General features: G+C 45.0%; 162 protein-coding genes, 1 tRNA gene, 1 other RNA gene and 1 riboswitch (1 of these 165 cut by a window edge). Of the genes, 86 read left to right on the top strand and 78 right to left on the bottom strand.

All coding sequences use genetic code 11. The annotated features are described in order from the left end of the window. On the top strand, positions 1-1,547 hold the 3' portion of the coding sequence (locus tag K1X61_04155) for a DUF5686 and carboxypeptidase regulatory-like domain-containing protein (GenBank protein MBX7107823.1). 937 nt of this gene lie to the left of the window's left edge; 1,547 of the gene's 2,484 nt are visible here — the last part of the coding sequence; the start codon falls outside the window, past its left edge; its stop codon occupies positions 1,545-1,547. 107 nt (positions 1,548-1,654) lie between these two features. On the opposite strand, the gene K1X61_04150 is transcribed toward K1X61_04155, so the two are convergent. The 4 genes from K1X61_04150 to K1X61_04135 all read right to left on the bottom strand — a co-directional run bounded on the left by K1X61_04150 (position 1,655) and on the right by K1X61_04135 (position 5,188). Beyond that, on the bottom strand, positions 1,655-2,329 hold the full coding sequence (locus K1X61_04150; protein ID MBX7107822.1) for a hypothetical protein: 675 nt from the start codon (positions 2,327-2,329) through the stop codon (positions 1,655-1,657). A gap of 62 nt (positions 2,330-2,391) precedes the next feature. Beyond that, entirely contained in the window at positions 2,392-3,843 is a 1,452-nt protein-coding gene (locus tag K1X61_04145; GenBank protein ID MBX7107821.1) for a hypothetical protein, read from the bottom strand. Between the two features lie 47 nt (positions 3,844-3,890). Next, positions 3,891-4,475, bottom strand: coding sequence for a YceI family protein (locus tag K1X61_04140; GenBank protein ID MBX7107820.1), 585 nt, complete (start codon positions 4,473-4,475; stop codon positions 3,891-3,893). A gap of 305 nt (positions 4,476-4,780) precedes the next feature. Continuing rightward, positions 4,781-5,188: a hypothetical protein gene (locus K1X61_04135; protein MBX7107819.1), complete on the bottom strand. Its 408-nt coding sequence runs from the start codon at positions 5,186-5,188 to the stop codon at positions 4,781-4,783. 299 nt (positions 5,189-5,487) lie between these two features. On the opposite strand from K1X61_04135, the gene K1X61_04130 reads away from it, so the two are divergent. Together K1X61_04130 and K1X61_04125 are read left to right on the top strand one after the other, a co-directional pair. Continuing rightward, positions 5,488-7,092 carry a T9SS type A sorting domain-containing protein gene (locus K1X61_04130; GenBank protein MBX7107818.1) on the top strand — a complete coding sequence of 535 codons (1,605 nt, stop codon included), beginning with the start codon at positions 5,488-5,490 and terminating at the stop codon, positions 7,090-7,092. 229 nt (positions 7,093-7,321) lie between these two features. Continuing rightward, complete coding sequence (locus K1X61_04125; GenBank protein ID MBX7107817.1) at positions 7,322-7,834, top strand: heme-binding domain-containing protein; 513 nt, start codon at positions 7,322-7,324, stop codon at positions 7,832-7,834. A gap of 197 nt (positions 7,835-8,031) precedes the next feature. Here the strand turns inward: K1X61_04125 and K1X61_04120 are convergent, their stop codons facing one another. Next, positions 8,032-8,958 carry a YihY/virulence factor BrkB family protein gene (locus tag K1X61_04120; protein ID MBX7107816.1) on the bottom strand — a complete coding sequence of 309 codons (927 nt, stop codon included), beginning with the start codon at positions 8,956-8,958 and terminating at the stop codon, positions 8,032-8,034. A gap of 442 nt (positions 8,959-9,400) precedes the next feature. Between K1X61_04120 and K1X61_04115 the strand changes: the two genes are divergently transcribed. The 4 genes from K1X61_04115 (at position 9,401) to K1X61_04100 (ending at position 15,464) form a co-directional block, all read left to right on the top strand. Continuing rightward, complete coding sequence (locus tag K1X61_04115) at positions 9,401-11,263, top strand: cyclomaltodextrinase C-terminal domain-containing protein (GenBank protein ID MBX7107815.1); 1,863 nt, start codon at positions 9,401-9,403, stop codon at positions 11,261-11,263. Between the two features lie 108 nt (positions 11,264-11,371). Continuing rightward, positions 11,372-13,237, top strand: a complete 1,866-nt coding sequence (locus K1X61_04110; GenBank protein ID MBX7107814.1) for a glycoside hydrolase family 13 protein — start codon at positions 11,372-11,374, stop codon at positions 13,235-13,237. Positions 13,238-13,324: 87 nt separating this feature from the next. Then, entirely contained in the window at positions 13,325-14,797 is a 1,473-nt protein-coding gene (locus K1X61_04105) for a TlpA family protein disulfide reductase (protein MBX7107813.1), read from the top strand. A 55-nt stretch (positions 14,798-14,852) separates the two neighbouring features. Then, complete coding sequence (locus K1X61_04100) at positions 14,853-15,464, top strand: alpha/beta hydrolase (GenBank protein ID MBX7107812.1); 612 nt, start codon at positions 14,853-14,855, stop codon at positions 15,462-15,464. A gap of 6 nt (positions 15,465-15,470) precedes the next feature. On the opposite strand, the gene K1X61_04095 is transcribed toward K1X61_04100, so the two are convergent. The 3 genes from K1X61_04095 to K1X61_04085 all read right to left on the bottom strand — a co-directional run bounded on the left by K1X61_04095 (position 15,471) and on the right by K1X61_04085 (position 17,908). Then, entirely contained in the window at positions 15,471-15,995 is a 525-nt protein-coding gene (locus K1X61_04095) for a methyltransferase domain-containing protein (protein MBX7107811.1), read from the bottom strand. A 281-nt stretch (positions 15,996-16,276) separates the two neighbouring features. Continuing rightward, positions 16,277-17,329, bottom strand: a complete 1,053-nt coding sequence (locus K1X61_04090; protein MBX7107810.1) for an LLM class flavin-dependent oxidoreductase — start codon at positions 17,327-17,329, stop codon at positions 16,277-16,279. 180 nt (positions 17,330-17,509) lie between these two features. Then, positions 17,510-17,908 carry an Hsp20/alpha crystallin family protein gene (locus tag K1X61_04085; GenBank protein ID MBX7107809.1) on the bottom strand — a complete coding sequence of 133 codons (399 nt, stop codon included), beginning with the start codon at positions 17,906-17,908 and terminating at the stop codon, positions 17,510-17,512. A gap of 141 nt (positions 17,909-18,049) precedes the next feature. On the opposite strand from K1X61_04085, the gene K1X61_04080 reads away from it, so the two are divergent. Beyond that, on the top strand, positions 18,050-18,478 hold the full coding sequence (locus K1X61_04080) for an SET domain-containing protein-lysine N-methyltransferase (protein ID MBX7107808.1): 429 nt from the start codon (positions 18,050-18,052) through the stop codon (positions 18,476-18,478). A 91-nt stretch (positions 18,479-18,569) separates the two neighbouring features. Here K1X61_04080 and K1X61_04075 read toward each other — a convergent pair whose 3' ends face one another. From K1X61_04075 to trpS, 4 genes are all read right to left on the bottom strand, one after another. Continuing rightward, positions 18,570-20,738, bottom strand: coding sequence for a helix-hairpin-helix domain-containing protein (locus tag K1X61_04075; GenBank protein ID MBX7107807.1), 2,169 nt, complete (start codon positions 20,736-20,738; stop codon positions 18,570-18,572). Between the two features lies 1 nt (position 20,739). Then, entirely contained in the window at positions 20,740-21,561 is an 822-nt protein-coding gene (locus K1X61_04070) for a hypothetical protein (protein ID MBX7107806.1), read from the bottom strand. Between the two features lie 183 nt (positions 21,562-21,744). After that, positions 21,745-22,392, bottom strand: coding sequence for a deoxynucleoside kinase (locus K1X61_04065; protein MBX7107805.1), 648 nt, complete (start codon positions 22,390-22,392; stop codon positions 21,745-21,747). A 113-nt stretch (positions 22,393-22,505) separates the two neighbouring features. Beyond that, positions 22,506-23,534: a tryptophan--tRNA ligase gene (gene trpS, locus K1X61_04060; GenBank protein MBX7107804.1), complete on the bottom strand. Its 1,029-nt coding sequence runs from the start codon at positions 23,532-23,534 to the stop codon at positions 22,506-22,508. A 1-nt stretch (position 23,535) separates the two neighbouring features. Here trpS and K1X61_04055 point away from each other — a divergent pair, with 1 nt between their 5' ends. The 7 genes from K1X61_04055 (at position 23,536) to K1X61_04025 (ending at position 28,233) form a co-directional block, all read left to right on the top strand. After that, positions 23,536-24,276, top strand: a complete 741-nt coding sequence (locus K1X61_04055; GenBank protein ID MBX7107803.1) for a 1-acyl-sn-glycerol-3-phosphate acyltransferase — start codon at positions 23,536-23,538, stop codon at positions 24,274-24,276. A 101-nt stretch (positions 24,277-24,377) separates the two neighbouring features. Next, positions 24,378-25,073, top strand: coding sequence for an ABC transporter ATP-binding protein (locus tag K1X61_04050; GenBank protein MBX7107802.1), 696 nt, complete (start codon positions 24,378-24,380; stop codon positions 25,071-25,073). 193 nt (positions 25,074-25,266) lie between these two features. Beyond that, complete coding sequence (locus K1X61_04045) at positions 25,267-25,461, top strand: cold shock domain-containing protein (protein ID MBX7107801.1); 195 nt, start codon at positions 25,267-25,269, stop codon at positions 25,459-25,461. 85 nt (positions 25,462-25,546) lie between these two features. Then, positions 25,547-26,068: RNase P RNA component class A (gene rnpB, locus K1X61_04040), an RNA gene on the top strand. Positions 26,069-26,192: 124 nt separating this feature from the next. Then, a tRNA-Lys gene (locus tag K1X61_04035) sits at positions 26,193-26,265 on the top strand. Between the two features lie 368 nt (positions 26,266-26,633). Next, on the top strand, positions 26,634-27,146 hold the full coding sequence (locus K1X61_04030) for a nuclear transport factor 2 family protein (GenBank protein ID MBX7107800.1): 513 nt from the start codon (positions 26,634-26,636) through the stop codon (positions 27,144-27,146). A gap of 277 nt (positions 27,147-27,423) precedes the next feature. Continuing rightward, a complete protein-coding gene (locus tag K1X61_04025) occupies positions 27,424-28,233 on the top strand; it encodes a mechanosensitive ion channel (GenBank protein ID MBX7107799.1) in 810 nt (269 codons plus the stop codon). Between the two features lie 305 nt (positions 28,234-28,538). Here the strand turns inward: K1X61_04025 and K1X61_04020 are convergent, their stop codons facing one another. Both K1X61_04020 and K1X61_04015 read right to left on the bottom strand, forming a co-directional pair. After that, positions 28,539-29,708, bottom strand: coding sequence for an NADH:flavin oxidoreductase (locus K1X61_04020; protein ID MBX7107798.1), 1,170 nt, complete (start codon positions 29,706-29,708; stop codon positions 28,539-28,541). Positions 29,709-29,738: 30 nt separating this feature from the next. Next, positions 29,739-31,034, bottom strand: a complete 1,296-nt coding sequence (locus tag K1X61_04015) for a M20/M25/M40 family metallo-hydrolase (GenBank protein ID MBX7107797.1) — start codon at positions 31,032-31,034, stop codon at positions 29,739-29,741. A gap of 202 nt (positions 31,035-31,236) precedes the next feature. Here K1X61_04015 and K1X61_04010 point away from each other — a divergent pair, with 202 nt between their 5' ends. After that, positions 31,237-32,001 carry a DUF2236 domain-containing protein gene (locus tag K1X61_04010; GenBank protein ID MBX7107796.1) on the top strand — a complete coding sequence of 255 codons (765 nt, stop codon included), beginning with the start codon at positions 31,237-31,239 and terminating at the stop codon, positions 31,999-32,001. A gap of 118 nt (positions 32,002-32,119) precedes the next feature. Next, positions 32,120-33,364 (top strand): hypothetical protein, encoded by a 1,245-nt coding sequence (locus K1X61_04005; protein MBX7107795.1) that lies wholly within the window; start codon positions 32,120-32,122, stop codon positions 33,362-33,364. Between the two features lie 82 nt (positions 33,365-33,446). Here K1X61_04005 and K1X61_04000 read toward each other — a convergent pair whose 3' ends face one another. Next, complete coding sequence (locus tag K1X61_04000; GenBank protein MBX7107794.1) at positions 33,447-36,020, bottom strand: sulfatase-like hydrolase/transferase; 2,574 nt, start codon at positions 36,018-36,020, stop codon at positions 33,447-33,449. Between the two features lie 166 nt (positions 36,021-36,186). On the opposite strand from K1X61_04000, the gene K1X61_03995 reads away from it, so the two are divergent. Continuing rightward, positions 36,187-37,851, top strand: a complete 1,665-nt coding sequence (locus K1X61_03995; GenBank protein ID MBX7107793.1) for a glutamine--tRNA ligase/YqeY domain fusion protein — start codon at positions 36,187-36,189, stop codon at positions 37,849-37,851. A gap of 94 nt (positions 37,852-37,945) precedes the next feature. Next, on the top strand, positions 37,946-38,371 hold the full coding sequence (locus K1X61_03990) for a hypothetical protein (protein MBX7107792.1): 426 nt from the start codon (positions 37,946-37,948) through the stop codon (positions 38,369-38,371). Positions 38,372-38,379: 8 nt separating this feature from the next. On the opposite strand, the gene smc is transcribed toward K1X61_03990, so the two are convergent. Beyond that, on the bottom strand, positions 38,380-41,910 hold the full coding sequence (gene smc / locus K1X61_03985) for a chromosome segregation protein SMC (GenBank protein ID MBX7107791.1): 3,531 nt from the start codon (positions 41,908-41,910) through the stop codon (positions 38,380-38,382). Positions 41,911-42,252: 342 nt separating this feature from the next. On the opposite strand from smc, the gene K1X61_03980 reads away from it, so the two are divergent. The 5 genes from K1X61_03980 (at position 42,253) to K1X61_03960 (ending at position 48,775) form a co-directional block, all read left to right on the top strand. Further along, entirely contained in the window at positions 42,253-43,134 is an 882-nt protein-coding gene (locus K1X61_03980; GenBank protein ID MBX7107790.1) for a lysophospholipid acyltransferase family protein, read from the top strand. Between the two features lie 114 nt (positions 43,135-43,248). Then, positions 43,249-44,223, top strand: coding sequence for a fatty acid desaturase (locus tag K1X61_03975; protein MBX7107789.1), 975 nt, complete (start codon positions 43,249-43,251; stop codon positions 44,221-44,223). A 169-nt stretch (positions 44,224-44,392) separates the two neighbouring features. Beyond that, entirely contained in the window at positions 44,393-45,988 is a 1,596-nt protein-coding gene (locus tag K1X61_03970) for an FAD-binding protein (protein ID MBX7107788.1), read from the top strand. 96 nt (positions 45,989-46,084) lie between these two features. Further along, positions 46,085-47,941 carry a T9SS type A sorting domain-containing protein gene (locus K1X61_03965; GenBank protein MBX7107787.1) on the top strand — a complete coding sequence of 619 codons (1,857 nt, stop codon included), beginning with the start codon at positions 46,085-46,087 and terminating at the stop codon, positions 47,939-47,941. 231 nt (positions 47,942-48,172) lie between these two features. Beyond that, positions 48,173-48,775 carry a hypothetical protein gene (locus K1X61_03960; protein MBX7107786.1) on the top strand — a complete coding sequence of 201 codons (603 nt, stop codon included), beginning with the start codon at positions 48,173-48,175 and terminating at the stop codon, positions 48,773-48,775. 213 nt (positions 48,776-48,988) lie between these two features. Here K1X61_03960 and K1X61_03955 read toward each other — a convergent pair whose 3' ends face one another. From K1X61_03955 to K1X61_03925, 7 genes are all read right to left on the bottom strand, one after another. Next, positions 48,989-50,185 carry a DEAD/DEAH box helicase gene (locus K1X61_03955; GenBank protein ID MBX7107785.1) on the bottom strand — a complete coding sequence of 399 codons (1,197 nt, stop codon included), beginning with the start codon at positions 50,183-50,185 and terminating at the stop codon, positions 48,989-48,991. Positions 50,186-50,447: 262 nt separating this feature from the next. Next, positions 50,448-52,628, bottom strand: coding sequence for a sulfatase-like hydrolase/transferase (locus K1X61_03950; protein ID MBX7107784.1), 2,181 nt, complete (start codon positions 52,626-52,628; stop codon positions 50,448-50,450). Between the two features lie 67 nt (positions 52,629-52,695). Beyond that, positions 52,696-54,891, bottom strand: coding sequence for a sulfatase-like hydrolase/transferase (locus K1X61_03945; protein ID MBX7107783.1), 2,196 nt, complete (start codon positions 54,889-54,891; stop codon positions 52,696-52,698). Between the two features lie 206 nt (positions 54,892-55,097). Next, complete coding sequence (locus tag K1X61_03940) at positions 55,098-55,388, bottom strand: transcriptional regulator (protein ID MBX7107782.1); 291 nt, start codon at positions 55,386-55,388, stop codon at positions 55,098-55,100. A gap of 48 nt (positions 55,389-55,436) precedes the next feature. Then, a complete protein-coding gene (locus K1X61_03935; protein ID MBX7107781.1) occupies positions 55,437-56,051 on the bottom strand; it encodes a hypothetical protein in 615 nt (204 codons plus the stop codon). 54 nt (positions 56,052-56,105) lie between these two features. Next, complete coding sequence (locus tag K1X61_03930; GenBank protein MBX7107780.1) at positions 56,106-56,747, bottom strand: hypothetical protein; 642 nt, start codon at positions 56,745-56,747, stop codon at positions 56,106-56,108. An 81-nt stretch (positions 56,748-56,828) separates the two neighbouring features. Further along, the gene (locus tag K1X61_03925; protein MBX7107779.1) at positions 56,829-58,973 is read right to left on the bottom strand and encodes a TonB-dependent receptor; all 2,145 of its coding nucleotides are present in this window, start codon (positions 58,971-58,973) and stop codon (positions 56,829-56,831) included. 341 nt (positions 58,974-59,314) lie between these two features. Here K1X61_03925 and K1X61_03920 point away from each other — a divergent pair, with 341 nt between their 5' ends. Next, positions 59,315-59,809: a hypothetical protein gene (locus K1X61_03920; GenBank protein ID MBX7107778.1), complete on the top strand. Its 495-nt coding sequence runs from the start codon at positions 59,315-59,317 to the stop codon at positions 59,807-59,809. A gap of 63 nt (positions 59,810-59,872) precedes the next feature. On the opposite strand, the gene K1X61_03915 is transcribed toward K1X61_03920, so the two are convergent. The 6 genes from K1X61_03915 to K1X61_03890 form a co-directional block, all read right to left on the bottom strand. Next, a complete protein-coding gene (locus K1X61_03915) occupies positions 59,873-61,150 on the bottom strand; it encodes an aspartate kinase (GenBank protein MBX7107777.1) in 1,278 nt (425 codons plus the stop codon). A gap of 179 nt (positions 61,151-61,329) precedes the next feature. Then, the gene (locus tag K1X61_03910) at positions 61,330-61,800 is read right to left on the bottom strand and encodes a GNAT family N-acetyltransferase (GenBank protein MBX7107776.1); all 471 of its coding nucleotides are present in this window, start codon (positions 61,798-61,800) and stop codon (positions 61,330-61,332) included. A gap of 206 nt (positions 61,801-62,006) precedes the next feature. Beyond that, the gene (locus tag K1X61_03905; protein MBX7107775.1) at positions 62,007-62,450 is read right to left on the bottom strand and encodes an SRPBCC domain-containing protein; all 444 of its coding nucleotides are present in this window, start codon (positions 62,448-62,450) and stop codon (positions 62,007-62,009) included. A 1-nt stretch (position 62,451) separates the two neighbouring features. Beyond that, complete coding sequence (locus tag K1X61_03900; protein MBX7107774.1) at positions 62,452-62,778, bottom strand: metalloregulator ArsR/SmtB family transcription factor; 327 nt, start codon at positions 62,776-62,778, stop codon at positions 62,452-62,454. Continuing rightward, entirely contained in the window at positions 62,759-63,187 is a 429-nt protein-coding gene (locus K1X61_03895; protein MBX7107773.1) for an SRPBCC domain-containing protein, read from the bottom strand. Before K1X61_03895 ends, K1X61_03900 begins: the two co-directional genes overlap by 20 nt. 283 nt (positions 63,188-63,470) lie before the next feature. Beyond that, positions 63,471-65,063 carry a T9SS type A sorting domain-containing protein gene (locus K1X61_03890; GenBank protein MBX7107772.1) on the bottom strand — a complete coding sequence of 531 codons (1,593 nt, stop codon included), beginning with the start codon at positions 65,061-65,063 and terminating at the stop codon, positions 63,471-63,473. 386 nt (positions 65,064-65,449) lie between these two features. Here K1X61_03890 and fbp point away from each other — a divergent pair, with 386 nt between their 5' ends. Continuing rightward, positions 65,450-66,496, top strand: coding sequence for a class 1 fructose-bisphosphatase (fbp, locus tag K1X61_03885; GenBank protein MBX7107771.1), 1,047 nt, complete (start codon positions 65,450-65,452; stop codon positions 66,494-66,496). A 236-nt stretch (positions 66,497-66,732) separates the two neighbouring features. Here fbp and rnhA read toward each other — a convergent pair whose 3' ends face one another. Beyond that, a complete protein-coding gene (rnhA, locus tag K1X61_03880) occupies positions 66,733-67,212 on the bottom strand; it encodes a ribonuclease HI (protein MBX7107770.1) in 480 nt (159 codons plus the stop codon). Between the two features lie 349 nt (positions 67,213-67,561). Further along, positions 67,562-67,777, top strand: a riboswitch (cobalamin riboswitch). 98 nt (positions 67,778-67,875) lie between these two features. On the opposite strand from rnhA, the gene K1X61_03875 reads away from it, so the two are divergent. After that, on the top strand, positions 67,876-70,089 hold the full coding sequence (locus K1X61_03875; GenBank protein ID MBX7107769.1) for a TonB-dependent receptor: 2,214 nt from the start codon (positions 67,876-67,878) through the stop codon (positions 70,087-70,089). Positions 70,090-70,320: 231 nt separating this feature from the next. Here K1X61_03875 and K1X61_03870 read toward each other — a convergent pair whose 3' ends face one another. The 5 genes from K1X61_03870 to K1X61_03850 all read right to left on the bottom strand — a co-directional run bounded on the left by K1X61_03870 (position 70,321) and on the right by K1X61_03850 (position 75,330). Continuing rightward, positions 70,321-70,857: a hypothetical protein gene (locus K1X61_03870; protein ID MBX7107768.1), complete on the bottom strand. Its 537-nt coding sequence runs from the start codon at positions 70,855-70,857 to the stop codon at positions 70,321-70,323. Between the two features lie 147 nt (positions 70,858-71,004). Beyond that, positions 71,005-71,937: a bifunctional riboflavin kinase/FAD synthetase gene (locus K1X61_03865; GenBank protein ID MBX7107767.1), complete on the bottom strand. Its 933-nt coding sequence runs from the start codon at positions 71,935-71,937 to the stop codon at positions 71,005-71,007. A gap of 208 nt (positions 71,938-72,145) precedes the next feature. After that, complete coding sequence (gene truB, locus K1X61_03860) at positions 72,146-72,850, bottom strand: tRNA pseudouridine(55) synthase TruB (protein MBX7107766.1); 705 nt, start codon at positions 72,848-72,850, stop codon at positions 72,146-72,148. Then, a complete protein-coding gene (locus tag K1X61_03855) occupies positions 72,847-73,653 on the bottom strand; it encodes an undecaprenyl-diphosphate phosphatase (GenBank protein ID MBX7107765.1) in 807 nt (268 codons plus the stop codon). The genes truB and K1X61_03855 overlap by 4 nt, the downstream gene beginning before the upstream one ends. 195 nt (positions 73,654-73,848) lie before the next feature. Continuing rightward, complete coding sequence (locus K1X61_03850) at positions 73,849-75,330, bottom strand: META domain-containing protein (protein MBX7107764.1); 1,482 nt, start codon at positions 75,328-75,330, stop codon at positions 73,849-73,851. A gap of 188 nt (positions 75,331-75,518) precedes the next feature. Between K1X61_03850 and K1X61_03845 the strand changes: the two genes are divergently transcribed. From K1X61_03845 to preA, 12 genes are all read left to right on the top strand, one after another. Next, a complete protein-coding gene (locus K1X61_03845; protein MBX7107763.1) occupies positions 75,519-75,797 on the top strand; it encodes an ATP-dependent Clp protease adaptor ClpS in 279 nt (92 codons plus the stop codon). Positions 75,798-76,108: 311 nt separating this feature from the next. Next, positions 76,109-77,212: a M4 family metallopeptidase gene (locus tag K1X61_03840; protein ID MBX7107762.1), complete on the top strand. Its 1,104-nt coding sequence runs from the start codon at positions 76,109-76,111 to the stop codon at positions 77,210-77,212. Further along, positions 77,209-77,466: a hypothetical protein gene (locus tag K1X61_03835; GenBank protein ID MBX7107761.1), complete on the top strand. Its 258-nt coding sequence runs from the start codon at positions 77,209-77,211 to the stop codon at positions 77,464-77,466. Before K1X61_03840 ends, K1X61_03835 begins: the two co-directional genes overlap by 4 nt. Before the next feature lie 214 nt (positions 77,467-77,680). Further along, complete coding sequence (locus K1X61_03830) at positions 77,681-79,030, top strand: tetratricopeptide repeat protein (protein ID MBX7107760.1); 1,350 nt, start codon at positions 77,681-77,683, stop codon at positions 79,028-79,030. A 219-nt stretch (positions 79,031-79,249) separates the two neighbouring features. Beyond that, the gene (locus K1X61_03825) at positions 79,250-80,704 is read left to right on the top strand and encodes a CoA-acylating methylmalonate-semialdehyde dehydrogenase (GenBank protein ID MBX7107759.1); all 1,455 of its coding nucleotides are present in this window, start codon (positions 79,250-79,252) and stop codon (positions 80,702-80,704) included. 257 nt (positions 80,705-80,961) lie between these two features. After that, positions 80,962-82,320 carry an aminotransferase class III-fold pyridoxal phosphate-dependent enzyme gene (locus K1X61_03820; protein MBX7107758.1) on the top strand — a complete coding sequence of 453 codons (1,359 nt, stop codon included), beginning with the start codon at positions 80,962-80,964 and terminating at the stop codon, positions 82,318-82,320. A gap of 11 nt (positions 82,321-82,331) precedes the next feature. After that, positions 82,332-83,783, top strand: coding sequence for an NCS1 family nucleobase:cation symporter-1 (locus tag K1X61_03815; protein ID MBX7107757.1), 1,452 nt, complete (start codon positions 82,332-82,334; stop codon positions 83,781-83,783). Positions 83,784-83,787: 4 nt separating this feature from the next. Next, entirely contained in the window at positions 83,788-85,170 is a 1,383-nt protein-coding gene (gene hydA / locus K1X61_03810) for a dihydropyrimidinase (protein ID MBX7107756.1), read from the top strand. A 135-nt stretch (positions 85,171-85,305) separates the two neighbouring features. Beyond that, positions 85,306-86,172, top strand: coding sequence for an acyltransferase (locus K1X61_03805; GenBank protein ID MBX7107755.1), 867 nt, complete (start codon positions 85,306-85,308; stop codon positions 86,170-86,172). A 98-nt stretch (positions 86,173-86,270) separates the two neighbouring features. Then, positions 86,271-87,596, top strand: coding sequence for an FAD-dependent oxidoreductase (locus tag K1X61_03800; protein MBX7107754.1), 1,326 nt, complete (start codon positions 86,271-86,273; stop codon positions 87,594-87,596). A gap of 71 nt (positions 87,597-87,667) precedes the next feature. Next, on the top strand, positions 87,668-90,295 hold the full coding sequence (locus K1X61_03795; GenBank protein MBX7107753.1) for a DUF4062 domain-containing protein: 2,628 nt from the start codon (positions 87,668-87,670) through the stop codon (positions 90,293-90,295). Positions 90,296-90,499: 204 nt separating this feature from the next. Beyond that, on the top strand, positions 90,500-91,855 hold the full coding sequence (gene preA / locus K1X61_03790; GenBank protein ID MBX7107752.1) for an NAD-dependent dihydropyrimidine dehydrogenase subunit PreA: 1,356 nt from the start codon (positions 90,500-90,502) through the stop codon (positions 91,853-91,855). A 315-nt stretch (positions 91,856-92,170) separates the two neighbouring features. Here the strand turns inward: preA and K1X61_03785 are convergent, their stop codons facing one another. Next, positions 92,171-93,166: a hypothetical protein gene (locus K1X61_03785; GenBank protein ID MBX7107751.1), complete on the bottom strand. Its 996-nt coding sequence runs from the start codon at positions 93,164-93,166 to the stop codon at positions 92,171-92,173. Positions 93,167-93,319: 153 nt separating this feature from the next. Here K1X61_03785 and K1X61_03780 point away from each other — a divergent pair, with 153 nt between their 5' ends. Then, positions 93,320-94,537, top strand: a complete 1,218-nt coding sequence (locus tag K1X61_03780; GenBank protein ID MBX7107750.1) for a T9SS type A sorting domain-containing protein — start codon at positions 93,320-93,322, stop codon at positions 94,535-94,537. A gap of 38 nt (positions 94,538-94,575) precedes the next feature. Here K1X61_03780 and K1X61_03775 read toward each other — a convergent pair whose 3' ends face one another. Next, positions 94,576-114,474 (bottom strand): sulfatase-like hydrolase/transferase, encoded by a 19,899-nt coding sequence (locus tag K1X61_03775; protein ID MBX7107749.1) that lies wholly within the window; start codon positions 114,472-114,474, stop codon positions 94,576-94,578. 351 nt (positions 114,475-114,825) lie between these two features. Next, on the bottom strand, positions 114,826-117,435 hold the full coding sequence (locus K1X61_03770; protein MBX7107748.1) for a TonB-dependent receptor: 2,610 nt from the start codon (positions 117,433-117,435) through the stop codon (positions 114,826-114,828). Between the two features lie 224 nt (positions 117,436-117,659). Here K1X61_03770 and K1X61_03765 point away from each other — a divergent pair, with 224 nt between their 5' ends. After that, a complete protein-coding gene (locus K1X61_03765; protein MBX7107747.1) occupies positions 117,660-117,938 on the top strand; it encodes a hypothetical protein in 279 nt (92 codons plus the stop codon). A gap of 94 nt (positions 117,939-118,032) precedes the next feature. Here the strand turns inward: K1X61_03765 and K1X61_03760 are convergent, their stop codons facing one another. Beyond that, positions 118,033-119,640, bottom strand: a complete 1,608-nt coding sequence (locus tag K1X61_03760; protein MBX7107746.1) for a peptide chain release factor 3 — start codon at positions 119,638-119,640, stop codon at positions 118,033-118,035. 174 nt (positions 119,641-119,814) lie between these two features. Here K1X61_03760 and K1X61_03755 point away from each other — a divergent pair, with 174 nt between their 5' ends. After that, a complete protein-coding gene (locus K1X61_03755) occupies positions 119,815-121,389 on the top strand; it encodes a T9SS type A sorting domain-containing protein (protein ID MBX7107745.1) in 1,575 nt (524 codons plus the stop codon). Between the two features lie 94 nt (positions 121,390-121,483). Continuing rightward, positions 121,484-122,578: a PA0069 family radical SAM protein gene (locus K1X61_03750; protein ID MBX7107744.1), complete on the top strand. Its 1,095-nt coding sequence runs from the start codon at positions 121,484-121,486 to the stop codon at positions 122,576-122,578. Between the two features lie 42 nt (positions 122,579-122,620). Here the strand turns inward: K1X61_03750 and K1X61_03745 are convergent, their stop codons facing one another. Next, positions 122,621-122,950 carry a tRNA-binding protein gene (locus K1X61_03745; GenBank protein ID MBX7107743.1) on the bottom strand — a complete coding sequence of 110 codons (330 nt, stop codon included), beginning with the start codon at positions 122,948-122,950 and terminating at the stop codon, positions 122,621-122,623. 129 nt (positions 122,951-123,079) lie between these two features. Between K1X61_03745 and xth the strand changes: the two genes are divergently transcribed. The 3 genes from xth (at position 123,080) to K1X61_03730 (ending at position 125,868) form a co-directional block, all read left to right on the top strand. Next, positions 123,080-123,859, top strand: a complete 780-nt coding sequence (gene xth, locus K1X61_03740; protein ID MBX7107742.1) for an exodeoxyribonuclease III — start codon at positions 123,080-123,082, stop codon at positions 123,857-123,859. A gap of 256 nt (positions 123,860-124,115) precedes the next feature. After that, complete coding sequence (locus tag K1X61_03735) at positions 124,116-124,715, top strand: sigma-70 family RNA polymerase sigma factor (protein MBX7107741.1); 600 nt, start codon at positions 124,116-124,118, stop codon at positions 124,713-124,715. Beyond that, positions 124,702-125,868 (top strand): hypothetical protein, encoded by a 1,167-nt coding sequence (locus K1X61_03730; GenBank protein MBX7107740.1) that lies wholly within the window; start codon positions 124,702-124,704, stop codon positions 125,866-125,868. The genes K1X61_03735 and K1X61_03730 overlap by 14 nt, the downstream gene beginning before the upstream one ends. A gap of 22 nt (positions 125,869-125,890) precedes the next feature. Here K1X61_03730 and K1X61_03725 read toward each other — a convergent pair whose 3' ends face one another. Beyond that, entirely contained in the window at positions 125,891-127,351 is a 1,461-nt protein-coding gene (locus K1X61_03725; protein MBX7107739.1) for an amino acid permease, read from the bottom strand. A gap of 230 nt (positions 127,352-127,581) precedes the next feature. Between K1X61_03725 and K1X61_03720 the strand changes: the two genes are divergently transcribed. After that, positions 127,582-128,295, top strand: a complete 714-nt coding sequence (locus tag K1X61_03720; protein MBX7107738.1) for a murein L,D-transpeptidase catalytic domain family protein — start codon at positions 127,582-127,584, stop codon at positions 128,293-128,295. 67 nt (positions 128,296-128,362) lie between these two features. On the opposite strand, the gene K1X61_03715 is transcribed toward K1X61_03720, so the two are convergent. Both K1X61_03715 and K1X61_03710 read right to left on the bottom strand, forming a co-directional pair. Next, on the bottom strand, positions 128,363-129,043 hold the full coding sequence (locus K1X61_03715; GenBank protein MBX7107737.1) for a hypothetical protein: 681 nt from the start codon (positions 129,041-129,043) through the stop codon (positions 128,363-128,365). Between the two features lie 156 nt (positions 129,044-129,199). Then, positions 129,200-130,150 carry a phosphoribosylaminoimidazolesuccinocarboxamide synthase gene (locus K1X61_03710; GenBank protein MBX7107736.1) on the bottom strand — a complete coding sequence of 317 codons (951 nt, stop codon included), beginning with the start codon at positions 130,148-130,150 and terminating at the stop codon, positions 129,200-129,202. Between the two features lie 404 nt (positions 130,151-130,554). Between K1X61_03710 and K1X61_03705 the strand changes: the two genes are divergently transcribed. The 8 genes from K1X61_03705 (at position 130,555) to K1X61_03670 (ending at position 137,922) form a co-directional block, all read left to right on the top strand. Beyond that, positions 130,555-130,983 (top strand): GNAT family N-acetyltransferase, encoded by a 429-nt coding sequence (locus K1X61_03705; GenBank protein MBX7107735.1) that lies wholly within the window; start codon positions 130,555-130,557, stop codon positions 130,981-130,983. A 6-nt stretch (positions 130,984-130,989) separates the two neighbouring features. After that, entirely contained in the window at positions 130,990-131,394 is a 405-nt protein-coding gene (locus K1X61_03700) for a hypothetical protein (GenBank protein ID MBX7107734.1), read from the top strand. A 169-nt stretch (positions 131,395-131,563) separates the two neighbouring features. Beyond that, positions 131,564-132,166, top strand: coding sequence for a DJ-1/PfpI family protein (locus tag K1X61_03695; protein ID MBX7107733.1), 603 nt, complete (start codon positions 131,564-131,566; stop codon positions 132,164-132,166). Between the two features lie 224 nt (positions 132,167-132,390). After that, positions 132,391-133,416: a dehydrogenase gene (locus K1X61_03690; protein ID MBX7107732.1), complete on the top strand. Its 1,026-nt coding sequence runs from the start codon at positions 132,391-132,393 to the stop codon at positions 133,414-133,416. Positions 133,417-133,509: 93 nt separating this feature from the next. Further along, on the top strand, positions 133,510-134,091 hold the full coding sequence (locus K1X61_03685; GenBank protein MBX7107731.1) for a D-sedoheptulose 7-phosphate isomerase: 582 nt from the start codon (positions 133,510-133,512) through the stop codon (positions 134,089-134,091). 63 nt (positions 134,092-134,154) lie between these two features. Further along, positions 134,155-134,862 (top strand): nucleotidyltransferase family protein, encoded by a 708-nt coding sequence (locus K1X61_03680; protein ID MBX7107730.1) that lies wholly within the window; start codon positions 134,155-134,157, stop codon positions 134,860-134,862. After that, entirely contained in the window at positions 134,834-135,397 is a 564-nt protein-coding gene (locus K1X61_03675) for an HAD-IIIA family hydrolase (protein MBX7107729.1), read from the top strand. Before K1X61_03680 ends, K1X61_03675 begins: the two co-directional genes overlap by 29 nt. A gap of 236 nt (positions 135,398-135,633) precedes the next feature. Continuing rightward, the gene (locus K1X61_03670) at positions 135,634-137,922 is read left to right on the top strand and encodes a CRTAC1 family protein (GenBank protein ID MBX7107728.1); all 2,289 of its coding nucleotides are present in this window, start codon (positions 135,634-135,636) and stop codon (positions 137,920-137,922) included. A 126-nt stretch (positions 137,923-138,048) separates the two neighbouring features. Here K1X61_03670 and K1X61_03665 read toward each other — a convergent pair whose 3' ends face one another. Both K1X61_03665 and K1X61_03660 read right to left on the bottom strand, forming a co-directional pair. Next, on the bottom strand, positions 138,049-138,762 hold the full coding sequence (locus K1X61_03665) for an SDR family NAD(P)-dependent oxidoreductase (GenBank protein MBX7107727.1): 714 nt from the start codon (positions 138,760-138,762) through the stop codon (positions 138,049-138,051). Between the two features lie 101 nt (positions 138,763-138,863). Beyond that, entirely contained in the window at positions 138,864-139,340 is a 477-nt protein-coding gene (locus tag K1X61_03660) for a type I restriction enzyme HsdR N-terminal domain-containing protein (GenBank protein ID MBX7107726.1), read from the bottom strand. A 187-nt stretch (positions 139,341-139,527) separates the two neighbouring features. On the opposite strand from K1X61_03660, the gene K1X61_03655 reads away from it, so the two are divergent. From K1X61_03655 to K1X61_03645, 3 genes are all read left to right on the top strand, one after another. Continuing rightward, a complete protein-coding gene (locus tag K1X61_03655; GenBank protein ID MBX7107725.1) occupies positions 139,528-140,298 on the top strand; it encodes an AMP nucleosidase in 771 nt (256 codons plus the stop codon). 73 nt (positions 140,299-140,371) lie between these two features. Continuing rightward, the gene (gene holA, locus K1X61_03650; GenBank protein MBX7107724.1) at positions 140,372-141,400 is read left to right on the top strand and encodes a DNA polymerase III subunit delta; all 1,029 of its coding nucleotides are present in this window, start codon (positions 140,372-140,374) and stop codon (positions 141,398-141,400) included. 34 nt (positions 141,401-141,434) lie between these two features. Next, entirely contained in the window at positions 141,435-141,881 is a 447-nt protein-coding gene (locus K1X61_03645) for a hypothetical protein (GenBank protein MBX7107723.1), read from the top strand. Between the two features lie 22 nt (positions 141,882-141,903). Here the strand turns inward: K1X61_03645 and tilS are convergent, their stop codons facing one another. Then, positions 141,904-143,241, bottom strand: a complete 1,338-nt coding sequence (tilS, locus tag K1X61_03640; GenBank protein ID MBX7107722.1) for a tRNA lysidine(34) synthetase TilS — start codon at positions 143,239-143,241, stop codon at positions 141,904-141,906. A gap of 283 nt (positions 143,242-143,524) precedes the next feature. Between tilS and K1X61_03635 the strand changes: the two genes are divergently transcribed. Both K1X61_03635 and K1X61_03630 read left to right on the top strand, forming a co-directional pair. Next, positions 143,525-144,025, top strand: coding sequence for a hypothetical protein (locus tag K1X61_03635; GenBank protein ID MBX7107721.1), 501 nt, complete (start codon positions 143,525-143,527; stop codon positions 144,023-144,025). A 164-nt stretch (positions 144,026-144,189) separates the two neighbouring features. Next, positions 144,190-144,702 (top strand): calcium-binding EGF-like domain-containing protein, encoded by a 513-nt coding sequence (locus K1X61_03630; GenBank protein ID MBX7107720.1) that lies wholly within the window; start codon positions 144,190-144,192, stop codon positions 144,700-144,702. A 344-nt stretch (positions 144,703-145,046) separates the two neighbouring features. Here the strand turns inward: K1X61_03630 and K1X61_03625 are convergent, their stop codons facing one another. Together K1X61_03625 and K1X61_03620 are read right to left on the bottom strand one after the other, a co-directional pair. Further along, positions 145,047-145,475 (bottom strand): hypothetical protein, encoded by a 429-nt coding sequence (locus tag K1X61_03625; protein MBX7107719.1) that lies wholly within the window; start codon positions 145,473-145,475, stop codon positions 145,047-145,049. A gap of 38 nt (positions 145,476-145,513) precedes the next feature. After that, the gene (locus K1X61_03620; protein MBX7107718.1) at positions 145,514-145,765 is read right to left on the bottom strand and encodes a hypothetical protein; all 252 of its coding nucleotides are present in this window, start codon (positions 145,763-145,765) and stop codon (positions 145,514-145,516) included. Positions 145,766-145,917: 152 nt separating this feature from the next. On the opposite strand from K1X61_03620, the gene K1X61_03615 reads away from it, so the two are divergent. Next, the gene (locus K1X61_03615; GenBank protein MBX7107717.1) at positions 145,918-146,502 is read left to right on the top strand and encodes a DUF4294 domain-containing protein; all 585 of its coding nucleotides are present in this window, start codon (positions 145,918-145,920) and stop codon (positions 146,500-146,502) included. Here the strand turns inward: K1X61_03615 and K1X61_03610 are convergent. Next, positions 146,496-147,497, bottom strand: a complete 1,002-nt coding sequence (locus K1X61_03610) for a glycosyltransferase family 9 protein (protein MBX7107716.1) — start codon at positions 147,495-147,497, stop codon at positions 146,496-146,498. The two genes, K1X61_03615 and K1X61_03610, sit on opposite strands and share 7 nt — an antisense overlap. A 151-nt stretch (positions 147,498-147,648) precedes the next feature. Between K1X61_03610 and K1X61_03605 the strand changes: the two genes are divergently transcribed. Continuing rightward, positions 147,649-148,251, top strand: a complete 603-nt coding sequence (locus tag K1X61_03605; protein MBX7107715.1) for a tRNA-(ms[2]io[6]A)-hydroxylase — start codon at positions 147,649-147,651, stop codon at positions 148,249-148,251. Between the two features lie 6 nt (positions 148,252-148,257). On the opposite strand, the gene K1X61_03600 is transcribed toward K1X61_03605, so the two are convergent. Together K1X61_03600 and queG are read right to left on the bottom strand one after the other, a co-directional pair. Beyond that, positions 148,258-149,139 carry a T9SS type A sorting domain-containing protein gene (locus K1X61_03600; GenBank protein MBX7107714.1) on the bottom strand — a complete coding sequence of 294 codons (882 nt, stop codon included), beginning with the start codon at positions 149,137-149,139 and terminating at the stop codon, positions 148,258-148,260. A 60-nt stretch (positions 149,140-149,199) separates the two neighbouring features. Further along, on the bottom strand, positions 149,200-150,135 hold the full coding sequence (gene queG / locus K1X61_03595; protein ID MBX7107713.1) for a tRNA epoxyqueuosine(34) reductase QueG: 936 nt from the start codon (positions 150,133-150,135) through the stop codon (positions 149,200-149,202). A gap of 279 nt (positions 150,136-150,414) precedes the next feature. Between queG and clpB the strand changes: the two genes are divergently transcribed. Beyond that, positions 150,415-153,039, top strand: coding sequence for an ATP-dependent chaperone ClpB (clpB, locus tag K1X61_03590; protein MBX7107712.1), 2,625 nt, complete (start codon positions 150,415-150,417; stop codon positions 153,037-153,039). 131 nt (positions 153,040-153,170) lie between these two features. On the opposite strand, the gene K1X61_03585 is transcribed toward clpB, so the two are convergent. The 6 genes from K1X61_03585 to ettA form a co-directional block, all read right to left on the bottom strand. Next, a complete protein-coding gene (locus K1X61_03585) occupies positions 153,171-153,782 on the bottom strand; it encodes a thioredoxin family protein (protein MBX7107711.1) in 612 nt (203 codons plus the stop codon). Between the two features lie 18 nt (positions 153,783-153,800). Further along, positions 153,801-154,283: a TlpA family protein disulfide reductase gene (locus tag K1X61_03580; protein ID MBX7107710.1), complete on the bottom strand. Its 483-nt coding sequence runs from the start codon at positions 154,281-154,283 to the stop codon at positions 153,801-153,803. A 133-nt stretch (positions 154,284-154,416) separates the two neighbouring features. Next, complete coding sequence (locus tag K1X61_03575) at positions 154,417-155,262, bottom strand: dienelactone hydrolase family protein (protein MBX7107709.1); 846 nt, start codon at positions 155,260-155,262, stop codon at positions 154,417-154,419. A gap of 326 nt (positions 155,263-155,588) precedes the next feature. Further along, positions 155,589-157,556 carry a T9SS type A sorting domain-containing protein gene (locus K1X61_03570; protein MBX7107708.1) on the bottom strand — a complete coding sequence of 656 codons (1,968 nt, stop codon included), beginning with the start codon at positions 157,554-157,556 and terminating at the stop codon, positions 155,589-155,591. 135 nt (positions 157,557-157,691) lie between these two features. Further along, the gene (locus tag K1X61_03565; protein MBX7107707.1) at positions 157,692-158,267 is read right to left on the bottom strand and encodes a hypothetical protein; all 576 of its coding nucleotides are present in this window, start codon (positions 158,265-158,267) and stop codon (positions 157,692-157,694) included. A gap of 88 nt (positions 158,268-158,355) precedes the next feature. After that, the gene (gene ettA / locus K1X61_03560; protein MBX7107706.1) at positions 158,356-160,035 is read right to left on the bottom strand and encodes an energy-dependent translational throttle protein EttA; all 1,680 of its coding nucleotides are present in this window, start codon (positions 160,033-160,035) and stop codon (positions 158,356-158,358) included. Between the two features lie 286 nt (positions 160,036-160,321). Between ettA and K1X61_03555 the strand changes: the two genes are divergently transcribed. The 3 genes from K1X61_03555 to K1X61_03545 all read left to right on the top strand — a co-directional run bounded on the left by K1X61_03555 (position 160,322) and on the right by K1X61_03545 (position 162,638). After that, entirely contained in the window at positions 160,322-161,416 is a 1,095-nt protein-coding gene (locus tag K1X61_03555; protein ID MBX7107705.1) for a DUF2911 domain-containing protein, read from the top strand. Positions 161,417-161,560: 144 nt separating this feature from the next. Next, positions 161,561-161,857: a hypothetical protein gene (locus tag K1X61_03550; GenBank protein ID MBX7107704.1), complete on the top strand. Its 297-nt coding sequence runs from the start codon at positions 161,561-161,563 to the stop codon at positions 161,855-161,857. A 304-nt stretch (positions 161,858-162,161) separates the two neighbouring features. Further along, on the top strand, positions 162,162-162,638 hold the full coding sequence (locus tag K1X61_03545; GenBank protein MBX7107703.1) for a DoxX family protein: 477 nt from the start codon (positions 162,162-162,164) through the stop codon (positions 162,636-162,638). 142 nt (positions 162,639-162,780) lie between these two features. Here the strand turns inward: K1X61_03545 and K1X61_03540 are convergent, their stop codons facing one another. The 3 genes from K1X61_03540 to K1X61_03530 form a co-directional block, all read right to left on the bottom strand. Next, complete coding sequence (locus K1X61_03540) at positions 162,781-164,376, bottom strand: T9SS type A sorting domain-containing protein (protein MBX7107702.1); 1,596 nt, start codon at positions 164,374-164,376, stop codon at positions 162,781-162,783. Positions 164,377-164,528: 152 nt separating this feature from the next. Next, positions 164,529-166,118: a T9SS type A sorting domain-containing protein gene (locus K1X61_03535; GenBank protein ID MBX7107701.1), complete on the bottom strand. Its 1,590-nt coding sequence runs from the start codon at positions 166,116-166,118 to the stop codon at positions 164,529-164,531. A 231-nt stretch (positions 166,119-166,349) separates the two neighbouring features. Continuing rightward, the gene (locus tag K1X61_03530) at positions 166,350-167,546 is read right to left on the bottom strand and encodes a class I SAM-dependent RNA methyltransferase (protein MBX7107700.1); all 1,197 of its coding nucleotides are present in this window, start codon (positions 167,544-167,546) and stop codon (positions 166,350-166,352) included. A gap of 415 nt (positions 167,547-167,961) precedes the next feature. Here K1X61_03530 and K1X61_03525 point away from each other — a divergent pair, with 415 nt between their 5' ends. Next, positions 167,962-170,094, top strand: a complete 2,133-nt coding sequence (locus tag K1X61_03525; protein ID MBX7107699.1) for a prolyl oligopeptidase family serine peptidase — start codon at positions 167,962-167,964, stop codon at positions 170,092-170,094. A 301-nt stretch (positions 170,095-170,395) separates the two neighbouring features. Then, positions 170,396-170,875 carry a DUF962 domain-containing protein gene (locus K1X61_03520; protein ID MBX7107698.1) on the top strand — a complete coding sequence of 160 codons (480 nt, stop codon included), beginning with the start codon at positions 170,396-170,398 and terminating at the stop codon, positions 170,873-170,875. Between the two features lie 146 nt (positions 170,876-171,021). Here K1X61_03520 and K1X61_03515 read toward each other — a convergent pair whose 3' ends face one another. Beyond that, positions 171,022-173,379, bottom strand: a complete 2,358-nt coding sequence (locus tag K1X61_03515) for a TonB-dependent receptor (protein MBX7107697.1) — start codon at positions 173,377-173,379, stop codon at positions 171,022-171,024. A 138-nt stretch (positions 173,380-173,517) separates the two neighbouring features. Between K1X61_03515 and K1X61_03510 the strand changes: the two genes are divergently transcribed. The 5 genes from K1X61_03510 to K1X61_03490 all read left to right on the top strand — a co-directional run bounded on the left by K1X61_03510 (position 173,518) and on the right by K1X61_03490 (position 182,433). Beyond that, positions 173,518-173,772 (top strand): (4Fe-4S)-binding protein, encoded by a 255-nt coding sequence (locus K1X61_03510; protein ID MBX7107696.1) that lies wholly within the window; start codon positions 173,518-173,520, stop codon positions 173,770-173,772. 97 nt (positions 173,773-173,869) lie between these two features. Next, positions 173,870-174,445: an NAD(P)H-dependent oxidoreductase gene (locus tag K1X61_03505; protein ID MBX7107695.1), complete on the top strand. Its 576-nt coding sequence runs from the start codon at positions 173,870-173,872 to the stop codon at positions 174,443-174,445. Positions 174,446-174,763: 318 nt separating this feature from the next. After that, positions 174,764-179,740, top strand: coding sequence for a translocation/assembly module TamB (locus K1X61_03500; protein MBX7107694.1), 4,977 nt, complete (start codon positions 174,764-174,766; stop codon positions 179,738-179,740). Between the two features lie 23 nt (positions 179,741-179,763). Further along, the gene (locus tag K1X61_03495; protein MBX7107693.1) at positions 179,764-182,109 is read left to right on the top strand and encodes a BamA/TamA family outer membrane protein; all 2,346 of its coding nucleotides are present in this window, start codon (positions 179,764-179,766) and stop codon (positions 182,107-182,109) included. A gap of 48 nt (positions 182,110-182,157) precedes the next feature. Further along, on the top strand, positions 182,158-182,433 hold the full coding sequence (locus K1X61_03490; GenBank protein ID MBX7107692.1) for a DUF167 domain-containing protein: 276 nt from the start codon (positions 182,158-182,160) through the stop codon (positions 182,431-182,433). 4 nt (positions 182,434-182,437) lie between these two features. Here K1X61_03490 and K1X61_03485 read toward each other — a convergent pair whose 3' ends face one another. Together K1X61_03485 and ribD are read right to left on the bottom strand one after the other, a co-directional pair. After that, positions 182,438-183,304, bottom strand: coding sequence for an EamA family transporter (locus K1X61_03485; GenBank protein MBX7107691.1), 867 nt, complete (start codon positions 183,302-183,304; stop codon positions 182,438-182,440). Further along, complete coding sequence (gene ribD / locus K1X61_03480; protein ID MBX7107690.1) at positions 183,301-184,314, bottom strand: bifunctional diaminohydroxyphosphoribosylaminopyrimidine deaminase/5-amino-6-(5-phosphoribosylamino)uracil reductase RibD; 1,014 nt, start codon at positions 184,312-184,314, stop codon at positions 183,301-183,303. Before ribD ends, K1X61_03485 begins: the two co-directional genes overlap by 4 nt. 166 nt (positions 184,315-184,480) lie before the next feature. Between ribD and prmC the strand changes: the two genes are divergently transcribed. From prmC to K1X61_03460, 4 genes are all read left to right on the top strand, one after another. After that, positions 184,481-185,350, top strand: coding sequence for a peptide chain release factor N(5)-glutamine methyltransferase (gene prmC / locus K1X61_03475; GenBank protein MBX7107689.1), 870 nt, complete (start codon positions 184,481-184,483; stop codon positions 185,348-185,350). Between the two features lie 69 nt (positions 185,351-185,419). Beyond that, complete coding sequence (locus K1X61_03470) at positions 185,420-187,759, top strand: sodium-translocating pyrophosphatase (GenBank protein ID MBX7107688.1); 2,340 nt, start codon at positions 185,420-185,422, stop codon at positions 187,757-187,759. 19 nt (positions 187,760-187,778) lie between these two features. Beyond that, the gene (locus K1X61_03465) at positions 187,779-187,964 is read left to right on the top strand and encodes a hypothetical protein (GenBank protein MBX7107687.1); all 186 of its coding nucleotides are present in this window, start codon (positions 187,779-187,781) and stop codon (positions 187,962-187,964) included. Between the two features lie 30 nt (positions 187,965-187,994). Further along, positions 187,995-188,186: a hypothetical protein gene (locus tag K1X61_03460; GenBank protein MBX7107686.1), complete on the top strand. Its 192-nt coding sequence runs from the start codon at positions 187,995-187,997 to the stop codon at positions 188,184-188,186. Between the two features lie 178 nt (positions 188,187-188,364). Here the strand turns inward: K1X61_03460 and K1X61_03455 are convergent, their stop codons facing one another. The 3 genes from K1X61_03455 to K1X61_03445 form a co-directional block, all read right to left on the bottom strand. Further along, positions 188,365-188,727, bottom strand: coding sequence for a nuclear transport factor 2 family protein (locus tag K1X61_03455; protein MBX7107685.1), 363 nt, complete (start codon positions 188,725-188,727; stop codon positions 188,365-188,367). A gap of 139 nt (positions 188,728-188,866) precedes the next feature. Then, positions 188,867-191,146: a CUB domain-containing protein gene (locus tag K1X61_03450; GenBank protein MBX7107684.1), complete on the bottom strand. Its 2,280-nt coding sequence runs from the start codon at positions 191,144-191,146 to the stop codon at positions 188,867-188,869. A gap of 387 nt (positions 191,147-191,533) precedes the next feature. After that, complete coding sequence (locus tag K1X61_03445) at positions 191,534-192,532, bottom strand: PhoH family protein (protein MBX7107683.1); 999 nt, start codon at positions 192,530-192,532, stop codon at positions 191,534-191,536. A gap of 287 nt (positions 192,533-192,819) precedes the next feature. On the opposite strand from K1X61_03445, the gene K1X61_03440 reads away from it, so the two are divergent. Then, entirely contained in the window at positions 192,820-193,599 is a 780-nt protein-coding gene (locus K1X61_03440) for an SAM-dependent chlorinase/fluorinase (GenBank protein MBX7107682.1), read from the top strand. 55 nt (positions 193,600-193,654) lie between these two features. Here the strand turns inward: K1X61_03440 and K1X61_03435 are convergent, their stop codons facing one another. Together K1X61_03435 and K1X61_03430 are read right to left on the bottom strand one after the other, a co-directional pair. Beyond that, positions 193,655-194,617, bottom strand: a complete 963-nt coding sequence (locus tag K1X61_03435; protein ID MBX7107681.1) for a sterol desaturase family protein — start codon at positions 194,615-194,617, stop codon at positions 193,655-193,657. 128 nt (positions 194,618-194,745) lie between these two features. Next, positions 194,746-195,288: a DUF922 domain-containing Zn-dependent protease gene (locus tag K1X61_03430; protein ID MBX7107680.1), complete on the bottom strand. Its 543-nt coding sequence runs from the start codon at positions 195,286-195,288 to the stop codon at positions 194,746-194,748. A 183-nt stretch (positions 195,289-195,471) separates the two neighbouring features. On the opposite strand from K1X61_03430, the gene K1X61_03425 reads away from it, so the two are divergent. Both K1X61_03425 and K1X61_03420 read left to right on the top strand, forming a co-directional pair. Then, entirely contained in the window at positions 195,472-196,107 is a 636-nt protein-coding gene (locus K1X61_03425; GenBank protein ID MBX7107679.1) for a carotenoid biosynthesis protein, read from the top strand. Positions 196,108-196,186: 79 nt separating this feature from the next. Then, a complete protein-coding gene (locus K1X61_03420; protein MBX7107678.1) occupies positions 196,187-196,936 on the top strand; it encodes a hypothetical protein in 750 nt (249 codons plus the stop codon). Positions 196,937-196,941: 5 nt separating this feature from the next. Here the strand turns inward: K1X61_03420 and K1X61_03415 are convergent, their stop codons facing one another. Together K1X61_03415 and K1X61_03410 are read right to left on the bottom strand one after the other, a co-directional pair. After that, positions 196,942-197,868, bottom strand: coding sequence for a ribonuclease Z (locus K1X61_03415; GenBank protein ID MBX7107677.1), 927 nt, complete (start codon positions 197,866-197,868; stop codon positions 196,942-196,944). Next, a complete protein-coding gene (locus K1X61_03410) occupies positions 197,865-198,245 on the bottom strand; it encodes an STAS domain-containing protein (GenBank protein ID MBX7107676.1) in 381 nt (126 codons plus the stop codon). Before K1X61_03410 ends, K1X61_03415 begins: the two co-directional genes overlap by 4 nt. Before the next feature lie 550 nt (positions 198,246-198,795). On the opposite strand from K1X61_03410, the gene K1X61_03405 reads away from it, so the two are divergent. The 6 genes from K1X61_03405 to K1X61_03380 all read left to right on the top strand — a co-directional run bounded on the left by K1X61_03405 (position 198,796) and on the right by K1X61_03380 (position 213,102). Then, positions 198,796-201,339, top strand: a complete 2,544-nt coding sequence (locus K1X61_03405; protein MBX7107675.1) for an ATP-dependent Clp protease ATP-binding subunit — start codon at positions 198,796-198,798, stop codon at positions 201,337-201,339. Between the two features lie 403 nt (positions 201,340-201,742). Further along, positions 201,743-203,395: a hypothetical protein gene (locus tag K1X61_03400; protein MBX7107674.1), complete on the top strand. Its 1,653-nt coding sequence runs from the start codon at positions 201,743-201,745 to the stop codon at positions 203,393-203,395. Between the two features lie 90 nt (positions 203,396-203,485). Next, positions 203,486-204,289, top strand: coding sequence for a hypothetical protein (locus K1X61_03395; protein ID MBX7107673.1), 804 nt, complete (start codon positions 203,486-203,488; stop codon positions 204,287-204,289). Between the two features lie 109 nt (positions 204,290-204,398). Then, a complete protein-coding gene (locus K1X61_03390; GenBank protein ID MBX7107672.1) occupies positions 204,399-206,270 on the top strand; it encodes a sensor histidine kinase in 1,872 nt (623 codons plus the stop codon). A 21-nt stretch (positions 206,271-206,291) separates the two neighbouring features. After that, positions 206,292-206,939 (top strand): response regulator transcription factor, encoded by a 648-nt coding sequence (locus tag K1X61_03385; protein ID MBX7107671.1) that lies wholly within the window; start codon positions 206,292-206,294, stop codon positions 206,937-206,939. Positions 206,940-208,578: 1,639 nt separating this feature from the next. Then, the gene (locus K1X61_03380; GenBank protein ID MBX7107670.1) at positions 208,579-213,102 is read left to right on the top strand and encodes a T9SS type A sorting domain-containing protein; all 4,524 of its coding nucleotides are present in this window, start codon (positions 208,579-208,581) and stop codon (positions 213,100-213,102) included. 214 nt (positions 213,103-213,316) lie between these two features. On the opposite strand, the gene K1X61_03375 is transcribed toward K1X61_03380, so the two are convergent. The 8 genes from K1X61_03375 to K1X61_03340 all read right to left on the bottom strand — a co-directional run. Next, positions 213,317-214,138: an SDR family oxidoreductase gene (locus K1X61_03375; protein MBX7107669.1), complete on the bottom strand. Its 822-nt coding sequence runs from the start codon at positions 214,136-214,138 to the stop codon at positions 213,317-213,319. A 116-nt stretch (positions 214,139-214,254) separates the two neighbouring features. Continuing rightward, complete coding sequence (gene recN / locus K1X61_03370; protein ID MBX7107668.1) at positions 214,255-215,913, bottom strand: DNA repair protein RecN; 1,659 nt, start codon at positions 215,911-215,913, stop codon at positions 214,255-214,257. A 163-nt stretch (positions 215,914-216,076) separates the two neighbouring features. Continuing rightward, a complete protein-coding gene (locus tag K1X61_03365; GenBank protein MBX7107667.1) occupies positions 216,077-216,976 on the bottom strand; it encodes a DUF4835 family protein in 900 nt (299 codons plus the stop codon). A gap of 56 nt (positions 216,977-217,032) precedes the next feature. After that, entirely contained in the window at positions 217,033-218,295 is a 1,263-nt protein-coding gene (gene coaBC / locus K1X61_03360) for a bifunctional phosphopantothenoylcysteine decarboxylase/phosphopantothenate--cysteine ligase CoaBC (GenBank protein MBX7107666.1), read from the bottom strand. A 147-nt stretch (positions 218,296-218,442) separates the two neighbouring features. After that, positions 218,443-218,787 (bottom strand): DNA-directed RNA polymerase subunit omega, encoded by a 345-nt coding sequence (locus tag K1X61_03355; protein ID MBX7107665.1) that lies wholly within the window; start codon positions 218,785-218,787, stop codon positions 218,443-218,445. Further along, entirely contained in the window at positions 218,774-219,595 is an 822-nt protein-coding gene (bamD, locus tag K1X61_03350; protein ID MBX7107664.1) for an outer membrane protein assembly factor BamD, read from the bottom strand. The genes K1X61_03355 and bamD overlap by 14 nt, the downstream gene beginning before the upstream one ends. Before the next feature lie 407 nt (positions 219,596-220,002). Further along, complete coding sequence (locus K1X61_03345; protein ID MBX7107663.1) at positions 220,003-224,289, bottom strand: T9SS type A sorting domain-containing protein; 4,287 nt, start codon at positions 224,287-224,289, stop codon at positions 220,003-220,005. A 530-nt stretch (positions 224,290-224,819) separates the two neighbouring features. Then, positions 224,820-230,686: T9SS type A sorting domain-containing protein (locus tag K1X61_03340; protein MBX7107662.1), on the bottom strand; the 5,867-nt coding region annotated here is incomplete at its 5' end.

The following is a 230,686-nucleotide window of genomic DNA, read 5'->3' as shown; positions in this document are numbered from 1 at the left end:
ATGCCATCGTCAACGATTCCACGTGGATGCCTTACAGTCAGACGATGGATGTAGCGATCAATGCATTAGGTTTCAGGATGAAGGCGAAATTTGCGGGTGTCTTTACACAGTATTCCATTAATCCTTCATTACCGGATAACTTTTTTAATGGCGAAGTGTGGAAGATCAATGATGATGCGAATAAAAAGGATTCTCTCTACTGGACAGCCAACCGGCAGGTACCGTTGACTGCTGAAGAGGCTAGTGACTATCGTGAAAAGGACAGCCTTTCTGTTGTTCAGCAATCAAAGGTTTACCTTGACTCAACCGATCGCGCGAACAATAGATTCGCGGCAGCCGATCTGATTTTCGGTTATCACTACTATCGCCGGTCTGCGAAGACTTCCTACAACACAAGCGGGTTGCTGAGTTTTATCAGCTATAACACTGTAGAGGGGTTTGCGCCTTCGGCAAGCCTTAGCGTGACAAAACACTGGGAAGACAATCAAACATTAAGACTCAGCACTTCACTTCGCTACGGATTCTCTAATCATGAGCCATCAGTAAAGGTTGCTTTACGACATCTCTTTGATCCTGCCAGGTCGGCTGCATGGAGTGTGGAAGGCGGATACTATGCCGAACAATTCAACATGGATGATCCAATCTCGCCACTGATCAATACTTTCTATACGCTGTTTGCCGGAGAGAACTACATGAAGCTCTACCAGAATGCGTATGCAAAGGGATCCATCACCAAAGAGGTAGTCAATGGCATTCAACTATCTGCCGGCACTTCCTACAATCACCGAAAGGAGCTCATCAACACCACCTTGCAAACATTTGATAGTGATGAAGGCACACATTTCACTGCCAATGAACCGCTGTTTGCTTTTTGCGACAGTGCCGATTATTTCAACGGGTATGATGCATGGCTTATCAGCTTAAAAGCAACCATACATTTTGCGCAAAAGTATTATTCAAGGCCGAATGAAAAGATCATTATCGGTTCGAAATATCCAACGATTTCCATCGCCTACACCCGTGGCCTGCCCTGGTTAGGCAGTTCCATAAATTTTGATCAGCTGGAGTTCTCAGCAAATGATCATTTCCAGCTTGGAACATTCGGTGAAGGGGACTATCAGCTTGTTGCCGGCGCATTTATTACCAGTGACAGTATAGGTGCAGCGGAGCTGCAGCATTTTAAAGGAAATCAGACCATTTTTGCACGGTCGGGCCGCCTGAATGCCTATCAGTTGCTTCCTTATTACACTTACAGTACCAATGAATGGTACCTGCAAGGCCACCTGGAGCATCATTTCCAGGGATTGATCATGAATCATATCCCGCTGATCAGGAAACTGAAGTTGCAGGAAGTGGCTGGCGTTCATTATCTGCAGACTCCTGATCTGCAATATGCTGAAATCAGCTTTGGAATTGAACACATATTTAAGCTCATCAGGCTGGACTATGTGGCGGCATACAGTAACCAGCAGCATTTTACCTCCGGTTTTGTGATTGGATTAACCATGGGAATAGGAGGCGTCATAACAGTGAGTGTGGACGAGTAAGAATAACAGGCTGATCAAACCGAAGTCAGGCGCTGAGTATTGCAGTGAAAATGATGGTTGTTTGTGGAAGTGAATTCCCGCAGTTGAGATGGTACTGTTGCCTGTTTCTATAAAGATTTGTCTGCAGGAATAATGGTAGCAGAAACATTCAGATTAAACTTCACGCCGATATCATCAGCAACTTTGATGAGCCCAAACAATGCTGCCGGTGTTTCCAGGTTATATTCTTTTAATGAAAGATTATGCAGTCCGTTGAAGGAGTAATGCCCTGGCGCGACCTGTTTACCGCTGAAGCGAATCTCCTTTGTTTTGCGCACACCACCGAGCGTCAGGTCCACTTTGGCAATCATTTGAGTGAGATTAGACAGGTTCATGGGGCTGCCGTCTTTCGACCTGGCTTCTTTCAGTTCCACAATAATGTAAGGAAAGTTATCCGATTTTAAGGTCCTGCAAAGATTGCTGTTCATCACCACATTGCCGCAATCGAGAGAAGCAACCGGCACTTTAAGCATGGCATGACTGAATTGCATTGTTGTTTTATGCTCATCCAGGGTAAACTCCACTTTTTGTTTCGCATATGTTTCTTCTGAAAAACAGGTAAACTCATTGATGTTGGTGGAGCCCAGTACTGCTATTCTGCTTCCTTTAAGAATGGAATATTCCAGTTGAGCGGCGGAGTGTTGCTGTGTGACGGGAGGGTTCTGAAGGCTTGTAAAAATCAGCCATATAAACGCGGCGATAAAGGGAAGCAGGATAAACTTTCTTTGAAATACGTTACGCATAATCTTACAAATATAAAAGAACCGCCCCTCTGTCAATCAGAGAGGCGGTTCTCGCTATACATTTAAAATCCCAAAGCTGCTTCAATCATTATTCCATTAAATTTTGCTTCATGGCGCAGATCAAATGTCGGGTAGTCATTATACATCTGGGTCACGTATTCAATTTTTGCCATTACGTTGTCGAGAATGTACCATCCTGCAGAAACAGTAAACCTGGTTACATTGACCTTGTCGATTTCAGTTTTGAAAGCCGGGCTGGTGAAAGGCAATTCAGAGCTGACGCCGTTGTAACGCAATGCCACCCAGAAATTTTCTTTTTGGGTGAAACGATAGATGGCATCAATCGCATATTGACTGGTGGTTCTTCTGTCGTGGCCAATAAGTTTATTGGTGGTGGTGTCGGCTTCATTGGTATTTCTTCCATTGGCAAATTCAAGGGTGCCAAATAATTCAAGGCCTTTGAATTTTACAAACGGATTGATCATAAAAGCAGTCAGCTGATCACCATATGGCTTGCTTAACCGGCCTGAAAAGGCATTGGTGGTAATGTTGGAATAGTAATTTTCAACAACCATAAAATAATGTGAACCGGTACGGTCGCCACCGAAAAGTGTATTGCTTACCGAACTCTTGGTTGTATAAATGGATCCTGTCAGCCTGAAACGCAGGTCAGGATTCATTTGTTTGTCATAGCCCACTTTGGCTATGAAACTGGGCGAACGTTTATTCACTTCACCGGTATTGGCATCCTTTACGCCTGAAGTATCAGCGGATGAAACAGGATAGGCAACATCACCTTTTATTTCGCCGCCTGTTAATTCAACCACGGCAAGAAAACCGGTCTTGTTGTGGAATTGAAGTTCACCGCCGATTTCCGTAGTGAATTCATCCAGTATCAGGTTTTCAACAAATGGGTTATACATGGCATTGCCACCATCGCTGCGGCGATAATGCTGATCACCATAGTTTACTTCATAGTCACCGAATTTGATGGTGAGGTATTCCATCATATTGTCAATCTTATCACTTTTCAGGAAAGTGAGTTTGTCGAACTGAATGTAACCGCCTTTCACCCATGCTTCCTGGTGATGCCGGGAAGAGAGATAAGCCACAAGGTTCATGTGGATACCGTCATACAGTTGAGCATCGAGGTTGAGGTTCGCCATGGCCAGGTTAAAGCCATTGGTAATTCCTACGAGCGTACGATCATCAATACCATCCGGTTTGCTGGCTTTGCCGGTGTTATCGATAAGGTGCCATCCTGTTCCGGCTACCTGGTTGGTGTCAATTACATTCTCATGATCGAGATTCTGGAAGGTGAAGGAGGAGTTGAGGCCAAGACGCACCTTGAAACCGGTGAAGAGTGTTGTATCCGACTTACCGGTTTCGAATACATTCAGCCCTTTCTGATCATAGTGCCTGAAATTCTGTATGGCAGGTTGTTGCGCGAAGGCAACCGTACTGACGAAGATCAGCAAACTGATCAGATTAAAGATTTTCATGGAGTTTTTCATAGCGTTTGAATTTTAGTGGATTAATAAGAAGTTTATGATGGAGTTGATTAGTTCTTCTGCATGGTGGTTTTGAAAGTCAGTACCACTTCATCGCCCACCTTCATCGCACCCATAAAAGCTGTTGGCGGGCTTACACCGAAATCGGTCATTTTCAGCGTCTTGGTACCTTCAAATGAAATGGAGCCATCCTGTTTTGAAATTATTTTGACCTGCAGATCTACCGGTTTGGTAACGCCGGCAATAGTGAGTTGCCCTTTTGCGATCACCGTGGTGCCGGTGGCGGATGGCATTACGTTGCTGACCTGCGACAGCAGTTTGTAGGTGATCAATGGATTTTTCTCGGCTTTAAGCGCATCATATGTTTTCCCGTCCATGATCGAGCCATGTGAACTCTTTATGTCATTACAGGCCACTTTCACTATCATGGATAGTATCGTGATACTGCCATTGGCATTGACCATATAGGAACCATTGCCACTTATTTTCTCAACCGATTCTTCCCAGTCATGCACGTTCGATGTTCCTTTAATCATAAATTCCTGGCCGGGTGCAAGGCTGAAATTTGTTTGCGCCTGAGCAGCAAATACTGTTATCAGCAGCATTACCATCGATAAAGGGATGAACTGTTTCATGTTAAAAATTTATGTGTTATTAAATATTTGCTGGCACAAGGTGTTGAGGATAGCAGCGATCAATCATGACATTTATCATAACAGCCGATGACTTTTATAAGCCGGAAGCATGACAATTGTCACCCTGAGAATTTGCGCTGTAAGGGAATTTTATCAGGCTTGCCTGCGGAGAAATAGACGCACCGGCCGTTATAGCAAATTGTCTCGTTGCCATGTTTAGTTGAACCGGTTATTAACCATTCTGAAAAAACAAAAGCCGCAATCCGTTCCAGGAACAGATTCCGGCTTCATGCTGCCTGGTGAAATCACGGATTCATCTTCTCACAAACTAACCCTGCAATAATGGATTGCACCAATCCATAGAGAAACCAGGTGACTACCAGTTCCATAGAAACATTCATGGCACTGTAGATAAGCCACATAATTGGAAGGGTGGCAACAAGCGAATATATGATACCGAATTCTATTCCCCGCATCGTAAACCCGCCGGTCAGCACGCCTTTAAACCTTTCCCAGAACCAGGCAAGTGCTACGCCCAGCAGGAAGGGATGTATATAATAGAGTATGCTCAGATCGTCATTCATCCGGAAGGCAGGGTCATAATATTCCAATGCAAGGCCCGGGAAGAATAAGATAGTGAGGTACAAAGCTGCAAAACTTATTACCAGCAGTACGACGCCTGCCACTATTCCGCTAATGAATACTTTTTTCATGAGACAACATTTTTTGGGGATGAGAATGAAAGTTGAATTATTTATAATTTTAATTGGTCAAATATAGCAACGATGCAACTATGCAAATAGCTGAGCATTGTTGGTTGCTGATATGATTTTTATCATAAGAATCCCTTCCCATTCACATCATAACAGCTTCATTATATAGAATAAGCGATCGGCGAATTCATCTGTACAGGGTAAATTAAAGTGTTACCAAACAATAATCATATTACCACATGATGAATGACAGTATTCCTGCCTGATCACTGCGATAAATTTGTGGCGGGTTAGATAAAATGAAACATTTACACCTGCTGATATTGATTGTTGCTATAAAAATTGCCCTGTTGTTATTGTCAGGTGATGTATCAGCACAGGTGATTCCATTTCCTGACGTATCCTTTGGGAATGGTGGTCAGGTGCTTGATAAAGTTAAATCCGCCAGTGATGATATCGGTAAATCCGTAGTTATCCAGAATGATGATAAGATTGTATTGGCAGGTAGCTCAGATGCCGGAACCGGAGCTGCAGATATCGTCATAATGAGGTATAAGAAAAACGGTCAGCCCGACAAATCGTTTAACGGAACGGGAAAGAAAGTAATAAAGAACGCATGGTGCAGTGCCATGGCGGTACAGCCGGATGGCAAATTGGTAATCTGCGGATCTAAAAAGGATGACAGCCATCTTGCCATGGCTTTGTGGCGCCTGAATAACAATGGAACTGCAGATGCGACATTTGGTAATGCCGGTGAACAGGTCATTGCACTGTCAAACGATGCAACCTGCTACTCGATATTGATACAGCCCGATGGAAAGATGCTGATAGCGGGCCATGACGGCAGTTTTAAAACAGGTAATGCCGCATTAGTCATTGCACGGATAAACATGGATGGCCGGTTAGATACTTCATTTTCCCGGAACGGAATATTTACGAGGAAGCTGTACCAGAAGAACCTTGCCTGCAGGAAGTTGCTCTTGCAACCGGATGGAAATATTATTGCTGCAGGGCAAATGACAACGACAGATTACCGGTTACCCGCCAGTGAATTTTTTGCTTTGCGTATTCACGGCAATGGTATGATTGATTCTTCCTTTGCCGTAAACGGAATGTTCTCTCAGCGAAATTCCAACAGCGACAACTGTTATACCGCCGGCTTATTGCCCGACGGGCACGTTTTGCTTGCCGGTTCCTCTCAGTTTACAGGTTACATGGCTGCCAGCATATTAGGTCTTACTGCCAATGGAAACGTGGATCATACGTTTGGGAAAGAAGGATGGGTATATCCAAATTACTTTGGAAGCAGCAATGCTATGATCAATAGCATAGTCATTCAGCAAGATGGAAAAATTCTGCTTGCCGGCAGTGCTGGTTATTCATTCCCGTCTGTTACCGCTGTCACTTTGGCGCGCCTGAAGAGAAATGGTGCACTTGATCAGGAATTTGGAATGGGTGGTATGGATACCTCATTTGTAACGGCGCTGAATGCCATTGCCTGTAATGATATGACGCTCATGAATAATGGGAAGATTATTATCACCGGATACAAAGCGACGGCAAATGATTGGATTATGACGGCCAGGTATCTCAACGACGTGCAGGAGTTGAAACTTGCTGAATCAATGGAATCATCAATGATCACCGATCTGAAAATATCGCCGGTGCCGGTCAGGGGAGATGCTGCAACCATCTCCTTCACCATTGGTGCTGCTGATGTGGTTACAGTAAGGTTATATGACATCAACGGGCAGGAAATGATAACTCCTGTAAGTTGGCAGGTTGAAAAGGGGAGTGCCAGCAACGCCATTTTTTTGCCGGCTGAGCTGCCCGCCGGAATCTATTTTTGCAACGTGAAATCGAAAGAGGGTATTGAAAGCATCACATTCGAACTGGAGAGATAAGCGTTGTGTTTTAGTGCGGAAGAGCCGTTGTGCATTTTAGCAACGGCTTTTCTGTAATGTTGAAACTTGCTGTAATGATGCAGTAATAGTTGCACGGTCGAAGTTCAATCCTGCCTTAAACTCAGGCCTGTTGCTCTCTGCAACAGCAAAACTGATCACGATACGGAAAGATTGACTGCATAAAAGTTCTACAATCTATCTTTGTTTTAAAAGCGGTTAAATTTATTATATGCATTTCTTTAAAAGAATTTTTCGCGCATTGCTGATGCTGGCATTGGTGGTGCTGATCGTTATCCAGTTTTTTCATCCTGCAAAGAATCTTTCCGGCGATGATTCAATGAGCATTAAGGTGGCCTTTAACGTTCCCGCGGAGGTAGACGGAATTCTGAAAACATCGTGCAATGATTGCCACAGTAACTACACCACTTACCCGTGGTACACAAAAATTCAGCCGGTAGACTGGTGGATTGATCAGCATGTAAGGGAAGGGAAGGAAGAACTTAATTTTTCTGAGTTTGCGGGCTATTCACCCCGCCGCCAATACCGCAAATTTGAAGAAATCAGGGAAACTGTGGAAGAAGGAGAAATGCCGATGGAAGTGTACACCGTTATTCACCGCGAAGCTGTACTGAATGCGGCACAGAAGGAGCAGCTTATGCAATGGTCGATTGCCATGAAAGATTCCATGCAACGGCATTACCCGATGGACAGTTTGAAGCGCAATAAAAAGCCTTCGGAGTAGTACGTTTTCACCCTTGCTATGATAGTTCGGATTTCAGGTTTAAGCCTTTACTGTCGCGTTCTTGCTATCAGGAAAATTGAAAAATAGTAATCAATTTTCTGCTACAATTCAATTGGATCATGGTATGCAGTTAGTAAAATTGGATATGAACTGTTCTCACCATTCCTGGTATTTTTAATAAAGCAGATCAGCACTTATCATTCCGGTATTTCTACAATCTTATAGCGATAAGCTTTATCTACCGGTATAATTTCGTGGCCTAATGCTTCAGACAGCACCTTTGTAAAGCAAGCGCCAAAGTAAAGGATGAAGGAGGAATAAAATACGAATAGCAGTAGCAATACCACAGAACCTGATGCGCCATATACTGTGCCGATATTGCTGCGGGGCAAAAACCAGATCAGCACGAGCTTGCCTGCGGTGAAAAGCAATCCCGTCAGCGTTCCGCTCGTTATCGCCGAGAACCAGGATGGCCTGCCATCAGCAATAAAGCGAAGCAATAGCAGGAACCAGGCACTGACCATGAGAATGGAAATTATTTCACGCAACATTGATTGAATAATGGTGCTTGTTCCGGGAAGCATAAAGCCCAGGCTCTTGCCAAAGAAAATAGCTAATCCTTCTGCAAGCAAACCAAACAGGAAAAGCAAGCCCGCCAGGCAGATAACGCCAAGCAACCTTCCACGGATGGATATCCGGAACAACAAGCCAGGCTTTTGCTTTATCCTGATGTGCCATATTTTATTGATGGAATTTTTAATCTCATTAAAAAGCGTTGAGGCAATAAACAGCAGGAAGATAAATCCGCCGATGGTTACGATGCGGTTATCAGCCATTTTTCTGAAGTTAAGCAGAATGATTGTGAGTTGCTGACCTTCTTCTTTGCCCAATACCTCAGTCATCCGGTTGATGAGTTGTGAACTCAGAAACCGCTGATTGATAAACAGCCCAAAAACCTGAATGATGATGATCAGGATGGAAGGTAAAGCGAATGTGGTGAAAAAGGCAGTTGAGCCAGCCATCTGCAACGGGTGGTTCTTTTGCAATACGTTGAAAGACCGGCTGAATAATCCGGGAATTTGGGTAACGCCCACTTTATGCTCCGCATCCGCTGATATTGCCATCGCATAAATATATTTAAGTTTTCCGGAGCGCTTCCTGTTGATTTGATGCTGAAATGATGACGCACCATTCTAAAAATAGCACTTCAATTTGTTGCATTGCTATTCAATGAATGAATCCTGCAAGCAACTACGTCGCATTGCCCAAAAATGCACCTGCTATTGTCAGAAGCTATCTCAAACCCGGCAATCAATGCGTTCATGCCGTTTTTATTTCGGCATCTGTCAATGAATGGAAGAGATCCTGATCCTGGTCAATCAGGACAGAATGGCTCAAGGTATGCTGTGATAGCATTTAAAGATTAAACGGATGCATTGCCTTTCGCATCATTGTGCGGTGGTTAAATACTATGCTGTTTTTACAGGCAAAATGTAGCATCAGATCATGACTTTCTCATAAAACAGTTTATTATTGTTGTTGCAAAACAATCGCAAATCAGCAGGGATGAACTACCGTTACTTATTCCAGGTCTTCTTATTTCTTTTCACTAGCTGCCTTGTTGCCAGTGCGCAGCAGGCAGAAGTGTATCCGTCTAATTGGTGGGTGGATATGAAGATGCATAATGTGCAACTGCTGCTGAGAAGCAGTGATACAGCATTCAGTAAAAAAACATTCTCCATAAATTATCAGGGCGTTAAATTGCTGGGGAAAAACACTTTCAGTAACGGGAAGTATGTTGCTTTGGATATTGACATCGCATCCTCCGCACGGCCAGGTACCGTAAGTATTGTTTGCAGCGGAAACGGCGAAAAGTATACCATTGATTGGATGTTGAAGTCACGCAGGAAAGGCAATGGCACTGCATTCGCGCAGGGCGTAACATCCGCGGACTTTATTTACCTGCTGATGCCCGACCGTTTCAGCAATGGCGACCCGTCGAATGACCGAATAGCCGGCATGAGAGATCAGACATTGAACAGGGATTCAATCTATCATCGTCATGGCGGAGATATGCAGGGCATTATCAATCATCTTGACTATTTACATGAACTGGGAGTTACGGCATTGTGGATGACGCCGGTGCTTGAAAACGACAGAACCATGCGCACAGAACACGGATATGCCTTCACCAATCAGTATAAGATTGATCCCAGGCTGGGTGGCCTAAAAGCATACCTGCAACTGAGTGATGCTTTGCATGAACGGGGCATGAAACTCATACAGGACGCAGTGTATAATCATGTGGATATTGATCACATCTTATTTATTGATAAGCCGGCGGAAGACTGGTTTCATCAGTGGCCCGTTTATACAGGTACCAGTTTTAAGGATCAGCCGGTGTTTGATCCCTATGCTTCAGACCATGACATAAAGATCACCAAGGACGGTTGGTTCAATCAGCTTATGCCGGATGTGAATCAGTCAAATCCGTTTGTGGCGAACTATCTCATTCAGCATGCAATCTGGTGCGTTGAGGAATTTGGCGTGGACGGCTGGCGTGTGGATACTTACCTGTACAATGATGCATTGTTCATGAACCGTTGTAACAAGGCGCTGATGGATGAATATCCTGCAATCAGCATCTTTGGCGAGATATGGGTGAATGGTGTGCCCAATCAGGTTTATTTTGTCGATAACAATATCAACACCGGTTCCTTTAAAAGCAATCTCCCCGGTGCTACGGATTTTCAAACGTATTCCAATGGGATTATTCCTGCGCTCACGCAACCTTTCGGATGGAATGAAGGTGTGAACAGGTTGTATACGACCCTGGCGAGCGATTATTTATACAAGGATCCGTACCGCAATGTGCTGTTTCTTGACAACCATGATCTCAGCCGTATCTATTCTGTTGTCGGTGAAAATGCAGCCAAACAAAAAATGGGCATTGAATGGTTGTTGACTTGCCGTGGCATTCCGCAGATGTATTACGGCACAGAAGTGCTGATGAAAGGCTTTACCAATCCTGATGGCTGGGTACGGCTCGATTTCCCCGGTGGCTGGAATGGCGACAACAGGAATGCTTTCACCGGTGAAGGACTTGATGCCGATGCGCTTGCAGTGCAATCGCTGGTGAAGACACTGGCGAACTTCCGGAAAAATTCCTCTGCCCTGAAGACGGGCAAAATGATGCAGTATGTACCTGTTAATGGATTGTACGTCTATTTCCGGTACGATGAAAATCAAACTGTCATGTGTGTCATGAATACGTCGGGCCAGGACATGGAAGTTGATTTCAGCCGGTATGCTGAAAGAACACATGGCTTTGTGGCTGCCAAAAGCATTACAGATGACACTGCCTTCATGCTCAGTGAAAAAGCAGTCATCACTGCTGATAAAATGTGGGTGCTGGCACTGGTCAGGTAGCCATGGATGTTGCTTTTTCCCGGCATAGTTCTGCGGCGATTTGTCCTGCTTAGGTTTTGTTGCTTAATGTGCTTCCTTCTTATTGCTTACCAGGAAAAAATAGTGCTCATGCAAAAATTATTTCACGATAAGTGTACACTGATTCGCTTCACCATTGCATTGCTATTAGCATCTTTTCCGCTCTTCGCGCAAACGCAGACAACTTCTTTCGACCGGCCGCCGGAATGGAGTAAAAAGATGATCTGGTACCAGATTTTTGTGGAAAGATTTAACAATGGCGACCTGGCTAATGATCCTCAGCCGGCCAATATCAATACACCGCCAATAGGTGTAAATGCACCACCACATTGGGCAATTACTCCATGGACACACAACTGGTATGATGAGGATGACTGGGCAAAGGAACTCAGTGGATCCTTTAATGAAAAGGTGCAATACAGGCGCTATGGCGGCGACCTGCAGGGCGTGCTGGACAAATTGGATTACCTGCAGGATCTCGGCATCACGGCCATTTTTCTGAATCCCGTCAATGATGCGCCAAGCCTTCATAAATATGATGCGAGGAATTATCATCACATTGATGTCAATTTTGGGCCTGATCCCGCAGGTGATGTAAAAATCATGGCTGCGGAAGATCCGGTTGATCCGTCAACCTGGCAATGGACTTCAGCGGACAAGCTCTTTTTAAAGCTGATCAAAGAAGTACACAAAAGAAAAATGAAAATCATCATGGATTATTCCTGGAATCATGTCGGGACCCTTTTTTGGGCATGGCAGGATGTGTTGCAAAAGCAGGAAAAATCGGCATATAAAGACTGGTTTGAAATTAATGCGTTTGATGATCCTTCCACGGCGCAAAACGAATTTTCGTATAAGGGATGGGCCGGAGTGCCCTCACTGGTTGAATGGAAAAAGGTGAATATCACCACTCCCAAACAAACCGGTCATCCTTACGATGGTGATATCAGCGAAGGCCCGAAGAAACATATTTTCGACGTCACCAAAAGATGGCTGGCGCCTGATGGCGACGTGACGCAAGGCATTGATGGATTCAGGCTTGATGTGGCGGACCAGGTAGGCATGGTGTTCTGGCGCGATTTCAGGAAATATGTTCGTTCCATCAATCCTGATGCATACCTGGTAGGAGAGATCTGGTGGGAGGAATGGCCCGATCGGCTGATGAATCCTGCGCCGTATACCAGCGGTGATGTGTTTGATGCCGTGATGCAGTACCAGGTTTACCGCCCTGCGCGTTATTTTTTCGCGAAGAATGATTACGGCATCAATGCTGAACAATTCAGTGACAGTCTCAACTTTCACTGGAACCGGTTGATGCCTGATTTCAGGTATGCGATGATGAATGTTTCCTCTTCGCATGATGCGCCGAGGTTACTCACCGATTTTTATAATCCGAATAAATATAAATACAAGGCGGGTCCGGCTGATGATCCGCAGTATAAGACCGGAAGGCCTGATGCAGATACTTATGAGAGAGTGCGATTGTATCTCGTTCATTTGTTTACCACGATTGGAGCGCCACAGATTTATAATGGAGAAGAAATGGGCATGTGGTCAGCGGATGATCCATCGAGGAAGCCGTTGATGTGGAAAGAGTTTTCATTTGAACCCGAAACCAGGAACAACTATCAGTCCGGAGAAAAAGCATACGACTCCCTTGTCTTCAATCAAGCGCAATTTGACTGGTACAAAAAACTGATTGCCATCAGAAAAAGTAATCCGGTACTGTCAACCGGTGCTATAGAATTTCTTTGGGCAAAAGGCAAACAACTTGCTTACAGAAGGTTCGATGAAAAATCGGAAGTCATCGTATTGTTTAATCTTGAAACGGAGGAACATTCATTAAACCTGTCGAGAGATGCGACCTATATTGATTTGCTGACCGGTAAAAAGGTGAAAGCTGGAAGCATGGTTTTGCAGCCAATGAAAGCCGCCATATTGAAAAGGGTGAATTGAAGAATAGAGCATGCCATTTTTACTGGTATTCAACTGACCGCAATAAAAAATTAAGGAATAACTTCGTCGCTCATCTTAAGTTTGCACATGCGACTAAAATTAAACGGTACACTGCTGCTTTCTGTCCTTTTTTCATTGACGGTCAATGCTCAAAGTAATGTGTCAGTGCATTGCCGGCTTAATGGATCAGTTGCTGATACGGTCAGTATTAAAACCTCCGTGAGTTATCTCGATGAGTTTGAACGTGTTTACAAGAGCTCAGTAGTCAGTAACGAGTGCGGGTTCACATTATCTATTTCCGGCCCCACACCTTTGAACTTAAAAGCCGGTAAGCAATCCGTCGTGCTGTTTGTTGAACCGGGCGATGACCTTGAGGTAAGCGTTGAGGGAGATTCACTCACCGGTGCAATTGCTTTCTCCGGCAAGGGAGCTGAGCGGAATACGTTTCTTCTTTCATTCCTGAAGGTGTTTGAGGCGGATTTCAATAAAGAAAAAGTCAATGCGGCGATTTTGAGCACTGACATTGATGCTTTTGAAATGAAATTGTTTGAAGAACGCAGGAAGCAGCTTGCATTCTATAATGAAGGAATGCAGAAAGCTGTTTACAGTGAGCCGTTCAGGAAGTATCTGTCCTATTGCATCAAATATAATTATTACGCAAGGTTGCTGTCTTATCCTGTCATTCAGGCCAACCAATCTCAACAGGTGCTGACGGTAAAAGCATTACCGGCAGTGATGCTGCAGGGCGTGAACGATCAGCTCGTAAATGATGAAGCCATGATTGCCGAACCTTACCGTGACTTTCTCTATTATTTCATCGTCTATTTCACTTCAGAAGCAAATGGGTTCAATAAATTTAAAGACACAAATCTGTCTCTAGAGAAAAAAGCGCAGACGGCTCAGCAACATTTCAAAGGACTGTCTTTAACCTGGAGCATTGCCAATTTATTAAATAATGATGTTGCGAAAATCAGTCAATACACAGCGAAGCATGTCTATAATGTTTTGAGTCTGCAAGATGAGAAAGGTGATTATGCCGCTTTGTTAAAAAAGAAAGTGGAGGAAAGGCTTGCAATGAAAGAGGTGCCTGAGGCAACTCCAAACGGCACTGCCACCAGGGCCACGGGTGCTTCTGAAATGAATTACCCGAAGCTGATGGATATCAATGGAAAATACTTCACGCCAAATGACCTGAAAGGAAAGGTGGTGTACGTTGATTTCTGGGCAAGCTGGTGTGGCCCATGTATGGGAGAGATGCCTTACTCCAAGAAGTTGCATGCAATGTTTGATGAAAAGCAGCTTAAACAGGTAGAGTTTCTGTATATCTCCATTGATGCTTCTGAAGATGCGTGGAAAAGTGCGGCCACAAGACTGGGGCTTGAAGGAAAGCTCGCGATATCGCCGGGAAACTGGTCGTCGCCCATTGCCAAATATTTCGGCATCATGAGCATACCGCGATACATGCTGATCAATAAGAATGGAGAGATCGTTGATTTCAATGCCAAGCGCCCGAGTTCGGGTCAAATGATTTACAATGATATCATTCAATTGCTCGACTAATATTTTCTAAATCACTTTTTAGATGGATATGCTGAGATCCGTTTTAATTTCATGCATGCTCCTGTTACCGTCTATGGATTCAAGTGCAGCTTCAAATCATAAATATGTTTTTTACCTGCATGGAATGATTGTGGAGAATATGGGTGCAGAAGCTGTAAGCCCATATTTCGGTGCTTATGCGTATCAAGCGATCCTCGATACTTTCCGTAAAGCCGGATTTACAGTAATGAGCGAAGTGCGGCCGCCGGATACGGATGTAAAGCTGTATGCGGATAAAATAGCCGGGCAGATCAATGATTTATTAAAAAATGGTATTGCAGGAAAGGACATCACGGTGATCGGCGCATCCAAAGGGGCTTTAATTGCCATGCATGTTTCCTCCATCCTGAAAAACGGGCAGTTAAATTTTGTTTTCCTTGCCGCATGCAACGATGGAAATTATGAGGCATATCCTGATCTGCAATTTTATGGTAACATCTTATCTGTTTATGAGCGGAGCGATGATATTGGCTCGTCCTGTTACCGGTTTAAAGAGAAAAGTGTGAAGACCATGGCTCACTACAAAGAAATTGAAATCAATACCGGCCTTCAGCATGGCTTCCTGTTTCGTCCGCTTCCGCAATGGACAGTGCCTGCCATTGAATGGGCGAACGGGCGGTACAATTAGTGACTGCTAAAGTGATATGATTGCAGCGTAAATATTTGCGTGATGGTAGATGGAAGGTGTCTCTTGTATTTTATGAATGGCCTCGCAACCCTGTTGATAAAAAAGATCCTTCAATGATTGCCAGCTTATGGGAAAGGGCACATAAGGATTAGAAACGGTTATGTCATATTCTACAATCAGGATTTTGGCCTTCGGTTTTATATAAGTGCGAATCTTTCGAATAAATGATGTCTTGTCTTTTACAAAATGCAGGGCATTCGCCAAAAGTATTCCGTCCAATGGCGGAACGTTCAGCGTTTCGGCAATAAAGTCGGCCTTTATTTTTTCTACGGTTACAGCAGGTGGAAGAAGAATTGCGTTCAATGAATTTTCGTTTTTATCAATGGCGTAAATCGTACTTCCTCTGGCAAGTAAAGATGCCAGCGCGTTAGTGAATAATCCGTTTCCACAGCCAAGGTCGGCCCAGGCTGAAATAGCCGGTCTTTGAATGCTGCTGTGATGAATAAGTTTTATGGCGAGTTCAAGTTCCATAAGGATAATTAACCGTACAACATCTCTTTATCAGCACTGAGAAAGAGATGCGGGATGATCGGATGTTGACGAAGAAATCTTACAGCATTATTCTGTTTGCAGGAATTTAATTATCAGCTATCTCAAAACAGGCAATCAATGCTGTCATGCAGAATTTATTTTGGCATCTGTCAATGAATGGAAGAGATCCTGATACAAGTTCAGGATGACTCCAGGTATTTTGAGATAGCGTCAATAAAGATTTCTTGTGAAGATCGCAGTTTAAAAACAATCATCGATTGTTATTTCCTGTCCTGTAAAACAGTACTTGTTTCACGCCTGATCACCGGTGCTACTTCAGTCGCGAAGAGTTCGATGGCATGCAAAAGTTTTTCATGCGGCAGTGTGCCTACGCTGAGTTGCAGCAGGAAACGGTCATGATGAAACAACTCATACTCATACATGATCTTGTCAATCACTTCCTGCGGACTGCCCACTAACAATGCGCCTTCAGGAGAACGGCCCGCTTCAAACTGTGCGCGATTGGTTGGCGGCCATCCGCGCTCGCGGCCAATTCTGGTCATCACATCAGCATAAGCAGGGTAGAATTCATCGCCGGCAAGTTTTGAATCACCGGCAATGTAGCCGTGTGAATTAATGCTGACAAGCGTCTTTGAAGGATCATGACCTGCAGTGGCGGCAGTTTCACGGTACAAGTCCACAAGCGGAGCGAACCTTTCAGGAAGTCCGCCAATGATGGCTAATGCCATCGGCAATCCAAGTCTGGCGGCCCTAATAACCGATTGCGTGGTGCCGCCCACTGCAATCCATACGGGCAATGGTTTTTGAACGGGTTGCGGGTAAACTTTCAGGTGATCTATTGACGGTCGGAACTTGCCATTCCAGGTGATCACTTCTTTAGAGCGAAGCTGCAGCAGCAGATCAAGTTTCTCTTCGAACAATGCATCGTAATCATCCAGGTCATAGCCGAAGAGCGGAAAGGATTCAATGAATGATCCGCGGCCGGCCATGATTTCTGTGCGGCCGTTTGAAAGCAGATCGAGTGTGGCGAAATCCTGGAATACGCGGACCGGATCATCAGAACTCAGCACTGTTACGGCACTGGTCAGGCGGATATTTTTAGTGCGTGCAGCAGCGGCGGCCAGCACTATGGCCGGAGCAGAAACGGCATAGTCTGACCGGTGATGTTCACCAATTCCGAATATTTCCAGCCCAAGGCGGTCTGCCAGCTCAATTTCTTCGAGCAGGTTTTTCATACGCTGCTGCTGACTGATCAGTTTTCCTGTTTCAGGATCAGGAGTTGTTTCCGCGAATGTATAGAGGCCAAGTTCCATGACACTTCTTGTTGATCGTTAAAGTTCGTTTGAAATAATCAATTGGTAAGTGTGAATCAGCTGCAGGTTATACCGGCAGGCATTCCTGCTGTTAAGGTAAGCAACGGTTATAGCACTGAAAAAGGTGACATCCTTTTCGGATATCACCTTTCAGTATGCAGGCTAACAAAATGTGCAGTGTCAGCTCACCTTTATTTCCTGTTTCGCTGCTGTAGCACTTTTCAGCATTGGCACGCTGACGTGCAGCACACCGTCTTCATATTTGGCGGTAATGTTTTTTGCATCGTCATTTGATTCCAATGTAAAAGTGCGGGAGAATCCGCCGCGGCTGTATTCACGCAGGATCCATTCCGGTCGTGGAAATCCTTCCGGCGGTGTGTAGGAGATCGTAAGTTCATTTCCATTTACATGCAGATGGAAATGTTCTTTGATTCTTCCCGGTGCGAAAACCAGCAGCTCATGGCTGTTTTCGGTTTTGTAAATGCTTACAGCGGCTCGCTGCATGGATCGGATAAGCAGGTGTTTGTTCCTGCCTCCGTGATCGTGGCCTTTTGCGGCCCATGACTGATTGTAGTTCATGTTTTGTTTGTTTAGGTTAAATGAAAACGTATGCATGTTGACGAAATGGATTGATAAATATTTTAGCGCGGTTAAATCAACGGATTGGTTGTGGATATCCGCTGTGATCACAGCAGAATTCCTTTCCGATAAAAATTTACCTTGCCGGGAAAATTACTGCGGATGTTCAATGTGTATTATGAGTTGAGAGTTGCGAAGAGCGGAATACAGGGAAAAGGAGCATTCGCCATCACCGATATTCCGGCAAGAAAAAAAATCGGCGACCTGGGAGGTGTCATCATTTCAATACGGGAAGCAAGAAAAAGGGTACGGGAGAAGAAGGAAATAGCCATGGTGGAACTCACGGATAAAACAGCGCTCGATGCATCTGTGGCAAGTAATTCATTGCGTTACATCAATCATTCCTGTTCTCCCAATTGTTACATCAGGGTAACGGCAACGAGAGTTGAGTTTTATACACTACGATTCGTCAAAAAGGGGGAAGAGCTATCCGCCGATTATGGCGTTACGCACCATGAAGGAAAATTGCCTTGCAGATGCGGTGCCGCCAATTGCAAAGGTTTTATCTGATTTTTCCACCGGCGCTTAGCAGGCATATAATAAAGTATTGAGAACGGCCAATCACTTGCTGATTTATTGCGGCAACTCAGGCATTTACGGTTCAGAACTTAAACCTTACTTCTGCCTTTAGTTCTGTTTTTGTATTGCCATTGATCTCATCAAGTCCGCTGCCTATTACATCGAGGTTGCTGTAGTAGGTTTGTGCAAAGCGAAGCCATACATCGATGCCCCGGCTTATTGAATATCTTGCCACAACATAGAACCGCATTCCTCTGTTGGAGAAGGAAGGAACAGAATAAGCATAGAGCACATCATTTTCATAGGCGTAGATCCTGGCATCGTAGTCATCCGCATCAAACAGGCAAACCCTTGCTGTGAGTTGCAGCGGTGAACCCAGCTGATGATAGATGAGGTCCTGGTAAGCGAGAAAACCATATTGTTTGGGCCGCTGTTCTTCATGATAAAAAACCCATTCAGCCCGGCTGTGTATCGTAAAGGAAGAAGACGCTTTGTAACTTAAGTTCAAACGAAGGTTTTGCTTGCGGGTACCCACAATGTAATCCAGCGGTTCGGCATTTATGGAAGCATTCTGTTGTTTGGATTCATCTTTCCATCGGGCATATATTTCGAGTACTTTATTTGGTTTGTACGTTACCTGTGTCAGCATCTCAATGCCATTGGAAGGCGCATCAATATTGTAATCGAGCCATGGTTTCCGGAACAGGTCGACATAACCTGCAATTTGCCAGGAGCGGCCCGGCCTTAACAGGATGCCGGTGTATAAACCGCTTTCATTATCGTTGGTGCCGGATTCGCCGAAGGCATTCGCATACAAAGAGTGAAAGTCTTTGCCATAGTTGCGGTAGATGAGCGACAGATCTATGTTCTGATCAACGCTGATGAGCATGCCGGAAAGCAGTGCCTTTCCTCCGTCTTCATCCATTGCTGCTTCGCCGAACAGCAGGAAATTCCGGTATGCCCAGTCGTAGTGAATGCCGCCCGTTGTAAGCTGGCTGCCCCTGAACTTAAATTCATTGTACGGTTCCACCGCTGGTGCTAATGGCACGCTGTATTTAGAATAGATGGCAGATGCACCCAGTTGCAGCGATTGAATATTAAAATCAGCATTGAAGCCGGTCACGGTTTGATGGACGGTATTTTTATCAGCCACTTCGGAGGGTGTACGATGCAGCCCGTCGCCGCCGATGGATGTCACAAAAACATCTTCGTCCACGGTATCTATGGTGCCAATGTTACCGTCTATTCTTTTTGAGGAAGCGAAAGCCGTGAGTGAAATCAGCTTGTTGCCAACCACCACTGCGCCACCTCTGAAGAAATTAAATTCATTGGTGGATGTATATGGCTTCAGGGTCCGCCCGCCGTATTTAACATTCATCACGAGTGAGCTTTTGCTAACACCAAAGCCGGATGCAGTCAGCAAGCCTTGCCCGAATCTCAATTCGTAATCTCCGGCGGCAACCGCTTTGATGAAGCTGTTGCCACGGTAATAGATATGAAAGGAATAAAAATCAAATCCTTGTTTTTGCGTACCCTGGAAGAACTCTTCACCGGCATCTTTTTGTCCGGTGATGCCATAGCTGAATTTCGTACCATACTGATACCGGTAGCGTGCATAGAGATTGAGCGGACTGCCGAGGTAACGGGAAGCGGTGCTGCCGGAATCAACCGGTGTGAATCCCTTCTGTTCTTCCAAAACCTGTTGTGCTCTTATCAATAACACATAATCACCGCCGAGGAGCAGATCTTTTGTATTCACCATTGCATGACTGATATCTGAATTGATCCTCACATAGGGAAGGAGGCTTTTCACCGTCACCATGTCGAGATAAGGAACAGCCTGCAGTTCATAGATGCTGATGAAGTTTCCCAGCTTGTCACGGTAGTTGATAATGGAATGAATCTGTATGTCGGTCAGCAATGCCAGTTCATGCAGCTGCTTCAGATCTTCTTCTGTAGCGGTATTCAGATTGATGGGCCGTTGCCGCAGATTTCTGTCCAGGTCAACAAGGCCTTCATAGTCGCCACCGGAGTTATCATCTTTCTCTACCAACTGTTCAATGTAGTCTTCCTTACGGCCATAGTCGCCGGTAGTATCGGTTACCTGGCTGAACGATACTTCCGGCTGTATCAACATCAGGCAACAAAGCAGGCTGACCGGCAGGCTACTGAAAATATTAAAATGACATTTTAACGGATGCACCACGGAAATGAATCTGCCCTTCGCATATAATGGAATAAGTTGGCGCATCTTATTTCTTTTTCGCGAATGCGTAACTGACGGCAATTTGCGGGGATACACCCAGTACCTGGTGATAAGTGGTTGCGAGGTCAATCCTCAGCTGCTGAATATTTATGCCTGCTCCAAACGTATACATTGCAGGATTGGTTTGAAATCCTGCTCTTAGATGAAATGCATCAATCATCCGGTATTCAATTCCCGCACAAAATTGCGCTGCCTTATCAATGTCCTTCTTAGCTTCTGCAGCAAGCCACACCTTATCGCTCGCTTCATAGGAAACACCGAGTTTGAGAGTTGTTGGAATTTTGTTGTCGGCAAAACCTGCATTCACTCTTACCGGATTAAAGACATGAGCGCCGGTGGAAAACTTGTCAGTGATCTTAACCAACAGGCCTGCTTCAATGGTGAATGCGGCTGCATTGCCGTATTCAGCAATAGAGGTGCCGAGGTAATCAAACTGGATACCACCGGAAATGTGCTTTGAAAATAATCGTGCATACGAAAGTCCTGCTTTCTTCTCATTGTACACATCGAAGCCTGCATAAGCAGCACTCAGTCCGAACACGCCTGACCTGGTCGGCAAAACGACGCCACCTGCATGGTATCCCAATTCGCTCATCATAAATCTGCGTTCTGTAAATATGCCCGCTGTCACATCTTTTACAAAAGCCATTGAGGCCTGGTTGTTGAAGACCGCGAACATATCCGTAAGGGTGATACCTGTTCCGCCCATAGCATTGGAGCGTGCACTGGCCGAGAATGGTTCATTACCGGCACGTACTGCTGTTACAATACAGCAAAGTGAAAACAGCAAGCGTATTTTTTTCTTCATGTGTATCTGCTGTCGGTAAAATCGCTCCGGATGAATGATTTCTTAAAAAAGATGAGATGCTTTGTTTTTTGCTGAATACGGACTTATGCAGGCTCCACATCAAGATAGTTGAATCGTGCCGCGTTAATCAAAGTTATGATGCCAGCATCAGCAACCGGTTAATTAACGGCTCGGTACCGCTTCTTAAAACAATCCATGCAACTGTGCCCTGACTTTATTCACCACATCGCCCAGGTCTTCAGGATTTTCGGCAAAGTTGCATTTGTCGATATCAATAATAAGCAGTTTGCCTTCTTTATAATTGTTGATCCAGTTCTCGTAGTATTCATTCAGCCGGCGCAGGTAATCTAACCGGAGGTTATCTTCGTATTCACGTCCCCGTTTTTGAATCTGCCCGACAAGTGCTGATATTGATCCGCGCAGGTAAATCAACAGATCTGGTGGCTTTATCAGCGAACCGATGGTTTTGTAAAGGGCTGTATAATTTTCAAAATCACGTTTGGTCATGAGACCCATGGCGTGCAGGTTGGGAGCAAAGATCTGCGCATCTTCATAAATGGTGCGGTCCTGAATAACTGTTTTATCACCCTGCTGAATCCGTATGATCTGACCAAAGCGGCTGTTCAGGAAGTAGATCTGCAGATTAAATGACCAGCGTGGCATATTCTCGTAAAAGTCATACAGGTAAGGATTGTTCTCCACATCCTCGTAGTGAGGTTCCCAGTTGAATTGTTTGGCCAGTAACGTGGTAAGTGTCGTCTTTCCCGCACCGATATTTCCGGCGATAGCCACATGTTTTACATTTAAAAATTTCAGGTCCTTCTTTGCCATCGTGCTGTGGTGCTGTAAATTAAGTAACTAATAAGTGGATTGATTTTTTATCTGCAGCCTTTCACACATAAAAAATGAATGAAGTAAGATAATGAACGTGAAGATAAAATATTCTAAAACTTTCTGAATCCGATTATTTCACGCACTTCCTTTATTGTTTTGCCGGCACTTGCCCTTGCCTTTTCCGCTCCTTGTGACAGTACTCTGCTAAGCAATGCGGAATCATGGTAAATCTCCTGCACTCTTTCTCTTATGGGTGTGGTGAAAGCGATCATATCTTCCGCTAATTGCTTCTTGAGATCGCCGTACCGGATACTGCAGTTATTGTAAGCATCTTCGAAATGCTGTAGAGTGGTTGGGGCCGATACCAGTGCCATCAGTGTAAACAGGTTCTGAATCATTTCAGGTTTCTCCTGGTTAGGTTGTGTTGGCCCGCTATCCGTAACGGCTTTCATCACTTTTTTCCGTATTGCGGCAGGTTCATCCACCAAAAAAATGGCATTGCCTTCTCCTTCGGATTTTCCCATCTTACCTGCACCGTCGAGCCCGGGAACCTTCACCAGTTTATCAGAAAAATTAAATGCCACCGGCTCCGGGAAATAGTCTGCTTCATACAGCCTGTTAAAGCGCGCCGCGAAGGTGCGTGTCATCTCGAGATGCTGTTCCTGGTCTTTGCCAACCGGCACCTTGGTGGCTTTGTGAATTATTATATCAGAAGCCATCAGCACCGGATAGGTGAGCAGGCCGGCATTCACATTATCGGGATGCTTGCGGATTTTTTCTTTGAAAGAAGTGCTGCGTTCCAGTTCGCCGACATAAGAAAGCATATTGAGGAAAAGATAAAGCTCCACCGTTTCAGGCAGGTCGCTTTGCAGGTACAATATACATTTGTCGGGATCGAGGCCGCAGGCAAGGTATTCGGCAACCACCTGTTTCACAGTGGTGTGCAGGTCGGCCGGGTGGGGATGCGTGGTAAGGGAATGATAATCCGCCACGAAAAAGAAACAATGCTGCTCCTCCTGCATCTTCAGGAAATTACGCATGGCTCCGAAATAATTTCCGAGGTGAAGATTGCCGGTAGGCCTGATGCCGCTGACCACTGTTTCCATAGCGGGCAAAGTAAAAAAAATTATTTTTGGCATTGTGAAAATAATCACGCACGCACTGAAGGTGCTTTGGGCCTATTGGTATTTTTTCGTCTTCACACTTATTTTCCTCTTACTCTATCCTGCTTTTTTCATCACCCTCTATAACCGGAAATGGTGGAAGCAGGCAAACAAGCTGAGAATGCTGTGGGCGTACCTGCTGTTTCCGCTCACTGGTATCATCCCACGTATCCGCTATGAGCAACAACTCGACCGGCAGCAGAAATACATCTTTTGCGCAAATCATTTCTCCTATTTTGATATACCCATGTCCGCCATGGTAGCCCGCCGAAACTGGTGTTTTATGGGAAAGCAGGAGTTGGCAAGCCTTCCCATCATCAATATTTTTTTTAAGACCATAGATATCACCGTGAACCGTGAGAATGCAAGAGAGTCACATAAGTCGATGAAGATAGCAGGAGAGCGATTGAAAGGAGGAATGAATATCGTGGTATACCCTGAAGGCATGATCGGGCCGCATCCTCCTGAATTGGTTCGTTTCAAGAACGGGCCATTCAGGCTGGCTATCGAACACCAGGTGCCCGTTGTTCCGGTTACGATGGCTGACAACTGGAAGATATTATTTGTGGACGGATGGAAAACCTATGGCAGGCCGGGATTCGCAAGAGTGTTTGTACATTCGCCCATCGAAACGAAGGGGATGACACAGGATGATGTGGAAGCACTGAAACACCGGGTACACGATATCATCAAAAGACAATTAAAGCAATATGAATAATTGCAGGCAGAGCGTGCAACAAAGCAATCAGCGTATATTGACGGCGATTTTTTTAAACAGGAACTTTTTAGCGATTTAACGAAGAAAAGAAGATGGCTGAAATAATATCACTGCAGAAAATAAGAAAGGACTATGTGCTTGAAAAGGTGGTGATTCCTGCGCTGAAAGAAATCAATCTCACCATTAACAAGAATGAGTATGTAGCGCTGATGGGGCCTTCCGGTTCCGGGAAGTCAACGCTGATGAATATCATTGGAGCGCTTGACATACCGAGCAGCGGTAAGTATTACCTGAACGGAAATGATGTTGGGGTCATGCGGGACAATGAGCTGGCGGTGATACGCAATAAAGAGATTGGCTTTGTGTTTCAGACTTTTAACCTGATGCCGCGCATGACAGCGGAAGAAAATGTGGCTCTGCCGCTTATCTATGCCGGTAAAACGAAGTCCTACCGTGATGAGAAGGCGCGCGAGATGCTGAAAGCAGTAAGCCTGGCGGACAGGATGGATCATAAGCCGAATGAACTTTCCGGCGGACAAAAACAGCGGGTGGCCATTGCCAGGGCATTGGTCAATAACCCTTCCATCATCCTCGCTGATGAACCTACCGGCAATTTAGACAGTAAGACTTCCATCGAAATAATGGGGATATTTGATCAGATCCACCGGGAAGGAAATACCGTTATTATCGTTACGCATGAAGAGGATATCTCCCTGTTTGCCCACCGGATTGTACGGTTGAAGGATGGTGTTATCTTTTCCGACCACATTAATGAGAACCGTACGGTCATAGCCTGATAGCCGGTTAAATCAGTATGCCGGTGCTTATGATACAGCTGAACCCCTTCATTTACGACACATCTCCATGTCATACCTGTCATGGATGGAGCAGGCCACCATTGCATGTTTTTTTGCGCGCGGTTACCTGAATTTTAATATTTTTTTATCTTTGTTACGATTTCAATTTTTTAATTCATCAATTACAATTTCAATGAACACAGGCAAAGTAAAGTTTTACAACAAATCCAAAGGATTTGGCTTCATCATTCAGGATGGAACGAATGAAGAAATTTTCGTTCACGCAACAGGTCTTATCAACGACATCCGTGAAAACGATAATGTTTCTTTCGAGATCTCCGAAGGAAAAAAAGGCCCCAATGCAGTAAATGTGAAAGTGATTTCATAACTGCGGGTATCACCTTTTGGGAAAGCCCTTGAGTGATCAGGGGCTTTCTTATTTTAACTGCAATACTTTGTTCTTTGAAAATTTTGCTGCAGGTGAGGCATTCGCTCCGACTTGTCGGGGAGGAAAGTCCGGACAGCACAGGGCACCGCACCACCTAACAGATGGTTCCGGCTTTAGCCGGGAAGACAGTGCCACAGAGAATAACTGCTTGTTCCGCTTCAAAGAGAAATGGTTTTCCATTTCTTACGAATACGGAAGGTACCAAAGGCAGTGAAGGCAAACCTTCATTGTATTTTGGCGAGCGATGGTGAAAACGTGAGGTAAGAGCTCACGGTTCGTGGTGGTAACACCAGGAAAGGGTAAACCTTGCGGGCTGTAAGGTCAAATATACTCCGGTGAATTGCCGATAAGGCTGTTCGCAGAGCTGCCCGCTTGATTCACCAACAGGTGATCCGGAAGTGGGTAGACCGCTTGATCCCGATAGTAATACCGGGACCAGATAAATGAATGTCAGCATCCCGAAAAGGCCGGGTGAAGGTGGAGCGATCCATCTTCGCTGAGGCGATGACGGATGATACAGAATCCGGCTTATGATCCTGCAGCATTTTTTTGTCCTTAGTCGTTAGTAGCGTCGTTAGTTGTCAGCTGTTTTCTCGACTCAGTGCTAGTGACAATGGACTATATTTGCAAATCTTATTTCGCAGATTATCTTTGCACCCACTTTTAACAGCGATTCCGTAGCTCAGCCGGTAGAGCATAACACTTTTAATGTTGGGGTCCTGGGTTCGAGTCCCAGCGGGATCACTAAAATTGATTAATACCCTTGTTTGTCGTCAGATAGCAAGGGTTTTTTTTTGAAGTGGTGCAGAAGCTATCTCAAAACATGCATTCAATGCGGTCATGCCGAATTTATTTCGGCATCTGTCAATGAGTGGAAGAGATCCTCAAACAAGTTCAGGATGACGGTAAGTATTTTGAGATTGCTTCTGGTTATGCAGTGTTGATTTATTAGGAGCTAATGGAAAGTTTCATCTGTTCCACTGCATTATACACCGCCTGCTGTTTTGTCTGCATACAGCAACATGTGAAAAATGGATAGCGTTATTTATTTTTGGCTGAAATCAATTACACAGGTGCAGTTACTTTTTTCCAATTTGAATAAACCGAACCCCATGTTTAAACCAGGCTTTTACCTGATGATTGGCGCAATTTTGGTTTTGTCAACGGTCATCTACAGTTGTAAGGAAACCATCAGGGATGATGAAAAGGGCAAATCTTTTCTGCCTGCTGAAAACAAAGATTCATTGATGAATGAAGCCTGGCAGATGGAAGAGAAGTACTGGTACTATGTTGGTAACAATGATACAGTATCCTATAAAACCCTGTGGCATGATGATTTTATCGGATATCCCGGTTTTGGAAACGGTGTCAGCAGCAAAAGCGGTATTGGCGCCTGGATTCCGGAGTTGCATAAAGACACCAACCTTGTTTTCAGCTACAAATTATACCGGAAAGCGGTAAATCCTATTGAAGGTGTTGTCATTGTTTTTTATGATGCCGATGAAATATGGACGGATAAGCAGCAGCAAGAAGTGAAAAAGGAAACATATAAGTTCACGCATACCTGGAAAAAATCGGGCGATACCTGGTTAATTCTCGGAGGCATGGCAGCAAGAAAAAACTAACACGGTCAACTGCTGCAGCAGATCATTTCGGAAACAAGTACTTCCTCATCAATTCAAAACGTTCAATTTGCAGGTATCTGCAGGTATGATAGAAGTGACTTGTTCACCGGAAAGACTGCGAAGCAAGTTCAGGATGACCTGTGTTGCCATTCTGATTTTTCGCATAGAGCAGTATTTTCAGGCGCCAAGGAAACTGTGGTGGCACTTGTCCCGGGGTTTTGCTATTCGATAAGAATTAATTGTATTTTGTTGACATAAATCTAAATCAACTACATCCATGGATAATCTTACATCACTGTCAGACAGGGTAATGCAACTGCTGACCTCTTACGGACCGAGTGTATTAGGCGCTTTGGTCGTTTTTATCGTCGGACTTTACATCACCAATTTTATTGCACGAATGGTTTCCGCTTCATTGCGTAAGCGGCAGGTAGATGTTTCCCTTCAATCATTTTTAGGGAGCATGGTGAGCGTGGGATTGAAAGTATTGCTGCTGGTGACGGTTGCAGGCATGCTTGGTATTCAAACTACATCATTCGTTGCTGTAATCGGTGCGCTGGGACTGGCAGTCGGACTTGCCTTACAAGGTTCGCTGGCCAATTTTGCGGGCGGCGTGCTGATGCTTGTCTTTAAACCGTTTAAAGTGGGTGACCTGATTGAATCAGGCGGACATGTAGGCCATGTGCTGGAAATCCAGATTTTCAATACCATTCTGCTCACACCGGACAACAAGACGGTGATATTGGCAAACGGTGCTGTTTCAAACGGAACCATTGTCAATCTAAGCAGACATGGAAACCTCCGTGTAGAGATTACTATGGCTGTGGCGCCTGACAACGACATGAATAAAGTGAGACAGGTTGCCATGGATGTGATGAATAGTTTTGAAGGAGTATTGAAAACCCCAGCGCCGTCACTGAATGTTTCCAAGGTAGGAGATGGCATGGTGACCCTCGCCGTTTTTCCTTATGCTACAGTAGAAGATTACTGGAGCGTTTTCTTTGGCATACAGGAAAAAATGAAAGAAGCTTTTGACAAAAACAGCATTTCAGCGCCGGTGCCCACCCGCCGTATTATTAATGCATAGTCATCAGTTGTAAAATTTTGTCAACGCCGGATCAACTGCCGATCCGGCGCTTTTTTTTATGCAGCACAAAAAAATATGAGATTTATTATGCAGCAATAAATGCATCATGCTAAGGCATTAACCGTGTATCATTAGTTGCTTGTATGCAGGCATGAACTTCGGCATTGATGAATCAACTGCAATCCGGATATTTCCAAGCCACCGGAGTTTGTGAAGATCCGCAACATGCTAAGATGACGAGCGCTATTTGATGAAAACATTTGCAATCACATCAGTTAGTATCCCTGCTGTGCTATTGCAATGCATTATGTTTTATGCTGAATGCAACTAAACGGCCCGTTGTACATTACCGCAATGCAGTAATTGCACGTATCACAGGCGGAATGACTCAGCGACTGTCGCAATAGTTTATGGATGAAATCGGGATCGTGAATCAATACTCTTGCCATAGCCACTGCATCGAAACCTTCAGACAGTACCTGCTCAATATGCTCGCCTGAGAGGATGCCGCCTACATATACAAGGGGCATCTTCAGTTCTTTTCTGAAAATCAACGCCTCGTCGAGGAAATAGGTTGGTGAAAACGGAACTTCGCGGATAAGCCAATGACCAAAGCGCCGAACGAGCCAACGCATCAGCCGGCTGTCAACATGTTGAGCAAGTGTTTGCACCGGCATTGCACCACGCAGTATATACATGGGTGCACGGCTGACGAAACCACCACTCAGCACCAGTGCATGTATGCCCATTCGTTCCATAAGCAGGGCGACCTGCAATGCACCTTCCCGTTCAAGGCCGCCATCAAATCCATCACGCATATTCATCTTTACCAGCACGGCAGTTTTTCCGGCAGCAGCGTGCATGACTTCATCCAGCACTAACTGCAGGAAACGCATCCTGTTGGTCAACGAGCCGCCAAATTCATCATTGCGGCGATTGGTGTAAGGGGATAAAAACTGGCTGATCAGGTAGCCATGACCGGCATGCACTTCTACCGCATCAAAGCCTGCCTGCTGTGCCATCTTAACAGCAGCACCAAATGATTTAACCAGTGCAAAGATCTCTTCCTTCTTTAAAGCGTGCGGAAAGGAGGGAGCGTACCAGTTGATACGGGCTGAAGGCGCAACCGGACGCGTACGCGTTACGGAGCGTTTTGCCATGTTGCCGCAATGGCCGAGTTGTATGGATGCAGCCGCATTATGGCGGTGAACTGCATCTGTCAGTTTTTTCAGCGAAGGAATAATTGCATCATGCATCCATAGCTGATGGGGAAATGAAAGCCCGTCTCTGGTCACGGAAACATAGGCAACCGTAGTCATGCCAATACCTCCCGCAGCCACAGCCTCATGATAAGCTATTAATTCCGGAGATACGGCATGATTTTGACACATGCCTTCAAATGCTGCCGCACGGATTGAACGGTTTCTAAGCAACAACGGACCAATCTGTACAGGTGTAAATAACTTGTGTTGCATATTGCAGGAAGTACGGGAAGCGCAGAGCGTTTATTTTGCCATCCTGGCTATCAGCACGGCAGCACGTTTGGCGTCGATGGATAAATAATTCAGGTTCGCCGTTTCATTAGCAGTATGTCCGCCTGCACCTGCAATGCCTAATCCGTCGAGTGCCATTTCCACAAAGTCGGCGGCAAAAGAGATATCGGCTGCGCCGGCATTACGCGGCGGAACAGCATTCACGGGACCAAATCCCAGATCAATGCTTATCTTACAATAGGCATCGAGCAGCATTTTGTTGCCAGGCGTTAATGTCATCGGCGGATAACCATCATCTCCGAAATCAATGGTGGCAGCGGTTTGAGGATAATTGTCTTTGATAATGTCTGCCATGATCTGCCTGGCCTTTTTCAGTTGTTCAGCGGATACAGCGCGCAAATCGCCTTTCACGATCACTTCTCCAGGCACAATATTATTCTTCCCGAAAGCGGTGGCTGTATTGGTCTCGCTGCTGAACGATACAGCTGATCCGCCAGCAATGAGTCCGGGATTGAACGTCAGGTTTTCTTCTCCGGACAATGCCTCGTAAAATGAATGGAGAATGCGGGCTGTTTCAAAGATGGCGCCACTGCCTACATTGGTTGTAAATATCTGTGATGAATGAGCAGGTGTGCCCTTCACGGTGAGTGTCCATTCGGATGAACCGCGTCTTGATATCAAGGCGCTGTTCGGTAGTCCGTCGCCATCTTCAAAACCTAATGCGATATCAGCACGGATAGCTGCTTCGCGGATATCTTTTTTTGACAGCGACAGCGGATCGCCGTTCAACTCTTCATCACCGGTCATAATGATTTCAATGGAAAGGTCATCCAGCAATCCGGCATCCTGCAGCGCCTGCATGGCTAAAATGATGATCACGTCACCACCTTTCATATCGGAGGCGCCGGGGCCCCGTAGCGTTGAATCATTTATCATGGCCCAGCTTTGAAACTCATTGTCAGTTTCAAATACTGTATCGAGATGGCCAATCAGCAGAAATTTTTTTCCTTTTCCTTTATGAACAGCTACGAGGTGACCGGCACGGCCGAATTCAGCGCCATTTGACCAGCGCGTTTCAAAGCCAAGCTTTTTCAATTCATCCATAAACAGTTCTCCGACCTTACGCACACCTTCAAAGTTCATTGTTCCGCTGTTGATATTGACGGCCTCCTTCAGCAGGGCAATGGCCGCTGCTGCACGTGCATCAACGGCACTGCAGATGGCCTGCTCTTGCTTGTTTAAGTTGGTAATCATCGGTTCAGGCGTTAAATAGCTTACCAGGAAAAACATTAATAAAGGGAAATTCATTGGCAGTATCAGTAAGAAAGGAAAAATACTATTTTTTGAAGATTAAATCATTCATTGACAATAGCGAGATGACGGCAATAATAAACAGCAATTCTGTTTTCTGAGAATGATCACAGTTGGTTATGGCAAACCGGCACATGCTTTCCGTATTCATTTTATGTGCTGATTAAGCGGCAGTAACTTTTCGGTAATTTAGCCTCACATGAAATACTTTGTAAAGGAGTCATCGGTAGTGCGCAGCATTTGGGGAAATACAGATACGGTACTCTTCATATTTGCAGGGGCATCTGCAGAATTTGCGCTTAACAAAGCAGTGGACTGGCTGTATTTTACAGGAAGGCTTCCTGCGGATCCCATTGGGCGACTGTTCTCCACGGTTGCATATGCTCAAAAAATTGTTTTCTCTTCAGATGACGATGCATTGAAAGCGATAGATACGATTACATTCATTCACCGGCAGGTTGAAATGAACCGCGGCAGTCAGATTCCGCCATGGGCCTATCGCGATGTACTATATATGCTTATTCATTATTCCATTGCAGCTTATGAGTTATTGTTTCGTCAGCTTACGCCAGCAGAGAAGGAAGAGGTCTTTGATGTTTTTTATCGCGTTGGACAACGCATGCAGTTACAGGATCTTCCCCCCAATTATGAATCGTGGATAGTCAGCCGCAGGCAGCACATACAGGATGATCTGGCCATGAGCCGGTACACTTCAGACCTTTTCCTGCAGTATAAAAAACAGTTAGGTATAAGCCGGTACAAGATTTTGATTGAAGCGCAGAAGCTGGTGGTACCTGAAGAAGTTTATGCATTATTAAAATTTGGGCAGACACATTGGCTGCGACCTTCAGTACCAGCTTACAAGTTCTGCAGATTGATTCATCTTGATGGCTGGGTCAGGAAACTCTTGTTGCCGGAATCATACCGGAGCCGTCTCCTGGCATTAGACAAATCCGGTCAATAGCATCCTGCTCTAAAAGCTCTGCATCGAACGGCATGAAAAGCGACTCATTCAAAAACATGATGATTGTCATTTTTATTCAGATGTTGGTGAGGAAACTTTGTTGACTTAAATGCAATTAATGAAAGCCTTGAATCTATTCAGCACAGTGATAAGGATTACTTATGCTTCTGCACTGGTCTTTGCATCCGGCATTGCCCTGGCACAATGCGATGTAACCATCACCCCCCAAAGTGCAACCACTTTTTGCGAAGGAGATTCGGTGGTACTGCTTGCATCCGGCAGTGGCGGTTCGCTGTCACTCGATCAGTCGCAGGTTTTTTACAACGGCGGAACAAGTGCACGCAACCTGCCCGGGTATTCTTATTGGCAATCCTTTCAGGCCGGCATCACCGGCACGCTGGTGGAGATTGATGCCGGATTCTTTAACTACATCAATGGAACCGGTTACTGGACAGTCTGGGAAGGCAGCGGAACCGGAGGCACTCTGCTGGATTCACAGGTAGTGAATATAAATTGCCCGGCGGGAAACTGCCTTCTCACATTTGAAGAAAGCATACCTGTAATAGCAGGTAATACCTACACTTTTCAGATTCGTGGCGGGCCTGGCATGCCCGACCCTTACGGCCTGCAAATCGGCGCCGGTAATCCGTATATCAATGGTGTGATGGGTTTTGTAGATCCGTCGGGCACTTACCTCACGGATTTCGATTGGGTATTTAAAACTTATGTGGAGAGTGAAGGCATAACCTACCTTTGGTCGAACGGCGCAACAGATTCTGCCATTGTGGTGAATGAGAGTGGTGAATACACAGTGACAGCAACAGGTACATCCGGTTGCATTGATTCAGCGGAGGTAGAGGTAACAGTTCATTCGTTGACGGAAGTATCCATGACGGTAAAAGCGGACACTATCTGTTTCAGTGATGCAACAGTGCTTTTATTGGGAGACCCTTCCGGCGGCGTTTTCAGCGGGCCCGGTGTCAACAATGATCATTTCGTGCCTCCGTCAACAGGCGTATTCACACTATATTACACCTACTTAGATGGCTTCGGATGTGCGAACACAGATTCACTGAATATCGTGGTGGAAGTTTGTACGGCTGCGGGATTTTCTGACGCTAATAATCCTGGTTCTTTTTATTTCAGTCAGCAAGGTGATCAGATATTGATCAATAGTGCAGGCCATGCTACAGGTCTTCAGTTTGGCCTGTTTAATTGTAACGGAGAGAATATGTTGCATACGGAGATGGTTGACGGATTAAATGTAATTGCAGCAGGGCAAATCCCGGATGGCATCTATTTCTATCGGGTTAACAGTAATGGCCTGTCGGTGAGAAGCGGTAAGTTAATTTTTGTGAGATAAAGCCGGGCTGATACTCGAAGATTTGTGGAAGAGCCGTTGAATAGTATTCTACATAAGCAAAAAGGGCAGAACAGGCGCACCATTATGGGTGAACTGCAAAAAGACCTAAACTGATCACCATTTCCAGCAAATTAAAATCTGCACCGTCTGTGGCACCATCGCCGGTAAGATCAGATTTGTAATAACCGAAGGCCTGCTCTGCTGCAGCATACTCCAGCAGGTTCATATCTTCTCCGTTAATCTGCCCGTCCTGGTTAACATCACCGCTGTAAATCGAGTAGGAGCCGGAGGTAAAGCTCAGTGGCGGAACAGGGTTATTGATATCAGGAAATGCACTTAATGAATTGGCTGTAAAATCATAGCTTCCCATACTCATAGCAACCGGTAAGGCACTCCAGGTTTTCAAAGTATTTTTGTAACGAACCACCACATAATAGGAAGCAACTGCAGATGCATTGTCAAATGTACAATGCACTATTCCGTTGGTTTGTAAAAGGCCTTTAGATGAATCAACGGCAGCAAGCGTTCCGGCATCATGCAGCAAAATAGTGACCGTATCAACAATATCCGTGTTACTGCCTGCCAGTTGATTAGTCATTACCGGTTTCATAAAACCCTGGTTAAGTTCATCGGCATAACCCTGAATGGACATCTTGACATTAAAATCAAATGTTCCGTTTTCAATAAGGTAACAGTTGATTACGGTGCCCGACGCAGTATCGTTTAGCTGTGCGGCGATGTTGGCAAGAGTCACACGGTAGGATTGAATCGTACTTTGTAACGACGGTACTGTTATAAGGTTGTTCATCTGATATGGATCATTCTTCAGGTCAAAAAACTCTTCTGTTATATTGGAACATCCATATCTCGTATACTGATAGGCGCTATCCCAAACTGAACGGCAGGAAGGCATGGCTTCATATCCGCCTTCAGTCGTGTAAGGCACACTTGCATAAGCCGTCTTGCGCACGGCAGTTCCATTATACAAACTTTTCACCGACAACCCGTCTGAGCCCGGGTCGGACAGGTCAAATAATTCCAGCATAGTGGAAAACAGATCTGCATTGCAGGTCAGCACCGTGCTCCTTGTACCCTTTTGCGGAAACCATTCATTATTCCAGATAAATAATGGAACATTCAGCGATTCCTGGTAAGGTCGCCGTTTGCCATAAAGCGCATGTTCCTGGTTTAAGAATCCATGATCGCCTGTTAATATGATGGTGGTGTTATTCAGTTTCCCTGTATTCTCCAACACGGAAAGCAAGTATCCGATCCGGTCATCCACATAGGCTATCGCGCGGTACTGGTCTTTAAGCGCCAATTCAGCTGCTGAAAGGGTGTTATAATTTTTTTCCGGCAACAGGTAAGTAAAAGACGGATAGAGATCTGAAAAGGGCACCGTATTAGGTCCGAAAACAACCGGTGCATGTTCATAGAGTGTATCAAAAGGCGCCGGAACCTTGGTAGGTATATGCGGATCACGCAGTGAAATGAGTAAAAACAATTTGCCGTCCACCCTTTGTATTATGGCTGCTGCCGAATCCATCAGCACTTTCGTAATAATAGAATCATTGCCTGCCTTTTTCGGTGCTCCGCCGTTGAGCTGAAACTTCACCGGGTTCATCGTTGTGTTTTCCTTCTGCAGGTTGTAGCTTTCAAAACTGTAATCCCAATCGGAAGGATGCTCCCCGATAACATCGTGAAACTTGCCCAGCGCCGCAGTATAAACACCATGACTTCGTAGCAATCCGCCGATTGTCGGTAGCATCATGTTGAAATTTGGCTGTGTGGAATTATCGGTAACCCCCGTGGTGACGAAAGAGCGGCCTGTAATTAAGGTCGCTCTTGAAGGAGCACAAAGTGGTAGCATGGCGTAGTTGCGGGTGAAATTTATTCCTTCACTGGCAATCCGGTCGAAGTTAGGTGTATGGATAAAAGAAGGCGCTCCTGTGGAATCCATCATTTTGTGTGGAAGATCATCTAAATAAATTACGATAACGATGCTGTCTTTTGTATAACCGGAAGCGGAAGGAAGGGTTGAGCAGATAGTATCAAACATCAGTTCCTTTTTTCCATTGCTGCAATACGGAACAAGCTGAATAAGATATTCGGTGCCGGAGAATAATCCACTGATCTGGTAGCTGGAATCTGCGGCATTGATTTCCGGCGAACTTTGCCAGTTGACAGATGCGATCTGCCGGTGATACACTTTATAGTAAGCGGCAGCAGGATCAGGCTGCCAGATGAGCCGGATGCTGTTTTCTGTAATAATGATATCATTGATCAGCGGTGCCGGCAGGTTGCATTGCGGAGGAGGAAGCGTGGTCACCGTGGCCACCGCATAATTTCCCTGCTGATTATTGGAACAGTATGGCACTATACGCACATCATAAGATGTGGCAGCATTGAGTTCATTAATATAATAGTAGGTTGAACCTTGAGGCAATGGATTTGATGTTGTCCAGTTGCTCCCGCCACTTATCCTGTACCGTACTTTGTAATATGCAACAGCCAGATTGGTATTCCAGTAAACCGATATGGAAGTTTCGCCTGCAATAATGTTGCTGATGACCGGAGCAGGTAAATTGCATTGTGCATACAGGTCTGATCCTTTCAGCAACATAAGTGCAACAAGCACGAGTATAGATCTACGCATCATTGAACGGGCAAAATTTTAAGTAACGATTGATTTATCACCTTACAAATTACTTCATTATTTGAATTAAAGACTGTGTTCGGTATGCATCGATTCAAAAATTTACAGCGGCTTATTTGCGAAATTTGCCGTTACCTTTGCCTCACTTAAAATACGTTATTGTTGTATGAATGGAGACGTTAAACCCCTGAACTTCCTGGAAGAAATTGTGGAAGCTGATCTGAAGAGCGGTAAGCACAATGGCCGGGTGCTGACGAGGTTTCCGCCGGAGCCTAATGGCTACCTGCACATCGGCCATGCTAAAAGCATCTGCCTCAATTTTGGCCTGGCAGATAAGTATGGCGGGAAGACAAACCTGCGGTTTGATGATACGAATCCGGAGAAGGAAGAAGCAGAATATGTTGACAGCATAAAGGCTGATATTCAGTGGCTGGGTTTTACATGGGATAATGAATTTTATGCATCCGATTATTTCGAACAGCTCTATGGATTTGCCTGCATCCTGATCCGGAAAGAACTAGCTTATGTAGATGACTTGTCGGCGGAGGAAATTGCCGCCACGAAAGGCACTCCAACCGAAGCAGGCAAGGAAAGTCCGCACAGGAACAGGAGTATAGAAGAGAACATACGCCTCTTTGCTGCCATGCGTAACGGTGAATTTAAAGAAGGAGAGAAAGTGCTGCGTGCAAAGATCGATATGGCATCACCCAATATGCATCTCCGGGATCCGCTGATGTACCGTATCAAGCATGTTGAACATCACCGCACCGGCAACAAATGGTGCATTTACCCCATGTATGACTTTGCCCACGGGCAATGCGATGCCATCGAACAGATCACACATTCTATCTGCACGCTGGAGTTTGAGGTGCACCGGCCTCTATATGACTGGTTCATTGAGCAACTGGAGATCTTCCCGTCACATCAATATGAGTTTGCACGGTTAAACATGACCTACACGGTGATGAGCAAACGGAAGCTGTTACAGCTGGTGAATGAAAAAGCAGTGGCAGGATGGGATGATCCGCGCATGCCTACGATCTCGGCTTTCCGGCGAAGGGGATACACACCTGCCAGCATCCGTGCTTTTTGTGATAAGGTTGGCATTCAGCGCAGGGAAAATTCGATTGATATCGGACTGCTTGAGTTTTGTGTCCGTGAGGATCTTAATAAGCATGCGATACGCAGGATGGTGGTGCTTGATCCGGTGAAGCTTGTAATCACGAATTATGAAGCAGGCAGAATGGAAATGCTGCATAGTGAAAACAATCCTGAAATGTCGGACAGCGGAAGCCGTGAAATACCTTTTAGCAGGGAGTTGTGGATTGAGCGGGAAGATTTTATGGAAGTACCACCTAAAAAATTTTTCAGGCTTGGCGTAGGCCTGATGGTAAGATTGAAAAGCGCCTATATCGTGAAGTGTGAGCATTTCTTCAAAGATGAACAGGGTGAAGTGAAGGAGATTCACTGCACCTACATTCCTGAAAGCAGAAGCGGCGATGACCACAGTGGAATTCAGGTGAAGGGTACGATTCACTGGGTAAGTGTACCTGCGGCAGTGCCTGTAATGGTGAACCTGTACGACAGGCTGTTCCATGTAGAAGATCCCAATGCGGAGGAAGGGGATTTTAAGGAGTATCTTAATCCGCACAGTTTGCAAACCATTGATACGGCCTTTGCTGAGCCGGCGCTTCGGCAATCCCTGTTAGGTGAATCTTATCAGTTTATCAGGAAAGGATACTTCTGCCTTGATAAAACTTCAACGGAAGGGAAATTGATTTTCAACAGAACTGTCACACTGAAAGATGGTTGGTCGAAATCAAAATCATAATTCCCCGTTACGATATCTTTTTACTGCAGGCTGCCGTCATGGCTCTGCGTGGTCAAGATGTTTCCTGCCGCTGCTGGTATGCATAATCTGCGTGATGAAGGTACATGCCAATGACAAATGGCCGCATGATTCTGCTCGTATTACCCATAAAATTGAACGCAACTGGCCGGTGGTTACGAAGGCGAATTACAGGCGCTTTTACAGGTTGTATAAGGATAAAAATCATTTTGAGCGGCTGATCAAAGGCAGGGATACAGCCTGGGTCAGATCATTGCTGCAGGATGGAAGGTTTATGAACCGGGATCTTTTCAACCTCACCTTCAACAATATGAGTGGTGATGATTTCTCATTTGCTGTCCTTTACCCGTTGCAATTCAGCAAAATAAAATGCAAGGATGATGAATGGTATCTATCGCAATTTGCCATCATCTATAATACGTCAGGCGAGGCCGTTAAACTCTTCGATCACCTTGCCAGGGGCCATTCTCTTTTCAGCAAATCATCAATGCAACGGGACTGAGCTTATGGTCAGTTGAGGCTTCTGAAATCAACCGGCACCACCCTGGAAATACCTTCTTCCTGCATCGTGATGCCGTAAATCACATCAACCGATGCCATGGTGTTTTTGTTATGTGTCACCAAAACAAATTGGGAGTTTTGAGAAAACTCGCGAACGATCCGGTTGAATTTTTCAATGTTGGCATCGTCAAGCGGTGCATCCACTTCATCGAGAATACAGAATGGTGCCGGCTTATACAGGTAGAGGGCAAAGAGTAGTGAAATGGCCGTGAGTGTTTTTTCCCCTCCTGAAAGCTGATCAATTATCTGCGGGCGCTTGCCTTTTGGTTTGGCGGTGATCTGAATTTTAGACTCCAGCACATTGTCAGGATTTTCAAGGAAGAGGTCACATTCATCGTCTTCAGTAAACAATCCTTTGAACACCTTTACAAAGTTGTCTTTGATGCTGTTGAATGCGTTGAGGAATTGTTCTTTTGCCGTCGTTTCAATCTCATCAATGGTTTGCAGCAGAGAGGCTTTTGCATTCATCAGGTCATTCTTCTGCGCAACAATGAAATCATGTCTTTCCTTCATCTCATTATATGCCTCCATGGCCATCGGGTTGATTTCGCCGTAAGTCTCAATGCGGCTTTTCAGTTTTTCCGACTTCTGCTGTAGTTCTTCACGGTTCAGTTCAGCATTGGCATTACGGTCCATCAGCGATTCTATTTCAACCTTAAATTCAATCGCCAAACGGTCTTTCAGGGAGTTGAGCTCCAGTTTCAGGTCATTGGTCTTATCCCTGATTTGCCCGAGCAGCACATCCACGTATTCTTTGTTTTTAGTAATTGTTTTCAGGTATTCATCCAGCTCATTGATTTTACCACGGCTTTCATAATAAACCTGTTCAACAGCCACGGCTTGCTGTTCCATCTTTTCCTTCTCTGCGTATTCGTGAATGATAACCGCTTCCGCCACCGCTAACTTTTGCTCAATCTCGGTAATGGACGTAATGGTGCTGTTCAGTTCCGCCTGGTTACTTTCGATCAGTTGTTGCGTGATGGCAGCCTGCTGGTTCTTGTATTCCAGCTCACGGTCAATGGAAGCTACTTTGTTTTGCTGCTGCACATACTGAATGTGTCTGGTATTATAAGCCTGTGAAGCCTCATTCAGCTTTAACTCGCTGTCGCTGAAGGAAGCAGTCATTTCATCCAGTGATTGCTGCAGCCCGTTTTTCTTGTCGGTATGAATCTTCAGTTGCTCTGCATGATATGCGTTTTCCGAGGCAAGCTGTTCCATCTTCGCCTGCATGCTTTCCATACGGGAACCATGTGCCACGAAGAAGCTCTCCATATTTTCAATCTTCGTGAAGATGGAAGCGAGTTGATTCTTTACCAGGTTATGCTGTTCTCTTGCATCATCCAGCTCGGCATCTTTCGATGAGTTTTTTAATGAAATCAAATCTGCCTGCAGTTGCTGCATCCGCGCCTGTAACCTTTCCGCATGTTCTTTGGATTGAACGATTTCGGCTTCCAGTGCGGCCAGGTTTTTTATTCGGCCCAACCGTTTCCCTGCAAAGGAACCAACCTGTCCGCCGGAGAGGCCAAGTGGCGTGCGAACGAACTTACCGTTGCGTGCAATAACTGCCGCCTGCTTATCGAACCGGTTCATGTCAACCGGTTCATCATCTTTTAAAATAAAAGTGCCGGAGAGGAGGAATGAGACAAGCTTGCGGTATTTGGGATCTCCTTCCACGATGTCCATTGCGGCAATGGCATTGGCAGGCGTGGCGACGGACTTTACCGGTGCCTCTTCAAAATCATTCAATACGAAGAAATTGGCACGACCTTTTGAAGCGGCACTCAGCAGGTTTACTGCATTCATGGCATCATTCATATCGGCCACTACATAGAAATTAAGATACTGATCCAGGTAGTTTTCAATGGCCACCCTGAATTCGGCCGGGCAGGAGATGACATCGGAGAGCAAGGGTGCATGCGTGGCCCATTCAGGGTGTTGCTTCAGAAATTTGATCGACTCCGGAAATCCTTCCATGTTGTCGATGAAGCTCTTGGTGAGGTTAAATTCATTTTGCCTTGCATCAAGATTACGATGACTGCTGCGCAACTCTTCCCGCGTGTTTTCCAGCTCATCTTCCACGGCATTGATCTGTGTCTGCAGCGTATCGCCGGCTTCGGTAAGCTCCAATACGATTTGCTTGTTGAGCTGCTCTTCTTCCCGCAACGACTGCAACTGCTGCTGCAACGCACCGTATTCATCGCGGCGCTGATTGAACTCCGCTTCTCCACGTTCTTTTTCCTGCAATAAATTCTGATGCTGCACATCACGGATGGTAATGTTCTTTTCCGTCTCCGCCAACTCGCGGTCCAGTTCACGCATCACGCTGGTCTGTTCTTCCAGCCGCATTTTTATTCCGCTATGATCAGCGCGGATATTTTCGAGCACCTGCTTCGCCACTTCCAGCTCGGAGGTAAAGAGGTTGAGAGCATCGTGCTCTTTTGTTTTCTGTTGCCTGAATTCGTCCATCCCGGCGCCAATCAGCCGCAGGTCATCGGCGGCCTTTTCACTTTGGGCCGCAAGGGTCACTTTTTTGTCACGCTGAAACCTTAGGTTTTCAGAAAGAATATTTTTTTCGTTTTCCTTTTGCTTAATGGCTGTCACAAACGTATTCAGCTCGCGTTGCACGGAAAGCATCTGTTTTTCTTTGTTGATGTTTTCAGTTTTTTCCTGTGCCAGCGTGGCCTCATGCATCACCAGGTCCGTTTCCAGTTTTAGCTTTTTATCTTCCTCCTGCTGCTGTTGCAGCTTCAGCGTTTCAAACGATGACTTAAATCCTTCCAGCGTAAACAGCGCCAGTTCAATGCTGAGGTTACGGTATTCTTCCTTCAGCTTATAAAACCGTTCCGTCTTGCGGGCCTGGCTTTCCAGCGCTTTCAGATTTGTTTCAATCTCAAAAAGCAAATCGTCAACACGGTTAAGGTCGAGTTGAGTGGCTTCCAGCTTGTTAAGCGTTTCCTTTTTACGTGCCTTGTATTTGGAGATACCTGCGGCCTGTTCGAATAACTTCCTGCGCGAATGGTCCTTATCATTCAGGATTTCATCTACCATTCCCAGTTCAATGATAGCGTAGGAATCGCTGCTGATGCCGGTATCCAGGAAAAGGGAAGTGATATCCTTCAGCCGGCAGGTGATGCCGTTCAGTTTGTATTCGCTGTCGCCATTTCGGTAATAGTGCCGGCTGATGGTAACCGTATGAAATTCCGTCGGCAGCAGGTTACGGTTATTCTCAAAGGTGAGCGATACTTCTGCAAGGGACGAAGCCTTGCGGTTTTTGGTACCGTTAAAAATGATATTCTCCATCTTCTCCGACCGCAGCATGGATGTTTTCTGTTCGCCCAGCACCCACCGGATGGCATCTACCACGTTTGATTTTCCACAGCCATTAGGACCCACCACACCGGTCACATTATCATTGAAGTTGATAACCGTTTTATCGGCAAAACTTTTAAATCCTTTTATCTCGAGATTTACTAAACGCACTTGCTTTATTTTTTTGAATAAACTGCGAAAATAGCGTAGTTCTACTGTGAAAAGAGGGGTGTGTGGATAACTTGAGCGGATGTAGCGGCAGGAGGAAATGAAAGACAGATAACCGGTGAAGCGTTAAAAATCCGAAGCGAAGCAACCGGTATAGCTTAATAGTTTTTCTGCATGAAAAATTTCCGGATAAATTTTGATATGCGTTTACGTTTGAAAAGTTCGAGTGCGTTTTATGGAATTGTATGACAGCACCAGGCCGTCTCCTTCATAAAGTATAAGTCGGGTTTAGACAGGTTATTGCATTTCGGAATAATGGCTGCTTCGTAATATCTTTGCCACCCTATGCAAGCCGTCGGATTTTACCTCGCATTGCCCTTTCTGTACCTCTTTTCGGTGTTGCCGTCCTGGTTGTTATATGGGTTTTCCGATGTGGTTTGTTTTCTGATTTATGATGTGGCAGGTTACCGTAAGAAAGTAGTGAGTGAAAACCTGCAACGGTCATTTCCTGAAAAAACGGAAGCCGAGCGCAGGATAGTCATGCGCAGGTTTTACCATTATCTCTGCGACCTTTTCCTGGAGACCTTCAAGACACTCACCATGTCGCAGTCTTTCGCTTTGAAGCACTGCTCCTTTGATGAAGAGTCGCTGAAACTTTTCAATCGCTATTACGCATCGAAGCAGAGTATCATCATCGTAATGGGTCATTTCGGCAACTGGGAATGGGCCGGTAATACCTTCAGCCTGCAATGCAGTCAGCAACTTTATGTTATCTACCATCCGCTGGCGAATCCATATTATAATAAGCTGATCATTAATATGCGCAAGCGTTTTGGTACCAGGCTGATTCCCATGAAAGATACGTTCAGAACCATGGCACTGAACCGTAAAGAGATAAGCAGCACTGCGTTTATTGCGGATCAGACGCCCTCGCCTGAGAAGGCATACTGGACCCGTTTTCTCAACCAGGATACACCCGTATTTACGGGCACTGAAACGATTGCCAGGAAGCTGAATTATCCAGTGGTGTTTGCCAGTGTTAAACGGATAAGACGTGGTTACTACCGGATATTTGCGGAGACTTTGTTTGAAACTCCTGCTTTAACAACAGATGGAGAGATTTCTGAAGCGCATACAAAAAAGCTCGAGCAGGAGATCAGGCAGCAGCCGGAGATATGGCTGTGGAGTCACCGCCGATGGAAGCATAAGAAGCCTGAACGCCAATAATACATCATGGGAACATGGTATCGATGCATATGCGTTTGCCGTTTCATCTGAAAAAGTAAAACCTCTTAGCCGCTTCGCTGTTCTTTCGTTACTTTTGTGTAATCTTTCTGATAGATGCGACAAGGCAAAGAACTTATTTTAGCCACCAAACCCTACGCAAAAGAAGTGCGTTGGCTGAGTTGGTATTACACCGTATCAACGCTTGCTATCCTGGTTGCACTATTTGCAGGAACGGTTTGGGTTCCCTTTTTGGCAGGAAGAATAGCCTGCAGTATTATGGCGGGATTGGTACTGGTTCGTTTGTTCGTCATTTATCATGATCATCAGCATCATTCGATTTTAACAAAATCGTGGCTTGCTGATGCCTTCTTCACCGCATTCGGAATTCTGATACTCGTTCCTACCAGCATCTGGAAACGCACCCATGATTATCATCATGCGCACAATTCCAGGCTTTACACAGCAAGTATCGGATCATTTCCCATTTTCACCCGTGAAAAATTTCTGAAGTGCAGCCGTGCGCAGCAGATTGGTTATCTCGCTATCCGCCATCCGCTGACCATCTTGTTCGGATACCTGTCGGTTTTTTTATATGGCATGACCATACAATCATTTCTCAGCAGTCCCGGCAAACACTGGGATTCGATGATTGCAGTCATCCTTCACCTGGCCATCAGCGTACTGATCATCATATTTTTTGGATGGAATGTCTGGCTGTTATCAGTTTGCATTCCTTTCTCCATTGCCTGTGCCATGGGAGCCTATCTTTTTTATGCGCAGCACAATTTTCCGGGCGTCACATTTAAGGAAGATATCGAATGGAGCTACGATCATGCTGCCCTGGAATCATCCAGCCACATGGAGATGAATTTTTTCTGGAAGTGGGTGACAGCCAACATTGGCTATCACCATATTCATCATATCAATTCCCGCATTCCTTTCTACCGGTTGCCAGAAGTAATGGCCGCCATACCTGAATTGCAGGTTGCCAAAAAAACGTCGCTCAATCCTTCAGATATTATTGCCTGCTTCCGGCTCAAGTTGTGGGATCCGCAGCGGCAGCAGATGATCAGGTTGGATCAGCTTTAGCGAATCATGCCGGGTTCATCTTTGCATGCCAGCTGTGATAAATCAATACGGTCATTTGACATGTTAAACAAATGTTGTTTTGAAGTACAATGAGGTGATTGATTTTCCTTTCATTTGCCTGTCCATATATTCACATCACTGATCTTTTGAAAGAAAGCTACTTTCCATGATCTATCAGGATTTGCACCTTGTCGTGCTACCGGAGGAAGCTGCGGATGAAAACCTGCTGAAGAAAATTATTGCGGAAAAGCTGCATGCTGATACACCTGCTTTAATCCGTTATCGCATTATTCGCCGTTCCATTGATGCACGTCACCGGCAGGTGAAGATTAATCTTCATATACAGGCAGCATTTGGGAAGGATGTGCCGGCGTATCCCGCACCTGTTGCCAGTTTTCAAAAAGCAAATCAAAAACCGGCCGTGGTCATTGCCGGTGCAGGGCCTGCAGGATTGTTTGCTGCACTCCGGTTGCTTGAATCCGGTATTAAACCCATCATCCTGGAACGTGGCAAACCTGTACGCGCCCGCCGCAGGGATCTTGCCATCCTGAACCGGCAACACCTTGTAAATCCCGATTCAAACTATTGTTTTGGTGAAGGCGGTGCGGGAACGTATTCAGACGGCAAACTATACACACGCAGTACCAAGCGGGGCGACGTGCAGAAGATACTGCATTTGCTCGTGCAGCATGGTGCAAGTGAAGATATCCTGGCAGATGCACATCCGCATATTGGTACCAACAAGTTGCCACAGATTATTGAACAGATCAGGAACACTATTTTAGATCATGGCGGTGAGGTTCATTTTAACACGCGGTTAAAGGATATAGTCATCAGCGATAATCAGTTAACCGGTGTGCTGACTGAAGCTGTGGAGACAGGTGCCGAAAGCGAATTACCTGCAAGGCAACTGATCCTTGCGACCGGTCATTCGGCTCGTGATATTTTTCAACTGCTGGAGAGAAAGAAAATAATGATATCCGCGAAGCCTTTCGCCATGGGAGTGAGGATAGAACATCCGCAGCATTTAATTGACAGTCTGCAATATCATTGTCAGTCGGAGGAAGAGTTGCAACGAAAAAGATCGTTGCTGCCCGCTGCAGCTTACAGCTTTGTTCATCAGTCAAATGGCCGTGGTGTGTATTCTTTTTGCATGTGCCCGGGTGGTATCATTGCACCCTGTGCCACAGCCATGGGCGAAGTAGTACTGAATGGCTGGTCGCCCTCAAAGCGTAACAATGTATTTGCGAATTCAGGCGTAGTGGTAAGCATTGAAACGGAAGACCTGTTGCCATATGCCGGCTATGGAAATCTTGCAGGCCTTGCCTATCAGCAAAGCCTGGAACATATGGCTTGTGAAGCCGGAGGCGGCACGCAAACAGCACCGGCGCAACGTATGGCAGATTTCGTGAATGGAAGGATTTCTGCTTCATTGCCCCTTTCATCTTATCAGCCGGGCATCCGGTCAGCGCCATTGCACACGATATTACCGCCACCAATAGCCACCCGTTTGCAGGAAGGATTCATTGCTTTCGGAAAGAAGATGAAGGGCTACTTCACCAATGAAGCTGTGGTGCATGGTGTGGAGTCGAGGACATCATCGCCGGTCAGAATTCCGAGAGACAGGGAAACGATGGAGCATCCGCAGGTGAAAGGCTTGTATCCTGTCGGCGAAGGAGCAGGTTTTGCAGGAGGAATTGTATCCGCTGCCATTGACGGACAGAATGCCGCTGCCAGCATCTGCATCAGATCCGGTAAATCATAGCTATGCGCAACCGGTAAACAGCTGTATGCATGCTGCACTTTTTTGTTCGGTGCCGGTGCAGTTTCTTTCTTAACTTGAGCCACCGAATTTCCTCCCATGAAAAAAAATCTACTGCTGGCTTGCAGCCTGCTTTGCTGCATTCAACTCAATGCACAGGTTTACACCTTTGGTAATGCTGAGATTGTTCCGATAGAGCTCATCAGGTTATCACCGGCATTGCGTGACATTCCTTCGTCTCAACAAGTTATTTCATTTGATGAGCCCCGGGCGTTGCATGACAACCCTTCTCTTGAAAATCATCCGGTGATCACGAATCCGGATGCAAGACCATCCGGCGCGGATCCGGTACGACAGCTAAAGGGAGATACACGTGATTCATCTGATACGGAACTTACGATGTTATCCAATTGGGAAGGCATGTCGGCCAATATTGATCCTTCTGATAACTGTATTGTGGCCGGCCCCAATCATGTAATGCAAATGGTCAATAATAACATCAGCACCTTCATACGTATTTGGGATAAAGCGGGCAACATCCTGGTAGATGAACTGAAGGTGAAAGATTTCTCCGGCATCAATGATTGTGGCGACCCGAATATGGTATATGATGAACAGGCCGACCGCTTCGTATTGCTTGTGCTTGGTTCCTGTTCCTCCAGCAAACTGGAGATCTGTGTATCTCAGACAAATGATCCAACAGGAGAATGGTACGTTTATTCCTTTACCACTTCAGGAGGATTTCCTGACTATCCGAAGCTCTCTGCTTGGGGAGATTCCTATTTCATCACCACGAACTCAAACAGCCCAACTATCTGGGCCGTTGACCGAACAGCAGTATTGGATGGCCTTCCTATCGGAACCGTGCAGAAATTCACCCTCACCGGATTTCCTTCTATTGGCTTCGAGTCGGCATCACCGGTAAATTTTACCGGCACTAATTTACCACCGGAAGGTTCACCGGCACTCATGATACGAGTGGCGGATGATGCATGGGGAGGATCGATAGATTCCGATCACCTGGAAATATTTGAAGTGCAGATTGACTGGCTGACACCTGCGAACTCTACGATCAGCGGGCCATTCAACCTGGCTACTTCGGATTACAACAGCGAGATGTGCGGATTTAATTCTTTAAACTGTATCCCGCAGCCCGGCACCAATCTCAAGCTGGATCCGCTGGCTAATATTGTGATGGACAAAGTTCAATACCGCAATTTTCTTACGCATGAATCTATCGTCTGCACGCATGGTGTGAATGCAGATGGTGATGAGACAGCCGGCGTGCGCTGGTATGAACTGCGCAAAGAGAATGGTGGAGTATGGTACGTGTACCAGGAAGGAACGTATTCACCCGATGCCGAGAACCGCTGGATGAGCAGCATCAGCATCAATGATGATGGAGCGATTGCTTTAGGGTATAATATCTCCAGCGAAACAATTTATCCTGGTGCCATGGTAACCGGCCGTGCGGCATGCGATGAACTCAATCTCATGACGGCAGCTGAGACAACAGGCGCTGCAGGCAGCAATCACAATAACTCCAACCGTTATGGTGATTACAACGGCATGGTGACAGATCCGGCAGATGGTTCATTCTGGTTTACGGCTTCCTATAATCCAACTACATCCTGGTCTACCAATGTCTCGCATTTCACCATCAGCACTTGCCTTGCCACACCCGTTCAAACAGTACAATCATCCATAAATAACATTACCATTTTTCCGGTGCCGGTATCAGATAAGTTATCAGTTACACTGCAAGGCGGACAAAATACAATGCTGTTGCAGCTTATGGATGCTGCAGGAAGGATTTTACTATCGAAAAATTTGCAGCTTGCCGAAGGTGAAAACAAAATAAATGTTGATGTGCGCCAGATGCAAAATGGCCTTTACTTGCTCAAGCTGCAATCTGCAGCAGCATCCGTGACAAGAAAGGTCATGATAGAACATTAGGTTATGACTGAACACCCTTTTACCAGGAATACAGGCATAAATCATCTGCGAGCCGGAGAAGTCAATTGAAGAGAAACAGAAGCTGTCTCAAAACAGGCAATCAATGCGGTCATGCCGGATTTATTTAGCCATGTCTATGAATTGAAAAGATCCTGATCCTGAATAATCGGGACATGATGGCTCCAGGAATTTTGAGATGGCTGCTTGTTATTACATCCGGGCACTTTACCCATGACACAGCTATTTTCTTCCGTTACAGAACAATACATCAGCTTCGTAGCCGGTTTATTGATTATTGCAGCGCAACTCATCCTGTTAAGAGATGTCTACCAGGGAAAAATGCGTCCGAGCCTGCTGTCGTGGCTTGGCTGGGCTTTATTGATGGGAACCAGCCTGCTTTCACAAATTGCAGGTATAGGCTGGCAATGGAGCCTTACCGGCTTGCTGCTGTCGACCATAGGTTGCTTCGCCATTTTTTTTCTTTCCTTCATAATCAATAATTACCAGGTCAGTAAAGGTGACGGGGTTTTTTTGTTGCTTGGACTGGTTTGCCTTTGTATTTATGTTGTGTCTGAGGATCCGGTAATCACCACCGTATTTGCCATATTAGCCGACTTTGTTGCCGGCATTCCAACCATACTAAGCGCCTATAAAAAACCGGAGATGCAAAAAACGAGCGCTTGGTATTTTGGATTTATTTCCTGGTCATTTTCATTATTGCTTTGTTTCGGCCATGAGTGGCTGTATGCATTGTTTCCGGTTTACCTCTTTCTTTACAACGGAGCCATGGTGTATCTGACGATGATCAGAAAAAAAACCGCACTGCAGCATTGACTATATTTTTGAATGTAGATTGCAGCAGTAGTATTCAGTAGCGCTTACAGCAGGCAGGCCTGCAGATTTGATTCCCGGATGAATGAGATTTGACGTCATCCTATTTTATATGCGTCAGCGAATAGAAATATGTACAGAGAGATTATTGAAAATGAAAACACAAGAGGCGGCAGATACTGATTTGTATATCCTGAAGATTCACCTGTTGACAGGTCATCTTCTTTGCTTGTTCTTGCCGTCTTTCCATCTGCCTGTTCGCTTAGCTCCGCTTCCGAACGTGCGTGGATGGTGCTTTGTCGGATTCCATGCAGGACTTTCTCCCAATTCAGGCGGAAGTGCGATTTTTGGAATGGTACGTTCAATGAGTGTTTCGATCTCTGCGAACTTGCGCTGATCGCGTTCATTGATGAAGGTGAGTGCGACACCGGTTGTTTCGGCACGGGCAGTGCGGCCAACCCTGTGCACGTAATCCTCCGCATCGCCGGGAACATCGTAGTTGATGACCAGCCCAATGCTGTCAATATCAATACCGCGTGACAATATATCGGTGGCAACTAAAATGCTCGTTGCTTTTGTTCTGAAACTCAGTAATACGTTCTCTCTTTCTTCCTGCGTCAGATCACTGTGAATTGCTTTTGCCGGGAGATGCAGATGACGGAGTTCTTTTTCAAGTGCTTTCACGCCTGATTTGGTAGATGAAAAAATCAGGGTGCTGATGGGTTTATTTCCGGCCGTTGTATTCTTAGCAGGGTCGAGTAGTTTTTTCAGCAGCGGTGTTTTCTGATCGTCCCTTACGAGATAGGCTCCCTGCAAAATTCCTTCGGCGGGCTTACTCATGGCAATGTTAATCTCTACGGGGTTATTCATGATTCGCCTTGCCAGTTCCCGCATGCGCGGTGGCATTGTTGCGCTGAATAACAGGTTTTGCCTCTTGTCCGGAACATAACCGATGATCCGGATGATGTCGTCATAAAAACCCATGTCGAGCATCTTATCCGCTTCATCGAGTATCAGGCAATCCAGCTGATCAAACTTAGCATTGCCCATGTTGAGGTGACTGAGTAATCTCCCCGGCGTAGCAATTACGGCGGATGCACCACCCTTCATCGCCTTTTTCTCCCGTTCAAACACATCACCATCACTTCCGCCATACACAGCTATGGAGCTTGCATGGGTGAAATAGGCTAATCCCTGGAATGACTGATCAATCTGCAAGGCCAGTTCGCGGGTGGGCGCCACAATTAAGACAGATGTATGCGGGATTTTGTTGTGTGAAATGTTATGCAATGCCGGCAACAGGTAGGCCGCGGTTTTTCCCGTGCCGGTCTGTGCGGTAGCAATCACATCTTTACCACTTAAAATCAATGGAATAACTTTTTCCTGTATCGGTGTTGGTTTGCGGAAACCCATGGCATCCAGCCCTTCCAGCAATGGTGCGCAGAGATTAAAATCAGAGAATGTCAAAATATATTTATGTAAATGGTGAATGGCGCAAAAATAGTTAAATGCCGGCAGTGTATCGGAATAAACGATACCTTCAGATATGCCAGGGCATCCTGCACATATTTCTCTGCATTTACTTTTATTCAGCGCGCAACATCGTTAATTACTTAGCAGGAAAAGATGTCTCATGAATGCATTACGGCATACCGGATCATCTCAGGCTTGATGATCATTGACGCCGGATAATCACCTGCTTAACAATTTTTGTTGCGCCATGGGTAAAGCACAACAGGTAGCATCCGTCAGCAAGGTTATGCAGATTAATCGTCGAATATGTTTCAGTGGTTTTCCAGCTTTCATAAAATTTGCCCATTACATCAAACAGGCTTACATCAGCTTCTTCCCACGGAATAAAAATTTCCAGCTGACCATCGGTCACAGTCGGGTAAATCAACGGTGTGCGTGGAATTATTTCACTCTCTTCCAACTGTTCTTTCAGCACCATAGGTTGTGCGATGTAACAATCCTTTGCCGGACCAGGCGCTATGTCATTCCAGGCAAGCCGTATGGAATCGTACTTGATTCTGTAGACAGCAAGCAATGACTGGTAAGCGCTGTTATTAACCTGGTTGGTCAGTTCAAGTGAATCATTCTCCAGGTCGAAAAATTCTTCAACCGTATCGGTGTTACAGGTATAATGAATGTATTTATAATGCTGGTCACGAATGCACCTGATGGCAGGTGTATTGTTGTCTTTGGTATTGTGTGGCATGAGGTAGTAAAATTCCTGCCGGTTGAATGCGCCACTGTATAAATCCCGTAATGAACGTCCATCCATAGGTCCTGTAAAGGTGACTCCGGCGGCATCATACACGGTTGAAGCAATATCCATATTCAATGCAAACTGGTTTTTGATTTTGCTTTGCGGCGCAAACCAGGACGGGTAGCGGATGAAAAGCGGAATGCGCATAGACGGCTCATAGGCTTTAACTTTTCCGTTCAGCCAGTGGCTGCCCATCAGGTATCCGTTGTCCGACATAAAGAGGAGCAACGTGTTGTCAAGCTTAGCCGTATTTTCAAGCGCTTTGATGATCTCGCCGATGCAACTGTCAACACCAGCAATATCTTCCATCGTTGAACGGTAAGTACTATCGAGCGAATAGCCATGTAAAGTTTTCCCGATGTAGAGAAAGGAGGGATAATTGTTGGTGTATTTCGATGTATCCGGATTCCATGGTATGGGGAAGCCGTCATAGTCTCCTTTAAATGCAGGCAGAGGATTGACAGGAATATGAGGTACACGATAGGCCAGCCAGAGCAAGAGCGGCTGATTCACCCGCTTGATCAGTGCAATGGCACTGTCACTATACGTAAGTACATCTGCTTTGTTGATGACAATCTTATTTCCATTGAAATTGTAATGCTTTCCGTCATTATCATTGAATCCTGATTCAAGGTAGTATTGGAATTCCGGCACATCGCCCAGCAGGAAGGTGCCTTCATTTTTGCCTACGAGTGCAGTATAATATCCGTTAGCTCCCAGTACTTTCGGTATGGTTTGAAAGTTGGGATTCAGCGGTTTGAGGTTATCGGTTACGCCGGTCTTCAAGGTAAACAATCCAGTTGCAATGGTAGCACGGCTGGGCGAACACAACGAGCTGACCACATAAGCCCGCTGGAAATTAACTCCTTCATTTGCTATCCGGTCAATATTTGGCGTATGAATAAAAGCAGGTGCACCATTGCAGCTGAAGTAATCAAATCGTGCATCATCCAGCAGTATCAGGATGATGTTGGGCTTATGCTGCAGGTAAAGCGTATCCACGGCAGTCCATTCGGTGATTGGTTTGACGCAGGTTGACATGCGTACCAGGTAAACAGCACCTGCCTCCAGGCCATCGAGCACATAAGATACGGCAGCAGGATAAGTTCGGGTTTTCCATATTCCGCCGACCGGCTGATATTCTACAGTAAGCGAATCAAATGAACAGCTGCTGTTTGCGGTTATTGAAGCAGATGTATTGCTGATGGCGGTGACACTGACATTGGCTGGCAAAGTACAGGCAGGCGTTGTTGCAGTGATCTTCACTTTTTTGCTTTTTGTGCCGTCATTGCATTTCGATACGACAGAGAAGTCGTACTTGGTATTCGCTTGCAATCCGGTTAACTGGCAGGATAGTGCGGTGCCCACATTCACATTAGCCGACCACTGCCCGGTACCTTTCTTACGGTATGAAACGAGATACTTCAATACCGTAGTTCCGGGTGACCAGCTCAAAATCGCGCTGCAGGATGATATGCTGTCTGTGGTGAGATTGGTGGGTGGCAGTAAGTCGCAATGCTGCGCAGAAAGATGAATACTGCTAAAGCACAGGCAAATGCTCAGGAGGTATTTTTTCCCGTAGTTCATTATGGACGATGTCTGAAAATGTATGAAAGCAGCCGGCAGCGCAGTGGATCAATAATGTGTATCATCATTACTGATGCGTGATCACCACCTTACGGGTTACCACTGATGCACCATGCGTAAATTGAAGCAGGTATAATCCATCCTCCAGGTTTTCCAGATTGGCTTTCGAATAAGTGTTAGTGATTTTCCAGTTGCGGATCAAAGCACCCTGTTCATTGAAAACGATTAGATCGGCATCTGTCCATGGAATAAAAATTTCGGCAGGTCCGCTGGTCAGGGCCGGATATACAACCGGGCTAAGTGGAGTTTCTTCCGCTTCATCATACATCTGTTTCAGCACATAAGGATTTTGAATGTAACAGTCTTTGATGGTACCTTCCTCTGTGTCTTGCCAGGCAAGCCGGATGGAATCATATTTCTCCCTGTATTCCTCTATGAGTGTCTGGTAGGCGCTGTTATTGATTTGATTGGTGATCTCCAGAGAATCATTTACCATGTCGAAAAACTCTTCCACTGTGTCTGAATTGCAGGTATAATGGATGTATTTATAATGCTGATCGCGGATACATCTTTTAATGGGCGCGCCGGCCTGATCGTCATGTTGCATCAGGTAGTAATAAGATTGCCTGCTAAAGGTACCATCATAAAGTTCCCGCAGCGACCTGCCGTCCATAGGGCCGCTAAATTCAACACCGGCAGCGTCATACATGGTGGCGGCCAGATCCATATTCAGCGCAAACTGATTTTTAATGTGACTGTTTGGGGCGAACCAATCCGGATAGCGTATAAAAAGCGGAATGCGCATAGAAGGTTCGTAAGCATGCGTTTTACCTTCCAGCCAGTGGCTGCCCATCATGTATCCGTTATCCGATAAGAAGATGAGTAAAGTATTTTCGAGCTTGCCGGTGTTTTCCAATGCCTTAAAGATTTCACCGACCAGGCTGTCAATGCCGGCAACATCTTCCAAAGCATTGCGGTAGGTTGTATCGAGTGTATAACCGTGCAATACACCATAATCCGCATCGATGCCGCCATACAGATAGGATGGAAAGTTAACGGTATACTTTGCCGTATCAGGCTTCCAGGCGATAGGATAGCCGTCATACTGGCCGTTAAACTGAGCCATTGGCGTTATTGGAATATGCGGTACGCGATACGCCAGCCATAAAAACAACGGATCATCAATCCTGCTGATTAATGCAAGTGTTGAATCAGTAAATGTGAGCTCGGCTTCTTTATAAATAAATTTGAGGGCGCCATTGTAATTGTATTGCGTACCATCAGATTCCTCAAAGCCAATGGACTCCAGGTAGTAGTTGAATTCCGGAACGTCTCCCTGTAAGAAGGTACGGTGATTCTTGCCAATCAAGGCAGTATAGTAACCATTTTGCCCCAGCACTTCCGGCACTGTTTCAAAAGAAGGATTCAGCGCCTGCTTGTTGGTGGTGACACCATTTTTTAACGGGAAAAGTCCGGTGGCAATAGCGGCGCGACTTGGTGCGCATAAAGATGTGACCACATAGGAGCGCTGAAAATTAACACCTTCATTGGCAATACGGTCGATATTGGGAGTATGCACAAAAGATGGAGCACCATTACAGCTGAAATAATCATAGCGGGCATCATCGAGCAAAACCATGATGATGTTCGGTTGTCCGTGTAAATACAATGTATCCGCGGGCGTCCAGCTTGTTATCGGTTTCGGGCAGGTAGATATGCGGATCAGGTATACTGAATCGGCACTTAAGCCATCGAGAACATATGATGGTGCAACGGCATACGATTTAATTTTTGGTGTGCCGCCAATAGGAAGGTATTTCACGAAAAGTGAATCATAGCCGCAGGTAGCGAGCACGGTTATTTTAGCGGAGTGGGTATTAATCTGTGTAATTATGACATCATCCGGCAAGGTACATTTGAGCGTTGTGGTTGATAGCTTGATCTTCTTGCTTTTTGTTCCGTCGCTGCATTTTGAACGCACGGCAAACTGGTATTTTGTATCCGGTAATAATCCGGTGAACTGGTAGGATGTTGCAGTACCGACATTAATATTGGGTGACCAGGGCCCTGAGCCGGAGATTCTGTAGGAGACGGTATATTTCTGAACGGTGGTGGCAGAAGTCCATTGTAAGGTTGCCTGGCAGGAGGAAAGTCCGCTTACGGATAAATTAGCCGGTGGTATCAGGTTGCAATTTTGCGCAGAAAGCCGAATGGTTGAACTGGTGCAAATGAAAAGCAGAAGGTAGTAGCGGTAAGAATGCATAGTTGCTGTTTGAGGCAAATATACTAACCATCATCAAATGTATTGTTGCCGCAGCGGATAAACAAAGGGGCATTTGTCGATCCGGCGATGCCATCCTGCTGTATGATATATATTCATTACATATTGTTGAACCGCTTCCTTTTCAGGCGGCACACTTTTAAAGACCTGCTTCGAAAAGGAAAGCACACTGTATAAGCTATTTGCCTTTACTTTCCGATATAGCCTTGTAACCTTTCAACATATTGCCCGAATGCATTGATGCCTTTCTTCGTGATTGTACACAAGGTTTGGGGATAATTGTCTTTAAATTTTTTCTCTATCGTGATGTAAGATGCATCCTTGAGCTTTTGCAGCTGTACACTGAGGTTGCCGGCTGTAGCGCCAGTTTTTTCTTTCAGGTAAGTGAACTCAGCTTCGCGCACCGAAATTAAGAGAGACATAATTGCCAGCCGCAGTTGTGAATGCAGTAATGGGTCGAGTTCCTGGAAAGATTTCATGATAGCGGATCGTTATCCTTGCTTGATGGATTGCCGGGCAAAAAAATGTTAACTGTTTATTGAAGTGGAGGACATAAGCTTCTTTTCATGATGATATTTCTTCCGCAACAAATAACCGGGAATGATGTACGCGGCCAAAACAGCAGCGGCTATGAGCAGCAACTGGTATTCAAAGGCAGTTCTGAAGGCAATGAAGGCAAGCACCCAGCACACAATACCGCCAGCCTTTAACGGCATAAACCGGAGTGCCCCTCCGGAAACAAAGGTGCCGATTCCATACAGCACCATGATGATTGGATACGTAGTCTCCATTCCAATCTGATTTGAAAAATTAATAATCAGGAAAAGGGATATACCGAACGCTATCCACAGGTAGCTGAGGTATTCCTCCACGAATGTCTTAACCTTCGCCTGACGGCTTTGCCGCCGGCCTGTTATCCATGCAGCCACACCGCACAAAGGCATGAGTACCATCCATGAGATCCATGGTTGTTCAAAGCCTGTTTTGAGTAAACCATAATGGAGTATGGCAGCGATGAATACGCCCCAACCCCATATCATGTAATGAATACCGTCATCGCTGATGGTTGTTTTCGCTGTGTTAATCATCCTTGTGATCAGTTCCAGTGATTCTTTTTCGGTCAGGTTTTTTTCAGCTTCCATGTTCTGATATTGTTTTATTGATGGGTGAATGAATTCGGTTTCTGTCATGTCTGATTACTCTTTACACATTTCCAGCATCTGCCGGGCCCTTGCCGCGCCCCAGTCAGGGCTGAGGGCATCAGCAGGCCGGAAGGATTCGAATTTTGAGATTGACTTCTCCAGCAGGGCAGCAGCTTTTTCTTTGCCGCCGCCATAAGCAGGTGGTGTATAATAGGCAGCAGTGCCTTTAAGCAGGTAAGGGCGCGGGTTCTCCGGATCAAGTTGTATGGCTTTTTCCAGCATCATGGCAGCCTGCGGACCAAACTGCATGCCACGGCTTGCCGGATCCACCATAATCCTGGCAGAAGCAATCATCGATTTTACTGCATAGACTTCCGAACTGGAAGGTTGCAGGGTATCGGCTTTATCGATCAGAAGTTGCGCTTTATCGAGCATGCCATCCAGTTTGCTTTTGTCATCCGTGAGGTAACTGACCCGTGCAAAACAATAAGATGCATAGTAGAAAGGCAGCCACTTGTCTTTTTCTGCGTTGCCAATACGTTCAAAGGAATTGGCCAATAGCTGAAAGGAGGTTACCGTCATGGCGGTGTCCAGCATTTGCAGATTTCTATGCATGGCATCTGCGTATTTTTTGTTGTCTTGCGAATTGGCTGCAACGCTGATGAACATGCAGAGCAGTAGAATTGTTGATTTCATTTTTTAGCTGTGGTTTTGGTTTATGAATTTGATTATGGATTTGTTGCTGTTAGTCATGCTTGACAACGGGTGATGTTTTTATTATTCGTCTCCGCGATCTTCGCCAATACTCATGAAGACACCTATGAAAAACGAACGGATAGCAGGAGATTTCACCGCAAGCCGCCCGGCTGCCGACCCATCTGCAGGATACCGGTAATCATAAATGTTATCGAAGCCAAGCACATTGTTAACTGAGAAAGCAATCACGGTGAAATTTTGGAAAATGGCGGTCAGCCAGCTCGCATTCAAACTAAGATTATTGTAATTGGGTGTCCGCTCACTCAGGAAATCTTCCGGGCTGTTGTTCGGATTAACATAAGGCCTTCCCGTAGCGAAAACATAGGTGGCACCTACCGTGACATTTAATGACGGAATCGTTTGTTTGTAAACCAGGCTGAGTGTGTGTTTTGCCGCGAAGGTGGGAGTGGTTTCAATTGGATAGTCCATGTATTGACGCCTGGAGTCCAGGAAGGAGTAAGAGATCCAGTAATCTGCATGCCTGATGGTTTCCTTATCTCGCCAGAACACATCAATGCCTTGCGCGTAGCCGGCGCCGTTGCTCGCTGTATCAGGTATGGTGGTGATGAGCCTGCTGTATTTTTTGTAATAAGCTTCCACCCGGAAAGTTTGTTTATCGGTAATATTTTGAAAATTAAGCAGGTAATGATCAGCCCTGGAATAGTTTACGGAAGCATTATCATAGGTGAAGAAGTGACCGGGCTGTTGATAGAATTGTCCAAAGGCAAAACTAAACTGGTTATATAGTCCGGTCTTATAGGCAATTGAGGTTCTTGGTGCAAAATTCGCTTTGCCGATCTGCGTCGCATATTCCATGCGGCCACCTAATCGCGCAACTACCTTTGGTGAAAAGAAAAGGTCTGTTTCGGCATACAAAGCGGTATAATCCACATGCTGTCCATAATTGTGTTGATATAAAACGTTTGCGAATTGATCTGTATATGCGGCATGTTGCCATTCTCCGCCAAACCTAACGGCGGAAAGTTTGCCGGCCGGTCGTGAAACCGTGATCCTGCCCTGTATAAGCGAATGTTTGCTGAAGACTGAATCAGCTGAATTAATTACAATATCATCATCGTTGCTGCTGTAAGCCATCGCGGCAAACAGGGTCCACTTCCCTGCGAAGATATCCTTATAGGATGCATTGGAAAAAAGATTCCTGTTATGCACATTGTATAAAATCACAGAAGCCGTATCGTTAACATCCGCATAGTTGATGGCCGATGTGGATGGCGAATAGCTGAAGAATGCTTTCAGCAAACCGTTTTTGGAGATCTGCCGGTGGAAGATCATGGAACCATTGAATGATTCCGGTGCCTTTGTCCAGTCTACACGTTGTTTCACCAGGTTGATATAAGGCAGCAAATTGATATAAGAAACATAGGCGCCCAATGATGATTTGCTCCAGCGATGGCTATGCCCTATACTGCCACCTACCGACATAAGACCGATACTGGTAGTGGATTGCGCAGGAAGGTCCTGGCTTTCCAGTATCAATGCCGATGACATGGCATCTCCGTAGAGGGCGGAATAGCCGCCGGTGCTGAAGAATGTTCCTTTGAAAAGAAATGGAGAAAATCGGCCGCGCGACGGTATGTCAGGTACACCGGTAAAGTAAGGATCTGCCACAGCAATGCCATCAATAAAAGTTTTTGTTTCCGAAGCGTCGCCTCCTCTTACAAATAAACCTGTCTGATCTCCGACCTGTTGTGTTCCCGGCAGCGTTTGCAGCGCACCATAAATGTCGCCTGCCGCACCGGCTGTTGTTACAATGTCGAGCGGCCGAAGAATGGTGATGCGGCGTTCATCGCTGGCTTCAAATGCGCCGGCAGTGATGGTGACTGAATTCAGTTCATTATAGATTTCTTTCATGGCAATATTGATCGTATGCGAAGCGCCTTCGAGGCGAATGGATCCTTCATACGTCTCGTAACCGATATAACTGATCACTAATAGGTGATCACCGGTTTCTGTCGTAAGCAGCCGGTATTCACCATTTACATCCGATGAAGTTCCGTCATAGGAATCCTTGATGTAAATGTTTGCGCCGACAACCGGGTTACCTTTCTCATCTGTAACCTTACCGTTCAATAATGTCTGGCCGTTTAGCTGTAATGGATGCAGCAGCGGTAAAATGGCTGAAAAAAGAATTAGTAGAAATTTCACGGGGCCTGATGAATACTGCTGCAAACATAAAGTAGTTTATAATGTAAACCAAATTAATGCAAATTATTTTTTGCGTATAACAATCTTGCCGGGTATGGACGGGCATTTCATGTAAACATCCTTTTACACGGGGGAGGAGATCTTCAGTCTGTCATAAACTCAACATCACCATCAAAGCATTTCTACATGACTCGTATGGATTCAGCAGATCAGTCATACCTGAATGCGGGCAGCTGATGCGCACGGATTCCTTCTACTGCATGTGACTGAACCGCAGAAGACAAGCGGCAGCAAATAAATTACCACTGAAAGATTAACTTTGGGTCATTCAATCTTTATAAATGGGAAATCTTATTTACATCGTTGTGGTGATCGCTTATTTCATCTGGCAGGCACAACAGGCGCGCAGCAGGAAACAGGCGCAGGAAGACGCCCAGAAAAAATCAGGTGAGCAGCCGGGCAGGAAGGTACGGGAAGTATTGCCGCCGACAGTCGAGGAAAGAATGCGCGATATTTTCAGGGAGGTGGAAATGAAGAATAAGCCATATGCACAGCGTGACAAAACCACAGAGCGAAAAGTTATCGCACCGTCTCCGCAGAAGGCTTCTCCTGTTGTTGCTGTCAAAAAGGAGAAAAAGGAACCATCGCCGTTCCTCAATTTTGATATGACGCAGGAAGAGGTTGCACCGGAAGGCACCTGGGCGCCAATGAGTGAGGAGAAGTTTTCAAAAATCGGTTATGACTACAACAAAGCCGTAACAGAATCCTATACTCATAAAGTTAATCTGCGCGATGCTATTATCGGGAAAATTATTCTGGACCGGCCGGAATACTGAAGTACCGTATATATCGGCAGCATTAAGCGGCCACCCACCTATTTGCACATTATCTTGCCAGTGTTATGTCTCTTTGATAACCAGTTGTAAAGTATGCCTGCTCTTTTGTTCGAGCAGCACCGTTTTGTGGCCGGCATATTTATCAATCACGGCATCGGTGTAGTGCCGGATGGTAAGCAACGACAATCCTTCATTGCTCCGCACGTTGAAGCTGTTGCTGAGTTGGTTGATAACAGCAGGTATTTGCCCGGTATTATCGGCACAAATTGAAAAGCTGATCGCCGCATTTTGCATAAGATTAATCTTGATGCGATGTGCGGAAAGAATCGCAAAAATGTAGCTGAGGTTATCTTCTGCAATAAAAGAGAAATCTCTGGCAGACATCGATAGCAGTATCTGATTGGTCTTGAGCACAATGACAGGTGAATCCGCTTCCATGGACTGCAGATCAATCGCCGACAATTCTTTAATCACCGTTCCATTTTTCTCCGGTTGCAGGAAAGAACGTACCTGCAGCGGAATCTTTTTGTTTTGCAAGGGCTTGATGGTCTTGGGATGAATGACGGATGCGCCGTAGTACGTCATCTCAATTGCTTCATGATAGGAGAGCATGGGAATCAACTTTGCATCGGGAAAATACCTCGGATCGGCATTCAGGACGCCGGGCACATCTTTCCAGATAGTAACTTCTTCCGCATTGAGCGCATAAGCAAAAATGGCGGCTGTATAGTCGGAACCTTCTCGTCCTAACGTAGTGGTGTAATTTTCCGAAGTGCCGCCAAGAAATCCTTGCGTGATCACAAACTGCTTGCGCTTGAGCGGAGGTATTTTCTGTACGATATTTTTTTCTGTCAGGTCCCAGTCCACTTTGCCTTCCCGGTAGGTATTGTCTGTCCTGATGCAATCGCGCACATCCAGCCATTGCGCCGGAATCTTCCTGGATAGAAGATAGGCACAAACGATTTTAGTGGCCGCCATTTCACCAATGGAAACAATCTGGTCGTAGAGGTAGTCGTAGTTTTCAATGGGGGGGTCTTCCAGTATCCATTCAATCTCCACGAAGGTGTTGTTCAGTTCATCATACACAGGATGATTGCTATCATGAAACAGCCCGGAAAGGATATCAAAATGTAGCGCCTTCAGTGTTTCGAAAAGGTCGTGCGCATTGCCTGTTTTATCAAAATAGGCACGTGTAACAGCTTCCAGCGCATTGGTGGTTTTCCCCAGAGCGGAAACAACAATCAGGATGGACTGTCCCTGATATTGTTCAAGAATATCAGCCACCCGTTTTATCGATGTAGCATCTTTAATGGAAGCGCCTCCAAACTTAAAAACCTTCACGTTGATCTGTTAATGATAAAATGAAATATGCAGGAAACGGTAACAAGTATTGAGCATCATCGCAAGCCCCGGGAATTTTCCTGTATCAACACAAGCTGTTGTAAACCGTTTGTGCCTGCGCTGAACTTTGCAAACCAACCTCAGGGCTTGTTTCTTTTTCATGATTCAAACATAAAGAACTAAAATAATTTCCCGATGTCTTGTTTTGTAAGTTTACAGGTTATCCATTCAGGATCGAGATGGGCATTATACTTACGGTAGAAATTGATGGCGGGCTCATTCCAATCGAGCACATGCCAGCGAAGCAGGTTAGCACCGGTTGCCTTTGCAAAAGTGCCGACAGCATCAAACAGCTTTTTGCCGATTCCCTGTCCGCGAAAATGTTGCGTTACAATGATGTCATCAAGGTAAATGTACTTTCCTTTCCATGTTGAATAAGCAGGGTAGTACAATGCTACACCAACGATTGCTCCATTCACTTCCGCTACCTGTGCAAAATAGGATGGCGCTTCTCCGAATCCATCCTGCAACATGCTTTCAGCAGTGTTGGTCACTTCCTGCGGCGCCTTTTCATATTCCGCCAGCTCCCTGATCAAAGACAGCATTGCCGGAACATCGCCGGCCTTAGCATTGCGGATCTGTATATCCATTGTTTAGAAATTTTTCGGTGATCGTAAAGTTAGGGAGTCCGGATAAGATGAAGAGTATATAGTCCGGACATTGTTGTTGGCAACTGTCTCAAAATACTTGGACTCATTCTGTCACGATCAATCGGGATCAGGATCTCTACCATGCATTGACAGATGCCGGAATAAATCCGGTATGACCACATTGATTGCCTGTTTTGATATAGCTTCTAATTAAAAACATTTACACCCTTACCTGTAGTTATCAAGCTAAATAAGCTTTTTTGAATCAGTTCACTCCATGCTCCGGAGCAATCTCCGTAGCATTCAAATTTTGGCACTAAACCCTGATGGGTAAAGAGCAATTGGGTCTTGTTTTTATCCGCAGAAATTTCAAAGATTACTTTCGTTCCTGTCCATTCCGAGTGGTTTGTGAACGATGTCAGATTGCTTTCAGTAATTAACCAAACAACTTTTTTGAATGGAATCAGTTCCACTACTCTTTGTTTTGAAATATGGAAGTCCATCATGTTGTAAACAAACTCATCATTGATTTGGTGACTGTCTCCGGTGATTTTCCCCTGCCACCAATTGTTTACATTATTAATGGCATTAAACACTACTACCGTCGATTGGTCTACGGTGAATGTTGATGTGAAATCATTGTTGTTCATTTCAATATTGTTTTGACTTGTTATTGAGCAGTGCTTGTAATTTATTGAGTTTGTTTGTCCAGAACTTATCGAAATAGTTGATGAAATCCTGCAACTCGTTAAATCCGTCCTGCTTCAGGATGCAATGCCGCTCCCTGCCAATACCCGTAATAGAAATGAATCCGGCATTGTAAAGAATTTTTACATGCTTTGAAACAGCAGGCCGGCTCATGTCAAAATTTTCGGCAATGGAATTTATGGTCATGCTGTCTTTTGAAAGCATCATCAGCATTTGCCTGCGACTGGGGTCGGCAATTACCTGGAAGGCATCATGGGTTTGTGTTTTCATGCTTCTTAGCCTCTTTTAACAGGTCTGATAATTTATTGCAAAGGAAAATCCAGCCACTGTTATGGGCTGTAAGGTTCTTCAGCAACTCAAATCCGCTGTGTACCAGCAGTAATTCGGTACCATCTTCAACCGGATTTAGCGTCCAGCTTACCTGTGAAGTATATGGTGTTTTAGTAACTTCCCAGTCATTTTTCCAAACATAACTTAAAAAGGTGAATGGTTTTACCTCCAGCACTTCGCATACGACAAATGTGTTGTTCGGATTTGTAAACCGAAAGTGATGCCCCGGTATAGGCTTGAAATCACTGGGCATAAGCCATTGTTCCATCAATGCAGGCTTTGTTAAATAGTCCCAAACTTCCTCAGGACTCCGGGCAAAGTAAAATGTGTGTCTGATTTCTCTTTGCATATTGAGTAACATTTAAGTTACGCAAAAATATGCGTAACCTTTGAGTTACGCAAATTAATTTGAAAATTTATTTCATCTACAATAATTGCTAACCGCTTGCGCAAAGTATTGCTCATTGATCTGCTTGCTAAAATATTTGATCGGGAAGAATCGATAAAATACAGAAGCCCTATCCACTGAATAATCTTATCAAGGGATATTTTATTTTACTGAAGTCGGTTCAGCAAGACCATTATACAGGCGATACTTCTTTTGCAGTCACCTGAGTGAAATGGTTCAGGCGCTAATGCTGAATAACAACTGACCTGTTGAACTGACAGTTGCCTGCGGTAACTTTCAGGATATAAGTATTGGTACCTGTCATTTTTGTTATATCGAGCGTCGTATATGCAACTCCCGAATTCATATCAATGCTTTTTTCAAATACCAACTGGCCGGTCAATTTTAATAACTGAACCTGCATACTGCCCGAATATCCGGATGCATCGTACAGCGAAAGGTTAAAAGATCCATTGGAAGGATTTGGATATAAATCACATTGTATAGCACTGCTCTGCGTGTTCAGGGCAGCAGCACCTGTGGCTACGTCGTCGCCTTTATAGCGCACTATTCCCATATCATTATTGGCACTGGCAGCTATACCGCACGCTACGATCTTGCCATCCGGTTGCAAGGCGACATCTTCGATGTCTGAAAAGAAGGAAGAGATTTCTGAAAGTGTTGAACCATTGGTTCCAAACGTAGAATCAATGCTGCCATCCTGGTTAAACCTGCAAATGGCAAAGTCGTTGGTGGCGAAACCGGCGCCTGCCGTGCCACCCAGGATGATTCTGCCATTACTCTGCACCGCAAGGTCGAGGCCGGCATCATTCACTTTGATGTTTTGTGATGTTTTGCCGTTTGTGCCAAATGAGGAATCAATTAAGCCATATTCATTAACAGCCATTACCAGGAAATCTGTTTTTGTGCTTCCGCTCCCGACCTTTCCACCGATCAGGATTTTTCCATCCACCGGACTCTTTGTAATAGCATACGCCATATCATCACCATTATTCAGATTATAAACAGCGATACCGTTGATTCCATAATTGGGATTGAGTTGCCCTGATCCATCGAGCCTGAAGCTGAGAATATCATAATGGCTGTTGCCGGCATAACCGGTTGCCATGATGCCGCCATCATCCATCAGGATTACATCTTCCGCTGATTCATAATTATATCCCGCATCAATTAAGGCAATCCCATTGGTGCCATAGTCATCGTCCAGACTTCCATCGGTATTTAGCCGGATTGCAACCGGATTAGTAAAAGTGGTACTGGCTACTCCATAATTTCCAACGATGACTATTTTGCCATCAGCCTGTTCAACGGCTGCCATGCAAATGTCTTCACCTGTTCCGATAGGAATGAGCACTGTGCCATTGTCACCGAAATCGGTGTCCGGTGTTCCATCCTCGTTCAGTTGTGTTGCAAATACATCCACCTGGAAATTGACTTCAGCACCGCCGACAAAAAGAAGTTTGCCATTGGATAATCTTTTCATGCTGCGCACATACTGGCTGTAGTTCTGGTAGTCGTTGTAGGCAAAGCCATTGTTGCCAAAGGTTTCATCAATGCTGCCATCCGGGTTAAGGCGATACACAACCACATCCCAGTTACCGGGACCGGAAACCTCCGAAGCCCCGCCAATGAGCATCTTACCGTCATCGAGCATTGCGATGGAATACGCGTTGTCGAAACCTGATGAAGGTTGAAGCAATTGAATGCCGTTTACGGCGAAAGATGAATCCGGTGTGCCGGGGACCTGTGCCTGCACAGGTTTATGGCAAAAGATGTTAATGACAGAAATGAGCAAAACGGGTAATGATTTTTTCATGTGGCTAAGATTTGTTGAATAAAGATTAATTGCAGTGAAACCAAGAGAGGCATCTGGTATAGCAGCTATCTCAAAATATAGGGAGTCATCCAGTCCCGACTGATAGGGATCAGGATCTCTTAATTCATTGACAGATGCTGAAATAAATTCAGCATGACTGCATTGATTGCCTGTTTTGAGTTAGCTGCTGATAACACCGCCTCAAGATACAAAATGAATTACTGATGAAAATTTTACCGTATGGCAATGCAGTAACATGCGATGGGAAACAGGTAAATAAGTTTGCGTGAAATTATGTTTGAAAAGAAGTTATTTTATATTTGCAATGCACGATGCGAACTCCGGAACTGGATTTCGCATTTGTTTTTCACCAAGCCTTCATCTCTATGAATAGTCTGCGCAAAGTAATTACCCTCGATGAATTCATATTTCAGAATGAAAAAGATTTTCCATTCGCGACCGGTGAGTTGAGCGGGTTGTTGCGCGATATTGCTTTCGCCGCCAAGATTGTTAACCGCGAAGTGAATAAAGCCGGATTAGTGGATATTCTCGGCACCACCGGCATTAACAATACCACCGGTGATGAAGTGAAGAAACTTGATATGTTTGCCAATGAGCAATTCATTTCAGCCCTTCGCGTCAGCGGTGAATGTTGTGGCATGGCCTCGGAAGAAAACGATGATTTTATACCTATTGTAACGGAAGATTCACGCAATGCCAAATACGTGGTAACGCTCGATCCGCTCGACGGTTCCAGCAATATTGATGTGAATGTTGCCATTGGCACGATCTTCAGTATTTACCGCAGGCAGTCATTTTTCGGGCCGTGTAATATGGAAGATTTCATGCAGAAGGGTTCAAGGCAGGTGGCTGCAGGATATATCATTTATGGTTCATCCACAATGATGGTTTATACAACAGGAAACGGTGTTAACGGATTTACACTTGATCCGTCTATTGGTGAATTTTGCCTTTCTCACCCGGATATCAAAACGCCTGATTCAGGAAAAATTTATTCCGTCAACCAGGGTAACTTTTTAAAGTTTGAGATGCCTGTGAAGGAATATATTACTTATTGCCAGTCGGAAGATAAAGCAACAAATCGCCCTTATTCATTGCGATATATCGGATCGCTTGTGGGTGATATTCACCGCAACCTGATGTATGGAGGTATCTTCATGTACCCGGCAACCCGTACTTCGTCTAAAGGCAAGCTTCGTTTACTGTATGAATGTTTTCCGATGGCTTTCATCGTTGAACAGGCAGGCGGAAAGGCAACAGACGGGCAACGGCGCATACTCGACATTCAACCCGTAGAATTACATGAAAGGTCTCCTGTTTTTATGGGATCGAAGGAAATGGTGGATAAGCTGGATGATTACATGCGTTCTTCGAGGGTAGCACAGGCCGCAACTTCAGCGGTAAGCGCTTAAAATCATCTTCTTTTTATGATGCTTCCATTGCCGGGGCTGATGACATAATTATTTCAGTCAGCCAAGCAAATCCTGATGCTTTGCAGACCGCCAAGGTTACAAGTGTATATTCAACATTTGCCAATTGCGCTGTAGTTAAGACTTTTTTATGCTTCATTATCAATAGCGGTGAGCGGCAAACCTGTAATAAGGCCATGAATCGTGATCACGCTTGAAGTGCTGCAACCAGGAATTCTTCATTCAGCAGCTGTATATCCCACATCATCCTGCAGAAGTGGTTGCTGTGAGGCCTGTACTGCCAGTTCATCGCAGCGCTCATTTTCAAAGTGACCGGCATGTCCTTTTATCCAGTGAAAACTGACTTTATGTTTATGATAGAGCGGCAAAAATTTCTTCCAGAGATCAGTATTCTTCACTTTCTTCCAACCTTTTTTCTCCCAGTTAAACAACCAGCCTTGCTTAACCGCATCCACCACATATTTTGAATCGCTGACTACAGTGACGTACATGCCGTCAAATTTTAATGCTTCGAGTCCTTTTATGACAGCCATCAGTTCCATCCGGTTGTTGGTTGTTCTGGCAAAGCCTTCCGAAAATTCCTTCTCATGCTTGCCCCACTTCAGGATGTATCCGTATCCGCCCGGCCCGGGATTGCCGCTGCAGGCCCCATCGGTAAACAGCTTGATGTTGTCAGGTTGGCTTTTTGATTTTTGCATGCTAATCACGCTTTGAAGTGATAATGATACTATCTGATAAATGTAAGCATTGCTACAGCAATAAAAAGATGAATTGCTGATGCAATTAAGATGTTAGCCCATGTTCACTTATTGCCGTTAAAATTTGTTTAGAATAATACCTTCTGCGTGCAGTGAATTAAAAGTTCGTTGCATCATTATCGAAAGGAATAAAGGTTGTGCCTCAAATTGCTTCTGTATGATACACGGTATGCATACTGATGCAGTGCTAAATCACAGCTATCAATCTGGAAGACTTTTTTTCATTGATAAGTGTAATAAGGAATCTTTCAGGGCAGCAAATAACTGGGAAACAGAAAGAAAAAATAATATTTTCACACCGTTGAATGGTTTCTCCTGTAATAACAGGTAGATGAAAAGGGAACCCCGTGAAAACCGGGGACAGTTCCCGCTGCTGTGATTCCGGATGGCGAAATGCCAGCCATTAAATTGACAACTGCTGCCACTGTTACCGCCATGCGGGATGGGAAGGCCGTCAAGAAAAACCGGATAAGTCAGAAGACCTGCCAGTCAACTCAATCAATGCTTCGGGAAAAAGCAGAGATGAGTAATACCTGCTCATTTCTTTCCCAACAGGCAACATTAATCACGACGGTGCGGGTAACACCGATGAAATGACTTTTTATGCAACAAATCAATTTGCTGCGGATTTCGCTATACACCGTTGTTTTTGTTTTCTGCTACAGCAAAATTTCAGGGCAGGATAAAGACTCTCTGAACGCCTATCCTTTGCAGGAAGTAATTGTTACTGCCACCACTACAGCCAAGGATGTGAATGCCACAGGCCGCGAGGTAACAGTTATCACCAGGGAAGAGCTGCAACAAAGCGGCGCAAAAACACTTTCCTCATTGCTGTCAGGCTACACCGGAATCTCTGTAATCGGTTCGGGACAAAATCCGGGTATGACACAAACTGTTTTCATGCGTGGTACCGCCGGAAACCAGGTAGTGATCATGATTGATGGCATTCCGGTCAGTGACCCTTCTTCCACCAACAATGCACTTGACCTGAATGAGTTGCCACTCTCAAACGTGGAGCAGATAGAAATTGTACGTGGATCGCACAGCACATTATATGGTTCTTCTGCAGTAGGCGGTGCCATTAATATAATCACCCGCGGTAAACAGACAACCGGCTTTCATGTGGGAGCAGCAGTGAACGGAGGTATTTTTGGCAGCCAGACTTCATTGCTCGAAGAAAACATCTTTGTGGGGTATACCTTCAGCAACGGCATCTATGTTAATATTGACGGATATAATAATCATGTAAACGGATTGGATGCGACTATTGATACTTCAACAGTATCGGCAGATTTTCGCAGCTTCGACAGGGATGATTTCAGCCAGCAAAAGATTGGAGCGAAGTTAGGTTATGCGCACAATGATGTAGATGTTGCAGTAGCCTATAACTTTACCAATGCGGCAGCAGACTATGATAAAGCAGGATTTAAGTTCAGGTCGCCCGATGTGCCGACGACACTTTATGATGGCGACAGTACCAGGATTTTTACCCAAAGGAATTTTGTTTCCTGCAATGCAACCTATCGTTTCAACAAGCAGTTTGATATGCAGTTTGACGGAGGTTACAGCTTCTTGCATCGTACATCCGTAGATGATTCTTCCTTGATTGATGCAGCCGGCACCAGTGATCATACGTATGCCAACGGACTTTATGAAGGAGCTGAACTGAATAATGAAGTGCTTGGGCATTATAAATGGAAATACCTGATGCTGACTGCAGGTACCGGTATCAGCTATGAGACCATGACATCGGCGACACACTATTTCAATAGCGCCTATGCCTTCGAACTGGTGAGTGATCTTGACACCCTTAATCTGCATGCCTCCATTTTCAACTTGTTTGTGCAAACGGATATTGACGGCAGGCTCTTTTCACCATCTTTGAAAAAGCTGAACATCGTGGCAGGAGCACGTTATAACAAACATGATTTGTACGGAAGCACTTTGGTGTACGAGATCAATCCTTCGTATCTCATCGGGCAGCATGCGAGGTTGTATGCATCCTATTCTACAGGATTCAATGCGCCCTCGCTGTATCAGTTGTATGCACCGGATGTTTATTATACGTCCGATATCACACGTGGTAACCCGACATTGCAGGCAGAATATGCAAGGTCTGTGGAGTTGGGGATTAAGTTTTTTCCGGGAAAACAAATCAGCTGCGGTGCGTCATTCTACACATCAAGTGTTCAGCATTCCATTGAATATGTTTACCTGTGGGATAAGAATGTTCCTGTTGGGGAATTAGGGCAGGATTTTTATCGTGACGATTTCAGGGGTGATACCTACATCAATGCCGGAACACAACACAGCTGGGGTGCAGCTGCCTATTGTTCATTCCCAATACGAAAATGGCTCATGCTGGATGCCAACATCAGCCTTATGAAAGGAAACTTAACCTATGATGCAGCTGAATTGGATACTGTGCACACAGAAGGTAATCATGTGCAACTTTATAGTAATGGGGCCTTTCCTGTCTCCATGGTGGAAACAGATGGCTTAGTGCGCCGGCCCTCCACTGCCAATTTAGGCATCACGCTAACTCTTCTGCGCAATGCAACAATCAGGCTGAGCGGACGATGGACAGGCAGCTACAATGACATATACTATGATTATGCGCTTGGACCATTTGGAGCGCTGAACGCTGTTCCGCTCAAAGGATATTTTCTCACCGACCTGTTAATGAGATACAGGCTGAATGAACATTTTGGTGCATCGCTGAAAGTGGAAAACCTTTTCAATACTACGTACACGGAAATCAGGGGATTCACCACTAAAGGAATTGGAATGTATATTTCGCTGAATGCTTCCTTTTGAAAGTGATTTTTCTTTTCACGGAAGGGTGAAAGCACATCAGCGGAACCAACTCCGGCATTCGCGTGCAGTCCGGAAATAACAAGGTGTATCAACTATGCCATGAAGTATGCCTGAATGTTATTTCTGCTGATATATTTTCAGCTGAAAATATCGCAGTGCTGCAATGGCCCTTTTCAGGTGCATTGTACGGCATCTACACGATTAACGGCATACTTCAGTGCAAGAATAAAATCAGGCAAGGCGCGTAACCTGCGGATAAAACCGCCTGATCAATTCAAATCCGCCAAACAAGACACCGCAATAAAATAAATCACCGGCTACTGTATTACCAAAGAAAGGAATGGCTGCCACAAAGCAGGTGTTGAGCCCCTGCCAGGTGAGAGGATACATTCCTGAACCCAGCCATACTGCAAAATTGGTGACGGAAAAGAAGAGGAGAGAAGACAGTAATGCAGCGGCCACCACCGGCAATACCCTTACATTGTCACGGAGCTGGAAGCCTATGAAGGTTACCAGAAGTAAAGTCGCATAGACGTCCCACATACCCGGATGGAAACCAAGAAAAGCATCGGTGATGAGCATTGCTATGAGCGGAACAAGGAAGGCAAACTTTTTATTGCTGAAGTGGGCGCCGCTGAATAGTGCAATGGCTGCGATGGGTGTGAAGTTCCAAAGATGCAGCTGGTTGGTCAATAACCTGCTTAATGCTGCCAGCAAAATCATGATCGATAGAATCAGAAAACGGTACTGACGTGAAGTTGGTCTCATGTGAAAAAATTTCAGTGGCGAATTTACTTAAAATTCTTTGTGGAAGTGTTGCAGTAATTAATTGTCATCTCATTTGATTTGCATAAAAATGAGAACGCCTGCATGCCAGCTTGAAACTTTTTTAATTTGGCTGGTAGCAATTGCTTTTCATCGTTGTGACAGAATTGATTTTGATTGTTCAACATCTTTTTCAATGGCTGCAATCATCAGGTCAACGGTTTCAAACTTAACCTCGGGGCGCAGCCAATCTACAAATGAAATCTTCAGTTCGCTGTCATACAGGTCACCTTCAAAATCAAATAAGAAAGCCTCCACAGTACGGTGACGGCCATTGACTGTCGGACGAAATCCAATGCTTGCCACACCATCCAGTTGCTGCTGATTAGCTGTGGCCCGGATGGCATAAACCCCATCGGCGGGAATAAGTTTAAAAGGATCTGCAACAGCAATGTTGGCAGTAGGATAACCGAACTTACGGCCAAGCTGATTGCCCTTCACCACCTTTCCACAGAGTGAATAAGGATGGCCGAGCAGTTGCGCCGCAGTGTGTACATCACCTTCTGTAAGCGCTATTCGGATACGCGTTGAGCTCACCTCGATTTCATCAACCATCTGTTTCGAGATTTCCTCCACTTCGAATTTTAAGGCTGAAGCCAGCTTCCTGAGCAGCTCGATATTGCCGTCGCGGTGGTGGCCAAACTGGTGGTTGTAACCGATGGCAATGATAGACGGGCGAAATTTACCGACCAGGAACTGATCTACATAGTCGCGTGCCGGAAGCTTCGAGAACTCTCGAGTAAACGGAACAAATACCAGGTGATCCACCTTGAGCGCCTGCAACAATTCAATTTTTTCTTCCCGTGTAGACAGGATGCGAAGGGTAGGATCATCCGGATACACTACTGCCCGCGGATGCTGATCAAAGGTAATCAGTACACTTTCTCCCTTTATCTCAGCCGCCCGTTTCCGGATGTGTTGAATCAGGTGCTGATGGCCATGGTGTACGCCATCGAAGGTTCCAACGGTGATCACTGCATTGCGGAAAGCAGGCAACGCAGCCATGTCTTTATGAACTATCATCGAGTAAGTTGATGCTTGCAGGGTTGCGTGATGAGTAAACTGTAATGGTTTTGTATGCATTTAAACAATTGCATCAAGATGCATTTAGCTCACTGTGCACCTTACGCGGAAGCTGATTTGGTTTTTATCCTTTTCCATAAACATTCAATTCACTTGAACAAGCAAGGACCGTTCGCGCTCCACCGTCCAATTGGAAGAAGCAATCTTTCTATTCCGATTCAGTCACTCCGGCTTCTTTTGCTTCCGCCGCCAGCACGAATTTCGTGAAATCATCTACTTGCCAGGCGTCTTGCAGGAGATAATTGCCAATGCGTGTCCTGCAAAGGGCGGAAAGATAAGCGCCATTGTTCAGCGCTTTTCCAAAATCATTTACCAGCGAACGAACGTAAAATCCTTTGCCGCAAATAATTCTGAAATGTACCGCCGGCATTTCGATGCCGGTAATTTCAAATTCAAATAATGTGACCTTTCTTTTCTCAATTTCAAAATCATGGCCCGACCGAGCTTTTTTATAAGCTCTTCTTCCATCAACATAGATGGCGGAAAAGTTAGGTGGTGATTGCAGGATCTCACCCATAAATGATGGAATGGCTGCATAAATCATCTCCGTTGTGACAGATGATGTATCAAATCGCCTGTCAATCTCTTTCTCGGTGTCATAACTTGGTGTGGTAGCGCCCAGTATCATGGTCCCGGTATATTCTTTTTGAGTATCCTGGAATTCGGGAATGCGCTTTGTAAAACTTCCAGTACATAAGATCAGCAGCCCCGTCGCATTTGGATCAAGGGTGCCGGCATGACCGGTCTTGGCTTTCGTCATCCGCTTCACCTTGTTCACTACATCAAACGATGACCAGCCAAATGGTTTGTCAAATAATAAGACGGAACCTTTACGGATTTCTTCCAGCGTCATAACATCTGCAGGTTTACTCCCATGGCAATGAGCAGGAGCAAGATAACACCGACAACAATGCGGTAGTAGCCGAATAACTTAAATCCGTGCCTGGTAAGAAAACCGACAAAAGCTTTGATGGCAACCATTGCCACGAAGAATGCAACTACAAAACCGACGGCGAGAGGGACAAGGTCTGCCGTGGTGATGGATGCGTAATAATCCAATAAATCGAGCAACGATGCCGCTGCCATTGTTGGCACTGCCAGGAAGAATGAAAATTCAGCAGCCTGCCTTCTGCTCAATCGTTGACTCATGCCGCCGATGATGGTTGCCGCCGAACGCGAAACACCGGGAATCATACTGATCACCTGGAAAAGTCCGATCATGAATGCCATCGGATAGGTGACAGGCTTTTCTGCTGCATCATCCGCAGATTTGAAAACAGCATCAATGAAAAGCAGGATAACGCCTCCCACCAGCATGGAGACAGCTACTACCGTTACGCTGCCAAGCAATTGTTTGATGTAATCATGAAAGAGCAGGCCGATGCATGCCGAAGGAATAAAGGCAACAAGCAACTTGAGGTAAAATTCGAACCATTGCCATAAGGATTTATTCCCGGGCATGAATCTTTTCCAATAAAGCACCACTACGGAAAGGATGGCGCCGAACTGAATCACCACTTCAAACATTTTTACGAAATCATCATTATTGATACCCATGATGGTGGAAGCGATGATCATATGACCTGTGGAAGAAATCGGCAAAAACTCAGTAAGGCCTTCAACAATAGCGAGGATGATGGATTGCAAAATAGTCATGGAAGCAATGGTTAAATTGTTATTGTCAGCTTACTGCTCTCAACAGGTTCAAATAAATGGTTGAAAAATGCAGCTTTATGCTGATGGCGGGCGCAAAGATAGGATGGAAGTCGGGAGTACAAAGCGATGCCAACCTGTAACCATTGTAATCATGCAGCTTCGACAGATACCTTGGCAGTCTGTAAATCTTATCAACTAATCTGCCTTCCTGAAAACCAATAGTGCCTTTCCATTTTTCGAAAGTGTTAGCCGGTTATTTGCAATCGTCCATGTATTGGAAGATTTCAGTGCTTCTGTGAATGCAGCTTCTATCAGTGCATTGCTGCAAGCGTTTTTTGTGATGTGCTGCATAGTCAATGTAATAGCATGATCATCCGCCGTGATGGTTCCGCTGAGATCGTTGCAGCCGGTGGTGCCTGTAAAATTGAACTGACTGTTTATTTCCAGTCGTGGTAACTCGACGCCGTAGCTTTTCGGCTCCGCTTTTTTGCCATTCATGGTTTCCAGCACCCATATATCAATCAGCCGGAGGTTCAGGTTGGCAGATGGTATGCGCTTCGACATACTGAGCGTGTCTTTACCGGCATTGTATAACATCATTTCATCACCGTTCATACTATAACGGGTACAGCTTGTCAATGCGTCAATGAAAGCGCTTTCCTGTTCCATATAAGGACAAGCCATCATCGTAATTGCACCCTTCTCAAAACTAATGGCACCTTTATCAGGCAACGTTATCTTGCCGGCCATACGGTTACAGCCGGCGAAACCAGCATAGGCGAGGCTGTCGGGATTAATTTCCACATATGGTAGTTGCTGCTGCAGATCCTTTGCTCCCGGCATAATGGCCGCAGCATTTTTCAGATACCATTTTCCTTCCAGGTCAAAATCAGGCACTGCATTACCGCAGCCTTCAAAATGCCGGTATTCCTGGTCGCCTGAACATTTTACATCAATGATCACGCTGAAGGTATAGCGTTCACCACTCATATTATCCATGCAGCCGGCGGGCTGTATATGAATCTTCAGAACTCCGGATGTTGTTTGAGAATGATAGCTTGCCACATCAGTACCGGCCGTTTTCATTGCTTTCACAAAAGGGACATCCATGGTTAAGCCTTCTGATGTAGTAAAGTAGATTTCGTCATCTTGTTTGATATCAAGTGTCCAGGATGGTTCGTTGCCCGCAGCATAGAATGATATGCCCTGACTGAATTTCTTGCGGTTTACAGAAACGGTTCTGATACCGGTCTCATCAGCAGCTGTATTTTTTATGGAGCGTGTCACTTTTCTCAAAAGGTAATGTGCTGACAGATCACCATTTATTGCTGTTCCGTTTACATCAAGCATTTGCAATGCAGCAGGCTGAATCTGGAAAATCCCGGTGGTGAATTTGCTTCCTTGCAGTTGCAGGATAGCCAGATCAGTCACGGAATATGTTCCTGTTGATATGGCAGCGGTATCGGAGCGTCCAGGGTAAAATGCGGATTCTTCGAAAGTGCTGTCATGTTGCAGGCTGAGCCGGTAGTTGATGCCCGGACAATCTGCGCAGGGAAGTGTTCCCTTGTATATACCATACAGAGCATTCATGGCGATGTTTTTCTGGGCGAAAACCGGGGCAAAACGTGCACAGATAAAAAGCAGCATTAAAGTCAGCGACTTAGCACGTAAATGCATCAACAGGAATTTTTTATGGATGCCGAAGGTAAAGATTTATGAAGGATGCACAATGGATATTGTCAGTGAAATGAGGTCATGATGTGAAGAGATACATGAATAAATCCGGCAAGTTTCATTGTTCGGTTTTACAATGTTGCTGCTGATTATACAGGTTACTGCAATATGCTTAAATTAGCCTGCTCTGCATGGAAACGGAAGTCATCACAATAGAAAAAACAGCAGGACCGGGCACTGCCGGCTATGCCCATGTTATTCTATTTAACGATGATTACCACACTTTTGATGATGTGATCTGTCAGCTCATTCTTGCCATCAACTGTTCCTATAAAGTGGGCGAAAAAATGGCCATGACCGTACATACCGAAGGTAAGTGCAAGGTGTTTGAAGGTGCGATGGAAGAATGCCTGCATGTCAGCGCCGTGCTGGAAGCCATTGATTTAAAGACGGAGATCGGTTTCGAGTGACGGCATTTATGGCTAAGGTTGTATCTGTATGCTGTCGGTTTTTAAAAGCTGCAATATTGATTTGCCAATTAACTGCCGCATGAAAGTTTCATCCAATACTGACCTTAGTATATTTTGTTTCTCATAGTCAGCCTCGGGAAGCTATAAGCTGTATCATCATAATTCTTACACTTATTCATCAGGTTACTGCATTCTACAAAGCAATTTTTCCACGATCAACATAAGCACATGAAGTGCTTTTGCTGATGAAGTATCTGATTTATAATTTTATATATTTACAAGCCTTACCACGCTGAATTAAAATCCCATGCATGTGTAATAACCGTTTTGATCCTATGCGATGTATCATGCCGCCTTATATCATGCGCAAGATGCATCAGACTGCTACTAACACCACTGAAACAGAGCGGCTGACGGAGTTGTTTCACACCAACCGTATCAAGGCAGACCGTGAATTTATTGCCACGTTGCCCGCGCATCAACAGCGGATACTGGTAGGTGCAGCGCCAATCAAAGTAGAGCATCATTCCAAAAACAAGAAAAAAAAGGCACGGCCTGTAATCAATATATATGATTGCAGGCATGGTTATGATTTGCCCGGAAAGGTTGTTCAGCGCCCTAAAAACGGCAAGTTTGAAGATCCGGATGCAAGAAAGGTATATGATGGCATTTACCAATGCTGGAAATTCTATTATGAGTTATACAAACGCGATTCAGTTGATGCGCATGGCATGCATTTCAAAAACACGATTCATTATGGCAAGCGTTACGGGAATGCTATGTGGGATGGCAAGCAAATGATTTTCGGCGACGGTGATGGTAAGACATTTAAGAGCTTCACTGCTGATCTTGATATCATCGGTCATGAGATCACCCATGCACTGGTGCAGTTTACTTCCAACTTCGCTTATGAGTTTCAGCCCGGAGCGCTGAATGAATCGTATGCCGATGTATTCGGTATGCTGATTAAGCAGCGTGCTATGAACCTGACGGTGAAGGAGTCGGACTGGCTGATTGGCGGCCAGACTATGCTGGGAAGGAAATATGCTTTGCGCAGTATGAAAGCACCCGGTACCGCTTATATTGGTCATCCGTATTGGGGCGATGATCCGCAACCTGCCACGATGAAGGATTATATGAAACTTGACTACACCGATGCAGATGACTGGGGCGGTGTACACTGGAATTCAGGGATTCCCAATTATGTTTTTTATGTAACAGCCATGAATCTCGGTGGATATGCCTGGAAGAAAGCAGGCAAAATCTGGTATGAAGCGCTCACCAAAGAGCTTCGTTATAATTCAACATTTGAAGATGCCAAGAAAGCGACAATCCGGCAGGCTGTGAGGCTTTTCGGAAGCGGGAGCCTGGAGGAAAAAGCTGTTAAACATGGTTGGAAAACTGCGCACGTATGAGTAAAATAAAACTGGTCGAAAGTGGCGGCATTATGGGTAAAAGCCGTTCCGCCCAAACAGAAGTTAACATGACAGCGGCTGAGATTAAGGCCGCGCTGGAAGGGGCCAAAGCACAGGTCAATCCCCTGGCCCGCGACGCCTGCACCTATACTGTTTTCATTGACAATAGTGCCGGCATCATGGTTGATCCGAATAAAGTAAAAGCGAAAACCGGCAGGATTCTCCGCAGGCTGATGGATGATCTTGTGCCATAGCGGATTTGCCAAGCAGGGCATGAAATATCCGATAGTGTCCGGCAGTCGCCATCAACTGTTTTAAGGCAGTTATGATGCGCTTTAATTCGCATTATGCTGCTTCATTGTTCGTTAAGGCGATCGAAAAAGTAGTAAGCCCGGCATACAAGTTATTAGGTTGTTACAGTTCTGCCAATTCGATTTTTCAGCTACATTGTGGCGATTGAATTTCTTCATGAAAACACCGGCATTCTACTTACTATTTTTTCTTTTATCGCTGACGGCACATGCTTCCAACCCTGTGGCGGACAGTATCAAACTGGATCTTTTAGCCGCAGCAGACGATACAACAAGGATCTTCCGCTATGCAGACCTGAGTGATGCGTATGACTTTGACTTTCCTGATTCCAGTTTTCATTATGCCAGGAAAGGTTTGGAACTTTCGCGCCACATCGGTTTTGTAAAAGGGGAAGCACGTTGTATATATGAAATGGGTGTCACACTCTGGATAACCGGTAATTACGTGCCATCATTAGAACAGTTGCTGAAAGCTTTAAAGATGCAGGAGGATATCAATGACCTGCCCGGCAAAGCAAAGACCATGAATGTTATCGGCATTGTGTACACAGAACAGGAGGATTACAGGAAAGGAATTGATTACTACTTTAAATCCAAAGCCATCTTCGAAGCATTAAAGAATAATGAGAGGCTGGAGATTGCCTTACTGAATATCGGAGATTGTTATGAGAAACTGAATGTGCTCGATTCGGCATTGTTCTATGAAGAGCAGGCGTATCAGCTGGCATTGCGTACGCATCATGATATTAACCTCGATGGCATTCTGAACAACCTTGGAAATATACATGCCAAACTGGGGAATGACAGTACCGCAATGAATTATTACCGGCAAAGCATTCCTTATTCAACGGCCATCAATGATTATAAAATTCTCAGCGAGACTTATTACGGCATGTCGCGGCTTTTCAAAAAAGTCAATGTTTCGGATTCCTGTATTTACTATGCTAAAAAGTCCCTTGAAGCAGGTAAAGCGGCATCCAACCCGTTGAACATGATGAATGCCAGCACGCTGTTGTCGGAAATGTATGAAGTGAATAATGTGAATGACAGCGCCTTCCGGTTTTATAAAATGTCGATTGCTTTCAAAGATCTGATGTTTGATGAAGCGAAAGTGAAACAGGTGCAGGCATTGAGTTTTGCGGAGCAGATCAGGCAACAGGAAAATGCAATCGAACGGGCGAGGCAGCAGGAAGAACGCAGGCACAATCTGCAATTGTTTGGGATTGCCGTATTTATCATCACCTTTTTCCTGGTGTTGCTATTGCTTTCTCGCAGGAAAACAAAATCCCGTTTCATTGAGTCTGCAGGCTTGCTTGCCTTGCTGCTCTTCTTCGAATTTATTACGCTGCTCACACATCCTTTGCTGGAAGAAATTACCCACAATACGCCCGTATTGATGCTGATGATACTTGTTTGCATCGCTGCCGTTTTGGTGCCTACACATCATGCTATGATTAGGTTTATGAAAGTGCATCTCCTGCATAAGGATGATGAAAAGCAACGCTGATCTCCTGCTTGCAAGGATTCGACCATGTCGATTGGATCTGCTAATGATCCGCTTTGCATGTGATGTTTCCAATCCATATGAGTAGCTCGCGCTCTATTTTGCTGTGAGTAGTTTCAATCGTGAACCTGTCAACAGTTGCCGCCGGAAATAAGCAGCAGTTAACCGCTTCTTTTTTTACATTTATGGAGATAAAAATTCTGGATCATGCAAACCGGTGCTATGAAATATGAACCTGTAAAAAACTACGTGGGAGGAAAGTTTGTAAGTGGAGAGGCAGAGGAACTTGATGTTTATTCTCCCTTAACAGGGAAAATCATCTCCACTGTGACGCTGTCATCAGCAGGGCAACTGGATGCGGCAGTACAGTCTGCAAGAAAAGCATTTCCGGGATGGAGTGCAATGCCGGTGAAGGAGAGAGTGCAGGTTTTCTACCGCTATAAAACTTTACTGGAAAAGAATATGCAGGAGTTGTCTGCCATCGTACATGAAGAGAACGGGAAAACAATGGATGAGGCAAAGGCGGAAGTGGAAAAAAGTATTGAGTTAACGGAATTCGCCTGCTCGTTACCGCAGCTGATTAGCGGAGAATTGCTGGAAGTAAGCAGGGGTGTGGAGTGTAGAATTGAACATAAGCCACTCGGAGTGGTGGCATCCATTGTGCCATTCAATTTTCCCAATATGGTGCCACACTGGACGATCCCCAATGCCATTGCACTGGGAAATTGCATGATTCTGAAACCATCAGAACAAGTACCGCTTTCATCCAACAGGATCGCAGACTTGTTACAGGAAGCCGGTTTGCCCGAAGGTGTTTTTAATATAGTGAATGGTGACCGCGGCATCGTGGAAGCTATCTGCGATCATCCTGGCATTGAAGCAGTCTCCTTTGTTGGTTCAACAAAAGTGGCGAAGATTGTTTACCGCCGGGCAACAGGAAACCTGAAACGATGTGTCGCATTGGGTGGTGCGAAGAATCACCTGATCGTAATGCCCGATGCACATCCGGAAATGACGGCTTCCAATGTAACAGCAAGTATGAGTGGTTGTGCAGGGCAACGTTGCATGGCAGCAAGCGCAATGGTGGCTGTGGGTTCCGTTGATCAGATTATCGCAAGGATATGCGACGAAGCCAGAAAAATTGTACCCGGAAAAAACCTGGGCAGTGTGATCAGCAAAGCAGCGAAGGAAAGAATTGAACAATATATTACGGCAGCGGAAGAGGCCGGCGCTGTGGTATTGGTTGATGGCAGAAATGTTAAAGTAGAGGGAAATGAAGATGGTTTTTACGTTGGCCCGACGGTAATCGATCACGTAACAACAGATATGGCAATCGCCAGGGAGGAAGTTTTTGGTCCTGTGCTGGCCATCATTCGTGCCGGTAACCTGGAGGAGGCCATCCATATTGAAAACAATTCTGACTATGGTAATGCGGCTTCCGTTTTTACACAGAGTGGCGGCATTGCCAGGCAAGTGATGGAACGTGCAAGTGCCGGCATGATTGGCGTTAATGTAGGTGTTCCTGTTCCCAGAGAACCATTTTCTTTCGGCGGATGGAATGAGAGCAAGTTCGGTGTATGTGATATCACCGGCAAAAGCTCCATTGAATTCTGGACGAAGCTGAAAAAAACTACCGTGAAATGGAACCCGGAAGAGAAAGTGAATTGGATGAGCTGATATTCAAAAAAGCAGCATTTCATGACTGATAATTTTGCTTTAAAGCAACGTAGTACGATAGATGACCAATGTAACACCGAACAGAGTGTTTTTAATTCATAACACCAGCAGGTACATCATTCTATCAAAATCCATGTTGCCTGAAATGAAAAGTCCGGATGCATTTTATTTGAAATCATTATTCAAGTGATAAGAGAAAAGCAGCGAGAAATATTGAAAAATTTATTTCAGGAAATAATTTTTCATGGACTTGCCAGATGCTTTATAAAAATCAATTGCCAATGACGACAACAGAAATCCTTACAGCAAATCTGCAACACACCATAATATCCTGGAGTAAGCAAAGCGGGCTGAACCCTTTGAGCATTGAACGGGCTCAAGGCGTCTATTTGTATGAGAGAAGCGGCAGGCGCATCCTTGATTTTTCTTCACAGCTGATGAATGTTAACATCGGGCATGGTCATCCTAAAGTCACGGAAGCTGTTGTGAAGCAGATGCAGGAAGTGAGTTACGTTCAACCTGGCATGATTACGGAAGCGCGCGGAAGATTGTCACAAAAACTTTCAGAGATAACGCCGGGCACACTGAACCGTACCTTTTTTACCAATGGAGGAGCCGATGCGATCGAAAATGCAATAAAGTTTGCCAGGTTACTTACGGGAAGGCATAAAGTTATTTCACTCTTTCAGAGCTATCATGGCGCCACGTATGGAGCTCTTTCGGCCGGCGGCGATCCGCGCGGGCTGCCGCATGATGCGCAGTCGGTTCCGCATATCATACATGTGGAAAATCCTTATTTCTATCGTTGCCCGTGGAACAGCGCAACACCGGAAGCATGTGCTGAAAATGCCGCTGCACACATGGAACGGGTGATTAAATATGAAGGCCCGCAATATATCGCTGCGATATTGATGGAAGGTGAAAGCGGTTCTTCCGGTTGTATAAAATATCCTCCGGGATACTGGAAGAAAGTGGAAGCAATTGCGAAAAAATATGGCATTATTACCATAGCGGATGAAGTGATGAGCGGGTTTGGAAGAACCGGTAAATGGTTCGGTGTTGATCATCATGGCGTGGTGCCTGACATCATGTGCATGGCAAAGGGAATTACCAGTGGCTATATTCCGATGGGTGGCATGATCGTGAAAGAAGAGCTGATAAAACACTTTGATGAAAAGCCGCTTCCGATAGGGTTAACTTATTCAGCACATGCAGTGGCCTGTGCCGCAGCCAATGCAGTGATTGGGATTTATGAGGAAGAAAACCTGGTGGAGAATGCTGAAAATATGGGAGCGTATATTGAGCAAGAAGTGGAGAAGCTTGCACAGCGGCATCCCTGCATTGGTGACTTCAGGAATACGGGTTTACTTGGTTGTATTGAAGTGGTAAAGAACCGTAAGACAAAAGAGCCAATGGCACCGTGGAATGCCAGTGCAACTGAAATGGAAACCATGAATAAGGTAGCGGCAAAAATTGCGGAGCTCGGGATGTTCACTTTTGTGCGCTGGAATTACATCTTCATCGCTCCTCCGCTGTGCATCAGTAAACAGGAAGTGGATGAAGGATTGGAAATTATTTCGAAGGCGCTGACGGTAGCTGATGCTTATTGTAACTAACGTAATTGTCGATGCCGTCAAAGGATCATTCACTCTATAGCGAAGACCTGGCGCCTGTTCCCGCAGAGAAGCGAAGCTGGAACACCTGGAATTATGCGGCGCTTTGGATCAGTATGAGCCTTTGTATTCCTACCTATATGCTGGCCAGTTCACTGATTGAAGGAGGCATGAACTGGTGGGAAGCCATTCTCACCATCTTTCTTGGTAATACAGTTGTGCTTATTCCAATGATACTTAACGGCAGGGCAGGCGCGAAATATGGCATCCCGTTTCCTGTTTTTGCCCGGGCGAGTTTTGGCGTACGCGGAGCCAATATACCGGCTATGCTCAGGGCGATTGTAGCTTGTGGATGGTTCGGTATTCAGACATGGATAGGAGGGTATGCTGTCTTTCTGCTGGTGAAAACCTGGCTACCGTCCTTCGCGCAGCTACCGCAGGTTTTGCCTGCCTGGCTGGGGTTACAAACTGCACCGGCAATTACCTTTTTCCTCTTTTGGTTGTTGAATATGCTTGTCGTCTATCTCGGTGTGGAAAGCATTAAGCGATTGCTGATGTATAAAGCATTTTTCCTGCCGCTTGCTGCCCTTGCGCTTTTGTGGTGGGCAATTGATGCAGGACATGGTTTAGGGCCTATTCTTTCACAACCTTCCGGGTTCAGCACTAACGCCGCATTCTGGAACTTCTTTTTCCCGGGCCTCACGGGCATGGTGGGCTTTTGGGCTACGCTCTCATTGAATATTCCTGATTTCACACGGTATGCAAAAAATCAGCGGGCTCAGGTCATCGGACAGGCGATTGGTCTTCCTCCATCCATGACTGTTTTTTCTTTCATAGGTGTGGTGGTGACTTCAGCAACATTTATTATTTATGGCGAAACAATTTGGGATCCGCTCATATTAGCGGGTAAATTTGAAAGCAAGCTGCTCGTCAGCATGGCCATGATAAGTGTTGCCATATCCACCCTTGCAACAAATATCGCGGCTAACATCGTCAGTCCTGCCAATGACTTTTCTAATCTTGCACCTTCCACCATCAGTTTTAAACTGGGTGGTTACATTACCGGCATCATTGGCATGCTTATTTTTCCATGGAAATTAATTGCAGACCCCAACGGCTACATCTTCACCTGGCTGATAGCCTATTCCAGTTTACTGGGGCCCGTAGGCGGAATAATGATTGCTGATTACTATTTCATCAGGAAACAGGTTTTGGATGTAGATGATCTCTACATGGTGAAGGGAAAGTATACCTTCAGCAATGGATTTAATCATGCTGCAACGATTGCATTGCTTTGTGGCATCATTCCGAATGTGCCCGGCTTTCTCACCACCACAGAGATTATTCATATCGATACCGTCTATCCATGGATCGCACACTTATACGACTATGCATGGTTTGTCGGATTCACTGTTTCATTTGCAGTGTATTATATTAGCATGCATAAAAAGTTAATGAATAAATAACGCTATGTCAGTCTTAATAAAAAACGGAAGAGTGATTACTGCATCAGCTGATTATGCAGCTGATATTTATATTGAAGGAGAACAAATTTCCTGTATAGGGAAGAACCTTTCCATGACCGCTGATGAAATTATTGATGCTTCCGGTAAAATGATTTTTCCCGGCGGTATTGATCCGCATGTACATCTCGACATGCCATTCATGGGTACTTTTTCCAGCGATAATTATGCTACCGGAACACTGGCAGCGCTGCATGGCGGTACCACTATGGTAATAGATTTTGTGTTGCAGACACAAGGTAAACCCTTGCGACATGCCCTCGATGCCTGGCAGGGCAGGAGCAATGGCAACTGTTTTAGCGACTATTCCTTTCATATGGCAGTCACCGATTTTAATGATGAGAGTAAAAAGGAGATAAAACAAATGGTGGAAGAGGAAGGCATCACTTCATTCAAAACCTTCATGGCTTACAAAGGAGCTTTAATGGTTGATGACCGGCAAATGGTTGGTTTGATGCAGGAAGTGAAGGAATGCGGAGGCATGGTGACCGTGCATGCCACGAATGGTGATATGATTGATTATCTGATAGCAAAGCATCGTGCAGAAGGAAAGCTTGCACCATTGTATCATTACCTTTCACAGCCCGAGATTACGGAGAGTGAAGCATCAGGAAGGTTTACGGATATGATTTTTCAAACGGGCTGCACGGGTTATATCGTGCACATGACCTGCGAAGGCGCAGTGAGTGCAGTACGCAGGGCGGGATTCCGCAATCAGAAAGTCTACGGTGAAACATGTATTCAATACCTCTTGCTTGATGCTTCGCTGTATGAAAAGGATTTTGATGGTGCAAAATGGGTGATGAGCCCGCCGTTAAGAGAAAAAAAGGATCAGGACGCTTTGTGGGCAGCGATCAATCAGGGCGTTGTGCAGGTGGTTGCAACAGATCATTGCCCGTTTAAATGGGAGCAAAAGAAAATGGGAGAAAAGGATTTTTCCAGGATTCCCAATGGCCATCCGGCTATTGAACACCGTATGGAATTGTTGTTTTCAGAGGGCGTGAACAAGGGGAAGATATCATTGAATAAGTTCGTTGAAGTAACTTCCACGAATGCGGCAAAAATATTCGGTATGTTTCCTAAGAAAGGCAGCATCGGCATAGGCAGCGATGCAGATCTCATCATCTTTGATCCTGAAGAAAGGCATGCACTGTCAGCACACTCCCATCATATGAATGTTGATTATTCCGCGTATGAAGGATGGGAATTGAAAGGAAAAGTGCAGACAACCCTGCTGAGAGGAAAGATAGCAGTAGATCAGGGAACCGTAAAAATCGGGAAAGGCTATGGGCAATTCGTGAAGCGGAATAAGGTTTCATCGGTTAATTAGCGGGAGTTGTTTCCTGTGCGGATGGATCTTTATTTAAGCATGCCGGAGAAACTTATCAATGGACTGAAGTACTGTACAACTATTATCATTTGCATCGGATACGAATGACTCAACGGAAAACTTAAAGCATATAATATGGCAAGAAAAATCAAATCGGGCTTAATACAGATGTCGCTTCCAATGACAGAAGGTGAAGGAACCATTGAAGAAATAGTAAATGCAATGGTACAGAAGCATATTCCGTTTATTGAGGAAGCCGGCAAGAAAGGGGTACAGATTTTATGCCTGCAGGAGATATTCAACACACCTTATTTCTGCCAGGGACAAGACCGCAAATGGTATGCTTCCGCAGAAGCTGTTCCCGGCCCGACAGTAGAGATTATGCAGGCATACGCAGCGAAATACAATATGGTGATAATTGTTCCTGTATATGAGAAAGAGCAAGCCGGATTTCTATACAATACGGCGGCCGTTATTGATGCTGATGGAAAATACTTAGGCAAATACCGGAAGAACCATATTCCGCACACTTCCGGTTTCTGGGAGAAGTTCTTCTTCAAGCCGGGCAACCTTGGCTATCCGGTCTTTGAAACGCAATATGCTAAAGTCGGCGTTTACATCTGTTATGACAGGCATTTTCCCGAAGGAGCGAGGATTCTCGGGCTGAATGGCGCAGAGATTGTGTACAATCCTTCTGCAACAGTAGCGGGGCTATCACAATATTTGTGGAAGCTGGAACAGCCCGCTCATGCAGCGGCAAACGGGTATTTCATGGGTTGCATCAACCGTGTGGGTGAAGAGAAACCATGGAACCTGGGCAAGTTCTACGGATCCTCTTACTTCGTTGATCCACGCGGACAAATTTTTGCTATTGCTTCTGAAGACAAGGATGAATTACTGGTTGCGGAATTTGATCTCGATATGATTGAAGAAGTGCGATCCACCTGGCAGTTTTTCAGAGATCGCCGGCCGGAGACTTACGGCAAGATGACGGAATTGTAAGTGCATGCATCCGCAAATTGCGGCAGTAATCAGTGGGCAGGAAGAAGTTCAGTAATTCATTGTTGTAAGATTGATTTGCGTTACATAAAATTCCAGCTATGTCTGAATTCAAAAAGCCATCAACAGAAGCAGAGTTTGCGGAGAATTTTTCACAGATAAAACCGCTGATGAGCAGGACGGAAGCGTACTATGAAAGTTCGCGTTGCCTCTTTTGCTACGATGCGCCCTGTGTGAATGCATGCCCAACCGGCATTGATATACCCCTTTTTATCCGACAGATCAACTCCCGCAATGTAAAAGGTGCGGCAAAAACTATTTATGAATCAAACTATTTCGGTTATGCATGTGGTAAGGTTTGCCCTACATCGGTCTTGTGCGAAGGAGCTTGTGTCTATACAAACACAGGTGTAAAACCAATTGAAATAGGACGACTGCAATCTTACGCCACCGGTGAAGCAATTGCGTCAGGTACTTTTTTCAATCAGTTGTCACCATCCAACGGAATAAAAGTAGCCATCATCGGCGCGGGACCGGCAGGAATCAGTTGCGCATGTGAACTGCGTCTGCATGGATTTGATGTGGATGTTTTTGAAATGAAAGAGCAACCGTCAGGGCTTACTGTACATGGCGTGGCGCCTTATAAAATAACAAATGAGGAAGCGCTGGCGGAGATGGAATACCTGCAAAAGCAATTCGGTTACAAGGTACATTACCGGAAAACCATCAGCACTCCAGAAGATATCAAAGTGTTGGAGAGCAGCTATGCGGCGATATTCCTTGCTGTTGGACTTGGCAGCACCGCTGAGTTAAGAATTAAAGGTGAAGAGCTGGAAAATGTTTTTGGTGCGGTTGAATTTGTGCAGCAACTCAGGATGAATCATCACCGGGTTGCGGTTCCGGATAAGGTGATTGTGCTGGGCGGAGGTAACACTGCTATGGATGCTGCCAGTGAATGTGCGCGCATGGGTGCTGCGGAAGTATTGTTGGTGTACCGGCGTGGCAGGTCAGAGAAACCCGCCTATGAATTTGAATATGAGTTGGCAAAGGAAGTGGGTGTAAGGGGCTTGTTTAATTTCTCACCGGTTGAAATTTTGGGAGAGCATGGCAAGGTTTCCGGCGTTCAGTTTATCCGTACCGAAATGGTGAATGGCAATCCTCAACCCGTTGCGGGCAGCGAATTTGTGGAGGATTGCGGTTGGGTGATTAAAGCCACGGGACAATCCAAACAAATGGAATTGCTGAAACTGATTCCCGGAATTGAACTGACTTCAAAAGGAACCGTGGTGGTGGATGCGAATTTTCAAACAACAAATAACAGGTACTTTGCCGCAGGCGATGCCGTAAGTGGTGGCGAAGAAGTAGTTAATGCCGTAGCAAACGGAAAGAAAGCAGCAAAAGCGATCAGTGCGTTGCTCATGCATTGAGTTAAAACTGAATTCATGCTTCGTTATGCGCAAGCGTTAAGGACGACCAAATAAGACATTAATTCAACAAAATGGAAAATAGAAAAATATTCAAATGCTTCATTTCTTCTCCAGGAGACTGTAATGACGAAAGGGATATCTGCATAAAAGTAATTGACGAAATAAGCATAGGATTTGCGAAACATTTTGGTGTCGGTCTTGAGACATTCATGTGGGAATATGATGTATTGCCAGACATGGGGCGAAATGGACAAAACATAATTGATGAATACATTATGAAATCAAATTATGATGTGTTTGTTGGAATTATGAAAAATTGGTTTGGACACCCAACAAAAAGAGCTGGTAGCGGAACCGAACATGAATTTAAAGATGCCCTTGAAAGAAAAAAAACTGACTCAAATGGATTGCCTAGAATTATTTTCTTCTTTGGTAAAGAAAATGTTGATCCTGACAAATTTGATTTTGAGCAATATCAAAAAGTTAAAACATTTAAATCAAGTATTTCTTCAGAAGGATTATACGTTGACTACAATGGCATTGAAAACTTTGAACAAAAACTAAAGCAAAAATTAGAGCTTTTTGTCAAGGAAAACACTCAAGTCGCAAATGCAGAAAAAGTAGTATCGGAAATTGACATTATATTAAAGCATCTTGAAAATGATTTAGAAGAATCATTAACAACTTATAATGAAAAGACGCCTGTTTGGATAGACCCAATAATTAGCTCAAAGAAGGAAATTCCAAACAATCCAAATAAGAACTTTGAGAACAAGGTAGAAATAGAATCAATTATTAAAAACCCTTATGATATTATCATTAAAGCGCCTTCCGAGTTTGGATTAACTTCTTTAGCACATTTCATTAAACTTGAAGCTTATAAACAAGGGAAGATGTTTTTCTATGTAGACTCCAAAAAGACAAAAAAACATAAAATTGTAAATCAGATAAAACGCGAAGTAGAAAAGTATTACTTCACAAATTCTAACAAAATAGACTGCATTTTATTAGATTCAGTTTGTCTTGAAGAAAACGGCATAATGCAAATGATTAAAAATGTTTGTGAAGAATTTAAGAATACACCACTTATAATTTTAAACACCTTAGACAATAATTTCTTTCTAAAATCACAAGATGACGACAAAGTAGAAATTAAAAGAAAGTTCACTTCTCTTTACTTATTACCATTACCGCAAACAGAATTGAGAAAGATTGTTACTGTTTATTCCAAAAACAAGTCAATTGCAGAAGATTACAATGTTATGCTAGATAAGGTAGCAAAGGACTTGGAAACATTGAATATGCATCGGACTTCTAAAAATTGCTTATCAATTTTAAGAGCATCACATAAAATAGGAACAGAGTATAGTCCGATAAATAGAACAAAGTTACTTGATACTATTCTTAATTCAATTTTTGAAGAGTATGAAATACCAACTTTCCATAGTAAAAAGCCAGATGTTAAAGACTGTACGTTTGTTTTAGGATATTTATGTGAATTATTAGTTGTCAAAAATGACTTTTACTTTACAGAAGATTTCTTCAAAACTAAAATCAATGAATTTTGTAAATCAAACCTGATTGACTTGGATGTCAAATATCTTATAAGTTTACTCATAGACAATTCCATCCTAAGTAAATCTTCCACTAACTATTTATTTTTTAGAAATGCATATTGGGTATTCTACTTTATTGCTCATCGCATGAATATGAGTCCAAAATTTCTCGAGGACGTATATAAAGGCAAAAAATATATTGATTACCCGGAAATCATAGAGTTTTATACTGGCATTGACAGGAATAAAGGTGACGCTTTAAAGGTATTGAATACAGATTTGGATGAAACTCTTAAAATTGTCAGAGATAAAGTAAAGATTCCGGACAATATTAATCCGTATAAATCTATTACTTGGAATCCAGATGTTCCGCAACTAGAAAAGGAGCAAGAAAAGCTTAAAGAAAATGTGATTTCCTCAGGCTTACCTGATGAAGTCAAGGACAAGTACGCTGACAAGCAATATAACCAAATAAGACCCTACAATCAAATAATCAATTCAGTTCTTCGTGACTACTCTTTTTTAATATTAATGAGACAAATTACTGCAACGGCAAGAGCATTAAGAAATAGCGATTTTGTAGATGTTAATCTAAGAAAGGGAGTTTTAGATAAAATTATTCAAGCGTGGAATGAGATAAACAAGCTTTTAATCATTCTTCATCCTCTATTAGCAGACAAAGGAAATGTAGCGTTCGAAGGTGCAAAATTTGAATTAGATGAGGATGATTTCAATTTTGATGATCCGATTCAAAAACGACTCGCAGTTTTATTGGCTGTACCTACAAATGTTGTAAAGTTTTTCAAGGACGATTTATTTTCGAGTAAAATGGGACCTTTACTCATTGATAAAGCAATAAGTGAGACGAACACTTTGCTTAAACATGAAATCATGATTTTATTAATAGCTGAGAGACCTAATCAGTGGCATAAAATAGTTGATGAATATATAGTTAGTCTTGACAAAAACTCATTCTTTTTATCTGACGTATTAATTCCATTAAATTTCAATAAAAATTATAAAGCAACTGAACAGAACGAATCAAGAATTATAGAACTATTAGCACAAAAATGTCGTGCAAAACACATTTTTCAAAAAAACAATCCTGACCCAGGACTTATAAATCGAGCAAGAAAATTATGAATATAAACGCCAATGCATAACAGCACTTACCCAAAAGTTGCGGTTCAGTGGTTAAATCAAGCTTTGTGCTTCTATCAAAGTTTGTGCTTGGTTGACAGTGAAGTTCTTCGAAATCGCCACCTTCGAGTAGCTGCAAACCTTTATCATCAATAAATCTGTTCCCATATAAACCCATTTTAAACAGCAGTATTCTCCTTTAACAATATGGCAAATCTTCAGACCAATCTCGCAGGAATCAAATCACCGAATCCATTTTGGCTGGCATCAGCGCCTCCCACCAACAGCGGTTACCAGATCATGAAGGCATTTGATGCAGGATGGGGCGGAGCGGTCTGGAAAACGCTGGGTGTTCCGGTCGTGAATGTCTCTTCCCGTTATGGAGCGTTGAATTACCGTGATACACGCATGATGGGATTCAGTAATATCGAATTGATTTCTGACAGGCCGTTGAAGGATAACCTTCGTGAAATAGAAGCGGTGAAGAAACGGTTTCCGCATCATGCCGTTATTGCCTCACTCATGGTAGAAACAAAAGAGGAATGGCACATGATTATGCGTGACGTAACAAATGCCGGTGCTGATGGTGTGGAACTGAATTTCGGTTGTCCGCATGGAATGTGCGAGCGCGGAATGGGGAGCGCCGTCGGGCAGGAACCGAAAGTTTTAAAAACCATAGTGAGCTGGGTAAAGGAAGTGGCAACCATTCCGGTAATTGTAAAACTGACGCCCAATATCTCCGACATCACCCGGCCCGCTATGGCTGCTGCTGAAGGTGGCGGTGATGCAATCTCTTTAATCAATACTATCCAGAGTATTGTTGGTGTTGACATCGATAACTTTGTACCATATCCGGTAGTTGATGGAAAAAGTACCAATGGCGGTTATTGCGGTCCGGCAGTGAAGCCTATAGCCCTCAACATGCTGAAGAATTGCGCACAGCATCCTCAGATCAACATTCCCATCAGCGGGATCGGTGGCATTGAGAACTGGCGCGATGCCGTGGAGTTCATTTTATTAGGCGCAACATCGGTGCAGGTTTGTACGGCAGCAATGCACTACGGTTTTGGCATTATCCGCGAGATGATTGACGGATTGGAAGGTTATATGAATGAAAAAAGATTCAATTCATTAGATGATTTCAGGGGTAAAGCATTGGGACAGGTTAAGCACTGGGAAGATCTCAACCTGCGGTATAAAGTGGTGGCAGATATTCATGACGACAAATGCATTGGTTGCCAGCTATGTTATACGGCCTGTGAAGACGGTGCCCATCAGGCTATTGGTTTAAGCAGTGATCCGCAGAACAGGAAACCTCATATCATCGAAGAAAACTGTGTTGGATGCAATTTGTGTTCACTCGTTTGCCCGGTAGAAGAATGCATCACCATGGAACGCAGGGACAATGGCAAAGAGACGGTAACCTGGAAAGAAAGAACACTTGCAGGTTCCATACCAAAGGACTTTAATGATGAATTGGCAGGTGGCTTACATCACTGGGTTCCACAACCGGAAGAAGCATTGAAGAAAGCAAAACCAGCGCACTACAGATATCCTTCCTGAAGTTTTTTATTTTGTTATATGCAGGGCTCAGCAGCAGGTCGCATGATCCGCAAATATTTTTTCCTTCAAACAGGCATTGAGAAAATTAAAATGTGGTTCCGGAATTCATATTGAAATCATCATGTATGAGCTGCAGTAAGGTCAATATAAACAGGAGCTGCCTTAAAAACTGAATCCGGTTTTTGCAGGAAGCTGTCTCAAAACAGGCAATCAATGTTGTCATGTGGAATTTATTTCTGTATCTGTCAATGAACTGAAGATATCCTGATCCCGAGTAATCGTGACAGGATGATTCCAGGTATTACGAAATAGCTTCTATTCCCTTTTTACATGCGGATAATCATGCCGCTTTTCGGGTGCAATTGTATCAGCGGGTGGAGGAGGATCTTTCATGATCACCTGCGGAAAAAGTTTCGTTTCAAAACCTTCAAAGTCTTTCGCCCATTCTTTATGGTTGTAAACGCAAACCGGAAGGCAGGCGGAACAGTAGTAATGATTGGCGAAGTAGGGGAAGCATTTGGCGGTATCAACCTGGTACCGGTAGTTGCCAAGATGGTCTTTTCCGGCAGATTCGCTGCGGGTATCAGGGATTGCTTTCGCCGGGCAATAAATTCTGCAGGCACGGCAATTGTCGCAGAATTTTGCTATGCCTGCATCAATTGGATGATCTGTTTCCATTGGAATAGAAGTGATCACACTGCCCATTCTGAACAACGGTCCTAACTTTGGATGAATGATAGAGCCGTGCCGTCCCAACTCACCGAAACCCGCTTTCAGCCCAATTGGAATATGCAGCACATCGCTGTCGCCTATCGGATGTTCCACCTTGCACGAAAAACCCAGTGAACGAATATAGCTTGCGAGCTGAATGACTGTTTCTCCCAGCGTATAATAAATGCGCAGGCATTCTATGGCAGCGGCTTCAGATGGCACCACCTGGAATGCCCGCCACAACATCCTCTGGCCGACTGCAATGGCATACTTCTCCGTAACGGTTTTTCCCCTGTAAATATCTGACGGCTCAATCTTGCAGATGCCAACGATGTCGGCACCGAATGAAAATGCCTTTTCCTTTATCGTCCTTGCTGCTTCGGCTGCACTGGCAAATTCCTTTTTAACGGGAGCCACCGTGCTTTCAAAACGTTTATACTGATCCTCATAAATCTTTTGCAGGTAATCATTTACCGCTTCAATATTAATGGTTCGTCCACCCACTGCTGCATACCAGTCTTCCCAGGAAAACGCAGGCGGCGAATCACCGGCAGCGCTTATGTTTATGGGATCGTCAGATAGTGGAGGGTAGGGATCCAATGGAAAAAGTTTTGTTGATTGTTGATGACAAGGTGAACAGTGCCTTCGGGCACTTGGCCGGTCATAAATTTCCATAATAATCTGTCATAAACAAAGTACGGCCGGTCAAACGGGTTAACCGGGCTTTCACGAATAAAACATTACTTTTCCGACATGAAGTTTCTCTCCCTCAGAATCCTGTTGCTTCTCTCATCGATGCCATTGCTTTCACAGGCCCAGGAAACGGTAACTGTGATGGCCTATAATCTCCTGAACTATGAAGGTATCCAGGCCGATTCCGCTCTGCGCAATCCTTATTTCAGGAAGATTATGCAAGAAGTGAAACCGGACCTGCTTGTATGTGAAGAGATTGTTGTGTATTCGGCCATACAGGGATTCGTGGCCAACGTGATGAATGACTCCGCCGATATATATTCACTGGGCGCCTTCATAACCGGTTTTGATACCAATAAAGCCCTCATCTATCGAAATGAAAAGTTCACATTTATCAGCAACAAGGCAATAAAAACTGATTTGCGGGATATCAATGAGTTTACCGTTATTCATAAAGCAAGTGGCGATACCCTGCGTCTTTATGCGGTTCATCTGAAAGCCAGTTCTTCAGCCAGCGATGAAGCGCAGCGTGCTTTGGAAGTGGATTCGCTGCGGAAACGGACGAATGCATTGCCGGCGGGTTCTGATTTTATTGTGTGTGGTGATTTTAATATCTATTCATCCAATGAGACACCATATCAAAAACTGATGCAGGATAATGCCACGGATGATGGTAATTTCAACGATCCGCTGCCTGTCAGTGGCAACTTCAATACTTCAGCCAATGCTAAGTATCATACGCAATCACCACGTGTGCGCAGCTTCGGCGGTGGAGTGACAGGTGGCATGGATGATCGTTTTGATATGATACTTTTCAGCAATGCGATCATGGAGGCAGGCGGCATCAGCTATGTTCCCGGCAGTACGGTACCCTACGGTAATGACGGCAATCACTATAATGATTCCATCAACAGGCCACCCAATACGGCAGTGAGCATGGAAATAGCGAATGCATTGCACCAGGCGTCGGATCATATTCCCATCATTGCGAAACTACAGTTTGAGGTAACCGGTGATGAACCTATTGTTTCACAACAAACAGCAGTATCCGTATTTCCGAATCCTTTTAATGAAGAAGTAACGTTTGCGTTTTCACCTTTACCATCATCGGACATTGAGTTTTTTCTGACCGACATTGTAGGAAGGGTGGTGGAACGGCAGCAATTTCATGCTTCAGCCAAATTAATTCTTCAGCTGTCATCATTGAAAGACGGCATCTATTTCTATCACCTGAAAATAAAAGGTCAGGTGTTGCAGGGAAAAATAGCCAGGCAATAACGCTGGCTTCAAGTTAACTGCCGGAAGCGCAGACACTTTTACTGCTGATAAACTATTTGTGCAGTATATACATGATCAGCAAGCGTAACGGTCAGGTAATATATGCCGGACGCATCAGTGCTGTTGAGATGCATCTCTTCCGCCAGTTTCCCTTTGTGCAGCTGAACGCTCTTGTTCAGCTTAACCTGTCCAATGAGATTCCGTAATTCAATATTGGCCTGCACATCAACCTCAACAGGTAATTGCAGATAAATCACAAAATCTCCGTCCGTAGGATTGGGATAAACATCCAGATGCACGGGATTACTTTGTGGTGTTGCGATGCCTACGCTTATCTCATCAATGTATCCGTCACAATCATCATCAACACCATTGGGTAAAATTTCAGGGGCACCCGGATTCACTGTTGCGCTATTGTCATTGCAATCTGTGCTGTCTGCAACATAACCTGCAGGAGCTTCGCATGCGCTGATCTGATTGGTTGAGTCACCAAAGGTGTCATTATCTGCATCCTGGTAAAACAAGGTAAGCGCGAATCCTTCATCCAGTGTATCATTGCAGTTATCATCAATGCCGTTGCAGCTTTCCGTTACCGCAGGGTTTATGAAAGCGTTATTATCATTACAATCTTCATTATTAACGGAGTAACCGGTTCCGGGATTACTGCATAATGAAATGCCGGCGTTCAACTGATTACCGAAATTATCATTGTCGGCATCAGGGTAGTAGTTGATGAAAATCAAACCTTCATCCGCACTGCCATTGCAGTTGTCATCAAGTGTATTGCATGTTTCAGTTCCGGCCGGATTAATCAGCGCATTTGCGTCGTTGCAATCAGTATGATTCGTAGCATATCCTGTTCCCGGATTATTGCAGAGCGAAGTGCCGGCATCTGCCAGGCTTCCGTAGCTGTCATTATCCTGATCAAGATAATACGTCGTGAACACCAGTCCGTCATCAGCTGTTCCGTTGCAGTTGTCATCAATGCCGTTACAGGTTTCTGATGCTGAAGGATTGATGGCTGCGTTATTGTCATTGCAATCATTATGGCTTAATGAATAACCTGCGCCAGGGTTACTGCAAAGTGAAGTACCTGGATCTGCCAGGCTTCCGTAGCTGTCGTTGTCCAGATCAGCATAATAAGTAGTGAAGACCAAACCATCGTCGGCTGTGCCATTACAGTTATCATCAATACCATTGCAGCTTTCTATTGCAGCAGGATTAATCGAAGCATTACCGTCATTGCAATCGGTATTAATCACTGCAAAGCCGATTCCGGGGTTACTGCAAAGTGAAGTTCCGGCATCATTCAAATCGCCAAAAGTGTCGTTATCCAGATCAACGAAATAAGTTGTGAAGACCAAACCATCGTCGGCTGTGCCATTACAGTTATCATCAATACCGTTGCAGCTTTCTATTGCAGTTGGATTAATCGAAGCATTACCATCATCACAATCAGTGTTGACTACAGCAAAGCCGCTTCCAGGATTACTGCAAAGTGAAGTTCCGGCATCATTCAGATCACCAAAAGTGTCATTGTCGAGATCATCGTAGTAAGTAGTGAATAACAGGCCATCATCGGCAGATCCGTTACAGTTATCATCAATGCCATTGCAAGTTTCTGTAGCAGCAGGATTAATCGAAGCATTACCGTCATTGCAATCATTATTGACTACAGCAAAGCCAATTCCCGGATTACTACAAAGGGAAGTTCCGATATCATTCAAATCGCCAAAAGTGTCATTGTCGAGATCAGCATAATAAGTGGTGAAGACCAAACCATCGTCGGCTGTGCCATTACAGTTATCATCAATACCATTGCAGCTTTCTATTGCAGCAGGATTAATCGAAGCATTACCGTCATTGCAATCGGTATTAATCACTGCAAAGCCGATTCCGGGGTTACTGCAAAGTGAAGTTCCGGCATCATTCAAATCGCCAAAAGTGTCATTGTCGAGATCAGCATAATAAGTGGTGAAGACCAAACCATCGTCGGCTGTGCCATTACAGTTATCATCAATACCATTGCAGCTTTCTATTGCAGCAGGATTAATCGAAGCATTACCGTCATTGCAATCGGTATTAATCACTGCAAAGCCGATTCCGGGGTTACTGCAAAGTGAAGTTCCGGCATCATTCAAATCGCCAAAACTGTCATTGTCGAGATCAGCATAATATGTGGTGAAGACCAAACCATCGTCGGCTGAGCCATTACAGTTATCATCAATGCCGTTGCAGCTTTCTATTACGGCAGGATTAATCGAAGCATTACCATCATCACAATCGGTATTTACTACAGCAAAGCTGCTTCCCGGGTTACTGCAAAGTGAAGTACCTGGATCTGCCAGGCTTCCGTAGCTGTCGTTGTCCAGATCAGCATAATAAGTTGTGAAGACCAAACCATCGTCGGCTGTGCCATTACAGTTATCATCAATACCGTTGCAGCTTTCTATTGCAGTTGGATTAATCGAAGCATTACCATCATCACAATCAGTGTTGACTACAGCAAAGCCGCTTCCAGGATTACTGCAAAGTGAAGTTCCGGCATCATTCAGATCACCAAAAGTGTCATTGTCGAGATCATCGTAGTAAGTAGTGAATAACAGGCCATCATCGGCAGATCCGTTACAGTTATCATCAATGCCATTGCAAGTTTCTGTAGCAGCAGGATTAATCGAAGCATTACCGTCATTGCAATCATTATTGACTACAGCAAAGCCAATTCCCGGATTACTACAAAGGGAAGTTCCGATATCATTCAAATCGCCAAAAGTGTCGTTATCGAGATCAGCATAATAAGTGGTGAAGACCAGCCCGTCATCTGCAGTTCCGTTACAGTTATCATCAATGCCATTGCAGCTTTCTGTAGCAGCAGGATTGATAAATGAATTGCCATCATTGCAATCAGTATTCACTATAGCAAAACCACTTCCCGGATTACTACAAAGGGAAGTTCCGGCATCATTCAAATCACCGAAACTGTCATTGTCGAGATCAGCATAATAAGTGGTGAAGACCAAACCATCATCTGCTGAGCCATTACAGTTATCATCAATGCCATTGCAGCTTTCTATTACGGCAGGATTAATCGAAGCATTACCATCATCACAATCAGTGTTGGCCACAGCAAAACCAATTCCCGGATTATTGCAAAGTGAAGTTCCGGCATCATTCAAATCACCAAAGCTGTCGTTATCCAGATCTGCATAATATGTGGTGAAAGCGAGTCCGTCATCTGTGCTTCCGTTACAGTTATCATCAATGCCATTGCAGCTTTCTATTACGGCAGGATTAATCGAAGCATTACCATCATCACAATCGGTATTGACTACAGCAAAGCCAATTCCGGGATTATTGCAAAGTGAAGTACCGGCATCGTTCAGATCACCAAAACCGTCAAAGTCAAGATCAGCATAATAAGGAGTGAAGACCAAACCATCGTCGGCTGTGCCATTACAGTTATCATCAATACCGTTGCAGCTTTCTGTAACAACAGGATTTATTACGGCATTACCGTCATTGCAATCGGTATTAACTACAGAAAAACCGTTTCCCGGATTACTGCAAAGTGAAGTTCCGGCATCATTCAAATCACCAAAAGTGTCATTGTCGAGATCAGCATAATAAGTGGTGAAGACCAGCCCGTCATCAGCTGAGCCATTACAGTTATCATCAATGCCGTTGCAGCTTTCTATTGCAGTTGGATTAATCAAAGCATTTCCATCATCACAATCTGTGTTTACAACTGCAAAGCCAATTCCAGGATTATTGCAAAGTGAAGTTCCGGCATCATTCAGATCACCAAAAGTGTCATTGTCGAGATCAGCATAATATGTAGTGAAGACCAAACCATCGTCGGCTGTGCCATTACAGTTATCATCAATACCGTTGCAGCTTTCTGTAACAACAGGATTTATTACGGCATTACCGTCATTGCAATCGGTATTAACTACAGAAAAACCGCTTCCCGGATTACTGCAAAGTGAAGTTCCGGCATCATTCAAATCACCAAAAGTGTCATTGTCGAGATCAGCATAATAAGTGGTGAAGACCAGCCCATCATCTGCAGTTCCGTTACAGTTATCATCAATGCCGTTGCAGCTTTCTGTAACAGCAGGATTTATTGCGGCATTACCGTCATTGCAATCGGTATTAACTACAGAAAAACCACTTCCCGGATTACTACAAAGGGAGGTTCCGGCATCATTCAAATCGCCAAAAGTGTCGTTATCAAGGTCAGCATAATATGTAGTGAAAACGAGGCCGTCATCGGCAGATCCGTTGCAGTTGTCATCAATGCCATTACAACTTTCGGTAGCAGCAGGATTAATCGAAGTATTACCATCATCACAATCGGTATTGACTACAGCAAAACCGATTCCGGGATTACTGCAAAGTGAAGTTCCGGGATCATTCAAATCACCAAAACTGTCATTGTCGAGATCAGCATAATAAGTGGTGAAGACCAGCCCGTCATCTGCAGTTCCGTTACAGTTATCATCAATGCCATTGCAGCTTTCTGTAGCAGCAGGATTTATTGCGGCATTACCATCATCACAATCTGTATTGACTACAGCAAAACCAATTCCGGGATTACTACAAAGGGAGGTTCCGGCATCATTCAAATCGCCAAAAGTGTCGTTATCGAGATCAGCATAATAAGTGGTAAAGACGAGTCCGTCATCGGCTGTACCGCTACAGTTATCATCAATACCGTTGCAGCTTTCTATCACAGCAGGATTAATCGAAGCATTACCATCATCACAATCTGTATTGACTACAGCAAAACCGATTCCGGGATTACTGCAAAGTGAAGTTCCGGCATCATTCAGATCACCAAAAGTGTCATTGTCGAGATCAGCATAATAAGTAGTGAAGACCAGTCCATCATCTGTGCTTCCGTTACAGTTGTCATCAATACCGTTGCAGCTTTCTATCACAGCAGGATTAATCGAAGCATTACCATCATCACAATCGGTATTAACTACAGCAAAGCCGCTTCCGGGATTACTGCAAAGTGAAGTTCCGGCATCGTTCAAATCACCGAAACTGTCATTGTCGAGATCAGCATAATAAGTAGTGAAGACGAGGCCATCATCTGTGCTTCCGTTACAGTTGTCATCAATACCGTTGCAGCTTTCTGTAGCAGCAGGATTTATTGCGGCATTACCGTCATTGCAATCGGTATTGTCTACAGCAAAGCCGCTTCCCGGATTGCTGCAAAGTGAAGTTCCGATATCATTCAAATCGCCAAAAGTGTCGTTATCCAGATCAACGAAATAAGTTGTGAGGACCAAACCATCGTCGGCTGTGCCATTACAGTTATCATCAATACCGTTGCAGCTTTCTATTGCAGTTGGATTAATCGAAGCATTACCATCATCACAATCAGTGTTGACTACAGCAAAGCCGCTTCCAGGATTACTGCAAAGTGAAGTTCCGGCATCATTCAAATCACCAAAACTGTCATTGTCGAGATCAGCATAATAAGTGGTGAAGACGAGGCCATCATCAGCTGAGCCATTACAGTTATCATCAATGCCGTTGCAGCTTTCTATTGCAGTTGGATTAATCAAAGCATTTCCATCATTGCAATCGGTATTGACTTCAACAAAGCCGATTCCGGGATTGCTGCAAAGTGAAGTTCCGGCATCATTCAGATCACCAAAAGTGTCATTGTCGAGATCGGCAAAATAAGTAGTGAAGACCAGCCCATCATCTGTGCTTCCGTTACAGTTGTCATCAATGCCATTGCAACTTTCTATTGCAGTTGGATTAATCGAAGCATTACCATCATCACAATCAGTGTTGGCCACAGCAAAACCAATTCCCGGATTATTGCAAAGTGAAGTTCCGGCATCGTTCAGATCACCAAAACCGTCAAAGTCAAGATCAGCATAATAAGTAGTGAAGACCAAACCATCATCTGCTGAGCCATTACAGTTATCATCAATGCCGTTGCAGCTTTCTGTAACAACAGGATTTATTGCGGCATTACCGTCATTGCAATCGGTATTAACTACAGAAAAGCCGCTTCCGGGATTACTACAGAGTGAAATTCCGGCATCATTTAAATCGCCAAAAGTGTCGTTATCTAAATCAGCATAATAAGTAGTAAAGACCAGTCCGTCATCGGCTGCGCCATTACAGTTGTCATCAATGCTGTTACATATTTCGGCAGCATTGGGATGAATGCTTGCATTGATGTCGTAGCAGTCGGTGTTATTGTTTGCAAAACCGGCCCCTGGATTATTGCACAAAGAAATACCTGGCAGAAAGAAATCTCCGTATCCATCACTGTCTTGATCAGGATAATAGGTAACAAAGACGAGCCCATCATCGGCTGTTCCATTACAGTTATCATCAATGCCGTTGCAGCTTTCTATTGCAGTTGGATTAATCGAAGCATTACCATCATTGCAATCAGTATTCACTACAGCAAAGCCAATTCCAGGATTATTGCAAAGTGAAGTTCCGGCATCATTCAAATCGCCAAAAGTGTCGTTGTCGAAATCAGCATAATAAGTGGTAAAGACGAGTCCGTCATCGGCTGCGCCATTACAGTTGTCGTCAAAGCCGTTGCAGCTTTCTATCACAGAAGGATTAATCGAAGCATTACTGTCATTGCAATCAGTGTTGGCCACAGCAAAGCCAATTCCGGGATTGCTGCAAAGTGAAGTTCCGATATCATTCAAATCACCGAAACTGTCGTTATCCAAATCTGCAAAATATGTGGTGAAAACAAGTCCGTCATCTATGCTTCCGTTGCAATTATCATCAATGCCATTACAACTTTCGCTAGCAGCAGGATTAATCGAAGCATTACCATCATTGCAATCAGTGTTGACTACAGTAAAGCCACTTCCGGGATTATTACAGAGAGAAGTTCCGGCATCATTCAAATCGCCAAAGCTGTCGTTATCCTGATCAACATAATACGTGGTGAATACCAGTCCGTCATCGGCAGTACCATCGCAGTCATCATCGGTACTGTTACAGGTTTCTGTAGCCGACGGGTTGATGGAAGCACTGGCATCATTGCAGTCGAGGTTGTTGATGGCAAATCCGGTTCCGGGATTGCTGCAAAGGTCGACACCCGAGGCAGCCTGGTTTCCGAATCCGTCGCCATCGGCATCGGTATAATAAGTCACAAAGAGTCCTTCATCAGCGGAACCGCTGCAGTTGTCATCAATGGTGTTACAGATTTCAGGAGCGGCCGGGTTGATGGAAGCAATTGCATCATTGCAGTCAGTAGGGAGGAGCACGAATCCTGCGGGTTGGGCGCAGCTGTCGATCTGTATTGCAGGGTTTCCAAAGCCATCACCATCTGCATCGGCGTAATAAGAAATGATTCCCACCGCATCATCGGCTGTGCCGTTACAGTTATCATCAATGCCATTGCAAGTTTCTGTAGCAGCAGGATTGATAAAGGCATTGCCATCATTGCAATCAGTATTCACTACAGCAAAACCGCTTCCTGGATTATTACATAGCGAAGTACCGGCATCATTCAGATCACCAAAAGTGTCGTTGTCGAGATCAGCGTAGTAAGTGGTAAATAACAGGCCATCATCGGCAGATCCGTTACAGTTATCATCAATGCCATTACAGCTTTCTATTGCAGCGGGATTAATGGAAGCATTACCATCATTGCAATCACTATGACTTAATGAAAAACCTGCACCGGGATTATTACATAGCGAAGTACCGGCATCGTTCAGATCACCAAAAGTGTCGTTGTCGAGATCAGCATAATAAGTAGTGAAGACGAGCCCGTCATCTGTGCTTCCGTTACAGTTATCATCAATGCCATTGCAGGTTTCTATTGCAGTTGGATTGATAAAGGAATTACCATCATTGCAATCAGTATTCACTACAGCAAAACCGATTCCCGGATTATTACAGAGGGAAGTTCCGCCATCGTTCAGATCACCAAAATTGTCATTGTCGAGATCAGCATAATAAGTGGTGAAGACGAGTCCGTCATCTGCAGTTCCGTTACAGTTATCATCAATGCCATCGCAACTTTCGGCAGCAGCAGGATTGATGTTAGCATTGGCATCATTACAATCGGTATTGACTATGGCGAAGCCGATTCCGGGGTTACTGCAAAGTGAAGTTCCGGCATCATTCAGATCACCAAAACTATCGTTGTCGAGATCGGCAAAATAAGTAGTGAAGACGAGCCCGTCATCTGCTGTGCCATTACAGTTATCATCAATACCATTGCAGCTTTCGGCAGCAGCAGGATTGATGGTAGCATTGGCATCATTACAATCGGTATTGACTATGGCGAAGCCAATTCCGGGGTTACTGCAAAAGGAAGTTCCGGCATCATTCAGGTCACCAAAAGTGTCGTTATCCAGATCAGTATAGTAAGTAGTGAAGACGAGTCCGTCATCGGCTGCGCCATTACAGTTGTCATCTATGCTGTTACATATTTCGGCAGCATTGGGATGAATGCTTGCATTGATGTCGTAGCAGTCGGTGTTATTGTTTGCAAAACCGGCCCCTGGATTATTGCACAAAGAAATGCCTGGCAGAAAGAAATCTCCGTATCCATCACCGTCTTGATCAGGATAATAGGTAACAAAGACGAGCCCATCATCGGCTGTTCCGTTACAGTTATCATCAATGCCGTTGCAGCTTTCTATTGCAGCAGGATTAATCGAAGCATTAGCATCATTGCAATCGGTGTTAATCACTGCAAAGCCGATTCCGGGGTTATTACAAAGTGAAATTCCGGCATCGTTCAAATCACCAAAACTGTCATTGTCGAGATCGGTATAATAAGTAGTGAAGACGAGCCCATCATCTGTGCTTCCGTTACAGTTGTCATCAATGCCATTGCAACTTTCTATTGCAGTTGGATTAATCGAAGCATTACCATCATCACAATCAGTGTTGGCCACAGCAAAACCAATTCCCGGATTATTGCAAAGTGAAGTTCCGGCATCATTCAGATCACCAAAACCGTCAAAGTCAAGATCAGCATAATAAGTAGTGAAGACCAAACCATCGTCGGCTGTGCCATTACAGTTATCATCAATGCCGTTGCAGCTTTCTGTAACAGCAGGATTTATTGCGGCATTACCGTCATTGCAATCGGTATTAACTACAGAAAAACCACTTCCCGGATTACTGCAAAGGGAAGTTCCGGCATCATTCAAATCACCAAAAGTGTCATTGTCGAGATCAGCATAATAAGTGGTGAAGACCAGCCCATCATCTGTGCTTCCGGTACAGTTATCATCAATGCCGTTGCAGCTTTCTGTAACAGCAGGATTTATTGCGGCATTACCGTCATTGCAATCGGTATTAACTACAGAAAAACCACTTCCCGGATTACTACAAAGGGAGGTTCCGGCATCATTCAAATCACCAAAACTGTCATTGTCGAGATCAGCATAATAAGTGGTGAAGACCAGCCCGTCATCAGCTGAGCCATTACAGTTATCATCAATGCCGTTGCAGCTTTCTATTGCAGTTGGATTAATCAAAGCATTTCCATCATCACAATCTGTGTTTACAACTGCAAAGCCAATTCCAGGATTATTGCAAAGTGAAGTTCCGGCATCATTCAAATCACCAAAACTGTCATTGTCGAGATCAGCATAATAAGTCGTGAAGACCAGCCCGTCATCAGCTGAGCCATTACAGTTATCATCAATACCATTGCAGCTTTCTATTGCAGTTGGATTAATCAAAGCATTTCCATCATTGCAATCGGTATTAACTACAGAAAAACCACTTCCCGGATTATTACAAAGCGAAGTTCCGATATCATTCAAATCGCCAAAAGTGTCGTTATCGAGATCAGCATAATAAGTAGTGAAGACGAGGCCATCATCAGCTGAGCCATTACAGTTATCATCAATGCCGTTGCAGCTTTCTGTAACAACAGGATTTATTGCGGCATTACCGTCATTGCAATCGGTATTAACTACAGAAAAGCCGCTTCCGGGATTACTACAGAGTGAAATTCCGGCATCATTTAAATCGCCAAAAGTGTCGTTATCTAAATCAGCATAATAAGTAGTAAAGACCAGCCCGTCATCGGCTGTTCCGTTGCAATTGTCGTCTATACCATTGCAGATTTCAGTAGCATCAGGATGAATACTTGCATTGATATCGTAGCAATCAGTGTTATTAGCGGCAAATCCATTTCCGGGATCATTACAGAAATTGATGCCGGGCTGGAAAAAATCTCCATAGCCATCGCCATCCTGATCAGGGTAATAGGTAACATATACTAAGCCATCATCGGTTGCCCCGTTGCAGTTGTCATCAATGCCGTTGCAGCTTTCTGATGCAGCCGGATTGATGATGGCATTGTTGTCGTTACAGTCGAGATGGTTGACGGAGAAGCCTGAGCCGGGATCAGCACAAAGTGAATTTCCGGGATCCGAGACATTTCCATAGGTGTCATGATCCTGATCAGCATAATAGGTGATAAAAACTAAGCCATCATCTGCTGTGCCATTGCAGTTATCATCAATGTTATTACAGCTTTCAGCTGCTCCGGGATTGATGGCTATGTTACCGTCATTACAATCAGTATGATTGGTAACAAATCCGGGCCCCGGATAATAACAAACCGTATTGCCCGGGTTTGAAAGCTTGCCGTAACCGTCATGGTCCTGGTCAGGGTAGTAGGTGGTGAATACCAGTCCGTCATCGGCAGTGCCATCGCAGTCATCATCGGTACTGTTACAGGTTTCTGTAGCCGACGGGTTGATGGAAGCACTGGCATCATTGCAGTCGAGGTTGTTGATGGCAAATCCGGTTCCGGGATTGCTGCAAAGGTCGACACCCGAGGCAGCCTGGTTTCCGAATCCGTCGCCATCGGCATCGGTATAATAAGTCACAAAGAGTCCTTCATCAGCGGAACCGCTGCAGTTGTCATCAATGGTGTTACAGATTTCAGGAGCGGCCGGGTTGATGGAAGCAATTGCATCATTGCAGTCAGTAGGGAGGAGCACGAATCCTGCGGGTTGGGCGCAGCTGTCGATCTGTATTGCAGGGTTTCCAAAGCCATCACCATCTGCATCGGCGTAATAAGAAATGATTCCCACCGCATCATCGGCTGTGCCGTTACAGTTATCATCAATGCCATTGCAAGTTTCTGTAGCAGCAGGATTGATAAAGGCATTGCCATCATTGCAATCAGTATTCACTACAGCAAAACCGCTTCCTGGATTATTACATAGCGAAGTACCGGCATCATTCAGATCACCAAAAGTGTCGTTGTCGAGATCAGCGTAGTAAGTGGTAAATAACAGGCCATCATCGGCAGATCCGTTACAGTTATCATCAATGCCATTACAGCTTTCTATTGCAGCGGGATTAATGGAAGCATTACCATCATTGCAATCACTATGACTTAATGAAAAACCTGCACCGGGATTATTACATAGCGAAGTACCGGCATCGTTCAGATCACCAAAAGTGTCGTTGTCGAGATCAGCGTAGTAAGTGGTGAATAAAAGGCCATCATCGGCAGATCCGTTACAGTTATCATCAATGCCATCGCAACTTTCGGCAGCAGCAGGATTGATGTTAGCATTGGCATCATTACAATCGGTATTGACTATGGCGAAGCCTACACCCGGATTATTGCAAAGGGAAGTTCCGGCATCATTCAAATCACCAAAAGTGTCATTATCGAGATCAGCATAATAAGTGGTGAAGACCAGCCCATCATCTGTGCTTCCGTTACAGTTATCATCAATGCCATCGCAACTTTCGGCAGCAGCAGGATTGATGGTAGCATTGGCATCATTACAATCGGTATTGATTATGGCGAAGCCGATTCCGGGGTTACTGCAAAGTGAAGTTCCGGTATCATTCAGATCACCAAAACTATCGTTGTCGAGATCGGCATAGTAAGTAGTGAAGACGAGCCCGTCATCTGCTGAGCCATTACAGTTGTCATCAAGGCTGTTACATATTTCGGCAGCATTGGGATGAATGCTTGCATTGATGTCGTAGCAGTCGGTGTTATTGTTTGCAAAACCGGCCCCTGGATTATTGCACAAAGAAATTCCTGGCAGAAAGAAATCTCCGTATCCATCACCGTCTTGATCAGGATAATAGGTAACAAAGACGAGCCCATCATCGGCTGTTCCGTTACAGTTATCATCAATGCCATTGCAACTTTCGGCAGCAGCAGGGTTGATGAAGGCATTAGCATCATCGCAATCGGTATTGACTACAGCAAAACCAATTCCGGGATTACTACAGAGTGAAGTTCCGGCATTATTCAAATCACCAAAGCTGTCGTTATCCAGATCAGCAAAATAAGTAGTGAAGACCAGGCCGTCATCAGCTGATCCGTTGCAGTTATCATCAATACCGTTGCAGCTTTCAATAGCCGTAGGATTAACGGAAGCATTGGCATCATCACAATCAGTATTTAATACGGCAAAACCAATTCCCGGATCAATACAAAGGGAAGTGCCGGGATCTGCGATATTGCCAAATGCATCATGATCAAGGTCGAGATAGTAGGTGGTGAAAACTATGCCGTCATCAGTCAATGTATTGCAATTGTCGTCTATGCCATTGCAGCTTTCCAGGGCATTTGGATTAATCGAAGCATTACCGTCATTGCAATCAGTATTGACTACAGCAAAGCCGATTCCCGGAATATTGCAAAGGGAAGTGCCGCCATCATTCAGATCACCAAAATTGTCGTTGTCGAGGTCAGCATAATAAGTGGTGAAGACGAGTCCGTCATCGGCTGTTCCGTTGCAGTTGTCATCAATGCCATTGCAGGATTCTATTGCAGCAGGATTGATTACGGCACTACCATCATCACAATCAGTGTTTACAATTGCAAAGCCTACTCCCGGATTATTACAAAGGGAAGTACCGCCATCATTCAGATCACCAAAATTGTCGTTGTCGAGGTCAGCATAATAAGTGGTGAAGACGAGCCCGTCATCGGCTGTTCCGTTGCAGTTATCATCTATGCCATTGCAGCTTTCTGCCGCTGCAGGATTGATGGATGCATTATTGTCATTACAATCATTGTGGTTTGATGAGAAGCCGAAGCCCGGATTATTACAAAGCGAAGTGCCGGCATCGTTGAGATCACCAAAAGTGTCATGATCGAGGTCAGCATAATAAGAAGTGAAGGCCAGGCCATCATCAGCTGTTCCGTTGCAATTATCATCAATGCCGTTGCAGTTTTCCGCAGCCGCAGGATTTATGGAAGCATTTATATCATTGCAATCTGTATTGCTGGCAGCATAACCATTGCCCGGGTTAACACAAAAAGCAGTTCCCGGATCGAGTATATTTCCAAACCCATCCTGATCCAGGTCGGTGTAGTAAACAGTGAAAATCAGCCCCTCATCGGTAAGGCCGTTGCAATTATCATCAAGGGCATTACAGTTTTCGGGCGCATCAGGATTGATTGCTGCATCATAATCATAGCAATCATCATTATTTTCTACATAGTTATTGCCTGGTTGATTGCATAAGGAAATGCCGGGCTCAAAGGCATCACCGAATCCATCTTGATCTGTGTCAGGAAAATAAGTAGTAAAAACAAGTCCTTCATCAGTGATACCATTACAGTTATCATCTGAACCATTACAGCTTTCTGCCGCACCGGGATTAACAGCGGAGTTTTCATCATTGCAATCACTGTTATTCAGGACAAAGCCTGTACCGGGGTTGCTGCAAGCGGAAATGCCCGGATCATTTGTATTGCCATAACTATCATTGTCGAGATCAATATACCAGGATAAATAAACCAATCCGTCATCCGTTGCCCCGTTGCAATTGTCATCTATGCTGTTGCAGCTTTCTGATGCAGCCGGATTGATGATGGCATTGTTGTCGTTACAGTCGAGATGGTTGACGGAGAAGCCTGAGCCGGGATCAGCACAAAGTGAATTTCCGGGATCCGAGACATTTCCATAGGTGTCATGATCCTGATCAGCATAATAGGTGATAAAAACTAAGCCATCATCTGCTGTGCCATTGCAGTTATCATCAATGTTATTACAGCTTTCAGCTGCTCCGGGATTGATGGCTATGTTACCGTCATTACAATCAGTATGATTGGTAACAAATCCGGGCCCCGGATAATAACAAACCGTATTGCCCGGGTTTGAAAGCTTGCCGTAACCGTCATGGTCCTGGTCAGGGTAGTAGGTGGTGAATACCAGTCCGTCATCGGCAGTGCCATCGCAGTCATCATCGGTACTGTTACAGGTTTCTGTAGCCGACGGGTTGATGGAAGCACTGGCATCATTGCAGTCGAGGTTGTTGATGGCAAATCCGGTTCCGGGATTGCTGCAAAGGTCGACACCCGAGGCAGCCTGGTTTCCGAATCCGTCGCCATCGGCATCGGTATAATAAGTCACAAAGAGTCCTTCATCAGCGGAACCGCTGCAGTTGTCATCAATGGTGTTACAGATTTCAGGAGCGGCCGGGTTGATGGAAGCAATTGCATCATTGCAGTCAGTGGGGAGGAGCACGAATCCTGCGGGTTGGGCGCAGCTGTCGATCTGTATTGCAGGGTTTCCAAAGCCATCACCATCTGCATCGGCGTAATAAGAAATGATTCCCACCGCATCATCGGCTGTACCGTTACAGTTATCATCAATACCATTGCAGCTTTCAACTGCAGCGGGATTAACGGAAGCATTACCATCATTGCAATCACTATGACTTAATGAAAAACCTGCACCGGGATTATTACATAGCGAAGTACCGGCATCGTTCAGATCACCAAAGGTGTCGTTGTCGAGATCAGCGTAGTAAGTGGTGAATAACAGGCCATCATCGGCAGATCCGTTACAGTTGTCATCAATGCCATTGCAAGTTTCTATTGCAGCGGGATTAATGGAAGCATTACCATCATTGCAATCAGTATTGACTACAGCAAAGCCGATTCCCGGATTATTACAGAGGGAAGTTCCGCCATCATTCAGATCACCAAAATTGTCATTGTCGAGATCAGCATAATAAGTGGTGAAGACGAGTCCGTCATCTGCAGTTCCGTTACAGTTATCATCAATGCCATCGCAACTTTCGACAGCAGCAGGATTGATGTTAGCATTGGCATCATTACAATCGGTATTGACTATGGCGAAGCCTACACCCGGATTATTGCAAAGGGAAGTTCCGGCATCATTCAAATCACCAAAACTATCGTTGTCGAGATCGGCATAATAAGTAGTGAAGATCATCCCATCATCTGTGCTTCCGTTACAGTTATCGTCAATGCCATCGCAACTTTCGGCAGCAGCAGGATTGATGGTAGCATTGGCATCATTACAATCGGTATTGACTATGGCGAAGCCGATTCCGGGGTTACTGCAAAGTGAAGTACCGGCATCGTTCAGATCACCAAAGGTGTCGTTGTCGAGATCAGCGTAGTAAGTGGTGAATAACAGGCCATCATCGGCAGATCCGTTACAGTTGTCATCAATGCCATTACATGTTTCCAGTGCAGACGGATTAATGGCAGCACTCGCATCATTGCAATCACTATTATTAGCAGCGTGTCCGGCACCGGGATTATAGCAGAGATTGATTCCGGGATCAAGTATATTTCCAAATCCATCATTATCATTATCTGCATAGTAGTTGATAAAGTTTAAGCCTTCATCTGTATTGCCATTGCAATTGTCGTCGATGCCATTGCAATTTTCTGCGGCATTGGGATTGATCAATGCATTTAAATCATAACAATCAAAATTATTTATTGCGAATCCGGCACCCGGATCTATACATGAAGTTGCGCCAGTCACAAACATATTACCGAAGCCATCATTGTCCTGATCGGCATAATATGTATTGAAAGTTAATCCTTCATCTGATATTCCATTACAATTGTCATCGATTGCATTGCAGCTTTCAGCCATTAATGGATGAATAAATGCATTAGTATCATTACAATCGGAATTATTAGCGGAGAATCCAATACCTGGATTATTGCATAGCGAATTTCCGGGATCTGAAATACTGCCAAAACCATCAATATCATTATCGGCATAATAGATAATGAAAACAATACCGTCATCTATGGTTCCATTACAATTATCATCTAAAGTATTGCAGCTTTCAGCAGCCACAGGATTGATGGCTGCATTTCCGTCATTACAGTCGAGATGATTGACTGAGAAGCCTGAACCCGGATCAACGCAAAGTGAATTTCCAGGATCGGAGATATTTCCGTAAGCATCATTGTCCTGATCAATATAATAAGTGATGAAAGCTAAACCATCATCTGAGCTTCCGTTACAATCATCATCAGCAGCATTGCATATCTCGAAAGCAGCAGGATTGATGGCAGCATTGCCGTCATTACAATCGAGATGATTGACTGAGAAGCCTGAACCCGGATCAGCGCAAAGTGAATTTCCAGGATCGGAGATATTTCCGTAAGCATCATTGTCCTGATCAATATAATAAGTGATGAAAGCTAAACCATCATCTGCGCTTCCGTTACAATCATCATCAGCAGCGTTGCATATCTCGAAAGCTGCAGGATTGATGGTTGCATTTGCGTCATTACAGTCGAGATGATTAACGGAGAAGCCTGAGCCCGGATCGGCGCAAAGCGAATTTCCCGGATCGGAGATATTTCCGTAAGCATCATTGTCCTGATCAATATAATAAGTGATGAAAGCTAAACCATCATCAGCACTTCCGTTACAATCATCATCAGCAGCGTTGCATATTTCAATAGCTGCAGGATTGATGGTTGCATTTCCGTCATTACAGTCGAGATGATTAAAGGAAAAGCCTGAGCCCGGATCGGCGCAAAGCGAATTTCCCGGATCGGAGATATTTCCGTAAGCATCATTGTCCTGATCAATATAATAAGTGATGAAAGCTAAACCATCATCAGCACTTCCGTTACAATCATCATCAGCAGCGTTGCATATTTCAATAGCTGCAGGATTGATGGTTGCATTTCCGTCATTACAGTCGAGATGATTAAAGGAAAAGCCTGAACCCGGATCGGCACAAAGCGAATTGCCCGGATCGGAGATATTTCCGTAAGCATCATTATCCTGATCAATATAATAAGTGTTGAAAGCTAAACCATCATCTGCGCTTCCGTTACAATCATCATCAGCAGCGTTGCATATCTCGAAAGCTGCAGGATTGATGGTTGCATTTCCGTCATTACAGTCGAGATGATTAACGGAGAAGCCTGAGCCCGGATCGGCACAAAGCGAATTGCCCGGATCGGAGATGTTTCCGTAAGCATCATTGTCCTGATCAATATAATAAGTGTTGAAAGCTAAACCATCATCTGCGCTTCCGTTACAATCATCATCAGCAGCGTTGCATATCTCGAAAGCTGCAGGATTGATGGTTGCATTTCCGTCATTACAGTCGAGATGATTAACGGAGAAGCCTGAGCCCGGATCGGCACAAAGCGAATTGCCCGGATCGGAGATGTTTCCGTAAGCATCATTGTCCTGATCAATATAATAAGTGTTGAAAGCTAAACCATCATCTGCGCTTCCGTTACAATCATCATCAGCAGCGTTGCATATTTCAATAGCTGCAGGATTGATGGTTGCATTTCCGTCATTACAATCGAGATGATTAAAGGAAAAGCCTGAACCCGGATCAGCACAGAGCGAATTTCCCGGATCGGAGATATTTCCGTAAGCATCATTGTCCTGATCAATATAATAAGTGATGAAAGCTAAAGCATCATCAGCACTTCCGTTACAATCATCATCAGCAGCGTTGCATATTTCAATAGCTGCAGGATTGATGGCAGCATCTCCGTCATTACAATCGAGATGATTAACGGAGAAACCTGCACCCGGATCAGCACAAAGTGAATTTCCCGGATCGGAGATGTTTCCGTACGTGTCCAGATCAATATCAGAATAGTATGTGATAAAACTTAGCCCTTCATCAGTCAGACCATTACAATTATCATCTGTTCCATTGCAATTTTCTGCCAGGTCAGGATGTATTTCCGGATTTAAATCGTTGCAGTCGGTATTTATTATTGAAAATCCACTGCCTGGATTATTGCAAAATAATTCGCCCGGCAGAAGAAGATCTCCATAGCCATCACCATCAATATCCGGAAAATAAAGTACAGCCAATCCTTCATCAATGCTTCCATTGCAGTTATCATCCAAAGTATTGCATAACTCGGTGGCTGATGGATGAATTGCCGCATTAGCATCATTGCAGTCATCATGGCTAACCGCATATCCTGCGCCGGGATTGTTACATAAAGAAACGCCTTGAGCTGACAGGTTTCCGAAACCATCGTCATCTGCGTCGGTATAATAGGTTGTAAAAACTAATCCTTCATCAACGAGGCCATTACAATTATCGTCGAGGCCATTGCAGTTTTCTGCAGCACCAGGATGAATTTGTGCATTTGAATCGTTGCAATCTGTTGTATCTGTAACATAACCGATAGGCTGTGCAACAGAATCTTTTCTTATATCGAAATTTCCATAAGTATCGCCATCTGCATCGGCAAAATAGGCGTTCTCGAGTTTACATTTTCCAAGTTTGAAGTTTGTGGTATCACCAGTCGATAGCCGGAGACTATCCAGCTGATCCCGGTGAATCTGTATTAAGGCGGCATAAGCAGGATCGTTGATAAGATTGATATTCTGCTGAGGGTCATTAATGAGGTCAAAAAACTCTTCTGTGGTGCTGTTACAAAGGCTGTAGATGTAAGTATAATCCAGTGACCTCACGGCTTCCCATTTATTACCGCCTTCGGGATAGTTTTCGTAATAAAAGTATTTGCGATGTACCTGACCCTGTGCAAGCTGATGCAGTGACACGCCATCCATATTAAAAGTATCAGGAATACCTGCGGCTTCCAGCAGCGTAGAAGCGATATCAATATTGGCGGCAATTTCATTGTCTATCACAGTGCCAGCTTGAAACCAGGCCGGATATCGCACAAATAGCGGCACACGGAGCGACTCTTCATAGGCGAGAATTTTTTTCTCCATGCCATGTTCGCCCAGCAGGTATCCATTATCGCTCGAAAAAATAATTAATGTGCTGTCGAGAATCTGATGCGCTTCGAGGTATTTCATTACACTGTCAACTGCATATTCTGCAGCATGTCCTGTTTCATAATAATCCCTTATTGCCTGATCCAGGTCTGTGGAGTCACCTTCAAACAAATGTCCCGGGTACAAGTACGAAGGAAAATCTTTGGTATAAAGACCTGTATTTTCGGGGTAATTGATATTAGCCTGCTGATACAAGGTCTCTTCTCCCGGGTAGGGTTCATACGGACTGTGCGGATAGCGGTAAAAGAGAAAAAGTGCCCATGGAGATCCGTCGGGCACCATGTTTTCTACAAAATTCAACCCTAAATCGGTATAGACGGTTGCTTCCGGTTCAATATAATAAGCGAGGGAGCCATCATCAAAACGGATGGTCATACTGTCGTGTTCGATGGAGTCAGTTACGGCCCAGAAATCGAATCCTACGGGATCATCAGGTATGTGAAAATCCAGTAACCATTTACCTATAAAAGCAGTCTTATAACCATTATCCTGTAGTACAGAAGACACGTAGGTTAATCCTGGATTTGGGGAAGTTCCATTATCCAGCGTTCCATGATGATGTGCGTAGAGACCTGTATAGATGGATGCGCGGCTTGGAGCGCATAGCGACGTGGTAACTCCCGTAAACCTGAAATTGACGCCTTCTTCGGCAATCCTGTTGATGGATGGAGTGCTAAAAAATGCCGGTCCGCCATTGGGTGCGAACATGTCATACCGCGCATCATCCAGCATGATTACCACAATATTGGGCTTGCTCTGCTGCGCTTCGACGCCTTCAGCCATCAGAAGACTGAACACAATGACGAATAATTTCCCGTATCGCGCCAATATTGAATCGGATGCCACGATAGCCGGCCTGTCATTATATTTGATAGCCGGCTTCTGCAATTCCATCAGGATGCGAGGCCATAAACCGGCAATGCATTTCGTTAAACGTACTGTTAAAAGTTCGTAGATGTTTATGATCATAGCGGAGAGACAAATAAACGAAAAGTAAAGTTATCAGCCAGCGCTTTTTATAGCTGATTGAGGCGTAACAGATACTGTTTATAGTCGCTCTCTTGTTATGATGTCAACAGGGTGATACCTGTACCATGCAAGAAGCGATTTGTTTTGATAGTAATACGGAAAGCTCATGTAAAATGATGCAGCGCGAATGGGAGCCATTAGCACCGGCAGAGTAGGTTGAAGTTCAAAGGATGCATATTAAGTCAACGCACATAAATGCATATTCATGCACGGCGTTCATCCACCATTCATATCCTGTAAAATGTCTCCTCCGTTGTTGGTGTTTTTTCGCTTGAAGAGTGATGCGTCGAACTTTCCAAACTTATAGCTGAAGTTCAGCCTGATAAATTGCGGGTCGCGTACCCTGGTAGAAGTTTGTGTGAAATACTCGGTATCATAGTAAGTAGTGTATTCTTTCGTACGAAAGATATCGGTAAAGCTGAGCGTCAGCGCAGCAGCTTTGTTTTTCAGAAATTCCTTCTTTACAGAGAGGTCAACACCATAAACGGGTTTCACATAACCTTGCAATGTGGCAGGAGGGGTACCAAAAAAGCCACCTCCCATGCCCATACCTCTGCCTCCGCCTCCTCCAGTTTGCGGCACGGAGGTCTTCGACTGATAATCACCGCTGAGTTGAATCGTAAAATTGAGCGGCAACCTGAAGCTGGCATTCACCTTGGCAAACCAGGAGAACTGGCTGTTTGTCAGATCTTGTTCGATGTTGCTGCCGTCAATGAAAGATTGAAACAGGTTGATATTGGTAGTAAGATTGAACCACTTCTTAATGGAGTTGCTGGAGGTAAACTCAAGGCCTGCAAGGTAGCTGGAGTTCGCATTCTGATAAGTGTTGATGATGATCTGATTCATGGAGACACTGTCATAGGACAAGTCCTGGTATTTAGTGATCAGGTTGTTCGTGTATTTGAAGTATGCCGTTGCCTGCAGGTTGTTGGATTTATTAAAATTCTGGTCGAAACTGAGTTCAAAGGTATTGGTGAATTGCGGCAGCAGGTCAGGATTGCCCTGCTGCAGGTTTAATGAATCGGAATAGTCGATAAAGGGCATCAGTTGAAAAAAAGTAGGACGGTCAATCCGCCGTGAATAACTCAATTGTAGCGAACGTTCGTCAGTGATTGCATAGCTGATAAAGCCGCTCGGAAAAAGACTAAGTGGAAAATTGTTTCTGAATGACTCTCCTTCATTGGTAAGCGTACCGGAGTAAAAAGAGCTTTCCACGCGCAATCCTGCCTGATATTGAAATTTTCCATAATCACTGCTGAAAGTCGCATAGCCTGCATATACCTGGTCATCATATGCATAATTGTTGATGTCGGGGACTTCTACCAGGTAGTCCAGCGAATCATTGTAGACATACACGTGGTTCTCCGCCGTAAAATGACGAAGAGCGGCCCTCGCGCCCGCTTCAATCTTAACATTTTCTTTAATCACATTATCATAATCTGTCTGTGCAGTAAAATAACGGTTGGTCCCGCCTCCTTCCTGCTCCTGTCTTCCTTGTGAGCCGACCGGCATCTGTTGCGGATCATAGTATTGCGTGAGATAGGAGGAACTGTTATCACTTGTACTTTGGTTGTAATTTAAATCTGCCGTAAGCGTATTGTCTTCTTTAGGAAAAAGATGTTTGAAGAGCAGTGATCCGCCCACATTTTGAAACTGGCGTTCGCTGCCGGTATTGCGTATTCCGTTGCTGCTAATAATACCCGACTCATGAAGGGTATCTGTAACAAGAAAAAGTTGGTCGGTGGATGAAAATTTTCCTTGTGTATAATTGCCGCTCAGGGTGATAGTGTTCCTGTTGTTCAGGAAATAGTCAATGCCGGTGCCGCCGGAAAAAAACTGGTTATTGTTGACAGGCGTATCGCGCTGAAATACATTGGTCAGCGGATCGCCATAAAGGTTATAGCGTTCTGTATTGCTGTAACTGATAGATTTTCGCTGCATGAAATTGACATTGGCAAAAACATTCACCTTGCCTTCCCTGATATTAATATCTCCACCGGTATTAATCTTCCCACGTTTATCAATGCCTGCACGGAGGTTGCCGTTGTAACCAATGCGCCTGCTTTTTTTCATGACAATATTTATTATCCCTGATTGCCCTCCTGAGGCGTCATACTTGGCAGATGGATTGGTGATAACTTCAATTTTTTCAATGGCATCGGAAGGAATCTGGTCAATCGACAGGGTGGTGGGCCTTCCGTCCACGAATATCTGCGGTGCAGCATTGCGCAGGGTTACATTGCCATCAAGGTCTACCAGGACGGAAGGTACCTTCTTCAGCACATCTTCGGCAGTACCTCCGGCATTGGAAGGATCTTTATCAGGGTTGTATACTTTTTTATCCAGCTCGAGCTTGTACAATGGTTCATCACCGGTCACCACCACCTCAGATAAAGTAATTGCCAGCGATTTTAACTTGATATTGCCAAGATCTTTATCAAATGCACTCATCATCTGCTGCATATTTCCTTGCTGTGCCGGCTTGCTGTCAAATGCCACTGGCAGCGTCAAGGAATCATAGCCAATGGCAGTGATAAGCATAGAAAATTTTGCTTTCACGGGAAGGTTTTCCAGGCTGAAATCGCCATTCTCGGCTGTCAGCGCCCCGGTGAGCAGCTTTTGCGTTTGTTGTTTTTTTACTGAATCATACTTTACCTGGAATAATTGCACTGTGGCAAACTCAATGCCTTTGCCTGTTTTCGCATCCAGTATTCTTCCATAGAAATGGCCTGCATTCATTTGCCTGCCGCCACCGGTTGCCGGAGTTTGTGCATGCAGCGAAATTGACAAAAACATGCCCAGCGCAAGCCATAGTATATTTTTCATTGCAACTTGTGAGATAAGCTTATATGGAAATGAGTTCTTTGCAAAAGTATGACTTCTCCGGATAGCAGCGCATCAGGATATAGCTATGCGACTGTCTGTTTTACAGTTGCCGGAGGTCGCCGGTACCGGCCAACCGCCGGTTTCTTAATAAGTTTTAATTCAGAATGCATTGCTGCATCGAAATTCTGCTTAAATCACTAAATTTCAGGAGCAAATTCCGTTATATGGACATTCCACTCATCGAGAAAGAAAAACTGGTTGACTTTGATTTTGTGCAGTATGAAGTATTATCAAGTCAGTATGAAATAGACTTACGCAAAATTCTCCTCGAAGAAGCAATGCTGCTGGGCAATGGAGAAAAGCATAAGGTGCGGATAATTTTTGAGACAGCAGATGGCTTATATATGGTGGAAACAACAGTTTGGGACACCACCGATTCGCATATTGAATTGAAAGGTGGGATCGATATTCCCATCAGTTGCATCAGGGAAGTGCTTATCTGAGCATCTGCCAGGTGCAGAGTATTCACAATATGCCAATTCGAATGATCCCGGATTTTTTTCTGGAGTATCAAGTTCGAAGCGGAGCCTGCTACCATCAACGCACATTATTTAATTCACCTTCGGTTTTGAATTCGCTGGTGGTGTGAAAGGTAATGTCAGGGTTTGCTTCCTTGGTTACACGAAGCAGCCAGTCGGAGGGAGCCAGGAAAACCAGGTGGTTGTCCTTATCATTATAAACGTTTTGCGATTTAAACCTGATAAATTCAGCCAGCTTCGCTTTATCAGGGGAAGTAATCCAGCATGCCTTATGAATGTCTTTCGGTACGAACTCACAGGAGGCGCCATATTCATTTTTCAACCGATACTGAATCACTTCAAACTGCAGGTCGCCGACAACACCAACAATTTTTTTACTGCCATGCTGCTGGTAAAATAATTGGGCAACACCCTCTTCCGTCAGCTGTTCAATTCCTTTTTCCAGCTGCTTGGTTTTCATCGGATCGCGGTTGATGAGTTCCTTGAATATTTCCGGTGAGAAACTGGGGATACCTCTGAATTGCAGCACTTCTCCTTCTGATAAGGAATCGCCAATCTTAAAATTGCCGGTATCATACAGTCCAATAACATCTCCAGGATAGGCTTCATCAATAATATTCCTTTCCGCAGCCAGGAAAGTGGCCGGGCTGCTGAACTTAAGCTCTTTCCTAAGACGGCAGTGAAAGATATATTTGTTGCGTTCAAATTTGCCGGATACGATTCTTACAAAGGCGATACGGTTACGGTGTTTCGGATCAATATTGGCGTGGATTTTAAATACAAATCCCGTAAAGACCTCTTCCTCGGGATGCACAACCCGCTTATCCGTTTCACGGCATTGTGGCCTGGGAGCGATCCTGATAAAAGTATCCAGCAATTCCTTTACACCAAAGTTATTGCGCGCACTGCCGAAAAATACAGGAGCGATGTCCGCTTTCAGGTAAGCATCTGTATCAAAATCAGGATATACACCGCTCAGCAGGTGCGCATCTTCCCGCAATTGTTCGGCATCACGCGGAATAATTTCATCCAGCATGCCTTCCTGCAGGTTGCTGATCTCTACCCTGTCTTTTTCAATGGTTTGCTTTTCCGGCTGAAAAAGTTGAAGTGTACGGTCATATAAATTATATACGCCCTTGAATTCGGATCCTTTATTTACAGGCCAGCTTAAAGGCTGCACCCTGATATCAAGTTTTTTTTCCAGTTCATCCAGCAGGTCAAAAGGATCGCGTCCTTCGAGATCCATTTTATTGATGAATACAATCACCGGCGTCTTGCGCATCCGGCATACTTCCATCAGCCGTTCCGTCTGTGTTTCCACTCCTTTCACCGAGTCAATCACCAGGATCACGCTGTCCACTGCTGTTAGTGTCCGGTAGGTATCTTCCGCAAAGTCCTTGTGCCCGGGCGTATCGAGCAGGTTAATCAGTGCCTGGTTATATTCAAAGGTCATCACAGACGTAGCCACGGAGATACCACGCTGTCTTTCTATTTCCATAAAATCGGAAGTCGCAGCACGCTTGATTTTATTCGATTTTACGGCACCGGCTACCTGTATGGCGCCACCATACAGCAAAAATTTTTCCGTGAGTGTAGTTTTTCCCGCATCAGGGTGACTGATAATGGCGAATGTTCTTCTTCGTGCGAGTTCTTCTGTTTGTTTCATGTTGGCGGGTGCAAAGGTATCCAAACAATTATTTAATTTGACGCATGCATGGTAGAGGCAACTTACATAAATATATATGCAGGCTTTCTTAATATGCTGATTCTGCTGTGAAAGAATATGCACGGCAAGGTGATTTGAATTTTATGCCTAACTTTTCGCCATAAAAAAATCAAGATGAATCTTATTTACAGGTTAACAAGTTCTGCTGTAGTGCTTGTTCTATTGCCTTTGTTTTCCTTTAGCCAGTATGGTGTGCCGGATGCCGGATTTGGTATCAACGGTGTGGCTTTGGCGGATGTAAGTGGCTTTACTGATGACATCACCAGCGTCATCGTTCAGCAGGACGGGCAGATTGTGATGAGCGGTTCAGCCCAGTATACTGACCCAGATGGAGGCACTTCAGTGCTTATTCCGATCGTTTGCCGTTTCAGCGCTACCGGTGAAGCGGATACCGCTTTCAACGCCATCATGTTAACAGAGCTAACGGCGCCCACTTTTGCCAACTCTTATTTTACCGATGTCTTGCAGGATGCGAGCGGTAAACTGTTGTTCTTTGGCAGCAGAAAATCAGATTTCTTTATCGTGCGGGTATTGCAGGATGGCACTATTGATGACAACTTCGCCGATAACGGTAAGTCTGTTATTGACCTGAACGGCACCTATGACCTTGCGCATGGATTCATACAGCAATCTGATGAAAAGCTGGTTGCTGTTGGACAAACCCTGGTTGGTAATCTGCTGAAACCGGTAATACTCCGCTTCCTGTCTGATGGAACCCTCGATCCGTCTTTTGGCACGTCTTCCGGTTATACGGTTATTCCAAACATTGCCAACTTCGGTAATTTCATTGATGTGATTCAACAACCGGCTGATGGTAAATATGTGGCAGCTGGCTACTATATGGATCCTGTAACGGATCTCAACTGGTTCTACCTTGCGAGGTTTAATAACGACGGCATAATCGACAGCACTTTCGATAACGATGGTATCGTTACGATGGATTTTGGTCCGGGCACCAATCAGTTTCTTACAAAAATTGCTTTGCAGGAGGATGGTAAAATTCTGGCTACAGGTAAAGTGTATACGCTGTCATCAAGTGCCTGCGTCGCCCGTTTTAAAGCTGATGGTTCATTGGACGATGGTTTCCAGGGCGGAGGTAAACAAATGTTGAACTGGGGTGTAACCTCAAGCAGCGCAACATCTGTCATGTTGCAGACCGACGGAAAAATTGTGCTCTCCGGATATGCCTCTAATCTTACTTCAGATGAGTCCTTTGTGATGATGCGCATGCTTGACAATGGCGCACCCGACAATACTTTTGGTACGAATGGCATCACCGAAAATAATTTTGGATTCAATGCTGCCATCGCCACCTGTTCGGCTATTCAGCCTGACGGTAAATTGCTTGCAGCCGGCTATAATGGAGAGGACGCTATGGTAGCAAGATACTCAGGGTTATTCATCGGTATCAATTCACCCGCAACGACGGGTTTTTCATGCAATGTATTTCCGAATCCGGTTACGGATGCAGCTTTCCTGACCTTCAACATGAATACAGCTGCAACGGTTGAGGTTTCACTTTGTGATGCTACGGGAAAAAAGCTTGCAACATTGTTCGGTGATCATCTAGCAAAGGGAAAGCAGCAGCTCAATCTGCCTGTTCCATCAGGCATCAGCGGCGGTTTTTATTTTTGCCGTGTACAGGCCGGTGCGGAACAGGCAGTTATTCCGTTGCAGATTCTCCGGTAAACCTTCGGTAAATGCAAGTCATTCATCCTTGTGTTTTTTTCAGGAGCGCTGCATTTAGCTATCCCAGTAACAAATTCTTTTTATTTTATGGGAAATGAAAAGGACGACATTACAATCATCCGAGAGAGGAGTGCCGGAATATCTTAAAGGACGCGGCGCTCAGCTCAAACCTGCAAATAAATATCTGAGGCTGGAATATGTAACGGATCATGTAGAAGCATTGGATGAACCATTGTTTTCAAATCCGGAGACTAAAGTATTTGAAGAGTTCCCGAAAAAAATACTGAACAAGGTGGAAAGCCCTGATCTGGGAATGGCTTTTTCCATGAATCCATATCAGGGTTGTGAGCATGGATGCATATATTGCTATGCCAGGAATACGCATACTTACTGGGGTTTTAATGCAGGACTTGATTTTGAAAGCAGGATCATTGTAAAGCCAACAGCGCCCGATCTATTAGACAAGGAACTTCGTCATAAAAGGCATATTGCGCAACCAATCATGTTATCCGGCAATACCGATTGCTATCAGCCTTTGGAACGGAAGCTTGGAATTACCCGTCGCATGCTGGAAGTTTTGTTACTGCATAAACACCCTGTGGGAATTATTACCAAGAACTCATTGATACTTCGTGATCTTGATATTCTATCAAAAATGGCGGCCTTGCAACTGGTGTCAGTAACACTGAGTATCACAACGCTGAAAGAAGATTTGCGGCAATTAATGGAGCCAAGAACGGCAACAGCCAGGCGGCGGCTGGAAACAATCAGGGCGTTATCGGCGAATGGTATTCCTGTAAATGTAAATGTTGCGCCCATCATACCTGCTGTTAACAGCGATGAAATTCCTGTCATTCTGGAAGCCGCCGCAACAGCAGGGGCACTCTCGGCGCACTATACAATGGTGAGGTTGAATGGCGATGTGGCTATTGTTTTCACCGACTGGGTACATAAAAATTTTCCTGACAGGGCTGAGAAAATCCTGAATCAGATACGGTCACTTCATGGCGGCAGATTAAATGACAGCCGGTTTGGCACACGGATGAGGGGAGAAGGCGAGATTGCAGAGTCGATCAGGCAACTGTTCACAGTAGCCAGGAAGAAGTACTTTGAAGGCCGTGTTTTTCCGGAATTGGATTATTCATTATTCAACAACAACCCCTGCAAGTCGCAACTGTCGCTGTTTTAAAAAAGTTGCAGAGCATTATATACAATTGAAGCAGCATTACCTTCAGCCGATTCGTAATCCATTGACAGTTTTTTGTTCCGGTTGCAATATGGTTATTGTATTGTCTTGCCCAATAGTGCCAAGAATAAGGCATTCGGAGAAAAAACTACCGATCTGCTTAACTGGCAAATTCATCACGGCAACTACCTGCTTATTTAATAAATCTTCCTTCGAATAAAGTTTGGTGAGTTGTGCAGAAGATTTTCGGATTCCGTATTCACCAAAATCAATCCATAGCTGATATGAGGGATTTCTTGCTGCAGGAAAGTCACGCACCTCCATCACGGTGCCTACCCTCATCTCTACTTTTTCGAAATCATTCCGGCTGATCATAAATTTAATTTGATGAAAAGGTAGTAAGTTGAAAGATTGGCCGGGTTGAAATTTTATTATTTTTGATTCTGCAGAAAACCGGTGTAGCGCATACTGACCGGTTATTTTTTTTCACTTTAATAAAATCTAATGGCGGGTAAAAAAATGAGGATTCTTTGCTGGAATATTAATGGCATCAGGGCGGCCTGGAAAAAAGGCCTGCCGGATTGGTTCTCCAGGGAAGCACCTGATATCCTGTGTTTGCAGGAAACAAAAGCACAAGTCGAACAGCTGGATCATGAAATAGTGAATTTCGAAGACTACCGGAGTTATTTTAATGCTGCTGAGAAGAAAGGATATTCCGGTGTTGCCATTTATACACAGCATGAACCGCTGAGAGTGCAAAACGGCTTACAAAACAAAGATTTTGACAATGAAGGGCGTGTAATTGAAATGGAGTTTCCGGACTTCGTATTGTTCAACGTATACTTTCCGAATGGCGGAAGAGGCCCGGAGCGTGTAAAGTATAAGCTTGATTTCTATGATGCGCTTTTTCAGAGAGCGGAAGCACTTAGGCAGCAGCAGAAGCATATTATTATCTGTGGCGATTACAATACTGCCCATAAGGAAATTGATCTCGCCCGTCCTAAAGAAAATGTAAACACCAGTGGCTTTCTGCCTGAAGAGCGGCGCTGGATAGATAAGATTGTTGACCTCGGATATGTCGACACATTCAGGGAATTCAATCAGCAACCTGATTGCTATACGTATTGGGATCAGATCACCCGTGCAAGGGAAAGAAATGTTGGATGGCGTATCGATTATTTTTTCGTCAACCGGGAAGCAAGGAAGTTTGTGACGGCCGCCCGCATTCATGCCGATGTTACGGGCAGTGACCATTGTCCGATTGAGCTTGAACTGTCATTTTAGTCGATCCTCGCTTGAGTCGATTGCTGATGGCAGAATTCACCTATTGTAAAGGGAAAGGCTAAGCCTTTGCGCATTATACTTTATTTGATTTTTGATACGCTTTACAAAATCTCCACGATGAATAAACTATGATGGCTGTTTATTTGGTTATGCAGCAATATTCCACACTGATTAAAACACCGGATATTTTGATGTTTTTTCCGGCTCACGCAAAACCTGAGATACTTCGCGGCGTTTATGTTTCTTTGTTGTGAAGATGAATGCGCATTTGCCGGTTAACAAGCAGATAAAATCACTGGATGACCATGAACTTGTCGCACGGTACAGGCAGACAGGTAATAATGTCTTCGTTGGTGAATTGTATGAACGGTATACACACCTTGTTTATGGTGTATGCATGAAGTACCTGGAAGACCGCGAGGACAGCCGCGATGCAACCGTGGAGATCTTTGTTAAGTTACTCGATGACCTGAAAAAACATGAAGTTGAAAATTTCAGGGGCTGGCTCTATAGTGTTGCCAGGAATCATTGCCTGATGAAGTTCAGAAAGGATAAAAACAGGATAGAAAACCGGCCTGAACTGCAGGCTGAACTGGCTGTGGTTATGGAATGGAATGAAAACCAGCATCATAACAGTGATGAAACCGGGAAACAACAAATATTAACAATGGAGGAGGCTATCGAACAACTGCCAACGGAACAAAAACGCTGCATAGAGTTATTTTATATGCAGGAGAAGAGTTATCAGCAGGTGATGGAATTAACAGGATTCGATTTCAAACAGGTTAAAAGCTATATTCAGAATGGAAAGCGGAATTTGAAAAACCTGATAAACCGGCAATATGAAGGTGGATAGGGATAAATTTTTTGCGGATCAGCGTGATGAAGTGCCACAGGAAGTCCTGTTGCGTTATGTCAGTGGCATTGCTTCTCCTGAAGAAATTCGCTGGGTAGAGGAAAAGATGGTGGATGACCCGTTTCTTGCAGATGCAGTGGAAGGAATGCTAAAGGTGAAGAATGAGCAGGCGTTAAAAGAAGACCTCGTAACAATTCACGCCGCCATGAAGGAAAGGACAGCTCCCCGGATACGAATCTTTAATTCTGGCACTGCCTGGCTTAAAGTTGCCGCAGCTTTATGCCTGTTGATCAGCGCGATCTGGTTTGTAAACAGCCGGCTTCAGCAATCGACTGAAAAGATATTTACCCATGAATTTGAACCATATCCTGCTCCAACCGCAACAGATGCTGCAAAAGCTGATGATGCTGCCAGCACGGAGTTCAGGCCATTAAATGATACACTTTCAAAAAAAGTTGTATCCGCTAAAAAGCAGGAAAAATTGCCGGCACCGCAAGTGGTGGAACCATCAGTTAAATATACAACGGAATCAACCACTGACGCTGCACCGGAAATTTCCCTTGATGAAAACGAGGTTGCAGAACGTGCAATGGCGCCACAGGAAGATATTATTTCAGATGCAACGGCAGGAAGCAATGCTAAGCAGGAAGCTGACCAGGTTACTGATAAATCTTACAGCTACGAGCAAACTACGGCGGAATCAGTTGGTAAGCCATCTGCTGCCACCACCAGGAAGGAAAGTATGCAGGATGAAGTAAAACAATCTGTTGCTGAAAAGGATGGCGCATTTAAAAAGAAGAACGAATTTCAGGGAATACTCGATGCCGGACTCGCCCAATATCATGATGCCAATTATGCAGATGCCATAAAAAGCTTTGAAGCAGTGCTGAAGATGGACGGAGAAAATGAGACAGCAATCTTTTACGCGGGTGTAAGCTACCTGGCGCTTGAGAATGCGGATGAGGCACTTGTCAGGCTGAAGAAGCTGGAAAACAACAAGTCAGGTGACTATTATGAGCCGGCCTTATGGTATGAAGCACTTGCTTATGTCCAAAAAGGGGAGAAGAAGAATGCGGAATCTATACTGAATAAAGTGATCAGGCTAAATGGCGAGCACCGTAAACAGGCGGAAGAATTACTTCTCAAATTATAGCTGAATGTATGTCTGCAAGCGATTATTCTTTTCTCGCAGACGATCGGAAAAGATAATAGGCCGGAACGCCTAAAGCCACAATAAACAATCCGGGTACCGTATAATTGCTTTTGTATAACAGCAGAATAAAACAGATCATGCTGATCAGTACTATGTAGATAAGCGGCAGAACAGGGTAACCAAAGGTTTTGTATTCACGCCGGACATCCGGCATTTTCCTGCGCAGCACAAATATGCCGATGATGGTGAATATGTAAAACAACAGCACGGCAAATACTACATAGTCAAGCAGGTTACCATAGGTGCCTGACAGGCAAAGCAAACTTGCCCATACCGATGCGAAAATAGTAGCAACAGCCGGAACGCCATGGCTGTTCAGTTTTCCCATTCGGGAAAAAAATAACCGGTCCTCAGCCATTTTATAAAACATCCTGGGTGCGGTTAATATTAATCCGTTCAGACAACTGAATGTTGAAAGCATAATCAAGGCCGCTACCATTAACACAGCAGTATGACCGGCCATGGCATCTGCAGCAGCCACTCCAACGCGGTCGTCGGTGGCGAACTGAATGCCCCGTTCAAAAACTACTCTTGTTGCTTCACCCGGAATGCCTTCGAGGGGTAGATTGGTGAGGTAAACGATATTCATCAGCAAGTAAATGAGCGATACCAGTCCCACGCCAATGGCCATACTCAACGGAATATTCCGCTTTGGATTAACTACCTCATCTCCCGTAAAGGTGATGCCGTTCCAGGCATCCATCGAAAACATGCTTCCGACCATAGCAGAGGCAACAGCTACTATTACAGCCCAGCCGCTGATGGGTACACGTCCTATCAGCTGATTGTTTTCAACTACTACCTTTTTGGCGTCCCATATATGGGAGAAGTTTTGCATAACGGCTTCGCTGTTACTGACGAAAATGCCAATGGCGATTAATCCGAATAAGGCAAGAATCTTAGTGGCACTGAAAAATGTCTGTATCCATTTTCCATATCGTACACCCTGTATGTTTACAAAAGTCAGCAATGCAATGATGATGATGGCAAGCACTTGCTGTGTAGTGATTTTCAGCAATCCAACATCGGCAACAATATATCCGGGTCCGAACAACGGGATGAATACACCCGTAAATTTCGAAAATGCAACTGCCACTGCAGCAATCGTTCCTGTTTGTATAACAAAAAAATAGGTCCATCCATATAAGAAACCCATCATCGGGTTATAAGCTTCACGAAGAAAAACATACTGTCCTCCGGCTTTGGGAAACATGCTGGTCAGTTCCCCGTAACAGAGCGCTGCAACAATGGTGAGAAATCCTGATAATGCCCATACAAGCAACAGGTAACCGGATGATCCCACATTACGTGCGATATCCGCACTCACGATAAAAATACCCGAACCGATCATAGTTCCGGCAACAAGCATTACGCCGTCAACTAACCTTATTTCCCGTCTGAATGTCCCTTGTGTTGATTCCATCTGTTTATAAATGACCGGAGTAAATGTAAATATTTAGATGAAAGTAATACGGTGAAGTGATATGACAGTGAAGTTTATTTGTTTAAAATGTATGTAGGTCTTTTATTTGCATGCCGCAACAGCATTCATCAGCCGCTTCAGCAGTTTTGTTGTCCTGAATGATTTTTTTGGAAGGGGTCGGTTGCGCAGAAAATTTTCAGTCTTAATTGCCGACCTTAAGAACAACAGCCATGAAAATTATTAGGCCTCTTCTGCTCCTGTTGATCGTTCCCTGCTTTCTCATGTTGCTTTCGTTTCTTCCGAAATCTACAGGCGCGGAAGAATCTCCTGCTGGTATTGCTTTGGCAGATCATTCTGCAAGTTTGTTTGACGCAGCAGGACTTAAAGCACGTGGATTGAATTATGATGCATTCAGCCTGGCGCTGAAAGGCAAAGAGAAACTGGAAGCCGAGGGCAAGATTGAGAAAACAAATCTCATCACGATTGCTGATTTCAGTCAGTCATCCTGTCGTAAGAGATTATATGTCATTGACCTGGTTCAGCAAAAGATACTGTTTCAGACATTTGTAGCGCATGGAAAAAATTCAGGAGAGGAGTATGCACAGTATTTTTCGAATGAGCCGCAATCCAATAAGTCAAGTCTTGGTTTCTATACAACATTGGAAACCTACTACGGTGAACATGGGCTGTCTCTTCGATTGAAGGGTGAAGAGGCGGGAATAAATAACAATGCATTTGATCGGGCCATTGTGATGCATGGTGCAGGATATGTCAGTCAGCAGTTTGTGAGCCAAAACGGGCGGCTCGGCAGGAGCCAGGGCTGTCCGGCATTACCTGCTGAACAGTGTTCCGCCATAATAAATGAATTGAAGAATGGCTCCTGCATTTTCCTCTATTATCCCGACAAAAACTATTTATCGGAATCTTTATTGCTACAAGACTGAAGATCGCTCTCCAATCCAGCAATGCCTGCGTTTCTCTTTATTAAACTGAAAGATCAGCCCTGCAATCTCAGTTATTTAATGCGCCATCGTTTACCCAGATCTCAAACATCTTTATGCTGCAGTCGTCCAGCTGATTTCCATTCTCAGGCATTGGTGTTACACTGCCTGTCCATTGTATGGAATTCATCAATGCTCCTGACATCGCCTGATCAAAAACATCAGGATAATTGTTTAACAGGATGCCGCCTCCGGTAGAAGCATTTGCATGACATCCCAGACAACTTGTTTGCAGGATGGGAACAATAGTACCGGAATAAGTGACATTAGCTGTGTCGCAGGTTACAGTATTGCAGGGTCCGTCTGTTGCTCCTTCTTCAATCCATGTTTTAATGGTATTTACCTGGTCGTTGTTTAAAGGTTCATTGGGCGCAGGAGGCATTTTGTCTTCACCATTGCCGGTTAATACTTTATATAACTTGCTGTTATTTGGCTTATATGGCTTTACGGCTTTCATGATGCCATCATAATTGGAAAAATCGTACCCTTCTGCTTTGGTGTCTGCATCATGGCATCCTGATTTGGCGCAATTCGACTGTATCAGCGGCAACACATCTGTCTCGAAGCAAACAGCATTGCCGTTGGTGCTCAGATCCGGAAAACTTTTATCAAAAGTGCAGCCGCCAAACCAGGTAAAAAAACTAAAGGACAAAAGAATTACCACTGCAGCTTTTACGGAAGATCTGTTCATACTGATTTTGATTAACAATATTTCAAGGGCAAATTTACGTACCTGACAGGTTCTACTTCAATAATGAGAGGTGATAGATATCATGTTTTTGATACGCTTATTTTTTTGAATAGTATAACCTGCCTAAAGCAGGTCTGTATTATTGAAAAGCATAATCTACCGCAATATTTCCAGTTCGTTTAGTACATTCCTTTGTATACGCACCAGCGGATCTTCATTCGTGTATCTTTCAAAACGCTTACCGGTAATCTTTTCATAAAGCTCGATGTAACGCGCTGAAATGATTTCAATCCACTCGTCCGACATTTCCGGTACCTGCTGACCTTCCTTTCCCATGAAATTGTTTGCGATCAGCCATTCGCGGACAAATTCTTTCGAGAGTTGCTTTTGCGGCTGACTGTCTTTCTGACGTTCATCATATCCGTCGAGATAGAAATAACGCGATGAATCCGGTGTATGAATTTCATCCATTAGATAAATTGCTCCGTCCAGTTCACCGAATTCATACTTTGTATCTACCAGTATTAACCCTCGTTCCCTGGCGAAACGGGTCCCAAAGTCAAACAACTTCCTTGTATAGTCTTCGAGCCGCTCATAAGTGGATACAGGCACTATCTCACTTTCCAGTATTTCTTCGCGTGAGATATCAAGGTCGTGGCCGGCTGCAGCTTTGGTTGTCGGCGTAATGACAGGTACAGGAAACGGATCATTTTCCTGCATTCCATCCGGCAATGCAACGCCGCAAAGCATTCGCTTTCCCAGCTTATACTCCCGGGCAGCATGGCCTGCCAGGTAGCCCCTGATTACCATCTCCAGTTTGAAGGGATTGCATTTTCTGCCGATGGTAACATTGGGATCAGGGTTTGACAGCACCCAATTCGGTATGATATCTTTTGTTGCAGATAGAAATTGAGCCGCCACCTGGTTTAAAACCTGGCCTTTATACGGAATCGGCCGCGGCAGAACTACATCAAATGCAGATATGCGGTCTGTAGCAACCATAACCAGGTACTGATCAGCAATGGTGTACACATCTCTTACTTTGCCGTGGTAAACTGCAGTCTGATCCGGAAACCGGAAATCAGTCCGGTAAATAGTGTTGGTCATTCCGATGATTTCTGCAAAGATATATTTTCGGAACCGGCAATACTGTCTGCTCGGTTTGTTTCCCGATAGGTGACAGCAGACATTTTATTTATACACTGGCTTTATACAGTGAATTTTATATAGCCATAACCTTGAAAGGCAATTGGTTTGCAGTTTCTGAGTAAGCTAAAATAATTTGTACGTCTTTACCCTGCAGCCTCTCCGGCTAACCCAATCCTCTTTTGAAAAGCAAATGCGATGAGAAAAACGGAATGCATTTAATAAATCACATTGATCTTCCGGAGTTGAGATATAACCAACGAAATGCGATGTTATCCTTCCAAAAGATGTTTTGCATGAGGAATACATGGCTGACGATTTCAATATTGATTGCATGCTGCTTACATTTACTTACAATTTTTTTTATGGAGATAAAAACTGCCATCACCGATCAGGATATCAATAAATGCCGCGAGGTGCTGATGGTGCTGCGGCCGCACCTGCAACAGGAATCATTTATGCAGGCTGTAAAGGATACGCTGGCCGACAACAGGAAATTGCTTTTTATCGAAGAGAATGGAGTTGCTGTTGCAGCTGCGATGTATGAATGGGGCTTCAACCTTTACAGGGGACGATACTTTTACATTGATGATCTCACCACTCTTCCGGGTGCACGCCGGAAAGGATATGCCTCGCTTTTGCTCGACAGGATTTTCGAAGATGCCAAAGCACAGGGCATTGAGCAGGTGCATCTCGATTCCGGGGCTAACCCAGGAAGGTATGATGCACATCGCCTTTACCTCAACAAAGGTTTTAATATTACCAGTTTTCATTTCGCCAGGCGTATCAGCTGAATTATTATGGCAGGATACACTACGGTTCCGCTGATCCGTAAACTCGGCATAAAGGAAGGGGTTCGCTTGCTTTTAGTTAATGCGCCTGCCGGTTATCTGAAACTGACAGGCCGGCTGCCTCGTGGTGTGGAACTGGTAAGCAGCAATGCTGCTGAGGTGGATATAATTCAATTCTTCGCAACAAGCATGGAAGAGCTGGAATTACACCTGCCTGCGCTTGCCGGACAAATGAAACACAACGGCATGCTTTGGGTTTCGTGGTACAAGAAAGCGGCCGGCATTCCAACCGATGTTACGGAAGATTATATCAGGCAAACGGCTATTGCCCTGGGTCTTGTTGATATAAAGGTTTGTGCCATAGATAATCGCTGGTCTGCGCTTAAGCTGGTATACAGAAAATCCAACAGGTAGAGGCAGGGAACATCAAGCGATTTGTTCTGCAGAGCATAGGCGAGGTCGCTTGCTTCCTGCCCAAAAATAATAACGAAATCATGGGAAAGTCATGAATTTAACGGCTGATTTTGCGATAACTTTAGGTGGCATTTTTTTGAAATAGAAGCAAACCATTAAATTCATAATTATGAAAGCACTTAAAGTAGCCATCTTCATCTATAATGATGCTGAAGTACTTGACTTTGCCGGTCCGTTTGAAGTGTTCAACCTGGCTAATACAGTAGCGGGAAAACAACTGTTTGACGTTTTCCTGGTAGCCGAAACGGATCAGATGGTTTTTGCAAAGAACAATTTCCGCGTTGTGCCCGACTATGATTTTGCAGAGATGCCGGAACCGGACATCCTTGTTATTCCCGGTGGAATCGGAAGAAAAATGCAGATGCACGAAATACCGGTACTGAATTGGGTGAAGCATGAAGCAAGCAGGGCGTCTTATGTCTTAAGCGTTTGTACCGGTGCATTTATCCTGGGCAATGCCGGTTTGCTGAATCATTTGCCTGCCACAACGCATCATCAGTCTTTTGATGAATTTGAGAATGAGTTTCCGCAGACACAACTGTTGCGTAATATCAGATATGTTGATACCGGCAAAGTGATTACCTCTGCAGGCATTTCAGCAGGAATTGATATGTGCCTGATGCTGACGGGAAAATTATTTGGTATTGAACTGGAACAAGGTGTAGCAGCAAGAATGGAGTTTGCGCAAACCACAATTGGCGCACATTCATGATCGTTGCTGATCTCTGCTCTAAGTGTTGCTGACTAATCAGGCTATAAATTGCCTATCAGGCCTATTAAGATGAGCCACTACTATTTTCCGGCTGCCGTTGTTAGGAAAAACAATCGAAGAAATTCAGTTATTCCGTATGACATAATAAACAGGCAGTGCATTCAAACATTATCTATCTTCTACTTTGTTCCATTTTTCTATTTTTGTCGCAAATCAGAAAAAGTATGATGATCAGAAGCCGGGCGCCATTAAGAATCGGGTTGGCAGGTGGCGGTACGGATGTGAGTCCCTATTCCGACCAGTTTGGCGGTGCCATACTCAATGCCACCATCAGCATGTTTGCGTATGCAACCATTGAACCACTTGATACCGGTAAAATCATTCTGCATGCGATCGACAAAAAGCAATTGATTGAACTGGATGCCGATGATGAACTTCCCATCGACGGAGAGCTCATCCTGGCCAAAGGGATATACAACCGGATTGTGAAACAATTTACGCACAAGCCACTCAGTTTTCGGCTATCCACGTATGTTGATGCTCCGGCAGGTTCAGGCCTCGGCACTTCTTCAACGCTTGTGGTGGCCATCATCGGGGCTTTTGCGGAATGGCTGAAGCTGCCGCTGGGCGAGTATGATATGGCGAAACTGGCATTTGACATCGAGCGAAAGGATCTTGCCATGGCGGGTGGAAAGCAGGATCAGTATGCTGCTACATTTGGTGGCTTCAACTTTATGGAGTTTTATAAAGAAGATAAGGTAATTGTAAATCCGCTGCGTATAAAAGAGCATTACCTGAATGAAATGCAATATAACCTGTTGCTTTATTATACAGGAACCAGCCGGCTCTCATCAAAAATTATTGAGATGCAGAGCGTAAATATCACTGCGAAAAAGGAAAAATCAGTAGATGCCATGCATAAACTGAAAGAACAGGCAGTGCATATGAAAGAAGCTATTTTGCAGGGAAATCTGGCTGAGATTGGAGAGATATTGAATTTCGGTTGGCAGTACAAAAAACAGACAGCGGACGGTATTTCAAATCCTATGATCGATGAGATTTATGATGCAGCCCTGCAAGCCGGTGCCAATGGAGGAAAGATTTCGGGTGCAGGCGGCGGCGGATTCATGTTTTTTTATTGCCCGGGGCATACCAGATATGCCGTACTCGACCGCCTTCATCAGTTCGGTGGCGAGTTCCGTCGTTTTCAGTTCACTAAATCAGGCGCAACTTCCTGGCTTGCCAAATAATATTGCTGTCATCCCGGCAACAGTGCGAAGGAAGATAATTATTGTCCAGCCTGTAACCATAAATAATAACTAACCACAAAAGAAAACTACATCATGAATAAAATAAAGGAAATAATCACGGCTTCCATCTCGGTGAAGGAAAAAATCCTGCATGACCCTGCACTTATCACCATCCTGCAGCAGGTGGCAGATGAAATTGTGAACTGCTATGCACATGACGGAAAGGTATTGTTTTGCGGAAACGGCGGCAGTGCCGCTGATGCACAACACATTGCAGCAGAATTAAGCGGACGTTTCTATTTTGACCGCGATCCGCTTGATGCGGAAGCATTGCATGTGAATACCTCTTACCTCACTGCGGTTGCCAATGATTATTCCTATGATCAGATCTATTCCCGCCTGATTAAGGCCAGGGGACGAAAAGGTGATGTGCTCGTAGGTATCTCCACTTCAGGTAATTCGGGTAATGTGATCAAAGCCTTTGAACTTGCAAAGGAAATCGGGATGATCACGGTTGGTATGACCGGTGAATCAGGAGGTAAAATGAAAGCGCTTTCAACTTATTTGCTCAATGCACCATCCTCCGATACGCCCCGCATTCAGGAATCGCATATCATGATGGGGCATATCATCTGTGAGCTGGTGGAAGAACGAATGTTTGAAAGAGGTAAGTAGTTATTACTTTGCTGCTGTCACAGTTGTAAAACATGCTGCTGTTAATTATGCTGACAATCATCCATGGTTAATACTGCCATCATTCTTGCCGGCGGATTCGGCACCAGGCTGCAGGCTGTGGTTAAAGACCGCCCGAAGCCAATGGCCGATATCAACGGGAAGCCCTTTCTGCAATACCTGCTCGATTACCTGCAACTGCAGGGCATAGAGAATTGCATCCTCTCTGTAGGCTATAAATGGGAGTCAATTCAGGATTATTTCGGCTCAAAATATGGTTCGCTCCATCTTACTTATTCGGTGGAGGAAAGTCCGCTGGGAACCGGTGGCGCCATCAAAATGGCATTGGAAAAAATTTCCGGTGATGAATGCTTCGTTTTTAACGGTGATACCTTCTTTGGTATTGATCTGAAGGATTTTTACCGGCGACATCAAAGCCAAGATTCGGTGCTTACGCTTGCGCTGAAAAGAATGACTGACTTCGACCGTTATGGTGTCGTTGTGACGGATGCATTGGGAAAAGTCACTTCTTTTGAAGAAAAAAAGTTTTATCAGCAAGGCAATATCAATGGGGGCATTTACCTTTTGCGCAAGCGTCTTTTTGATGGGCTTGATCTTCCTGAAAAATTTTCTTTCGAAAAGGATTTGATGGAATCTCATCTTGCGCGCTTGTCTGTTTATGGTGTTGTGTTCGATGATTATTTTATTGATATCGGCATCCCCGAAGATTATGAAAGATCAAAGCATGAACTGGAAAGATTTACACATCGATAAGTCCTGGTCGCTTTTTCTCGACCGCGACGGCGTCATCAATAAAAAGATTGATGACGACTATGTGCGCAGCATCGATCAGTTTGAATGGCTGCCCGGTGCCAGGGAGGCCATCAGCAAATTGTCGGCGCATTTCGGAAAAACAATCATCATCACCAATCAGCAAGGTGTTGGTAAGGGACTGATGACAGGAGAAGCAGTAGAACATATTCACAGCCACATTATCAGTTCTATCCGGGATTCCGGCGGCAAAATTGATGCTGTTTATTATGCGCCTCACCTCAAATCTGACAATTCTGAACTCAGGAAACCCAATACAGGCATGGCATTGCTCGCGAAGCAGGATTTCCCGGATATTGAATTTATAAAATCAGTAGTGGTAGGTGATTCTATAAGCGATATGGAGTTTGGGCGAAGAGCAGGCATGAAAACGGCGTTTATCCTGAATGGCAAAAGTGCTCCGGCTGTAAATCCGCTTATTGATGATTGCTTTAATGACCTGCCGTCGTTTGCTGAATGCGTGCTGCAGGGCAAATGATGGTAAAATCGAATGTGAGGAAAGAAGGGGCAACGCAATATGTAGAATTCTCTGCCTGTTTCCTGCTTCGATTACATCGTAAAGTACCTGTTATATATAGCCGCACAGCATTTAGTGTCCGATGTTTGTATTTCCTTAACAAACATTCACATACCATTAGGCATTAGCGATATACACCTTATGACAGAGCGTTTATATTTGCAGGCAAATTTTACGTCAACGAAATCAAATCATTTATGAAAAAGGGCAGAATACTCTTCCTTGTTTCCTTAGTTGCAGTTGTTTTGATTGGCAGCTTTGTTGTTTTTAAGATGAAAACAAGAGCAAAATCAGCCTATGCGAATCTTAAGATTGAAAGCACCACCATGCCTGAAATCTACCAGGAAATTGTGAAGGAATCGGATCCATTTACTCTCTATGGAAGAAATAATGAGATGATTCCCATATTGGAAAAAAGATTGGAGAAGGATCCTTCCAATCAGCAGTTACAATTCAATTTGGGTTTACAGCATATCTATAACGGCACCACACAGAAAGGAATTGATTACCTGCTGAAACTGGAAAATGATCCTGCCTACATGAGCGACCCGGCAAAAGCAAAAGCTAATGGAAAAGGCTGGTCGAAGCTGGATTCACTCGAAAGCTTTCTGGCTATCGCTTATTTACGCCTGGGAGAGCAGCAGAATTGTTTGGATAACAGGAATGATGCTTCCTGCGCCTTTCCTATATCAGGCAGCGGTGTTCACACCATGAAAAAACCGGTGGAGGAAGCCATCAGGAGGTACCTGAAAATTATTGAAAAGAAGCCGAAAGACTATCTCTCCATATGGTTGCTGAATATTGCATGCCAGGCCAATGGATCTGTTCCTCCGGAAGTGCCGCAGCAATTAATCCTGGATAAAAAGTTGTATAAAAATGAATGGGACTGCCCGCGGTTTAATGAAGTTGCCATGGATCTTGGTATCGAAAATACCGGTTGGGCAGGGGGTATTTGTGCGGATGATTTTGACAATGACGGCTATGCTGATATCATCAGTAGCAGCGCTATACTTGATGATAATGTGAAATACTTTCATAATAATGGGGATGGCACATTTACCGATTACACCGAGCGTGCAGGGCTGAAAGGAGAAATGGAAGGACTGAACGTGGTACATATGGATTATAATAATGATGGCAATATGGACTTTTTTATTCCCCGCGGCGGATGGAAATATGAAGCCGGTCATTTGCCTCCGTCACTCATGCGCAACAATGGCAATGGCACTTTCAGCGATGTTACTATTAAAGCAGGATTGATGAATTACAACCCCACGCAATCAGCCGAATGGGCAGATATTGATAAGGACGGTGATTTAGATCTCTTTCTTGGCCATGAAATGGGCTACCAAAGCAATCTCTATCGTAACAACGGCGACGAAACTTTTACTGATATTTCACATGAAGCCGGCATTGATTTCAAACTGTATATTAAGGGTGCTTCCTGGGGCGATTACAACAACGATGGCTATCCCGACCTCTATGCATCCAGTTTTCAGAAACCGGCCCGCCTCTACAGGAATGATGGGGTGAAGAATGGCAAGGTGCATTTTACCGATGTAACGAAAGAGGCCGGTTGTCCGGGAACACCTTCCAATTTCCCTTGCTGGTGGTTCGATTTTAACAATGATGGTTACGATGATTTATATGTTTCAGCTTATCAGCCGGGTTACACTATTAACAGTTGCCGCGAGTTTATGGGACTGCCAATGGATTCAACCTTGTTTCCCTGCCTGTATCTGAACAACAAAAATGGAACCTTCACTAATATCGCGAAACAGGTACACATTCAGTATGAAACCTTCACCATGGGTTGCAACTATGGCGACCTCGATAACGACGGCTGGCTGGATTTCTATCTCGGTATAGGAGCACCCGACTACAAGGCAATTTTCCCTAACCGTATGTTTCATAATCACGAAGGACAGTACTTCGAAGACTGTACGATTTCAGGCGGTTTCGGCCAGCTGCAAAAGGGCCATGCGATCGCCTTCTGCGATTTTGACATGGATGGAGACCAGGATGTGTATGCAGACTTTGGCGGGTTCTATTATGGCGACATCTATGAGAACGCGCTTTATGAAAATCCAGGTTTTGGCAACAACTGGATCAACATCAAGTTTGAAGGTGTGAAGAGTAACAAGGCAGCCGTTGGCACACGCGTGAAGCTTACATTTAACGATAATGGAACCAAGCGGTCCACGTATCTTACTGTGAGCAAAGGCGCGAGCTTTGGTGGCAATCCAATACGTTTAGAAGCCGGCGTTGGAAAAGCAACGGTGATTGATGAGATTGAAGTGACCTGGCCTGCCACCGGACAGAAGGATGTTTATACCAATGTTGCTGTTAATAAAATTTACAAAGCGAAAGAAGGAGATAAGCAACTTGCTGTATGGGATATCAAACCTTTTGAATTTAAGACAATGGAACGCAGAATGGCAGAAGGCGATTCTACCATGACGGGCCATCATATGATGAATATGTAGTTGTTAGTAATTGCAGAGAAAGCCTCCGGTTGCATTCTGACCGGAGGCTTTTTTTTGGATTTGACTTAATCATCGTGTTAGTGATGGATATTGTTGGTGAAAGGCTTCCATACTGCAATTAGTTGTTCAGAGCCTGTTGTAAATCCAATCCGGTGCAATCTTTAAAAGTTGTGCAATAAGCCACCATCTTTTGGTGATATATGCTTTCCGTTTTTTACTTTCAACAGCTGCATAAATTTGTAATGCGGCTTTCTCTACGGGCGCTTCCCAAAAGCGGCCATTACCCTTTGCCATCTGAGTTTTCACAAATCCTGGCTGAATATCGGTGATATAGATGTTGAGCTTTTTATAGGTTGCAAGTTTCCGAAGCCCTTCCAGGTAATTTGCCTGAAAAGCTTTGCTTGCATTGTAGGCAGGTGCCCGGCCTTCTCCGCGAATGGATGCAATGGAAGTAATTGCAGCCAACTGCCCGTGGTTTTGCTGCCGGAAATACCGGAAGGTGTAGCCGGCAATCTGCGTCCAGGCCATCACATTCAGCGCAACAGTACTTTGTTCCGGCGCCCAGTCAAGTGTGGTGTTTAATTCTCCGTTTCCGGCGCTCAGTATCAGCAAATCAAGCCCGCCTAGTTGAGCAATCAGCTCACTAATATGATATTCCACATCATCTTTGGTATTGTCAAATGGCCTTGTAACAAGCCGATCAGGATACAGGGAATGCAGTTCATCCAGCAATTCCTTTTTCCTTCCCGTAATGCCGACAATACAGCTTTGCCTGGCGTATAAGATGGCCAGTTCACGGCCAATGCCTGAAGATGCACCAATAATGATAACTTTTTTCATACAGCGCTGAATTGATATTGGAAGTACAGGATTTTGCATGCAGGAAATTAACCTTTCGCCTGAACCAGCAGATCAAAAAACGGGTAGCAGGCAGTGCAGCTTCAATGAAAGGCGGACCAGTCGGGTAAGGCTTCCATAAAATGATAGCTCCCCTTTCCGGCATCAATGGCACAGCAGTAGTGCTTCCAGCCATTCGATACAACCAGGTAGCTTACCTTCAAAGCAAGGTTGTAGCGCGCAATCTGATCAAACACCTTCTGCGACAGCTTCACCTCTGCCGCCTTGCATTCCACAATCAGTTGCGGCAATCCGTTTCTGCCGAATACCACAATGTCACATCGTTTTGAAAGCTTATTCAGCTTCAACGACATCTCAACGGCTACCAAAGAACGGGGATATTTTTTCTCCTCCACCAGGTAACGTAACCAATGCTGACGCACCCATTCTTCCGGCGTCAGGGCGACAAAGCGTTTACGGATTGCATCAAAAATCTGCGGCTGTTCACCCATGTGCCTGACTTTGAATTCGTATTTTGGAAAATTGATTTGCATGCAGGAAGTATAAAGATAATCATCCATTGCGGCTGCATTTTCAAACACTTTAGGGCAGCAATGATGCATCAATATACAGCAACGGAAATCTGTGATGGCCGGCCGGCAGCAACGCCGCTTTTTAATAGTGCAAAATCCAACCTGATGAGGATATGGATGGCAAATCTGCCATACAGCCTTTGCATCAGCAACTAATTACTGTATTTTTGATTCTATGAAAACGAAAAAGGAAATCGTTGATAATTGGTTGCCAAGGTATACAGGCCTGGCGTTGAACGAATTTGAAAAATATATCATCGTCGTTAATTTCAGCCATTATGTTGAGCTCTTTGCCAAATGGAATGACACCAAAGTAAAGGGCCGCGACCGTACCATGATGAGTGCAACAGCCAAGGGAATAACCATTATCAATTTTGGTATGGGAAGCGCGAATGCCGCCACCATCATCGATTTGCTGTCGGCGATCGAGCCCAAGGCGGTGTTGTTTCTTGGGAAATGCGGCGGGTTGAAAAAGAAAAATGAGATCGGTCATCTCATATTGCCTATTGCGGCTATCAGGGGCGAAGGGACGTCTAATGATTATTTCCCGGCGGAAGTGCCTGCACTCCCGGCCTTTGCCTTACAGAAGGCCATCTCAACCACCATCCGCGATCACAAGCGTGACTACTGGACAGGCACTGTTTATACAACCAACAGAAGGGTTTGGGAGTATGACGAGCCATTTAAAAAATATTTGCAGCAATTGCGATGTATGGCGATTGACATGGAAACAGCAACCATCTTTGTAACAGCATTCAAAAATAAAATTCCTGCAGGTGCCCTGTTACTGGTTTCTGATCAGCCTATGGTTCCCGAAGGTGTAAAAACGGAGGTTAGTGATAAGAAAGTGACTGATGAATTTGCAGAGTTACATCTCAAGATTGGTATTGACTCTTTGAAACAACTCATTAATAACCGCGATACAGTAAAGCATTTGCGATTTTAATTTAGCTGATGGTTGTCACCATGCTGGCACCACTATTAAAATATTACTGCACACTGTCTGATTAAAATCGGGATTGTCCGTTCATATGGTTACTACTTACGATGCTATAATTCGTGATCTGAAAAACAAAATCGTTCATCCTGTTTATCTGCTGGAAGGTGAAGAACCTTACTTTATTGATCTCGTAAGCGACTATATTGAAAACAATCTCTTGCCGGAAGCAGAGCGGAGCTTTAATCAAACGGTTTTGTATGGGAAGGACACTACGGTAAATGAAATCCGGCAGCGCGCTATGAATTATCCCATGTTTTCCAATTACCAGGTATTAATTGTGAAGGAAGCGCAGATGCTGAAGAAGTGGGATGAATTGCTGAAGTATGTGGAAAATCCGGTCAGAACAACCATCCTCGTACTTTGCCACCGTTATGAAAATTTCGATAAGCGTACCAAGGTGGGAAAATTGATGAAGGAAAGGCCGGACTGTGTGCTCATGACCACGAAGAAACTATATGACAACCAGGTGCCGGAGTGGATCAATCAATACCTTGCAGAAAGGAAATTCAGCATCAGCCATCATGCCGCTGCATTGCTGGTGGAATATGTGGGAAATGAACTGTCGAGGGTTGCCAATGAACTGGAGAAACTGATATTGAATGTCGGGCCCGGTAAGGAAATTTCAGCCGATGATATTGAAAAGAACATTGGTATCAGCAAAGAGTACAATACATTTGAACTGAGTAAAGCGCTTGGTTTGAGAGATGTATTGAAGGCCAACAGGATCGTGAGTTATTTCAAGGCTAATCCCAAACCAAATCCGCTGGTGCTGACAATCGGATCGCTATATGGCTATTTTTCCAGGATTTACCTGATGCACCAGGCCAAACCGAAAACGGACAGTGAGATCGTCGCTGTGCTCGGTATTAAAGCATTTTCAGTGATTATTAACGAATACAAAACCGCGGCACGTAACTATTCGCCGCAAAAAACCGAGCAAGTCATTGGCCTGCTGCAGGATTATGATCTGCGATCAAAGGGTGTTAATGACACGGGCAGTGAAGAGGCAGCCCTGCTGAAGGAATTGGTTTATAAGATTTTGCACTGATGCATTGTAATTTTAAAACTGATAAAAGTTTGCTATGAAGTATTTGCTGATGCTGATGGTTTTTTTATCTGCCGAAAAAAGCTGTGATAAGCAACAATCGTTGCCTTTAAAATCAGCCAATTCACAAGCATGGTCGGGTGGTGCTGCCGGTTCGGGCAGAGGGGTTAATTATGAAATAGTATTAGGTATCCAAAATCAACCTGACTATACGTTTGATTCACTTTGGGTGAATGAACGCAGAGTAAGGGTAGAAGTGAATGAAAGGAAATCGGCAGGTGACAGCCTTGTATTGTCGGCCACTGATATGTCACAATCCATCAGGAATATGCAGGATTACGAAAAGCAGGCGGAAGAAGTGAAACCCATTCCTTTTCCCGTTCCTGTTTCCGCAGAAGGCATACTGGGCTATTTTTACAAGGGCAAAAGACAATATCTTGTTATACAAAGCTGGACCAAACTGAAACCTCTTTACTACCCTTGATTCTACTTTAGTAAGCTGCCGGTCAATTGATTTTCATGGAAGGTGTTAGCACCAATATTTTACCGGTAGCAGCGGTCACCTTAAATCGTTCATCGATCCGTTCACCGATAATGCAGGCGATTCTGTCACCTGATTGAATTACCCAGACGTGCTCTTTTTTATGCAAAGGCATTTTTTTATCGATCAGGTAATCGCTTATTTTTTTCTTCTTGCTTTTCATACCTAAAGGATAAAAGTAGTCTCCGGTTTTCCACTTGCGCATCAGCAATGGAAACTGCAGCATTTCATAATTGAGGCAGGCTATAAGTTGATCCTTTGGCAGCTTAAATCCCTCAGCCTGATGCACACTGATCAAAAGCTCAAATGCATCTGTACGAATGCTGCGGGTCTGTCCTGAAATATATATTGCAGTAGAACTTTCTTCCTGCCTGGCAGTGATAATAAGCTGATTCCGGTCTTTCAGGATGCGATGCGTTGAAGAATAGAAAACCTTTCCGGGTTGTGCATCAAAGGCCGCATGCACAAAGGCAGACTGCTCAGGCGAGAACCCATATTCCTTCAGTATTTCGTATAAGATGGCAGCAGCGGCAGATTGCAGTCGTAGCCTCGGTATGGAAATCACAACTTCGTTCTTTCCGTAAGCAATCAGCTTCTTTTTTTGCAGGCCTACCTGCGCATCATATAAGTGGCCTGCATCATTCCATCGCGATATATTTTCTTGAAAGACGGACTTAAAGGCCGGATAAAATTGCTCAATAGCAGGAATAATCTCCAGGCGGATTTTATTTCTGTCATAGTCCGTCTTTTTATTGGAGGCATCTTCCCTGAAAGCAATGCGCTCACTTCGCGCAAACGACAAGATCTCATTCTTGGAGCAGGTCAGCATCGGCCTGATCACTTTTCCATGCTTTGCTTTGATGCCCTGCAATCCATGAATGCCCGTGCCCCTGAACATGTTCAGCATCACCGTTTCTACCTGATCATCGCAATGATGTGCTGTGGCGATAAAATGATAACCATTTTCCCGCCTCACCTGTTCCAGCCATTCGTAACGCAACTCCCGCGCTGCCATCTGGATGGAAATTTTTCTTTCGCTGGCTATTTGCTGTGTATCAAATGCAGTGGAGAAAAAGGGTACGGACATCTCCTGTGCAAGGTTTTTGACAAAATGCTCATCTGCTTCCGAATCTTCAGCCCTTAAGCGAAAATTGATGTGCGCAAGCGCAAACCTGAAGCCGGCCGCCTTGAAAAGGTAAGCCAGAACCGTGGAGTCCACGCCACCGCTGACCGCCAGCAGTACCGGTTCTTTGGGCGCAAAGAGTTTGTGTTTTGCGATAAAGGATAATACTTCAGGAAGCATGATTTATGAGCAACTCATTAATAAATACCGGGCGGATGAATCCTGTTAAGATAGAAATTCCAGGACATTCGCTGAACCCAGCCTGGCCGGGAATATATTATGAGCCGGAACGAATACATAAAATTCCAATATGACCAGTTGGTATCATTGACTGTCATGGAAATTAAGGTAAAGTTCAGCTGTGTACAACCCTTTTGCCGGACAGGTTGTCTATTCAAAGTAATACATTTATATTTGCCCCGAAAATTTCTTAGAAAACAAAAAAACCAAATTCAACTTTGTTATGAAAAAAATCTCAATCATCGGCGCTTCATTTTTATCCATGATCGCCTTAGTAACCGTATTATTTTTTAATTCCTGTACTGACGATCCATGTAAGGATGTAGTTTGCGTTAATGGTGATTGCGTTAGCGGTACGTGTGCATGCGATCTTGGCTATGAAGGCACAGACTGCAGCACTAAGAGTGTAACAAAGTTTGTAGGAAGCTATTCCGCTATTGATGTTTGTTCATCGGGAACTTACCAGTACAATTCAACAATTGCCGCTTCATCTACAACCGTTAATGGATTGATTATTACCAACTTTGGTGGTTTCGGTTCGACGCTTACTGCTACGGCAACCGTTGATGGAAGCAATGTGACTGTTCCCAGTCAGAGCCTTGGAGGCGTTAACGTAAGTGGTTCAGGCGTGCTGAACAGTTCGGCCACACAAATTCAGTTTACTTACACTGCCAATGATGGTGTGAATTCTGATAATTGCACATCCACCTGGGATCTGCAATAAACTTTAATTTTATTTTTAATAAACCAGCCTTCAGCAAGGCTGGTTTTTTTTTGTCTTTTTATAAGCCGATCAAGTTCAAAGACTATCTTTGAAAGGGCAGTAAATAAAACACCTCATTTCCGTCAAGATTTTCCACATTTGCTAATCCAATTAATATACACAAATTGAAGTTGGTTTACCTTAAGAAATGGCTGGCTTTTACCTGTTTACTTATGTTGACGGCTTCCATTTTGCTCCTTGCATCCTGCGCAGATAAATGCAAAAAAATTATTTGCTATAACGGTGCTATTTGTGTGGATGGCATTTGCGGCTGCACTCCCGGATTTGAAGGGGATGACTGCAGCCTTGAAGTGCGGGAGAAGTTTCTTGGTACTTATAATGTTTCCGACAATTGCAGTGTAACCGGCAATGCGCACTATACGGTAAATATGAGTGCTGTAGATACAAGTGTCACAAGAGTTGCAATCGCCAACTTCAATGGAGATTTCGGGAACCTTGTAATTGCAGTTATATCCGGTGATAATATCGAGATTCCTATTCAAAGCCCGGATTATGACGGCCGTTCTGTTTCAGGGGCCGGCATATTCAGCAGCGGGTCTACTATTATATGGAACTATACTATTGTTTCATCAGGCGGCATTGCCAATAATTGCAGTAATTCCGTCTGGCAAAAGTAATGACCTCTTTCAGAATGATAACGTCAGAAGTTCCCGTTGAATCAGCTAGGGAAGAGGCCCGGAATATCCTGTACTTCTAAGAAAAATACACCGACAACGGATTCAAATCAGATCCTGTTGCTTCAATCAGTTGTCTCCGGCATTTCATGAAGCAGTATTTCATTCATCATTAAGAATGCTAACCCGGTAATGCCTGTCAGTGAAGGACTGACTCAAAACCAGCGTGCAACACTGCTCAATACTGTTTGCCGCCGAGGGCAAGTTCCTGCCTGTTAAAATAAGTGCAAAAAAAAACCACTCCCGCAGAGGAATGGTTTTTTTGAATAAAAGCAGATTAACTAAGCTTAAAACTTAGGCGGCGTAACAGTAGCCGGTTGATTGGTTGCGCCAGGGCGGTTGGAAACGGATGGTTTTGCAGCATCAGTTGTTCCCGGACGATTGGTAACTGTTGGTTTCGCGGCTTCAGTTGTTCCTGGCCTGTTCGACACCGTGGGTTTGGCCGGGTTAGCAACAGGTTTAGGCTTGGGCTTTGATCCAGAAGATGTCTTTTTCATGGCTGCCGTCATCATCGAATCGGCTTTTGCCTGTGCAAGCACCATGATATTGTTCATACATACGATGTTCAGCGAATCGCGGTAGGCTGTAATTTTAGCATTAGCCATTGAATCAATCATAGCCATTTCTTTGACAACATCAGCTTTTGGTTGATTGCAGCTTTGCAAAGCCAGTGCAACCATCAATCCTGACGAGAATATTAAAAGCAGTTTTTTCATTTTTTGGAATTTGAATGTTGTGAGATCGGTTGATGTGGTTACTTTTTGGCACTCATGGCTTCGACGGCAGAATTGTAGAGCGAATCAGCTTTCATCTGCACCATGATGGCCTCATTGTTGGCACATTCACTCATAGCTGTTTCAGCAACTGCCTGCATCTGCGACCGGGCCACAGAATCTGCTTTAACCGCCATCGCGGCTGCATCCATAGGCTTAGGACCTTGCTGGCAACCTGCCGTTGCAAGTGTCAGAATAAACCCTCCCGCAAGGAGGAAATAAAGTCTTTTCATTTTGGTGGAGTTTAAAATTTGAGTACAAAAGTAGGATATTTAAGGCTTATTTGCTAACCGGTTTTGCAACTTTTCAACAGCATTCACAATAACCGGCCATTTGTTTAGTTAGGAGCAGATGCACTTTTGGAACGGAAGTTGAAACCAACTGTATGTCACAATTCGGTGTAATGAAAAACAGGGCATTGTTTGTTTTATTTATGCTTCCCTTAACTATCCATGCGCAAACAGGCATGTTGCTGCCGGCTGTGGTAGTGGGAAGAGATACTTTTCCTGCATATCAGCTGCAGGATGTGGTGGTAGTTTCAAAAAGGATTTTTAAGAGCGGCGAGGACCAGTCGAGGTTTAATGCGTTGAAACGTAACGTACTGGTCGTTTATCCGTTTGCCAAAGAAGCGGGCGGAATTTTTAATGAGGTGAATGCTGCAATGGCATCTATGGACAAGCGAAAGGAACGCAAACGGTTTATTAAGCAGAAGGAAGAAGAACTCAATGTTTTGTTCGAGGGCGAACTCAAGAATCTTACGATTACGCAGGGCGAGATATTATGCAAACTGGTGGCACGGGAAACAGGTAACAGTGTGTACGACCTGATCCGTGAATTTAAAAATCCGCTTTCTGCTTTCTATTGGAATAAGATGAGCCAGTTTTTAGGATATAGCCTGCGCTATGAATATGATCCGCAACAGGAAAAAGATATAGAGTTTATTGTAAGGTCCATAGAAGGTAATTACTGACCTGCATGCCCATGCAGTAAATTACTGAATGCTGTTGTGATTGCACTTTCCTCGATTTGCGTCATGCATTTGAAATGTCCTTTCGGGCATTGATCATATCCGATTTTGGAACACGGGCGGCAGGAAAGGTTTTTCACCTCCAGCGCAAGATGATTCACTTTACCAGAGCCGAAATAGGGGGACATGCCAAATTCCGGAATGGTATTTCCCCAGATCGATATGATCTTTTTTCTGAAAGCGGCTGCAATATGCATCAGGCCGGTATCATGGGTGATAACCAATTTCGATTGCTGCAGCAGCGATGCGGATTGATTGAGCGAAAGCTTTCCGCAGCTGTTGTAAATTTTTACGGGATCAGTTTGCGCTAATCTTTCTCCCTCCGCCGCATCTTCAGGGCCACCCAGCAAGACAATGGGCAGGGACAACAGGCTGCATATTCGATGCAGTTTTTCAAAGGGTAGTTTTTTCGTGGCATGTTTGGCGCCAATCACCAGGGCAATGTAGCCGTGAAGATGCGTCAAGGGCAATGAACTGATGGGGTAAACTTCTTTTGCAGGAATAAAATAATCCAGCCCTTTGCCGTCATTCTTTACGCTAAGCATTCTTACCGGTTCAAGGTAACGGTCAACGATGTGTACATCAGGCAGCACATTCCATTTCAAATTTACGAGCAGCCACTTCTCAAAGTTGAGTTTATTGAAAGTATTCGACGGCCGCCACAACTGAAGCCTCACAAGCAGCGAACGCAGGCTGGTATGCAGGTCAGCAATAAAGTCATAGCGCTCGTTTTTCAGTTGCTGAATAATGGTGCCGAAATTATTATCAAGATAGAACCTCCGTGTGAGGTAAGGATTGGCTTCAATAATATCTCTGTACGCTGATTTCGTGAGATAATGAATTTCTGCCCCGGGCAATTGCTTCTTTAAGCAGCGGATAACGGGCGTGGTCAGTACGATATCACCAATGGAACTGAACCGGATTATCAGAATTTTCATCCCTGTAAAAATGTGTATTCAGCGTCATAATCGGAAATGCAATACCGGTTTTGCAAATGATTGCCGGCCTTATCCTTCTTCAACTATCCGGTTACGACTATAAATTAACAACACCTTAGCACCATGATATGCAGTTGTCAATTCGCTGTATATGATCTTATCTTTGCATAAAATGTTCAGACTTAAACTTCCTACCGATCCCCGTTGGGCCGACCTTGCATCTCTTTCATTGGAGGAAATTCTGACCGATCATGCATATTGCGAGCAGAAAGCAACATCAACCTGTATATCCCTGATTCAGAATTATCCTGACCGTGAAGAGTTGGTGAAACAGCTGGCGCCCATCGTGACTGAAGAGTGGGCACATTTCAGGATGGTGATATCGGAACTTAAAAAGAGGAAGCTGAAACTAGGAAAGCAACGCAAGGACGAATATGTTATTGCGTTAAGAAAATTGATTCGAACGGGTGACAGGGTGGAACGTCAGCTGATGGATAAATTATTGGTTTCGGCTTTAATTGAAGCAAGGAGTTGCGAGCGGTTCAGAATATTATCCGAGAATCTGCCACAGCCGGAGTTGCGTAAATTTTACCGCATTTTTATGGAGTCAGAAGCCGGGCATTACACACTTTTTATGAAGCTGGCAAAAAAGTATATGCCGGCAAAGGTGGTGAATGAACGGTGGCGCGAGATGCTGGAGGCGGAAAAGGAAATAATGAAATCGCTGGAAATACGCGGTGAACGCATACATTAACCGCTCTTACTGCTTTATTAATTTCGCGGCAGAAAGTTTTTTACCCGCTCTCTCAAGCGTTACATAATAAATTCCGTCCGGCAGATCTGAAATATCTGCAGTGTATGTATTGGAAAACTGAAACACTTTAAGCATGTCGCCAAATACATTCTGTATGCGTGCCGTATAATTTCCTTTTTGCGCAAAGCTGATTAAAAATGAAGTATAAGCCGGATTTGGAGATAGTATAAAATCTGTTGTTGATTCTTGCAGATCCTCTACACCAGAAAGGTATTTAAAGTTGCCCTGAAAGCAAAGTGATGCAACAGAAATGCGGCTGCTGCCGGCTGAAACATCTACTGACATTTTGAAGTAGCCATACAATGTATCCGTTGGCGCAATGAAACGAAAGGCCAGGTAGTGAAAACCAGTGTCTTGCCATAAACCTGTACCACCGTTACCTCCATTGCCGGTTATTACATATCGCAGATTAAAAGGATAATCCGGCCATTGCAGCCGTGAGGTCCAGGCAATTTCTTTGCTTGCTTGCTGAAGCGTATCTCCGATAGCAAAAGTGTCAGGCCATGCATAATAATAGGTGTCACATGCAAACTCAAGGTTGTTGTGAAAGGAATAGGCATTGGCCGTGCCGTTGCTGATTGACATCGGTGCGATATAGGCATCGACACTGAATTCGAGGTCAGCCACATTGTCATTGGTAAAATCAAAATTGGCGAAGTTTTTTCCTGCCGGATGATTTAACAGGTCCGTAATATTGAGGATTGGTTCAAACACCTTACAGTCTATTGTTGAATCTGCTTCTATAACCAGCATGGAATTTTGCCCTTTGCTGCGATGTGGCAGGAAGCCTGTAAGCAGGATTACAAAGAGTAGAATGTATGTCTTCATATTTTTCTTTCCATTCAAATGACCTCCAGTATTACCAACCCTGTTTTAAATATTTCAAAATTAATGGAAACCTTCTTCCTCCAGAAATGATATGTTTCTGCGCAGTCCTTCAAATTTTGGGCGGCTGACTGCTGAATCGCGGAATAGTTTGCGATAAATTTCTTCCGTGAGCTCGACCCAGTCATTTTTTTTCATCGACAGCAGCGACGGAGAAGGAAGAAACTGGTTTTCATGATGCGGCGCAGCAAATCGATTCCATGGGCAGCTATCCTGGCAAATATCACAACCGAACATCCAATCCTCAAATTTCCCTTTCATTTCAAGGGGAATCGCCTCACGCAATTCAATCGTGAAATAGGAAATACATTTACTGCCATCTACCACTTTGTTCTCCCTGATGGCATCCGTTGGGCATGCATCAATGCATTTCGTGCAGGTGCCGCAATAATCACGAATTGGAGCATCCGGTAGCAGGTCAAGATCAAGAATTATTTCGGCTAGAAAATAAAAGGAACCATGGCTTTTATTGATCAGGTTACCATTCTTACCAATCCAGCCCAGGCCGCTTCTCGCTGCCCACGTTCGTTCCAGTACCGGCCCTGAATCCACAAAAACACGGGCATTTATACTGCCAGCCTGCGCAATTATGTTGTGCAACAGCTCATGCAATTTTGCTTTGATTACACCGTGATAATCTTTACCTAAAGCATACATGGAAATTTTTGGAATCGTTTTGTTCAGATGTGTATCATCATTGTAATAGTTATACAGCAAAGAGATTACTGATTTTGCGCCGGGAACCAGTTTGCAGGGATCCACCCGCATGTCAAAATGATTTTCCATGTATTTCATCTTGCCATGCATTCCCTTGTTCAGCCAGTTCTCCAGCCTTCGTGCATCATCGTCGAGTTTTTCTGCTTTGGAGATACCGCAATAATCAAAGCCGAGGCGTGCAGCCTCATTCCTGATCAGTGTGGTACGTTGCGTGATATTCAAGGCCGGCTAACTTAATGAAGGGAATTATTTTCAGCAAGGTTCCCGCGAAAGTAAGTAATGATCGACAGTAATTTTTTTGCTGCGGTTGATGTATGCCGGCAATTTTCTGAAGGCTGGATAAGTCTGTTTATGTGAGAGCCATTGTACTACATCATCCTGTTTATAACATAGACATAAAGTCTATTTAAATTAAAAATCACCGCCAAAATTGCCGATTGATGTATGAATAATACCTCATGGCAACGTATTTGACGGGCACTTGCTGAAATTTTTTGAAAAATGAACCCAAATAATCTGACGATTAAGTCGCAGGAAGCAATTCAAAAGGCGCAGGAACTTGCCTTTTCACATCAGCATCAGTTTATTGAAACAGGTCACCTGTTAAAGGGCCTGCTGCTTGTTGATGAGAACGTGGTTGATTTCCTCCTGAAGAAATTAGGCGTTAACAGCAGTCATCTTGCGTCGCGTCTCGACGAACAAATCAATAAGTATCCTAAAGTGAGTGGTGGCAGCGGTCAGTATCTTTCCAATGATGGCAACCAGGTATTGCTGAAGGCGCAGAGCTTCATGAAAGAATATAAAGATGAATTTGTGGCTGTTGAACATCTTCTGCTTGCTTTGCTGGCTGGTAAAGACGATACCTCTAAATTGTTAAAAGATGCGGGACTGAGCGAAAAGGATTTAAAGCTGGCGATTGCCGAATTGCGTAAAGGCAGAAAGGTGACCGATCAAAGCGCTGAATCAACCTACAATGCGCTGAATAAGTATGCCAAGAACCTGAATTCACTTGCCCAATCCGGCAAACTGGATCCCGTGATAGGGCGTGATGAAGAAATCAGGCGCGTGCTGCATATTCTTTCCAGAAGAACAAAGAACAACCCAATACTGGTAGGAGAGCCGGGCGTCGGTAAAACAGCTATTGCCGAAGGCATTGCACACCGGATTGTGAATGGTGATATTCCGGAAAACCTGAAATCGAAAAGCATCTTCGCACTGGATACCGGTGCATTGCTGGCAGGTGCAAAATTCCGTGGTGAATTTGAAGAGCGGCTGAAAGCGGTAATCAAGGAAGTAACGGAAAGCGATGGACAGGTTATTTTATTCATTGATGAGATCCATACCCTTGTTGGTGCCGGTGCCACAGAAGGTGCCATGGATGCGGCAAATATTCTCAAGCCGGCATTGGCCCGTGGCGAGTTGCGAACGATTGGAGCAACTACCTTGAACGAATACCAGAAATTCTTTGAGAAAGATAAAGCACTGGAGCGCCGTTTCCAGAAAGTGATGATTGATGAACCGGGTGAAGAAGATGCCGTGTCCATTTTACGCGGATTGAAAGAACGGTATGAAACACATCATAAAGTGCGTATCAAGGATGAAGCGATCATCGCCGCCGTGGAGTTGTCCCACCGGTATATCTCCGATCGTTTTCTTCCTGACAAGGCAATTGACCTGATTGATGAAGCGGCTGCCAAGCTGCGGCTGCAGATGGATTCGGTACCTGAGGAACTGGACGAGATTGAAAGAAAGATACGTCAGTTGGAAATTGAAAGGGAAGCGATCAAGCGGGAAAACGATAAAAAGAAACTGGATGAATTGAACCGGGAAATCGCCAACCTTACCGAAGAGCGCAATCAGCTGAAGGCAAAATGGCAATCGGAGAAAGATATTGCCAATGATGTGCAGGAAACAAAGCAGGCGATAGAAGAATTTAAGTTACAGGCAGAACAGGCAGAGCGAAGCGGTGATTATGGCAAGGTAGCGGAATTGCGATATGGCAAGATCAGGGATGCCGAACAACAACTGAAAGTATTCGAACAAAAGCTGGCGGAGATCAATAAAGGCAGCCGCATGCTGAAGGAAGAAGTGGATGGGGAAGACATAGCGGAAATCGTTTCTAAGTGGACGGGGGTGCCTGTGTCGCGCATGTTGCAATCAGAGAAAGAGAAGTTGCTGCACCTCGAAGAGGAGCTGCACTTGCGTGTTGTAGGACAGGAAGAAGCCATCGTTGCTGTAAGTGATGCAATCAGAAGAAGCAGGGCAGGGCTGCAAGATCCAAAGCGGCCGATTGGATCATTTATTTTCCTCGGTACCACCGGTGTCGGAAAAACGGAACTGGCCAAAGCACTGGCGGAAGTGTTGTTCAACGATGATAATGCAATGACACGGATTGATATGAGTGAATACCAGGAAAGGCATGCTGTATCAAGACTCATTGGCGCTCCTCCGGGTTATGTAGGTTATGATGAAGGCGGACAGCTTACCGAAGCCGTGCGCCGGAAACCTTATTCAGTGATATTGCTGGATGAGTTTGAAAAAGCACATCCGGATGTATTTAACATCCTGTTGCAGGTGCTGGATGACGGAAGGCTGACGGATAACAAAGGCAGGGTGGTTAATTTCAAAAATACCATCATCATCATGACTTCCAATTTCGGGTCGCAGGTAATACAGGAGAATTTTGAAAAGGTGAATGAGCGAAACAAGCAGGGTATCATGGAAACAACAAAGATTGAGGTGATGAATCTGCTGAAAAAATCGGTGCGCCCCGAATTCCTGAACAGGATCGATGACATCATCTTATTTACGCCGCTGATGCGCGATGAGATTACGGAGATCGTCCGTTTGCAGTTGGCTGCACTGGAAAAGATGCTGATGAAGAACAATGTATCCATCGGGTTTACCGAGGAGGTGGTGGAGCAACTGGCTTATGAGGGATTTGATCCTCAATTTGGGGCAAGGCCACTTAAGAGGGTGATTCAAAAAGAGATAGTGAATGAACTATCAAAGAAGATACTGAGTGGTACAGTCAGCAGTGACAGCGCGATCATAGTAACGAAAGACAGAAATGGACTGCTTGTTTTTAAAAATGCGGAAGCGGCAAATGCTGTAGTTGCGGGATAAGACAGTAGCTGAGTTATTTGCATTCCAATATCCGGCAATCAGCATTTTAGTTTCCGGATTTTTCACTGCAGCCATTGCAAAAAAAAGAGCATCCGATTTTTCAGATGCTCTTTTTGTAGCACATCAGCTGCTTATGATTTCCACTTGATGGTACAACCAACCGCTTTGGTTTCAGTTACAGGAATAGTTTTTCCGTTCAGCAGTGCATTCACGGCATCTTCCACGTATTTATGTTGCACGGCACCGGCATCTTCGGTATTGTCATCAATGGCGCCAATGTAAGCAACTTCATATCCTTTGTCGGTCTTGTTCAATACATAAACATGTGGGGTGCGTGCTGCACCAAACTGACGGGCGACCTGCTGTGTCTCATCAAACAGGTAGGGAAAAGTATATCCTTTCTGCCGTGCATTCTTTACCATGTTGTCATAAGAATCATCCGGTACGGCAACAGGATCGTTCGGATTGATGGCGATTACCGGAAATCCCTTGCTGCGGTACATTTTGTCCAGATTCATCACACGTTGTTCATACGCTTTGGCATAAGGGCAATGATTGCAGGTAAAGATGACAATAGCTCCCTTCGCATTGGTGTTATCCTTCAGCGACATCATTTTGCCATCAACATTTTTAAGACTGAAGTCTTTAACAGTATCACCCACTTTATATCCATTAGTAGCTGCCGAAGTGAGGAATGTAATAGCTACAAGAGCTACTGCTAAAATTTGCACTGATTTTTTCATATTCATCTTTTAAGGAGTTTAATTAACAATATTTTTATTTAAGAATGATTTCAATTCTTCCACTGAGTCAAAAGCATCGTAATGCTCAATTTTTTCACCGCCGGGCAGAAGTAAGATGGTGTATGGAATAGCGCCAGACCAATTGCTGTCAAATTGATCGATCCATTCACCGCCGGGTTGATTCAGTTGCAACTGCGTTCCGTTCAGCGAGAGTCTTTTTATCAAGTCTTTCACCTTTGGAGTCTGAGACATAAAGTCCAGCGAAACGAAAATAAATTCCGGCGATTTATCATCTGCCTCCTTCTGTAATGCATTAAAATAGGGAAGTTCTTCCACGCACGGCTTACACCATGTAGCCCAAAAATTAACAAGTTTCGCCTTCCCGGGTGAAGCGGCCAGTATGTTTTCTAATTCTTCATAATTTACAATATTAAGCTCCTGAGCATACACAGACGATATTCCGCAAGTCATCATAAATGAAATGAACAGTGTCCTCATCATGGTTTCGAAATTCGGGATTAATTTCAGCAGGAAGCGCAGCCACTGACAAAAATTCGACCAACTTATATTTCTTCCTAACAGAATGCCTTTCAACAGCGATTAAATAATAGAGTTCTATGCTGAATTGCATCAACTACTTCAGCGCAGCTTTCAGATAGCGGATAGCAGTTTGCTGAGCATCATCAGCAAACTCCTTGTTGTAATGCGGATTTGAAGGGTTTGCAAAAGCGTGATCAGCATCGTATTCCTTTACCGTCAGTTTCTTTCCCGCCGTCTGCATGTTTTTAATAAAGGCTGATTTGACGTCTTCATTGATCCACTGATCTTTTTTTGCAAACATGAAAATCACATCACTGTTCAGGTTTTTTAGTTTGGCCACATCCGTTTCCGGCATACCATAATACATGATGCATGCTTTCGTCTGTTTTCCACCCATCAATGCGGCCTGCATCGACCATCCGCCTCCGAAGCACCATCCAACGGTTCCCACATTTGCACCTTTCCCCGCGTAAGCAAAGGCGCCGGTGATAATATTCCGGAGACGGGTATCATTCACTGATTGCATCAGTTTGCCTGCTTCTTCAGGATTTGAAGTCACCTTGCCATCATAGAGGTCAATAGCCAAAACGTTTACATCTTTCAATGAATCAGCATAGATGTCAGCCTGTCTTTTGATGTAATCATTCAGCCCCCACCATTCCTGGAACACAAACAGGTATTTGTTGGATTTGCCCGCAGCGGGCACAAGGTAGGCACTGCCTGTTTTTCCATCCGGTGTGTTGTAGGTAATCATGCTTCCCTGCCCGGCATATGTTAACGGCAGTGGTGATTCATGCGCACCGGTAAATGCAGTTTGCCCGGCGAAGGAAGCGAAGGCAACTGTTGAGGAAGGTGCCTGGCAGCAGGATTTTTGTTGCTGTGCCATCGTGGTGGAAGTAAGTATCATCAATGTCATTGGCAGAAGAATCAGTTTGTTCATATTATTCATCATTTGTTGGTTAAAGGTACATGGAAGGTGGCATATGACAAATTCATTATTGCATCGGTGAATCTGCTGTTATTGAAATTTATCTGCCGGAAGGCAAACATGTTCGGCAAGCAGACGTTAGTTGAAATGAAAAGAATTAATTAACAAACAACCTGGCTTTTTGTTCGGCAGAATGAATTAATGGTATTTTAAATTGTTTGCATGATGCATACCGTCTGTTGCCGGCAAAGCATTGTGTTATTGTATAATCTTCGTATGACTATGTCATTAAAGCCTGACTTCATGCAGTAATGAATGAATAAAACGTTAGCAACGGATTACTGCTTGATAAGCGATACTGTATACTTGCTTTTTCCTGTGATAACTTCGATAAGATAGCATCCGGCGGAAAGATTAGTTATGTCCATCCACAAGGGCGAATATGCACCACTGCCGGCAGACGGTATTTCTTTCAGCCTTTTTCCGGAAAGGTCATAGATGACAATACGGACAATTGCATCTTCCTTACCATGAAATGATACAGACACTGCATTGCCCGCCGGATTTGGAAAAACATCAATAATGTCAGCCAGCGAGGCATCATAGATTGCAGGTTTTTTTTTCGCGAGAAGCCACAGATCAGGATCTATAAAAAGGCTGTCAGGTGTAAATGAAAGCGGGCCGGTATGGTAGGTCAGGTCGTTCTCATTTTGCTGAATGATAATGGTGGTATCTTGCCCTTCGCCTTTGAGCAGGAGAGGCACCGGCATTTCAAAGAAGCTGACAGCGGGATTATTTTGTGTCTGATGCAAAACTATATTGCAGGTTCCGTCGGTGAGATTTGCCCACTTCACAGAATAGGTGGGATAGCCTTTTCCAAAAAACCAGTCGTTAAAAAATCCGGTAAGTTCCTGTCCGCTTGCTGCTTCCAGGTGTTGCTTGAGGTCAGCAGTGCGTGCAAAGCCAAAGCAGAGTGATACATCATTGATGTAGGATTCAACAGCCTGAAAAAAAAATTCATCACCGAGTTTCCACCTTAGCATGTGCAGCAGATATGCTCCTTTTGCATAGGAAAGGGAACCACTGAAGATGCGCCCGACATTGGTAGTATCTTCACAAAAGACCGCGCCGGTTGAATCCTTAAAAGCTCTCCCTTGCTGTGTGTCGAGAAATGGACGCCAGTATTCGGGAGCAATATGTTCATAGCATAAGCCCGACAGATAGGTGGCAAATCCTTCGTTCAGCCATATATCCTTCCAGCTTCCGCAGGTTATTTTGTCACCAAACCACTGATGGGCAAGTTCATGGGCGACCAGCTCAAAAAAGCCCGGATTATATACGAAGCTCATTGTCTGATGTTCTTCACCGCCGCCCCAGCTCCATTGTGCATGGCCGTATTTTTCATCCGCGAAGGGATAATCTCCGAAGAGATCGGAATATAGAATTATGAACTTCCCAATGAGGCTTGTATCATTCATATAAGCTGCCGAATCTTCCGGATATACATACTGCAATACGGGAACCTCTTTGCCGCTGTTCAGCAAAACATGCTGCTGAATGACGGCATAATCTGTTACGGCAATGCCAATAAGATAAGTGGCAACAGGATAGCGATGCCGCCAGTGAATTAATTTAGATGCATTGTTGTCCAGCAGTGTTTCAGCAATCAGTTTACCAGCGCTGCCTGCATGATTAATGGCCGGCGTCTTTATAAAAATGTCGGTGGAGTCGATTTTATCTGCGAGGCTGTTTTTACAAGGGAACCAGTCACTTGCTCCATAAGGTTCAGAGAGAGTCCAGATGATCGGAATGTCGTTGTGCGTTTCCCGGGTGAAACTTCCGAAACCCGTTGCAACAGGTTCTCCTTCATAATACAATGTTACTGAATCAGTGATGCCTGCAGCGATATCAGATGGCAGATGCAGTTCAATAGTGTTATTGCCAGGCCGTGAGAAATTCATGGAGGTGTCGCCATGAAAAACAAAATAACTGAAGGTTAAAGAATCAGAAAGATCAAACGTTATAACATTCAGAGAGACATTTACCGGTTGAAAAAAGTAAGTGATGGCCCCCCTGATAAAATAAATGGCCGGATCAATTTCCCAATAAGCTTTCAGATAGCTAAGCTGATAATTGTCTGTAGCGGTTGATTCACGAAATGCCACCATCTGTTTCCCGGCGAGTTGCTCACGTTCAATTATTTTTTCGAGGTAAGCAGGATCAAATATTGGCTGTGCTGTAACGCTTACAGCCATCAGCAAGGACAGGGAACAAACAATGCTACTGAAAGTTAAGTGAGGTTTCATTCATTGAGATGACGTGAAAATTAGGAAAAAAATCCGGCAGCTATCAGGCGGCAGGGTTATATACGCTTTACCCGGAGTGCAACTCCTAACAGGTGCCAAGCGATTATTTAAGTCCTGCCGGTTGTTGGGAATTCTTCAATGCCTATGTGGTGCAATCATCACTTCCGGGCGCCAGCCTTCTACTGCATAGTACTTCATGCGGTCAGAAAATATTTCACGGCTGAAAAGCATAGCGCTTCCTGCTGCTATAGCCAGACCGGCGTTTTGCCAGCTAAGCACTTCGCCGCTTTCAGAAATCTGCAATGTAGCAAGCATTGCCACTGCTGATGCCAGCACCGTGGTGCCGGCTTTCATGATTGGCCGAAGCGCTTTGTATTTTCTGAATGATTCAATCCCATTGTGTGGCACCGTGAGCGACGCACGGTCAAAATATTTATTCCTGGCAGATAGGTTAACGGACTTATTGGTGATGGATTCTATGGTACCTTCAACGGTGATGTCATTCACCGCAACATCAAAAGGTGCATTCATGGTATCCTGCACCGTAAAACGAAGTCGAACGCGGTCACCGGCTTTGAGTACCACTGTTTTCCCGTCAAATATATTTCGGAAAACAAGTATCTTTTCCTGTGCCATGGCACAAAACGTGCTTGTCATCAGGAGGCAGCCGCCTAACAGCAATCGCAGACTCCATTTGCATTTTCCTGTCATGTGCCTATGACGGATGCAGATACCTGCTTTGTTACAGCATCGTTGTTGTGATTAAACGGCCAATGTCAGAGCATCTGGTGCGTCAGCTTCAGTTGGCCACCAGTTTTTTATACCGGAATCGATGTGGCTGAACATCGCCCAACCTCTTTTTCTTATTTTCTTCATAATCAGAGAAGCTTCCTTCAAACCAATAAACATTTCCATCACCTTCAAATGCCAGGATGTGCGTACAAACCCTGTCAAGGAACCAACGGTCATGGGAAATGATTACAGCGCAGCCGGCGAAGTTTTCCAACGCTTCTTCCAGTGAGCGCAAAGTATTCACGTCAAGATCATTGGTTGGCTCATCCAGTAATAGCACGTTTGCTTCTTCCCGTAAAGTGAGGGCAAGGTGCAGGCGATTTCTCTCTCCTCCGGAAAGCACCTCTACTTTTTTCTGCTGATCGTTACCCTGGAAATTAAACTTGCCGACGTAAGCGCGCGACAGCACTTTGTATTTACCGATTTCTATCCAGTCAGTGCCTCCGCTGATCACTTCAAAAACAGTCTTGCTCTGATCAATTTTTGTATGATGCTGATCAACGTAGGAAATCTTAACGGTTTCGCCGATTTTTATTTCGCCCTGATCAGGCGCTTCCAAACCTAATATCATGCGGAACAACGTTGTTTTGCCCGCACCATTCGGACCAATTATCCCAACGATTCCACCCTGGGGCAAACTGAAATTCAAATGCTCAAACAATTCTTTATCTCCAAATGCTTTCATCAGGTCTTTAGCTTCAATCACCTGGGCGCCAAGACGGGGTCCGGGCGGAATAAAGAGCTCCAGCTTTTCCTCTTTCTGTTTTGTTTCTTCGCTGGCCATTTTCTCATAATTCTGAATACGGGCTTTCGACTTGGCCTGCCGTGCTTTTTGTCCCATGCGTACCCATTCCAATTCCCGTTGCAGCGTTTTCTGGCGTTTTGATTCTGTTTTTTCTTCCTGCGCCAGCCGGATTTGTTTTTGATCCAGCCAGGATGAGTAATTGCCTTTCCAGGGTATCCCTTCTCCGCGATCGAGCTCCAAAATCCAGCCGGCCACATTATCGAGGAAATAACGATCGTGCGTCACGGCTATCACGGTGCCTTTGTATTCCTGCAGGTATTGTTCAAGCCACAGGATTGATTCCGCATCAAGGTGGTTGGTCGGCTCATCCAGCAACAGGATATCAGGCTGTTGCAGCAGCAGCCTGCACAGTGCCACTCTCCTTAGCTCACCGCCGGAGAGATTTTTTGCCGGTGAATCGCCTTCCGGGCAGTTCAGGGCATCCAGCGCTCTTTCGAGTTTTGAATCAATTTCCCAGCCATCCACTGCATCAATCTTCTCCTGCACTTCGCCCATGCGGTTGGTAAGCTTTTCCATGGCTTCATCGGTCATGGGCTCGGAGAATTTATTGCTGATTTCTTCAAACTCTTTAATAAGGTCCATCACCGGTTTCACACCTTCTCTTACAATTTCAATCACGGTTTTGGATTGATCCAGGTGAGGTTCCTGTTCAAGCATACCGATGGAATATTCCTTTTCAAACTGAATTTTTCCCTGGTATTCTTTATCAATGCCGGCGATGATTTTCAGCAGCGTTGATTTGCCGCTTCCATTGGAACCGATGATGCCAATCTTTGCGCCATAGTAAAAGGACAAGTAAATGTTTTTCAATATTTCCTTGTTATTCGGCGGGATGATTTTGCCGACGCCCTGCATGGAAAAAATAATCTTATTATCTGCCATAGACTACCTTAAATTTTTGCGCAAAGGTATGATTAAAGCAGGTAAGGTGGAAACGGAGCCTGAAGATTGTTGCAGCAGATCAGCATTGTTGTCCGGTGTATTGCGTATGCCTCGTCAACCATATATCGATGCTACAGAACCACTTGTCGATGAAAATGACCGATGCAACTAAAACCTCGCAATTGCTTAGTGTGATTAGTTATGTTTGGAGCGAACAAAATTCATGACCATGAAAATTTCAGTTACTACCGTGAAATGGTTACTGCCACTTTTAATATGCGGCTGCATGCAGCAGGCACATGCGCAGGTAATCACCCAACCTCCGAGCGGTGAAAACAACCGTTGTATCGTTACCCAATATATCGGCTCGCTGGTATCGGTGACGGTCACCTACAACAGCCCGAATGTGACAGGCCCGGCCGGCGAAGATCGTAAAGGCAAGATATGGGGCGAACTTGTTCCATACGGTTTCAATGATCTTGGCTTTGGAAGCAGCAAGGCGGCACCGTGGCGGGCAGGCGCTAATGAGAATACCACCATTTCATTTTCGCATGATGTTTTGATACAGGATAAACCGCTGAAAGCAGGCACATACGGCTTTTTTATTGTTGCAGAAAGGGAAGGTCCCTGGACGCTGATTTTTTCTAAAACAGCAACAGCATGGGGAAGTTTTTTTTATGAGCCGTCACAGGATGCATTGCGTGTTACCACCAATCCGCTGGATGCGCCTTTTACCGAATGGCTTACTTATGAATTTACAGATCGCGGCACCGACCAGGCCACCTGCGCTTTGATATGGGAACAAAAAATGATTCCCTTTACGATTAAAGTTCCCGGCATGACACAACTGTATGTAGATAATATGCGGCGTCAATTGCAAAATTCCGCCGGGTTTAAATGGGAAGGTTGGAATGATGCGGCACAGTATTGCCTTACCAATCGTACGAATCTCGATGAAGCATTGACCTGGTCTGACAATGCCATTAACCTGCCTTTTATTGGGCAGGAAAATTTTACCACACTTTCTACAAGGTCGCAGTTGTTATCTGCACTGGGAAGAGAGGATGAGTCGAAGGCTACCATGCAGAAAGCAATCAATCACCCGACGGCTACAGCGCTGGAGATACATTTTTATGGACGCCAGTTGCTTACAGCCGGCAAAAAGGAAGATGCCATGAAGGTATTTGAGCTGAATGCCAAGAAAAATCCAAACGAATGGGTTATCAATGTCGGACTGGCACGCGGATACTCAGCTATGGGCAATTATAAAGCAGCGTTGAAGTATGCGAAAGTTGCCTATGAGAAAGCGCCTGATCCGCAAAACAAAGAAAACATGAAGCAGGCAGTGGCGAAGTTAGAGCAGGGCAAGGATATCAACTGAAAAGGCTTGCGGTGAAAGGGTTGAAATGCAGTCAGGGTTTACATGCAAATTGGTTTCAATACTTGTTAAAAACCTGTTAATGTGTTCCGGCCTGAATTCTTCTGGCATATCATTGGCAAAAGGCGGTTCCAAAATCGTCAGATTATGAAATCCCTGAGACTGCTGTTGATCGCTTTCACATTTCTTTCCACGGCAAGCGTTGCCAATGCACATCCTAAAAAGGAAGATAACGGCAAGGTAAAAATTGTAGCGCCAGTCTATGAGGCGTTCCGCGACTGCGACCTGACTTATTACCGTACCAGGATACACGGTGAGAGTGTGCTGGTTGACAATAAGGGCAGGCTTGTAAAATATCTATGCGACAGTGAAGAGGCAAAAAGCGGATTGCCTGTTATTTTTAAAGTTATTCTTGTTCCGGTTACATTGCTGACTGGTTTTTAAAATTAAATGCTTTCGCAGCATAGCTGAAGTTTACCTGTTTTGCTGCCAGATGACGCCGGACGCTGACTATTTGCAAGTGACCGATCTTTTCTCAAAATAATTTCCTTTCTGAATAAAAGGACGCTTATCAGTTTATTGCTGACAGGTAGCTGTGAGCTTATGAATATTATGCAAGCAAGGTCTTCGGATCAGTAAATAGCCACTTATAGCTGATTATTTTATGATTAAGATCATACAGGCAGCCATGAAAAATCCATGATAAAAATTGTAAATTGGATGATTCTCTCACCTAAAAATTCATATCATGAACCTGATTCATCGAGTTGAAACATGGGGTGACAAGCATCACCCGAAATGGCTGGATATTTTACGTATTCTGCTCGGCGTTATAATACTCTGGCGGGGAGCCGTTTTTGTAAGTGACACAGCATCGTTGCAGCAGCTGATTGATCACAGCAGGTTTGCGCAGGTTTCATTCTGGCTGGCGCATTATGTTGCGTTTGCTCACCTGGTCGGCGGTATCATGATAATTGTAGGATTGCTCACCAGAACAGCAGCCATCTTTCAGTTACCGGTGCTGATCGGGGCAGTATTGTTTGTTAACCTCGACAGTGGCTTATTCACTTCTACTTCAGCTGAATTGTGGTTTTCTGTACTTATACTTTTTCTGTTGTGCTTTTTTGCAGTGGAAGGTTCCGGGCCATGGTCAGTGGATGAGTATATGAAAAAGCATCCCGAAGATCATGACTGGCAGGATGAGCTGAAGAAGGAGGCCGAGTAAGGCCGCAATTTCAGACAGCATTTTGAAAGATTATGCTGTCGGTCAAGGCAAGTGGCATAAAAAAATCCCGTCTATCCAGACAGACGGGATTTTTTTGTTAAAGTAAAAAATGCGGTTGACTGCTTATGAATGACATGCAGGGTTAATGTTGCACCACAAATTTCTTCGAAATCAGTTTTCCTTCACATTGCAACGTACATAAGTAGGTTCCGTTTTCAAATTGGCTGACATCTAAAATATTGCGACGCAGGCCTGCACCGGCAATCACTTCATCCTTAATGGAAGTAACGAGCCTCCCTGACAAATCATATACATCGAGGGCGAAAGCGGAGTTTCTGGGAAGGTAATAGGTGAGGGCCACTTCATTGCTTCCGGGATTAGGTGACGGTGAATATAGCTGCGGAGTTTTTACAATACTACCAACCGGTGGCACGCCAACAGGATGCCAGGAACTGTCAAGAACAATATCTTCATCGCCGGGCATGTATGGAAGCAAATTCATGAAGTATTTGAACATCTCATCATAGGAGGACTCGCCATACCCGATATTGATAGGAGGATTATTCGGATTATTCGGATTATTAGATGTGTTATCATAGGTAGCAGCAGCATAAAGAACAGTGCCTGCTTCCAGTTTCACCATAAACGGATAACTGTATAACATCTGCCAGTTAAAATCCCATTGAGGCAGGTAGATGAGCGGAATAGAATCTCCCTCAGGCGTAACAGCCCAGATTTTAAAATCTTTACCGATAAGGTGTTGATGTGGCGCGATGCTGAACAGGGAATAGGTGGTATCGAGCGGATAAGCAGTATGAAAGGTAAGTACCTTGTTTTTAGGAATGAAGAAAACGGGTTCGGTAACGTATTGTTCACCCACACGTTTTGCCTTTACCTTGCGCAGATCTGTTTCATTGGTAAAGAAAAGATTGATTGAACTCTGATCGGTAGCGGGCTCGGTGACCGGCGCATAGTGAACCTGTATCAGCACATCGGTACCTGCTTTAAATTTTACACCAGAGCCTGCAGGATAAAATCTTGCCTGTAAACCAGGTGCATATAAACCAAGGAAATCAGCGTTAACGCCTTCGCCTGCACCACCGAAAGAAGAATATCCATATTCGGGTGTTGTGGCATCCAGCGCTGCGGCTGAACCGTCGTCACAGGTGTAGATAAATACATGGTGAACCACCTTTGAATTTCCAGGCCTGAATTCAATAGCGGAAACATCACGGTCAACAAACAAGTTGGAAGGCAAAACAAAAACCTGGTAATGATCGCTGTTGTCGCCGGGTACCGTGAAAGGTTCTGACATGGTAAGCACCGAACTGGGAACACCCAGTTGCGAACCGGTTGAGAAAACAGGAGCAGGCGGTGCGAGTGTTGTATCACCGGCCGGGCCTTCTGCATTCACCCAGTCGGAAAGTTTATCGATATCGTTTTGCGAAAGGATGCGCTCACTGAGAAAATGCCGGTAAGACGGATCAGCTTTCCAGGGTGGCATCAGTTTCGACTGTAACTGTGTCGGTATACTGTAGAAATAAGGGCTGTTGACCAGTGAGAGGTAACCGGTGGCATTTAGATAATCAGCCCCAATTTCGCCGGGACGATGGCAAGTGGTGCAGTTGTTATAGATAATACCTGCCACGTCCTTCCATTCGGGTGTCTGCGCAGAAGCGTTATGAAAATTCAACAATGCCGAGGCAACTGTGAGAAAAAGTAAAGAACCCTTTTTCATGTTATTGCTGTATGGTTATTTAAGAAGATTGCAATCTGTGACTAACGGATTAAATAATCTCATTGTTCACGTGCGCGAAGTTACGATATCACCGGTTATCAACTGTTAAACATGCCAACACTGCCTGCTCAGATTGTATTACGCTGCCTGCACTAATAGCCTTCTGGCTGAATGATCAGTTTTTTTGAAATCTCTTTATGGAGTGTTTTCATCACGATGAAATAAATTCCGCCGGCCAAGCCTGAGAGGTCCATTTGTGACTGATTGAATCCGGTGTGTCCTGTCACTGCGCTTTCACGGATAATCCTTCCCGCTTCATCTATTACAACCAGTCGCACCTGTTCCGCAAAAGGCAGGTAATATGGAATGGTAACAAAAGCATAAGCAGGATTGGGTGAGAGATCATACAGTTGTGGCGTGTTCACTAATCCGGTTACCACAGCACTACTGGTAGCTACGTAATTGCTGTCGAGAATCAGGTCTTCATCGCCAGGCATATATTCCAGCATATTGAGCAGATACTTGCACATTTCGTCTGTTGATGATTCCCCATAATGCACGTCCTCCGGAGGATTGTGCGGGTTGTTGGGATTATAAATCGTATTGTCATAGCACGAACGGGCATAAATTTTAGAGCCGAGGGGAATTTTCAGCATGAAAGGATAACTATATAAAAGCTGCCAGTGAAAATCCCATTTGGGAATGTTGATCAGTGGAATAGTATCATTCTGCGGTGTCACAGCCCAAATCATAAAGGATTCTCCAAGCAGGTGTTGATGTGGTGCTATGGCAAAGAGCGAATAATCCTTGATTATCGGGTACTCCATAAAAAAAGTGTCGCGCTCATTGGCAAGAATTTTAAAAGGAGGATTGGTGATATATCCTTCGCCAATTCTTTTGGCAAAAACATACCGCACGTCAGCCTGCTGAGAATAGAAAAGGTTAATGGAAGATTGGTCATTATCAGGGTTGCTCAGCGGGGCATAATGTATCTGTACCACTACGAGACTGTTAGGTGGAAATTCAATTCCCGAACCGGGCGGATAGTAACGCGCAGCCATACCAGGCCCATACAAAGAAAGAAAGTCGGCGCTTACACCATTGCCCAGTCCGCCGAATGAAGGATATCCGTATTCCGGTGTAGCCTGATCAGCATAATAAGCTGAACTGTCATCACAGAGATAGATAAAAGCATGGTGAACCACAGCAGCATTTCCCGGGCGGAACTCTATAGCCGACACATTCTGACTATTCAGCAGATTGGTCGGTAATACGAAGCACATGTAATGATCGGAATCGTCGCCGGCAATGTAATAGGGCTCTGCCATAGTCAGTATCTTATCAGGAATACCGATCTGAGAACCCGGTACAAAAACTGGTGGCGGAGGCGCCAATGTCGTATCACCGGCTTGCGCCCCACTTTCTATCCAGTCTGTTATCAACGCCTTTTCCTCCGTCGACAAAACACGCTCATCCAAAAAATGACGGTATGACGGGTCCGCTTTCCACGGTGGCATTAGGCCGCTGTTCACAAATGCCTCAATAGAATAAATATGGTCGGGGTCAGAAGCATCTTTATAAGACATGAGAGGGAACGGTCCGATTTCACCGGTTCGATGGCAGGCGGCACAGTTATCGTAAATGATAGATGCAACATCTTTCCAGTACACCTGTGCAGACGCATGTTGCCGGATTAAACCGACTACCGCCAGGCAAAGTATAAGGGTATGAATTTTCTTCATGTAAAAATCTATTAAAAGATACTTATGAGTATGTTTTAGTCAACGAAGTTATAACTTCCTGTTAAATTACCAAATGACAAATGCCAGGGGTACAAATGCCTTACAGGCAAACGATCTGAAATGGCATTATGTTATTGATGTTACCGTAACAAATGAGATGTCAAATGGTGGGTTCAATTCCGGCGGTGGAATAAACAGAAGCTCTAATCGGGCAGTCAGCCAACTATTGCATCATGCATCCCCGGATTCGTCTGACTTTCGCTTTTTGGTTCCTTCATAGAGTTCAAATTCCAGCAATTTGCATTTCAGCTGACCGTTGTAAAAATCAATTTTACGTTTGGTTTTTAACCCGATCTTTTTTGCGAGCTCAGGGTTAGCGGTGAAAATATATCCCCAGTATCCCCTGCAGCTTTTTTTCAGGAAATTGCCAATCTGTGCATAGAGCATTTCCAGTTCCTCTGATGCGCCAAGCCGTTCACCGTAGGGCGGATTGAACATGACAACACCGGGCTCTTCAGGAACGGGTGTGCTTTCGAAATCGCTTTTAATAAATTGGATAAGGTGCTGCACACCGGCAAGCTGCGCATTGCTTCGCGCAGCTTCGAGGGCATCGATACTTTTGTCGCTCGCAATTATTTTACAGCCTGTTACCGGCAGCACTTTTTTTTCTGCGGATGCAAGCAGTTCATCATAAACGGACGGCGCATAACCTGAGACATGCATGAATCCGTAGTTAGATCGAATGAGCCCCGGTGACTTATTGCAGGCCATCAAAGCGGCTTCAATAGCCAACGTGCCGCTGCCGCACATTGGATTGATGAAAGTGGCGGCCGTATTCCATTTCGTGGCCATAATCATAGCGGCAGCAAGTGATTCCTGCAGGGGCGCCTTCATAGATATTTTGCGGTAGCCATGTTTAGTCAGCGGTTCGCCGGAAGTGTCGATGTAAAGAAATGCTTCATGATCTTTCCAGAAAATAAACAGTACTGCCCGTTCCTTTCCCGAGCCGGAATCAGGGCGTTTCTCCAACACCTTCATAAAACGATCAGCGATGGCATCTTTAACCCGCAGGTTGAGAAACATGGTATTGCCGGCTTCTTCATGATTGCTCACATTGTGCACACTGAAGAAGCCATCGGCAGGGAGAATTTTTTCCCATTCAATGGCCGTTACCAGGCTATACAACTCATCCATGGTAGCTGCCGTGAATTTTTCAACCATGAAATACACATGGTTAGCCGTTCGTAAGTGAAGGTTCAGCAGCATGCAGTCTTCAAAAGTTCCTGACGTTTCCACAGTCGTGAAGCCTTCTGCTGTTACCTGGAAGCCCAAAGTCACGACTTCCTGTTTCACGTAAGTAGTGATATAGGGCGAGGAAGAAATGAGAATAGTACGCCTTTCTGAAAAAAGTGGATGAATGTCCTGCATTGCTGCTAAGGTAGTTTAGTTCAGCAAAAATCAGGAATCGCGGAGATATGACGCGCCGGAGCAAGCTATCAGTACTTCAATTAATTTACTTTCCATGCTTGCAACTGCTAACATGCTGTTGCTGCTTATTTACGCTGAATTGATACGCAGACTTTTTGTTATGCATGTACATAAAAAAGAAGAATCAGGGAATGTTTACCAAGCAGATTACACCGGTTTCCATTTTCGCAATATGATGTCTTCTGAAAAGTGTCACTAGACTTGTATGATTGAATGCGTAAATGAAGAAGACCTGAGTACAACGGTAAACATGGATAATTAGAGGATCTTTTACAAAAGCAACGGCAGTTTTCATGCATGGATATCTGTTTAAAGTTTGATACCTATCTTCGCCTCCTTACCTCAAAATCCTGCTATGCAAAAAATTGTTCTCTCATTAATCATCATGCTCTCGATTCAGCACCTGCTGGTAAACTGCCCGGCAGCAGCTCAGCTGCAGTACCCGGTCACCAGGAAAGGAAATGTTTCAGATAATTACTTCGGTACTAAGGTTTCCGATCCGTATCGCTGGTTAGAAGATGACAATGCTCCCGAAACGAAAGATTGGGTAATAGCGCAGAACAAGGTGACTTTTGATTATCTGTCGCAGATTCCATATCGCGATCAGATCCGCTCGCGGATTACATCGCTCTATAATTACCCGAGAACAACGGCACCATTCAGGGCAGGGGATTATTATTTTTTTACAAAGAACGATGGCCTCCAGCCTCAGAGTGTCAATTATTACCGGAAGGGCTTAACAGGCGAGCCATCGGTTTTTCTCGACCCTAATGCACTGAATGCAGCAGGCACTTCGGCAGTCAACTTCATTGGTTTTTCCAACGACCGTAAATATTTAGCCTATACGGTGGCAGAAGCCGGCAGTGACTGGCAGAACATCTATGTAATGGAAGTGTCCACGAAGCGAAAACTTGCTGACAAGCTTGAGTGGACAAAATTCTCCGGTGCAGCATGGTACAAAGATGGTTTCTACTACAGCCGTTATGACGCACCGGAAAAGGGAGAGGAGCTTTCTCAAGCCAATAAATTTCAGAAGATCTATTACCATAAACTGGGTGATCCGCAAAGTAAGGATGAGTTGGTTTACTCAGACAAGGAACATCCGCTTCGTTACATGGGAGCGCAAACCACGGAAGACGAAAAGTTTCTGATCATTAATATCGCTGAAGGCACTGATGGCTCAGAAATCTGGTACATGGACCTGCGCAACAGGGAAGCAGGATTTAAGAAGTTGTTTGAAGGATTCCGCTATAACTACACCGTACTGGACAATGAAGGAGAGAAGCTGCTTGTATTCACAAATAACGGTGCACCTAATTATCGTGTAATCTCCGTTGATCCGAATAATTCTGCGCCAGACTCCTGGCAAAATGTGATTCCGGAAAAGCAGATGCTGTTGAAAAATGTATTTGTAGCGGGTGGCCAGTTGTTTGCTGAATACCTGCAGGATGCCACTTCACGTATTTACCAGTTCGACAGGGCCGGAAAACTGGTGCGGGAAGCAAAGATGCCGGGTTATGGAACCGTGAGTGGATTTTCAGGAGAACGAGATGATAAGATCTTGTTTTATTCCTTTACCTCCTTCACTGCTCCGTCTATCATTTACAAATACGATATCGCCAGCGGTGTGTCTGAAGTTTATGAAAAACCAAATGTGAAATTTAACCCGGATGATTATGAAACACGGCAGGTCTTTTATCCTTCAAAGGATGGAACAAAGATTCCGATGTTCATCGTGTATAAGAAGGGATTAAAACTCGATGGCAACAACCCGACACTGCTTTATGCTTATGGTGGATTTAATATTGCGAAGACGCCGGATTTCAATCCTTCCAGGATGGTATTGCTGGAAAACGGAGGCATCTATGTGCTGGCCAATATTCGCGGCGGGAGTGAATATGGTGAGCAATGGCATGAGGCCGGCATGTTGCTGAAAAAACAGAATGTGTTTGATGATTTTATTGCCGCTGCTGAATACCTGATTAAAGAAAAATATACCTCCAGTGAAAAACTGGCCATCATCGGGAGATCAAATGGTGGTTTACTGGTCGGAGCCTGTGAAACACAACGCCCTGATCTTTTCAAGGTTTGTTTCCCGGGAGTCGGTGTCATGGATATGCTGCGCTATCATACTTTTACCGTTGGCTGGGGCTGGGCCGTGGAATACGGTGCAAGCACTGATTCCGTCAATTTCAGGAACCTGTACAGGTATTCCCCTTTGCATAATATCAAACCCGGCACCAGTTATCCCGCAACGCTGATAACAACTGCTGATCATGATGACCGTGTGGTGCCCGCCCATTCCTTCAAGTATGCTGCAGCGCTGCAGGCTGCACAGGCCGGAACGGCACCAACCCTGATCAGGATCGATACGCAGGCCGGACATGGCGGCGGACGTCCCGTGGCAAAGGTGATTGAGGAAGACACCGACATTTATTCATTCATGTTCTGGAACATGGGTGTTAAATCCCTGAAAACAGCAAAGTAGCAGTAAGCTGTTCCGTTGCGAAATTTTGTTGAATTTTAAAATGCGGTTTTTACGCATCCTGTGTTTGCTCAGTGAAGCATGGCTTGCTTTTCATTGAGTAAGTTCCTGATTGATTTGTGCAGCATGGATCATTCCGGAGGAGGTTCGATTATTCATCATTTGTTTATGACGATGCTAATATTGACAGGCATATCACAGTTATCTACCAGGGTTCCGCTTCAAGACTACTTCATTTGTCAATTGGATCAGCATCATCAATAATGCACTACCTTTATTTTTACGTTCCTTAAAACCACAGATGATGAGTCAGATTCAGACACTACTGAATGAATATGGCGAAAGCCATCAGCATCCAACCAATAAGGCAGTGCATTGGATTTGTGTGCCGGCTATCATGGTAAGTTTATTTGGCCTGCTATGGAGTATCCCGACTCCGGCATTTTTTCATCAACTCAACTGGGGACCCGTTTCCCTTAACTGGGCAATTATTTTTATGACCCTTGCCATGATTTATTATCTGCGGCTGTCTGTTTCGCTTGCTGTTGGTATGTTGTTCGTGGGCTCATTCTTTTTGTTCATCATTTATCAGTTATCACTGATTACCGCATTACCACTTTGGGCAGTCTGCCTAATCATTTTTGCCGCAGCATGGGTAGGCCAGTTTTGGGGTCATAAAATTGAAGGGAAGAAACCATCCTTTCTGAAGGACATACAGTTTCTGTTAATCGGTCCGGTCTGGCTGCTCCATTTCATCTATGGAAAACTTGGCATTGCATACTAAAAAAGAAAATGGTGTGAGCTTTGTCATGTCGCACCTTTGCTAGCAATCGTAAAAAATGTTTTTGCCATTTTATCGCTGCAGTATTATTTGCGGTAGCGGAATAAGCAAGCGGTTTAAACCACAGATTTTCATCCCTTCGCGTTTGTTTAAAATTCAATTTTGTAATTCAAAACAGGAATCAGCGTCGCCTGGTAAATGGTGACGATGCGTTCTTGCTTCGGTTCATAATATTCGCTGAAAACATTTTTCCGGTTGGTGACATTCTGAATATCCAGTGACCATGTACTCGTTGTCTTGGTCCTGTTGCGTTTATAACTGATGCCGGCATCGGCGCGGAAATAATCAGGAATCTTTTCCGTAAATGCCAAATCTTCCAGATACACTGCTGATCCGTTTTCACGGGAAGCTTCCAGGTCAATCGGTGTGGATCGAAATCCACCGGCATAGATCACCTTCGCGTTCAGACCTAATTCCCGGTTCCTGAATTTTCCTGATAAGATAAAATCTTTACCTGCCGTGAGGCTTCCTGCATACTTTCCATTGTAACGCGTATCACGTTCGATGCCATCGGAGCCTTTATATTTCGACTGGTAAACTGATGCAGAAAGCAATGCATAATAGTTACGGCTCAGGAATTTTTCGAGTGTCAGCTCCATGCCATAATTTTTCCCGGTGCCTGAATTCACCAAAGCCTCGGTTACATAGTCGCCACCGGCATAATTCAGCATGGAAAAGGAATTGCTTGCTGTTGCGGATACCGGAACATCGAAAAGAGACTGGTAGTATAATTCAGTCTTCAGGTGTAAATCAGCCGTGAACAGGTAATCATAGGACAATACAAAATGATGTGCCCTGGTGAACCCGAGCTGTTCATTCGGAAGCGTGGTGACACCTTCAGTATTTGCCTGCGAGAAATAAGTGCCGATGGGCTGCAATTGACTCACCAGGCCATACGCAACACTAATGGTTTGCCGGTCTCCGGGTTGATAGCTGATGGCTGCCCGTGGTTCAATGGATTTTGAATTGTTGAGCAACAAATGCAGGTAATGCAATCCGGCATTGATGGTGATCGCCTCATATAACCGAATCTGCCATTGCGCATACGTTTGCATTGTATAGGTATTGCCGTCTGTGTTGATCGTTGATTCCAGTTCCAGCGTGGAATCATTGGCTGATTTCCCCGACAGATCGTAATGCAGGTTGGAAACAATGATGCCCGTACGCAGGGCATTGCGCGCATTCAGTTTGTAATTTAACACAGATGTCAGCGTCAGCTTTTGCTGCGCGTAGCCAAGATCCTCATCGGTGATGGTAGTGTAATCGTGGTTATAATATTCTTCTTTGTAGCCATTGCCTATGTAAGAATACAACATAGCGGATTTGAGATATGCTTTTTTACTGATCAGCAAACCATGCGTTGCACCTGCCGCGCCGGTATTTGAATAGAACCTGCTGCTGTATTTCTGATAGTCATATTCCCAGGCTGAAGAATCTTTTTTTGCCTGGTTCTTCTGATCGCTCAGCCCGCCGAAACCAAACAATGTAAAGTAGCCTGCTTTTTTAGTAGGCAGGTAAATATTGTAGGAAAGATCCTGAAAGTTGGTGACGTAATCATCCGGCAGCACACCCACTTTTCCAAGAATGCTTAAAGTGGAGTAGCGATAGTTCACCAGATATGACCCTTTGTAACCCGCAGCAAAAGGACCTTCAGCCGCAACATTAATACCAAGCACACCGGCACTCAGGGTCCATTCCTTTTGTTCATTGTTCCCTTTTCGCAGGCGCAGGTCAAACACGCCGGATAGAGCATTTCCATATTCAGCGGCAAATGCACCTGTAATAAAGTCGGAGTTAGCCAGCAATTGCGAACTGAGTATGGAGATACCACCACCTGAGCTTCCTGCATCTGCAAAATGATTGGGATTGGGAATATCTATGCCTTCCATTCTCCATTGCAGTCCGCCGGGCGAATTGCCACGTATAACAATCCTGTTGTTACCGTCATCGGCTGATACAACACCGGCAAAAGATAGCGCCATGCGTGCAGGATCGTTTACTGCCGCTGCATATTTCTGCGTCTCTGCAACGGAAAAGGTACGGGCACTCACCGTAGACATTTCATTTAATGGCTTCTCGCGCGGGCCTTCTGCCGTTATCACTACTTCTTCACCTTCAATAATGTTTTCTTCCATCTCAATGGTCAATACTGTTTCTTTACCTGCATTCACTACTACGTTGGGTATCGTAAGTTCTTTGTATCCAACATAAGAAATGTGGATGCTGTAGGTGCCCAGCGGTACTTTTTCCAGCTTAAAATTGCCCTGCTCGTCCGAATAAGATCCGATCAGCGGATCAGTATTGAGTACGATAATGCTTGCATCGGATAAGGGCGTTGCCACATGCTGAGCCGTAATGGTTCCCCGCAGGGTTTGTGTGATCGGCTGGGCATGCGCAGTTGAAATAATCAGGACAAGAAGGATGAATATTGACAGGACTTTTTTCATGAACAGGTTTAGTACAGAACGTGAATGATGTAAAAAGTAACACCATCAAGGAATTTTTTTTAAAAGGTTCTTGTCTTGCATCAGATGAACAAAATGACCGTACGCAGGTTTTTATAACTTTATTGATAAAATCATCCTATGGAAAGGAAAATCACAAAAAAATATTCCAATGGTGAAATCACCATCGTGTGGAAACCGGATTTATGCATCCATTCGGGAAGATGTTTCAGCGGTTTGCCGGAAGTGTTTGATAACAATGCACGTCCATGGATAAAGCCGGAAGGAAGCACCACGGAACGAATAATACGACAGGTGCAAAAATGCCCTTCCGGTGCATTGAGTTATTTCAGGAATGATACCATAAAACCGGAAGAAAAATCATTAGCCGAGTAAGGCCTGCAAGCCGTGGTTGCGCTGAAAATTTGCGGAATAATTACGGAGCAGTTCGCATTTGATGCCGGTTTCACCAGAAGATTAAATAGAAAACTAAATGACCGATATGAAGATCAATATTGTTTCCGGCAGCATTCGCGAAAACGCCAGCACGAAGAAAGTAGCTTTAAATCTTGCACAGCATTTTGCGCGGCATCATGGTGTTCAAGCCGGAGTGGTAGACCTGCAGGATTATGATTACCCGATCTGGAAGCAGGTTTTCGAAAAGGAAAAAAACCCGCCGGAGAAGTGTGTTCAACTGCACCGGAAGTTGCAGGAGGCTGATGCCATGGTGTTTGTCACACCGGAATACAATGGAGGCTATTCTCTTGCCTTGAAAAACATGGTGGATTATTTTGGATTGAATGTATTCGAGAAGAAGACTATTGGTGTGGCTGCTGTTTCAACCGGTGGGCTTGGCGGAATTCGTGCCGGCCTGCAGCTGCAACAACTGATTCTTGCGATTTTCGCCATTCCAGTACCACAGATGTTGCTTGTGCCAAACATTCATCAGCGGTTTGATAATGATGGTGTATTGCTCGACGCTTCCTTTGAAAAAAATGTATCACTGTTCACCAAAGAGTTTATCTGGCTGGCCGGTGCAATTCATGCCAAGCGGAGTGCAGCGCAATAATTGTTTCATACAGCGCTGATGAATAACAGGAGATGTATGTAGTATGGTCGTATGAATGCCCGGGCGATTGCATCGGACTTTTTACAGTGTCTTACAACAATGAAGCAGCATGGCGCGGAAAAGAACCTTGCTGTCTTTCAGCTTTAAGGACAGTATAAGGCCTCGTTGTTCGCAAGTTCCTGCCTGCAGTGCAATGATTCAAATGCATCAATTAAATTTAGGGCCGAAAAGTGCTAAAGCTTTTCCTTTATTCAACTACTCTTTATCAAACAGCTTCCTACATATGTCCGGATCCCGCTCAGGATAATACTTTGGCTGTTGTCAGTCATCATCGTTGGTTTCATCTCCCTCATCATCCTGCTGCAAACCTGCTGGTTTCAGCAATTCGTTGCAGGTAAAGCAACTGCTTGGCTGTCGTCGAAGCTTAAAACAACAGTACGACTCGAAGAAATTAATATTTCATTTCCGAAATCCATTTACCTGAAGAATTTATTCGTTGCGGACCTGCAGTACGATACGCTGATCAATATTAAAGAGCTGACGGTAGATATCAGCATGATGAACCTGCTCCACGGAGCGGCCATTGTGCATTCAGTTGAACTAAATGGCGCAACCGTTCATATCAATCGTTCATTGCGCGACAGCAGTTTTAATTTTAATTTCATCACGGAAACTTTTGCCTCTTCCGGAGAAAATACTATTGAGCAGGATACCGGAAAATCTTCATTCAGCTTTTCCATTGAAAGGGTGAAAACAGACCAGGTTCATTTCATACTAAACGATGAAGTGGGTGGTATGGTCGGGGAAGCACGCATCGGTCACCTTGATGTTGACTTTAAGGAATTCGACCTTTCAGCACAAAGGATTATGGTGGATGAGCTGAACTGGAATAATTCAGTGGTGCATTTCCGGCAGATAAAACCAGTGGCAACAGCCGCTTCTTCAACTGCGCCTCTTACGCTGCAAATAAGCGCTCATCATCTGCAACTTTCCAACCTCGACCTGTTGTATACCGACACTACAGCAGAGCTGGACCTTCGCAGCAAAATATCATTTCTCGAAGCCTATCCTGATACGATTGATCTTCAGCATTTAGTTTTTGACTTCAGGCAACTTAGTGTGGAGCAGTCATCATTTTATGTTGCAACCGGTGCTGCTGAAAGCATCGATACACTTTCGGAACCAGAAGCAGGCGACACAGGCGATGCACTTACTGCGCGATGTGATCAGCTATCGCTGAAGGGATTTGATTTCCGGTATAATGATAAAACTGCACCAATTGCGGCACGAGGAATGGATTACAGTCATCTGGATGTGAAGGACATTACAGGAAGTTTCAGTAATATCTTTTATCAGGCCGACAAGCTGAATATTGATATCCATAAGATAAAGGCATCGGAGCAATGCGGTTTGACCATACTCGATGGTTACGGCCGGTTCAGGATGTCTGAAACGGGTATCACCTTCGACAGTTGCCTGCTTATAACTGATAAAAGCACTATCCGGAGTGCTGCAGGTATCAGGTATAGTTCACTTGCTTCCTTAAGCAGCAATGTTGGCAGCATGGGTGTATATGGCCATTTCCGCAATGCAACTATTGCGGTAAGCGATCTGCTTTATTTCTATCCGCCGCTTGCAGAAAATGAATATGTCCGTCCTGCTGTTGACCGTGTACTGACCGTTGACGGAAACATCAATGGAACTTTAGGCAACCTGTTGTTTAAAAGCCTAAAGGTTCGTACAGGTAACACTGATATGCTCATCAGTGGCAGCATTAAAGGATTGCCTGATGCGGGCAATCTGTCGTTTGATGTACAACTGTCCAGGTTCTCGTCTACCAGGACTGACCTCCTCGCTATACTGCCTGACAGCCTTTTGCCATCTGCCATCGTTCTTCCGGAAACTTTTACACTTTCCGGAAATTACAGCGGCACCATGCAAGACTTCAATGGCATCGTTTTTTTGCAAAGCTCATTTGGTAATGCACTGGTAGAAGCCCGTATGCAACCTGTGGCCGGCAAAGAAACTTCCACCTACCATGCAAAAATTGACCTCGAGAATTTTAATCTTGGAAAGCTGCTTCAACGGGAAGAGATCATCGGCATTGTTCATCTCACCGCCACAGCAGCAGGAGAAGGGCTGACCGTGGAAGATATGAATGCTACCATCGAAGCGACTGTTAAAAGACTTGATCTCTTAGGTTATGAATACCGGGATATTGCAGTGAATGGCAAGATTGCCGGACAGGCTTTTAAAGGAGACATATCCGTCAATGATGATGCAATAGATGTTTCATTTACAGGCCGGGCAAGCCTCGATCCGGAGCGTCCGGAGTATAATTTTCTGATGGATATAAAATACGCCGACCTGCAGCAGCTTCATCTCTACGATAGCGACCTGAAGGTGCAAGGGAAGATAACAGGTAATTTTTCAGGGGATGACCTGAGCACACTGAATGGGGCGATCCATGTTGCCGATGCGGCCATTTCATCCGGTGATAAAATCATCTCGCTGGATTCCATTAGCCTTATCGCATCTTCTGCCGAAGGCAAATATGACTGGAATCTCTACACACCTGTACTGGATGGTCATTACACTGGCACTTCCAGTGCAGCAGTGGGCATCCCTTTGCTCACGAATCATTTCAATTATTATTTCAGCAGAAAAGCATACCGGCAGGCAGATACACTTGGACTGCAGTCGTTTGATTTTGTAATGAATATTCACGACCAGAAAAAACTCCTGCCTTTGTTTATACCAGGACTGCAGGAGATGGAGCCCTTTAATATCACCGGTTCTTTTAGCAGTGCAGAAAAAAAACTTCAGTTGGCCTCTACGCCCGTAGCATTAGTTTATGAAGGAATAAAGGTGGATTCGCTGCTTCTTTATGCCGGATCAAATCCGGCTCAGTTCGATTATCGCCTCACTGCAAAAAAACTGCAAAAAGACACTTTGCAACTCAGCGGTTTGTCTTTTTCCGGTAATGCCCGGAATGATTCTGTCTATTCATTGCTGGCTATAAAACCTGATTCAAATCACATCGATCTGCTGATGGCGACATCGGTAACAGCGGCAGATGATTTGTACCGTTTGCACCTGCTGCAGGATCAGCTAATCCTCGATGGTGCTCAATGGTCGGTGCCGGAAGACAATTTTCTTGCTTTCGGAAAGAACGGTATCTGGGCGCATAACCTCAGGATGGCGCACAACAACAGTTACCTGCTTGTGCAAAGTGAGGATGAAATGTTGAATGCGCCTGTCAATTTTACTTTCAGCGATTTTGACTTATCGGTGTTGTCCGGCATCATTGACTCTTCTGCAGCAGTATTTACCGGTGTGATGAATGGAAATTTCCTGTTGCAGGATGCCAAGACATTCACCTTTAACTCCGCATTGAGCATAAAGGGGTTTTCCCTGCTGCACTATGATTATGGAGATCTGTCACTTGATGCTTCCAATGATGAAGCCGGAAAATATGATGTTAAACTGGTATTGCTTGGTGAAGGCAATGGTATAGAGGCAGCAGGCTATTACCGCAGTGCTGCAGCAGCAAGCGAACTGCATTTTGACGTTCAGATTGACAGCGCTGATTTTTCCCTGGCAACACCCTTTGTCAGGCCTTATCTCTACGATCTGCGTGGATCACTTAACGGAAGTTTTATGATAAGGGGCACTATTGATGTACCTTCTATCAATGGTTCCATGCGTTTTGATTCCGCCAGCCTCGTGCCTTCTTATACCAATACGCCATTGCAGCTTGGCCGTGAACCGCTGACATTTGATAATTCGGGCATTCATTTTAATGCGGTAACGGTGCGTGATCAGCAGGGAAACAAAGCCACCATTAACGGCGACCTGATGACCACCGACTACAGCAACTTTAAGTTTGGTCTTGACCTGAAGGCCTATGACTTTGTCTTGATGAATGCTGCATCATCCGTTACTACTGACTACTATGGGATGCTTCGGCTCGATGTGCTTGCCGCGCTGAGAGGCGACCTGGACCGGCCTGCGGCAGATATTAAGATCAAACTGCGTAATGGCACTGATGTTACCTACGTATATCAACGTTCCGATACTTCCTTCAGCACGGAAGAAGGCATGGTGGAATTTATCAATATCGGCGACCGGCTTGACGCTATCCTGGCGCAACAGAAAGATTCATTAAAACCTGTCTTCTCCGGTTATAACATTACAGCATCCGTAGAAGTGGATGATAAAAGCAGGTTCAATATTGTGATGGATCCGGCAGCCGGCGACCGGCTGCAGATTAATGGAAATGGCTCCTTTAATTATGATGTCAATCCCAGTGGCAAGATGACACTAACGGGCCGTTATGAAATTACGGATGGGAGTTATAACCTGACTTTATATAATGTGGTGAAGCGGCAGTTCCTGCTGGATAAAGGCAGTTCCATCAGTTGGACCGGTGATATTTACAATGCAGACATTGACCTCAAGGGTCACCTCGCTGTTCGCACCTCACCGTATGCACTGATTGGCTCGCAGGCTGCCACAGCCAGCGATGAGCAACAGGCACAGTACAAAAACCCGCTCGACTTCAATGTATTTCTCATCATGCAGCAGAAACTGATGGCTCCGCAGATCTCCTTTGACATTGAACTCGATGAGAAGAATAAAGGCGCCATGGATGGCATTGTGGATGCGAAACTTGCTGAATTGCGCGAACAGGAAGGGGAGATGAATAAACAGGTGTTTGCCTTAATGGTTTTTGGCGCATTTATAGCCGCTGATCCGCTTGCAGGAACAGGTACTAACTACATCAGCGACCTGGCAAAAAGCAGCGTGAGCAGCATGCTCAGCAGCCAGTTGAATAAGCTGTCGGGCCAGTATGTTAAAGGTGTGGACCTGAACTTCGACCTGAAATCAGTAACCGATTATTCCAATGGCGTGGAAGAAGAAAAAACGAGGCTGAATGTCGGTGTGCGGGAGCAACTCTTTAACGACCGACTCTTAATTTATGTAGGAACGAATTTCGACATCGGCGGCAGCAGCGGATTCAGCGCGGCACCAAGCGATCTCAGCGGAGATTTTTCACTCGAATACCTCGTACGGCCTGACGGCCGGCTCCGGTTAAACCTCTTCAGAAAAGGAAGTTACGAGGGAATATTTGAAGGGCAGACCATAGAGAATGGCCTCTCACTCATCTTCAACCGCGATTTCAATACCTACCGCCAGCTGTTTACCCAGGGAAAAACAAATGCCAGAGAGGAACAGAAAAAACAACAGGTGCCGGATGAAACCCCGAAGGCTAAAATCGAAAATAACGAATAATTGCAGCGCGTATCATGAGGAGCATGACATCTAACGGAATCAGTAATGCGGGCAGGAAATTAATTTACAGGCCATACACCGGTTGTGTAATACTGCTCATCCTGATTCTTTTCAGTGCTTCATGCAGCAACACAAAATACCTGGCATCTGGGGAGATGCTGTACACAAAAGGCAACATTGAACTCGATGATGCTTCAAAAAAAACTGCCTCAGCTGAAGTCATTGCTTCGCTGCAATCTGTGATGGTTCCTGTACCCAATAAGAAACTGCTGGGCGCCAGATTCGGCCTGGCCGTTTACAACAGGGTGAAAGAACCGAAGAAGGAATCAGGGTTTAAGTATTTTATGAAATACAAGATCGGCGAAGCACCGGTGATATTACAGGAAGCCGATATAAGGCGAACCCGGTTGCTGATGGCAAACAGATTGAATACATATGGCCATTTCAGAAGCACGATAACGGATACAATGCGATACAAAAACCGGAAGGCGCAGGTAACCTACTTCGTAAAAGTCGCAACGCCATATATCATTGATTCTGTTTTTTTTCCTGTGGTGACAGACAGGCTGACGAAGAAGATTGCGGAGGTGAAGGATAGCAGCCTGTTAAAAGCCGGAAATTTCTACAACCTGCAAACCATCAGCGATGAGCGTGACCGGATCGACCGTGTTTTGAAAATGGAAGGTTACTTTTTCTTCGGCCCGGATTTTCTCATAGTGAGGGTGGATACTAACATTGGTAATCATCACTGCAAAATGTATGTCGGCCTGAAGCATAATATTCCGCAGGAAGCACTGTCTTATTACCATATAGGCGATATCATGGTGTTCCCGGAATTTACATTGGTGCGGAAAGTAACTGAACTGCAGCTGACTGATACGATCATGGTTGACAGCATACAGTATATCTCCACCGATCATTTGTTTAAACCGCATGCGATTGTTGACAATGTATATTTTCAGAAAGGCCAGATCTATGATGTGCGGAATTATAACCTTACACTTGGCAGGCTGATGAGCCTTGGTGTTTTTAAGTATGGCAATATCAGGTTTGAACCGGATACCACCCGCGACGGATGGCTCACCACACGAATCTTCCTGACACCGTTTCCAAAGCGGTCGCTGCGCGGAGAAGTGCAGGCCATTTTAAAAGATAATGGCTTTGCAGGGCCGGGCTTAAGCATCAGTACAAGGAACAGGAACATCTTTCGCGGAGCGGAATTATTTGTGCTGAACTTCACCGGTAACTATGAACTGCAGATTTCCAAAAACCTTCCGCCTCTGCAGTCATTCAAATTTGGAATTACACCACAACTCATTTTCCCGAAATTCCTTGTTCCCTTTCACATAACCCGTTCGCAAAGCGCATTTGTACCCAAAACAAAAATTGAAACCAACTACACGATTGAGAACAGGGAAGGCTATTACCTGATGAATTCCTTCTACATCAATTTCGGTTATAACTGGAAAGAGAGCATCAGCAAAGAACATCTGTTCACGCCGTTCTCCATCAACTTTGTAAATACCACGCAGACCACAGAGGCTTATGACTCCATTCTAAATCAGAATGAAGCATTGAAAGAAAGTTTCGACCGGCAATTTGTGCTCGGCTTTAATTATGCATATACCTTTACCAACCAGGTATATGCCTGGGTTAAAAATCCTGTATATTTTAAAGGAAGCATTGAGTTCTCCGGCAATACGGTTTACGCCCTACAGAGCCTTTTCAACCAGGAAAAAGGTACGCCTGAAAATCCATTTACGATTTTCCAAAATCCTTATTCGCAGTACGGATCCGTTTCACTCGACTTCCGCTATTACTTTAGCACCGGAAAGCAGACGAAGCTGGCATCACGGATTTTCACGGGTGTTGCATTGCCTTATGGAAATTCGGATGTCATTCCATACTATAAAAGTTTTTCTGTTGGCGGTGTGAGTGATCTGCGCGGCTTTCGTTCCCGTTCCGTTGGTCCAGGCACATTCTATGATCCTGACATCGACAGCATTGGTTTCTATAACCAGGTAGGAGATATCAAGCTGGGGTTGTACACGGAGTTCCGCTTTCCGATAGCTGGTTATCTCAAAGGTGCATTCTTTGCAGAAGGTGGTAATATCTGGATGCAAAGCACAAAGCTTTACGGCGATGTTGGTGTTTTCAGGTTTGCGGATTTTTACCGGCAACTGGCATTTGATGCAGGCCTCGGGCTACGGCTGGATATCACTTATGTAGTCGTTCGCCTCGACGTGGCAACAGCGTTGCGTAAACCATACGTAACAGCGAATGACGGCTGGACCTTTGATCCATTTTCAAAAGACGCTTACGGAAGAAATAATCTCATCCTCAACTTTGGAATCGGATATCCGTTCTGATGCAGCCGGATTAAATCAGTTTATGCAGTTGCCATCAATCATATAACCATGATGCTCTCCATCAATGTCAAACCCAATTCCAGGTCAACACAACTGCTAAAAGACGCAGCTGGCAATTGGGTGTTGCGTATAAAGCAACCTCCGGTGGAAGGAAAAGCAAATACAGAGGTGATAGCCGTACTGGCCAAAATGCTGCAACTTCCTAAAGCAGCTATTGCGATAAGAAGCGGCCATAAAAGCAGTCATAAGCGTTTGCTGATTGAAGGATTGGAAGAAAGGGAAGTTATACGGCGGCTCAGTTTACAGCTGCCTGCCGCATACTGAGTCATCATTCAATGATCATCAGGGCGATGGAAATTAATGCGATCATGATGCCCGCTATGTTAATTCGGGAAAGATGTTCCCGGAAAAGCAGCCATCCGCATACAGCGGTAAGCACAACGATGCCCATATTATTCACCGGAAAAATCACAGAACTTTCCCATTGCGGTATATTCAGCGCCTTCAGCAGAAAATACATCGAGAAAAAATTCGGAATACCTAACAGGATGCCACCCGCCACCGCTTTCCATTGAAGCCGTTTATGCTGGAAGATGCCGCGGTAGAATAGGGCCATGCTTCCTGCTGTTGCTGCTACCGCGAAGATGGAGATATTGAAAAGATTGAATTCTCCCGGCGTCAATAACCTGGCAAAAGCGTAGTTGACGACAGAGTCGTTGATGCCGCTGCCGATAAAAATAATCAATGCCAGCAACAGGCCTCTTGTATGCAGGGCATGCCTGTGTTCTTCAGGGGTGACAGAGGTTAGATAAACGGCCAGTATCGCCAGCAACAATCCAGCGATCTTTACCAGTGTCAGTTCCTGGTCATACAGGTAGATGGCCAGCGTTACCGGAATGGCCATGCTGAGCTTACTGGCAACAGACGTAAGCGTTACGCCAATGTTTGCCGCCACAAATCCCATCATATTGAAGATGAAGAAAAACATACAACCCAGGAAAGCAGCGTAAGGGAACCAGTCTTGCCGGAACACCTGCGTTGAAGGAACCGCACCGGAAACCAAAATACCTGTTGCCACGCAGGTGATATAGTTGACCACTATGCCCTGCATCATATCAATCTGATACAGCTTGAAAAACCTGAATGCAAGAACCAGGTAGGTAGAACAGATAATGCTGAGCAAAAGAACGATCATGCAATATGATATTGAATGATCAGTTCATCTTCTCCCACATATTTCCTGGAGAAAGGAGTTGCTTGCATCCTGGGTGCCGGCACGCCACTGCCTGCCGTTTCTGGCGCCACGATAATTCGCGCTTCGTCCCACAGGCCGCTGTCAATAAATGACTGCAATAAGCGGCTACCGCCTTCCACCAGCACCGACTGAAGTTGTCGTTCGTATAGTTTATCAAGAAAGGAAGCGATAAAATGTGCTTCAAAATCAATCGTCACATAAGTGGTGTTTATGGTACTTTCTTTTTGCTGAGCCGTAAAAACTATAGTCGGAATGCTGCCATCGAAAAGGTGTAAGGTCTGTGGCAGCCTTAAATAGCGGTCAGGCACCAGCCGCACCGGGTTCTGCCTGTTCCAGTGCCTGCTGTCCAGTCTCGGATTGTCTGTCAGCGCCGTGTTGGTGCCAACCATGATGGAAGCTTCTTCGCTCCGCCATTTGTGAACGAGTGTCTTTGCGTAATGATGGCTGATGGCCAACGACTGATTTTCCTTCCCTATAAAACCATCTATGGTTTGTGCCCATTTCAGGATAATATAAGGCCGCTTTTTCTCAATCCATGTAACAAATCTGCGGTTCAGATGAATTGCTTCATCATACAGCACACCGGTTTTCACTTTGCAACCGGCCTGAATCAGCTTTGCAATGCCGCTACCGGCAACAAGCGGATTGGGATCCTGCATGCCGGCGATAACGGCCGGAATTTTCTTTTCAATAATCAGATCGGCACAGGGCGGTGTTTTTCCGGTATGAGAACAAGGCTCCAGGTTAACATAGAGCGTAGATGACGGCAGGTATGCAAGATCGCTTTGAGCAACAGACCGGATGGCATTTACTTCTGCATGCGGACCGCCAAATTGCGCATGATAGCCTTCACCGATAATATGCCCTTCATACACAATCACCGAACCTACCAAAGGGTTGGGTGCCACCTTACCGGCTCCTTGCAAGGCAAGTTCAATGCAACGTTGCATGAAGATTTCATCAGGCTGCGGCATACGACAAACGTAATAGAATTTGAGATAAGGATGGAATATCATCCATGATATCTTCACCGGTTAACCGGAAGAAAAATGTCTGCTGTTGCAGGGTGCTCTACCACAGAGAAACTCCGAATGCGATTTGATATAACTTCGTCGCATGACCATCCGCCATGTTTTCGATCACTATGTGAAGTCACTGACCAGGCTGTATGATAAGTCAGAAGCTGAAAACATCACGCACTGGATCTTTGAAGAGCGGCTATCCCTTTCAAAAGCAGGGCTGCTGTTACGCGAGAACGATATTATTTCGGAAGTTAAAGCAAATGACCTTGCCTGGAAACTTGTACGGCTGCTGAAAGGTGAACCTGTTCAATATGTGCTCGGTGGCACTTCATTTTATGGCATGCAGCTGCACATTAATAAAAATGTGCTGATACCACGTCCTGAGACGGAAGAGCTGGTGGATTGGATCATTAAGGATAATCAAACGAAAGGGCCGGTGAACATACTCGATATCGGCACCGGCAGTGGTTGCATGGCTATTGCATTGCAAAAGCAGCTTAATCAGTCAACCGTTTCCGCTATTGATATCAGCGGCGAAGCCCTGGCTGTAGCTTCCGATAATGCACAACAGCTCGAAGCTGAGATCCTGTTTAAGCAGGTTGATTTCCTCAGCCTTATGCAAGACAATGAACCGGAGGCAGCATGGCCTGCAAACCGTTATCATATCATCTGCAGCAATCCGCCCTATATCCCGGAATCGGAACAGCAGCAGATGCCGGACAATGTGGTGCGGTTTGAGCCGCATATCGCCTTGTTTGTGCCCGATCATGATCCTTTAGTCTTTTATAAAGCTATTGCTGCCTTTGGTGCAAAATGGCTGATGCCGGAAGGATTCATATATGTTGAAATGCATGAAAACATGACTGATCAGGTATCGGCTGTCTTTTATCAGCATGGCTATCAACAGCTACAGGTAAAGACCGATATGCAGGGCAAACGCCGGATGCTGAAAGCAGGGTGGTAAAATATCCGGTAAAAAGTTCCATTTTCATCCTTAACGGACTATTTTTGCGGGCTAAAATTTCAGACCTCTATGAATAATTTGTTTTACGTAGTACCCTTATTTGGCATCGTTGCATTGATCTTCACGGCTATGAAGGCATCGTGGGTTACAAAGCAGGATGCAGGTAACGACAGGATGCAGGAAATTGCGAAGCACATCGCCGAAGGCGCCATGGCTTTCTTGCGTGCAGAATGGAGAATTCTTGGATTCTTTGTGGCCATTGCGGCCGTATTGCTCGCTGTACTCGGTTGGTCGAATCCCGAATCGAGCTGGCTTATCGCGGGTGCTTTTATCACCGGTGCAGTATTTTCTGCCACAGCCGGTTTTATCGGAATGCGCATCGCCACTAAAGCGAATGTACGCACTGCGCATGCTGCCCGTACTTCACTTTCCAGGGCATTGGCCGTTTCTTTTACCGGAGGTTCCGTCATGGGGCTTGGCGTAACCGGTCTTGCCGTATTGGGTCTGAGCTCACTCTTCGTGGTTTTTTATACGATGTATGTTGACCCTTCTACCAATGAACACCTCACCACTGCGCTGGAAGTGCTGACCGGTTTTTCGCTTGGCGCGGAAAGCATAGCACTCTTTGCCCGCGTAGGTGGCGGTATCTATACAAAAGCTGCCGACGTTGGCGCCGACCTTGTTGGAAAAGTGGAAGCCGGCATACCGGAAGATGATCCGCGCAATCCTGCTACAATTGCCGATAACGTTGGTGATAATGTGGGTGATGTAGCAGGTATGGGAGCCGACCTGTTTGGATCGTTCGTGGCAACCATTCTTGCTACCATGGTGCTGGGAGGAGAAACAAAATCGGTAGATGCCTATAACGGCCTTGCACCCATCCTGCTGCCGATGATTATTGCCGGCACAGGAATAATTTTTTCCATCATCAGCATGTACTTCGTAAGAATAGGAGAGACCAGCACATTGAACACAGGCATCGTGCAGAAAGCCTTAAACAACGGTAACTGGGGAGCCATTATTCTCACCACAGTTGCTTCCTATTTCATCGTAGGTGCCATTCTACCTGATACTTTGACTTTAAGAGGCATGGACTTCACCAGCAACGGTGTGTTTGGTGCCATCGTGGTAGGCCTCGTGGTGGGAACACTGATGAGCATGATTACCGAGTATTACACCTCCATGGGTAAACGCCCGGTGAAGATGATCATCAAACAGTCTTCCACCGGCCATGCTACCAACATCATCGGCGGACTTTCCGTTGGTATGGAATCAACCATGGCGCCAATCATTGTGCTGGCAAGCGGTATCTTCTGCGCCTATCAGTTTGCCGGCATCTATGGTGTTGCCATAGCGGCAGCGGGCATGATGGCTACCACTACCATGCAGCTGGCCATTGATGCATTTGGCCCTATTGCCGATAATGCAGGCGGCATTGCCGAGATGAGCGAGTTACCTAAAGAGGTGCGTGAAAAAACAGATATACTGGATGCTGTCGGCAATACCACGGCTGCAACCGGAAAAGGATTTGCCATTGCTTCCGCGGCCCTCACCTCACTGGCCCTGTTCGCCGCCTTCGTGGGTATCTCCGGTATTGATTCCATTGATATCTATAAAGCCGATGTACTGGCCGGCTTATTTATTGGCGGCATGATACCATTTCTCTTTTCCTCGCTTGCCATCGCCGCCGTAGGACGTGCCGCCATGAGTATGGTGCAGGAAGTGCGCAGGCAGTTCCGCGAAATTCCGGGTATCATGGAAGGCACCGGCAAACCTGAATACGATAAGTGCGTGGCCATCTCCACGGAAGCATCGCTGCGTGAGATGATGTTGCCGGGCGCCATAGCATTGGTTGTTCCGGTTGTGATAGGGTTTTTATTTGGCCCGGAAGTGCTCGGTGGATTGCTGGCCGGCGTTACGGTTTCCGGTGTGCTCATGGGCATGTTTCAGTCTAATGCCGGCGGTGCCTGGGACAATGCAAAGAAATCTTTCGAGAAAGGCGTGGAGATCAACGGAGAGGTGTTTTATAAAAAGTCAGAGCCGCACAAGGCATCGGTAACCGGTGACACCGTAGGTGATCCATTCAAAGACACGAGCGGACCATCCATGAATATTCTCATCAAACTCATGAGTATTGTGAGCCTGGTAATCGCGCCTTCCATTCCATTGAATGGTTTGCTCGGGCTGCATAAAGATGATGCTTCTAAACATAACTTCAGCCTGATGATGCAATCGCCCGGTATGGAAGCCGCTGAACATGGCGGCGCCTGTTGTGCAAAACCAGCTGAAGCCACCGCGGATGCTGCCGGAACCGATTGCGGCAGTGCAGGTAAAACAACGGCCGTTGCCACCGCAAACAACAACAGCGACGGCAGTACTGCTTCCGGCAATACCGGAACAGCGCAGTAACTGAAAAAATTGCTTCATAATGCTTACAAAAAATCCGCTCTCGAGCGGATTTTTTTTGCGTATTAATAAACCCGGCAGGATGCAGCCTGATAATGCGGGTGCAGCAAATGATTCCTGCAACTACCGCATGCGGGTGATTGCCGGCTGCGGCACCGACTGCTATACGGAAAGTGCCAATGGCTTCGGCGCCTGCTGCGTGTACTAATACGGCAACTTCGACGACTTCACAATGCATGTGGCAGAGATTGCTACCGGAACAAATCCTGCCGCTCTACTCTATCCGCAATTAAAGGTAAGCCCCAACCCGGTAACCGAACTGCTGACGGTTGACATACCGAAACATAACCACGGTAATACGGCATTGTTGCAACTAATAGATGCCGCGGGCATTGTGCTGCTGTCGAATGTGGTGTTGAATGAAAGGTAGATGTTGGATATGAAGTCAATGGCAAAAGGGATCTGTTTCCTTCGCTACCGTGATGAGGGTGGGGCTTATTTGGTGAAGATTGTGAGGTAGGTGGGAGAGGTACTTTAACTTTCCGGATATATAATTTTAGCATCAACTCACTTACACCTTTGAGTAAACAATAGTCAATCACCTCACCTCACCCATGATAAACCCTCGAGCTAACAATCAGGTGGTTCCGGATCTCCAGCACTTCACCTACGGGCAGATCTTCTTCACCTTTTACATGCCGGATGTATTCCATAAACACACGGTGTTCATTGGCAGTGAGTTTCAACAGTTCATACTGCAGCGTAGGTAAACGTTGAAAGGCGTCCTGCCACCACGTGCGCAGCGCCGCTTTGCCTTTAATCCAGCCCTGTGTCGCCGGCTGTCGCAGTTTCAGCTTCGGGCTGTAGTGCTCGGCATCATCTGCATACAGGGCAAGCAGTGCCTCAAGGTCATGGCTGTTGAATGCATGAAACCACTGCTGTGCTATGTGACTCAGTTGATCCGGTGTCATAAGTGGTGATATTTTTGAGAGGGCGTGAACGTTGGCTTTATTGTGCTGAGTTGAACCACATGCTGCTTACAGGTATGCCAGTCTGTAAATATCCTCCTGTAAAAGCACCAGAAAGCGATGACAAGACTTTGCCGATGCTTTATTCGGTCTTCAGGTACTTACTGACGGAAGCGGTGCCATTCTTATAGCTGATGGCAGTCAAATAAAGCCCCGGCTGTAAAGCCATGCTTTGCAGTACAGGTTCTACCAGGGTATTTTTCAAGCGGCCGGAAAAGACAACACGCCCCGAGAGATCAAATACCTGCAGCAGAATTTCTTCTTCCTTATTGTTAAAACTGCATACCGATGTTTTTAATTGTTGCACATGGCCGTCTTTATCCGTCTGTGAAAGCCGGTAGTAGTTATTTCCTTTCACTGGATGATAGTCAATCATAAAATAGTCGGTGGGCACGCTGCTGAAGGCCTTGCCCGGAACAGTAGCCAGCGGCTGATAATTTTCCCCGTCAGCCGATTTTTCTACCAGAAAATGATCGTTGTTCAGTTCACTGGCTGTAGTCCAGTTTATGGTCATTACATTTTCTGCTGCCGAGCATTCGAATGAGGTGAGTTCAATCGGCAACACCGTGCAGTCAATGCCGGCGCCATTGGTCAGGGTCCAGTTGAGATTGAAGCCGCTGCCACCGGCCGACCATTTGCTTACGCAGAGGTAATAAACTTGACCTGTGGTAACGGCGAGGTCGTTCACCCATCCGTTGCCGCAGGAAGTTTCGTTCACGTCATTGGAGGACGAGCAGGAATAGCCGGGATAGGTGTTGTTGTTGGCAGTGCTGATGCCTGTATTACCCTGGCTGCCGGTATTGTTGGTTTGCCCTTGCGTGGTAGCGGTTGAACAACGGATAGGCTGGCCCAATGCGCCACAGGATACGTTGGGGCCATAAAGCGCCCAGTCGTAATCTTCCGGCTGCGAATTGCCCGTGGAAAGCGGATCGATCGTCATGCCGAGTGTTCCGGAAGCGGAAACGGTAAAGGTGTACCAGTTGGAATATGTTTCTGTTATGAGGCAATCATCCGAGACATCGGCGCCAACGCCGGGCCCGGTACTGGCATCGCTGAAGCCGGTATTGGTGCAAATTGGAGTGATCAGTGCACAGTCGTTATTGTCGGTGCCGTTAGGCCCGCTGGCACAAGGCACACAGTCGAAGGTAGCTACCCAACCCGTTCCGCTGCCGGAGGCATTGGAGTTGAATATGAAGGAGATACAGCCACTTTGATCATTCGATAGATAAGGTCCGTAACCTAAAGCCATACAGGCTTCATAGGAAGAACAGTTGGTGTTGATGAGTGGTGATCCGGTGGTAAAGGCGGCGCAGTCCATGGTGGGGCCGTTGATGATTTGCAGCTTGTCACCGGTTTTAAGATCAACGGAATAAAAGTTGGCCCGAAGGCAGTTGTTAATGCTGGCCGGACAGAATGTTTTATAAACCTGCAAAGAAACACCATTGCTGTAGTTACCAGATACGCCGCCATCATCCGTAAAGGTGCCACTGCAGGCTGCCACCATCGGTCCGCCAAGGTAGGAGCCGCCGAGGCCCACGATGGGCTGCGTATAATCTGCAGTGCCGGAAGGAGCGGAAGGACAAGTAGTGCAGGCAATAGCTGCCGTCCAGCCGGGGCCTGTTCCGCTGCTGTTGGTTGTCATGTTAAAGGTGAGGCAGCCGGTTTTTGAAAGCAGCGGTGGGGGAAAAGTGGTTCCTGAATATTTTCCGATAAGGGTTGAAGAAGTGTTTGGGCCGTCGTAAATTGTAAGGGTGTCGCCTGCATTCAGGCTCATGGAATAAAAGGTAAACTGAATGCAACTGGACGTGTTGGAACAATAGGTTTGGGTATAGTTTTCCAGGTTACCGTAGGTGCCGCCCACGCCGCCACTGTCATAAAATAATCCGTCACAGGCGCTGACTGTGGAATTGTTGTTCAGCACAAAAATGGTCCCGCAACTCCCGCAACTGATGGTGGCCGACCATCCGGCCTTGTTACCGGAGGCATTGCTCACGAATTTGAAAGTGAGGGAAGAAGTGCTTGCCACAATGGTTCCCGGAGATACATTGCCGGAATAATTACCGATCACTGTAGATGAGGTAGACGGACCGTCATAGATGGTGAGAATATCATTACCGGTTTGGGTAAGAAAAGTGGTGAAGGTCATCACCAGGCAATTACCTGTGCTGCTGGTAAAAGTTTCTGTAAGGGTGGCGCTGGCGGAATAGGTGGAAGCCGACCCGCCATCATCATAAAAGGTGCCGCTGCAGGTTGAAATGGTTCCGTTTGTCATACTGTATGACTGCCCAATGCCCTTAACGGGCAGCAGCGTGATACATGACAAAAGCAACAACTGAAAACGTAGTTGTGTTTTTTTATTCAAAAGCACTCGGTGTTTTATCGTTTCCCGTATAAGCGGTTTTTTTCCGGTAGCCGTCCACTTTATGGATCATACATACTGAAAAAAAATTATGTGAAAAAGGAAAGTTAAATAAAAAAAAAGCACATTGTTACTCATTTTGTTTTGTTTTCATACATCAGGCTGTGAATAATCCTTTCAGCTGCAACAGTCAAGGCATTGATTTTCGGATGGCCTGTCATTTAACTTTGTGGCATGCATTTCAACAACCGATATTGCCTTGCGCAGCGAAAAGCAAGATGATATGTACCACCGGGTAAAAAGAAGGATAATATGGTGGTCGGGTAAAGTGCTACGCTTTACGGGAGCCGTATGCCGATTGCTCATTGCCGATGAGCAAAACCGCATGGATCAGTTCAGCGGCTGATCACCGGTAAAGGGTGACGTGCTGGAACGATCATCTTTCGGATCTGAATTTTCATAAGCCGTAATGATCTTCTTCACCAAAGGATGACGAACTACATCCTGCTCGGTGAGTTTAACCGTTCCTATACCCTTAATTTCAGATAGAATGTCTAATGCTCGGAACAACCCGCTGCGCTGCGACTTTGGAAGGTCAATCTGTGTAATGTCACCGGTGACGATACATTTGGCGGAAGCGCCGATACGGGTCAGGAACATCTTTAGCTGCGAATCGGTGGTATTCTGTGCTTCGTCGAGAATAATATAGGCATGATCCAAGGTGCGGCCTCTCATGAAAGCGAGCGGCGCCACTTCTATCACCCGGTTGGTCATATAATAATTCAGCTTGTCAAGCGGAATCATGTCGTCCAGCGCATCATACAAAGGACGCAGGTACGGGTCAATTTTTTCTTTCAGGTCACCGGGAAGGTAACCGAGGTTTTCGCCGGCCTCCACTGCCGGGCGGGTGAGAATAATTTTCCTGATCTCTTTGTTTTTTAACGCTCTCACAGCCAATGCCACTGCGGTGTAGGTCTTGCCGGTACCGGCCGGCCCGATGGCAAAAATGATGTCATTATGTTCCGATAGTTCCACCATTTTTTTCTGGTTGGGCGTACGGGCTTTCACCACAATACCATTGGGGCCGTACACAAGGGCATCATCATTGGCCTTTGGCATATGCACATCAAACGGATCCACATCATCCAGCAGGTCTTCCGCGGCTTTATCCGTCAGCCGGCCATACTTTTCAATAAAATGTACAAGGCTGTTGATCTTGTCTTCCAGCAATTCAAGGTCTTCGCTATTGCCTTCGATTTTTATCTTGTTGCCGCGGCTGGTGAATTTTACCCGAGGAAAAGCATTCTTCAGAATCTGCAGGCGTGAATTATTGATGCCCAGCAAATCGATTGGTTCGATGGAGTCGAGGTGAATGATCAGTTCAGTCAAAGCTTTACAGTATTTTGTTTTGTAAAATTAAAGAAAAGACAAGGTCAGCACCTAAACGAAATTCACGTTGCAAACAGTTCAGTGTGGCGGGTTTAAGCACTGATTGTGGATAATGTGCATGGCCGGCACTTTGTGAAAAGCTGCTACAGGAAAATTTAAGGAAGGGAATCCGATAAAGCAGGGCATCCGTTTACAAATCCTTTCAGCGAATAGCGGCATCCTGATTTTAATGCTGTTATTTTGCAAAACTTTTTGCTTCACCATAAAAAGGGAGGCACCTGATCTGCATGGCAATAATCACACTTACCACTGACCTTGGCTCGCACGATCACTATGCGGCTGCAGTGAAGGGTGAATTGCTGAAAGCGCTTCCCGGAGCTGTGCCGGTGGATATCACGCATGATATTGCACCGTTTAATATTATGCATGGTTCATTTGTACTGAAGAATTGTTACCATCATTTTCCGGCAGGCACCTATCACCTGATTGGCGTGAACATGAACAGCGAAGAGGGCATGGTACACCTTGCCGTGATGAAGGATGGTTATGTTTTCATTGGTCCTGATAATGGCATCTTCGGACTGCTATGGGATGGGGTGGTACCGGACAGGGTGTATCAGTTGAAAGTGCAGGGCAAAGAAGCGGAGAGCACGCTGCCGATGAAAGATCTGTATGTAAGGGTATTGAAACATCTTGCAGAAGGCGGCATGCCTGAAGCGGTAGGGGTAAAGGTTTCTTCCTTCCGGCAGTCAGCGATAGGGAGACCTATTGTGGCAGCAGGTTATATCAAAGCTTCCATCATCTACTTCGACCGTTTCGAAAATGCGGTGGTGAATATCAGGAAAGAGGAATTCGAACAGATACGGCAAAACCGTCCGTTCCTCGTATATTTTAAAAAATATGAAGATGTGGACACCATCAGCAAAAATTATTATGATGTGCCGGAAAGTGAGAAGGTATGCCTCTTTAACAGCAGCGGATATCTTGAAATTGCCATCCACAAAGGCAATGCAATGGGCCTGCTCAACCTCAGCGTAGGCGACTTTGTGCAGATAGAATTCCATTGACGGTGCAGGTCAATAACCGCTCAAAGTTCCAAGATGGCAAAACCATAACGAGCTATCAGGAAGAGATCAATTGTGGTTTTATTTTTACTTCCGGTTGTATTTCCGGTTGTGCCTGTTTCTCCGCGAGTTCGCGTTTGTGTTTCGCAATGCTTACCGGGCTTCCGAACAGGTACCAGATCCGTTCTTTCCATGATTTTGCTTTTCTCGCATCCTGTATCATATCAATGGCTTCCTGGAAGACAAGACGGAAGGGGTTACCGGTGTGAACAGGGGTTGTTATGCCGTAAACAGGTCGTTCTTCCTCCGGCTGAAAGGTGCCGAACATGCGGTCCCAGATGATGAAGGTGGCGCCGAAATTTTTGTCAAGATACTTCTCCTGCGATCCGTGATGCACACGATGATTGGAAGGTGTGGCAAATATATATTCAATCCAGCGGGGCAGTTTTTTGATGTATTCGGTATGCACCCAGAATTGAAAAAGCACCGCTACCTGGTTCACCACAAAAAATATCATGGGGTGAAAACCAGCAATGGTAACCGGTATGAAAAATAGCACCTTGAATTCCTGTATCCACGACAGGCGGAATGATACGGCAAGGTTGTAATTATTGGCGCTGTGGTGAGGCACATGCGTGGTCCACCAGAATCGCTGATGATGGGAAATACGGTGCGCCCAGTAGCTGCATAAATCGAGCAGTACATAACAGGGTATGAAGAGCCACCAGCGGAATTCCATTCTCCAGGGTACGAGGTTATAGAAGAAAGCAACCAGGATAAACAGCACAAGTTTGGATACGTAGTTGCTCATCAGGTTACCGAGCCCAACCAAAACGGATCCGCGCAATTCAGTATCATCGTAGACATCGTCGCGGTGCTGATACTTTGCCACGAAGTATTCCACAGCTGTAAAAAACACCATAACGGGAATAGCCCACATAATAAGCTGCGGAGCATTTGCGTCAATTTCTTTTACTTGCTGAAAGGTTATTTCCGGTGCTCCGAAAATGGATGATTCCATTGTATGATTTTATTTTTCTGTCTGCTGAAATTTTTTGAGCGGTTGTGTGTTGTAAAGGTTCAGGCGTAATCCGCAAGGTTGTGCATTACGGCATAGTCCTGCAATCAATTGCTTTGAACGGGTGAATTTTAGTCGGTCATTGCCGGATACGCATCATACTCTTTGAGCATGCTCTCCAGCTTTGCTTTCCATTGTGCCTGTGCTTCCGTTTTGATACCATGTTCTGTCTCACTGTCATAGGTTGCCTGCAACCGGTCACAGGATTCATTGATCTTTTTGAAAAGTGAATTCGCCGCAGCAGAAGGATCGCCGGCCTTTTCTTTCAGCGCCTGCGATTCCGCATAGAGTTTCCTGGCAAAATATTCGGTGATGGCAAAATGCAACTGCTCATGACCCAGCACATCATCGCGGTTGGTCTTCATCCATGATTCATTCTTCTTGAACGATGCATAAACTTTAATCATACTGATCCGGCCATTGGTAGTGCTGTAATTGAAATAAATATAGCTGGCAGTCAGGGCAGCCCATGGGGAAGATTCCGGCACACTGCCTTTAAAGTCGTCGAATGTTATCTCACTGCGGTCAGTCCACCTGATTTCATCATCATCACTGGTATCAGGCGGCCCGTTGAATGGCATGTAAAGCAGCGCAAGTAGCAAGAGTATGTTCATGCAGCCAAAATAAGACATAAAATATTTATCGTCGCAGTTTTGAGAAATCACGCCATATCCATGAGAGGCGTGTGCTTTAGCGTGCATCCTTTTCAACCGGTACAACCTTTCGCTGACAGCCGGCAAGTAATGATTATCATTGTTGCGGGTAACAGAATTTTTTCATTTGCAGCATTAAACCGGATGTGTAAAAAAAACTACAGGCTGATTATAGCAATGGCATTGCTCGCTGTGGCATATGTGATTTGCTTTATTAGCATTACGGGCGTTATTCCTTCGCCATTGTTAAACCTGGCCATTCCATTCACCTTACTTTTTTCGGTAATGGTATTATTGATCTTCCATCAGCCACGTACCGCTAAATCTATCTTCATCCTGTTGTTGCTGATGGTGACAGGCCTTTGCATCGGATATGCAGGAGCGCATACCGGTTTGATTTTTGGCGAATATGCATACGGAAGTGCTTTGGGCCGGAAGATCATGAATACACCGATTGTAATTGGACTGCACTGGTTCATCCTCGTATATGTCACGCATGTATCCGTGCGGCTCATCGGAATTGCCAGGCCATGGATTGAACTGACTGCTGCTGCTTTAATGACGGCAATCGACTACCTGGCGGAACCGGTAGCCATGCAATATGATCTCTGGCAATGGAAGGATGGCATTATACCCGTTCAAAACTTTGTTGCATGGTTTTACATCAGTTTCCTGCTGCAGCTCTTTTTAAACAGGGTGAAGCCCGTACAGGAGAATCAGGTGGCTATTCCAATACTGGTTTTGCAGATTTTGTTTTACGCAGCATTGAATATGCTTTGATCTTCAGATAGTACCACTTGATCAATTTGTGATTAAAATTTATAACCGAAATTTGATCCATCGGCTTGAACAAAGGTTAATGATCAGACTCCGCATCATAGTCAGTTGCATCGTTATCAGCTGCTGCGGTTGCAGCACCTACAGGACTTATACGAGCCTCGACAAGGCTCTTGACAATCCACAGGCTGTACAGCGGCTAAAAATCGCTAATAAAGATCTTGGTTCGCTTCCGTCGGAAATCGGCAGATTGTCGCACCTGAAACAACTGATACTGACGCGTGTTCACATCGACTCTCTGCCTGCTGAGATTGGCCAGTTAAAGGAATTGGAATACCTGTCCGTAACGGCCAGCAGGCTGCATAAAATTCCACCGGAAATAGGCATGTTGCAAAAGCTCACGCGGCTGTCGTTGGAATATAATCAACTGGACAGTCTGCCACGCGAACTCGGCAACCTTGTGTACCTGCAGGAGTTGAAACTTTCGAATAATTTCATCGCATCCATGCCATCATCAATCGGTAAACTCACTAACCTTGAGTTTCTTTACCTCAATGAAAACCGCCTTGTGACTTTGCCCGATGAGATAGGCAACCTGGATAATCTTCATTTTTTATTCCTTGGACGAAATGCTTTGGAGGATTTGCCTGCTTCACTCGGCAAATTATCCGTTTTGAATGAACTTGATCTGGCTTATTGCGGGGCCATGGTGCGTATCCCGGAATCGTTATGCAGTTTACATAACCTTGAAGTGTTGTATATAGATAATTCACTGCTTGTGCCCGGCTGCCTGCAGACGAGGATGGGGCATTTTCAGATGATCATCAGATAATTGTCTTATTGCTGTATTCCATCACCAATCCTGACGGTACTGCCTTCCACGGCCAGCATCGTATCCGCGAAAACGGTTTGTGCTTCCCGCAGAACAAGATTCAGGTCTTCATATTTGGCAGAAAAATGGCCGATCATGAGTTTTTTAACGGCGGCTTTTCGTGCGATCGCCGCTGCCTGCAATGTGGTGGAATGGTAGGTAAGGGCAGCCCTTTCTGAAGATTCTTCCATAAATGTGGCTTCATGATACAAGAGATCAGCACCTTTGATCTGACTGGTCAATTCTTCCGTGTAGAGTGTATCGGAACAAAAAGCATAGGACCTGACCGCTGGAGGATCGGTTGTGAGCGCACTGTTGGGAATCAGCTTTCCGTCAATCACCAAATCCTTGCCTTCCTTTAAAGCGTGAATATCTGCGACAGGAATGCCAAAGGCTTCAAGCTTTTCCGGCAAGATGCGGCGGTCACGTTTTTTTTCACGGAAAAGAAATCCGCAACAGGGTATGCGATGACGCATCGGAATAGTGTGCACCGTAATATGTTCGTTTTCATAAATCAGTTGATGTACAGAACTTTCTATCTCATGTACAATCAGCTCATAGATCAGGCGCGTGTCGGAGTATTTAAAGTTCAGCTGAAGAATATCAGATAATCCTTTAGGGCAAAACAGATGCAGCGGTTCTGTTCTGCGCAATAAATGATAAGACGTCAACAGGCCGATGAGGCCGTAGTAATGGTCGCCATGCAGATGGCTGATGAAAATATGGTTGATTTTTGAGCGCCTGATGTGATAGCTGCTCAGTTGAATCTGTGTTCCTTCACCACAATCAAGCAGAAACAGTTTCTCATTATGATTGAGTACCTGAGCGGTGGGATGACGGCCATGTGCCGGCAAAGCCGAATTGCTGCCCAGGATGGTAACTTCAAACGTCATGCTTCACTTTCGTCATTGATGTCCCTTTCAAGTTCTTCCATCAGCACAAGGTCCTTTGCTTCCTGTATGGTGGGAACGATCTGAAGGATGGTGTCGAGTTGTGAAATCCTGATCAGCCGCATTACGGTATCACTCACACCGGTTAATACAAAGGTGCCATTGGCATTTTTACAAAGCCTGTTGGTGATAAGAATGGAACTCAGTCCCGATGAATCCACGAATTTTATCATGCCCATGTCGAAAATGATATTCCTGATACCCTCGGCATTCAACAGGATCATTTCTGATTTCAGCAATGGCGCAATCTGAGAATTCAGCTTCTCATTCGCCAAAGTGAATACACTGTATTTTTCCTGCTTATCAATACTGAACTTCATGCGATGCTTAATTATTTGCGTGTAAAATAACCAAAAATATATGTAAGGTGGTCACAGAAATCAAAAGACACTTTAAAGGTATTGTGGATCTTTTGCTCGAAGAGAGGTCAGGACATCGCATGTGATATTCCGATATGATGTCCCAGATCAATAATTCGGCGACAACCGCTAAACACTTTTGAACCGGAAGTGTTAAATGAATAGTGCCGGCATTAAATCATACAAGAAAAAATCAGCATGAGTGAATTAATTACAGATATTTCTGTTATCACACACGGAATTGTTAATCATCATGTTGCTTTGAAATATAATGTGTCGCCTTAAAATAGCCGTAAGATTGAATCGTCATCCTTTGTTGTATTACGCTGCATGTGTGGTTTGAACGTTGGAGACAGTGATGTTGCAAGCAGACAATTTTCATTTCACCTGTTGAAAACAAATTCAATTCAAGGCAGAAATTTGTAAATAACTTTAACTCTTGTTAAGTTTAACGCAGAAACTGACATTTTGGACATTTCAGATTGTTGGTTCAACCTTTGTTTAAAAACGGATTATGGAAGCAAAATTTTCACCGAAAGTCAAAGAAGTAATATCGTACAGCAGGGAAGAAGCTCTTAGGCTGGGCCATGATTTCATAGGTACAGAGCATTTGCTGCTGGGCCTCATCCGCGATGGCGAAGGGCTTGCCATCAAGGTGCTGAAGTCGATGGACATTGATATCATTTTGCTGCGCAAAGCAATTGAAGATTCTATCCGCGATAAAGCAATTCACCATCATAATGTCAATGTGAATAACCTTCCACTGACAAAACAGGCAGAAAAAGTGCTCAAGATCACCATCCTGGAGGCGAAGGTGCAGAAGTCGGATACGATTGGCACTGAGCACCTGATTCTTTCTATATTAAAAAATAAAGACGCTGTAGTAACGGAAGTGCTGGCGCGTTTTGAAATTGACTATGATGCGTTTAAAGCAGAACTGGATTTTCTGCAGCAGGAGATGAAATCGGAATCACCGCATGATCATCCTGATGAAGATGAGAGTTTTGAAGAAGAAAAGGCGAGACCCGGAAGCGGCTCCAGGAAGGCGCCTGCCGTGAAATCACGGACACCTGTGCTCGATAACTTCGGACGCGATATCACCCGGCAGGCGGAAGAAGGCGCCCTTGATCCAATTGTAGGCCGTGATGTGGAGATCGAAAGAGTATCGCAGATTCTCAGCCGCAGAAAGAAGAACAACCCGATTCTGATTGGTGAACCCGGTGTGGGGAAAACCGCTATCGTGGAAGGGCTGGCATTAAGAATACATCAGCGCAAAGTGTCGCGCGTATTGTTCGACAAACGCATCGTGATGCTCGATCTGGCTGCTCTGGTGGCAGGAACGAAATACCGCGGACAGTTTGAAGAACGGATGAAGGCCATCATGAATGAACTGGAAAAGAACAGGGATGTCATTCTGTTTATTGATGAGATACATACTATTGTTGGTGCCGGTGGTGCTACAGGTTCACTTGATGCTTCCAACATTTTCAAGCCCGCACTCGCGCGCGGTGAACTGCAGTGCATTGGCGCCTCCACGCTGGATGAATACCGTCAGTACATTGAGAAGGATGGTGCTCTCGACCGCCGTTTCCAGAAAGTGCTCATCGACCCGCCTTCACCGGAGGAAACAATGACGATCCTCAATAACATCAAGAGTAAGTATGAAGATTTTCATAATGTGAATTATACGGATGAAGCCATTGATGCCTGCGTGAAACTGAGCAACCGTTACATCACCGACCGTTTATTGCCCGACAAAGCAATTGATGTGATGGATGAAGTGGGCGCAAAAGTGCATCTGAAAAACATTCACGTTCCGCAGAGCATTATCGATCTCGAAAAGAAGATTGAAGATGTGAAAGTGGAGAAAAACCGCGTGGTGAAAAGTCAGCGGTATGAAGAAGCAGCGAAGCTGCGTGATTCGGAAAAGAAACTGATTGAAGAACTGGATCAGGCAAAAGCTGCATGGGAGGAAGAAACAAAGGTGAAGCGCTATCCTGTAACGGAAGAAGATATAGCGGAAGTAGTGGCCATGATGACCGGTATTCCGGTGAAACGTGTAGCGCAGAGTGAGAGCACGAAACTGCTGAATATGGCAGAAGAACTGCAGGGCAGCGTGGTTGGACAGGAAGAAGCCATTCAGAAAATCACGAAGGCTATCCAGCGCAACCGTGCAGGATTGAAAGATCCGCGCAAGCCTATCGGTTCATTTGTATTTCTTGGTCCCACCGGTGTCGGCAAAACAGAGCTGGCAAAAGTGCTGGCGCGTTACCTGTTCGACAGTGAAGATTCATTAGTGAGAATTGACATGAGTGAATACATGGAGAAATTCTCCGTTTCGAGGCTGATTGGCGCTCCTCCCGGATATGTTGGATATGAAGAAGGCGGACAACTGACGGAAAAAGTCCGCCGTAAGCCTTACAGCGTAATATTACTGGATGAAATTGAAAAGGCACATCCGGATGTTTACAGCATTCTGCTGCAGGTGCTTGATGACGGCATATTGACCGATGGACTGGGCAGGAAGGTGGACTTCAAAAATTCACTCATAATCATGACCTCCAACATCGGTGCAAGGCAGTTGAAAGATTTCGGGCAAGGCATTGGATTCAGCACCGGCGCAAGAGAAGAGGCGGCTGATACACATTCAAAATCGGTGATTGAGAATGCGCTGAAACGCACCTTCTCACCGGAATTCCTCAACCGTATTGATGATGTGATCATCTTCAATTCGCTTGGCAAGGATCATATCCATAAGATCATTGACATCATGCTGCGTGAAGTATTCAAGCGCATCAGCACCCTTGGATATGCACTGGACATTTCCGAATCCGCAAAAGATTTCATTGCCGAGCGTGGCTATGATTCCAAATACGGAGCACGTCCGCTGCAGCGTGCCATTCAGAAATACCTCGAAGATCCGTTGGCAGAAGAGTTGCTCAACGCTTCCATGAAGCCGGGTGATACCATCCTTGTAGATATTGATCCGGCTGATGCAGAGAAGCTGAAAGCTTCCATCAAAAAACAACCTAAGGAAGAGAAGATGGACGCCTGACAAGGCTTATCTATAACATTTTTTTGACAAAGCCTCCGGAAGGGGGCTTTGTTATTTTATGGACTTTTATTCTCAGTCAACCATTGAGACGGGGAAGTTTTTTAGGCAGTCACAATTATTCTCAGTGTATCGGATGATCCGAAGCATATTATTTGCCTTCTATCGCAATCTTTTCTTCAGCAAAGGTGTGGTGACTTACCCAAAGTGGAATCCCATAAAACATTTCGGACAGTAGTGTTATTCTGAATTATTTGCATATATTTCGGTAAGGATTGAAGTCACGGTTTCCGGTGATTTTGAGAATTGACGGAAAATGGTGTTGGTGTATCGGTGCCTGATGAATCATTTTTGTATGAACAGTTTCATTTGACATATTGATAACCGCTTTAAAAATGTTAACTCCATGAAATTCCCGTCTATACGTAATAGTTCCCTTTGTTGCTTCGTCACACTCTTATTATTATTGAAATCACCCGTTTATGGGCAGGAGCTAGCATTACATGATACCACCGGTAACCATCCTCTCAAAAACAACAATAATAAACCAAATAAGGCCGCACCTGCTTTATCTGCTCAAAAGGGAAAAGACAAAGCTGCAGATAAAATCAGTTCCTGCCCGGATACGGCAAGGTCCTGTGTAAAAACCTTTTGTTATGATTTTTCCGATCCGGATAACCTTCCGGAAAACTTTTGCAACACAAAGTCGAATTTCATTCATCATGGAGATATTGCACGATTCCAGGTCAACAATGTCAATCCGTTTCTATACACGACTACTATTGATGGAACTATTGTGGAGTATAAGTCAACTCTGCCGGAAGGGATCACTTCATTCATGTTACCGGACCTGGACTACATAGCAAAACTTAGCGGAGGTTGGGAAATTAATACTGTGTTGCCGACCGGAGTGGGATGCGATCCTGCAATACACGGAAAGTGGTTTTGTCGGTATTTGAGCAGTGCTAACAACCCTGCAACGATGTACACGATGTTTAAGCCGCGCTATGATTCATTAAAGGCAGCGGAAAATTTGGACAAAACCATTCTGATGATTGCACAGGAAGACTACGTGACGTATGATACCATTAAAGCAAGAGTAGACAAATCGCTGAATAATTTTTTTGGCAGGCAATCAGCGGATCTCAACCGTGCCCTTATCTATCAGAACCTGTTAAGCAGAAAAGATACCATCCGGAAACTTTATGCAGCCTTGAGCGATTCCTGCGATATGATGATACGGATTCTCGATTCTGTTGATGCTGAAAAAAAAGTCGCGGCAAATAAATTGTATCCTGATAAGAAATTCTATGATGAACTGAAGAAGCTTGTTAAGGAAGCAAATGACTGGGCAACGAATGGCTATTTAAATGTTGTAAATTCAATAATTGGTAATTATACAAGGCTCAATAAGGAGAATTTTATGATACGCTCATCGCCCATAGTTGCACAGAAAGATGAGGTCGTTTTCAGTCTCAGCATTGCTCCTAAAACAGGGCTTGCATACAACACACCGGCACGTTCCTTAAAACTTGATTATCCGGTTTGGGTAAAAGGAGGAACCAAGGTAATTTTCAGTTCCGGACCTGTGCTTTCCCTGGGCTTAATGAACCAGGTTTTTACTTATTTTGATTCCACTATTGTGGTGTCGGAACCGGATTCCAGCTACCAGCAAAAACTAATCAGGCAGCAGGAAAATGCTCTTCCCGATGTCGGCATTGCGGCATTGATGCACATCGGATGGCGCTGTGGTTATGCATTTTATCCGGCGGCAACACTAGGAGCAATGGTTGACCTGAGCGGGAAACTGAGATTCCTTGCCGGAGGCAGCCTGATTTTCGGATCGAGGGAACGTCTTGTACTCAATGCAGGCCTCGCTTATGGTGCCGTGGAACAACTGTCAGCCGACTATACCATCAACAGACTATACGACCCTGTAAACCTGCCCGATAGTCCACCGGTATATGATAAATTCAAATTTGGCGGATACCTGGGGCTGACTTTCAGTTTTGGATTTACCAAAGAACAGAATAAGATACCGAGCAGTGGTGCACAATAAATTCATCTGCAAACTGACAAATGTAATACGGCGGGTGATTTAACCCGGAACCGGCAATCTGATTCATACTAAATTCTAAAGCAAACAAACATGGCAACATCCAAAAAAAGAAAAAAACATTCAGTCCGTATTACCGCTGACCTGCTGCCGGGAAATGAGCCCTTTTTAATACTGGATGAGGGATCAAAAAAATATTCCTTTATCTGTTTCATACAAGATGAAGATCGTCTATTCGTGATAGATTCCGTCTCCGGTCCGGTAAAAATGCCGGACGGTAACTGGCATACGGAAGTGAAGGTTAAGCAAGGTAAAGATCCGCTTGGCTATCTGATCGCGGCTTCATTTGATTTTGCAGTGGAAAGCGAAGTGGATCCTTCCAAACTACTGATCATAAACATCAGCTATCCTGAGGAACTGAAAATGAACAGTGAGCAGGTCTCTGTTGAGTTCGCTCAAAGTAATTCCGGTAATGAACAGTTGGAAAGGATTGTAAAGTTACTTTTTGCGAGGATGCTGGAAACCAAGGTAGTATTTGATCCCGGACGAACTACATCAAGGAATTATTTAATTACACCACCCTATACCGAATCAGATGACAATCTGACTATGAAGGCGAGTTGGAGCATGAATCAGTATTGTGTTTCTCAAAGTCTTGACAGCACGGTAAATCCTGCGCGGTGGACCATCTACCTGACAAAAACTGCAATTGTAGGCGGCCAGCGGTCTGTGATATCTCCAAAATTCAGCGTTACCCGGTCAGGATATATTATCACGAAGATCATTGTAGATAATACGGATACTAACGATGATGATGAAAAAAAATACGATCCATCACATCCGCGACAATCCATTTTAGAAATGCTCATGCGTATTTTCAGGGCGCTGAGGTTTTGACGGAACAGTTGAACAGACCAGCATGATGAAAAATTCATGGAGCATTGTCCTTGCATATGTTGTTAGTCTAATGCTGATCTTATTTACTTCTCCGGGCAAATCGCAGCACATGGAGGATACATCCCTCGTTAATCGGCTGCTGCGGCAGAGTAAGGATTCTATAGAAGCCAATCCGAAATATGCTCATAACCAAATATTGCGATCGCTGCATATTGCATCGAAACTACAATATGATCAAGGAGTAAAAGAAGGATATGTGCAGTTGATTGATGTCCTGTTTAATTTGTCATTGCCACAGCAGGCCTATCACGCCATTGCAAGACTTGACTCGTTAAATAATCCTCCAGATCCGCGTTTTTCGTACAGGATAGCTTTTGATAGAGGAAGGTATTATGCATACGAAAGCGAATACGACTCCGCCGTCATCCATCTTCTCCGTGCCCTGACAATTGCAGAAAGTCAGGATATGGAAGCACCGGTCATCAAAGTAAGTTCTGAACTTGGTATCGTGTATCAGCAGATGGAGAATGGAAATAAGGCCGAAGAGTTCCACCGCAAAAACCTTGAATCAGCTATTCAAACCGGCAACAAAGTGCTGCAAGCCATGATGCTGAACAACCTCGGGATTGATTTCGATTTGCAGGATATGTCTGATTCGGCACTACATTGCTGGAACAATGCGCTGCGGCTCTTTGAGGAGAATAGAGATACGGAAGGGGTGATGGATGTGAAAAACAACCTGGGGCTGAAATACAAAGACCTGGGCGATTACAGCAAATCAATTCAATATTTCAATGAGGTGCTTGCCTATCGTGAAAAGGTTCATGACCTCGATGGAAAAGTGAGGACGCTGACCAACCTGGGCTCCGCCTATAACAAATCCAAGATGTACGGGCAATCGCTGGAAGTGTATTTCCGTGCACTGAACCTCCTGGATTCCATCCAAGTAAATCTCCGGAAAGACAAACAGAAATCGCTCTACCATAATATTTCCAATGTTTATTGGAACATGAATGATTATAAAAGTGCCCTTTCGTATTATCAACGTTATTCCAGGCTCAAAGACACACTGTTTAATGAAGCAAAATCAAAGCAGATTGCCGATGTGCAACAGAAATATGAAACGGAAAAAAAGGAACAGGTGAATAAAATCCTGACCCTTGAATTGTTAAAAAAGACAAGGGAAAGAAATGTCCTCACAGGTGGTTTGCTGTTGATTGTATTGATGGCATTCCTGCTCCTGAGCTATTATCGTCAGCGCGCGCTGCTGCACAAGAAAAATGTATTGATTGAGCAGCAAAAAGTGGATGACCTGCTGAAAGATTCAGAGCTCAAAACATACAATGCCATGATGGAAGGACAGGAAGAAGAACGAAAGCGCATTGCATCAGACCTGCATGACAGGCTTGGCAGCATGCTTTCTACCGTGAAAATGCATTTCAATGCTCTGGAAGAAAAGGTGGAGAATTATCAGTCTCAAAACGTGATTCAGTTTGAACGGGCAAATCAACTGCTGGACGAAGCATGCGATGAAGTGCGCAAAATATCCCATAATCTGCATACCGGTATGCTTATGCATTTCGGCTTGCAGGCTGCCTTGCGTGAATTGATGGAAAGCATTGAGGGAAGCGGGAAGATCAAAACCAGACTATTGTTTTATGGCCTGCCGGAACGGCTGCATCAGCCTTTGGAGATTGGCATCTACAGGATCATACAGGAATGTATAAGCAACATTCTCAAACATGCGGCCGCGAAAAATATTACCGTGCAACTGAATAAATTGGAGCGGCAGCTGAACATCGTTATCGAAGATGACGGCATTGGTTTCGATGTGAAAGCCAGCAAGGCAAAAACCGGTATGGGCTTGAAGAACATTGATGCGCGTGCCCGGAAACTCCATGGTACTTTTGCTATTGATTCCACACCGGGCAAGGGCACTACAGCCATCATAGAAATTCCAATGCCTGATGAAAATGAATGAATCTCCTAATCTTTACAACCCATGATCAGCATCGTCATTGCCGATGATCACCAGATGTTTATTGATGGCATCAAATCGCTCCTGCAAAGCCGCAAAGATATAATCATTGCCGGGGAGGCTTTGAACGGGAAAGAACTGATGGATATCCTACACAAGGTGAAAACCGACATCGTGCTGATGGATATTAATATGCCGGGCATGGATGGCGTAGAGGCAACGCGACAGATAAGGAAAGAACATCTTGATGTGAAGGTGCTGGCCTTAACCATGTACAACACCCGCGAATTTGTTGCCAGTTTGCTGGCTGCTGGTGCCTCCGGTTATATTCTGAAAAATACCGGCAAGGAAGAATTGCTGGCAGCAATCTATGCTCTGAAAAATGGAGAAACCTATTTCAGCGAAGCGGTTACGCGGAGAATTATGGAAAGTATGCAAGGCAGAAAAGCGACGGTTTTTGATGGCGTGGTGGAACTGACTGAGCGTGAGAAGGAAGTGCTGAAAATGATTGCGCAGGAGTTTACTTCGCAGGAGATAGCTGATAGGCTTTTCCTGAGTATCAATACCATTGAGACTCACAGAAAGAATCTGCTGAGCAAACTGAATCTTAAAAATACGGCGGGCCTGGTTAAATATGCGATACAGAATGGACTGCTGGATTCAGAGCAGTAGCAATTTAACTTTTAAATTGCTGTTGAAAGGTACCTGTCTCCCTACACGTCGTCCCGAATTTATTTCGGGATCTTTCATTTACCGATTTAACTTCGGCATGGATAATTCTTTCAAAAGAGTACGGCACCGGAACAGAGCATGAATAATTCCAAAGTATTCGCAATAAGATGCTGAAATAAATTCAGCATGACCTCTCGCTGCACAATTCCTGATGACATTTCGCTGCTGAATTCAGCATGATCACTTGTAGTTAAGCTCAATATGAGCCCTCTCATTCAAAGCTAACATTACATGCCGGCTGATACGGAGATAAAATTTACCCACACGTCATCCCGAATTTATTTCGGGATCTTTCATATACGGAATTAACTTCGGCATGGATAATTCTTTCAAAAGAGTACGGCACCGGAGCAGAGCATGAATAATTCCAAAGTATTCGCAATAAGATGCTGAAATAAATTCAGCATGACCTCTCGCTGCACAATTCCTGATGACATTTCGCTGCTGAATTTAGCATGATCACTTGTTGTTAAGCTCAATATGAGCTCTCTCATTCAAATCTAACATTACTTGCCGGCTGATGCGGAGATAAAATTTACCCACACATCATCCCGAATTTATTACGGGATCTTTCATATACGGAATTAACTTCGGCATGGATAATTCTTTCAAAAGAGTACGGCACCGGAGCAGAGCATGAATAATTCCAAAGTATTCGCAATAAGATGCTGAAATAAATTCAGCATGACCTCTCGCTGCACGATTCCTGATGACATTTCGCTGCTGAATTCAGCATGATCACTTGTAGTTAAGCTCAATATGAGCTCTCTCATTCAAAGCTAACATTACATGCCGGCTGATGCGGAGATAAAATTTACCCACACGTCATCCCGAATTTATTTCGGGATCTTTCATATACCGATTTAACTTCGGCATGGATAATTCTTTCAAAAGAGTACGGCACCGGAGCAGAGCATGAACAATTCCGAAGGATTCGCAACAAGATGCTGAAATAAATTCAGCATGACACCTCGCTGCACAATTCCTGATGACATTTCGCTGCTGAATTCAGCATGATCACTTGTAGTTAAGTTTAATATGAGCTCTCTCATTCAAAGCTAACATTACTTGCCGGCTGATACGGAGATAAAATTTACCCACACGTCATCCCGAATTTATTTCGGGATCTTTCATATACCGATTTAACTTCGGCATGGATAATTCTTTCAAAAGAGTACGGCACCGGAGCAGGGCATGAATAATTCCAAAGGATTCGCAATAAGATGCTGAAATAAATTCAGCATGACCTCTCGCTGCACAATTCCTGATGACATTTCGCTGCTGAATTCAGCATGATCACTTGTAGTTAAGTTTAATATGAGCTCTCTCATTCAAAGCTAACATTACTTGCCGGCTGATACGGAGATAAAATTTACCCACACGTCATCCCGAATTTATTTCGGGATCTTTGATTCAATAATTCAACAGAATTTCTTCATTTAATCTACCGCTATTGGCATTTCATCTATAAATCATCTAACCCTTTTCCGTGATATTTGGAAAACACCATTTCCGGTGTTCTCTGCCACCTTGCATTCGTGAAGATTTGTGGTATTCATTTCACTAAAACCTGATACCAATGAAACCACTACAATCCCTCACCTGTCTTCGCCATGTCGAAGGCAACATGCTGCACACGCTGTTACTGCTCCTCTGGTGCTTCAGCGGCTTTGCACAAACCATCAACAGGAATATGATGACCACCGACGGAACGGTGCGCACCACCATTCAGGATGGCAATACCATCTACCTGGGCGGAGAGTTTAGCCACGTCGGCTGGCCTGCCGACCGTATTGCCCGTTTCAAACCCGGGGAAACCAGACCGGACAACAGCTTTCCGCAACTTGGTGGCGGGCCGGTTTATGACATTGAACCGGATGGAAACGGCGGTTATTACACATCCGGAGGTACCGGTTACTTTAACGGCAATACCGTAACATCCAACATCCTTCACATGCTGAACGATAACTCGCTTGATACTGCTTTTCATGTATCGGTCACCGGCGAAGTGTATGGCATTTCAAAGCTGGATGATAAATTGTATATCGCCGGCTCTTTTTCCGCTGTGAACGGCGATCCGCGCACGAACCTTGCCGCCATTGATGCAGCAACCGGAGCTACGCTGCCATGGATACCTGATGCCCCAGACCAATATTTAAATCTTGTGCGCGCAACACCCACAACTGTGTTTATTCAGGGATCTTTCTCTTATGTAGGAAATCATTACTTGCCGGGAAATTTTGCTGCATTGGATGCTGTTACCGGAAAGGTGAATACATCCTTTCCCGTTGGCGACGGCGCTATCAACACTATAGAATCGGACGGGAATCAACTTTATGTGGGAGGAACATTTAACAGTATAGGAACTCCTGTAAGAGGACTGGCTAAGATGTCTACCAGCAGTACAAATCCCGTTGCCAATTTCCCGCAGACGGATGGATCCGTTTATACCATGGTACAGGATGGCAGTGGAGGTAATTTTATTGGTGGCTATTTCACCCATGTCGGTGGTGAACAACATCAATACCTGGCGCATATCCTTGCTGACGGTACCGTGGATCCGAATTTTACCGCAAGCACCAATTCTACTGTCTGGTGCATGGCAACTGATGGCACTAACTTATTCATAGGGGGCGATTTTACCGCAATAAACGGAGTGACGAGGAACAAGGCCGGTGCCGTACTCTGCAGCAATGGCACACTGACCAATTGGGATCCTAATGCAAATAGTAGTGTATGGGCCATGGCATTGTCCGGAACTAATGTATATATGGGAGGAGGATTCACTTCGATGAAAGGCACAGCCCGCAACTACGCAGCCGCAGTCAGTAGCAGCGGTACCGGTAACCTGCAAAGCTGGTCACCAAGTACAAATAATTATGTTTATACGCTTATTATGGATGGAACAGGCAGCAACGTGTATCTTGGTGGAAGTTTTACCACGGTAAAGGGTGCAACGCATAATTATATTGCCAAGGTGAACAGCACCAATGGCAATGTGAATTCCTGGAACCCAACCGTTAATAATGAAGTCTGGACACTCTTGCTCAATGGCACTACGTTGTATATGGGTGGAATTTTTTCGCAGGTAGGAAGTTCCTCGAGACTATATTTTGCCGCTATAACCGAAGGTGCAACACAACCCACATCACTGCAGGTGGATGCCAATAATGCCATTAATATTTTCAGCTTAGCCGGAAATAACCTGTATGTCGGTGGTTATTTTACAGAACTGCAGGGAGTGAGTACCAATTACCTTTCACGCATCAATCTTTCCACCGGCCTTATTGATACTACCTGGAAGGGAAACCTGAGTGATGCGGTAAGTGCCATTTCGGTCAATGGCAGCACTGTTGTTGCCGGTGGCATATTCGCTTATGATCATCTGATCAGCAAAAATCACCTGGCATGCTTTGATCTCAGCAACAATCAACTCACAGCCTGGAATCCGGTTCCATCATTTTACAGTGTGAGTTACATCGGTAAAATCCTGCATCATGGCACCGATGTTTTTGCAGGCGGATATTTCTATTACTATGATAGTCTTTATTATGATTATTACCTGATTTCCTTAGATGATCAGACAGGCGAGCTGTCGCATTCACTCCATCAGTATCCTGATCAACCGGTAACAGCTTTGGCAGTAGCCGATGGAAAACTGGTAGTCGGCGGTTACTTCAACAATTTTTATGACTGGAATACAAGCTCTTACATTCCCAGGAAAAATCTGGCTGCGTATGACCTGAGCAATTTTCAGCTCTCCGATATGGATTATGCTCCCAATGGCTTCGTGTATGACATGCTGGGTGATGACAACGACCTGATTTTTGCCGGTGACTTTACATTAATGGGATCTGTGACAAGAAACAGAATTGCAGCAATAGACGCCACATCTGGAATAGTCACAGCATTTGATCCGAATGCAAATGGAAATGTCAATGTATTGGCATCGTCCGGCAGCACAGTGTATGCAGGCGGTGAATTCAGTAATATCGGCGGGCAAAGCAGGCTCTATCTTGCTGCATTAAATGCATCAGATGGAACGGCAACATCCTGGAATGCTGACTGCAACAGCTATGTCTGGGCTGCCGCAATGAGTGGCACTACCCTTTATGTGGGCGGATACTTCACTTCGATCAAGTCACAAAGCAGGAATTATGCGGCTGCAGTTTCCACTATTGGTAACGGCTCAGTCACTAACTGGCAACCCAATCCAAATAGTACTGTGGAAGATATTCTTACTATTGGGAGTGATGTTTACCTGGCCGGATATTTCACTACCGTGAAAGGCAGTTCAAGAAATTATCTGGCAAAGGTGAATAATACAAACGGCAACCTGAACAACTGGAACCCAAGTCCTGATTCTTATTGCTGGTCACTTGCGGCAAATGCGTCTACATTATTCGTGAGTGGTAATTTCGAAAATATTTCCAGCCAGGCGAGAAGTTCCATTGCGGCTTTCGATCTGGCAAGCGGAACTCTTACTTCCCTGCATCCTGTAATTCTCCCTGCTTACCAGGGTGTATATGACATAGCACTTTGGGGCAATACACTTTTTTTCAGTGCTAATACTTCAACAATGAATATTAATGGTTCGGATCGTGGGAATATTGCATCTATTGACATTACTTCTTCAAACCTTTTGGATTATGATCCTCAACCCAAAAACGGTAGTGCGTGGTGTATTCAAACCGGCAATAACCGGTTGCTTGCCGGAGGAACCTGGGATCTTACCTACAATAGTGCAAGTACAAGCCCTTACTTTGCTGCTTCTACATTAGCTCCGCTTACGCAAAGCGCTGCCTTGCAGTTTTCGAATATCACACCAACATCTATTCAGGCAAACTTCACAGCCGGAACAGGTGAAAGAAGAATAGTGGTTGTTAAAGAAGGGAGTGGCGTAAACAATCTGCCCATGAACGGACAATCGTATAATGCCAGTGCTGCGTTTAAAACCGGTTCTAATCTCGGGAATGCATGCTATGCAGTTTATGATGGAACAGGCAGCAGCGTAACAGTAACCGACCTGCTTCCCAATCACGCTTATTATTTCGCAGTGCTGGAATACAATGGAACATCCGACTACACTGCATATCTGATACCGGCATTAACCGGCAGCCAGGCTGCACCCTGCAATGTAATTACTCCAGTAATCACGCCTGACGGCCCCACCACTTTTTGCAATGGCGGTGTGACGCTTTCGGCGCCTGCGGGATTTGCTTCTTATTTGTGGAGCAATGGTGCCACCACGCAAAGTATTTTTGTCAGCAGCAGCGGTAGCTTTTCCGTGACTGTTACAGATGTCAATGCATGCAGTGGTACTTCATCGCCCATTTCGACCACAGCCGGAGCCGGCCCTGTTTCCGTAATAACTCCGGCCGGCGCAACCACATTCTGTGACGGATCCAAGGTGAAGCTGAATGCCAATACCGGAGATGGCTTGACCTATCAATGGGAACTGAATACGGTGGATATTGCAGGTGCGACCAAGAAAAACTATACTGCAAAAACAGGAGGCAGCTATACACTCGTTGTTACAGCGAACGGTTGCTCTACTCTTTCCGCTCCTGTGGTGGTTACTGTAAATCCTTCACCAATTTCTAAAATCACCAATAATTCCCCTGTAAATATTTGCCAGGGGCAAACAGTGGTGCTCACTGCGAAAACGGGAGATGGTTATACTTATAAATGGCAGCTCAATGGAAGCAATATCGGCGGGGCTACCAACAGCACGTATACTGCTTCTGCAGCAGGAAGTTATACCGTTAAAACAACCAATCCCGGCGGTTGCAATAAGATTTCGAAGGAGTGCATCGTGAATATCACCTGCAAGGATGGTGTTGATTTGTTCGCCGATCAAGGCATGCGCGTTTATCCGAACCCGTCGCAAAGCAACTTTACTGTTTCATTCTACTGTGATGATAATTATGAAATCAGCGTCTTTGACATAACCGGCCGCGAGGTATGGAAGTCTGGTCGCGTGGCACAAACCGGTCATGTTGAATTTGAGGTGGATGGTGGAACGCTGTTACCCGGAATGTACTTTGTAAAGGTAAAACGCGGTGAAGAAACGGAGGTACAGAAAATTGAAATTGTGAAATAACATAGCGTCCTGTCATGCACTAAATTAACCGTGCAAATGATGCGTTGACAGTATGCGGGAATTTTCAAACGATTGCTACATTAGCAAGCTCAGCATGCAAAAAGAAACGGTGATGGCTTGATTCCATCACCGTTTCTTTTTAAGTAGTGAGTAGTGAATAGTGAAAAGTGAATAGTGAATAGTGAGTGAGGACTATTGACCCCTCACCATTCAACTATCCTTCCTTATTCCTAAACAGCTCCATCATCTTTTCACTTACGCCGGTATAGGAATAACCACCATCGTGAAAGAGATTCTGCATCGTGACTTTTTTCGTAAGATCAGAAAACATGGTAACGCAGTAGTCGGCACATTCATCGGCAGTGGCATTACCCAATGGTGACATAGCTTCGGCATAGTTGAAAAAGATATCAAAACCAGCAACACCTGAACCAGCAGTAGTATATGTAGGAGACTGTGAGATGGTATTCACGCGCACCTTTTTCTTCATGCCATAGTGGTAGCCCCAGCTTCTTGCCACTGATTCCAGCAATGCTTTCGCATCAGCCATATCATTATAATTAGGAAAGACACGCTGTGCTGCGATATAACTTAATGCCAGCACGGAGGCGTTTTCATTCAGTGCATCCATCTGATAAAAGCTCTGCATAATCTTATGCAGCGACAATGCGGAGATATCCATTGTCTTCAGCATGAATTCATGGTTAAGCTCCGTATAATGTTTGTTTTTCCTCACATTGGGTGACATGCCAATGGAGTGCAGCACAAAATCAACAGGCCCGCCATGAATCTCCATCATGCGTTGCACCAGTTTATTGAGATCTTCCTCACTGGTAGCATCAGCCGGGATAATTTCCGCTTTCACCGCAGCGGCCAGTTCTGCTATTTTCCCCATTCGCATCGCAATCGGTGCATTGGATAGCGTAAGTGTTGCGCCTTCATCATGACAGCGCATGGCAACTTTCCAGGCAATGGAACTTTCGTCCAGTGCACCGAAGATGAGTCCTTTCTTTCCTTTCAATAGGTTATGGGCCATTGTAGCTCGTTTTGACAAATGTAATTATCAATTTGGAATTTGACGGGATGAGCCTGTAAAATTGCCCACAGAATAAGGTCATCAAAAAGGTGATCATTCGCGCAGCACAGTTGTCATCAATTCAGCAGTTCACGTGCGCTCTCTAATGCTGCCGGTGTGACTTTTTCACCGCTGATCATTTGCGCGATGGCTTTAATCTTTTCCTGCCGGTCGAGCGTACGGATGCGGGTAAAGGTGCGTGACTGAGAAGTTTCCTTATACACAAAGTAATGAAGGTCACCCTTAGCAGCAATCTGAGGAAGGTGCGTGATGCAGATAACCTGGTGATGCGCTGAAAGCTGCTTTAAGATGGCAGATACCTTCATCGCAGTTTCACCGGAAATGCCGGTATCAATCTCATCAAAGATAAGAGTGGGAAGATCAGCAGATGCCGCAATCAGCGACTTGATACAGAGCATCAGCCGTGACAACTCACCACCTGACGCGATCTTTCTTATCTCCTGGAACTCACTGCCTTTATTGGATGCAAAAAGAAAACGGAAATGATCCATGCCATTGCTGTTCAGTGATGCTGCAGGCAAGGGCTCATGTTCAATGCTGATTGCAGCATGCGGCATACCTACACTTTTGAGCATCTTGTTCACTGTTTGCAGTACCACGGGAACCTGTTTGTTTCTTTCCCGCGAAATTTTTTGCGCAATGGCCACCAGTTCAATACTGTCAGCTGCCGTCTTTTTCTCCAGTTGTTCCAGTTCACCTGTATGGATACTGATGGATTGAATTTTCGCCTCCAGTTCACCTGCGAGTTGCAAAAGTTCCGCTACTGAATTCAACCCGTGTTTTTTTTCCAGCCGGTATATTACATTCAACCGCTGATTGATTTCTTCCAGCCGTTCAGGATCAAGCTGCAGCGTGGACTGTATATTTTCAATTTCACCGGCAATATCATCCAGCTCAATGCGGCAACTCTCCAGCCTGCCGGCCAGTGATGCTGCCTGCGGGAAATACTTCTTCGCCTGATTTAAGAGGCTGATAACTTCCTTCAGCCTGTATTTTATAGCCTGTTCATCTTCATCCAGTAAATTGAATGCGCCGGAAAGCAGTTTCCTGATATCTTCAGCATGTTCGAGTTGCTGCAGCTCCTGTTCTGATGTTTCCTGCTCACCATCCTTCAGCGATGCAGCGGTGAGTTCCTGCAACTGAAAGGAGAGGTAATCCAGTTCCTGCGTTTCGCGCAGGTGCTGATCCCTGAGTTGCCTGCTTTTTTTCAGATCTTCCTGGCAAGCATGAAAACGTATGCGGTATCGCATCACCTCTGCTTCCTGCTTTGCCATTGAATCCAGCAGCGTGATCTGGAATTGTGTGGAGCTTAACTCCTGTGATTCATGCTGATTATGCATATCTACGAGCTGATCACCCAATGATCGCATCACCGACAGGTTTACCGGTGTATCATTGATGAATGCACGTGATTTGCCTGCCGTAAGCACTTCTCTCCGGAGAATGAGGGTGTCTTCAAAATCAAGGTCATGCTGACGAAAAAAGTCAACTAATCCCTCCGGCAGTGATTCAAATGTGGCTTCCACCACGCACTTTTTTTCTTTGTCAAATAAGACGGATGCATCGGCACGTTCACCTAACACAAGGGACAACGCTTCAATGGCGATTGATTTGCCTGCACCTGTTTCACCTGTTATCACTGTGAGTTTGCCGGAAAAAACAAGCTCCAGTTGTTCGATGATGGCATAATTGCGGATCGATAATTTTTGAAGCATAAATCAAAGTTAAAGTGATACCACAGAAGTTTACTGTTTTGAGCTGCTACTTTTCCACAGGGTGAAAGCAACTTCAGTCTGATATAATCTATTCCTGATATTTCGTGACTGCTTTAATAATCTTATGGCAGGAATTGACGGATAACGGTAATTGATTCCTTCGTCAGTTCGATTTCATAATGGACTGGTACTTCGTTGCATTGGAAGCATCCAGTTTTGACAGAATCTGCACCGCATTCGCTTTTTCCTGTGGTGTTGCCTTGGAATAGATATTTACCAGTTCATCTGACTTGCCCTGTAACAGCACCAGCATAATCATAGAGTTGGGAGCGTTTTCATTGGTCTTGCTTAAAAGGCTGAGGCAATCGTTAATGGCTTTGCGTCCCTGGTCGGTGTTTTCATACATCTTATCAAGCCCTTCGCGGTGATACTTATATAAAACAGTTCTTACGTCGGAGAACTTTGTATCGAGCAGGTTGGTGATCAGCCAATACCTGTTGCGGAGTGACTCATATGATTTCCAGCCCGGTTCAGCACTTGATTGCGCTGCATTGACGATGCTGAGCGCTTTTTGATAGAACGGAGTTCCGCCGGAAGGAGAGAAGGAATCATAATCAAATCCGATGATGGTATAAGCATAATAGGCAAGAACGGAAGTAAGGTTGGAGATATAATTGTTATCATTAAACTCCAGCGGCTGATATTCCGTGTACTGAATCTGAAAATCCTTATCCACCCATTTTAACAGCGTGGAATTGTATCCGGCACTGAAGACGGGACGGTTGCTTTGAATGGAAATCTGTGCACCGAATTTATCCGATGATATTTCCTGCGTGATGTTGATTAATATGCTGCACTCTATTCTTTCCGCCGCGGTGAAGTTATCATTCGACCATTTCCGGTTGTTCATGAATTCGGTGACAGATTTTTGCAGCGTCTGGAAAATTTTAGGATCAGCCGTCTGCAGCTGAGCGGTGATTACCTTGACAGTGCAGTTCAATTCCTGCGCATGGGCCAATGAAGCGGAACATAATAATGCTAAAGCGAACAGGTATTTTCTCATGATGTTTGATGTTGACTTCATTGAAGCTTAAAATGACTGCAGCAGCACGGTAGTTACTAAACTTTGGCGGCAACAACAGCCAGTCCTGCTGCAGGCAGCAGCCCTGTTACAAATTTAATGATATCAGCAGCAACTTCCCGCTTGGTTTTTAAGTCAAACCGATGCAGTTTTTCCTGCCTGTCGATAATGGTAATCCTGTTGGTGTCATGCTGAAATCCGGCGCCTTCATCACGCAGCGAATTCAGGATAATCAGATCAAGGTTTTTGCTCCGTAATTTTTCCTTTGCATGTGTGATCTCATCGTTTGTCTCCAATGCGAATCCGATAAGTAGTTGTCCCGGCTTTTTCCGCTCGCCTAATGACCGCAGGATATCCGGTGTTTTAATTAAGGTCAGGTGCAAAAAGGCATCGCTGCCCTTCTTGATTTTTTCGCCGGCAGTGTGTTCCGGCGCATAGTCGGCGACGGCTGCAGCCATGATGGTGATATCTGATCCGATGAAAGCCCTGTTGGCTTCATCATACATTTCCGTGGCAGTGGTGACCAAAGTTGTCTTTATCTTAGGATGGTTTGGCCTGAAAGCCGTAGGTCCAAGAATAAGTTCCACATCTGCACCTTCTGCTGCAAGGGCGTCGGCAATGGCAATACCCATTTTTCCTGATGAGTGATTGCCGATGAACCTTACCGGATCGATGGCTTCGTACGTCGGGCCGGCAGTAACCACCGCTTTTCTTCCCTGTAACAATCCCTTGCTTAAGTTATCTGGCTGTTTGCCGGCAAGATGCGATTCCAGTACTGAAATAATCTGGACGGGCTCTGCCATACGGCCGGGACCGGTGAGGCCGCTGGCTAGTTCGCCGGACGCAACGGGAATGATAATATTTCCAAAGGCTGACAGCTTTGAAATATTGGATTGTGTTGCAGCGTGTTTCCACATATCTTCATCCATCGCAGGGGCGATGGCCACCGGACAACGGGCGGATAAATAAACTGCCGTTAAAAGGTTATCGCAAAGGCCGGTGGCAAATTTAGCAATAGTGTTGGCGGATGCCGGAGCAATCACCATCATATCGGCCCAGAGACCCAGCTCAACATGATTGTTCCAAAGCGATTCCTTTTCACTCACGAGATCTGTTAAGACCTTGTTTTTCGAAAGTGTGGCAAGGGTTAATGGTGTGATGAAATGAGTCGCCTCGCTGGTCATCACCACTTTTACTGCCGCGCCGTTCCTGACGAGTTCACGAACGAGCAACGCACTTTTATATGCGGCAATGCTGCCAGTGATGCCAAGCAAAATTTTTTTTCCGGAGAGTGCGCTCACGGCAAAAGTTTAGGTTGAAATCAATTTTTATTAACCGGCTTTGCTGAGCACGGTATGCTGCTTAATGAAGATGCATGCAACCTGCCTGCAGGAGAGATGCCAACTGTGTTTAAGAAGGCGCGACCTCCAATGCAGGGGTCAGTTAAATCACGCTACACCTTTGTCTTTGACCGGATTACGGAAGTACACCTTGTCTTCCATAAATTCCTGCGTGGCAATCAACGTGGCATCCGGCAGTTTTTCATAATATTTGGAGATCTCAATCTGCTCACGGTTCTCATGAATTTCCTCCAGATTGTCCGTTGTGGTAGCGAACTCTTCAAGTTTGCTGTGCAATTCTTCCTTCAGCTGTGAAGAAATCTGGTTTGCCCTTTTGGCAATAACGACGATAGATTCGTAGAGGTTACCGGTCTTTTTTTGCATCTCAGACAGGTTCTTGGTTTCCATCACCGGGGAGATGGTACCGTTTCCATTGCGTTTATTCTTGCTCATCAGTTTTGATTTTGGTTAAGTTTTTAGCGGATGATTCGTAAAGGTCTTTGGCTTCAGGCAGGTAGGCACTGCCGGAGTATTTACCGGCAAAAAGTTGGTAGCTGTCAATTGTTGTCTGGTATCGTTCCTGTTGTTTCGCCGGAACACTGTTCAATGCATACAAATAATTGGATTTGATAACCATAAACATAGCGCGTTCGAGGTAAGGGCTGTCGGGGTAATCATGCAGCAGGTTTTTAAAAGCTACAGCTGATGCGTTGTAGCGGCCCATCTTAAAATACAACTCAGCGCTTTTAAATGCTTTCAGATCCAGTTTGCGACGCATGTCATCAATCATCTGATTTGCATCCGCCACATATTTTCCGGATGGATATTGATTGACAAAAAGCTGCAGCTCACCGATAGCTTTTTCCGTATAGGACTGCTCTAGTTGAATATCCGGCGAAAGGATGTAATAGCATTTCGCATTCATAAACAGACATTCCTCCGCATGCTCGTTGGCAGCATAGGTTGTGGCGAAATTCTTGAAATAATAAGCAGCGAGCAGGTTTTCATTCAGGTAAAAATGTGTGTAGGCATAATGGTAGGAAATATCTTCCATCTCCTTGGTCCCTTTGTAAAGGTTGATTAAATCCTCATACAAAGGGAGTGCTTTATAATACTGGCCGGCATTATAATATTCATTAGCTTTTTGCAGCTTCAGGTTGGGATCAGTAGTCTTTAGTACTTCCTGGTATTCACTGCAACCGGTTAGTGCAATGAGTCCGAAAGCTATCAGGCTATAGAATAAGTGCTTCCAGCTTTTCATGGGCGGGCAAAGATACTGTAAAATCATGAAAACGAGAGTGTTCGAAATATTATTGCGGAGTATGCTCCGGTGGTTTTCTGAAGCATCATGAGTAAACGATAAGTTTCCCTGATTTGTCCGGCGTTTGAGTGGCTTTTCGTCAATAAATTTTGACGGCACCCTGAGGCATGCAAAAAGGGCTCAAATGCAATATGGTCAGGGCTGCTTTTCCTGCCAAATACAAAACTCTTCAGCATTCAATGAGCTATTAATTGTATAGATATCCTCGCTAACCTTGCTGACAATCATGGATTGATTGAAGTAATGAATGCAGCATTAGCGGTAATTCATGTACTCCTTGAATTAGCACATTGCTGCAATCCAGGACTATGGAGCATAAACTTTGATAAAACAGATTGAGCAGCCGTTTACTGATTGATCAATTGTTGCCGTATAACCTGTTCTCCCATAATTACTTCAAGGCTATAGACTCCCGGAGCATACGGCCGTAAGTCAATATCGGTCTCGTAATGGTCCTGGACGATTCCTTCATTAGAACTGGATATCCGCCGTCCTGTCAGATCAGACAATCGGAGCGTAACAGATGTGCTGTGGAGGTTATCGATTGTCACATGAAACTGACCCCTGGAAGGGTTAGGAAAGATGCTTAAGGAAGCGGTGAATTCCCTTTCTGAATAACCGGTTTCTTTACAGGAATTTATCACGGTAACCGGTGGAGATAGCTTCGCGCATCCTGTATTGGTGTTAGTCACATTCACTTCATAGTAGGCCGGCTCGGTGGCGATATAGGTGTAGGTCACGGCTCCCGGAATCAATATTCCGTTTTTATACCACTGCCAGCTCAAGATTGCACCACCCGAAGCGGTTAAAATAACCGGGCCAGCGCACAGATTCAGGTTAACTGCAGTAATGTTAGAAGTCGGATTCAGCGTACTGGTAATAACCGTGCTCGCCGATGTGGCAGTACAGCCAAAACTGTTGGATATCACGGCCTTTACGCTGGTATTATCATAAGTTAAAGTATAGCTTGAATTCGTCTGCCCTGCTACAGCATTCTGATTATTTCCTTTATACCATTTATAACTTTCAATATTGGTTCCGGTGGCGGTTATGGTGACAAAATCATTTTTACAACCATTGATTGGTCCGGGAGGGTTCAATGAAACAGTGATCGCATTATCATCGGCTATTCCATTGCAATTATTATCAATGCCATCACACATATCCGGAGCGCCGGGATAGATCTTATTGTTTAAGTCATTGCAATCGCTGTTATTGATAACTTTTCCTGCAGGTGGATCGCAGTAAACCGTTCCGGCATCAGCGGAAGATCCAAAGCCATCTGAGTCTGCATCCGAATAGTAATAAACTGGATCGATCACGGTGATGGAGGAGGAAAGTTTGCTGCAGCCGGATGCATTGGTGATAATCACGCTGTAACTACCGCCGGTTTGCGGTGAATAGTTAATGCCAGTTGCACCGGTAATAAAAATATCATTCCTGAGCCATTGACGGGTGTAGTTGGCGGTTCCGGATGAAGCAAGTTCAACCGGCTGGCAGAGGTTGAGGTTGCCATTATTCAGTACCGTGATGGAAGCGGAAGGATTTGCTATGCTTGACAGCGTGATGATGTTGGAAGTAGCTGAACAGCCAAAAGCATTTGACACAATGGCGGTGACGGTTGTATTATCATAATTCAGTGCATAGGTGGCATTTGTCTGCCCACTCACCGGATTTCCGGAATTTCCCTTATACCACTTGAAGGTGCTGATGTTGGTGCCGGAAGCGGTAAGTGTGATCATATCGCTCTTACATCCTGTTAATGGGCCTGATGCTGTTACGGAGACCGAAATGGCATTTTCATCCACGATGCCATTGCAGTTATTATCAATGCCGTCACAGATATCAACAGCTCCTGGATTAACCGAAACATTTTGATCATTGCAATCAGCGCTGTTCGCTACATAGCCATTGGGAGCGGAACAGGAAATTATAAACATGGCAGCATTGCCATAGCTGTCATTGTCGGCATCGGCATAATAGGGAATACCGGCATTGTCATCAATCAAAACATCGCAGTCGTCATCCACTCCGTTACACATTTCTGCTGCTCCCGGAAAAATGCTTGCGCTAAGATCATTGCAATCGCTATTATTCGTCAGATTCCACGCAGGCGGATTACAATACGCGATGCCTGCAGCAGATGATGATCCAAAATTATCATGGTCGGCATCAGGATAATAGGTTAGTTTGCCGGTTACGGAAGGATCCGCATCATCAGACAGGCCGTCACAGTCTTCATCCACATCATTGACATCACAAGTTTCCTGTGCATTCGGCCTTATGTTGGCATTGGCATCATTGCAATCAGAGTGATTGGTGGTATACCATGCTGGCGGATTGCAATAATATGTTCCTGAACCGGCAGTTGTTCCAAAAGCATCATGATCCGCATCAATATAGTACTTCAATTTACCGGTCACCGAAGCATCTGCATCGTCGGCCAGGCCGTCGCAGTCTTCATCCACATCATTGGCATCGCAGATCTCCTGCGCACCCGGTTTTATGGCTGCATTGGCATCGTTGCAATCCGTGTGATTGGTGGTGTACCATGCAGGCGGATTGCAGTAACCGGTACCGGCCGCTGCAGCTGATCCGTAGGAATCATGGTCGGCATCCACATAGTACATTATTTTACCGGTAACAGATGGATCAGCATCATCATTCAGACCATCGCAATCTTCATCAATATCACCTGCATCGCAGACTTCCTGTGCACCCGGCTTAATACCGGCGTTGGCATCATTGCAATCAGTGTTATTGATTACGTATCCGGAAGGAGGAGTACAATAAACCGTTCCGGGATCAGCAGCAGCGCCATATCCGTCTCCGTCTGCATCGGCATAATAAAGCGTAGTACAGGAAGGCGTTGTCGACAGCGAAATAAGACTGTTGGTCTTGTAAATTTTTACACCATATAAGGTGATCGGTCCACCCGCATAGGCGAATGAACCCTGCTGAACGATTACATTGTTGTTCTTTTTAACTTTCCAATATATGGATTGGCCGACATTGGGCTTAAATTTCTGTACCCTTCGAAACGTCACATCTGAGGTGCATGAATCGTACTGCTGTGGCACAGGCACCCCGTTAGCAATCATTGACTTCACGAAGCAGGTAACACTATAATCATTCTGGTTATCTGTAATGGAAGCATCGTTCCAGTCAAGGTAGCCATTGAGCGCACCAATTGCATCGCCGGATGATGGTGATCCGGTACCAGGATCTTGGTTAATGGAACAGTAGGAAAAGGCAGGATAAGACTTGGCAATAGAAAACCGCTCATAGTTTGGTGTCACCTCATCATCGGTAAATGTGGCCCCTGCATTCGTATGATTTCGCTGATCCCAATACCAGGCACCTCCATGCCTTGCTAAGTTAACAGTATCGTACCACCAGTATTTTTGCACCCATCCAACGGTCACATCCTGTTTGCCATTGATACCACATGTATAAGGAATATCACGATTCTCATTTACAAGGTACATATGTCGCATATCAAAAAGGTCCCAGATGGGAATAGCTACACCCGTAACCGGATCAGGATAATCGGAATCGAAGTTGTCTGAACTGTTGCACCATTGCTCTTGCCTGTCTGTATTGCCGAGCGCTTTGATCAGGATAGGTGCATTCTTGGCAAATACAGCTGTTACCATCTGCGGCCACATTTCAGAGGTTAGCAACGCGCCGAAAGCATTGTGTGAAATACCTGTCAGATAAACCTTATTACTGTCGGCTCCGATATTTTTCCTGACCCATTCCAATGTTTCCTTAAGCCTGGCCTGCGTATACATTTTGATTGTGCCTGATGAAGGGATTGTATTGGTGGTGGAATACATGTTATAGCTGTCGTTCCAACCGCTCCAGTAAGTATCCACACCGTTTGGCAACCGGTCGTCTATCTTTATCACGTTGCAATCAGTACAGAGGTTAATTCCGGAAACGGAAAACGGATCTTCATCTTTAAACAGCATATAAATAGATTTTCCGGTGCTGTTGCCTGATTTAAAAACCGTGAAATTCCAGGCATAAGAACCGGCATTGGTGAATGCCGGATACTGTGCCGTAGACTGATTGTTTCCCCATTGCGCATATTCATATCTTAAGGTGCCGTCATTTTCCACACCCTGGTATTGCAGAACGGGTTGCGGATTGGCAATTGATTCTGCGACCGGACTCACGAGTGAATTAGCGGAATTCAGTACCGATTTATCTTCCTGGCCTGTGGTGAGATTGGTTACGGTTACTGCGTAATAGAAGTTGCCATTGCTTGTACAGGTAGCTACGTATAACCCGCGGTCACTGGCGAGTGGTGCTGCGGTGGAAGTAATCTTATAGTAGTAATTTCCCCCATATAAAGTTGACTTACGGATATTTTTTGCTGAGTTGTCCCTCACAAAGCCGAGATAGGTACTGCCGTTCAGGTTGGATACAGAAGTGATTGGGGAAGCGGAGCGGTAAACGTTATACTGCAGATTGGTGGCGGTTGCATTTTTCCAGGTAAGGAAAACCTGACCATTGTATTTAACGGCCTGCAATTCAGTAACGGTATAAGCTGTGGCGGTAAAAGAGAAGGTAATAACAAGCAGAAAGGTGACAATCGAACCGCGAAGTTCAGGTAAAAAAAATGCCATCTTGGTTTGGGTTTGGTTGACAGTTGGGGAAATTACGTAGCGTTCTGCTAATTTGTTTCAAATCAGTAAGATAGGCTGAATTTTATCACAAAATATGAATGTTAATATTGTGGATAGCACTATGAATTCAAGCTGTGGATATCTGGTCGGCAAACATATTAAACCAAAACCGGATTTGGAGCTTGCATATGAGATTGAAATATAATCTGAAGGCATGTTTTCAGCCATGGAATCCTGTAGATTGGTGCTGACATAATTGTTATGCATGTATTTTCCACAGGCTGCTGACCTGATTAATATCAAAAGGCGCATTCATCCGGCAGTTTCGACGTTGAATTCCGGATTGCTATTTAGCAGTAATGCGTGATTTTTCCAATATCAGGTGTTGTTGTCATGGTTGATTATCCATAAGAACCTAGCGGAGTTATTCGCTTTTTAATGTGAGGCGGCTCACTAATTTGCTTAGTCACTATAAATGAAAAAGACTGCATGCTTCATCAACATGCTGTCTTCTCGTATTGCTATTGAAATCATTTCCTGGTAAGTATGAATTCTGAATGATAAATGTTGTCGTCCACATTAATTATGACCAGGTAGAAACCGCCGGCGAGCTTGTCATCGAGGAAAAGGTCTTCTGATATTACATGATCTGTAAACGACGATTTATTAAGCCAGACAACAGACCCCAGCATGTTTCTGATTTCGATTTCATACTGTCCGTTCTCCAGGTAGCCCATATTTACGCTGATGTGCAGTTCATTATTCGTAGGATTAGGATACAGCAGCCATTCCACTTCATTGGTAAAAGCAGTAACTGCCTGGTCTTCTTTGCAGTTAACTATGATGGTTATGGAATTGGAGGTAGTGGAACATCCGTTTGAATTCGTGACAACACAGGTATAGTTACCTGCAATGCCAGCCACATAGCTTGATGCCGTCGCTCCGGAAATATTATTGCCATCACGTTTCCATTGATAGGTTAGGCCGGTTCCAGTATTGGCATTGATGGTCTTTGTCTGTCCGGCGCAAATAGTAGCACTGCCGGAAATATTGATCGAAGCGGTCGGGGCGCTGTTTGCAGTGATGCTGACCGTGCTGCTCGTTTTACTGCAACCGTGTGTATCCGTAATTTTTACTTTATAGGATGCTGTGGCTGTCGGCGTATAGTTTTGATTGGTGGCACCGGCCTGATCGGTTGATCCTTTTATCCATTGATAAGTGTAAGGCCCTGATAAGGTTGTAAGATAGGTAGTGCTGTTATTTACACAAAAGGTAGCGGGCCCGACGACGGTTACCGTCGGTGTAGGCGGAATCCATTCTTCTACGGTTACAGGGGCAGAAGTGCCGGAGCAGTTATTGGAATTGGTGACCGTAACAGTATAGATTCCGGAAGCAGTAATGTTGTTGGTTTGCGTGGTTTTACCATTGGACCAGCTATAGGTAGTGTATCCCGCGCCGGCATCAAGTGTAACGTTGCCGCCATCACAGAACTGAATCGGGCCAGAAGCGGTGATGACAGGTGCCGGCAAAGGAACTATCGCTTCGTTTTTAACAGCTGAAGTGCCGACACAGCCATTCGCATCCGTAACAGTAACAGTATAATTGCCTGCTGTCCCCGTAGTGATGCTGGCAGTGGTGGCGCCGGTTGACCACAGGTAGTTGCTGTATGTTCCGCAACTTAAATTGATGGTGGATCCGTTGCAGATGACAGAAGGTCCTGAGATCACAGGAACGGGATTGGAGAGTATGGTGATGGTAAACGTTGCTGAAGTTTTAGAACAGCCATGAATATCTGTGATGATAACCTTATAACTTCCGCTGGCAGTAGGTAAATAATTCTGAGCCGTTGCGCCAGCAATATCCACGGAAGATTTCTGCCATTGATAGCTGTAACCTCCAACCGTAGTGAGATATACATTGGCACTGGCACAGAAAGTAGTTGCACCATTGCTCGTGGAAATCACCGGTGTAGGCGGAATCCATTCATCTACGGTAACAGGGGCAGAAGTGCCGGAGCAGTTATTGGAATTGGTGACCGTAACAGTATAGATTCCGGAAGCGGTAATGTTATTGGTTTGCGTTATTTTACCATTCGACCAACTATAGGTAGTGTATCCCGCGCCGGCATCAAGTGTAACGTTGCCGCCATCACAGAACTGAATCGGGCCAGAAGCGGTGATGACAGGTGCCGGCAAAGGAACTATCGTTTCGTTTTTAACAGCCGAAGTTCCGACACAGCCATTCGCATCCGTAACAGTAACAGTATAATTGCCTGCTGTCCCCGTAGTGATGCTGGCAGTGGTGGCGCCGGTTGACCACAGGTAGTTGCTGTATGTTCCACAACTTAAATTGATGGTGGATCCGTTGCAGATGACGGAAGGCCCGGAGATCACAGGAACGGGGTTGGACAGCAGGGTGATACTAAATGATGCTGAAGTTTTGGAACAGCCATGAATGTCCGTGATGATCACCTTGTAACTTCCGCTGGCAGTAGGTAAATAATTCTGAGCGGTTGCTCCTGCAATGTCAATGGATGTTTTCTGCCATTGATAACTATAACCTCCAACCGTAGTGAGATATACATTGGCACTGGCACAGAAAGTAGTTGCACCATTGCTCGTGGAAATCACCGGTGTTGGCGGAATCCATTCATCTACATTTACAGGTGCAGAAGTACCGGAGCAGTTATTGGAATTGGTGACGGTAACGGTAAAGGTTCCGGAAGCAGTAATGTTATTGGTTTGCGTTATTTTACCATTCGACCAACTATAGGAGGAGTATCCCGAACCTGCATCCAGCGTGACGTTGCCGCCATCACAGAATTGAATCGGGCCAGAAGCGGTAATGACCGGTGTCGGCAAAGGAACTAAGGCTGTGTTTTTACTAGCCGAAGTGCCTACACAGCCATTCGCATCCGTAACAGTAACAGTATAATCGCCGGCTGTTCCTGTAGTGATGCTGGCAGTGGTGGCACCAGTTGACCACAGGTAGTTGCTGTACGTGCCGCAACTTAAGTTGATGGTGGATCCGTTGCAGATGACGGAAGGCCCGGAGATCACAGGAACGGGGTTCGAGAGTATAGTGATTGAAAAGGCGGCAGATGTAGCCTGGCAGCCGTGTTCATCAGTTACCACCACTTTATAGCTTCCACCGGATGTTGGAATATAGTTTTGGCCTGTAGCACCTATGATATCGGTGCCTGACTTTGACCACTGATAGGCGATGCCGCTATTTGTAGTCAGGTAAACACCAGTATTGGCACAGAATGATGATGATCCTGTGCTCGTGGTTACGGTCGGCACAACGGGTATCCATTCAGTAACGGTGACCGGTGCTGAGGTGGCACTGCAGGAGTTTGCATTGGTTACCGTTACGGAGTATGTTCCGGAAGAGCTGATGGTGGTTGATTGTGTGTTTTTGCCATTTGACCAGTTATAGGAAAGATAACCTGCTCCGGCGTCGAGTACCACACTGCCACCATCGCAGAATTGAATCGGTCCGGCAGCGGCGATGACCGGTGTTGGCAAAGGATTCACTGTTACTGTTTTGACCGCAGAGGTAGCGGAGCAGCCATTCTGATCAACTACAGTTACCGTATAACCTCCGGCATCAGCAACAGTGATGACGGAGTTGGTCTGGCCTGATGACCATTGATAGGAATTGTATCCTGCAGTAGCGGTGAGCGTAACACTTTGGCCGGCACATAAAGAAGTGGTGCCGCCGGCCGTAATAATCGGCACTGCTGCATTGTTTACAACAACAGAGAAATTATCGGATGTTTTGGTACAGTTATGCTCATCTGCAATAGTTACCTTATAAGCAGTACTGGTTGACGTAGGAGCATAGGTCTGATTTGTAGCACCTGTTAAAACCGTAGACCCTTTCTTCCATTGATAACTGTAACCCGGAATAGTTGATAATACAGATGGTGTTTCTGCGCAATATGTCGAAGGGCCTGATAAAGTTAACGTAGGTTCAGCAGGTTCCCACACGACGAGGTTCAGCGGTGCTGAAGTGCCATAACAGTTATTGGCATCTTTTACGGTAACTGTGATGTAACCGGCCGTGTTGGCTGTGATGGATTGCCCAGTCTTGCCGTTAGACCATGAATAAGTGTTAAATCCAGTTTGTGCATTCAGTGTTACATTCTGATCATAACAAAAAGAAGTTGATCCAACCGGTGTGATGACAGGCACAGGCATTGGATTCGATGGATTGAGGCCTTCATCAATTTGCCCGTTACAGTTATTGTCAATTCCATCACAGATTTCTGTTGCGCCTGGTTTTATGGCTGCATTGTTATCAGCACAATCGCCTGCACCGGTAACAACACCGGAAGGAGGTGTGCAATAAGCGATTCCCGGCAGGGAAGATGAACCATAATTGTCGCCATCTGCATCAACATAATAGACTACCTTACCAATAGCGGTCGGATCATTATTATCTGCCAGTCCGTTACAGTTTTCATCCACATCATTGATATCACAAAATTCCGGAGCAAGCGGATGAATGGCGGCATTGCCATCATTACAATCAGATTGGTTACCGGCCATTCCTAAAGGCGGATCACAGTAAAGGATTCCTGCAGATGACGGTGAGCCATAACCGTCAATATCTGCATCGGTATAATAATTCAGTTTTCCCGTCGCAGACGGATCATTGTCATCGGAAAGACCGTCACAATCTTCGTCGAGATTATTGGCATCGCAAATTTCTGTTCCACCTGGCTTGATGGAATAATTCGCGTCATTGCAATCGGTGTGGTTGCTTACTTTGCCAACCGGTTGATTACACCAGGCAACACCTGTTGCATTGATTGCTCCGAAGCCATCGAGGTCAGCATCCGGATAGTAAAGTATTTTTCCTGTTGCCGAAGGGTCTGCATCATCGGAGAAGCCATCACAGTCTTCGTCTAAATCATTCGCATCACATATCTCTGTTGCAGATGGATTGATTGCAGCATTTCCATCATTACAATCATTATGGCTGACAACGATATTAACCGGCGGATCACAGTAAGCGACGCCGGTTGCTGTGGCAGCTCCAAATCCATCAAGATCGGCATCTGTATAATAAAGCAATTTACCGGCGGCACCGGGATCATTATCATCAGACAGGCCATTGCAGTTTTCATCCACATTGTTAGCATCGCAAATTTCGGATGTGCCTGTGTTAACAGAGGCCGAAGCATCATCGCAATCTGTGTGATCTGTTGTGCGGTAAGCCGGAGGATCACAAAATGCTATGCCGGTTGCATATATTGAGCCATAACCATCATGATCTGCATCTGTATAATAAATCAGTTTTCCTGATGCCACAGGATCGTTATCATCGGACAGTCCGTTGCAGTTTTCATCCACATTGTTTGCATCGCACACCTCTGAAGCTGCAGGATTGATGGCGGCAGCCGCATCATTACAATCGGAATGATCGCTGACCATGTTTGAAGGAGGATGACAATAGTAATTTCCTGCAACGGAAGAGGAGCCATATCCGTCCTGATCTGCATCAGTATAATAGGTATTCTTGCCTGATGCTGCATAATCTGCGTCATCCGCTAAGCCGTTACAATCATCATCCACATTATTGGCATCGCACAGCTCTATAGCGCCGGGATGAATTGCCGGCAGTTCATCATTACAATCTGTGTGGTCGGTCAATTGGTTAGCCGGTGGATGACAATAATAGGATGCAACTGAAGATGCAGCACCAAAACCATCCTGATCAGCATCAATGAAATAAGCCAGTTTACCGGTTGTGGAAGGATCAATGTCATCTGATAATCCATTGCAGTTTTCATCTACTTCATTGGCATCACAGATTTCAACTCTGCCCGGATTGATGAAGCTATCTGTATCATTGCAGTCTGTATGATCTTCCACCTTGCCTGCCGGTTGATTGACATACAGCATCCCCGGATCACTGGCATCTCCATATCCATCCTGATCGATGTCTAAGTAATAAAGTGTAAGGACAACTGTTCCTGAATCGGCGCTATCTGTCAATCCGTTGCAGTTGTCGTCGATATTATTATCAGGGAATTCAACCACTGAAGGGTTGACTTCATAATTTGCATCATCACAATCACCATTATTATTAATCAGGCCGGCGGGAGGATGGCAATAGGCGATTCCTGCAGCAGTATCTGCACCAAATCCGTCATTGTCTGCATCCGTGTAATATATCATTTTACCGATTGCAGCAGGATCGGAATTGTCAGATAAACTATTACAATCCTCATCAATCTGATCCATGTCACATATCTCCAGTGCTGATGGATTGACGGCTGCATTGGCATCATTACAATCCGTGTTGGAAGAGGAGGAGAAGGCAGGCGGGTTGCAATAGGCAGTTCCGGCATCAGCAGCAGTGCCAAAACCATCCTGGTCGGCATCGG

Source organism: Chitinophagales bacterium (assembly GCA_019694975.1).
In the GTDB taxonomy this organism is placed as follows: domain Bacteria; phylum Bacteroidota; class Bacteroidia; order Chitinophagales; family UBA10324; genus JACCZZ01.
Note: the sequence above shows the minus strand (reverse complement) of the source record. Positions and strands in the feature narration are given on the sequence as shown.

Coding starts and splice junctions, on each gene's coding strand:
- K1X61_03715 (MBX7107737.1), bottom strand. CDS start 129,043: ATGAACAGATCTTCCGTAAAAGCTGCAGTGGTAATTCTTTTGTCCTTT.
- K1X61_03610 (MBX7107716.1), bottom strand. CDS start 147,497: ATGAAAATTCTGATAATCCGGTTCAGTTCCATTGGTGATATCGTACTG.
- K1X61_03770 (MBX7107748.1), bottom strand. CDS start 117,435: ATGAAAAATATACTATGGCTTGCGCTGGGCATGTTTTTGTCAATTTCG.
- K1X61_03375 (MBX7107669.1), bottom strand. CDS start 214,138: ATGGCCCATAACCTATTGAAAGGAAAGAAAGGACTCATCTTCGGTGCA.
- K1X61_03895 (MBX7107773.1), bottom strand. CDS start 63,187: ATGCAAAGAGAAATCAGACACACATTTTACTTTGCCCGGAGTCCTGAG.
- K1X61_03800 (MBX7107754.1), top strand. CDS start 86,271: ATGTCTGAATTCAAAAAGCCATCAACAGAAGCAGAGTTTGCGGAGAAT.
- K1X61_03825 (MBX7107759.1), top strand. CDS start 79,250: ATGAAATATGAACCTGTAAAAAACTACGTGGGAGGAAAGTTTGTAAGT.
- K1X61_03960 (MBX7107786.1), top strand. CDS start 48,173: ATGACACAGCTATTTTCTTCCGTTACAGAACAATACATCAGCTTCGTA.
- K1X61_03635 (MBX7107721.1), top strand. CDS start 143,525: ATGAAAAAAATCTCAATCATCGGCGCTTCATTTTTATCCATGATCGCC.
- K1X61_04095 (MBX7107811.1), bottom strand. CDS start 15,995: ATGGAACTTGAACTCGCCATAAAACTTATTCATCACAGCAGCATTCAA.
- K1X61_03690 (MBX7107732.1), top strand. CDS start 132,391: ATGATGATCAGAAGCCGGGCGCCATTAAGAATCGGGTTGGCAGGTGGC.
- K1X61_03435 (MBX7107681.1), bottom strand. CDS start 194,617: ATGGAATCATCCATTTTCGGAGCACCGGAAATAACCTTTCAGCAAGTA.
- K1X61_03575 (MBX7107709.1), bottom strand. CDS start 155,262: ATGAACAAACTGATTCTTCTGCCAATGACATTGATGATACTTACTTCC.
- K1X61_04030 (MBX7107800.1), top strand. CDS start 26,634: ATGTTTAAACCAGGCTTTTACCTGATGATTGGCGCAATTTTGGTTTTG.
- K1X61_03485 (MBX7107691.1), bottom strand. CDS start 183,304: ATGATCGTTCTTTTGCTCAGCATTATCTGTTCTACCTACCTGGTTCTT.
- K1X61_04140 (MBX7107820.1), bottom strand. CDS start 4,475: ATGAAACAGTTCATCCCTTTATCGATGGTAATGCTGCTGATAACAGTA.
- K1X61_04130 (MBX7107818.1), top strand. CDS start 5,488: ATGAAACATTTACACCTGCTGATATTGATTGTTGCTATAAAAATTGCC.
- K1X61_03685 (MBX7107731.1), top strand. CDS start 133,510: ATGAATAAAATAAAGGAAATAATCACGGCTTCCATCTCGGTGAAGGAA.
- K1X61_03735 (MBX7107741.1), top strand. CDS start 124,116: ATGAATGCGCATTTGCCGGTTAACAAGCAGATAAAATCACTGGATGAC.
- K1X61_03645 (MBX7107723.1), top strand. CDS start 141,435: ATGAAGTATTTGCTGATGCTGATGGTTTTTTTATCTGCCGAAAAAAGC.
- K1X61_04110 (MBX7107814.1), top strand. CDS start 11,372: ATGCAAAAATTATTTCACGATAAGTGTACACTGATTCGCTTCACCATT.
- K1X61_03990 (MBX7107792.1), top strand. CDS start 37,946: ATGAAGGTACATGCCAATGACAAATGGCCGCATGATTCTGCTCGTATT.
- K1X61_03745 (MBX7107743.1), bottom strand. CDS start 122,950: ATGATCAGCCGGAATGATTTCGAAAAAGTAGAGATGAGGGTAGGCACC.
- K1X61_03555 (MBX7107705.1), top strand. CDS start 160,322: ATGCAGCAGGCACATGCGCAGGTAATCACCCAACCTCCGAGCGGTGAA.
- K1X61_03900 (MBX7107774.1), bottom strand. CDS start 62,778: ATGAAAACACAAACCCATGATGCCTTCCAGGTAATTGCCGACCCCAGT.
- K1X61_03940 (MBX7107782.1), bottom strand. CDS start 55,388: ATGAAATCTTTCCAGGAACTCGACCCATTACTGCATTCACAACTGCGG.
- fbp (MBX7107771.1), top strand. CDS start 65,450: ATGAATAGTCTGCGCAAAGTAATTACCCTCGATGAATTCATATTTCAG.
- K1X61_04000 (MBX7107794.1), bottom strand. CDS start 36,020: ATGCGTAGATCTATACTCGTGCTTGTTGCACTTATGTTGCTGAAAGGA.
- K1X61_03700 (MBX7107734.1), top strand. CDS start 130,990: ATGGCAGGATACACTACGGTTCCGCTGATCCGTAAACTCGGCATAAAG.
- K1X61_03855 (MBX7107765.1), bottom strand. CDS start 73,653: ATGACTATTTTGCAATCCATCATCCTCGCTATTGTTGAAGGCCTTACT.
- K1X61_03540 (MBX7107702.1), bottom strand. CDS start 164,376: ATGAAAAAGGGTTCTTTACTTTTTCTCACAGTTGCCTCGGCATTGTTG.
- K1X61_03525 (MBX7107699.1), top strand. CDS start 167,962: ATGCAAAAAATTGTTCTCTCATTAATCATCATGCTCTCGATTCAGCAC.
- K1X61_04025 (MBX7107799.1), top strand. CDS start 27,424: ATGGATAATCTTACATCACTGTCAGACAGGGTAATGCAACTGCTGACC.
- K1X61_03580 (MBX7107710.1), bottom strand. CDS start 154,283: ATGATGAGGACACTGTTCATTTCATTTATGATGACTTGCGGAATATCG.
- K1X61_03705 (MBX7107735.1), top strand. CDS start 130,555: ATGGAGATAAAAACTGCCATCACCGATCAGGATATCAATAAATGCCGC.
- K1X61_03750 (MBX7107744.1), top strand. CDS start 121,484: ATGAAAAGGACGACATTACAATCATCCGAGAGAGGAGTGCCGGAATAT.
- recN (MBX7107668.1), bottom strand. CDS start 215,913: ATGCTTCAAAAATTATCGATCCGCAATTATGCCATCATCGAACAACTG.
- tilS (MBX7107722.1), bottom strand. CDS start 143,241: ATGCTTCCTGAAGTATTATCCTTTATCGCAAAACACAAACTCTTTGCG.
- K1X61_03660 (MBX7107726.1), bottom strand. CDS start 139,340: ATGGATGATTATCTTTATACTTCCTGCATGCAAATCAATTTTCCAAAA.
- K1X61_03820 (MBX7107758.1), top strand. CDS start 80,962: ATGCTTTATAAAAATCAATTGCCAATGACGACAACAGAAATCCTTACA.
- K1X61_03535 (MBX7107701.1), bottom strand. CDS start 166,118: ATGAAGAAAATTCATACCCTTATACTTTGCCTGGCGGTAGTCGGTTTA.
- K1X61_04045 (MBX7107801.1), top strand. CDS start 25,267: ATGAACACAGGCAAAGTAAAGTTTTACAACAAATCCAAAGGATTTGGC.
- K1X61_04145 (MBX7107821.1), bottom strand. CDS start 3,843: ATGAAAAACTCCATGAAAATCTTTAATCTGATCAGTTTGCTGATCTTC.
- K1X61_03980 (MBX7107790.1), top strand. CDS start 42,253: ATGCAAGCCGTCGGATTTTACCTCGCATTGCCCTTTCTGTACCTCTTT.
- K1X61_03725 (MBX7107739.1), bottom strand. CDS start 127,351: ATGGAATCAACACAAGGGACATTCAGACGGGAAATAAGGTTAGTTGAC.
- K1X61_03385 (MBX7107671.1), top strand. CDS start 206,292: ATGATCAGCATCGTCATTGCCGATGATCACCAGATGTTTATTGATGGC.
- K1X61_03400 (MBX7107674.1), top strand. CDS start 201,743: ATGAAATTCCCGTCTATACGTAATAGTTCCCTTTGTTGCTTCGTCACA.
- K1X61_04020 (MBX7107798.1), bottom strand. CDS start 29,708: ATGCAACACAAGTTATTTACACCTGTACAGATTGGTCCGTTGTTGCTT.
- K1X61_03510 (MBX7107696.1), top strand. CDS start 173,518: ATGGAAAGGAAAATCACAAAAAAATATTCCAATGGTGAAATCACCATC.
- K1X61_04105 (MBX7107813.1), top strand. CDS start 13,325: ATGCGACTAAAATTAAACGGTACACTGCTGCTTTCTGTCCTTTTTTCA.
- K1X61_03695 (MBX7107733.1), top strand. CDS start 131,564: ATGAAAGCACTTAAAGTAGCCATCTTCATCTATAATGATGCTGAAGTA.
- K1X61_03840 (MBX7107762.1), top strand. CDS start 76,109: ATGTGTAATAACCGTTTTGATCCTATGCGATGTATCATGCCGCCTTAT.
- hydA (MBX7107756.1), top strand. CDS start 83,788: ATGTCAGTCTTAATAAAAAACGGAAGAGTGATTACTGCATCAGCTGAT.
- K1X61_03390 (MBX7107672.1), top strand. CDS start 204,399: ATGGAGGATACATCCCTCGTTAATCGGCTGCTGCGGCAGAGTAAGGAT.
- K1X61_03455 (MBX7107685.1), bottom strand. CDS start 188,727: ATGACACCGGATCAACTGAGTCACATAGCACAGCAGTGGTTTCATGCA.
- K1X61_04015 (MBX7107797.1), bottom strand. CDS start 31,034: ATGAATTTCCCTTTATTAATGTTTTTCCTGGTAAGCTATTTAACGCCT.
- truB (MBX7107766.1), bottom strand. CDS start 72,850: ATGACGCTGGAAGAAATCCGTAAAGGTTCCGTCTTATTATTTGACAAA.
- K1X61_03365 (MBX7107667.1), bottom strand. CDS start 216,976: ATGAGAAAATACCTGTTCGCTTTAGCATTATTATGTTCCGCTTCATTG.
- K1X61_03545 (MBX7107703.1), top strand. CDS start 162,162: ATGAACCTGATTCATCGAGTTGAAACATGGGGTGACAAGCATCACCCG.
- K1X61_03620 (MBX7107718.1), bottom strand. CDS start 145,765: ATGAAAAGACTTTATTTCCTCCTTGCGGGAGGGTTTATTCTGACACTT.
- K1X61_03955 (MBX7107785.1), bottom strand. CDS start 50,185: ATGGGTTTCCGCAAACCAACACCGATACAGGAAAAAGTTATTCCATTG.
- K1X61_03805 (MBX7107755.1), top strand. CDS start 85,306: ATGGCAAGAAAAATCAAATCGGGCTTAATACAGATGTCGCTTCCAATG.
- K1X61_03420 (MBX7107678.1), top strand. CDS start 196,187: ATGATCAGACTCCGCATCATAGTCAGTTGCATCGTTATCAGCTGCTGC.
- K1X61_03490 (MBX7107692.1), top strand. CDS start 182,158: ATGATGCTCTCCATCAATGTCAAACCCAATTCCAGGTCAACACAACTG.
- K1X61_03865 (MBX7107767.1), bottom strand. CDS start 71,937: ATGATAGTTCATAAAGACATGGCTGCGTTGCCTGCTTTCCGCAATGCA.
- K1X61_03600 (MBX7107714.1), bottom strand. CDS start 149,139: ATGAAGACATACATTCTACTCTTTGTAATCCTGCTTACAGGCTTCCTG.
- K1X61_03670 (MBX7107728.1), top strand. CDS start 135,634: ATGAAAAAGGGCAGAATACTCTTCCTTGTTTCCTTAGTTGCAGTTGTT.
- K1X61_03465 (MBX7107687.1), top strand. CDS start 187,779: ATGCTTACAAAAAATCCGCTCTCGAGCGGATTTTTTTTGCGTATTAAT.
- K1X61_03780 (MBX7107750.1), top strand. CDS start 93,320: ATGAAGTTTCTCTCCCTCAGAATCCTGTTGCTTCTCTCATCGATGCCA.
- K1X61_03845 (MBX7107763.1), top strand. CDS start 75,519: ATGGAAACGGAAGTCATCACAATAGAAAAAACAGCAGGACCGGGCACT.
- K1X61_03570 (MBX7107708.1), bottom strand. CDS start 157,556: ATGAAACCTCACTTAACTTTCAGTAGCATTGTTTGTTCCCTGTCCTTG.
- K1X61_03585 (MBX7107711.1), bottom strand. CDS start 153,782: ATGAAAAAATCAGTGCAAATTTTAGCAGTAGCTCTTGTAGCTATTACA.
- K1X61_03875 (MBX7107769.1), top strand. CDS start 67,876: ATGCAACAAATCAATTTGCTGCGGATTTCGCTATACACCGTTGTTTTT.
- K1X61_03910 (MBX7107776.1), bottom strand. CDS start 61,800: ATGGATATACAGATCCGCAATGCTAAGGCCGGCGATGTTCCGGCAATG.
- preA (MBX7107752.1), top strand. CDS start 90,500: ATGGCAAATCTTCAGACCAATCTCGCAGGAATCAAATCACCGAATCCA.
- K1X61_03890 (MBX7107772.1), bottom strand. CDS start 65,063: ATGAAAAAATCATTACCCGTTTTGCTCATTTCTGTCATTAACATCTTT.
- K1X61_03935 (MBX7107781.1), bottom strand. CDS start 56,051: ATGGAAGCTGAAAAAAACCTGACCGAAAAAGAATCACTGGAACTGATC.
- K1X61_03415 (MBX7107677.1), bottom strand. CDS start 197,868: ATGACGTTTGAAGTTACCATCCTGGGCAGCAATTCGGCTTTGCCGGCA.
- K1X61_03520 (MBX7107698.1), top strand. CDS start 170,396: ATGAGTCAGATTCAGACACTACTGAATGAATATGGCGAAAGCCATCAG.
- K1X61_03665 (MBX7107727.1), bottom strand. CDS start 138,762: ATGAAAAAAGTTATCATTATTGGTGCATCTTCAGGCATTGGCCGTGAA.
- K1X61_04125 (MBX7107817.1), top strand. CDS start 7,322: ATGCATTTCTTTAAAAGAATTTTTCGCGCATTGCTGATGCTGGCATTG.
- K1X61_03965 (MBX7107787.1), top strand. CDS start 46,085: ATGAAAAAAAATCTACTGCTGGCTTGCAGCCTGCTTTGCTGCATTCAA.
- K1X61_03345 (MBX7107663.1), bottom strand. CDS start 224,289: ATGGCATTTTTTTTACCTGAACTTCGCGGTTCGATTGTCACCTTTCTG.
- K1X61_03550 (MBX7107704.1), top strand. CDS start 161,561: ATGAAATCCCTGAGACTGCTGTTGATCGCTTTCACATTTCTTTCCACG.
- K1X61_04065 (MBX7107805.1), bottom strand. CDS start 22,392: ATGGCAAAGAAGGACCTGAAATTTTTAAATGTAAAACATGTGGCTATC.
- K1X61_03775 (MBX7107749.1), bottom strand. CDS start 114,474: ATGGAATTGCAGAAGCCGGCTATCAAATATAATGACAGGCCGGCTATC.
- K1X61_03730 (MBX7107740.1), top strand. CDS start 124,702: ATGAAGGTGGATAGGGATAAATTTTTTGCGGATCAGCGTGATGAAGTG.
- K1X61_03515 (MBX7107697.1), bottom strand. CDS start 173,379: ATGAAAAAAGTCCTGTCAATATTCATCCTTCTTGTCCTGATTATTTCA.
- K1X61_03395 (MBX7107673.1), top strand. CDS start 203,486: ATGGCAACATCCAAAAAAAGAAAAAAACATTCAGTCCGTATTACCGCT.
- K1X61_03605 (MBX7107715.1), top strand. CDS start 147,649: ATGATCTTATCTTTGCATAAAATGTTCAGACTTAAACTTCCTACCGAT.
- K1X61_03850 (MBX7107764.1), bottom strand. CDS start 75,330: ATGCATTTACGTGCTAAGTCGCTGACTTTAATGCTGCTTTTTATCTGT.
- K1X61_03870 (MBX7107768.1), bottom strand. CDS start 70,857: ATGAGACCAACTTCACGTCAGTACCGTTTTCTGATTCTATCGATCATG.
- K1X61_04010 (MBX7107796.1), top strand. CDS start 31,237: ATGAAATACTTTGTAAAGGAGTCATCGGTAGTGCGCAGCATTTGGGGA.
- K1X61_03380 (MBX7107670.1), top strand. CDS start 208,579: ATGAAACCACTACAATCCCTCACCTGTCTTCGCCATGTCGAAGGCAAC.
- K1X61_03945 (MBX7107783.1), bottom strand. CDS start 54,891: ATGCATTCTTACCGCTACTACCTTCTGCTTTTCATTTGCACCAGTTCA.
- K1X61_03680 (MBX7107730.1), top strand. CDS start 134,155: ATGGTTAATACTGCCATCATTCTTGCCGGCGGATTCGGCACCAGGCTG.
- K1X61_03995 (MBX7107793.1), top strand. CDS start 36,187: ATGAATGGAGACGTTAAACCCCTGAACTTCCTGGAAGAAATTGTGGAA.
- K1X61_04085 (MBX7107809.1), bottom strand. CDS start 17,908: ATGAACTACAATCAGTCATGGGCCGCAAAAGGCCACGATCACGGAGGC.
- K1X61_03425 (MBX7107679.1), top strand. CDS start 195,472: ATGTGTAAAAAAAACTACAGGCTGATTATAGCAATGGCATTGCTCGCT.
- K1X61_03930 (MBX7107780.1), bottom strand. CDS start 56,747: ATGAAATCAACAATTCTACTGCTCTGCATGTTCATCAGCGTTGCAGCC.
- K1X61_03430 (MBX7107680.1), bottom strand. CDS start 195,288: ATGAACATACTCTTGCTACTTGCGCTGCTTTACATGCCATTCAACGGG.
- K1X61_03755 (MBX7107745.1), top strand. CDS start 119,815: ATGAATCTTATTTACAGGTTAACAAGTTCTGCTGTAGTGCTTGTTCTA.
- K1X61_03950 (MBX7107784.1), bottom strand. CDS start 52,628: ATGAACTACGGGAAAAAATACCTCCTGAGCATTTGCCTGTGCTTTAGC.
- K1X61_03675 (MBX7107729.1), top strand. CDS start 134,834: ATGAACTGGAAAGATTTACACATCGATAAGTCCTGGTCGCTTTTTCTC.
- K1X61_03625 (MBX7107719.1), bottom strand. CDS start 145,475: ATGAAAAAACTGCTTTTAATATTCTCGTCAGGATTGATGGTTGCACTG.
- clpB (MBX7107712.1), top strand. CDS start 150,415: ATGAACCCAAATAATCTGACGATTAAGTCGCAGGAAGCAATTCAAAAG.
- K1X61_03765 (MBX7107747.1), top strand. CDS start 117,660: ATGGACATTCCACTCATCGAGAAAGAAAAACTGGTTGACTTTGATTTT.
- K1X61_03530 (MBX7107700.1), bottom strand. CDS start 167,546: ATGCAGGACATTCATCCACTTTTTTCAGAAAGGCGTACTATTCTCATT.
- K1X61_04005 (MBX7107795.1), top strand. CDS start 32,120: ATGAAAGCCTTGAATCTATTCAGCACAGTGATAAGGATTACTTATGCT.
- K1X61_03920 (MBX7107778.1), top strand. CDS start 59,315: ATGGGAAATCTTATTTACATCGTTGTGGTGATCGCTTATTTCATCTGG.
- K1X61_03440 (MBX7107682.1), top strand. CDS start 192,820: ATGGCAATAATCACACTTACCACTGACCTTGGCTCGCACGATCACTAT.
- K1X61_04070 (MBX7107806.1), bottom strand. CDS start 21,561: ATGAAGAAAAAAATACGCTTGCTGTTTTCACTTTGCTGTATTGTAACA.
- K1X61_03975 (MBX7107789.1), top strand. CDS start 43,249: ATGCGACAAGGCAAAGAACTTATTTTAGCCACCAAACCCTACGCAAAA.
- K1X61_03410 (MBX7107676.1), bottom strand. CDS start 198,245: ATGAAGTTCAGTATTGATAAGCAGGAAAAATACAGTGTATTCACTTTG.
- xth (MBX7107742.1), top strand. CDS start 123,080: ATGGCGGGTAAAAAAATGAGGATTCTTTGCTGGAATATTAATGGCATC.
- bamD (MBX7107664.1), bottom strand. CDS start 219,595: ATGAAAAGCTGGAAGCACTTATTCTATAGCCTGATAGCTTTCGGACTC.
- K1X61_03815 (MBX7107757.1), top strand. CDS start 82,332: ATGCCGTCAAAGGATCATTCACTCTATAGCGAAGACCTGGCGCCTGTT.
- K1X61_04075 (MBX7107807.1), bottom strand. CDS start 20,738: ATGCGCCAACTTATTCCATTATATGCGAAGGGCAGATTCATTTCCGTG.
- K1X61_04150 (MBX7107822.1), bottom strand. CDS start 2,329: ATGCGTAACGTATTTCAAAGAAAGTTTATCCTGCTTCCCTTTATCGCC.
- K1X61_03655 (MBX7107725.1), top strand. CDS start 139,528: ATGAAAACGAAAAAGGAAATCGTTGATAATTGGTTGCCAAGGTATACA.
- rnhA (MBX7107770.1), bottom strand. CDS start 67,212: ATGCAAAAATCAAAAAGCCAACCTGACAACATCAAGCTGTTTACCGAT.
- K1X61_03830 (MBX7107760.1), top strand. CDS start 77,681: ATGAAAACACCGGCATTCTACTTACTATTTTTTCTTTTATCGCTGACG.
- K1X61_03615 (MBX7107717.1), top strand. CDS start 145,918: ATGTCACAATTCGGTGTAATGAAAAACAGGGCATTGTTTGTTTTATTT.
- prmC (MBX7107689.1), top strand. CDS start 184,481: ATGACCATCCGCCATGTTTTCGATCACTATGTGAAGTCACTGACCAGG.
- K1X61_03795 (MBX7107753.1), top strand. CDS start 87,668: ATGGAAAATAGAAAAATATTCAAATGCTTCATTTCTTCTCCAGGAGAC.
- K1X61_03720 (MBX7107738.1), top strand. CDS start 127,582: ATGAAAATTATTAGGCCTCTTCTGCTCCTGTTGATCGTTCCCTGCTTT.
- K1X61_04120 (MBX7107816.1), bottom strand. CDS start 8,958: ATGGCAATATCAGCGGATGCGGAGCATAAAGTGGGCGTTACCCAAATT.
- K1X61_03835 (MBX7107761.1), top strand. CDS start 77,209: ATGAGTAAAATAAAACTGGTCGAAAGTGGCGGCATTATGGGTAAAAGC.
- K1X61_03470 (MBX7107688.1), top strand. CDS start 185,420: ATGAATAATTTGTTTTACGTAGTACCCTTATTTGGCATCGTTGCATTG.
- K1X61_03495 (MBX7107693.1), top strand. CDS start 179,764: ATGACATCTAACGGAATCAGTAATGCGGGCAGGAAATTAATTTACAGG.
- K1X61_04090 (MBX7107810.1), bottom strand. CDS start 17,329: ATGGAACTTGGCCTCTATACATTCGCGGAAACAACTCCTGATCCTGAA.
- K1X61_04100 (MBX7107812.1), top strand. CDS start 14,853: ATGCTCCTGTTACCGTCTATGGATTCAAGTGCAGCTTCAAATCATAAA.
- K1X61_03760 (MBX7107746.1), bottom strand. CDS start 119,640: ATGAAACAAACAGAAGAACTCGCACGAAGAAGAACATTCGCCATTATC.
- ettA (MBX7107706.1), bottom strand. CDS start 160,035: ATGGCAGATAATAAGATTATTTTTTCCATGCAGGGCGTCGGCAAAATC.
- K1X61_04135 (MBX7107819.1), bottom strand. CDS start 5,188: ATGAAAAAAGTATTCATTAGCGGAATAGTGGCAGGCGTCGTACTGCTG.
- K1X61_04115 (MBX7107815.1), top strand. CDS start 9,401: ATGAACTACCGTTACTTATTCCAGGTCTTCTTATTTCTTTTCACTAGC.
- K1X61_03565 (MBX7107707.1), bottom strand. CDS start 158,267: ATGACAGGAAAATGCAAATGGAGTCTGCGATTGCTGTTAGGCGGCTGC.
- ribD (MBX7107690.1), bottom strand. CDS start 184,314: ATGCAACGTTGCATTGAACTTGCCTTGCAAGGAGCCGGTAAGGTGGCA.
- K1X61_03505 (MBX7107695.1), top strand. CDS start 173,870: ATGACCGATATGAAGATCAATATTGTTTCCGGCAGCATTCGCGAAAAC.
- K1X61_03905 (MBX7107775.1), bottom strand. CDS start 62,450: ATGAACAACAATGATTTCACATCAACATTCACCGTAGACCAATCGACG.
- K1X61_03355 (MBX7107665.1), bottom strand. CDS start 218,787: ATGAGCAAGAATAAACGCAATGGAAACGGTACCATCTCCCCGGTGATG.
- K1X61_03710 (MBX7107736.1), bottom strand. CDS start 130,150: ATGACCAACACTATTTACCGGACTGATTTCCGGTTTCCGGATCAGACT.
- trpS (MBX7107804.1), bottom strand. CDS start 23,534: ATGCCAAAAATAATTTTTTTTACTTTGCCCGCTATGGAAACAGTGGTC.